This window comes from Mycoplana sp. ABR4_002 (assembly GCF_056159645.1).
In genome coordinates this window covers 2,001,600-2,229,201 of record NZ_JBSWVO010000001.1, presented here as the reverse complement: position 1 = coordinate 2,229,201, position 227,602 = coordinate 2,001,600, and the positions used below count along the sequence as shown (strand labels likewise).

The 227,602-nt window shown below is 65.5% G+C and carries 200 protein-coding genes, 7 tRNA genes, 1 pseudogene and 1 riboswitch (2 of these 209 only partly in view); of the genes and pseudogenes, 114 read left to right on the top strand and 94 right to left on the bottom strand.

All coding sequences use genetic code 11. From position 1 onward, the window contains the following. The 6 genes in view from ACXAGF_RS10790 to ACXAGF_RS10765 are tightly spaced (at most 12 nt apart) and all read left to right on the top strand, a layout consistent with a single transcriptional unit that may run on beyond the window. On the top strand, positions 1-750 hold the 3' portion of the coding sequence (locus tag ACXAGF_RS10790) for an AAA family ATPase (protein WP_475016881.1). Its footprint begins 180 nt before the window's first position; the window shows 750 of its 930 coding nt (coding positions 181-930); its start codon lies off the left edge, out of view; the stop codon is at positions 748-750. A gap of 2 nt (positions 751-752) precedes the next feature. After that, positions 753-2,006 (top strand): vWA domain-containing protein, encoded by a 1,254-nt coding sequence (locus tag ACXAGF_RS10785; protein ID WP_475016879.1) that lies wholly within the window; start codon positions 753-755, stop codon positions 2,004-2,006. Positions 2,007-2,018: 12 nt separating this feature from the next. Then, a complete protein-coding gene (locus ACXAGF_RS10780) occupies positions 2,019-2,348 on the top strand; it encodes an XdhC family protein (protein ID WP_475016877.1) in 330 nt (109 codons plus the stop codon). Continuing rightward, positions 2,348-3,046, top strand: a complete 699-nt coding sequence (locus ACXAGF_RS10775; protein ID WP_475016875.1) for an XdhC family protein — start codon at positions 2,348-2,350, stop codon at positions 3,044-3,046. The genes ACXAGF_RS10780 and ACXAGF_RS10775 overlap by 1 nt, the downstream gene beginning before the upstream one ends. Then, positions 3,043-4,677, top strand: a complete 1,635-nt coding sequence (locus ACXAGF_RS10770; RefSeq protein ID WP_475016873.1) for an NTP transferase domain-containing protein — start codon at positions 3,043-3,045, stop codon at positions 4,675-4,677. Before ACXAGF_RS10775 ends, ACXAGF_RS10770 begins: the two co-directional genes overlap by 4 nt. A gap of 3 nt (positions 4,678-4,680) precedes the next feature. After that, a complete protein-coding gene (locus ACXAGF_RS10765) occupies positions 4,681-5,013 on the top strand; it encodes a TfoX/Sxy family protein (protein WP_475016871.1) in 333 nt (110 codons plus the stop codon). 7 nt (positions 5,014-5,020) lie between these two features. On the opposite strand, the gene ACXAGF_RS10760 is transcribed toward ACXAGF_RS10765, so the two are convergent. The 5 genes from ACXAGF_RS10760 to bcp form a co-directional block, all read right to left on the bottom strand. Beyond that, on the bottom strand, positions 5,021-5,434 hold the full coding sequence (locus ACXAGF_RS10760) for an NUDIX domain-containing protein (RefSeq protein WP_475016869.1): 414 nt from the start codon (positions 5,432-5,434) through the stop codon (positions 5,021-5,023). An 8-nt stretch (positions 5,435-5,442) separates the two neighbouring features. Continuing rightward, the gene (locus tag ACXAGF_RS10755; protein ID WP_475016867.1) at positions 5,443-6,897 is read right to left on the bottom strand and encodes a DEAD/DEAH box helicase; all 1,455 of its coding nucleotides are present in this window, start codon (positions 6,895-6,897) and stop codon (positions 5,443-5,445) included. Positions 6,898-7,075: 178 nt separating this feature from the next. Continuing rightward, the gene (locus ACXAGF_RS10750; protein WP_475016866.1) at positions 7,076-8,377 is read right to left on the bottom strand and encodes a M23 family metallopeptidase; all 1,302 of its coding nucleotides are present in this window, start codon (positions 8,375-8,377) and stop codon (positions 7,076-7,078) included. An 88-nt stretch (positions 8,378-8,465) separates the two neighbouring features. Beyond that, on the bottom strand, positions 8,466-9,311 hold the full coding sequence (locus ACXAGF_RS10745; protein ID WP_475016864.1) for a ferritin-like domain-containing protein: 846 nt from the start codon (positions 9,309-9,311) through the stop codon (positions 8,466-8,468). Between the two features lie 4 nt (positions 9,312-9,315). After that, positions 9,316-9,783: a thioredoxin-dependent thiol peroxidase gene (bcp, locus tag ACXAGF_RS10740; RefSeq protein WP_475016862.1), complete on the bottom strand. Its 468-nt coding sequence runs from the start codon at positions 9,781-9,783 to the stop codon at positions 9,316-9,318. A 155-nt stretch (positions 9,784-9,938) separates the two neighbouring features. On the opposite strand from bcp, the gene ACXAGF_RS10735 reads away from it, so the two are divergent. Further along, positions 9,939-13,322, top strand: coding sequence for a YhdP family protein (locus ACXAGF_RS10735; protein WP_475016860.1), 3,384 nt, complete (start codon positions 9,939-9,941; stop codon positions 13,320-13,322). Positions 13,323-13,393: 71 nt separating this feature from the next. Here ACXAGF_RS10735 and tyrS read toward each other — a convergent pair whose 3' ends face one another. Then, positions 13,394-14,647 (bottom strand): tyrosine--tRNA ligase, encoded by a 1,254-nt coding sequence (gene tyrS, locus ACXAGF_RS10730; RefSeq protein WP_475016859.1) that lies wholly within the window; start codon positions 14,645-14,647, stop codon positions 13,394-13,396. Between the two features lie 102 nt (positions 14,648-14,749). On the opposite strand from tyrS, the gene ACXAGF_RS10725 reads away from it, so the two are divergent. After that, positions 14,750-15,874: an anhydro-N-acetylmuramic acid kinase gene (locus ACXAGF_RS10725; protein WP_475016857.1), complete on the top strand. Its 1,125-nt coding sequence runs from the start codon at positions 14,750-14,752 to the stop codon at positions 15,872-15,874. A gap of 73 nt (positions 15,875-15,947) precedes the next feature. On the opposite strand, the gene ACXAGF_RS10720 is transcribed toward ACXAGF_RS10725, so the two are convergent. Then, entirely contained in the window at positions 15,948-16,625 is a 678-nt protein-coding gene (locus ACXAGF_RS10720) for an alpha/beta hydrolase (protein ID WP_475016855.1), read from the bottom strand. Positions 16,626-16,796: 171 nt separating this feature from the next. On the opposite strand from ACXAGF_RS10720, the gene ACXAGF_RS10715 reads away from it, so the two are divergent. The 9 genes from ACXAGF_RS10715 (at position 16,797) to ACXAGF_RS10675 (ending at position 26,252) form a co-directional block, all read left to right on the top strand. Continuing rightward, positions 16,797-18,011, top strand: coding sequence for a cysteine desulfurase family protein (locus ACXAGF_RS10715; protein ID WP_475016853.1), 1,215 nt, complete (start codon positions 16,797-16,799; stop codon positions 18,009-18,011). A 136-nt stretch (positions 18,012-18,147) separates the two neighbouring features. Further along, positions 18,148-19,617 (top strand): Fe-S cluster assembly protein SufB, encoded by a 1,470-nt coding sequence (gene sufB, locus ACXAGF_RS10710; protein WP_475016852.1) that lies wholly within the window; start codon positions 18,148-18,150, stop codon positions 19,615-19,617. Beyond that, the gene (locus ACXAGF_RS10705) at positions 19,617-19,982 is read left to right on the top strand and encodes a cupin domain-containing protein (protein ID WP_475016850.1); all 366 of its coding nucleotides are present in this window, start codon (positions 19,617-19,619) and stop codon (positions 19,980-19,982) included. The genes sufB and ACXAGF_RS10705 overlap by 1 nt, the downstream gene beginning before the upstream one ends. Before the next feature lie 12 nt (positions 19,983-19,994). Further along, positions 19,995-20,750 (top strand): Fe-S cluster assembly ATPase SufC, encoded by a 756-nt coding sequence (gene sufC / locus ACXAGF_RS10700; protein ID WP_475016848.1) that lies wholly within the window; start codon positions 19,995-19,997, stop codon positions 20,748-20,750. A gap of 20 nt (positions 20,751-20,770) precedes the next feature. Beyond that, positions 20,771-22,045, top strand: coding sequence for a Fe-S cluster assembly protein SufD (gene sufD, locus ACXAGF_RS10695; RefSeq protein WP_475016846.1), 1,275 nt, complete (start codon positions 20,771-20,773; stop codon positions 22,043-22,045). Between the two features lie 13 nt (positions 22,046-22,058). After that, positions 22,059-23,300 (top strand): cysteine desulfurase, encoded by a 1,242-nt coding sequence (locus tag ACXAGF_RS10690; protein WP_475016844.1) that lies wholly within the window; start codon positions 22,059-22,061, stop codon positions 23,298-23,300. Positions 23,301-23,310: 10 nt separating this feature from the next. Continuing rightward, entirely contained in the window at positions 23,311-23,691 is a 381-nt protein-coding gene (locus ACXAGF_RS10685) for an SUF system Fe-S cluster assembly protein (RefSeq protein ID WP_475016843.1), read from the top strand. Positions 23,692-23,787: 96 nt separating this feature from the next. After that, positions 23,788-24,180 carry a Fe-S cluster assembly scaffold SufA gene (gene sufA / locus ACXAGF_RS10680; RefSeq protein WP_475016841.1) on the top strand — a complete coding sequence of 131 codons (393 nt, stop codon included), beginning with the start codon at positions 23,788-23,790 and terminating at the stop codon, positions 24,178-24,180. A gap of 236 nt (positions 24,181-24,416) precedes the next feature. Beyond that, positions 24,417-26,252: a sensor histidine kinase gene (locus ACXAGF_RS10675; protein ID WP_475016839.1), complete on the top strand. Its 1,836-nt coding sequence runs from the start codon at positions 24,417-24,419 to the stop codon at positions 26,250-26,252. 105 nt (positions 26,253-26,357) lie between these two features. Here ACXAGF_RS10675 and gcvP read toward each other — a convergent pair whose 3' ends face one another. The 4 genes from gcvP to ACXAGF_RS10655 all read right to left on the bottom strand — a co-directional run bounded on the left by gcvP (position 26,358) and on the right by ACXAGF_RS10655 (position 32,000). Further along, positions 26,358-29,219: an aminomethyl-transferring glycine dehydrogenase gene (gene gcvP, locus ACXAGF_RS10670; RefSeq protein ID WP_475016838.1), complete on the bottom strand. Its 2,862-nt coding sequence runs from the start codon at positions 29,217-29,219 to the stop codon at positions 26,358-26,360. After that, on the bottom strand, positions 29,219-29,581 hold the full coding sequence (gcvH, locus tag ACXAGF_RS10665) for a glycine cleavage system protein GcvH (RefSeq protein WP_475016835.1): 363 nt from the start codon (positions 29,579-29,581) through the stop codon (positions 29,219-29,221). Before gcvH ends, gcvP begins: the two co-directional genes overlap by 1 nt. A 16-nt stretch (positions 29,582-29,597) precedes the next feature. After that, on the bottom strand, positions 29,598-30,737 hold the full coding sequence (gcvT, locus tag ACXAGF_RS10660) for a glycine cleavage system aminomethyltransferase GcvT (RefSeq protein ID WP_475016834.1): 1,140 nt from the start codon (positions 30,735-30,737) through the stop codon (positions 29,598-29,600). A 141-nt stretch (positions 30,738-30,878) separates the two neighbouring features. Beyond that, a riboswitch (glycine riboswitch) is annotated at positions 30,879-30,979 on the bottom strand. Positions 30,980-31,133: 154 nt separating this feature from the next. Further along, the gene (locus tag ACXAGF_RS10655) at positions 31,134-32,000 is read right to left on the bottom strand and encodes an ATP-binding protein (protein ID WP_475016833.1); all 867 of its coding nucleotides are present in this window, start codon (positions 31,998-32,000) and stop codon (positions 31,134-31,136) included. Between the two features lie 195 nt (positions 32,001-32,195). Between ACXAGF_RS10655 and yajC the strand changes: the two genes are divergently transcribed. From yajC to ACXAGF_RS10630, 5 genes are all read left to right on the top strand, one after another. Next, on the top strand, positions 32,196-32,531 hold the full coding sequence (gene yajC, locus ACXAGF_RS10650; protein ID WP_475019260.1) for a preprotein translocase subunit YajC: 336 nt from the start codon (positions 32,196-32,198) through the stop codon (positions 32,529-32,531). Positions 32,532-32,624: 93 nt separating this feature from the next. Continuing rightward, positions 32,625-35,126 (top strand): protein translocase subunit SecD, encoded by a 2,502-nt coding sequence (gene secD, locus ACXAGF_RS10645; protein WP_475016829.1) that lies wholly within the window; start codon positions 32,625-32,627, stop codon positions 35,124-35,126. Positions 35,127-35,128: 2 nt separating this feature from the next. Further along, the gene (locus ACXAGF_RS10640) at positions 35,129-35,515 is read left to right on the top strand and encodes an Mth938-like domain-containing protein (RefSeq protein ID WP_475019259.1); all 387 of its coding nucleotides are present in this window, start codon (positions 35,129-35,131) and stop codon (positions 35,513-35,515) included. Between the two features lie 30 nt (positions 35,516-35,545). After that, positions 35,546-36,433 carry a phytoene/squalene synthase family protein gene (locus ACXAGF_RS10635; RefSeq protein WP_475016828.1) on the top strand — a complete coding sequence of 296 codons (888 nt, stop codon included), beginning with the start codon at positions 35,546-35,548 and terminating at the stop codon, positions 36,431-36,433. 162 nt (positions 36,434-36,595) lie between these two features. Beyond that, complete coding sequence (locus ACXAGF_RS10630; RefSeq protein WP_475016827.1) at positions 36,596-37,048, top strand: hypothetical protein; 453 nt, start codon at positions 36,596-36,598, stop codon at positions 37,046-37,048. 10 nt (positions 37,049-37,058) lie between these two features. On the opposite strand, the gene trmFO is transcribed toward ACXAGF_RS10630, so the two are convergent. The 3 genes from trmFO to ACXAGF_RS10615 form a co-directional block, all read right to left on the bottom strand. Then, complete coding sequence (gene trmFO / locus ACXAGF_RS10625) at positions 37,059-38,474, bottom strand: methylenetetrahydrofolate--tRNA-(uracil(54)-C(5))-methyltransferase (FADH(2)-oxidizing) TrmFO (protein WP_475016826.1); 1,416 nt, start codon at positions 38,472-38,474, stop codon at positions 37,059-37,061. 125 nt (positions 38,475-38,599) lie between these two features. Further along, positions 38,600-38,743: a DUF1127 domain-containing protein gene (locus ACXAGF_RS10620; RefSeq protein WP_475016825.1), complete on the bottom strand. Its 144-nt coding sequence runs from the start codon at positions 38,741-38,743 to the stop codon at positions 38,600-38,602. Between the two features lie 312 nt (positions 38,744-39,055). Then, on the bottom strand, positions 39,056-39,199 hold the full coding sequence (locus ACXAGF_RS10615) for a DUF1127 domain-containing protein (RefSeq protein WP_475016824.1): 144 nt from the start codon (positions 39,197-39,199) through the stop codon (positions 39,056-39,058). 1,105 nt (positions 39,200-40,304) lie between these two features. Between ACXAGF_RS10615 and ACXAGF_RS10610 the strand changes: the two genes are divergently transcribed. The 4 genes from ACXAGF_RS10610 (at position 40,305) to tig (ending at position 43,995) form a co-directional block, all read left to right on the top strand. Beyond that, the gene (locus ACXAGF_RS10610) at positions 40,305-41,414 is read left to right on the top strand and encodes a DUF2157 domain-containing protein (RefSeq protein ID WP_475016823.1); all 1,110 of its coding nucleotides are present in this window, start codon (positions 40,305-40,307) and stop codon (positions 41,412-41,414) included. After that, positions 41,411-41,992 carry a GDYXXLXY domain-containing protein gene (locus ACXAGF_RS10605; RefSeq protein ID WP_475016822.1) on the top strand — a complete coding sequence of 194 codons (582 nt, stop codon included), beginning with the start codon at positions 41,411-41,413 and terminating at the stop codon, positions 41,990-41,992. The genes ACXAGF_RS10610 and ACXAGF_RS10605 overlap by 4 nt, the downstream gene beginning before the upstream one ends. 162 nt (positions 41,993-42,154) lie before the next feature. Next, positions 42,155-42,239: transfer RNA gene (locus ACXAGF_RS10600), tRNA-Leu, on the top strand. A 274-nt stretch (positions 42,240-42,513) separates the two neighbouring features. After that, positions 42,514-43,995, top strand: coding sequence for a trigger factor (tig, locus tag ACXAGF_RS10595; protein ID WP_475016820.1), 1,482 nt, complete (start codon positions 42,514-42,516; stop codon positions 43,993-43,995). A 162-nt stretch (positions 43,996-44,157) separates the two neighbouring features. Here tig and znuA read toward each other — a convergent pair whose 3' ends face one another. Continuing rightward, positions 44,158-45,216 (bottom strand): zinc ABC transporter substrate-binding protein ZnuA, encoded by a 1,059-nt coding sequence (gene znuA / locus ACXAGF_RS10590; protein WP_475016818.1) that lies wholly within the window; start codon positions 45,214-45,216, stop codon positions 44,158-44,160. Between the two features lie 96 nt (positions 45,217-45,312). Here znuA and ACXAGF_RS10585 point away from each other — a divergent pair, with 96 nt between their 5' ends. The 3 genes from ACXAGF_RS10585 to ACXAGF_RS10575 are packed head-to-tail and all read left to right on the top strand — an operon-like array spanning position 45,313 to position 47,466. Continuing rightward, the gene (locus ACXAGF_RS10585; protein ID WP_475016816.1) at positions 45,313-46,254 is read left to right on the top strand and encodes an ATP-binding cassette domain-containing protein; all 942 of its coding nucleotides are present in this window, start codon (positions 45,313-45,315) and stop codon (positions 46,252-46,254) included. After that, entirely contained in the window at positions 46,247-47,074 is an 828-nt protein-coding gene (locus ACXAGF_RS10580; RefSeq protein WP_475016814.1) for a metal ABC transporter permease, read from the top strand. The genes ACXAGF_RS10585 and ACXAGF_RS10580 overlap by 8 nt, the downstream gene beginning before the upstream one ends. Continuing rightward, a complete protein-coding gene (locus tag ACXAGF_RS10575; RefSeq protein WP_475016811.1) occupies positions 47,071-47,466 on the top strand; it encodes a Fur family transcriptional regulator in 396 nt (131 codons plus the stop codon). The genes ACXAGF_RS10580 and ACXAGF_RS10575 overlap by 4 nt, the downstream gene beginning before the upstream one ends. 34 nt (positions 47,467-47,500) lie before the next feature. Here the strand turns inward: ACXAGF_RS10575 and ACXAGF_RS10570 are convergent, their stop codons facing one another. After that, positions 47,501-48,031: a gamma carbonic anhydrase family protein gene (locus tag ACXAGF_RS10570; protein WP_475016810.1), complete on the bottom strand. Its 531-nt coding sequence runs from the start codon at positions 48,029-48,031 to the stop codon at positions 47,501-47,503. Positions 48,032-48,168: 137 nt separating this feature from the next. Between ACXAGF_RS10570 and ACXAGF_RS10565 the strand changes: the two genes are divergently transcribed. From ACXAGF_RS10565 to dusA, 3 genes are all read left to right on the top strand, one after another. Then, complete coding sequence (locus ACXAGF_RS10565; RefSeq protein ID WP_475016808.1) at positions 48,169-49,002, top strand: HupE/UreJ family protein; 834 nt, start codon at positions 48,169-48,171, stop codon at positions 49,000-49,002. 60 nt (positions 49,003-49,062) lie between these two features. Continuing rightward, a complete protein-coding gene (locus ACXAGF_RS10560; RefSeq protein ID WP_475016806.1) occupies positions 49,063-49,743 on the top strand; it encodes a peroxiredoxin-like family protein in 681 nt (226 codons plus the stop codon). 440 nt (positions 49,744-50,183) lie between these two features. Next, positions 50,184-51,542, top strand: a complete 1,359-nt coding sequence (gene dusA / locus ACXAGF_RS10555; protein ID WP_475016804.1) for a tRNA dihydrouridine(20/20a) synthase DusA — start codon at positions 50,184-50,186, stop codon at positions 51,540-51,542. Positions 51,543-51,586: 44 nt separating this feature from the next. Here the strand turns inward: dusA and ACXAGF_RS10550 are convergent, their stop codons facing one another. The 4 genes from ACXAGF_RS10550 to ACXAGF_RS10535 all read right to left on the bottom strand — a co-directional run bounded on the left by ACXAGF_RS10550 (position 51,587) and on the right by ACXAGF_RS10535 (position 60,615). Continuing rightward, positions 51,587-51,916 carry a hypothetical protein gene (locus ACXAGF_RS10550; protein ID WP_475016803.1) on the bottom strand — a complete coding sequence of 110 codons (330 nt, stop codon included), beginning with the start codon at positions 51,914-51,916 and terminating at the stop codon, positions 51,587-51,589. A 986-nt stretch (positions 51,917-52,902) separates the two neighbouring features. Next, positions 52,903-55,338 carry an SIR2 family protein gene (locus ACXAGF_RS10545; protein ID WP_475016800.1) on the bottom strand — a complete coding sequence of 812 codons (2,436 nt, stop codon included), beginning with the start codon at positions 55,336-55,338 and terminating at the stop codon, positions 52,903-52,905. Between the two features lie 183 nt (positions 55,339-55,521). Continuing rightward, positions 55,522-58,752 (bottom strand): excinuclease ABC subunit UvrB, encoded by a 3,231-nt coding sequence (gene uvrB, locus ACXAGF_RS10540; protein WP_475016797.1) that lies wholly within the window; start codon positions 58,750-58,752, stop codon positions 55,522-55,524. 255 nt (positions 58,753-59,007) lie between these two features. Then, positions 59,008-60,615, bottom strand: coding sequence for a DUF1254 domain-containing protein (locus ACXAGF_RS10535; protein WP_475016795.1), 1,608 nt, complete (start codon positions 60,613-60,615; stop codon positions 59,008-59,010). Between the two features lie 460 nt (positions 60,616-61,075). On the opposite strand from ACXAGF_RS10535, the gene ACXAGF_RS10530 reads away from it, so the two are divergent. From ACXAGF_RS10530 to ACXAGF_RS10520, 3 genes are all read left to right on the top strand, one after another. Continuing rightward, positions 61,076-61,429 (top strand): DMT family protein, encoded by a 354-nt coding sequence (locus ACXAGF_RS10530; RefSeq protein ID WP_475016794.1) that lies wholly within the window; start codon positions 61,076-61,078, stop codon positions 61,427-61,429. Positions 61,430-61,491: 62 nt separating this feature from the next. Beyond that, a complete protein-coding gene (locus tag ACXAGF_RS10525) occupies positions 61,492-63,033 on the top strand; it encodes a DUF1800 domain-containing protein (protein WP_475016793.1) in 1,542 nt (513 codons plus the stop codon). 59 nt (positions 63,034-63,092) lie between these two features. Continuing rightward, positions 63,093-64,262, top strand: coding sequence for a DUF1501 domain-containing protein (locus ACXAGF_RS10520; RefSeq protein WP_475016791.1), 1,170 nt, complete (start codon positions 63,093-63,095; stop codon positions 64,260-64,262). Positions 64,263-64,271: 9 nt separating this feature from the next. Here ACXAGF_RS10520 and ACXAGF_RS10515 read toward each other — a convergent pair whose 3' ends face one another. Together ACXAGF_RS10515 and ACXAGF_RS10510 are read right to left on the bottom strand one after the other, a co-directional pair. Further along, positions 64,272-64,862 carry a hypothetical protein gene (locus tag ACXAGF_RS10515; protein ID WP_475016789.1) on the bottom strand — a complete coding sequence of 197 codons (591 nt, stop codon included), beginning with the start codon at positions 64,860-64,862 and terminating at the stop codon, positions 64,272-64,274. 42 nt (positions 64,863-64,904) lie between these two features. Next, the gene (locus ACXAGF_RS10510) at positions 64,905-65,285 is read right to left on the bottom strand and encodes an acyl-CoA thioesterase (RefSeq protein WP_475016788.1); all 381 of its coding nucleotides are present in this window, start codon (positions 65,283-65,285) and stop codon (positions 64,905-64,907) included. 215 nt (positions 65,286-65,500) lie between these two features. Between ACXAGF_RS10510 and ACXAGF_RS10505 the strand changes: the two genes are divergently transcribed. From ACXAGF_RS10505 to ACXAGF_RS10475, 7 genes are all read left to right on the top strand, one after another. After that, a complete protein-coding gene (locus ACXAGF_RS10505) occupies positions 65,501-67,312 on the top strand; it encodes a methyl-accepting chemotaxis protein (protein ID WP_475016786.1) in 1,812 nt (603 codons plus the stop codon). A 268-nt stretch (positions 67,313-67,580) separates the two neighbouring features. Then, a complete protein-coding gene (locus ACXAGF_RS10500) occupies positions 67,581-68,750 on the top strand; it encodes an extensin-like domain-containing protein (RefSeq protein WP_475019258.1) in 1,170 nt (389 codons plus the stop codon). Positions 68,751-68,856: 106 nt separating this feature from the next. Further along, a complete protein-coding gene (locus ACXAGF_RS10495; RefSeq protein WP_475016784.1) occupies positions 68,857-69,141 on the top strand; it encodes an acylphosphatase in 285 nt (94 codons plus the stop codon). Between the two features lie 242 nt (positions 69,142-69,383). Beyond that, positions 69,384-70,205 (top strand): sulfite exporter TauE/SafE family protein, encoded by an 822-nt coding sequence (locus ACXAGF_RS10490; protein WP_475016783.1) that lies wholly within the window; start codon positions 69,384-69,386, stop codon positions 70,203-70,205. A gap of 96 nt (positions 70,206-70,301) precedes the next feature. Further along, on the top strand, positions 70,302-71,228 hold the full coding sequence (locus ACXAGF_RS10485) for an ABC transporter ATP-binding protein (protein ID WP_475016781.1): 927 nt from the start codon (positions 70,302-70,304) through the stop codon (positions 71,226-71,228). Next, positions 71,225-71,986, top strand: coding sequence for an ABC transporter permease (locus ACXAGF_RS10480; RefSeq protein ID WP_475016779.1), 762 nt, complete (start codon positions 71,225-71,227; stop codon positions 71,984-71,986). Before ACXAGF_RS10485 ends, ACXAGF_RS10480 begins: the two co-directional genes overlap by 4 nt. A gap of 62 nt (positions 71,987-72,048) precedes the next feature. Next, positions 72,049-72,195 carry a hypothetical protein gene (locus tag ACXAGF_RS10475; protein ID WP_475016777.1) on the top strand — a complete coding sequence of 49 codons (147 nt, stop codon included), beginning with the start codon at positions 72,049-72,051 and terminating at the stop codon, positions 72,193-72,195. A gap of 11 nt (positions 72,196-72,206) precedes the next feature. Here ACXAGF_RS10475 and ACXAGF_RS10470 read toward each other — a convergent pair whose 3' ends face one another. Genes ACXAGF_RS10470 through ACXAGF_RS10460 form a run of 3 tightly spaced genes read right to left on the bottom strand, consistent with a single transcriptional unit; the run spans position 72,207 to position 73,938 of the window. Further along, on the bottom strand, positions 72,207-72,905 hold the full coding sequence (locus ACXAGF_RS10470) for a retropepsin-like aspartic protease family protein (protein WP_475016775.1): 699 nt from the start codon (positions 72,903-72,905) through the stop codon (positions 72,207-72,209). After that, positions 72,902-73,123, bottom strand: coding sequence for a DUF1289 domain-containing protein (locus ACXAGF_RS10465; protein WP_475016774.1), 222 nt, complete (start codon positions 73,121-73,123; stop codon positions 72,902-72,904). Before ACXAGF_RS10465 ends, ACXAGF_RS10470 begins: the two co-directional genes overlap by 4 nt. A gap of 38 nt (positions 73,124-73,161) precedes the next feature. Continuing rightward, the gene (locus ACXAGF_RS10460; RefSeq protein ID WP_475016773.1) at positions 73,162-73,938 is read right to left on the bottom strand and encodes an adenosylcobinamide-GDP ribazoletransferase; all 777 of its coding nucleotides are present in this window, start codon (positions 73,936-73,938) and stop codon (positions 73,162-73,164) included. A gap of 211 nt (positions 73,939-74,149) precedes the next feature. Between ACXAGF_RS10460 and cobT the strand changes: the two genes are divergently transcribed. Next, positions 74,150-75,166: a nicotinate-nucleotide--dimethylbenzimidazole phosphoribosyltransferase gene (gene cobT, locus ACXAGF_RS10455; RefSeq protein ID WP_475016771.1), complete on the top strand. Its 1,017-nt coding sequence runs from the start codon at positions 74,150-74,152 to the stop codon at positions 75,164-75,166. Between the two features lie 208 nt (positions 75,167-75,374). Beyond that, positions 75,375-75,776 (top strand): diacylglycerol kinase, encoded by a 402-nt coding sequence (locus ACXAGF_RS10450; protein WP_475016769.1) that lies wholly within the window; start codon positions 75,375-75,377, stop codon positions 75,774-75,776. Positions 75,777-75,799: 23 nt separating this feature from the next. Here the strand turns inward: ACXAGF_RS10450 and ACXAGF_RS10445 are convergent, their stop codons facing one another. Beyond that, positions 75,800-77,335, bottom strand: a complete 1,536-nt coding sequence (locus ACXAGF_RS10445; protein WP_475016768.1) for a sensor histidine kinase — start codon at positions 77,333-77,335, stop codon at positions 75,800-75,802. A 211-nt stretch (positions 77,336-77,546) separates the two neighbouring features. Between ACXAGF_RS10445 and ACXAGF_RS10440 the strand changes: the two genes are divergently transcribed. The 3 genes from ACXAGF_RS10440 (at position 77,547) to ACXAGF_RS10430 (ending at position 79,358) form a co-directional block, all read left to right on the top strand. Continuing rightward, on the top strand, positions 77,547-78,134 hold the full coding sequence (locus ACXAGF_RS10440) for a thermonuclease family protein (RefSeq protein WP_475016765.1): 588 nt from the start codon (positions 77,547-77,549) through the stop codon (positions 78,132-78,134). Between the two features lie 13 nt (positions 78,135-78,147). Further along, positions 78,148-78,804 (top strand): uracil-DNA glycosylase family protein, encoded by a 657-nt coding sequence (locus ACXAGF_RS10435; protein WP_475016763.1) that lies wholly within the window; start codon positions 78,148-78,150, stop codon positions 78,802-78,804. Between the two features lie 68 nt (positions 78,805-78,872). Then, complete coding sequence (locus ACXAGF_RS10430) at positions 78,873-79,358, top strand: Lrp/AsnC family transcriptional regulator (protein WP_475016762.1); 486 nt, start codon at positions 78,873-78,875, stop codon at positions 79,356-79,358. Between the two features lie 54 nt (positions 79,359-79,412). On the opposite strand, the gene ACXAGF_RS10425 is transcribed toward ACXAGF_RS10430, so the two are convergent. The 4 genes from ACXAGF_RS10425 to ACXAGF_RS10410 all read right to left on the bottom strand — a co-directional run bounded on the left by ACXAGF_RS10425 (position 79,413) and on the right by ACXAGF_RS10410 (position 82,812). Further along, the gene (locus tag ACXAGF_RS10425) at positions 79,413-80,285 is read right to left on the bottom strand and encodes an NAD(P)-dependent oxidoreductase (RefSeq protein WP_475016760.1); all 873 of its coding nucleotides are present in this window, start codon (positions 80,283-80,285) and stop codon (positions 79,413-79,415) included. Between the two features lie 97 nt (positions 80,286-80,382). Continuing rightward, positions 80,383-81,660 carry an MgtC/SapB family protein gene (locus ACXAGF_RS10420; protein ID WP_475016758.1) on the bottom strand — a complete coding sequence of 426 codons (1,278 nt, stop codon included), beginning with the start codon at positions 81,658-81,660 and terminating at the stop codon, positions 80,383-80,385. Between the two features lie 88 nt (positions 81,661-81,748). Then, complete coding sequence (locus tag ACXAGF_RS10415) at positions 81,749-82,570, bottom strand: class I SAM-dependent methyltransferase (RefSeq protein WP_475016757.1); 822 nt, start codon at positions 82,568-82,570, stop codon at positions 81,749-81,751. Beyond that, positions 82,567-82,812: a hypothetical protein gene (locus tag ACXAGF_RS10410; protein WP_475019363.1), complete on the bottom strand. Its 246-nt coding sequence runs from the start codon at positions 82,810-82,812 to the stop codon at positions 82,567-82,569. Before ACXAGF_RS10410 ends, ACXAGF_RS10415 begins: the two co-directional genes overlap by 4 nt. On the opposite strand from ACXAGF_RS10410, the gene ACXAGF_RS10405 reads away from it, so the two are divergent. Next, positions 82,715-83,440, top strand: a complete 726-nt coding sequence (locus tag ACXAGF_RS10405) for a DUF2270 domain-containing protein (protein ID WP_475016755.1) — start codon at positions 82,715-82,717, stop codon at positions 83,438-83,440. The two genes, ACXAGF_RS10410 and ACXAGF_RS10405, sit on opposite strands and share 98 nt — an antisense overlap. A 37-nt stretch (positions 83,441-83,477) precedes the next feature. Here ACXAGF_RS10405 and ACXAGF_RS10400 read toward each other — a convergent pair whose 3' ends face one another. The 4 genes from ACXAGF_RS10400 to ACXAGF_RS10385 form a co-directional block, all read right to left on the bottom strand. Further along, entirely contained in the window at positions 83,478-83,744 is a 267-nt protein-coding gene (locus ACXAGF_RS10400) for an usg protein (RefSeq protein ID WP_475016754.1), read from the bottom strand. 154 nt (positions 83,745-83,898) lie between these two features. Then, positions 83,899-84,729 (bottom strand): ABC transporter permease, encoded by an 831-nt coding sequence (locus tag ACXAGF_RS10395; protein WP_475016752.1) that lies wholly within the window; start codon positions 84,727-84,729, stop codon positions 83,899-83,901. Then, positions 84,726-85,529 carry an ABC transporter permease gene (locus ACXAGF_RS10390; RefSeq protein ID WP_475016751.1) on the bottom strand — a complete coding sequence of 268 codons (804 nt, stop codon included), beginning with the start codon at positions 85,527-85,529 and terminating at the stop codon, positions 84,726-84,728. Before ACXAGF_RS10390 ends, ACXAGF_RS10395 begins: the two co-directional genes overlap by 4 nt. 156 nt (positions 85,530-85,685) lie before the next feature. Beyond that, positions 85,686-86,468: an ABC transporter substrate-binding protein gene (locus tag ACXAGF_RS10385; protein ID WP_475016749.1), complete on the bottom strand. Its 783-nt coding sequence runs from the start codon at positions 86,466-86,468 to the stop codon at positions 85,686-85,688. 365 nt (positions 86,469-86,833) lie between these two features. Between ACXAGF_RS10385 and ACXAGF_RS10380 the strand changes: the two genes are divergently transcribed. Next, the gene (locus ACXAGF_RS10380) at positions 86,834-89,032 is read left to right on the top strand and encodes an OmpA family protein (protein WP_475016748.1); all 2,199 of its coding nucleotides are present in this window, start codon (positions 86,834-86,836) and stop codon (positions 89,030-89,032) included. A 108-nt stretch (positions 89,033-89,140) separates the two neighbouring features. Here the strand turns inward: ACXAGF_RS10380 and mobB are convergent, their stop codons facing one another. From mobB to ACXAGF_RS10365, 3 genes are all read right to left on the bottom strand, one after another. Next, a complete protein-coding gene (gene mobB, locus ACXAGF_RS10375) occupies positions 89,141-89,674 on the bottom strand; it encodes a molybdopterin-guanine dinucleotide biosynthesis protein B (RefSeq protein ID WP_475016747.1) in 534 nt (177 codons plus the stop codon). Then, positions 89,671-90,324, bottom strand: coding sequence for a molybdenum cofactor guanylyltransferase MobA (mobA, locus tag ACXAGF_RS10370; RefSeq protein ID WP_475016745.1), 654 nt, complete (start codon positions 90,322-90,324; stop codon positions 89,671-89,673). Before mobA ends, mobB begins: the two co-directional genes overlap by 4 nt. A gap of 100 nt (positions 90,325-90,424) precedes the next feature. Next, positions 90,425-91,330, bottom strand: a complete 906-nt coding sequence (locus ACXAGF_RS10365) for a DMT family transporter (RefSeq protein ID WP_475016743.1) — start codon at positions 91,328-91,330, stop codon at positions 90,425-90,427. A gap of 499 nt (positions 91,331-91,829) precedes the next feature. On the opposite strand from ACXAGF_RS10365, the gene ACXAGF_RS10360 reads away from it, so the two are divergent. After that, positions 91,830-91,994, top strand: coding sequence for a hypothetical protein (locus ACXAGF_RS10360; RefSeq protein WP_475016741.1), 165 nt, complete (start codon positions 91,830-91,832; stop codon positions 91,992-91,994). 196 nt (positions 91,995-92,190) lie between these two features. Here the strand turns inward: ACXAGF_RS10360 and ACXAGF_RS10355 are convergent, their stop codons facing one another. After that, a complete protein-coding gene (locus tag ACXAGF_RS10355) occupies positions 92,191-94,995 on the bottom strand; it encodes a PAS domain S-box protein (protein ID WP_475016739.1) in 2,805 nt (934 codons plus the stop codon). 422 nt (positions 94,996-95,417) lie between these two features. On the opposite strand from ACXAGF_RS10355, the gene ACXAGF_RS10350 reads away from it, so the two are divergent. Next, complete coding sequence (locus ACXAGF_RS10350) at positions 95,418-97,958, top strand: methyl-accepting chemotaxis protein (RefSeq protein ID WP_475016738.1); 2,541 nt, start codon at positions 95,418-95,420, stop codon at positions 97,956-97,958. Between the two features lie 498 nt (positions 97,959-98,456). Here the strand turns inward: ACXAGF_RS10350 and ACXAGF_RS10345 are convergent, their stop codons facing one another. The 3 genes from ACXAGF_RS10345 to ACXAGF_RS10335 form a co-directional block, all read right to left on the bottom strand. Continuing rightward, positions 98,457-102,473, bottom strand: coding sequence for a PAS domain-containing protein (locus ACXAGF_RS10345; RefSeq protein WP_475016737.1), 4,017 nt, complete (start codon positions 102,471-102,473; stop codon positions 98,457-98,459). Between the two features lie 431 nt (positions 102,474-102,904). Next, positions 102,905-104,119, bottom strand: coding sequence for an NO-inducible flavohemoprotein (gene hmpA / locus ACXAGF_RS10340; protein WP_475016735.1), 1,215 nt, complete (start codon positions 104,117-104,119; stop codon positions 102,905-102,907). A gap of 16 nt (positions 104,120-104,135) precedes the next feature. Next, positions 104,136-104,801 carry a TehB-like domain-containing protein gene (locus ACXAGF_RS10335; RefSeq protein WP_475016733.1) on the bottom strand — a complete coding sequence of 222 codons (666 nt, stop codon included), beginning with the start codon at positions 104,799-104,801 and terminating at the stop codon, positions 104,136-104,138. Between the two features lie 105 nt (positions 104,802-104,906). On the opposite strand from ACXAGF_RS10335, the gene ACXAGF_RS10330 reads away from it, so the two are divergent. Next, on the top strand, positions 104,907-105,329 hold the full coding sequence (locus ACXAGF_RS10330) for an Rrf2 family transcriptional regulator (RefSeq protein ID WP_475016731.1): 423 nt from the start codon (positions 104,907-104,909) through the stop codon (positions 105,327-105,329). Between the two features lie 90 nt (positions 105,330-105,419). Then, positions 105,420-105,632, top strand: a complete 213-nt coding sequence (locus tag ACXAGF_RS10325) for a hypothetical protein (protein ID WP_475016729.1) — start codon at positions 105,420-105,422, stop codon at positions 105,630-105,632. 166 nt (positions 105,633-105,798) lie between these two features. Here ACXAGF_RS10325 and ACXAGF_RS10320 read toward each other — a convergent pair whose 3' ends face one another. The 3 genes from ACXAGF_RS10320 to ACXAGF_RS10310 all read right to left on the bottom strand — a co-directional run bounded on the left by ACXAGF_RS10320 (position 105,799) and on the right by ACXAGF_RS10310 (position 107,766). After that, positions 105,799-106,215, bottom strand: coding sequence for a hypothetical protein (locus ACXAGF_RS10320; RefSeq protein WP_475016727.1), 417 nt, complete (start codon positions 106,213-106,215; stop codon positions 105,799-105,801). A 238-nt stretch (positions 106,216-106,453) separates the two neighbouring features. Beyond that, positions 106,454-107,311 carry a sigma-70 family RNA polymerase sigma factor gene (locus ACXAGF_RS10315; RefSeq protein WP_475019257.1) on the bottom strand — a complete coding sequence of 286 codons (858 nt, stop codon included), beginning with the start codon at positions 107,309-107,311 and terminating at the stop codon, positions 106,454-106,456. Continuing rightward, complete coding sequence (locus ACXAGF_RS10310; protein ID WP_475016726.1) at positions 107,311-107,766, bottom strand: carboxymuconolactone decarboxylase family protein; 456 nt, start codon at positions 107,764-107,766, stop codon at positions 107,311-107,313. The genes ACXAGF_RS10315 and ACXAGF_RS10310 overlap by 1 nt, the downstream gene beginning before the upstream one ends. 167 nt (positions 107,767-107,933) lie before the next feature. On the opposite strand from ACXAGF_RS10310, the gene ACXAGF_RS10305 reads away from it, so the two are divergent. After that, positions 107,934-108,368 (top strand): OsmC family protein, encoded by a 435-nt coding sequence (locus ACXAGF_RS10305; RefSeq protein WP_475016724.1) that lies wholly within the window; start codon positions 107,934-107,936, stop codon positions 108,366-108,368. A gap of 74 nt (positions 108,369-108,442) precedes the next feature. On the opposite strand, the gene ACXAGF_RS10300 is transcribed toward ACXAGF_RS10305, so the two are convergent. The 3 genes from ACXAGF_RS10300 to moaA form a co-directional block, all read right to left on the bottom strand. Then, positions 108,443-110,977 carry an arylsulfatase gene (locus tag ACXAGF_RS10300; RefSeq protein WP_475016723.1) on the bottom strand — a complete coding sequence of 845 codons (2,535 nt, stop codon included), beginning with the start codon at positions 110,975-110,977 and terminating at the stop codon, positions 108,443-108,445. A 218-nt stretch (positions 110,978-111,195) separates the two neighbouring features. Then, positions 111,196-112,965: an adenylate/guanylate cyclase domain-containing protein gene (locus ACXAGF_RS10295; RefSeq protein ID WP_475016721.1), complete on the bottom strand. Its 1,770-nt coding sequence runs from the start codon at positions 112,963-112,965 to the stop codon at positions 111,196-111,198. 142 nt (positions 112,966-113,107) lie between these two features. Next, a complete protein-coding gene (gene moaA / locus ACXAGF_RS10290; protein ID WP_475019256.1) occupies positions 113,108-114,097 on the bottom strand; it encodes a GTP 3',8-cyclase MoaA in 990 nt (329 codons plus the stop codon). Positions 114,098-114,297: 200 nt separating this feature from the next. Between moaA and ACXAGF_RS10285 the strand changes: the two genes are divergently transcribed. Further along, a complete protein-coding gene (locus tag ACXAGF_RS10285; RefSeq protein WP_475016719.1) occupies positions 114,298-114,672 on the top strand; it encodes a gamma-butyrobetaine hydroxylase family protein in 375 nt (124 codons plus the stop codon). 12 nt (positions 114,673-114,684) lie between these two features. Here ACXAGF_RS10285 and ACXAGF_RS10280 read toward each other — a convergent pair whose 3' ends face one another. Beyond that, entirely contained in the window at positions 114,685-115,152 is a 468-nt protein-coding gene (locus tag ACXAGF_RS10280; RefSeq protein WP_475016717.1) for a MarR family winged helix-turn-helix transcriptional regulator, read from the bottom strand. Between the two features lie 48 nt (positions 115,153-115,200). Here ACXAGF_RS10280 and ACXAGF_RS10275 point away from each other — a divergent pair, with 48 nt between their 5' ends. Together ACXAGF_RS10275 and ACXAGF_RS10270 are read left to right on the top strand one after the other, a co-directional pair. Beyond that, positions 115,201-116,109, top strand: coding sequence for an alpha/beta hydrolase (locus ACXAGF_RS10275; protein ID WP_475016716.1), 909 nt, complete (start codon positions 115,201-115,203; stop codon positions 116,107-116,109). A 92-nt stretch (positions 116,110-116,201) separates the two neighbouring features. Further along, positions 116,202-116,810 carry a pyridoxamine 5'-phosphate oxidase family protein gene (locus ACXAGF_RS10270; protein WP_475016714.1) on the top strand — a complete coding sequence of 203 codons (609 nt, stop codon included), beginning with the start codon at positions 116,202-116,204 and terminating at the stop codon, positions 116,808-116,810. Positions 116,811-116,817: 7 nt separating this feature from the next. On the opposite strand, the gene ACXAGF_RS10265 is transcribed toward ACXAGF_RS10270, so the two are convergent. From ACXAGF_RS10265 to fumC, 4 genes are all read right to left on the bottom strand, one after another. Continuing rightward, a complete protein-coding gene (locus ACXAGF_RS10265; protein ID WP_475016713.1) occupies positions 116,818-118,056 on the bottom strand; it encodes a GGDEF domain-containing protein in 1,239 nt (412 codons plus the stop codon). Between the two features lie 113 nt (positions 118,057-118,169). Further along, positions 118,170-120,830 carry an alanine--tRNA ligase gene (alaS, locus tag ACXAGF_RS10260; protein ID WP_475016711.1) on the bottom strand — a complete coding sequence of 887 codons (2,661 nt, stop codon included), beginning with the start codon at positions 120,828-120,830 and terminating at the stop codon, positions 118,170-118,172. Between the two features lie 391 nt (positions 120,831-121,221). Next, positions 121,222-122,292, bottom strand: coding sequence for a GGDEF domain-containing protein (locus ACXAGF_RS10255; RefSeq protein ID WP_475016709.1), 1,071 nt, complete (start codon positions 122,290-122,292; stop codon positions 121,222-121,224). Between the two features lie 148 nt (positions 122,293-122,440). Continuing rightward, the gene (gene fumC, locus ACXAGF_RS10250) at positions 122,441-123,832 is read right to left on the bottom strand and encodes a class II fumarate hydratase (RefSeq protein WP_475016707.1); all 1,392 of its coding nucleotides are present in this window, start codon (positions 123,830-123,832) and stop codon (positions 122,441-122,443) included. Positions 123,833-124,373: 541 nt separating this feature from the next. Here fumC and ACXAGF_RS10245 point away from each other — a divergent pair. Further along, a complete protein-coding gene (locus ACXAGF_RS10245) occupies positions 124,374-126,251 on the top strand; it encodes a L,D-transpeptidase family protein (protein ID WP_475016705.1) in 1,878 nt (625 codons plus the stop codon). Positions 126,252-126,333: 82 nt separating this feature from the next. Here the strand turns inward: ACXAGF_RS10245 and ACXAGF_RS10240 are convergent, their stop codons facing one another. Next, positions 126,334-127,020 carry an HAD family hydrolase gene (locus tag ACXAGF_RS10240; protein ID WP_475016703.1) on the bottom strand — a complete coding sequence of 229 codons (687 nt, stop codon included), beginning with the start codon at positions 127,018-127,020 and terminating at the stop codon, positions 126,334-126,336. Between the two features lie 207 nt (positions 127,021-127,227). On the opposite strand from ACXAGF_RS10240, the gene rpiA reads away from it, so the two are divergent. From rpiA to ACXAGF_RS10215, 5 genes are all read left to right on the top strand, one after another. Further along, a complete protein-coding gene (rpiA, locus tag ACXAGF_RS10235) occupies positions 127,228-127,926 on the top strand; it encodes a ribose-5-phosphate isomerase RpiA (protein ID WP_475016702.1) in 699 nt (232 codons plus the stop codon). Between the two features lie 19 nt (positions 127,927-127,945). Then, a complete protein-coding gene (locus ACXAGF_RS10230; protein ID WP_475016700.1) occupies positions 127,946-128,482 on the top strand; it encodes a DUF2059 domain-containing protein in 537 nt (178 codons plus the stop codon). 142 nt (positions 128,483-128,624) lie between these two features. Next, positions 128,625-130,013, top strand: a complete 1,389-nt coding sequence (gene gor, locus ACXAGF_RS10225) for a glutathione-disulfide reductase (protein ID WP_475016699.1) — start codon at positions 128,625-128,627, stop codon at positions 130,011-130,013. 104 nt (positions 130,014-130,117) lie between these two features. Beyond that, entirely contained in the window at positions 130,118-131,491 is a 1,374-nt protein-coding gene (locus ACXAGF_RS10220) for a class II 3-deoxy-7-phosphoheptulonate synthase (protein ID WP_475016698.1), read from the top strand. Between the two features lie 164 nt (positions 131,492-131,655). Beyond that, positions 131,656-132,054: a GFA family protein gene (locus ACXAGF_RS10215; RefSeq protein ID WP_475016696.1), complete on the top strand. Its 399-nt coding sequence runs from the start codon at positions 131,656-131,658 to the stop codon at positions 132,052-132,054. 69 nt (positions 132,055-132,123) lie between these two features. Here the strand turns inward: ACXAGF_RS10215 and sthA are convergent, their stop codons facing one another. Continuing rightward, positions 132,124-133,536 (bottom strand): Si-specific NAD(P)(+) transhydrogenase, encoded by a 1,413-nt coding sequence (gene sthA / locus ACXAGF_RS10210; RefSeq protein ID WP_475016694.1) that lies wholly within the window; start codon positions 133,534-133,536, stop codon positions 132,124-132,126. A gap of 168 nt (positions 133,537-133,704) precedes the next feature. On the opposite strand from sthA, the gene ACXAGF_RS10205 reads away from it, so the two are divergent. Further along, entirely contained in the window at positions 133,705-134,769 is a 1,065-nt protein-coding gene (locus tag ACXAGF_RS10205; protein ID WP_475016693.1) for a magnesium and cobalt transport protein CorA, read from the top strand. An 85-nt stretch (positions 134,770-134,854) separates the two neighbouring features. Here the strand turns inward: ACXAGF_RS10205 and ACXAGF_RS10200 are convergent, their stop codons facing one another. Next, entirely contained in the window at positions 134,855-135,436 is a 582-nt protein-coding gene (locus tag ACXAGF_RS10200) for a helix-turn-helix domain-containing protein (protein WP_475016691.1), read from the bottom strand. A gap of 175 nt (positions 135,437-135,611) precedes the next feature. On the opposite strand from ACXAGF_RS10200, the gene ACXAGF_RS10195 reads away from it, so the two are divergent. Continuing rightward, positions 135,612-136,094, top strand: a complete 483-nt coding sequence (locus ACXAGF_RS10195) for a fasciclin domain-containing protein (RefSeq protein ID WP_475019255.1) — start codon at positions 135,612-135,614, stop codon at positions 136,092-136,094. Positions 136,095-136,192: 98 nt separating this feature from the next. Here ACXAGF_RS10195 and radC read toward each other — a convergent pair whose 3' ends face one another. The 4 genes from radC to phaC are packed head-to-tail and all read right to left on the bottom strand — an operon-like array spanning position 136,193 to position 140,500. After that, entirely contained in the window at positions 136,193-137,041 is an 849-nt protein-coding gene (radC, locus tag ACXAGF_RS10190; protein WP_475016689.1) for a RadC family protein, read from the bottom strand. Between the two features lie 6 nt (positions 137,042-137,047). Next, positions 137,048-137,875: a type I methionyl aminopeptidase gene (gene map / locus ACXAGF_RS10185; protein WP_475016687.1), complete on the bottom strand. Its 828-nt coding sequence runs from the start codon at positions 137,873-137,875 to the stop codon at positions 137,048-137,050. Positions 137,876-137,904: 29 nt separating this feature from the next. Then, positions 137,905-138,624, bottom strand: coding sequence for a DNA/RNA nuclease SfsA (gene sfsA / locus ACXAGF_RS10180; RefSeq protein WP_475016685.1), 720 nt, complete (start codon positions 138,622-138,624; stop codon positions 137,905-137,907). Positions 138,625-138,655: 31 nt separating this feature from the next. Continuing rightward, the gene (gene phaC / locus ACXAGF_RS10175; RefSeq protein WP_475016683.1) at positions 138,656-140,500 is read right to left on the bottom strand and encodes a poly(3-hydroxyalkanoate) polymerase subunit PhaC; all 1,845 of its coding nucleotides are present in this window, start codon (positions 140,498-140,500) and stop codon (positions 138,656-138,658) included. A 159-nt stretch (positions 140,501-140,659) separates the two neighbouring features. Between phaC and ACXAGF_RS10170 the strand changes: the two genes are divergently transcribed. The 4 genes from ACXAGF_RS10170 to recJ all read left to right on the top strand — a co-directional run bounded on the left by ACXAGF_RS10170 (position 140,660) and on the right by recJ (position 145,605). Beyond that, positions 140,660-140,995 (top strand): SHOCT domain-containing protein, encoded by a 336-nt coding sequence (locus ACXAGF_RS10170; protein WP_475016681.1) that lies wholly within the window; start codon positions 140,660-140,662, stop codon positions 140,993-140,995. Positions 140,996-141,167: 172 nt separating this feature from the next. Continuing rightward, positions 141,168-142,385, top strand: coding sequence for an LL-diaminopimelate aminotransferase (locus ACXAGF_RS10165; RefSeq protein WP_475016679.1), 1,218 nt, complete (start codon positions 141,168-141,170; stop codon positions 142,383-142,385). A 60-nt stretch (positions 142,386-142,445) separates the two neighbouring features. Beyond that, entirely contained in the window at positions 142,446-143,768 is a 1,323-nt protein-coding gene (locus ACXAGF_RS10160) for a homoserine dehydrogenase (protein ID WP_475016677.1), read from the top strand. Positions 143,769-143,805: 37 nt separating this feature from the next. Next, positions 143,806-145,605: a single-stranded-DNA-specific exonuclease RecJ gene (gene recJ, locus ACXAGF_RS10155; protein ID WP_475016675.1), complete on the top strand. Its 1,800-nt coding sequence runs from the start codon at positions 143,806-143,808 to the stop codon at positions 145,603-145,605. 22 nt (positions 145,606-145,627) lie between these two features. Here the strand turns inward: recJ and ACXAGF_RS10150 are convergent, their stop codons facing one another. Together ACXAGF_RS10150 and ACXAGF_RS10145 are read right to left on the bottom strand one after the other, a co-directional pair. Further along, entirely contained in the window at positions 145,628-145,873 is a 246-nt protein-coding gene (locus ACXAGF_RS10150; RefSeq protein ID WP_475016673.1) for a hypothetical protein, read from the bottom strand. A 74-nt stretch (positions 145,874-145,947) separates the two neighbouring features. After that, positions 145,948-146,022: transfer RNA gene (locus ACXAGF_RS10145), tRNA-Glu, on the bottom strand. A 193-nt stretch (positions 146,023-146,215) separates the two neighbouring features. Between ACXAGF_RS10145 and ACXAGF_RS10140 the strand changes: the two genes are divergently transcribed. Beyond that, positions 146,216-146,725: an L-2-amino-thiazoline-4-carboxylic acid hydrolase gene (locus tag ACXAGF_RS10140; protein ID WP_475016671.1), complete on the top strand. Its 510-nt coding sequence runs from the start codon at positions 146,216-146,218 to the stop codon at positions 146,723-146,725. 91 nt (positions 146,726-146,816) lie between these two features. Here the strand turns inward: ACXAGF_RS10140 and ACXAGF_RS10135 are convergent, their stop codons facing one another. Then, the gene (locus tag ACXAGF_RS10135) at positions 146,817-148,583 is read right to left on the bottom strand and encodes an adenylate/guanylate cyclase domain-containing protein (RefSeq protein ID WP_475016669.1); all 1,767 of its coding nucleotides are present in this window, start codon (positions 148,581-148,583) and stop codon (positions 146,817-146,819) included. 336 nt (positions 148,584-148,919) lie between these two features. On the opposite strand from ACXAGF_RS10135, the gene ACXAGF_RS10130 reads away from it, so the two are divergent. Further along, complete coding sequence (locus ACXAGF_RS10130) at positions 148,920-150,314, top strand: selenium-binding family protein (protein ID WP_475016667.1); 1,395 nt, start codon at positions 148,920-148,922, stop codon at positions 150,312-150,314. A gap of 17 nt (positions 150,315-150,331) precedes the next feature. Beyond that, entirely contained in the window at positions 150,332-150,958 is a 627-nt protein-coding gene (locus ACXAGF_RS10125; RefSeq protein WP_475016665.1) for a hypothetical protein, read from the top strand. 17 nt (positions 150,959-150,975) lie between these two features. Here the strand turns inward: ACXAGF_RS10125 and ACXAGF_RS10120 are convergent. The 6 genes from ACXAGF_RS10120 to ACXAGF_RS10095 form a co-directional block, all read right to left on the bottom strand. Beyond that, positions 150,976-151,050: transfer RNA gene (locus ACXAGF_RS10120), tRNA-Glu, on the bottom strand. Positions 151,051-151,299: 249 nt separating this feature from the next. After that, positions 151,300-152,658 (bottom strand): CAP domain-containing protein, encoded by a 1,359-nt coding sequence (locus ACXAGF_RS10115; protein ID WP_475016663.1) that lies wholly within the window; start codon positions 152,656-152,658, stop codon positions 151,300-151,302. Positions 152,659-153,084: 426 nt separating this feature from the next. Further along, positions 153,085-153,159: transfer RNA gene (locus tag ACXAGF_RS10110), tRNA-Glu, on the bottom strand. A 150-nt stretch (positions 153,160-153,309) separates the two neighbouring features. Next, a tRNA-Glu gene (locus tag ACXAGF_RS10105) sits at positions 153,310-153,384 on the bottom strand. A 93-nt stretch (positions 153,385-153,477) separates the two neighbouring features. Next, positions 153,478-154,683 carry a YcbK family protein gene (locus tag ACXAGF_RS10100; protein ID WP_475019254.1) on the bottom strand — a complete coding sequence of 402 codons (1,206 nt, stop codon included), beginning with the start codon at positions 154,681-154,683 and terminating at the stop codon, positions 153,478-153,480. 378 nt (positions 154,684-155,061) lie between these two features. After that, a complete protein-coding gene (locus tag ACXAGF_RS10095; RefSeq protein WP_475016661.1) occupies positions 155,062-155,502 on the bottom strand; it encodes a VOC family protein in 441 nt (146 codons plus the stop codon). Positions 155,503-155,702: 200 nt separating this feature from the next. Between ACXAGF_RS10095 and ACXAGF_RS10090 the strand changes: the two genes are divergently transcribed. The 3 genes from ACXAGF_RS10090 (at position 155,703) to ACXAGF_RS10080 (ending at position 157,143) form a co-directional block, all read left to right on the top strand. Further along, entirely contained in the window at positions 155,703-156,281 is a 579-nt protein-coding gene (locus ACXAGF_RS10090; RefSeq protein WP_475016660.1) for a cold-shock protein, read from the top strand. Further along, on the top strand, positions 156,281-156,778 hold the full coding sequence (locus ACXAGF_RS10085; protein ID WP_475016658.1) for a DUF192 domain-containing protein: 498 nt from the start codon (positions 156,281-156,283) through the stop codon (positions 156,776-156,778). Before ACXAGF_RS10090 ends, ACXAGF_RS10085 begins: the two co-directional genes overlap by 1 nt. 113 nt (positions 156,779-156,891) lie before the next feature. After that, on the top strand, positions 156,892-157,143 hold the full coding sequence (locus ACXAGF_RS10080; protein ID WP_475016656.1) for a hypothetical protein: 252 nt from the start codon (positions 156,892-156,894) through the stop codon (positions 157,141-157,143). 33 nt (positions 157,144-157,176) lie between these two features. On the opposite strand, the gene ACXAGF_RS10075 is transcribed toward ACXAGF_RS10080, so the two are convergent. From ACXAGF_RS10075 to ACXAGF_RS10060, 4 genes are all read right to left on the bottom strand, one after another. Beyond that, complete coding sequence (locus ACXAGF_RS10075) at positions 157,177-158,619, bottom strand: LuxR C-terminal-related transcriptional regulator (protein WP_475016654.1); 1,443 nt, start codon at positions 158,617-158,619, stop codon at positions 157,177-157,179. 643 nt (positions 158,620-159,262) lie between these two features. Beyond that, a complete protein-coding gene (locus tag ACXAGF_RS10070; RefSeq protein ID WP_475016652.1) occupies positions 159,263-159,865 on the bottom strand; it encodes an acyltransferase family protein in 603 nt (200 codons plus the stop codon). Positions 159,866-161,191: 1,326 nt separating this feature from the next. Continuing rightward, positions 161,192-161,268 (bottom strand) — tRNA-Arg (locus ACXAGF_RS10065). 203 nt (positions 161,269-161,471) lie between these two features. After that, positions 161,472-161,777 (bottom strand): ETC complex I subunit, encoded by a 306-nt coding sequence (locus ACXAGF_RS10060; protein WP_475016651.1) that lies wholly within the window; start codon positions 161,775-161,777, stop codon positions 161,472-161,474. A 281-nt stretch (positions 161,778-162,058) separates the two neighbouring features. On the opposite strand from ACXAGF_RS10060, the gene ACXAGF_RS10055 reads away from it, so the two are divergent. Next, on the top strand, positions 162,059-162,337 hold the full coding sequence (locus tag ACXAGF_RS10055; RefSeq protein ID WP_475016649.1) for a hypothetical protein: 279 nt from the start codon (positions 162,059-162,061) through the stop codon (positions 162,335-162,337). Positions 162,338-162,368: 31 nt separating this feature from the next. On the opposite strand, the gene ACXAGF_RS10050 is transcribed toward ACXAGF_RS10055, so the two are convergent. Continuing rightward, positions 162,369-162,445, bottom strand: a tRNA-Pro gene (locus ACXAGF_RS10050). A 468-nt stretch (positions 162,446-162,913) separates the two neighbouring features. Here ACXAGF_RS10050 and ACXAGF_RS10045 point away from each other — a divergent pair. Then, positions 162,914-163,939 carry a GlxA family transcriptional regulator gene (locus ACXAGF_RS10045; protein ID WP_475016647.1) on the top strand — a complete coding sequence of 342 codons (1,026 nt, stop codon included), beginning with the start codon at positions 162,914-162,916 and terminating at the stop codon, positions 163,937-163,939. Between the two features lie 105 nt (positions 163,940-164,044). Here the strand turns inward: ACXAGF_RS10045 and ACXAGF_RS10040 are convergent, their stop codons facing one another. The 4 genes from ACXAGF_RS10040 to ACXAGF_RS10025 all read right to left on the bottom strand — a co-directional run bounded on the left by ACXAGF_RS10040 (position 164,045) and on the right by ACXAGF_RS10025 (position 168,326). Further along, positions 164,045-164,815, bottom strand: coding sequence for an amino acid ABC transporter ATP-binding protein (locus tag ACXAGF_RS10040; protein ID WP_475016644.1), 771 nt, complete (start codon positions 164,813-164,815; stop codon positions 164,045-164,047). 16 nt (positions 164,816-164,831) lie between these two features. Continuing rightward, positions 164,832-165,986, bottom strand: a complete 1,155-nt coding sequence (locus tag ACXAGF_RS10035; RefSeq protein ID WP_475016642.1) for an amino acid ABC transporter permease — start codon at positions 165,984-165,986, stop codon at positions 164,832-164,834. 1 nt (position 165,987) lies between these two features. Then, positions 165,988-167,196: an amino acid ABC transporter permease gene (locus ACXAGF_RS10030; protein ID WP_475016640.1), complete on the bottom strand. Its 1,209-nt coding sequence runs from the start codon at positions 167,194-167,196 to the stop codon at positions 165,988-165,990. Positions 167,197-167,294: 98 nt separating this feature from the next. Continuing rightward, the gene (locus ACXAGF_RS10025; protein ID WP_475016638.1) at positions 167,295-168,326 is read right to left on the bottom strand and encodes an amino acid ABC transporter substrate-binding protein; all 1,032 of its coding nucleotides are present in this window, start codon (positions 168,324-168,326) and stop codon (positions 167,295-167,297) included. 369 nt (positions 168,327-168,695) lie between these two features. Here ACXAGF_RS10025 and ACXAGF_RS10020 point away from each other — a divergent pair, with 369 nt between their 5' ends. Continuing rightward, positions 168,696-169,886 carry a cystathionine beta-lyase gene (locus ACXAGF_RS10020; RefSeq protein WP_475016635.1) on the top strand — a complete coding sequence of 397 codons (1,191 nt, stop codon included), beginning with the start codon at positions 168,696-168,698 and terminating at the stop codon, positions 169,884-169,886. A gap of 47 nt (positions 169,887-169,933) precedes the next feature. Here the strand turns inward: ACXAGF_RS10020 and ACXAGF_RS10015 are convergent, their stop codons facing one another. Both ACXAGF_RS10015 and ACXAGF_RS10010 read right to left on the bottom strand, forming a co-directional pair. Continuing rightward, entirely contained in the window at positions 169,934-171,088 is a 1,155-nt protein-coding gene (locus ACXAGF_RS10015) for an FAD-dependent monooxygenase (RefSeq protein ID WP_475016634.1), read from the bottom strand. A 26-nt stretch (positions 171,089-171,114) separates the two neighbouring features. Continuing rightward, on the bottom strand, positions 171,115-171,360 hold the full coding sequence (locus tag ACXAGF_RS10010; RefSeq protein WP_475016632.1) for a zinc-finger domain-containing protein: 246 nt from the start codon (positions 171,358-171,360) through the stop codon (positions 171,115-171,117). 167 nt (positions 171,361-171,527) lie between these two features. Between ACXAGF_RS10010 and ACXAGF_RS10005 the strand changes: the two genes are divergently transcribed. The 8 genes from ACXAGF_RS10005 to ACXAGF_RS09970 all read left to right on the top strand — a co-directional run bounded on the left by ACXAGF_RS10005 (position 171,528) and on the right by ACXAGF_RS09970 (position 178,337). Further along, a complete protein-coding gene (locus ACXAGF_RS10005; protein ID WP_475016630.1) occupies positions 171,528-172,313 on the top strand; it encodes an alpha/beta fold hydrolase in 786 nt (261 codons plus the stop codon). 85 nt (positions 172,314-172,398) lie between these two features. Further along, on the top strand, positions 172,399-173,232 hold the full coding sequence (cysE, locus tag ACXAGF_RS10000) for a serine O-acetyltransferase (RefSeq protein WP_475016628.1): 834 nt from the start codon (positions 172,399-172,401) through the stop codon (positions 173,230-173,232). 95 nt (positions 173,233-173,327) lie between these two features. Next, positions 173,328-173,531 carry a DUF3126 family protein gene (locus tag ACXAGF_RS09995; protein WP_475016626.1) on the top strand — a complete coding sequence of 68 codons (204 nt, stop codon included), beginning with the start codon at positions 173,328-173,330 and terminating at the stop codon, positions 173,529-173,531. Positions 173,532-173,720: 189 nt separating this feature from the next. Then, positions 173,721-174,074 (top strand): phasin family protein, encoded by a 354-nt coding sequence (locus tag ACXAGF_RS09990; protein WP_475016625.1) that lies wholly within the window; start codon positions 173,721-173,723, stop codon positions 174,072-174,074. A 250-nt stretch (positions 174,075-174,324) separates the two neighbouring features. Further along, positions 174,325-174,675 carry an ATP-dependent Clp protease adapter ClpS gene (gene clpS / locus ACXAGF_RS09985; protein ID WP_475016623.1) on the top strand — a complete coding sequence of 117 codons (351 nt, stop codon included), beginning with the start codon at positions 174,325-174,327 and terminating at the stop codon, positions 174,673-174,675. Positions 174,676-174,684: 9 nt separating this feature from the next. After that, positions 174,685-177,177, top strand: a complete 2,493-nt coding sequence (gene clpA / locus ACXAGF_RS09980) for an ATP-dependent Clp protease ATP-binding subunit ClpA (protein WP_475016621.1) — start codon at positions 174,685-174,687, stop codon at positions 177,175-177,177. Between the two features lie 75 nt (positions 177,178-177,252). Further along, positions 177,253-177,999, top strand: coding sequence for an AzlC family ABC transporter permease (locus ACXAGF_RS09975; RefSeq protein ID WP_475016619.1), 747 nt, complete (start codon positions 177,253-177,255; stop codon positions 177,997-177,999). After that, positions 177,966-178,337, top strand: coding sequence for an AzlD domain-containing protein (locus tag ACXAGF_RS09970; protein WP_475016617.1), 372 nt, complete (start codon positions 177,966-177,968; stop codon positions 178,335-178,337). The genes ACXAGF_RS09975 and ACXAGF_RS09970 overlap by 34 nt, the downstream gene beginning before the upstream one ends. Positions 178,338-178,367: 30 nt before the next feature. On the opposite strand, the gene ACXAGF_RS09965 is transcribed toward ACXAGF_RS09970, so the two are convergent. Genes ACXAGF_RS09965 through ACXAGF_RS09950 form a run of 4 tightly spaced genes read right to left on the bottom strand, consistent with a single transcriptional unit; the run spans position 178,368 to position 181,226 of the window. Beyond that, on the bottom strand, positions 178,368-178,793 hold the full coding sequence (locus tag ACXAGF_RS09965; RefSeq protein WP_475016616.1) for an HIT family protein: 426 nt from the start codon (positions 178,791-178,793) through the stop codon (positions 178,368-178,370). 38 nt (positions 178,794-178,831) lie between these two features. After that, a complete protein-coding gene (locus ACXAGF_RS09960) occupies positions 178,832-180,028 on the bottom strand; it encodes a GNAT family N-acetyltransferase (protein WP_475016615.1) in 1,197 nt (398 codons plus the stop codon). Between the two features lie 2 nt (positions 180,029-180,030). Then, positions 180,031-180,762 carry a glycerophosphodiester phosphodiesterase gene (locus ACXAGF_RS09955; RefSeq protein WP_475016613.1) on the bottom strand — a complete coding sequence of 244 codons (732 nt, stop codon included), beginning with the start codon at positions 180,760-180,762 and terminating at the stop codon, positions 180,031-180,033. Next, a complete protein-coding gene (locus ACXAGF_RS09950; RefSeq protein ID WP_475016611.1) occupies positions 180,762-181,226 on the bottom strand; it encodes a RidA family protein in 465 nt (154 codons plus the stop codon). Before ACXAGF_RS09950 ends, ACXAGF_RS09955 begins: the two co-directional genes overlap by 1 nt. Before the next feature lie 214 nt (positions 181,227-181,440). On the opposite strand from ACXAGF_RS09950, the gene ACXAGF_RS09945 reads away from it, so the two are divergent. The 14 genes from ACXAGF_RS09945 (at position 181,441) to ACXAGF_RS09880 (ending at position 195,781) form a co-directional block, all read left to right on the top strand. Then, positions 181,441-182,268 carry a cell envelope integrity EipB family protein gene (locus ACXAGF_RS09945; protein ID WP_475016609.1) on the top strand — a complete coding sequence of 276 codons (828 nt, stop codon included), beginning with the start codon at positions 181,441-181,443 and terminating at the stop codon, positions 182,266-182,268. Between the two features lie 194 nt (positions 182,269-182,462). Further along, positions 182,463-183,227 (top strand): 30S ribosomal protein S2, encoded by a 765-nt coding sequence (gene rpsB / locus ACXAGF_RS09940; protein WP_475016607.1) that lies wholly within the window; start codon positions 182,463-182,465, stop codon positions 183,225-183,227. Positions 183,228-183,533: 306 nt separating this feature from the next. Further along, the gene (tsf, locus tag ACXAGF_RS09935) at positions 183,534-184,457 is read left to right on the top strand and encodes a translation elongation factor Ts (RefSeq protein WP_475016605.1); all 924 of its coding nucleotides are present in this window, start codon (positions 183,534-183,536) and stop codon (positions 184,455-184,457) included. Between the two features lie 170 nt (positions 184,458-184,627). After that, positions 184,628-185,350 carry a UMP kinase gene (pyrH, locus tag ACXAGF_RS09930; protein WP_475016604.1) on the top strand — a complete coding sequence of 241 codons (723 nt, stop codon included), beginning with the start codon at positions 184,628-184,630 and terminating at the stop codon, positions 185,348-185,350. Positions 185,351-185,404: 54 nt separating this feature from the next. Then, positions 185,405-185,965, top strand: coding sequence for a ribosome recycling factor (frr, locus tag ACXAGF_RS09925; protein ID WP_475016602.1), 561 nt, complete (start codon positions 185,405-185,407; stop codon positions 185,963-185,965). 44 nt (positions 185,966-186,009) lie between these two features. Then, positions 186,010-186,753 carry an isoprenyl transferase gene (locus tag ACXAGF_RS09920; RefSeq protein ID WP_475016600.1) on the top strand — a complete coding sequence of 248 codons (744 nt, stop codon included), beginning with the start codon at positions 186,010-186,012 and terminating at the stop codon, positions 186,751-186,753. After that, entirely contained in the window at positions 186,753-187,583 is an 831-nt protein-coding gene (locus ACXAGF_RS09915) for a phosphatidate cytidylyltransferase (protein ID WP_475016598.1), read from the top strand. Before ACXAGF_RS09920 ends, ACXAGF_RS09915 begins: the two co-directional genes overlap by 1 nt. Before the next feature lie 28 nt (positions 187,584-187,611). Further along, positions 187,612-188,745, top strand: coding sequence for an RIP metalloprotease RseP (gene rseP / locus ACXAGF_RS09910; protein ID WP_475016596.1), 1,134 nt, complete (start codon positions 187,612-187,614; stop codon positions 188,743-188,745). 223 nt (positions 188,746-188,968) lie between these two features. After that, entirely contained in the window at positions 188,969-191,329 is a 2,361-nt protein-coding gene (gene bamA, locus ACXAGF_RS09905) for an outer membrane protein assembly factor BamA (RefSeq protein ID WP_475016594.1), read from the top strand. Between the two features lie 49 nt (positions 191,330-191,378). After that, a complete protein-coding gene (gene lpxD / locus ACXAGF_RS09900; RefSeq protein WP_475016592.1) occupies positions 191,379-192,443 on the top strand; it encodes a UDP-3-O-(3-hydroxymyristoyl)glucosamine N-acyltransferase in 1,065 nt (354 codons plus the stop codon). After that, positions 192,440-192,907, top strand: coding sequence for a 3-hydroxyacyl-ACP dehydratase FabZ (gene fabZ, locus ACXAGF_RS09895; RefSeq protein ID WP_475016589.1), 468 nt, complete (start codon positions 192,440-192,442; stop codon positions 192,905-192,907). Before lpxD ends, fabZ begins: the two co-directional genes overlap by 4 nt. Continuing rightward, positions 192,904-193,719, top strand: a complete 816-nt coding sequence (lpxA, locus tag ACXAGF_RS09890) for an acyl-ACP--UDP-N-acetylglucosamine O-acyltransferase (protein WP_475019253.1) — start codon at positions 192,904-192,906, stop codon at positions 193,717-193,719. Before fabZ ends, lpxA begins: the two co-directional genes overlap by 4 nt. Positions 193,720-193,724: 5 nt before the next feature. Beyond that, positions 193,725-194,600, top strand: a complete 876-nt coding sequence (locus tag ACXAGF_RS09885; RefSeq protein ID WP_475016587.1) for an LpxI family protein — start codon at positions 193,725-193,727, stop codon at positions 194,598-194,600. Next, the gene (locus ACXAGF_RS09880) at positions 194,600-195,781 is read left to right on the top strand and encodes a lipid-A-disaccharide synthase (protein ID WP_475016585.1); all 1,182 of its coding nucleotides are present in this window, start codon (positions 194,600-194,602) and stop codon (positions 195,779-195,781) included. The genes ACXAGF_RS09885 and ACXAGF_RS09880 overlap by 1 nt, the downstream gene beginning before the upstream one ends. A 27-nt stretch (positions 195,782-195,808) precedes the next feature. On the opposite strand, the gene gltA is transcribed toward ACXAGF_RS09880, so the two are convergent. Continuing rightward, positions 195,809-197,098 carry a citrate synthase gene (gltA, locus tag ACXAGF_RS09875; protein WP_475016583.1) on the bottom strand — a complete coding sequence of 430 codons (1,290 nt, stop codon included), beginning with the start codon at positions 197,096-197,098 and terminating at the stop codon, positions 195,809-195,811. 432 nt (positions 197,099-197,530) lie between these two features. On the opposite strand from gltA, the gene ACXAGF_RS09870 reads away from it, so the two are divergent. Further along, positions 197,531-199,921, top strand: coding sequence for a ComEC/Rec2 family competence protein (locus ACXAGF_RS09870; RefSeq protein WP_475016582.1), 2,391 nt, complete (start codon positions 197,531-197,533; stop codon positions 199,919-199,921). On the opposite strand, the gene lexA is transcribed toward ACXAGF_RS09870, so the two are convergent. Both lexA and ACXAGF_RS09860 read right to left on the bottom strand, forming a co-directional pair. Then, positions 199,902-200,612: a transcriptional repressor LexA gene (gene lexA / locus ACXAGF_RS09865; protein WP_475016581.1), complete on the bottom strand. Its 711-nt coding sequence runs from the start codon at positions 200,610-200,612 to the stop codon at positions 199,902-199,904. The two genes, ACXAGF_RS09870 and lexA, sit on opposite strands and share 20 nt — an antisense overlap. A 200-nt stretch (positions 200,613-200,812) precedes the next feature. Then, complete coding sequence (locus ACXAGF_RS09860) at positions 200,813-201,073, bottom strand: YMGG-like glycine zipper-containing protein (protein WP_475016579.1); 261 nt, start codon at positions 201,071-201,073, stop codon at positions 200,813-200,815. A 338-nt stretch (positions 201,074-201,411) separates the two neighbouring features. Between ACXAGF_RS09860 and ACXAGF_RS09855 the strand changes: the two genes are divergently transcribed. The 6 genes from ACXAGF_RS09855 to ACXAGF_RS09830 all read left to right on the top strand — a co-directional run bounded on the left by ACXAGF_RS09855 (position 201,412) and on the right by ACXAGF_RS09830 (position 208,897). Next, positions 201,412-202,494 carry a patatin-like phospholipase family protein gene (locus ACXAGF_RS09855; RefSeq protein ID WP_475016578.1) on the top strand — a complete coding sequence of 361 codons (1,083 nt, stop codon included), beginning with the start codon at positions 201,412-201,414 and terminating at the stop codon, positions 202,492-202,494. Positions 202,495-202,633: 139 nt separating this feature from the next. Next, positions 202,634-203,830, top strand: a complete 1,197-nt coding sequence (locus ACXAGF_RS09850; protein WP_475016577.1) for a GGDEF domain-containing protein — start codon at positions 202,634-202,636, stop codon at positions 203,828-203,830. A 62-nt stretch (positions 203,831-203,892) separates the two neighbouring features. Beyond that, complete coding sequence (locus tag ACXAGF_RS09845) at positions 203,893-204,057, top strand: hypothetical protein (RefSeq protein WP_475016575.1); 165 nt, start codon at positions 203,893-203,895, stop codon at positions 204,055-204,057. Between the two features lie 948 nt (positions 204,058-205,005). Next, positions 205,006-205,677: a helix-turn-helix domain-containing protein gene (locus ACXAGF_RS09840; RefSeq protein ID WP_475016573.1), complete on the top strand. Its 672-nt coding sequence runs from the start codon at positions 205,006-205,008 to the stop codon at positions 205,675-205,677. 182 nt (positions 205,678-205,859) lie between these two features. Further along, a complete protein-coding gene (locus ACXAGF_RS09835) occupies positions 205,860-207,395 on the top strand; it encodes a DUF1254 domain-containing protein (protein ID WP_475016570.1) in 1,536 nt (511 codons plus the stop codon). A 35-nt stretch (positions 207,396-207,430) separates the two neighbouring features. Then, the gene (locus ACXAGF_RS09830) at positions 207,431-208,897 is read left to right on the top strand and encodes a DUF1254 domain-containing protein (protein WP_475016568.1); all 1,467 of its coding nucleotides are present in this window, start codon (positions 207,431-207,433) and stop codon (positions 208,895-208,897) included. Between the two features lie 94 nt (positions 208,898-208,991). Here the strand turns inward: ACXAGF_RS09830 and ACXAGF_RS09825 are convergent, their stop codons facing one another. Then, the gene (locus ACXAGF_RS09825; RefSeq protein WP_475016566.1) at positions 208,992-209,897 is read right to left on the bottom strand and encodes a LysR family transcriptional regulator; all 906 of its coding nucleotides are present in this window, start codon (positions 209,895-209,897) and stop codon (positions 208,992-208,994) included. A gap of 102 nt (positions 209,898-209,999) precedes the next feature. On the opposite strand from ACXAGF_RS09825, the gene ACXAGF_RS09820 reads away from it, so the two are divergent. Together ACXAGF_RS09820 and ACXAGF_RS09815 are read left to right on the top strand one after the other, a co-directional pair. Further along, positions 210,000-210,320, top strand: coding sequence for a nuclear transport factor 2 family protein (locus ACXAGF_RS09820; RefSeq protein ID WP_475016563.1), 321 nt, complete (start codon positions 210,000-210,002; stop codon positions 210,318-210,320). Next, a pseudogene (locus ACXAGF_RS09815) lies at positions 210,320-210,829 on the top strand (oxidoreductase); the annotation flags it as partial. The gene ACXAGF_RS09820 and the pseudogene ACXAGF_RS09815, both read left to right, overlap by 1 nt. A 20-nt stretch (positions 210,830-210,849) precedes the next feature. On the opposite strand, the gene ACXAGF_RS09810 reads toward ACXAGF_RS09815, so the two are convergent. From ACXAGF_RS09810 to ACXAGF_RS09790, 5 genes are all read right to left on the bottom strand, one after another. After that, positions 210,850-212,039, bottom strand: a protein-coding gene (locus tag ACXAGF_RS09810) for an IS3 family transposase (RefSeq protein WP_475014455.1) whose coding sequence is annotated in 2 segments (ribosomal slippage) — positions 210,850-211,790 and positions 211,790-212,039 — 1,191 coding nt in all. Because the reading frame shifts where the segments join, the coding sequence is not laid out codon by codon here. A gap of 108 nt (positions 212,040-212,147) precedes the next feature. Beyond that, positions 212,148-213,578: a DUF2357 domain-containing protein gene (locus tag ACXAGF_RS09805; protein WP_475019252.1), complete on the bottom strand. Its 1,431-nt coding sequence runs from the start codon at positions 213,576-213,578 to the stop codon at positions 212,148-212,150. Between the two features lie 164 nt (positions 213,579-213,742). After that, the gene (locus ACXAGF_RS09800) at positions 213,743-215,761 is read right to left on the bottom strand and encodes a hypothetical protein (RefSeq protein ID WP_475016561.1); all 2,019 of its coding nucleotides are present in this window, start codon (positions 215,759-215,761) and stop codon (positions 213,743-213,745) included. Positions 215,762-215,815: 54 nt separating this feature from the next. Beyond that, positions 215,816-216,895 carry a DNA cytosine methyltransferase gene (locus ACXAGF_RS09795; RefSeq protein ID WP_475016558.1) on the bottom strand — a complete coding sequence of 360 codons (1,080 nt, stop codon included), beginning with the start codon at positions 216,893-216,895 and terminating at the stop codon, positions 215,816-215,818. Then, entirely contained in the window at positions 216,882-218,114 is a 1,233-nt protein-coding gene (locus tag ACXAGF_RS09790) for a DNA cytosine methyltransferase (RefSeq protein WP_475016555.1), read from the bottom strand. Before ACXAGF_RS09790 ends, ACXAGF_RS09795 begins: the two co-directional genes overlap by 14 nt. Positions 218,115-218,368: 254 nt before the next feature. Between ACXAGF_RS09790 and ACXAGF_RS09785 the strand changes: the two genes are divergently transcribed. The 5 genes from ACXAGF_RS09785 to ACXAGF_RS09765 all read left to right on the top strand — a co-directional run bounded on the left by ACXAGF_RS09785 (position 218,369) and on the right by ACXAGF_RS09765 (position 222,048). After that, a complete protein-coding gene (locus tag ACXAGF_RS09785) occupies positions 218,369-218,812 on the top strand; it encodes a very short patch repair endonuclease (RefSeq protein WP_475016552.1) in 444 nt (147 codons plus the stop codon). Between the two features lie 113 nt (positions 218,813-218,925). Continuing rightward, the gene (locus tag ACXAGF_RS09780) at positions 218,926-219,426 is read left to right on the top strand and encodes an ATP-dependent nuclease (protein WP_475016548.1); all 501 of its coding nucleotides are present in this window, start codon (positions 218,926-218,928) and stop codon (positions 219,424-219,426) included. Positions 219,427-219,573: 147 nt separating this feature from the next. Beyond that, positions 219,574-220,632, top strand: a complete 1,059-nt coding sequence (locus tag ACXAGF_RS09775) for an ATP-dependent nuclease (RefSeq protein WP_475016546.1) — start codon at positions 219,574-219,576, stop codon at positions 220,630-220,632. Beyond that, complete coding sequence (locus tag ACXAGF_RS09770; protein ID WP_475016544.1) at positions 220,625-221,260, top strand: UvrD-helicase domain-containing protein; 636 nt, start codon at positions 220,625-220,627, stop codon at positions 221,258-221,260. Before ACXAGF_RS09775 ends, ACXAGF_RS09770 begins: the two co-directional genes overlap by 8 nt. Continuing rightward, positions 221,260-222,048, top strand: coding sequence for a hypothetical protein (locus tag ACXAGF_RS09765; protein ID WP_475016542.1), 789 nt, complete (start codon positions 221,260-221,262; stop codon positions 222,046-222,048). Before ACXAGF_RS09770 ends, ACXAGF_RS09765 begins: the two co-directional genes overlap by 1 nt. Before the next feature lie 406 nt (positions 222,049-222,454). On the opposite strand, the gene ACXAGF_RS09760 is transcribed toward ACXAGF_RS09765, so the two are convergent. Continuing rightward, positions 222,455-226,675 carry a protein NO VEIN domain-containing protein gene (locus ACXAGF_RS09760; RefSeq protein ID WP_475016539.1) on the bottom strand — a complete coding sequence of 1,407 codons (4,221 nt, stop codon included), beginning with the start codon at positions 226,673-226,675 and terminating at the stop codon, positions 222,455-222,457. A 626-nt stretch (positions 226,676-227,301) separates the two neighbouring features. Beyond that, positions 227,302-227,602, bottom strand: the 3' portion of a protein-coding gene (locus tag ACXAGF_RS09755) for a MarR family winged helix-turn-helix transcriptional regulator (protein ID WP_475016536.1). 167 nt of this gene lie beyond the right edge of the window; only the last 301 of its 468 coding nucleotides appear in the window; its start codon lies off the right edge, out of view — the gene reads right to left on this strand; its stop codon occupies positions 227,302-227,304.

The following is a 227,602-nucleotide window of genomic DNA, read 5'->3' as shown; positions in this document are numbered from 1 at the left end:
GTGCTCGCCAAGGCGCTCGACCGCCCGCTGATCCGGCTGCAGTGCTACGAGGGGCTCGACATCGCCTCCGCCGTCTACGAATGGAACTATCCGGCGCAGATGCTGGAGATACGTCTTGCCGAGGCTGCGGGCACGACGGACCGCGCGCGCATCGAGTCCGACATTTTCTCCGACCGCTACCTCATCCGCCGGCCCGTGCTGCAGGCGCTGTCCTCCGCGGACGGGCGGGCGCCGGTGTTCCTGATCGACGAACTCGACCGCACCGACGAGGCGTTCGAGGCCTTCCTGCTCGAGGTCCTGTCCGATTTCCAGGTGACGGTGCCGGAACTGGGCACGATCCGCGCCGCCGAACCGCCGATCGTCATCATCACCACCAACCGCACGCGCGAGGTGCACGATGCGTTGAAGCGGCGCTGCCTGTACCACTGGGTCGACTATCCCGGGGCGGAGCAGGAACTGGAGATCATCCGCCGCAAGGTGCCCTGCTGCAACGCGGCGCTGTCCCGGCAGATCGTCGCCTATGTGCAGAGGCTTCGCGGACTAGACCTGTTCAAGAACCCGGGCGTGGCCGAAACGATCGACTGGGCGACGGCGCTGACCGAGCTCGACCGCATGGCCCTCGACCCGGAGACGGTATCCGACACGCTCGGAACGCTGTTGAAGTACCAGGACGACATCGCCCGCATCGAGGGCGGCGAGGGGCGCAAGCTCTTGGACGAGGTCAAGTCCGAGCTTCGCGCGACGGCCTGACCATGGTCGAGACGGCAATCGAGGGGCTGGTCATTCCGCAGCTTTCGCTGGGTGACGGCCGGCTGGCCGACAACATCGTCCATTTCGCCCGCGCGCTGCGCAAGGCCGGCCTGCGGATCGGCCCGGCGGCGGTCGCCGACGCGATCGCCGCCGTCGAGGCAATCGGCATCGGGGACCGCGACGAGTTCTATACGGCGCTGCACTGCACGCTTGTGCGTCGCCACGAGGACCAGGCGATCTTCGACGAGGCATTCCGCATCTTCTGGCGCTCGCGCAACCTCGTGCAGAAAATGATTGCGATGATGTCGCCGGTCGTCCGGCGCGAGAGCGAACAGGAAAAGCGCAAGGCCGGCGACAGACGCCTCTCCGACGCGCTCTTTGCCGGGCGGCGTGACGATCCCGCGCGGCCGCGCGACGAACCGGACGTCGAGGTCGACGCCCGATTCACGACTTCGGGCAGCGAAGTGCTGCGCAAGACCGACTTCGCGCAGATGTCGGCATCGGAGCTGCGCGCGGCCAAGCGCGCGATTGCCGGCCTTGTGCTGCCGATGGACGAGGTCCGGACGCGCCGCTTCCGGCGCAGCACCAGCAAGGCGACGGTGGATCCGCGGGCGACGATGCGGCAGGCTATGCGCACCGGCGGCGCGCTGATCCTGCCGCGGCATCGCGAGCCGAAGTTGGTGCACCCGCCGCTGGTGGTGCTGGCCGATATCTCCGGCTCGATGAGCCAGTACACCCGCATCTTCCTGCACTTCCTGCATGCGTTGACCGAACGGCGGCGGCGCGTGCACACCTTCCTGTTCGGCACACGCCTGACCAACGTGTCCCGGCAGATGCGCCACCGCGACCCGGACGAGGCGGTCGGGGAGTGCACTCGAGCGGTCGAGGACTGGTCCGGCGGCACCCGCATCGGCGAGACGCTGCGGCAGTTCAACCGGCTGTGGTCGCGTCGGGTGCTGGGACAGGGCGCGGTCGTGTTGCTGATCACCGACGGGCTGGAACGCGAGGGCATCGACACGCTGGCGGCGGAGATGGACCGGCTGCACCGTTCCTGTCGCCGTCTGGTCTGGCTCAACCCCTTGCTGCGCTTCGAGGGCTTCGAGGCGCGGGCGCGCGGCGTGCGCGCCATGCTGCCGCATGTTGACGAACTGCGGGCCGTGCACAATCTTGAAGCCATGTCGGACCTGGTCGAGGCCTTGTCCGGCAAGAGCGGCGGTTTGGCCGATCCGCGGCGGTTTCTCGCGGCGATGAGATGAGGGAGGTCCGGGATGGATGAGCCGATCAATGCGCTCGATCCCCTGACGGTGGCGGAAACGTGGATGGACAACGGGCGTGACGTGGCGGTCGCGACGGTGGTCGAGACCTGGGGCTCGGCGCCGCGACCGACCGGCAGCCATCTCGTCATCGACGGCGAGGGCAACTTCCACGGCTCGGTTTCGGGCGGCTGCGTCGAGGGAGCCGTCATCGGCGAGGCGCTCGAGGTGATTTCGAGCGGCGAGCCGAGGATGCTGGAGTTCGGGGTGGCCGACGAAACGGCCTGGCGCGTCGGCCTGTCCTGCGGCGGGCGAATCCGGGTCTATGTGGAGCGGCTCGGCTGATGGATCCCCTGGTCTTGCGCAAGCTGAATGCCGAGCGGCGCGCCCGCCGCGCCGTGCTGCACGTCACCGACCTCGGCGACGGGCGCGACCGGGTCGTGCGCGAGGGCGACGCCGTCACCGGCGCGCTCGGCGCGGCGATCGCAGCCGCGTTCCGATCCGGCAGGTCCGGCGCCGTCGCGGCGGACGGGCGTGACTATTTCCTCAACGTCTACCTGCCGCCGGCCCGGATCGTGGTGGTCGGGGCGGTGCACATCAGCCAGGCGCTGGCGGCGATGGCGAAGGTCGCCGGCTTCGACCTGACGATCATCGACCCGCGCACCGCCTTTGCCACCGAGGAACGCTTCGCCGGCGTCGATCTCGTCGCCGACTGGCCGGAGGACGTCCTGCCGCAGCGCCCGCTCGACGCCTACACCGCACTCGTCGCGGTGACGCACGACCCCAAGATCGACGACTTTCCGATCCGCGCCGCGCTGGATGCCGGCTGCTTCTATGTCGGCGCGCTCGGCAGCCGCAAGACGCATGCGAAGCGCATCGAGCGCCTGGCGGCCGCGGGGGTGGCACCGGACGCAATGGCACGCATCTCCGCGCCCATCGGCCTCGACATCGGCGCGGCGAGCCCGGCCGAAATCGCCGTCGCGATCCTGGCCGAAATCATCCAGGCCTTCCGGCAGCGCGACCTGCGCAGGGAGGCCGCATGAAGTTCGGCGAGGTGGCCGTGCGCTCGGCGGCCGGCACGATCCTGGCGCACGGCGTGCGCGGCGAGGGCGCCTCGTTCTCCAAGGGGCACCTTCTGTCGAACGACGACTGCCGGCTGCTGCAGGCGGCCGGCATCGATCGGGTCACGGCCGTGCGGCTGGAGCCGGGCGACCTGGACGAGGACACCGCCGCCGCGCGGCTGGCCGAGGCGATCGGGCCGGACCATCTGACCTTCACCGCCCCGGCCACCGGCCGCGTCAACATCCACGCCGCGGTCGACGGGCTGCTCCTCGTCGACCGGGCCGCCATCGACCGCTTCAACCGCATCGACCCGGCGATTACCATCGCGACCCTCGCCGACCACGCGAGCGTGCGTCCGGGCGACATGGTGGCGACGATCAAGATCATTCCGCTGGCGGTGCCGGGAGCGGCGGTCGAGCGGGCGGCGGCGGCTCTGTCGGGGACGGAGGCGCTGCGCGTGCGGCCGTTTGCGCCCCGCCGCGTCGCCCTGATCGCGACGACCCTGCCGTCGCTGAAACCGTCGGTGATGGACAAGACCCGGCGCCTGCTGGAGCACCGCCTGGCCCCGTCCGGCAGCACGCTGACCGGCGAGACCCGTGTCGCCCACGAAGCAGCGGCACTGGCGGAGGCGCTCGGGCCGGCGGCGGGAGACAGCGACCTCGTCGTCGTTTTCGGCGCTTCGGCGGTCGCCGACCGAGAGGACGTCATCCCGGCCGCGATCCAAAGGGCGGGCGGGACGGTCGAGCAGGTCGGCATGCCGGTCGATCCGGGCAACCTGCTGGTGCTCGGGCACGTTGGCCAGACGCCGGTGATCGGCGCGCCCGGCTGCGCGCGCAGCCCCAAGGAGAACGGTTTCGACTGGGTCCTGGCCCGGATTCTCGCCGGGCAGACGCCGGACGCCGCAGCGTTGACGGGCATGGGGGTCGGCGGCCTGCTCGCCGAGATTCCGACCCGCCCCCGACCGCGCGAGCTGAAGGGCGAGCGCAGGGGCGACCGCGCCGCGGCCGCGCAGAAGATCGTCGCGCTCGTTCTGGCGGCCGGGCAGGCACGGCGGATGGGCGGCGCGGGCCGCCACAAGCTGCTGGCCGAGTTCGACGGCGTGCCGCTGGTGCGCAAATCGGTGCTGACGGCGCTGGCCGCCGGACCCGACCGCGTGGTCGCGGTCCTCGGCCACAGGGCGCAGGAGGTCGAGGAGGCGCTCGAGGGGCTGCCGGTCGCGATCGTTCACAACCCGCTCTATGCGGAAGGGATGTCCACCTCGCTCAATGCCGGGCTGGATGCGGTCGGGCCGGATTGCACCGGCGTGCTGGTGCATCTCGCCGACATGCCGCGCGTCGCCCCGGACGATTTGCGCAAGCTGACGGCCGCCTTTGCCGCCGCCGGTGGCGAGGCGGTCGTGCGGGCGGTGTCGGACGGCAAGCGTGGCAATCCCGTCATCCTGCCGCGCGCCACCTTCGCCGCGATCCGCCGGCTCGAGGGCGACGTCGGCGCACGGCAGATCATCGAGAACTCGGGTCTCGACATCATCGACGTCGATATCGGCGCGGCGGCGCATCTCGACGTCGACACGCCGGACGCAGTGGCGGCGGCGGGCGGCATTCTGAAGGGGTAGGCGATGGACAATGCGGCGATAGAGGAGATGTTCCAGTCGCTCGGGCCGGTGACGATCAGGCGCATGTTCGGTGGCAAGGGCATCTATGTCGGCGACCTGATCGTCGCGCTGGAAGTCGACGGCGAGGTGCTGCTCAAGGCCGACGAGGTGACCATCCCGGAGTTCGAGCTGTCCGGCAGCCAGCAGTGGACCTATGTGGGGCGCAAGACCGGCGCGCCGCTGAAGATGCCCTACTGGAGCATTCCGGAGGATGCCTTCGACGACCCCGACCTGATGGCGGGCTGGGTGCGGCTGGCGCTGGAGGCGGCGCTGCGCGCCAATCCTGGCAAGCGGTAAGGCGTCCCTAGCGGGGGCGCAGCGCGGCAACCGCGTCGGCGGTGAAGCGCGACAGGGGCTGGGGCAGCGCGTCGAGCGGGAACCAGCCGAATTCCGGCAGCTTCTCCGGCTCCATCACCTGTGGCTCGCCGGAAAACTCGTCGGTCGCGTAGATGGCCGACAGCCAATGCTGGCCGTCGGCCTCGATGACCTGCTCGGACAGGCAGAGAAAGTCGATGCGGCCGAACGCCAGCCCCGTCTCCTCCTCGGCCTCCCGGCGCGCGGCGACGGCGGAGTGTTCCATGTGGTCGACCTTGCCGCCGACGATGTTCCAGTGCCCGGCCTCGGGCGGCCGGACGCGACGGTAGAGCAGCACCTTGCCGTCGCGCAGGATCGCGAGCCCACAGCCGACGCCGGGTACGTCCTTGCCGGGAACTGGCACGGGAAGGCTCAGGCCTTGCCGGCGATCAGCATGAAGGCGGGAATGTCGTCGCCGAAACCGACCGGCGTCGGGCCGTCGTCCTCGTCGCGACGGTAACGGCTGCGGCGGTCGCGATTGTCGTCATTGGCCGGACGCTGGTTGCGCACCGGCTGGTTCGGCCTGGTCTCGTTCTTGCGCTCGGCTTTCACGGTCTCGTTCCCTTTCTCCGCAACGACGGCTTCCTTGGCATTGTCGTCCTTGCGGTTGTCACCCTTATGACTGTTGCCGCGGCCGCGTTCGCGGCCCTTGCGCGGCTTCTCGCGTTCATCGCTTTCCGCAGCGGGCGGAAGGGAGGAAAGATCGCCGCTCAGCCACTCGACCGACTGGCCGATCAGCTTCTCGATGGCGTCGGAAAATTTCGTGTCGCGCTTGGTGACCAGGGTAAAGGCGGCGCCGGAGCGACCGGCCCGGCCGGTGCGGCCGATGCGGTGGACATAGTCCTCGGCATGAATCGGCACGTCGAAGTTGAAGACGTGGCTCACGTCGGGGATATCGAGGCCGCGCGCGGCGACGTCGGAGGCCACGAGCAGCTTGATGTTGCCGTCCTTGAAGTTGGCCAGCATGGTCATGCGCGAGCGCTGGTCCATGTCGCCGTGCAGCGCGCCGACGGAAAAGCCGTGACGGTCGAGCGAACGGAACAGGTCGGCGACGTCCTTCTTGCGGTTGCAGAAGATGATCGCGTTCTTCAGCTCGTCCTGGGCACGGATGAGGTCGCGCAGAACCGAGCGCTTCTCGTAGTCCTTGGAGTGGCTGGCAACGAAGCGCTGCGTCACGGTCTTGGCGGTGGAGGAAGGCGGAGCGACTTCCACGCGCTCGGGGTTCTGCAGGAACCGGTCGGCCAGCTTCTGGATCTCCGGCGGCATGGTGGCCGAGAAGAACAGTGTCTGGCGGGTAAACGGGATCAGCTTGGCGATGCGCTCGATGTCGGGGATGAAGCCCATGTCGAGCATGCGGTCGGCCTCGTCGATGACGAGGATTTCCACGCCCGTCATCAGCAGCTTGCCGCGCTCGCAGTGATCGAGCAGGCGGCCCGGCGTGGCGATCAGAACGTCGGCGCCGCGCTCAAGCTTGCGGTCCTGCTCGTCGAAGGAGACGCCGCCGATCAGCAGTGCGATGTTGAGCTTGTGATTCTTGCCGTACTTTTCGAAGTTCTCGGCAACCTGGGCCGCAAGCTCGCGGGTCGGCTCTAGAATCAGCGTGCGCGGCATGCGTGCGCGGGCGCGCCCCTTCTCCAGCAGCGTCAGCATCGGCAGGACGAAGGAGGCCGTCTTGCCGGTTCCGGTCTGGGCAATGCCGAGAATGTCGCGGCGCTGGAGCGCTGGCGGTATCGCCCCCGCCTGGATCGGCGTGGGGATCGAATAGCCGGCATCGGTGACGGCGGAGAGGACTTTTTGGCTCAGGCCAAGATCAGAAAAAGTGGTCAAAGGGAAATCTGTTTCCGTTCCGGTTCTCGCGAACGCCTGGGTTTCAGCTGGAGTGATGAGCGGCTGGATGCAGCGCACATAGTCTGAAAGAGCCGGAAAGTCAAGGAAACGAGCGATTCTAAAGGAAGCGCAAGCGAATCGGGCCTGCCATGCGGTTAACGTCGCGGTTGCGATTCGCTCAATTCATGTAGGAGGACAGCTTCGTGCCGGCGGCGAGAAAGCGTGCCGGATCGCTGGCACGGCCATCGCGACGGACCTCGTAATGCAGATGGGGGCCGGTCGACCGGCCTGTCGATCCGGACAGGCCGACGGCGTCGCCGGCCGATACCGTGTCGCCGACGGCGACGAGCACGCGCGAAAGGTGGGCATAGCGTGTCGTCAGCCCGTCACCGTGATCGATCTCGACCAGGTTGCCGTAGCCGCCATTGCGGCCGGCGGTTACCACCGTGCCCGATCCGGTCGAATGGACGGCGCTGCCAACCGGGAGACGAAAGTCGATGCCGGCGTGCAGGGCGAGCCGGCCGAGGAACGGGTCGGTACGGTTGCCGAAGCGGCTCGTGATTTCGCTGCCCGGCGACGGGTTGCCAAACGGCAGCTTGCGCGCCGTCTGGCGCATCTCGTCCAGCCGGTTCAACGCCGTGTCGAGGTCGCCGAGGGTATCTTCGAAGCGGTCGCTCGCGTCCGGTTCCTCGTATGGGCCGCCGATCGCGTCGCCGCCCTCGTCCGCCGCCGCAACCGCGATGCCGGCGCGCGTCAGGATGGTCTCGATCGCAGAGGCGGTCTGCGCGGCGCCTGCCGTCAGCGCCTCGATCCGGGACAACTGCTGGCGTTCGATGTCCTTCAGCGAAAGCGTGACCCTGGAGAACATCCGGTCCGCGCGATCGGCGACGGATTCGCCGGTGCCGACCTGGGCGAGGGGAGTCATGGCGGCCTGCGGGGCCGCGACCGCGACGTCGCGGCCGAGCAGCCTGTCGATGGCGCGGACGCCGGCGGACGCATCGGCGCGGCGCTCGTAGGCGAGAGGATCGCCCTCGGCGGGCAATGCCTCGTCCTGGCTGCTGACGTCCGCGATGCCGGCATCGCTGGCGCGGTTCAGCAGCGAATCGAGCTTGCCGTTGCGTTCGGTCAGCGCCAGTTGCTGCCGGAACAGCTTCTCCACCTTTTCCTCGACGACCTGCTGGTCGAGCAACTGTCGGCTGGTGACGCGGTCGACCTGGGCGCGCAGCGCTGAAATGCGGTCTTCGTATTCGTGCTGCATGCGGGCCTGCCGCGCCATGGTGGCGCCGATCAGCCCGTCGCGCAGGACAAGATAGGAAGTGGCGGCGAGGTAGCCGAAGGTGAACATGCCGGCGACGCAGACGGCGAGGGCCATCATCCACGGCCGCACGGTCATGTGCCTGATCCGGTCGCCGCTGGCGAGGATGATGATGTGCTGCTTTTCTCGCCTTCCGAAGACGCGATGTTCAGGACGCTCCGCCACCCTCGACTCCCCGACAACCAGAATCTGCCCCACGGTTGCCGGCGATTACACCCTGTTAGGGTTAACAAAGGCTTGAGGCCGCGTTCGGTCAGCTCTGGCTGACGGAGACGAGGCTGCGGTAGAAGGACGGCGTCAGTCCGGCCTCGGCCCGCGCCACGTCGTTGAACGGCGCCTTCAGCGGGCCGCGGAAGTTCACGCGCACCAGTTCCTTGAACGTTGCCGACGGGTCCTTCCTCTCCCGCGCGCAGAGAAAGCGGAACCACTTCGCACCGACGGCGACGTGGCCCTTCTCGTCGTTGTAGATCACGTCGAGGATGTCGGCACTGGCGCTGTCGCCGGTTTCGCGCATCTTTGCCTGCAGCACCGGCGTGACGTCCAGGCCGCGCGCCTCCAGGATCAGCGGGACCACTGCAAGCCGGGCAGTCAGGTCGTTCCGGGTGCTGTGGGCGGCCTGCCAGAGCCCGTCGTGCGCCGGGAGGTCGCCATAGTCGGCGCCAAGTTCGCGCAGCCTGTCGCGGACCATGCGGAAATGTTTCGCCTCCTCGAAGGCGACCTGCATCCAGCCGTCGAAGAAGGACTGCGGCACGGCCTCGGTGGTGAAGCGGGCGACGATGTCGAGCGCGAGGTCGACGGCGTTGAGCTCGATGTGGGCGAGCGCGTGCAGCAGGGCGATACGGCCCTTGATGGTGTGCAGCGACCGCTTCTCCATGTTGCGCGGCGGGACCAGTTCGGGCCTCTGCGGCCGGCCGGGCCGGTCGGGCAGCGGTGGATCGAGCGGTGAGCGCAGCGACAGGGTGCGGGCGAGCCATCGCCGCGCGGTTTCCTTTGCGAGGTCCGTCTTCAGGTCCAGATCTGCGGAACAAATCGCACGGGTCGCGCCGCCGCGGAGGCTACTGATCGTCGACGCCGACGAATTGGTGGTATCGGGTCGCATCGGATCAGAGGTCTTTCGCGCGGGCCAGCACCGCCTCGGCGTGGCCGGCCACCTTCACCTTCGACCAGACCTCGGCAATCCTGCCGTCCGCGCCGATGAGGAAGGTCGTGCGCTCCACCCCCATGTAGCGGCGGCCATACATGCTTTTCTCTTTCCAGACCCCGTAGGCTTCCAGAACCTGGTGGCTCTCGTCCGATAGCAGGCGCATCTTCAGGCCGTGCTTCTCCCGGAAGCGGTCATGCTTGCTGACGGGATCGGGAGACACGCCGAGAACGACAATGCCGGCGGCATCGAACGCGTCCTTCAGCGCCGAGAAGGCAATGTTTTCCGCCGTGCAGCCTTCCGTGTCGTCCTTCGGATAGAAGAATAGAACAACCGGCTTGCCGCGCAAATCGCCCAGCCTGACCTCGCCGCCACCGTCGGCGGGGAGGGAGAAATCGGGAGCGATCGCGCCTGACGACAATTCTGCCATGGGATTTCCTTTCTTTGGACAGGATTTTCGATCATGGGGACACGATCCCCGGTATATAGTCCTGACAGGAATCGTCCAGCCGCAATGGGCCGATCGGACGGTGCCGGCGCGGGCACGGTCGGCGCACCGATATGAGGAACGGAATAAACCGCGACATGAACGAGATCCGCGGCGAGAAGGTCAGGTTCGGCAAGGGAGATATCGTCTGCCTGCACAGTCTGCCATCGGCACAGGCGCACGAGCCGATCGTGCTGCACTGCACCGATCGGCCGAGCCATCTTGTCGTCTGCTTGCGGCTGGTCGTCGGGGTCGCCGCGTTCGTCACGCTGCTCGCCATCCTGGTCGTCGGCGCCGTCGAGAGCGGATTGATCGACGCGCCGCTGAATGCGCGTGCTGTTGTCGCGCTGAACCGGGCGGTGGGACCAAACCATGTCGTCTCGGTCGAAAAGACCGTGCTGCGCTTCTCGAGCCTGGGCGGTCTGGCGCTGAAGGCCGAAAACGTCGCGCTCGCAGATAGCGCAAGCGGAAGGAATGTTGCCAATGCCGGTGCGGTGTCGATCGTGCTCGATCCGCTGGCGCTGTTGTCGGGCCGGGTGTCGCCTTCGAGCCTTGAGATCGACAGGGCAATGTTCGATCCGGCGCTCCTGCCCAAGGGGCCGGCGGTGGATTTCAGCGCCGTTCGGCTCGATGCAATCCCGGCCTATCAGGACATCGCCTTCACCCAGCTCGAGCGGCTCGGGGACGCGATCGGGCACAACGGGCTTTCACGCGTGCGCATCACCAACCTCGAACTGCCGCTGGCCGTCGGCACGCGGCCGTTGCGGCTCGAGGTGGAGCGACTGACCTTTGCCCGGTCCGGCGCCGGCGACATGTCGATCGACGGACGCTATGCGCTCGACGGGCAGCCGGGAGAGGTGGAACTGCGCGCGTTCGCCCGCAACGGCGCCGGCGAGGTCAGCGGGCTGATCAGCGGCATCCCGGTCGGCGCGATCGCGCTACGGCACACCTCGGACGGCGAGCCGCGGACCGGTGTCGATGCGCTGGCCGACCTCAGCCTGACGGCGGCGCGCGGCGCTGCCGGAACCGTGCCGCGGCTCGAACTTGCCATCGCCAGCGAGGGGGGGACCCTTTATGTCGGCGGCGTCGGCGCGACCTTGAAGCCGACGGCAATCGCCGCCCACTACGACTTCGAGCGGAACTCGTTCGAGATCGCACCCTCTGCAATCCGCGTCGGTTCGTCGGTGTTTCCGTTTTCCGGCGGGCTGATCGATTTCGACCGGCTGCCTGGGCAAACGGGACCGGGCTTCGGCATCGATCTTCTGGTAAGCGACGCGGTGAGCGCCCCGGAGGATACCGGCGAGCCCCCCGTGCGCTTCGACGCCAAGCTGGCCGGGCGGATGCTGCCGGCGACAGGGGAGGTTCGGTTCGACGAGCTCGGCATATCGAGCAACCATGGTTCGCTGGCCGGATCGCTGGCGCTGGCTTTTGGCGACGGATCGCCGGCGGTCAGCTTCGCCATGGTCAGCGACCGGGTGCAGGCGGTGGCGGTCAAGCAACTGTGGCCGTTCTGGATGGCCAAGAAGGCGCGCCAATGGGTGATCTCGAACATGTTCGGGGGCACGGTGACGAACGGACGCATCGAGGTGTCGATGGCGGCCGGCCGCGCGCCGGATGCGGAGGGCCGGCTGCAACTCGGTCGGGGCGAGCTTGCCATCTCCTTCGACATCGAGGAGACGCGGGTCAACATCGCGGGTGCGATCCCGCCCCTTCGTGACGCATCGGGACACTTCGAGCTGGACGGCGAGCAGATCGACGTCGACATCCATAGCGGCACGGCCTACATGCCCGAGGGCCGGGCGGTGACGGTCAGCGGCGGTACCTTCCGGCTGGCGGATTCCTACGCACGGCCGCTGATGGCCGACCTGGACATCAACCTGGCAGGGGCGTCGGATGCGGTGGCACAACTGATCACGTACGAGCCGATCGACGTGCTGAAGCGCACCGAATTCACCCCGGCCGATTTCACCGGCCCGGTCGCCGTCAATGTCCGGGCGCATGTCGGCCTGGTTCGCGACCAGAATCCGCCGCCGCCGCAATGGTCGGCCGCCATCGATCTTCAGGGCGTGGATCTGCAAAAGCCGATCACCGGCCGCAAGGTGAGCCAGCTCGAGGGCAGGCTCGAGGTCGACGCCAGCCGTGCCCATCTGACGGCCGACGCGCGGATCGACCAGGTCCCGCTCGCGATCGACCTCGTCGAGCCCGTCGGCAAGGCGTCGGGACAGAAACGGGCGCTGAGCATTACCGGCACGATCGGCGAGCGCGACCGCGCGCAGCTGTTTCCGGGACTGAACGACCTTGTCGCCGGGCCGATGGGGTTGGCGCTGACGACGCAGGAGGACGGCCGCCAGAAGATCGAGACCGATCTCGGCCGGTCGGTGGTGTCGCTCCCCTGGGTCGGCTGGAGCAAGGGCGCGGGCGTTCCGGCGAAGGCGAGCTTCCTGCTCGACAACCGGGATGGCGCGACGCAGTTGTCGGATTTCAAATTCTCCGGCGACGGCTTCGCCCTTGCAGGCAATGTCGTCCTCAACGGTGCCGCGCTGAAGTCGGCGCAGTTCGACGAGGTGCGGCTGTCCGCGCAGGATCGGTTCTCGTTGTCCATCGAGCGCGCCAGGGCCGGCTATGCGGTGAAGGTGCGGGGCGACCTTGTCGATGTGCGTCCGGTGCTGGCGAATATCAAGTCCGGGCCGGCCGCCGGCGGCGGCGACCGCGATGCAGCGGCGGTCACGCTTCACGCCAGCGTCGGTCGGGTGATCGGCTTCAACGGCGAAGCCCTCGGCAATGTCAGCCTCGACTACGCGAGCGCAGGCGGGCGGCTCTCGGGGCTCAACCTGAGCGGCGTCACCGGCAGCGGCCAGGCGCTGGTGGCGCGGCTGAACAAGGATCGCGGCGCCGGCACGCTGGAACTGACCAGCGGCGATGCCGGCGCGGTCGCACGGCTTGCCGACATCTATCGGCACATGGAAGGCGGGTTGCTCAACGTTCGTCTCAAGGCCGGGGCCGACGGCGCCTGGCGTGGGCCGGTGGATATCCGCAAGTTCAAGCTCACCGGCGAGGAGAAGTTGCGCTCGATCGTCTCCACCCCGGCCGGCGGGCGCAGCCTGAACGAGGCGGTGCGCAAGGAAATCGACACGAGCTCGATGGCCTTTTCCCGCGGCTTTGCCTTCGTCGTGGCCAAGGACGGCACCCTGCGCGTGGAAAACGGGGTCGTGCGGGGCGAAGCGGTCGGCGCCACCTTCCAGGGTACCGTGCGCGACGGCAACGGCAGGATGGAACTGACCGGCACCTTCATGCCGGCCTACGGACTCAACCGGCTGTTCGCGGAACTGCCGGTGATCGGCTTCATCCTCGGCAACGGCAGCGATCGCGGCCTGATCGGCATCACCTTCAAGCTGAGCGGGCCGTTCGACCGGCCGGGGCTGATGGTCAACCCGCTGTCGATCATCGCGCCCGGCGTGTTCCGCAACATCTTCGAGTTCTGACGCTCACTCCAGACAACCCGCGCCACGGCGCGGGTTGCGGGGTTGCCGGAAGGCGCCGCGTTCGGCCGGGGTCAGGCCGGACGCACGAGAATGTGCTTCTTCTTGCCGAGCGAGAGCTTGATCACGCCGTCGGCGGTGACCTCGCCGCCGCCGATGGCCATGCGCTCGTCCTGCACGGCGCGATCGTTGATGCGGACCGCGCCGCCCTGGACGTGGCGGCGCGCCTCGCCGTTCGATCCGGCGAGGCCGGCGCGGACGATCAGCGCGAGGAGGCCGATTCCGCCTTCCAGCTCGGCGGCCGGCACCTCGATCGAGGGCAGATTCTCCGACAGCGCGCCTTCCTCGAAGGTCTTGCGCGCGGTCTCCGCGGCCTGCTCGGCGTTGTCGCGGCCGTGCAGCATGGCGGTGACCTCGGTGGCGAGGATCTTCTTGACATCGTTGATCTCGGAGCCGCCGAGCGCGGCAAGACGGGCGATCTCGTCCATCGGCAGCGTGGTGTAGAGCTTGAGGAAACGAACAACGTCCGCGTCCTCGGTGTTGCGCCAGTACTGCCAGAAGTCATAGGCCGACAGCATGTCCGGGTTCAGCCAGACGGCGCCGGAGAGCGACTTGCCCATCTTCGCGCCGGAGGCCGTCGTCAGCAGCGGCGAGGTCAGCGCATAGAGCTGCGGGGTGCCCATGCGATGGCCGAGGTCGAGGCCGTTGACGATGTTGCCCCACTGGTCCGAACCGCCCATCTGCAGGCGCGTGCCGTAGCGCTTGCTCAGTTCCACGAAGTCGTAGGCCTGCAGGATCATGTAGTTGAACTCGAGGAACGACAGCGACTGCTCGCGGTCGAGCCTGAGTTTGACGCTGTCAAAGGACAGCATGCGGTTGACCGAGAAGTGGCGACCGACGTCGCGCAGGAACTCAAGGTAATTGATGCCGAGCAGCCAGTCGGCGTTGTTGATCATCAGCGCGTCGGTCGGCCCGTCGCCGTAGGTCAGGTAGTTGGAGAACACCTGCTTGATCGAGGCGATATTCGAGGCGATCGTTTCCGGCGTCATCAGCTGGCGCGCATCGTCCTTGAAGGACGGATCGCCGACCATTCCGGTGCCGCCGCCCATCAGCGAAATCGGCCGGTGCCCGGTCTTCTGGAACCAGTGCAGCATCATGATCTGGATCAGCCCGCCGGCGTGCAGGCTCGGCGCGGTCGGGTCGAAGCCGATATAGGCCGTCACGGTTTCCCTGGCGAGCAGGTCGTCGAGGCCGCTTTCATCCGAGATCTGGTGGATGAAGCCGCGCTCGCTGAGCGTGCGAAGGAAATCTGACTTGAAACCCGACATTGATGTTCTCTCTGGTGGGGAAGGTTAGGCGTAGGAATGGCCGGGCGTGTAGCACTGTTTTTGCGCATAATCACTCCAAAAGTGATTCTGGAAGCGAGGCCCATGGCACAGGTCAGGACCGCAATCGGGCTGATGAGCGGCACGAGCATGGACGGCATCGACGTGACGTTGCTGCGAACCGACGGGCGCGACGTCGTCGAGCGCGGGCCGTCGAGGGGAGTAGCCTACGAGCCCGCCTTCCGGCGCACGCTGCAGGCGGCGCTGGAAACGGCGAAGGCGATCACCGGCCGCCAGCAGCGGCCGAAGGATCTGGCGCAGGTCGAGCGGGAGCTGACGCTGCGCCACGCGGCGGCGGTCGACGCCTTCCTGCGCGACAACGGCCTCGAGGCGGCCGAGGTCGACGTGATCGGCTTCCACGGCCAGACCGTGCTGCATCGGCCGGGCCGAGGCCTGACGGTCCAGCTCGGCGACGGCGCATTGCTGGCGCGCGAGACCGGCATCCCGGTCGTCTACGACATGCGGGCGAACGACATGGCCCACGGCGGGCAAGGGGCGCCGCTGATCCCGGTCTATCACGCAGCGCTGGCACGGAACCTGCCGGCCGGCAGCGCCTTTCCGGTGGTCTTCGTCAATATCGGCGGAATCTCGAACCTGACCTATGTCGGTGAGCACGGCGAGGTCGTGGCGTTCGACAGCGGGCCGGGCAACACGCTGATCGACCAGTGGGTCGAGGCCCAGGCCGGCATCCCGTTCGACCAGGGCGGCATGATTGCGAGTGAAGGGCGGGTCGATGCCGGTCTGGCGGCGCGCTACCTCGACCATCCGTTCTTCACCGCGCCCGAGCGGCGTTCGCTCGACCGCAACGACTTCGCCCCGCCCGAGGGGCGTGCCGCGACGCTGGAGGATGGCGCCCGCACGCTGGCGCATGTGACCGCCGCGGCGATCCTGAAATCGGCGGGTCATCTGCCGGCCCGGCCGAAGAGCTACGTCGTCTGCGGCGGCGGCCGGCTGAACCGCAGCATCATGGGCGATCTCGCCGACCTTGCGGGAGCTGCCGGGGCGCGGGTGATGGCGGCGGAAGCGGCGAGGCTGGACGGAGACAGCATGGAGGCGGAGGCCTGGGCGTACCTGGCCGTGCGATCGCTCGACGGGCTGCCGCTGACCTACCCGGGCACGACGGGGGTGCGTGAGCCGGTGACCGGCGGGCTGCTCGCCAATCCGCGCTGATCCGCGACAGGCTCGTGGGCACAAAAAATCCGCCGGCTTTCGCCGGCGGACGACGCGGTGCGGGGCGGCGCGCCTAGCGGATGCGCTTGGCGGCCGGCTCCGGGGTCAGTTCGCCGGCAAGGCGGCGGTCGAGATAGTCCTCGCATTCGACCATCAGCGTCTCGGTCTGGCCGTTGAAGAAATGGTTGGCGCCCGGCACGGTCCGGTGCGTGATCAGGATGCCCTTCTGCGCCTTGAGCTTCTCGACCAGGCTGTTGACGTCCTTTTCCGGCGCCACCTTGTCGGAATCGCCGTTGATGATCAGGCCCGAGGACGGGCAGGGGGCAAGGAAGGAGAAATCGTAGATGTTCGGCTGCGGCGCGATCGAGATGAAGCCTTCGATCTCCGGCCGGCGCATCAAAAGCTGCATGCCGATCCAGGCGCCGAAGGAGTAGCCGGCGACCCAGCAGCTCTTGGAGTCCGGATGCAGGCTCTGCACCCAGTCGAGCGCGGACGCTGCGTCGGACAACTCCCCGGCGCCGTGGTCGAACTCGCCCTGGCTGCGGCCGATGCCGCGGAAGTTGAAGCGGAGCGTGGTGAAGCCGCGCTTCTGGAACATGTAGAACAACTGGTAGACGATCTGGTTGTTCATCGTTCCGCCGAACTGCGGATGCGGGTGCAGGATGATGGCGATCGGGGCGTTCTTCTGCTTGGATGGCTGGTAGCGGCCTTCCAGGCGACCGGCGGGTCCGTTGAAGATGATCTCGGGCATTCGTACTCCGACGTGTTTTATGGATCAAAAACTGTTTCGGAGGGGCTGGATGTCTTGACGAAACCAGTCAGCTTTTCTAGAAACTAGTTTAGAACCATTCGAAACTTTGCTACGCTATGCGCGTGCTGAGGTTCGTCTCTTACGGCAAGCCCGGCGGAAAATTCAAGCAAAATGCACGCCGCCTTGCCTGGAGCGCTTTCGGAGCTGATCGCAGCCATGCCGGCACGACCGAGGACATACCTGGACTGGAACGCGACGGCGCCGCTGTCCGCCGCCGCGCGCGAGGCCATGACCGCCGCGCTCGACCTTGTCGGCAATCCGTCGTCCGTTCACGCCGAGGGCCGGGCCGCCCGGGCCGTGATCGACGCGGCCCGCCGCGCCGTTGCGGCGCTGGCCGGTGCCGAGGCCGCGCACGTGACCTTCACCAGTGGCGCCACAGAGGCGGCCAATACGGTGCTGACGCCGGATTTCCGAATGGGCCGCACGCCGCTGCGCATCGGCCGGCTCTATGTCTCTGCGATCGAGCATCCGGCTGTGCGCGAGGGCGGCCGGTTCGATCGGGAGCAAATCTCCGAGATTCCGGTGACGCCGGCCGGCGTCGTCGACCTGGCGGCGCTGGAGCGGCTGCTTGCGGCGCATGATGCGACGGCGGGCCTGCCCATGGTGGCCACGATGCTGGCGAACAACGAGACGGGGATCGTCCAGCCGGTGCGCGAGGTGGCGGCGCTCGTGCGCCGGCATGGCGGCCTGCTGGTCGTCGACGCCGTCCAGGCGGCCGGCCGGTTGCCGATCGCCATCGCCGACCTGGATGCCGATTTCCTGATCTTCTCCGCGCACAAGCTTGGCGGCCCGAAGGGCGCCGGCGCGCTGGTTTCCCGCGGCGAGGTGCTGATGCCGCGGCCGCTGATCCATGGTGGCGGGCAGGAAAAGGGGCATCGCTCCGGCACGGAGAACCCGGCCGCGCTTGCGGGCTTTGCCGCTGCCGCCCGCGAGGCGGTCGCCGACGTCGAAGGGCGTCGCACGCGGATCGGCGGCCTGCGCGAGCGCATGGAGGCAAAGATGGCCGAGCTTGCCGGCGACGTCATCATCCACGGGCAGGACGGCCCGCGGCTGTGCAACACGACCTTCTTCAGCCTGCCCGGGCTGAAGTCCGAGACGGGGCAGATCGCTTTCGACCTCGAGGGCGTCGCGCTCTCGGCCGGTTCGGCCTGCTCGTCGGGCAAGGTCGGCGCCAGCCACGTGCTGACGGCGATGGGGTTCGATGCCGGGCTCGGCGCCTTGCGCGTCTCGCTCGGTCCGGCCACCACGGAAGCCGACGCGGACAGCTTCCTCGAGGCCTTTGCGCGGATCGCCGGGCGGCGGCGACAGGGTGTTGCTGCCGCCTGAACGAAAGTTGCGGAAACGCAAGTTTTTGCTTGCCAAAAGGTGTGAAAAGCCCCTTCTGGCGCCTACATAACCGGCGGAAACCCGCCAGACGTTGACAAGCTGCCGGACCTTGGATCCGGCAAGATTGGAGAACGACATGCCTGCTGTGCAGGAAACGATCGATCAGGTCCGTCAGATTGACGTCGACCAGTACAAGTACGGTTTCGAGACGACCGTCGAAATGGACAAGGCGCCCAAGGGCCTGTCCGAGGACATCATCCGCTTCATCTCCGCCAAGAAGAGCGAACCCGACTGGATGCTCGAATGGCGGCTCGGCGCCTATCGCCGCTGGCTGACGCTCGAGGAGCCGACCTGGGCGCGCGTGGACTATCCGAAGATCGACTTCAACGATCTCTACTACTACGCCGCACCGAAGAACCAGACCGGTCCGAAGTCGATCGACGAGGTCGATCCCGAGATCCTGAAGACCTACGAGAAACTCGGCATCCCGCTGCGCGAGCAGGAAATCCTCGCCGGCGTGCAGACCTCCAAGATCGCCGTCGACGCGGTCTTCGATTCGGTCTCGGTCGTCACCACCTTCAAGGAGGAACTGAAGAAGGCCGGCGTGATCTTCATGTCGATCTCGGAGGCGATCCGCGAGTATCCCGAACTCGTGCGCAAGTATCTCGGCTCGGTGGTTCCGACGACCGACAATTTCTACGCGACCTTGAACTCGGCCGTGTTCACCGACGGCTCGTTCGTGTTCGTGCCCAAGGGCGTGCGCTGCCCGATGGAACTGTCGACCTATTTCCGCATCAACGAGAAGAACACCGGCCAGTTCGAGCGCACGCTGATCATCGCCGAGGAAGGCGCCTACGTCTCCTACCTCGAGGGTTGCACCGCGCCGCAGCGCGACGAGAACCAGTTGCATGCCGCGGTCGTCGAACTGGTCGCGCTCGATGACGCCGAGATCAAGTATTCCACCGTCCAGAACTGGTATCCCGGCGACAAGGACGGCAAGGGCGGCATCTACAACTTCGTCACCAAGCGCGGCGATTGCCGCGGCAAGAACTCCAAGATCTCCTGGACGCAGGTCGAGACCGGTTCGGCGATCACCTGGAAGTACCCGTCCTGCATCCTGCGCGGCGACAATTCGCGCGGCGAGTTCTATTCGATCGCCGTCTCGAACGGCCACCAGCAGATCGACTCTGGCACCAAGATGATCCACCTCGGCAAGAACACGTCGAGCCGCATCATCTCCAAGGGCATTGCCGCCGGCGTGTCGCAGAACACCTATCGCGGCCAGGTCTCGACCCACCGCAAGGCGGAGAACGCGCGCAACTTCACCCAGTGCGACTCGCTGCTGATCGGCGACCGCTGTGGCGCACACACCGTGCCCTACATCGAGGCGAAGAACGCCTCGGCCCAGTTCGAACACGAAGCGACCACCTCGAAGATCTCCGAGGACCAGCTGTTCTACTGCCTGCAGCGCGGCATTCCCGAAGAGGCGGCGATCGCGCTGATCGTCAACGGCTTCGTCAAGGAGGTCATCCAGGAGCTGCCGATGGAGTTCGCCGTCGAGGCGCAGAAGCTGATCAGCATCTCGCTGGAAGGCAGCGTCGGGTGATGGGCGACAGGATCAATCTCGACGAGGCATTCTCGCGTTTCGCCGAGCACTGGCGGCCCAAGGTGGTTGCGCAACTGAACGGCCAGGAAGTGAAGGTGGTGAAGGTGCAGGGCGAGTTCCCCTGGCACCACCACGATCACGAGGACGAGTTCTTCTTGGTCTGGAAGGGCCTGTTCCGGGTCGAGTTTCGCGATCGGGTCGTGGAAATGCGGCCGGGGGACTGTCTGGTCGTTCCGCGTGGCGTGGAGCACCGGACATGCGCCGACCAGGAGGCGGAGATCCTCATCTTCGAACCGGCGGACGTGCGCAACACCGGCAACGTCGTCGATCAGACCTTTACGGCGCCCAGCGGCGCAACGATTTGATGGAACCTTACAATGCTTGAAATCAAGAACCTGCACGCACGCATCGCCGAAGACGGCACCGAGATCATCCGCGGCCTGAACCTGACGGTGCAGAACGGCGAGGTCGCCGCGATCATGGGCCCGAACGGCTCCGGCAAGTCGACGCTGTCCTACATCCTCGCCGGCCGCGAGGACTATGAGGTGACCGAGGGCGACATCCTCTACAACGGCGAGAGCATTCTCGAACTCGACCCGTCCGAGCGCGCCGCCAAGGGTATCTTCCTCGCCTTCCAGTATCCGGTCGAGATCCCGGGTGTGGCCACCATGCAGTTCCTGAAGGTGGCGATGAACGAGCAGCGCAAGGCGCGCGGCGAGGACGAGCTGACGACGCCGGACTTCATGCGCCGGGTCAAGGAGGCGGCCGCCGACCTGCAGATCTCGCCGGAGATGCTGCGCCGGCCGCTCAACGTCGGCTTTTCCGGCGGCGAGAAGAAGCGCGCCGAGATCCTGCAGATGGCGCTGCTGCAGCCGCAGCTCTGCGTCCTCGACGAGACCGACTCCGGCCTCGACATCGACGCGCTCAAGATCGTCGCCGACGGCGTCAACGCGCTGCGCTCGCCCGACCGCTCGGTCGTCGTCATCACCCACTACCAGCGCTTGCTCGACTATATCGTGCCGGACACGGTGCACGTGCTCTACAAGGGTCAGGTCATCAAGTCGGGCGACAAGACGCTGGCGCATGAACTCGAAGCCAACGGCTATGCCGACATCATCGAGTCGGCCGCCTGAGCGCGGGGAAGGACGGATCCATGAACATCCAAGCCGGGATCAAGCTGACCGCCGCCGAGGCCGCGCTGGTCAACGCCTATAACGAGCAGCTCGGCGACCTGCCGGGCGACGGACCGACGCTTCTGGCCCGCGACGCCCTGCTCAGCGACCTGAAGAACGCCGGCCTGCCGACGCGCCGCATCGAGGCCTGGCACTACACGGACCTGAAGTCGCTGCTGCGCGAGGTGCCGGCCTTCGACGCCGAGGCCCGCGCCGACCGCGTCGACCCGATCGTCCCGGCTTCCACAGTGCTGTCGGTCGTCAACGGCAAGGCCACCGTGCGGGCGCTGCAGGCGGGCATCGCGCTGCGCAGCTTTGCCGAGGACCTTCTCGACGGATCCGCCGCCGAAGGCCTTGTCGCCCGCGACGAGGACGACGCCATCGGCCGCATCAACGGCGCGTTCGTGCGTGACGGGCTGGGGGTCGAGTTCACCGACGGCATCGAGGTCGACGGACCGGTCGAGATCCAGTCGGTCCAGAGCGGCGGCCAGGTCAATACCCGCTTCCCCGTGCGTTTCGGCCGGGGCGCCAAGGCGACCGTCATCGAACGGCACCTGGCAGTCGGCACGGAGGCCGCCTTCGTTACCGCCGTCAGCGACGTACGGCTCGAGGACGGTGCGGAGGTCACCTGGATCATCTTCCAGTCCGAGGGCGAGGCCGACATCCATCTCGGTCAGTTCAAGGCCTCGCTCGGGGCCGAGGCGAAGCTGCGGCTCTACGTCATCAACGCCGGCGGCAAGCTGGTGCGCCAGGAAATCCATGTCGCCGTGACCGGCGAGGGGGCCGACCTGACGCTGCGCGGCATCAACCTGCTTGGCGGTGACAGCCATACCGACGTGACATTCACGGTCGGCCACGACGTGCCGCACACGACCTCGACCGAGGTCATCCGCAACGTGGTGTTCGACCGCGCCCGCGGCGTGTTCCAGGGCCAGATCCGCGTCGCCCAGGACGCCCAGAAGACCGACGCGAAGATGTCGTGCAACACGCTGCTGTTGTCGGACGAGGCCGAATTCTCGGCCAAGCCGGAACTCGAGATCTTCGCCGACGACGTGCAGTGCGGCCACGGCGCGACGGTGATCGACATCGACCACACGCAGCTGTTCTACCTGATGGCGCGCGGCGTTCCCGAAAACAGGGCGCGCGCGATGCTGGTCAACGCCTTCGTCGCCGAGATCGTCGAGGAACTGGACGACGAGCCGCTGGTCGAGGCGCTGGAAGGCGTCATCGGCGCCTGGCTGGACAAGCACTCCTGATCGGATTGTCGAGATGAACCAGATCAAGCCCGTTCCGACCTACGACGTCGAGGCGATCCGCCGGGACTTCCCGATCCTGTCCCGGCAGGTCCACGGCAAGCCGCTGGTCTATCTCGACAACGGCGCGTCGGCGCAGAAGCCTCAGGTGGTGATCGACGCGATCGCACATGCCTATTCCAACGAATACGCCAACGTGCACCGCGGCCTGCACTTCCTCTCGAACGCCGCGACCGACGCCTACGAGGGCGCGCGCGAGAAGGTGCGGCGCTTCCTCAACGCGCCGTCGGTCGACAACATCGTCTTTACCAAATCCTCGACGGAAGCGATCAACACGGTCGCCTACGGCTACGGCATGCCGAAGCTCGGCGAGGGCGACGAGATCGTGCTCACCATCATGGAGCACCACTCCAACATCGTCCCGTGGCACTTCATCCGCGAGCGGCAGGGCGCCAAGCTCGTCTGGGCGCCGGTCGACGAGCAGGGCGCGTTCAATGTCGAGGACTTCGTCAAGTGCCTGACCGATCGCACCAGGCTGATCGCCATCACGCACATGTCGAACGCGCTCGGCACGATCGTGCCGGTCAAGGAAGTCTGCCGGATCGCGCGCGAGCGCGGCATTCCGGTGCTGGTCGACGGCTCCCAGGGCGCGGTGCACCTGCCTGTCGACGTGCAGGACATCGATTGCGACTGGTACGTCATGACCGGCCACAAGCTGTACGGTCCCTCGGGGATCGGCGTGCTCTATGGCAAGGCGGAGCGACTGAAGGAGATGCGGCCGTTCCAGGGCGGCGGCGAGATGATTTTCGAGGTGACGGAGGATATCGTCACCTACAACGACCCTCCGCATCGTTTCGAGGCGGGCACGCCGCCGATCGTGCAGGCGATCGGCCTCGGCTACGCGCTCGATTACATGGAGAAGGTCGGACGGGCGGCGATCGCCGCCCATGAGTCGGATCTTGCGGCCTATGCGCACGAGCGGCTGTCGTCGATCAATTCGCTGCGCATCTTCGGCACTGCGCCCGGCAAAGGCTCGATCTTCGCCTTCGAACTGGAGGGCATCCATTCGCACGACGTGTCGATGGTGATCGACCGGGCCGGCGTGGCGGTGCGCGCCGGTACCCATTGCGCCCAGCCGCTCTTGAAACGGTTCGGCGTCACCTCCACATGCCGGGCGTCGTTCGGCATGTACAACACCCGTGCCGAGGTCGACGTTCTGGCCGACGCGCTGGACTACGCCCGCAAGTTCTTCGCCTGAGGAGTTGGAAATGTCATCCGAAGCCATGGAAGAAAAGGCCGACGCCCGCGAGGGGATCGTCAATTCGGCCATCCCCGAGGATGAGCTGGCCCGCCTCAGCGACGACATCGTCGGCGCGCTCAAGACGGTCTATGACCCGGAAATCCCCGCCGACATCTTCGAACTCGGCCTGATCTACAAGATCGACATCGAGGACGACCGGATGGTGAAGATCGACATGACGCTGACCGCGCCGGGCTGCCCGGTCGCCGGCGAGATGCCGGGCTGGGTCGAGAACGCCGTCAGCGCCGTCGAGGGCGTGTCGGGCGTCGAGGTCAGGATGGTGTTCGACCCGCCGTGGACCCCGGACCGGATGTCCGAGGAGGCGCAGGTCGCCGTCGGCTGGTACTGAGCTTACGGCGCGCTATTGAACCGTTTACCCGGCACCTCTACATTTGATTCGGTAACCGTCGGGCCTTGAACCCGGCTGGCGAAGGAGAAATGGCCCATGGCTTTTGCAATCATGACCCTGACCGATGCCGCGGCCGATCGCGTGAAGGCGATCGTCGACAATGCCGGCGGCGATGCCAAGGGCATCCGTGTCGGCATCAAGAAGGGCGGCTGCGCGGGCATGGAGTACTCCGTCGACCTCGTCACCGAGCCGAATGCCAAGGACGATCTGGTCGAGCACGGCGGTGCGCGGGTCTGGGTCGCGCCGGAGGCGGTGCTGTACCTGCTCGGTACGCAGATGGACTTCGAGGTGACGACGCTGCGCTCCGGCTTCACCTTCAACAACCCCAACCAGACCTCCGCCTGCGGTTGCGGCGAGTCGGTCGAGCTCAAGCCCGCCGACCTGGCGGCGCTGGCGGCGGCCGGAAACCCGACCGTGCGCGCCGGTTGATATTCCTTCCGTAGCGTAAGCTAATTTCTCGCGCTCCCTTGACCAAGGTCAAGGGACGGGCTTTTCTTGACGTGTACGCATCCGATGCCGGCGAGATGACGTGGGACGCGACCCTTCGGGTCGCGGGGCCGCGCGCCGCCAGACCGTATTCGAGACGCTCCCGAGGGCCCCTTGCGCCGCATGTCGAAAGCAACCGTTTCCGCCTGTGATCCGGCCCCCGAGCGGTGGGGGCAGCCGTGACGGTGCAGGACCTGGCAGTGGCGCTCTACGAGCTGATGCCCATTCCGGTGATCATGACCGATGCCGATGCCGGTCGCTGCACGCTGAACGCGGCGGGGCGCCGCGCGCTGGGCTGCGATCCGGACAAGGCTGGCCCGGCCTCGCTCGATGTCCTTTTGGACGAGCCGGATCTGCCCTCGCTGTTGCGCAGCCTGTCGCAATCCGAGCAGGGTCACGCGCACGTGCTGCATTTTCGCCGGCTTGACGGGTCAGTGTTCGAGGCGAGCGCCCATGTACTGGCCCTCGCCGACGCCGCCGGCGGTGGCGGCTACGCATTGATGCTGCGCAATCTGGAGTCGGGCGGAAGCCATGGCGAGGAGATCCTGCGCGGCGACCGGATCTTTTCCGCGCTCGACGCGGTGCCCGAGGGGCTGGCGATCTTCGATCGCGACGACAGGCTGCTGATGTTCAACCGGGCGTTTCGCGACCGCTGCCTGGCGGCCCGCGACGCGGTGCGGGTCGGGGCGACGATGGAAAGCATCGTCCGCGCCAACCTGCGCGCCGGGGTCTATCCGGGCGTTGCCGAGGGAACGCCGGCGGCGGAGGCCTGGGTCCAGGACCGGCTGCGCCATCACCGCGAGCACAGCGCGCCGCAGGTGTTCCAGTACGGCGACGGCCGCTGGATCCGCTCGGAAAGCCACCTGACCGAGAACGGCGAGGTCGTGGGGCTGCGCATCGACGTCACCGATCTGAAGCGCGCCGAGCAGGCGCTGGATGACAGGCAGCGGCAGCAGGCCAAGCTGAACCAGATCCTGCCCGACCTGATCGTGCGCACCGACGGCGACATGGTGATCCAGTTCGCCAACGAGCGCTTTGCCGCATTTCACGGCACCACGCCGGAAAAGCTGGTCGGCACGAACCTGCGCGGCATGGCCCGCACCGAGGCGCAGGCGGATGCGGTCGATACGCTGAGCCGGTATGCGCCGGATACGCCGGTGCGCTCGCGCGAACTCTATTATGCCAGCGTCGACGGCGAAGAGCGGTGGCTGTTGTGGACGGCGATCGCCAGCTTCGAGGGCGGCAAGCCGGTGGAGTTTGTCGCCGTCGGCCGCGACATCACCGAATCGAAGCGCCAGCACCAGCGGCTCGAACAGCAGGCGCGCGAACTGCAGCAGAAGAACGAGGCCCTGGACCAGTTCACCGGCACCGTCTCGCACGACCTGAAGGCGCCGATTCGGCACATCGCCTCGTTCGCAGAGATGATCACGGACGACGTCAAGGACGGCCGGTTCGACGAACTCGTGTCGCATGCGCGTTACGTGCGCGAGGCGGCCGGTCGCATCCAGCGGCTGGTGGACAGTCTGCTGGACTATTCGCATATTGCCTACCAGATCCGGCGCTACGAGCGGGTATCCCTCGATACGGTGGTCGCCGACGCGCTGTCGCTGCTGGACGCCCACATCCGCGAAAGCGGCGCCTCGGTGGTTGTCCAGCCTCTGCCATCGGTCGGCGGCGATCCGGAACTGCTGCGCCGGCTGATGCAGAATCTGATCGGCAACGCCGTCAAGTACCGCCGACCCGACACCACGGCGAGGGTTCGCGTCTATGGCGACTGCTCGTCGGAGGCCGTCCGCGTCATTGTCGAGGATGAAGGCATCGGCATCGATCCCGCCCATGCGGAGGTGGTGTTCGAGCTTTTCCGGCGGCTGCATCGCGACGAGACCCGGTATTCCGGCACCGGGATCGGGCTCGCTCTTGCCAGGCGGATCGTTGAAAGCCACGGCGGCACGATCATGCTCGACACCGGCTACAGCACCGGGGCGCGCTTCATCGTCACCCTTCCAAACCGCTAGGCCGGCACCGGCTGGTTTCCTGTTTGCGTTCCGCCGGCAAGGGCGGACAGCGACGGTCCCAAAGGCGAACCCCAGCCGTGGTGGCCGGGGTCCGGGGCAAGTGGCCTACTCGGCCGCCTCGGCATACTCCTCCAGCGGCGGGCAGGAGCACACGAGGTTGCGGTCGCCATAGACATTGTCCACCCGGTTGACCGGCGACCAGTACTTGTCGACGCGGAAGGCGCCGGGCGGGTAGCAGGCCTGCTCGCGGGTGTAGGGCCGATCCCACTCGCCGACCAGGTCTTCGACCGTATGCGGCGCGTTCTTCAGCGGGTTGTTGACCTTGTCCATGCGGCCGTCCTCGATCGCCCGGGCCTCCTCGCGGATCGCCAGCATGGCATCGCAGAAGCGGTCGAGCTCGGCCTTGGTCTCCGATTCGGTCGGCTCGATCATCAGCGTGCCGGCCACCGGCCAGCTCATCGTCGGCGCATGGAAGCCGCAGTCGATCAGGCGCTTGGCGATGTCGTCGACGGTGACGCCGGCGCTGTCGACGAGCGGGCGCGTATCGATGATGCACTCGTGCGCCACCCGGCCCTTGGCGGACTTGTAGAGCACGTCATAGGCGCCCTTCAGCCGCGCGGCGATGTAGTTGGCGTTGAGAATCGCCACCTTGGTCGCCTGGGTCAGGCCTTCGCCGCCCATCATCAGGCAGTAGCTCCAGGAGATCGGCAGGATCGAGGCCGAACCGAAGGGGGCGGCGGAAACGGCACCCGCTTCACCCGCGCGCGGGTCCTTCGGCAGGAAGGGCGCAAGATGCGCCTTGACGCCGATCGGTCCCATGCCCGGACCGCCGCCGCCATGGGGGATGCAGAAGGTCTTGTGCAGGTTCAGGTGGCTGACATCCGAGCCGATGTCGCCGGGCCGGGCCAGGCCGACCATGGCGTTCATGTTGGCGCCGTCGAGATAGACCTGGCCGCCATGCCGGTGAACGATCTCGCAGATCTCGCGCACGTTCTCCTCGAACACGCCGTGGGTCGAGGGATAGGTGATCATGCAGCACGAGAGGTTTTCGCTATACTGCTCTGCTTTTGAACGGAAATCATCCATGTCGATGTCGCCGTTGTCGCTCACCTTGACGACCACGACCCGCATGCCGACCATTTGTGCCGATGCCGGGTTGGTACCGTGCGCCGAGGTCGGAATCAGGCACACGTCGCGATGGACGTGGCCGTTGGCGATGTGGTAGTCGCGGATCGTCAGCAGCCCCGCGTACTCACCCTGCGCGCCGGAATTCGGCTGCATCGAGATCGCGTCGTAGCCGGTGATGGCACAGAGCTTCTCGGACAGGTCGTCGATCAGGTGGCGGTAGCCCGCCGCCTGGTCGGCCGGCGCGTAGGGGTGGATCTCGGCGAACTCCGGCCACGTGATCGGCAGCATCTCCGCCGTTGCGTTCAGCTTCATCGTGCAGGAGCCGAGCGGGATCATCGAGCGGTCCAGCGCGAGGTCCCGGTCGGCCAGCCGGCGGATGTAGCGGGTCATCTCGCTTTCCGCGCGGTTCATGTGGAAGATCGGGTGCGTCAGATACTCGCTGGTGCGCAGCAGGTTGGCCGGCAGGCGGTAGTCGGACTCGAACTCCGAGGCATCGAAGTCGCCGCCGAAGGCGCGCCACACGGCCTCCAGCGTCACCGGCCGCGAACGTTCGTCGAGGCTGATGCCGATCCGGTCGTCGCCGATCTTGCGCAGGTTCACCTCCTCGGCCACCGCGGCCTTCAGGATGATGCCCTGCAGCTTGCCGACATGCACGGTGATGGTGTCGAAGAACACCTCCGGCTCGACGGTGTAGCCGAGCTTCTCCAGCCCCTTGGCAAGACGGACCGTCTTCTGGTGCACGCTCTGCGAAATCGCCTTGATGCCTTGCGGTCCGTGAAAGACGGCGTACATCGAGGCCATGACGGCGAGCAGGACCTGCGCGGTGCAGATGTTCGATGTCGCCTTCTCGCGGCGGATGTGCTGCTCGCGCGTCTGCAGCGACAGGCGATAGGCGCGGTTGCCGCGCGCATCGACGGAAACGCCGACGAGGCGGCCCGGCATGTTTCGCTTGTAGGCGTCCTTGACCGCCATGTAGGCGGCGTGCGGCCCGCCGTAGCCGACCGGCACGCCGAAGCGCTGGGTCGTGCCGATGGCGATGTCGGCATCCATCTCACCGGGCGACTTCAGCAGCGCCAGCGCCAGCGGATCGGCGGCGACGACCGCGATCGCGCCGGCTGCGTGCAGCGTTGCGATGACGTCGGTGAAATCGTGTACATGGCCGTAGGTGCCGGGATACTGGAAGATCGCTCCAAACACCTCGGTCGCAACGAGATCCTTGGCCGGGTCGCCGACCTTGACCGACCAGCCGAGCGGTTCGGAGCGAGTCTTGAGCAGCGCGATCGTCTGCGGATGGCAGTTCTCGTCGACGAAGAACGTCTTCGCCTTCGACTTCGCCACGCGCTCGGCCACGGCCATGGCTTCGGCGGCGGCGGTCGCCTCGTCCAGCAGCGAGGCGTTGGCGATGTCGAGCCCGGTCAGGTCGCAGACCATGGTCTGGTAGTTGAGCAGCGCCTCGAGCCGGCCCTGGCTGATCTCCGGCTGGTAGGGGGTGTAGGCGGTGTACCAGGCCGGGTTCTCCAGGATGTTGCGCTGGATCACCGGCGGCGTGATCGTGCCATAGTAGCCCTGGCCGATCAGGGAGACGAGCTTGGTGTTCTTGTTGGCGGTCTCGCGCAGCTTGTCCAGCGCCTCGCGCTCGGTCATCGCCGCGCCCCACTCGAGCGGCTTCTCCTGGCGGATGGACGCCGGAACGGTGTCGTCGATCAGGGCATCGAGGCTGTCATAGCCAAGCACCTTCAGCATCGCCTCCATCTCCTTCGGCGACGGGCCGATGTGACGGCGGTTGGCGAAGTCGTAGGGCCGGTAGTCGGTGAAGGTAAAGTCCTTGGGCAGGTTCATCAGCCGACAAGCTCCTTGTAGGCGGCTTCATCGAGCAGCGAGTCCGCGTCGGCGGTGTTGGCGAGCTTCAGCTTGAAGAACCAGCCGGCGCCCTGCGGGTCGCTGTTGACGAGCGAGGGATCGTCCACGATCGCCTGGTTGACCTCGACGATCTCGCCGTCGAGCGGGCAGTAGACGTCCGAGGCGGCCTTCACCGATTCGACCGTGGCGGCGTCGCCGTTCTTCTCGAAGGTCGCGCCGACCTCGGGCAGTTCGACGAAGACGAGGTCGCCGAGCTGTTCGGCGGCGTGGGTGGTGATGCCGACGGTGGCGACGTCGCCGTCGATCTTCAGCCACTCGTGCTCTGCGGTAAACTTCAACATGTGCGGGCCTTTCTGGTCAGCGTTTGAACGTGTTCGGGACAAAGGGCAGGGCGCTTACGGTGACGGGCAGCAACTTGCCGCGCACCTCCGCGAAGAGCTGGGTGCCAGGCGCGGCGAGCTTCGTGTCGACGTAGCCCATCGCCACTGGCTGGTTGATGCTGGGGCCGAAACCGCCGGAGGTGGCGTGACCGGCCTCGACCTTGCCCGCGGCGTCGGCATAGAGCTTGGCCGGCGGGCGCACCGGCGCCCTGCCGTCGATGGCGAGGCCGACCCGGCGGCGGGCGGCGCCGTCGCGGAACTGGCCGAGAATGACGTCGGCGCCGGGAAACCCGCCGGCGCGGTCGCCGCCGCCGCGGCGGGCCTTCTGGATCGCCCATTCGATCGCCGCCTCGACCGGTGTGGTCGTGGTGTCGATATCGTTGCCGTAGAGGCAAAGCCCGGCCTCGAGCCGCAGCGAATCACGGGCGCCGAGGCCGATCGGCATGACGTCCGGATGGTCGAGCAGGCGTCGGCAGAGCGTTTCGGCCTGGTCGGCGGGGATCGAGATCTCGAACCCGTCCTCGCCGGTATAGCCGGAGCGGGAGACGATGCAGTCGATGTCGTGCAGGTCGCAGGCGCGCACGTCCATGAAGCGCATGCCGGCAATGTCGGCCCAGAATTCCGAGAGCACGGCCTCGGCCCGGGGCCCCTGGAGCGCGATCAGCGCCCGGCCGTCCAGCATGGTCACCTCGCAGCTTTCGCCGAGATGCTTCTGCAGGTGCGCGAAGTCGGCTTCCTTGCAGGCGGCGTTGACGACGAGAAACAGATGGTCGCCGCGATTGGCGATCATCAGGTCGTCGAGGATGCCGCCGCTCTCGTTGGTGAAGATCGCATAGCGCTGGCGGCCCTCCGCCAGGCCGACGACATCGACCGGCACCAGCGCTTCCAGGGCGCGGGCCGCCTCGGCGTTGACGCCGGAACGGGCGCGAACGACGATCTGGCCCATGTGGGACACGTCGAACAGCCCGGCGGCGGCGCGGGTGTGCAGGTGCTCCTTCATCACGCCGGCCGGGAACTGCACCGGCATCTCGTAGCCCGCAAACGGCACCATGCGGGCACCAAGCGAGGTGTTGAGGTCGTGCAACGGGGTTTTGTTAAGCTCAGACGTCACGTCCAAAGGCGCCCTCCAGTCTCTTGGCGCTTGCGCGCCGGCTCATCCTCGGCGCCAGGCGCCGTTCTCGTGAGCCCCCTCTGTCCCTTCGCCTGAGATTGTTATCCCTTCGGCGGGCGCTTGCGCGCCTCTCTCCAGAGTCCTGTCGGCACCTTGCTGGTCCTTTTGCCTGAGAGTTTCCGGGGCGGTTGCTCCTTCGGCACCGGCCAAGCCCGTCTCGGGTGGCCGGTTTCTCCCAGCGAGGTCATCGCCACATAACGGCGTCCGTGTATTTTTGGCAAGAGCACGCGTCGCGGCTGAGCAAATTTTTGTCGCCGCTGCTCGTGCGCGCATTTCAATAGTGGCGCGGCCGGACGGGGTGCGGTGCGCGCGGGCGGTTGGGGTCCGCTGGGCCGGCCCGTTCTACTTCGCCAGCGGCCTTTCGAGGCGGCCGGCGAGATCCTGGATGAACTGCCAGGCGACGCGTCCCGAACGCGCGCCGCGCGTCGTCGCCCACTCGAGCGCCTCGGCGTGGATCTCGGCGCGGTCGCCGTCGAGGCCGAAATAGTCGGCATAGCTGTCGATCATCTGCAGGTAATCGTCCTGGCTGCACTTGTAGAAGCCGAGCCAGAGCCCGAACCGGTCCGACAGCGAGACCTTCTCCTCCACCGCCTCCGACGGGTTGATGGCGGTGGACTGCTCGTTCTCCATCATGTCGCGCGGAAGCAGGTGCCGGCGATTCGAGGTCGCGTAGAGGATGACGTTGTCCGGCCGGCCCTCGACGCCGCCGTCGAGCGCCGCCTTCAGCGACTTGTAGGAGGTGTCGTCGTGGTCGAACGACAGGTCGTCGCAGAAAACGATGACCGGAGCCGGCGCGCTCTTGAGGATCTCCATCAGCGCCGGCAGGGTGGAGATATCCTCGCGGTGGACCTCCACGAGCTTCAGCGCCACGGCGGTCGCCTGGGCTGTGGCCGCGTGGACGGCCTTGACCAGCGACGACTTGCCCATGCCGCGGGCCCCCCACAGGAGCACGTTGTTGGCCGGCAGCCCCTTGGCGAACCGCAGCGTGTTGTCGACGAGGATGTCGCGCACGTGGTCCACGCCGCGGATCAGCTTCAGGTCGATCCGGTTCGGCCGCGGCACCGGCTGGAGGAACTGCCGCGCCGGCGCCCAGACGAAGCAGTCGGCCGCATCCCAGTCGTTTTCGGCGGGCGGCGGGCCGGCAAGCCGCTCGAGCGCAAGGCGCAGGCCTGCGATTTCGTTCAAGAGCGCTAGCGTTTGTTCGTCCACGGTCCTCACTCCCTGCTCGGCAATGCTGTTCTTCCAGGCGCGGTAGCACGGCCGGGGCAGGGCGAAAAGAGAGAAATGCCTGAATTTCCGGCGGTATCCGGGCCGCGTTGTTGCATTCACGCGGCGCTTGCCTATATTCGCGCCGACTGCGTCGGGTCGTTCTTGGCCGGCGCTTCCCGTTTCGAGGAGTTTTCAATGTTCATTACCGAGGCTTTTGCCCAGACGGCGCCCGCTGCCGCACCGGGTGGTGCGGATCTGCTGATGTCGGTGCTGCCGTTCCTTCTTATTTTCGTTGTGATGTATTTCCTCATCATCCGTCCGCAGCGTACCGCGATGAAGCGGCGCGAGGAACTCCTGAAGAACATCCGCCGCGGCGATCAGGTGGTGACCGGCGGCGGCATCGTCGGCAAGGTGACCAAGGTCGTCGACGACAAGGAACTTGAAGTCGAGGTTGCCGAGGGCATCAAGCTCCGCGTCGTGCGCAGCGGCGTCTCGGAAGTTCGCGTCAAGGGCGAACCGGTCAAGGAATGATATGATCCTTGCGTCCGGCTCGGGGGCTGCAAGCCCGCCGGACGTCATCCTCGGCTTTCCTGCCCGCAGCGTGCGGGGCATTTCGAGAGTGTGATGCTGCAACCTGCCCGCTGGAAGACCGTTCTTGCTTGGCTCGCCGTCGCGGCGAGCCTTGTCGTTCTGGCGCCCGGCCTGCTGCCGGACGCGGCCCGGGCCGTGTTTCCGGCATCATCGCCGTTCGGCCGGCTGACCGCCGGTCTCGATCTGCGCGGCGGCGCCGGCCTTGTGCTCAAGGTCGAGCGAACGGATGTCGAAGCCGACCGGCTGGTCGCTGTCGTCAACGCCACCGGGCGGGCGCTGAGAGAGGCCCAGATCCCCTATGCGGGGCTTTCCGGATCGGGGCGCAGGGTTTCCGTCCGCATCACCGAGGCGGGCCGCGCCGAGGAGGCGCGCATGGTGCTTGCCGCCGCCGTCGACGGCACGCGCGTTGCCACCCAGCCGGACGGGTTGATCCGCCTTGAACTGACAGCGGAATCGATCGACCGGGCACAGGACGAGGCGGTGGCCGCCGCCGTCGAGGTGGTGCGCCGGCGGGTCCGGGAGATCGGCGGCGAGGGGGCAGAGGTCAGTCGCGAGGGACCGGATCGCATCGCGCTCCAGGTTCCGGGCTTTGCCGACCCGCAGCGTTTGAAGGACGTGTTGTCGCAACGCGGACAATTTTCCGCCCGCCTGGTCTATGACAATTCCGCCCTGCAGCAGGCGCTGGAGAACGGCGCTCCGGCCGGGACACAGGTTGCCTACACGCTTGGTGAGCCGCCGGTCGGCTATCTCGTGCGCCGGGCGAGCATCTTCACCTCCGCCGATATCGCCGCGGCCGAGGCGGTGCCGGGCGAGGACGGTGGCGCCGCGGCGGTCGCCTACCGGCTCGACCCTGACGGCACGCGCCGGCTGGCGGAGGCAATGGCCGGCAATTTCGGGCGCACGATCGCCCTCCTGCTCGACGACCAGGTGCTGACGGCCTTTGTCGTGTTCTCGCCGGACACCGACGGCCGCGGCGAGATTTCCGGTGACTTTGACGCGCAGGGGGCGGCCAACCTCGCCGCCGTGCTGCGCAGCGGCGCGCTGCCGGCCGCGCTGACGGTGGTCGAGGAACGCTCTATCGAGCCCGTGCTCGGCCGCGATTCGGCGCGCTCGGCGCTCGTCGCCGTCACCGTCGCCGGCATTGCCGTGACCCTCTTCATGGTCGGCTGGTACGGTGCCTTCGGCGCCATTTCCGCGATCGCGCTGGTGTTCAACCTCCTGCTGGTTCTTGCCGTCGTCGCGCTGACGGGCACGGTGATGACGCTGCCGGGCATGGCCGGCATGGTGCTGACGATCGGCATGGCCGTCGATTCCAACGTGCTGATCTTCGAGCGCATGCGCGAGGAGGCGGAGGCCGGCCGCCGCCTGCCGGATGCGCTCGCAGCCGGTTTTTCGCGCGCCTTCGCGCCGGTGGCGGACGCCGGGGCGACGACGATGGTCGCCGTCCTGGTCCTGTATTTCCTCGGTTCGGGACCGATGCGCAGTTTCGCCGTCATCGTCGGCATCGGTCTCGTCACCACCGTCTTCGTCACGTTCACGCTGACCCGCTGGCTCGCCTGGCGCTGGGTCTCCTGGCGGGGCCTGTCGCGCCTGCCGAGAAGCATTCGCACCGGCCTGTTCGGCGGCCTGCACCTGCGCTTCATGGCGATCCGCAACTATGTCTTCTCGGCGAACGCGCTGGTGTCGATCGGCGTGGTGTTGCTCTTGCTGGTGAACGGGCTGAACCTCGGCATCGACTTCACCGGCGGCTCGCTGCTCCAGGTTCGGGCGAGAGAGGGCGTGGCCGATGCGGCATCGATCGCCGGACGGCTGGAGGAGGCCAATCTCGGCGACGTCGTCGTGCGTGCCGGACAGGATCCGGCGAGTGCCACGATCCGGATTCCGCCGCAAGGCGGCGGCGAAAACGCCGAGCAGACCTCGGCGCTGGTCGCGCGCGCCGAGCTCGAGGCCGACTACGACATCCGCAGGGTCGAGGTCGTCGGTCCCTCGGTATCCGGTGATCTGACCGCAGCGGCGACGCTCGGCATGATCGCGGCGATCCTGATGCTCGTCGCCTATGTCTGGATCCGGTTCGAGTGGCAGTTCGCGGTGGGGGCGGTCGTCGCCACCCTGCACGACCTTCTCTTGACGGTCGGCCTCTTCGCGCTGTCCCGGATGGAGTTCAACATCGGCAGTGTCGCCGCGCTTCTGACCATCGCCGGCTATTCGCTGAACGACACGATCGTCGTCTACGACCGGATCCGCGAGAGCCTGCGCCGGTTCCGCCAGATGCCGTTGCCGCTTCTGATCGATGCGGCGATCAGCCAGACGCTGTCGCGCACCGTGCTGACGGCCGCAACCACACTGATCGCGCTCGCCGCGCTCGCACTCTTCGGCGGCGACGTCATCCGGGCCTTTGCCGTGACGATGTTCTTCGGCATTGCGGTCGGCACCTTCTCTTCTATCTATATTGCCGGGCCTGTCCTGATCCTGTTCGGGCTCAGGCCTGAACGCTACCGTCCAGGGGCGAGCGGACGTCCGGCAGAAAAGGCATGACCATGGCCAAGGGCATCGAAATCCGACAGGCGCATTTTCCCGGGCGTGCGCCCATCGACGCCTATGGCAACGGCGGCTTCCGTTTCGCCGACATGTCGCATCGCGGCTCCGTGCTGTGCCTGCCCTCGGGCATCTATGGCTGGGACAGGCAGGATGCGCAGGGCCTGGGCGCGGCCGACCTCGAGCGCGTGCTCGCCGAAGCGGAACAGATCGAGGTTTTGCTCATCGGCACCGGTTTGGAGATCAGGCCGCTGTCCAGCGATCTGCGCGCGGTCCTGCGTGAGCACCGCATCAGGTCGGATCCCATGTCGACCGGCGCGGCGGTGCGCACCTTCAACGTCATGCTGGCCGAATCGCGTGCGGTTGCGGCCGCACTGATCGCGGTCTAGGCCGCGTTGGGCGACATCCGGGCGAACTCCATGCAACAGGATCATCCAGTCGAAGGGCACCAGACGAGGCCTCCCGCCGAGGCGGCCTACGCCCATTGCCTTGCGGCCTTGCGCGATACCGACCGCGACCGCTACCTGGCCTGCCTGCTCGCCCCCGAGGACAAGCGTGGGGCGCTGGCCGCGCTCTATGCCTTCAACGCCGAAATCGCGCGAATCCGCGACGTCGTGCACGAGCCGTTGCCGGGCGAGATCCGCCTGCAGTGGTGGCGCGATACGCTGGAGGGGCGCGGCGAGGGCGATGCGGGCGCCAATCCACTGGCCGCGGGGCTGCTGCGCTGCGTCTCCGAGCACAGACTTCCCGTAGCCGTACTGACCGACATGATCGAGGCGCGCATCTTCGACCTCTATGACGATCCGATGCCGGACCGCGGCGCGCTGGAGGGATATGCCGGAGAGACCGCATCGGCACTCGTCCAGTTGGCGAGCCTCGTTCTCGATCCGGCCGGCGCCGCGCAGACCGCGGACGCCGCCGGCCATGCGGGCGTCGCCCAGGCCGTTGCCGGCATGCTGATGCTGTTGCCGCTGCATCGCCGCCGCGGCCAGGTCTACATCCCCGGCGACCTCCTGGCCGCCACCGGGCTCGGCGCCGAGGGCCTGCTGGCCGGCAAGGACCGAGAACGCGCCGCCCGCACCGTCGAGGCGTTTGCCGGCCTCGGCCGCGAGCACCTGCGAAAGGCGCGCGCTGCGGCCGCGATCGCGCCGGGCAACCGCGCCGCCTTTCTTCCGGTCGCGATCACGCCGCATGTCTTCGACCTCGCGGAGAAGGCAGGCGCGGATGCGCTGGAGAAGGCGGTCGTGCCGGCGCAGTGGCGCCGGCAGTGGTGGATGTGGCGCGCGCTGCGCACCGGCCGTTTCTGACGCCGCCGGCCAGCCGCGCGCCCGTTGTCACCGGCGTGCCGCAGTGTCCCGCCGCAACAGCCATGCTGCGATTTCCCGGCCCGGTCGCACGCCACGTCAAACTGGCGCAAGCCAAGCGGTCTAGACTGCCCTATCCGATGCGCGTTCCCCGGGGAAGCAAACATGATCTGGACCATCGTCATCGCCTGCCTCTTTCTCGCCGGCGTCATCTTCATGCGGGCCCAGCGGCGCGATGAGGGGCCGCAAACGGAGAGCGACACGGGGGCAGCGATCCTCGAGTTCGGCCGGGCCTTTCCAAACGAGGCGATTCGCGAGGTGATCAGCACGGCTGCCGGCGACGGCGTGTTCCTGCGCCTGCACGACGGCCGGGTCGGCTGCATGCGGGCCCGCGGCCAGCATTTCGTCAGCCATCTGATCGAGCCGGGTGGTGTGCGGGTTCATAACAGCGCCAGCGGCCGCGGCGTGAGCCTGGAGTTCGTGGATCACCCGCACGAGAACGGCAATTTCGAGTTCCGCACCAGCGGCGAGGCGGCCGAGGTGTCGCTTTGGCTGCTCGGCAGCCTGCTGCCGGCGGCCGACCTCGACGAATCGCCGGCCGGCTACGCCGAGCGCTGATGCGCGGGCCTCACGCGGAGGCCTGCAGCCACTGCCGGCAGGCTTCCAGCGCCCGCGCCGCTGTGGCCTGCTTCTTGGCCAGGGCCTTTTCCTTGCCGCGGAACCGCTTCACCCCCTCCGGTCTTGCTATCGCGCCCGGCTCGAGCTCCGGAAACAGTCCGAAATTGATGTTCATCGGCTGGAACGAGCGCTTGCCGGGCTCGTCGTCGGAAACGATGTGGCCGCCGGTGATGTGGTTCAGCAAAGCGCCGAAGGCGGTCGTCTCCGGCGGCAGCGCCGGCGTCGTGCCGCGGCGTTCGGCGGCGGCGAAGCGCCCGGCCAGCAAACCGATGCTGGCGCTTTCGACATAGCCCTCGCAGCCGGTGATCTGGCCGGCGAAGCGCAGGCCCGGCCGGCCCTTCAGCGTCAGCGTGCGGTCGAGCAGGATCGGTGACTGCAGGTAGGTGTTGCGGTGCAATCCACCGAGCCGGGCGAACTCGGCGTCCTGAAGCCCGGGGATCATCCGGAACACCTCGCCCTGGGCGCCGTATTTCAGCTTCGTCTGGAAGCCGACCATATTGTAGAGCGTGCCGAGCGCGTTGTCCTGGCGCAACTGCACCACCGCGTACGGCTTGACGGTCGGGTTGTGCGCGTTGGTCAGGCCCATCGGCTTCATCGGCCCGTGGCGCAGCGTCTCGCGCCCGCGCTCGGCCATCACCTCGATCGGCAGGCAACCGTCGAAGTAGGGCGTGCCCTCCCACTCCTTGAAGCCGCCGGTGTCGGCGGCGAGCAGGGCGTCGATGAAGGCGTTGTACTGCGCCTCGTCCATCGGGCAGTTGATGTAGTCCTTGCCGGTGCCGCCGGGGCCGACCTTGTCGTAGCGCGACTGGTACCAGCAGACGTCCATGTCGATCGAATGGGTGTGGACGATCGGTGCGATCGCGTCGAAGAAGGCGAGCGAGTCGGCGCCGGTGCGATTGCGGATCGCCTCGGCCAGGCCGGGCGCCGTCAGCGGCCCGGTGGCGATGACCACCTGGTCCCACTCTTCCGGCGGCAGCGCGGTGATTTCCTCGCGGACCACGGTGATCAGCGGGTGGCCCTCGATCGCGGCCGTCACCGCGGCGGAAAAGCCCTCGCGGTCGACCGCCAGCGCACCGCCGGCCGGCACCTGGTTGGCGTCGCCCGCGCGCATGATCAGCGAATTGGCGAGCCGCATCTCGGCGTGCAGCACGCCGACGGCATTGCTGGTGGCGTCGTCGGAGCGGAAGGAGTTGGAACAGACCAGTTCGGCCAGGCCGTCGGTCTTGTGGGCATCGGTGCCGCGCACGCCGCGCATCTCGTGCAGGATCACCGGGATGCCGCTCTCGGCGATCTGCCACGCGGCTTCGCTGCCGGCAAGGCCACCGCCGACGACATGGATGGGGGAGAGGGAAGTGGTATTCGTCATGGGCGGGTGCATATCACGCTGCCGGGGCGGTTCCAATCGCCGGAATCAAAAACGGCACCGGATGGTGCCGTTTGAAGTCTCCTCGCGCGTTTCCGTTTCCGGCCGCTGCGTCGGAAATCGGCTGCTTAGCGGAACGAGCGGGCCGCGATGTTGCGGATGTCGTGCCGGGTCAGGCCGATGTCGGACAGCGTGTGGTTGGACAGGTTGCCGAGCTCGTTGAGGGTGCGGCGGTAGCTGATCCAGTTCTTGGCAATGCGGATCGGGTTCATGGTCATCTCTCCGATGGGGTTGACCGGGACTTCCTCGTCCTCGGTTGTTGAGGCTTATCTACGCCTCTTCCCGGTCAATGTGCAGTGCAAAGAAAATGCAGCTGCCATGCATTTGTGCATTGCGATGAGTAATTTAAGGGCAGTGGACCGGCGCGACCCGGGCATGCCGCTTGCGTAGGCAGATTGCCGGGTTCTCGTGGCTCGGCATGCGCGAGGCGGTGGGCTCGCTTCTATGCGGCAGGCAAAAAAAGAAAACGCCCCCCGGATGTTTCCGGAAGGCGTTTTTTCGATCCCGTCGGGACCGATGCCGGGTTACTTTACGGCCTGGCGGGCGACGTACGGGATGTCCGAACGGCCGATGCCGAGATCGTTCAGTTCGCGGTCGCTCATGCGGCCGAGTTCGGTGACGGTCTGGCGGTACTTGCGCCAATTGTTGAACGAGCGTGCAAGGTTCATGTCTGACCCCTTTCCTGGGTGTTGCGGTCGGCTGCCGCGGTGCGGCGCCGGCCCTCATCTGATGACCGGAATATAGGCCGCGAGCCGGAGCATTTACAGAGATAAAGCCGAATGGCAGTCATGCGATTTGCGCATGTCAAGTAAAAAAATCGGCAAAAATCTGACCAAAATCGCGCCACCAGAAGGCTGGCGGCGGCGAGCTATGCTTGATTGATGCTGCAAAGCAAAACGCCCGCCGGGGGAGGAGGTCCGGCGGGCGTCGATCCTGATTGGCAACTGGGAGGAGGATGTCGCCAATCGCGTCGGGTTTCGCTGGGAGGAGGAGTGCGTCGCCCGACTGATGAATCACAATATAAGGACGGCGCGGCTGCGGTTGAAGGGCAGGTGGCGAATACCACGCATGCATAAACGCAAGGGCTGCCTGGTCAGGGCGCGGGGAGTGCCGAAAATTTGAGCATTTCCTGCGTTAAATCAGGAGGATGGCGCATTCACCGTCGCATGTCGCCGCGTTCCGGCCGCACAGTCATGCGCAAACAATAACGCCCGCCGGGGGAGGAGATCCGGCGGGCGTCATTTGAAGTGATTGGCAACTGGGAGGAGGAGTGTTGCCAATCGTATCGGAGAGGCGCTGGGAGGAGGAGTGCGCCGCTCCGAATTCTGTCGGCCGCCTGTCGGCTACCGGGCCTTTCCGGACGGTCATGTCCGGGTGGCTGGCCAGTGCCACCTCGCCGCCGCTTCCGGTCGCCACGCTTTACATCGGCGCCCTGGTTTTCTGCGGCTTCGGATCATTCCCGATCCGATGACTTCAATATAGTACGACAATTTGCTTTTGTGCAGTGCAATATGAACATGTTTGATATGCGCGTGGCGCATGTCGTGGCCGGTGGCTGGTTTTCCTGCCGTGGGGCGGGGTTTCGGCAGTAAATGTTGGCGCCGGGGCAGGGTTTCAAGCGTTGGCCGGGGCAAATTCGACAAACTTGAGCGGAAACTGGATGTTTTCGCGTCAATTCCCTGCTGTTGTGCGGCGCGCCGCTTGCGCGCTAGTTTTCCTTGACAGTGTTGTGAATCGGTTGGGCGGCGAGGGCCGCTACGGAGGGCGACGGCGATGTATCGTGGCCGGTTGGAGCGGGATCTGAACGCCTGGGCGGCGAAGGGGTTGATCGACCAGGGCACCGCCGCGCGGCTGCTCGCCGACTTCGACCGGCGAGAAAGCGCGTTCAGCCTCGGGCGGGTGCTGATGATCATCGCGGCGTTGCTCATGGGGGGCGCGGTCCTGCTGCTGATCGCCGCGAACTGGCCGGCGATCCCGCGGCTGACCCGGCTGGTCGGCATCGTCGCGCTGGTCTGGATGGCCTGTGTCACCGCGGCCTTGTTGCGCGGGCGCGGCGCCACACGCCTGTCGGAGGCGGTGCTGGTGACCGCCATTCTCTTCTTCGGCGCGGCGATCGCGCTGGTGGGGCAGATGTATCAACTGTCCGGCGAGGCGACCGAGGCGGCGCTGACGTGGTTCGGCGGGGCCGTGGCCACGGCCGTTCTGTTCCGCTCGCCGGCGGCCGCCGCCATGAGCGGCGTGCTGGCCTTCGTGGCCGCCGGCGCCGACCTGTCCAGCCATTTCGGCGTCGGCGGCGGGCCGATGCTGTGGCTGATGCCGGCGATGGCGCTGCTGGTGATCGGGCTTGCGCGCTTCGCCGGCGCCGGGCGGGCGCGCCACCTCGGCTATCTGCTGCTGCTTTTTTGGGTTCTCCGGCTCTATCTGGACCATGACACGCCACTGGCCGGCGCGGCCATCGCCGCGGCCGGTGCCGTCTGCTATCTGCTCGCCACCCTGCGGGGTTCACCGCTGCGGCCGCTGGCACAGGGCGCCGGCGCCGCTCCGGCCTTCTACGCCTTCCTGCTGCTGCTGCTCGGCCTTGGCGTCCTGCATTTCGAGGCCGGCGACGGCGTGGAGCGACTGCTGCTCGGCATCGCCACGCTCGCCGCGGCGATCGGCGGCATCGTGCTGTCCGGCCGCGACAACGGCGCGGTCCGCTACCTGGCCTACGGCACCTTCGCCATCGAGTCGCTCTACCTGGCCTCGGAAACGCTGGGGTCCATTTTGGGCACTTCCGGCTTCTTCCTCGTCTCGGGGCTGGTGGTGGCGGCGATCGCCTGGCTTGTGATCCGTCTGGAGCGGCGATTGTCCTTCCACGGCGGCGAAGGGGAGGCAGGACGATGAGTGCGGCCTCCTCGCTTCTCCGTCTGCCGCCGATGCTGGCTGCCGTCCTCGTCGCGCTGCTGCAGACCGCCATCCTCGGCTACATGGTCGAGAGCCGCGCCGCGATCCTGCGCGATGGCGCCGAGGTGCGGATCAGGACCGCGCCGGTCGACCCGCGCGACCTGCTCAGGGGCGACTACGTCACGCTCGGCTACCCGATCTCGACGATCGACCAGGGGATCATGGTCGGCGACGGGCCTGCGACTTCCGGCCGGCGGTCGCTGTGGGTCCGGCTGGTCCCGGGCGCGGACGGGTTGTGGACCGCCGGCGAGGCGTCCTTCGAGCCTTTGCCGCCGCGGTCCGGCAGCGTCGTCGCGCGGACCTTGCCCTTCCATTTCAACGGCGCCGTTCCCGGGCGGTTGACGGTCTCCTACGGCATCGAGCGCTACTACGTGCCGGAGGGCGAGGGCAGGGTGCTGGAGGAGGCACGCAACGCCGAGGAACTCGAGGTGGTCGCCAGGGTGTCGCCGTCCGGGCAGATGCAGATCCGCCAGATTCTGCTGCGCGGCGAGCCGGTTCACGACGAGCCGCTCTATTGAGCCGGCGACGGGCTGCGACGGTCGAACGGAGGCGCCACAGGCCTGCAAAGGACCACATTTTTCCTTTGATACCTGCGGAACGGGTGTTATAGAGACGCCGCGCTCGGAAGGCGCGCCCGGTCGGGCGCGGGACGGCGAGACCGCTGATGCGGCTTTCTGAACGCGGGTATGGTGAAATTGGTAGACACGCCAGATTTAGGTTCTGGTGCCGCAAGGCGTGGGAGTTCAAGTCTCTCTACCCGCACCAGAAGATCCTGGCTGGCAGATCTTGCCACGCCTGGCGGAAATGGGGTCCGGCCGGCAGGCTTTCGAGGAAGCGCTGGGCAGGGATCTGGAATGGGCGGGTGAGGCTCCATCGAAGCGCTTTCGACGGGACGGATCACGCGCCGTCGCGCCATTTTGCTTGCCAAAAGGCCACCGATAACAGTAAAGCCACTCCCGGCAAATGGACCCGGAGGGGTGCTCGCCGATAGAGCCGGTTTACCGGCCGGGCACCGCCATATCGAAATGAAGGTTTGAACATGCAGGTAATCGAAACGCTCGCTGAAGGGCTGAAGCGCGAACTCAAGATCGTCATCCCGGCCCAGGACATGGAAGCTCAGATGAACGAACGCCTGGCGGAAGCCAAGGACCGCGTTCGCATCAACGGGTTCCGTCCGGGCAAGGTCCCGGTCGCCCACCTGAAGAAGGTCTACGGCAAGTCGATCATGGCCGATCTCGTCAACGAGATCATCCGCGAGAAGCCGACCGCGATCCTCTCCGAGCGCGGCGAAAAATCGGCGACCCAGCCCGAGATCGCGATGACCGAGGACCAGGTCCAGGCCGAAAAGATCCTCGCCGCCGAGGCGGACCTCGAATTCACCCTGTCCTATGAAGTCATCCCGGCGATCGAGCTGAAGGACGCCACCGGCATCAAGGTCACCCGCGAAGTGGTCGACATTCCCGAGACCGAAGTCGACGAGCAGATCCTGAAGATTGCCGAGAGCGCCCGCACCTACGAGACCAAGAAGGGCAAGGCCGCCGAAGGCGACCGCGTCACCATGGACTATCTCGGCAAGGTCGATGGCGAGGCGTTCGAGGGCGGCAAGGACGAGGACGCCGAGCTGGTGATCGGCTCCAACCGCTTCATCCCCGGCTTCGAGGACCAGCTCGTCGGCGTCAAGGCCGGTGACGAAAAGGTCATCACCGTGAACTTCCCGGCCGACTACCCGGCTGCGCACCTTGCCGGCAAGGAAGCGACCTTCGACATCAAGGTCAAGGACGTCGCCGCTCCGGCCGAGTTGACCATCGACGACGAGCTCGCCAAGAAGCTCGGCCTCGAATCGGTCGACCGCCTGCGCGAAGTCGTCCGCGGCCAGATCGAGAGCCAGTTCGGCTCGCTCACCCGCCAGAAGGTCAAGCGGCAGATCCTCGACCAGCTGGACGAGATGTACCAGTTCGACACGCCGCAGCGCCTGGTCGACGCCGAGTTCGAGAACATCTGGCGGCAGATCAACACCGACCTGCAGCAGGCCGGCAAGACCTTTGCTGACGAGGACACGACCGAAGAGGAAGCGCGCGAGGAATACCGCAAGCTCGCCGAGCGTCGCGTCCGCCTTGGCCTCGTTCTTTCCGAGATCGGCGAGAAGGCCGGCGTCGAGGTGAGCGACGAGGAAATGCAGCGCTCGCTGTTCGAGCAGCTGCGCCAGTTCCCCGGCCAGGAAAAGCAGATCCTTGACTACTTCCGCAAGACGCCTGGCGCCTCCGCCTCGCTGCGCGCGCCGCTGTTCGAGGAGAAGGTCGTCGACCACCTGCTCGGCCAGATCGACGTGACGGACAAGACCGTGTCGAAGGAAGAGCTGCTCGCTGACGACGAGGCCGAGGAAGGCAAGCCCGAGGCCAAGAAGGCTGCGCCGAAGAAGAAGGCTGCCGCCAAGGCCGAGGCCGCCGAAGGCGAGGAAGCCGCCGCTCCGAAGAAGAAGGCTCCGGCCAAGAAGAAGGCTGCGGACGAGAGCGCCGAGTAAGCCGTTTCTACCAACGCACGCACATGCAAAAGGCCGCCTCGCAAGGCGGCCTTTTTGTTGGGCGGTGTCACCGTCTGGCGGGCGTGCCGCCTATGCCGCGGCAGCGCGAACCCCGCCAGCGGCAGGGTTCGCCCGCCTTGCCGCTGGCAGAGACGGCCTCGGTCAACTGCCGGAGCCGAGGCACTCCTTCAGCGAGGTGGCGATCGAGCGCATCAGGTCGGCGTAGAGGCCGGGCCCCTGCTCGAGCGTTGCGCCTTCCGGATCCAGCACGCCCGACTTGGCCCCGGTTCCCTCCAGTACGACATTAACCAGTTTCGGTTCGAACTGCGGTTCGGCAAAGACGCATGTAGCGTCGAGTTCGCCGACCTTCTGGCGGATCTGCGACAGGCGTTCTGCGCCGGGCATTGTTTCCGGGCTGACGGTGATCGAGCCGGCTACCGACACGCCGTACCGCTTTTCGAAGTACTGGTAGGCGTCGTGGAAGACGATGAACGGCTTGTCCTTTACCGGTGCGAGGGTCGCGGTGATCTCTGCGTCCAGCGCATCGATGTTGGCGTCGAGCGCGGCGAGGTTCGCCTTGTAGGTGACCGCATTGGCCGGATCCTTCTCCGAGAGCGCTTCTTCGATCGCTCGCGCCATCGCCTTGGCGTTCACCGGATCGAGCCAAAGGTGCAGGTCGTAGCCGCCCTCGCTTTCGTGCGCCTGCCCGTCATGGTGCGCGTGCCCGTCATGGCCGGCGTGGTCATGGCTTGCATGGTCCGCCTCTTGGTGATCATCGCCTGTCTTGCCATCCGCGTGGTCGCCTTCGTGGGTATGGCCAGGGGCTTCGCCCTCGTGCGCGTGATCGTGCCCTTCGAACGGGCCGCCTTCGCGAAACTTGAGCTTCTCCAGTCCGGGCGCATCCTCTAGCTCGACGACCGTCGCCTGGCCGCCGAGCGCCTCGATCGGCTTTTCCAGGAAGGCCTCGAGGCCGTGACCGACCCAGAAGACGAGGTCGGCCTGCTGCAGCGCCGCGGCGTTCGATGGCTTGAGCGCGTAAGTGTGCGGTGACGCTGCGCCGTCGACGATCAGGCCCGGTTCGCCGACGCCTTGCATGATCGAGGCGACCAGCGCATGGACCGGCTTGATCGAGACGACGACATTCGGTGCCTCGGCCATAGCGGTGCCGGCGACACCGGCGAGCAGGGCGGTTGACAGGAGCAGGGTGGACGCAAGCCTCATCGCGGGGATCTCCGTTGTGTAATGTTATTACATGCGTTGCGTTATGCTATAACGTGTGCCATAGCAAGGGGCAATCGAGTTCCGGACGACTTTCAGATGCTGCAGAGAAGTGATCAGAGCCCGCCGCCCATCGTGACGCTGTCGGCCGCCGGCGTGCAGCGGCAGGGCCGCTGGCTGGTGCGCGGCGTCGACTTTTCGATCTCGCGTGGCGAGATCGTCACGCTGATCGGCCCGAACGGTTCCGGCAAATCGACGACCGCGAAGATGGCGATCGGGCTGAGCCGGCCGGACGAGGGCGTGGTGACGCGCCTTCCCAGTCTCAAGGTCGGCTATGTGCCGCAGAAGCTCGCCATCGACTGGACCATGCCGCTGACCGTCGACCGGCTGATGACGCTGACTTCGCCGCTGACTGGCCGCGAGATCGACGCGGCACTGGAGGCGACCGGGATCCGGCATCTCGCACGCGCGGAAGTGCAGCACCTGTCCGGCGGCGAGTTCCAGCGTGCGCTGCTGGCGCGGGCGATCGCGCGCAAGCCGGACCTGCTCGTGCTCGACGAGCCGGTGCAGGGCGTTGATTTCGCCGGCGAGATCGCGCTCTACGACCTGATCAAGACGATCCGCAATACGACCGGTTGCGGCATCCTTTTGATTTCTCACGATCTGCACGTCGTCATGGCGGAAACCGATACCGTCATCTGCCTGAACGGCCACGTTTGTTGCCGCGGCACGCCGGAAGCCGTCAGCCGCAGCCCGGAGTACCTGCGCCTGTTCGGCGCGCGCGCCAGCCAGACGCTCGCCTTCTACAGCCACCACCACGACCACACCCATCTTCCCGACGGCCGCGTGCTGCACGCCGACGGCAGCGTCACCGACCATTGCCACCCGGCCGACGGCCACCACCACGGCGACAGCTTGCCGGCCGGCCGGGCCGGGCCGATGCGGATCGGCCACCAGCACGGGCCCGGCTGCGGCTGCGGAGAGGATGGCGGCGCTGCCGCGGGCGCAGACCAGACACCGCAGGAGCGGCGCGATGCTTGACGACTTCTTCACCCGCGCGCTGCTCGCCGGCATCGGCCTGGCGCTGACGACCGGCCCGCTCGGCTGCTTCGTCGTGTGGCGGCGCATGGCCTATTTCGGCGACACCATGGCCCATTCGGCGCTGCTCGGCGTGGCGCTGTCGCTGCTGTTCCAGCTCAACCTGGCGATCAGCGTGTTCGTGGTCGCCGCCATCGTGTCGCTGGCGCTGCTGCTGCTGCAGCGGCGCGGGTCGCTGTCGACCGACGCGCTGCTCGGCATCCTGTCGCACGCGACGCTGGCGACCGGCCTGGTCATCGTCTCGTTCATGACCTGGGTGCGCATCGACCTGGTCGGCTTCCTGTTCGGCGACATCCTCGCCGTCACCCCAGCCGACGTCAGCTTGGTCTGGGGCGGCGGCATCCTCGTGCTGCTGGCGATCGTCTACCTGTGGCGGCCGCTGATCGCCTCGACCGTCAATCCCGAACTGGCCGCGGCCGAGGGGCTGCAGCCGGAGCGGGCGCAGCTCGCCTTCATGCTGCTGATGGCGCTGGTGATCGCGATCGCGATGAAGGTCGTCGGCATCCTGCTGATCACCGCGCTCCTGATCATTCCGGCGGCGACCGCGCGGCGCTTCTCCTCGAGCCCGGAGATCATGGCGGTGCTGGCCTCGCTGCTCGGCGCGGTGGCCGTCGCCGGCGGCCTGTTCGGTTCGCTCGAGTTCGACACGCCGTCCGGCCCGTCGATCGTGGTGGCCGCGCTGGTCCTCTTCGTTTTGAGCCTGCTGTCGCCGCGCGGCGGCGGGCAGGGCGCGACGGCGCAGAGCGGAGGGCCGAGCCGATGACAACCCCGTCACTGACCCGCAACCAGGCGCTGGTGCTGGGCGCGCTGTCCCGGGCCGAGGCGCCGCTCAGCGCCTACACCATCCTCGACCAGCTGCGCGAGGACGGCTTTCGGGCGCCGCTTCAGGTCTACCGCGCCCTTGAAAAGCTCCTGGAGTTCGGTCTCGTCCACCGGCTCGAGAGCCTCAACGCCTTCGTCGCCTGCGCCCACCCCGACGCGGACTGCTGCAGCCACGGCATCACCGCCTTCACCATCTGCGAAAGCTGCGGCAAGGTTACCGAGTTCCACGATCACCTGATCGAGGAGCGGCTGGCCGCATTTGCCGCCGACCACGGCTTCCGCCCGGGCAAGACGACGATCGAGATCCGCGGCCGCTGCGCCGGCTGCGCCTGACAGGGCGTCGGCATCCGACCCCGGAACCCGTCCGTCAGTCGAGCCGCCGCAGTTCGGCCTTGAAACGCTTCCAGTTGCGCACATAGCCGGCGGCGGACTTTTCCAGCCCGGCGACAGCCGCCGCGTCAAGCGTGCGGATGGCGCGCGCCGGCGCGCCGACGATCAGCGAGTTGTCCGGGAAGACCTTGCCCTCGGTCACCAGCGCATTGGCGCCGACCAGGCAATTCTTGCCGATCACCGCGCCGTTGAGGATCGTCGCGCCCATGCCGACCAGCGAATTGTCGCCGATGGTGCAGCCATGGATGATTGCGCGGTGGCCGATGGTGCATCCGGCGCCGATCGTCACCGGCTTGCCGGGGTCGGTGTGGATGACGGTACCCTCCTGGATGTTGGTGCCCGCGCCGAGCGTGATCGGCTCGTTGTCGCCGCGCAGGACCGCGCCGAACCAGATGCCGACGTCTTCGCCGACCACGACATCACCGATCACCTGGGCGTCCGGGGCCACCCAGTAGCGGTCGTCGGCGGGAAGGGCGGGCGCGCGGCTGCCGAGCGCATAGAGCGGCATGAAAATCTCCTCGAATCAAGCGGCGGGGCCGGGCCCCGATTCTGTCCGCACACTCTAGCACCGCCTTGCGGGGCGGGGACAGCGGCCCGGCCGGCTTGGGTTGCTTTTCGACATGTGCGCCATGAGCGGCGCGGACCGTGTCCGCCCGCCAGGCCGCCGCCTCGGGGCTTACTGTAGCCGAGCTCATCGAGAACGGCGCCAAGGCGCTTATCGAAGATGAGCTGAAGAGCCCGATCGTGGGCAAGAGCATTTGGGTGCACAACAAGATCACCGATGAGCCCTTCAAGATCCGCTACGATCAGGGCGGCACGGCGGTTGTGCTCCATGTCGGTTCCGGCTCGATGCAGCCAAGCCTCTCCGGCGACCTTCCGCAAAGGTCCTACCAGACGCGGCCGTCTCAGCCCTGGGTGGAGATCGAGCGATCTGGCGGCATCCGGGCGACGGTCGTCGACTTCGTGCGCCAGGGCTTCGAGCATATCCTGTCCGGACCAGACCACTTGCTGTTCGTTCTCGGTCTACTGCTGCTGGCACGCTCGCAATGGATGCTGGTGAAGACGATAACCGCGTTCACCGTCGCTCATAGCGTGACGCTTGCCGCTACAACGCTCGGCTACGTCAAACTTCCTGCAGCCCCGATCGAAGCGCTGATCGCATTGTCCATTGTATTTCTGGGCGTCGAGATTGTCCGGACCTGCAAGGGCACAACAAGCTTTGCCGTCCGCAACCCTTGGGCCCTGGCATTTGCCTTCGGGCTGCTTCACGGCTTCGGCTTTGCCGGCGCGCTGTCGGCGGCGGGGCAGGTTGGGCTGATCGCCACACCGAGCCGGCTCAGGATGACGCATCGGGGCGCGGCCATCTGCCCGTTGGCGCGGATGCGCCAACAGCGGGAAGCTGCCGCCGTCGCGAGACAGCTGAAGGTCGCATCCGAGCTGATCCTTACTGTCAACGTGGCGAGAGGTGCCGTGGCGTGATAGGTGTGGACCGGGATCACGCCCGGCATTCACCCGATCGCTCGGCAGAGGAGAGATGCCATGGGAGGCCAGATGCAGCCGCTGCAACCCGGGCAAAGCGCGCCCGCCTTTAGCCTTCCGTCGGCCAATCAGAAAGGAACGGTTTCTCTCGCCAGCCTGCGCGGCCATCCGTTCCTGATCGCCTTCTTCCGCGGGTTGCACTGCCCGTTCTGTCGGCGTCAGCTGGGACAGCTCGGCGGCCTGCAGCCTGCCCTGCGCGCCGCGGGGGTGGAAACGGTTGCCGTGATCAACACGCCGGTGGAGCGCGCCCGCATCTATTTCGGGCATCGGCCAACGCCGGCGGTGCTCCTGTGCGATAAGGACTGCGCCACGCACCGGGCCTTCGGGGTGCCGCGCGCCGAGTTCCTGCCCGCGGACAGTCGCGAGCCGCCGGCATGGCCCGGTCGGGCTAGCCTTGAGCAATTCGAGGCCGCCCGCATCAACCCGACGGGCGAGCTGTCGCAAGCCATCCATCCCATGGCGGCCAATACCGTGCTCAACGCCCGGGATGGCTTCGCGCTCGAGGCCGCCGATCATGCGATCTTCGCAAGCCACGCCACACAGCTTGTCGGGCACTTCCTGGTCGACGCCGACGGCATCGTTCGCTGGGTGCAAATCGAGGCACGCGACGGGCCGGACAGCCTCTGCATCTTTCCAAGCGCGGCGGAGATGCTCGCCGCGGCCGGCAGCCTGCGACACTGAAGGCGTCGCATCCTTGGTCTACGCCAGGCGCACCGCGCCGTCGGTCGGGACGCTTGGGCGGCCGACGGACCACAGCGCAACCGGTCGCCAGCGCCGGCGGCCGGCGTTCAAGGTCGGGTTCGCGCCCGGTGCGGGGGCAAGGGGCACGGAGGCGCAGGGAGCGGGCCGGCGCGTGCCGGTTCCCGCACCCGCAGCCGGGCTGGTGCCGCGGGACGACGCGCGAAGGTCCGGGCTCCGGCGCGGATCGCGGCGCCGTCTCGCCTTCTGCGGATCGCTGCAGTATAAGCGTGGCAACCGTCGCGACGCATGCGCGCCGAAGTCCCCATTTGCCCCGCGCCCCGCGCCGTTGCCGGAGCGTCGCAACGGCATGGCAGAGACAGGCAAAACGGCGCGAGCGGCAAAGAGGACGCGACCCGAAAGAACGACATTAAGTGGCTGGAATGTATAAAGAGGCTTTGGAAACCGGACGCAAGATCTTCGCCACGGCGCCGATGATCGACTGGTCGGACCGGCATTTTCGCTATTTCGCCCGGCAGCTGACGCGGAACGCGCTGCTCTACACCGAGATGATCGTCGCCGACGCGATCCTGCGCGGCGACCGCGACAAGCTGCTCGGCTTCGACCCGGTCGAGCACCCGGTGGCGCTGCAGCTCGGCGGCAGTGACCCGGACAAGCTGGCGCAGGCCGCGCGCATCGGCGAGGCCCACGGCTATGACGAGATCAACCTCAATGTCGGCTGCCCATCCGACCGGGTGCAGTCCGGCACCTTCGGCGCCTGCTTGATGCGCACGCCGCAGCTGGTGGCCGACTGCGTCGCGGCGATGAAGGCGCAGGTGTCACTGCCGGTGACGGTCAAGTGCCGCATCGGCGTCGACGAGCAGGACCCGGAGGTGGCGCTGCGCGACCTCGTTGCCCGCCTCAGGGTCGCCGGCGTCGACGCCGTCTGGGTGCATGCGCGCAAGGCCTGGCTGCAGGGCCTGAGCCCGAAGGAGAACCGCGACATCCCGCCGCTCGACTACGGCCTGGTGCGGCGGCTGAAGGCGGAGAATCCCGACCTGTTCATTGGCCTGAACGGCGGCCTGCACGGCCTGTCGCAGGCGCTGGCCGAGATCGGCGCGCCGGGAAAGAGCTTGGGCGAGGACGAGGCGCCGCGGGAGGACGAAGGCGAGAGCGGTCTGGACGGCGCCATGCTCGGCCGTGCCGCTTACCAGGACAGCGGCGTGCTCGCCGGCGTGGACGCGCTTTTTCCCCGGCCGGGGATCAGCCGTCTCGATGCGGCGCCGTCAACGGCCGACGCCGGCGGCCCCCTCATCCGGCCCTCCGGGCCACCTTCTCCCCGGCGGGGAGAAGCGGGTGCCCCGCGCGACGCCGCGGGTGACCTTTCTGCCAGCGCCGGCGACCCATTCCCTCTTCTCCCCGGCGGGGAGAAGAGCCGATCGGAGCGAGGCGATGAGGGGGGCTTTGCCACGAATGCTGCGGGTGCCGGCCCCCGACCTTCTCCCCGCGGAGGAGAACAGCGGGCCGCGGTCGGTCTGCCGGCCGGCGCTTCCGACGCCGCCTTCCGGGAAGGCGTGCGCGACGCGATGATGTACTATGCCGGCCGGGTGGTCGCCGGCGGCGGGCGGCTGAACCATGTCACCCGCCACATGGTCGGGCTGTTCCAGGGCGCGCCCGGCGCGCGCCGCTACCGCCAGATCCTCTCTGCCGATGCCACCAGGCCGGGCGCCGGGCCCGAGGTGATCGCCGCCGCCTTCGCCGCGGTGCTGGAGGCGGGCGCCGCGAAGTCCGCGGCCGAATAGGGCCGGGGCCGGGCGGCGCGCAGGCCGGCGGGGTCTCGGCGGCGTCAAGGCGGCGCCGCCGAAAGGGCCGTGGCGCCGCGCTTCAGGTCCGGTGCGATCCGTTTCGCTCCGATCGAACGCAGGAAATCGCGATAGTCCGCGAGGTCGCGGCCGGCATAGGGCGGGGCCGCGACGGCGTCGCGCGCGCGGCAGAAGCGGTGGAAGCGCGCCTGCAGCGGGTGGCCCCGCCCCAGCATCGCCGCCACGATAGCCACCGCCGCGTCCTGCAGCTCGCGCTCGTCCGGGTCGCGGCTCGGTGGCGTGACGAGCCGGGCGGGTTCGAAGGCAACGCTGTCGAGCAGCCGCAGAGTCTCCGTGCGCAGTGCCCGGTGCACGCCCGCACGTCCGCCGCCGCACCGCCGAGGCAGGCCGGCCGGTCGCAACCGTCGACCAGGGTGCAGCTCCGCGCCCGCAGGCACGCCCGGCGCCGGCAGACGCGCTCGGGAAACAGCAGCAGCGCGCAGATCAGGCTGTCCACACAGTCCCGGAGGACCGGGGCGAGGCGGCTGCCGGGCTCGTCGGTCTGGTGCGGCATGCGGGGCTCCTGTCGTTTGGGAGGCAGTAGGGAGCGGGCAGTGGGCAGTAGGCAGTAGCGAACAAGGCAAGGGAATGGGTGATGTGGGCTGGCGTGCGGGCAAGGGGGAACGGGGGAGACCGGTTTTCTCGGCCCCGCCTCCTCGTCCGCGCGCCGCTCGTCGTCGCGACCGCCTGCCAGCAGGGCTCCACGCGCCCTGCCCACTGCCCACTCACTGCCTACTGCCTACTGCAGCAGCGACGCATGCCGTCGGCGCCGTGGGTGGGCTGCGGTGTCGGACGGGGCGCTGGAAGCTGCCTCATCTTGAAGTGTTGTCTGTGGCACCTTTCCGCGCCCCGTTCGGCGGTTTGTGCCTGCGAAAGCGATCCTCTGCCTCGTCCGCCGGTGAAGGCGGCCGCTCGTGTGCCACCGCTCGGGCACGTCCGGCGTGCAACCCGGGTATTCACCCGTCGTCGCCGGAGGGGACCAGTCTCGCAGGCCCGGGCCGTGAGGTCTCGCGTCACTCCCTCACGCCCCGCGCCGTCCCCGCCTCGCCGCAACGCCTTGCGGTGTATCCGCGGCGGAAGGGGGGGATTGTGGCACGGGGGTAGGGCGCGTGGATGAATTGGGGGGTGCTGGCGTTAATTTTGTGGGGGAAGTTTTCGAATTCATCCCCTCGTTCTACAGAGTTCGATAGGGCAAACTGAAAATGCTAAGCTGAGACTTGGTTCACAGAAGTTCGCAATCAGCGTTTCAGTTCGCAAAATCTTAAAGCGGACCGCACACTTCTCAATTAAGTGTTATGCGCTATTGGCTATTTCCGCGTATCGTGTCGATGAGCCGTTTCAGTTCAGAAGATAAATATTGAACGTCTCTGTGTCTTGCCCTCTCATTCCTCTCCTCTGCAAGCTGAAGCATCTCGTTGCACCTCTGAACGAATCTTTCCCTCTTCTCATTGTCCCAGTTGCGGAAATGAATAGCCGCAATATCACTGAATAGCTTGCCGGCTTTGAATGGATAGTGCCGTGTTTCTTCGTCGAAAATTTGGTTGATTAGTTTGAGCGATCCGTTCCAGAAGAGCTTAAATGCTTCATCTGAGGAGCGTTCAACCACTGCCATCTGAAGCTGAAAACGAGAAAAATAATTCTCGATCCTCCTTAGATTCGGCTCGCGCCGCGCCTTCTCTCTCTCGAACGCATTTTTAAATGCCACTTTGCATTCATCAAGATCGTGATTGGACTCAAGGTTTCCGTGAATGCTCAAAGCTATTCCGAACTGAAGCCAGTAATCGGAGCGATTCGCAGTGTCTCCGTAGTTCCTGATCTTGTGATAGTAGGACTTAAGCGAGGTAAATTTTTCTGGTCCTTCAACAAAAAATGATTCAATGTTGCTGTATTTCATAAGATCTATAACTAGATGCCGCATCTCATCGTCGGAGATCGAGAATGTCATTGCTGCCTTATATATCTTCTCCAAGGACCTGATCTTTGTGTTTGGATCAACAATATTGTTCAGTATTTCTGTGGCGATAAGTCCAGCGCGCGCAGTAATCGATGAGGTGTTGATATTCACAAAATGCATTAGAGCCGCGCGGTGGTGCTCCAGTGCCGACGCGATTTTCCGGGTGCCGAAAAAGTTCTGCCAATCCGCAATCCAAAAATGATATTGGAGAACGTTCAGTATCAGTGACGCAACGAAGAAATCTGATACCTCCGGGTCCTCAAGAACCGGGAGTATTTCTCTCTGTATCCTGGAGATAATATCGCTAGATTGTGCCGCTCTGATTAAGATTCTGGACATCGACGATGCGAGTGTAGTCTGAGAAAACGCAATGCGCCTCTCAGTCTTCCATCCCGCAAACTCATTCCAGAGTCCTGAAAAATTTAAAAGTGTATCTAAGTGAGTGAGGTCGTCGTATGACAATTTCTCTAGGTCAATAACTTGAATGTTTCCCTTGAATGTACTGCTTATTTTTGTTTCGAATAATTCATGCAATGAAGTGCGTGCGCTAAACACAGCAACATGCCCAGGTTGCCTTACGTGGCTCAAAGTTTCTAACTCAGGAAGATATCTGTTGTAATTGTCAAATATGAAGGCAACTTTTTCGTATTTCGCAGCCTGAATGATATCGTCGTGGATGTTTCTCCTATCTATCGCGTTGAAAACTTTGTATGAGTTCTCGTGAAGTTTTTCAGCGATGCCGAGACATGCAAATGTTTTTCCCGCCCCAATCCCGCCAGTTATTACCAAATCAGACGTACTTCCGTTGAGTAAGGACTCGACAGGATGTTGGAGTGCCTCCCGTCGGATCAGAGGTTGAATAACGTTGCTTCTGTCGAACAGATTTATTTGGTCAATCGATCCATAAATTAGTTGCTCATAGAGAGCTTGCGACATTCGGTCTTGATCATTCTCGCTTCGTGGGGGGGCTTCAAACCTTTGCAGCGAGGTGAATATGTAGGAGTCTTCAGGTTTCTTGAAGTTTTTACCAACTTGCTTTTTTCGAGCGTATACGTATTCAATCCCGCTCGGATACACGGCCCCATAATGTGAAAGTATTTCTATATCTATATCGTTAGTGTTCTCGGCTGTGACAATAACGGTTTTCGACTTCTGAGATTTTTCGGAGATTATAATCCTTGTTATGTCTAAATCCCTCATGCTGTAGCCAATGAATATCATTGCGCCACAGTTGGCAATGTCTTGCCTCATAAATCCCGCCCATTGACTTTCCGGGAAGCTGCTATTTGCGTAGCTCCAATCTGTCAGCACCAACTCGGTATCGAGCGTATGAAGTGTGGCGATCTCTAAATGACCGTTGATATAAATATGATCTCCATCTCTAACTCCTCGGGGTGTCTGGGTGTGGGAAAAGTTTGTATGCTTTTTTCTGTGTAGCGACAATAGATTATCATAGTTTGTCGTATATATCCTCTTCCATGGTAGAGACAAGAGGTCTTTAAGTTTTTGGTTTGTTTCGACGATTGTAAGATTTTTATCTAAAAAATATTTAAGATCGTGAGCTCCTCTTTTTCGACGATAGTATTGCGAAATTCTCGTAAGGTCTCCGTAGTTATCCGAAACGTTTAGTTCCTTTGCCAGCAAATTTGCTAACTCGCCTCCATTCGGTATGTTTGAATGCAGGATATTCTTAGATTCCGATCCTACACCTGCACCCAGAAATAATATCGCGTTCCCTGAGAGTGCTGTTTGAAGTGCGTGATCTAAACTGTCGCTATTCATATTTCCCTCGGCGTTATGCGAATTCATTTGTTACTTGAAAATTTTGGCTGTCAAGGCGGTTGTGTGGTTTGTGTCTGCGCCCAAGGCGTGCAGTTGAATTCTGTTCTGAACAATGCATCCAAGGATGCAAAGAGTGCGAGGTTTCGTGATGTAGTGGTCGTCGCGTTTGGTTCTGGATTAGCGTCACCGCCCCGGCCGTCCCGTCTTCCCCTTGCCTTTCGACTTTCGCTTCTCCTCGCCCGGATCTTCATAGCTCCCCGCACCGATCCTTCCCCGAAAGACCGGCTTAACGTCTTCGGCGGAGGCTCGGGAGGTGGCCGGGGATGACGGGCGCGGGGCGGGGGCGTCGCTGTGGTCCGGTTGGCCTTCGAGCAGCGGCGAGATGCGCTTCTTCGTGCTCTTCGCGGCCTCGGGTTTTTCCGGCAGGTGGCCGGTAACCGGCTTTTCGGTGCGGCCGACGGTCATTTCGTCCAGGGTGTTCTTGCGGAAGAGCGATTGCCCCTCATACGCCCTTCGGGCACCTTCTCCCCGTGAACGGGGAGAAGGGATTTCCGTGTCGGTGCCCGGGCCCATGTCGTCGAGCGAGGGTTTGGCGAAGGTGGGGCCGCGGGTGTCCGATCCCTCCCCCTTGTGGGGAGGCTGGTCCGAAGGACCGGGAGGGGTTTCACTCGCGGCGTTCCCCTCCTTAACCCTCCCCGCAAGGGGGAGGGAGCCGGCAGCGGCCGTTCTGGCGTTGCCGCTCTTCCTGCCACCTTCCTGGCTCCGCGCCTCCTCGCGCGCCATAGGGTCGTCTAGTACGGCGAGCTCGGCGGCCTTGAGGCGCTTGATCTCGTCGCGGATGCGGGCGGCGGCCTCGAAGTCGAGGTCGGCGGCGGCGTCGCGCATCTGCTTCTCCAGCGCCTCGAGATGGGCCTTGAGGTTGTTGCCGACGAGGTGGCCGTCCTCGGCGAAGCCCTTGCCGGCGACGCCGGAGATGTCGGCGCGGACGTGGTCGCGCTCGTAGACCGAATCGAGGATGTCGGAGATCCTCGCCTTGACCGATTCCGGGGTGATGCCGTGCGCGGCGTTGTAGGCCATCTGCTTGTCGCGGCGGCGGCCGGTCTCGTCCATCGCCCGCTGCATCGAGCCGGTGACGGTGTCGGCGTAGAGGATGACCTTGCCGTCGACGTTGCGGGCGGCGCGGCCGATGGTCTGGATCAGCGAGGTCTCCGAGCGCAAAAACCCTTCCTTGTCGGCGTCGAGGATGGCGACGAAGCCGCATTCGGGAATGTCGAGGCCCTCGCGCAGCAGGTTGATGCCGACCAGCACGTCGAAGGCGCCGAGGCGCAGGTCGCGGATGATCTCGATGCGCTCGAGCGTGTCGATGTCGGAATGCATGTAGCGCACGCGCACGCCCTGCTCGTGCAGGTACTCGGTCAGGTCCTCGGCCATGCGCTTGGTCAGCACGGTGACGAGGGTGCGGTAGCCGCGCGCGGCGGTGTCGCGGATCTCGCCCAGCACGTCGTCGACCTGGGTCTTGGCCGAGCGGATCTCGACCGGCGGGTCGATCAGCCCGGTCGGGCGGATCACCTGCTCGGCGAAGACGCCGCCGGACTGCTCGAGTTCCCAGCCGCCTGGGGTGGCCGAGACGGCGATCGTGTCCGGCCGCATCGCGTCCCATTCCTCGAAGCGCAAGGGGCGGTTGTCCATGCAGGAGGGCAGGCGGAAGCCGTATTCGGCGAGCGTCGCCTTGCGGCGGAAGTCGCCGCGGTACATCGCGCCGATCTGCGGGACGGTGACGTGGCTCTCGTCGATGAACACCAGCGCGTTGTCGGGGATGTACTCGAACATGGTCGGCGGCGGCTCGCCCGGCTTGCGGCCGGTGAGGTAGCGCGAATAGTTCTCGATGCCGGCGCAGGAGCCGGTCGCCTCGAGCATCTCCAGGTCGTAGCGGGTGCGCTGCTCGAGGCGCTGGGCCTCCAGCAGCCGCCCGGCCTTCTCCAGCTCGGCGAGGCGCAGCTTCAGCTCCTCGCGGATCGCCTTGATCGCGGCGTTCAGCGTCGGCCGCGGGGTGACGTAGTGTGAGTTGGCGTAGATCTTGACCGACTTCAGCTCGCCGGTCTTCTGACCGGTCAGCGGGTCGAACTCGGTGATCGCGTCGATCTCGTCGCCGAACAGCGAGATGCGCCAGGCGGCGTCCTCGAGGTGGGCGGGGAAGATCTCGATGGTGTCGCCGCGGACGCGGAAGGAGCCGCGGACGAAGTTGATGTCCTGGCGCTTGTACTGCTGGGCGACGAGGTCGGCGAGCAGCTGGCGCTGGTCGATGCGGTCGCCGACGGTCATCTGGAAGGTCATGGCGGTATAGGTCTCGACCGAGCCGATACCGTAGATGCACGAGACCGAGGCGACGATGATGCAGTCGTCGCGCTCGAGAATCGCGCGCGTGGCGGCGTGGCGCATGCGGTCGATCTGCTCGTTGATCGAGGAATCCTTTTCAATATAGGTGTCCGAGCGCGGCACGTAGGCCTCGGGCTGGTAATAGTCGTAGTAGGAGACGAAGTACTCGACCGCGTTGTCGGGGAAGAAGTTCTTGAACTCGGAATAGAGCTGCGCCGCCAGCGTCTTGTTCGGCGCCAGGATGAGGGCAGGGCGCTGCGTCGCCTCGATCACCTTGGCCATCGTGAAGGTCTTGCCCGAGCCGGTGACGCCGAGCAGCACCTGGCTGCGCTCGCCGCCGTCGAGGCCCTCGACGAGATCCTTGATCGCGGTCGGCTGGTCGCCGGCGGGGTCGTAGTCGGAGACCATGCGGATGGCGATGCCGCCCTCGGACTTTTCCGGCCGCGGCGGGCGGTGCGGCGTCCAGATCTCGCCGTTCTTGTGCAGCGGATTGCCGCTCTCGATCAGCTTCGCCAGCGCCTCGACCGTGGCGGTGACGGCCGTGCCGGCGTTGAGCGAGGAGGCGTCCTCCAGCGCCACGTCGAGCCCGGCGACCGGGTTGAGCCCGGCGGCGGCGCGGGTCTTCGGGTCGGAGGAGGCGCCGATCGACACGCCGCGGGCGGTCTTTTGCGCGCTCACGCCGTCGCCGCGCGCCTTCGCTCCGCCAGTCTTGCTTTGCCCGGCTGCGGCGTCACGGGAAGGGCCCGGCACAGGCTCGGACGCCCGCTCGGGCTTGCGGCCCGCGGTGGAACTGTCCAGCGCGACCTTCTCCGAATGGCGGCGGGCGGCGTTTTCCACCTGCTTGCGGTGCTTGCCGGCCCTGGAGGCGATCTCGCGCTGGCTCTCCAGCGTCGAGGCCTCGGCGTCGGCCTCGAGCTGCCGCACCCAGTCGGCGAGCGAGCCGGACGCCGGGGTGTCGGGCGCGCCGGCGAAGCCGGACTGCGGGGCTTCCTCGAAGCCGGGGGGCGAGGACGACGGTTTTTTCGGGGATCTGGCCATGGACGCGAATATGGAGAGAGTCAGCCGGAAAGGGAAGGGGGGATGAGTACAAAAGGGAAACGAAATATGTGGGCGCGATGCTGGCGGCCCGGATCGCGCCGGGGCGGACGATGGCGGATCGGGCCGGTGTCGGGCTTGGGTTGGGCCGGTGCCGGGTCGGTGTCGGGCTGGTGGCCCGGACGGCGGGGGCGGGGGAACGGCGGACGGGACCGGGGGACGGCGCGCGTCCGTCCCCCGTCGCTTGCTGCGGGCAGGCTAGGGCACCAGCTCGATCTCGCTCGGCCGCCACGACTTGTCGAAGAACGGCCGCAGCGGGCTGTAGAGCCGCAGGATCGTGAACCAGCCCTTCTGCGGATCGGTCTGGATCCAGTTGCCGCGCGCGACGCCGTCCGGCTGCTCGGGCGCGAACCAGATGGTGGTGGCGCCGTCCGCGTCGGCCTCGGCTGCCGGCGAGGGGAAGCTCTGGCTGCCGGCGCGCGGATAGCGCTGCGGCGTGTCGAGCATCGAGCGGGTCATGTTGTCATAGACGGTGAAGGACCAGAAGTTCTCCTCCGGGATGTCCTTCGGCAGCGTCACCTTGTAGGTCTTCGACCCGTCGAAGTGGTTCTTGTCGGCGTCGGTCACCGCCAGCAGGTACTGCGAGCCGATGCCGGTCAGCCGCATGGCCATGGCGGGGGTGATGCCGGTGACGCCGTAGAAGAAGTTGGTGCGCGCGTCCATGGTCCGGTAGCCGGTCGGCGGGAACGGCTTGACGCCTTCGGCGGTGATCTCGGGAATCGGCGTCTCGAACTCGTAGCCCGTCAGGAACAGGAAGTTGAACCAGGACGAGTCCGGATAGTAGAACCAGCTCTCGTCGCGCGGGTTCATGAACAGCGCGCGCGAGGTGGCGTTCGCCTCCGCCAGCGCCTCGGTCATGATCTTCTTCATCCGCTCGTCCGGCTCGAACGGCTTGCCCTTCTGGATGCCGATCGCCGCCACTGGACCCATCAGCTCCGGATCGAGCGCGGTGGCCGGCTCGCTCTGCACGACCTCGTTGAGCATCTCGTAGAAGCTCCAGTCGCTCGGCGGGATCGTGTTCATCACCGTGCCGGTGCCCTCGTGGAACACCGTCTCCGGCGGCGGCGTCACGCGGCCAAGCTTCGCCTCGCCGGCGAGGAAGGCGGCGATCGGCGTGCCGACGCCGCCCTCCTCGTAGGGGTAGACCCTGGTCCGCTGCCGGATCGTCTCCACTACAGGCTTGGGATCGCTGCCGTTCTCGAGGAACGAGCGGCCGAACCACAGGATCGTGTTGGTGCGCGCCCTGGCGACGTAGAAGCCGCCCTCGGGCAGGGTCCCGTCATAGTCCGGCGGCACGATCAGGTACTTGCCACCCTCGCCGCGGTCGGGTCCGGGCAGCCCGAGGTCGATCACCCAGCGAAACCACGCGTCCTGCACGACACCGAGGAACTTCGGCGGCGCCTCCAGCACCACGGGCCCCTTGCTGAGGTCGATATAGCCCATGACGTAGACCGTGTCGGCGTTGGCGGTCAGGAACAGCGACTTTGCGTCCATCAGCTCGGAGAAGACGAGCACCTCGTTTTCCTTCATGCCGATGTCCTGCATGCCCTTCTTCAGCGCATGAATGCTGACGCCGCGCAGATTGTCCATGTAGGCGCGAAAGGCGTAGGTGAAGTCGAGATTGTCGAAAAGCTTCTGCGCGGTCTCGCCGGTCGCCACGCCGTTTTGGAACTGGAGCGTGCCGAGGCGGGTTTCCACCGTATCGGGCGTCGTGATGGACGGCGGTATCGCTGTCTCCTGGGCCGTCGCGGCGGTAGCGCCAAGCGCAAGCAGCAGGGCAGCGGCGGAAATGGGCATCCTCTTCATGTTGACCCTCTCTCGTTTCGGACGTTCTTGCCATCGCGGCAGTGTAGCCGGCGGCCTTGGAACGACGATGACGCTTTGCTTCATTGGCATGAACTGCGGTGGCCGCCGGACGCAAGTCCTCGACCAGGTCGTTGATGGCGCGGCTGGCCGCGGGCGGTTTGGCCGCCGCGGACGATCCTGACAGCGGATTGCCGAACATCCTCGACGCCGGTGCGGGAGGATGGCGACAGTTTCGCTGATCTGGCCATGGTTGAATATGGCGGCAGTCACCGGCAAAGGAAAGGGCGGAAGTTGCAAAAGGCAATCGGCCTCCCGTCCTGGCTGCCGGGGCGTAGGATGGCGGTGCCCTGGCGGGGTGCGCGAAATTTGCAGCTTCGGTGCGGCGCGGCGACAGATCGCTACGGCGGATCGGACCGAATCGTCTATGAAGGGCGATCACGCCCGAAGTCCGGAACGCCCCATGCCCTTCGCCCTCAATCCTGCGGCCGTCTGGCCGATCGTGCTGCTCTGCCTCTCCAACGTGTTCATGACCTTTGCCTGGTACGGACACCTCAAGGTCAAGTCGGCGCCGCTGATGATCGTCGTGCTGGCGAGCTGGGCCATCGCCTTCTTCGAATACTGCCTTGCGGTGCCGGCGAACCGGATCGGCCATCAGGTCTATTCGGCGGCGCAGCTGAAGACGATTCAGGAGGTGATCACGCTCGTCATCTTCGCCGGATTCTCGGTGTTCTGGCTGAAGGAAAGCCTGTCCTGGAACCACCTGATCGGCTTCGCGTTGATCGCCGCCGGCGCGGCTTTCGTGTTCAAGGGCTAGGAAGCACGAAATTCGTCGCAATTCGGCGCTAGGGAAGCGATGTTACGGACAGGGACGGGCGCATGACGGTTTCATTCACGACGATGGCGGCGATCCGGTTCGGCCACGGCTTGCGGCCGGGCGAGGTGCCGGCCCGAAACGTCGACGAGTTGCTCGAACAGGTGCGGCGCGGGACGGCGGAGGTCTGCCCGTTCCCGTATGGCGGCATCGCCGGCCGGCGTGCCAGCTTTCCCAGGCTTCGTACCATGGCCGAGGACCAGCGGCAGGCACGCAAGACCGGAACCGTGCCGAAGATCGACGGCAAGCCGGTCTACCCCTACCAGGTCGCCCTGTCCTCGGCGTTCCTGCGCGACCAGCACCTGAAACTGCAACACGCGGTGGCTTCGCCGAACGGCTTCTTCGAGCGCCTCGCCGCGTTCTGGTTCGACCATTTCGCCGTCAGCGCGTCGAAGGGGTCGACGATGCGCCTGCTCGTCGCGCTGTACGAGGCCGAGGCGCTGCGGCCGAACCTCGGCGGCTCGTTCGAACACCTGCTGAAAGCGGCCGTGCTGCACCCGGCGATGCTGGTCTATCTCGACCAGAGCCGCTCGATCGGCTCGAACTCGCCTGCAGGCGGCAGAACGGGGAAGGGCCTGAACGAAAACCTCGCCCGCGAGTTGATCGAACTGCACACGCTCGGCGCCGGCGCCGGCTACAGCCAGGCGGACGTGCGGGCGGCGGCCTGCGTGCTGACCGGTCTGGATCACAATTCATGGGCATTCGAGACCCGCTATCGCCGCCAGCGGGCGGAGCCGGGCGTCCACCGCGTGCTCGGCCGTGACTATGGGGGACGGGAAAGGCGGATCGAAGACGTCGACGCGCTTCTGGCCGACCTCGCCGCACACGAGGCGACGGCCCGGCATGTCTGCCGCAAGCTGGTGGTCCACTTCATCGCCGACGACCCGCCCGAAGAAGTGGTCGAGTCCATGGTCGCCGCCTGGACGACCAGCGGCGGCAACCTCCTCGAGGTCTACCGGGCGATGCTGCTGCATCCGCGAAGCTGGACCGAGGAGGGGCGGAAGGTGCGCCAGCCGTTCGACTTCGTCTGCGCCGGCCTGCGGGCATTGGAGGTGCCGCCGGAGGCGCTTGCGCCGCTGCCGGCAAGGCCGGCCAAAGCGGCGACGCGCGCGGCGGGTTCAGGGGCAATGGCGGCGGCCGACGACGAGGCGAATGACCCGGCGGCGCAGGTGACGGCGGCCGGCCAGGCCATAAAGGCGCGCGGCCTGGATGCGCCGATGGCGGACGGGCGGGCGCCGTTGCGGGCCAATCCGCTCTCGGTGGGCGCCCTGACCCTGCTCGGCCAGCCACTATGGCGGCCGCCCAGTCCCGCCGGCTGGGACGAGACCGTTTCGGCCTGGGTGACGGCCAGCCAGCTGACGCAGCGGATCGGCTGGGCCCGCCGGCTGTCGGCACGCTTCGGCGGCGGGCGCGATCCGCGCGCGACGCTGAAGGCGGTGCTGGTGGAGGCGGCACGGGACGACACCATCGCGGTCGTGGCGCGGGCGCCGAGCCGCGAGACCGGACTGGCGCTGGTGCTGGCCGCGCCGGAGTTCAACAGGCGCTAGCGGCCGCGGGCTGCACGGATGGCGGGCGGAATGAAAGCCCACGCTTACGGAGATCGAGCATGACCACCGAACTGAGCCGCCGCTTCTTTCTTGCCGGTGCCTGCTGCCTGGCGGCGACGCCGCTGGTGACGCCGGTGAGCTTCGCCGCCGTGCCGGGCGAGAACCGGCTGGTGACGATCGTGCTGCGGGGCGCCATGGACGGGCTGGCGCTGGTCCAGCCCCACGCCGATCCGGCGCTGCGAGCGCTGCGGCCGACGCTGGCGATCGCGCCCGGGCAGGGGCTGATCGATCTCGACGGCTTCTTCGGACTGCACCCGCTGGCCGAGCCGCTGCTGCCGCTGTGGCGCGCGGGCGAGGTCGGCTTCGTCCACGCGATCTCGACGCCCTACCGCGACGGACGCAGCCATTTCGACGGGCAGGACATGCTGGAAAGCGGCGGAGCGGCGGTGCAGCAGGAGCGTACCGGCTGGCTCAACCGGGCGATCGCCGGCATCCCGCGCAGTGCCGGGCGCAAGGCGATCGACGTCAACACCACCTCCGAGTTGATCCTGTCGGGGCCCAATCCCGTCGACGTCTGGTCGACCCGGTCCGACCTCACCCTTGGCGGCGACGAACAGGCCTTCTTCACCCGGCTCTACCGCAACGATCCGGTCTTCGCCGCGGCGATGGAAGAGGCGGTCGCGACCGACCTGTTTTCCGACGGCCTCTATGCCGAGGCCAGGCGCGGCGCCGGCGCCGCAGACGTGGCCAGACTGGCCGCCGGCATGCTGTCCGGCGAGCACCGGATTGCCAGCTTCTCCATCGGCGGTTGGGACACCCATGTCGGCCAGGAGCGGACGTTCCGGCGACCGGTGACGGAGCTGTGCCGCGCGATCCTGGCGTTGAAGGACAACCTTGCGCCGGATATCTGGCGCCGGACCGCCGTCCTTGCGATCACCGAGTTCGGCCGGACCGCGCGGGAGAACGGCTCGGGCGGAACCGATCACGGCACCGGCGGGCTGGCGATCATCGCCGGCGGTGCGGTGGCCGGCGGGCGGGTGCACGGCGTTTGGCCGACGCTGAAGGACGACCGCCTGCTCGACGGACGCGACCTTGCGCCGACCACCGACCTGCGGCAGCTGGCGGCGGCGATGCTGCACCAGCAGTTCGGCATTTCGGCCGGCGAGCTCGGCTCCCGCGTGTTCCCGGGCTTGTCGCTCGATACGGCGGCTAGCTACCTGCGCGGCTGAAGGGCGCGCTCAGCCGATCACGTCGAAAAGGCGGAAGATCCAGGTCACCTGATAGAGCAGGCCGACCGAAACGAAGGCGGCGTGGAAGCGGCGGTTGGCGGTGACGGCGGCGATGATGCAAAGCACGATATAGACGATGTTGCGCAGCGGGTATTCGTAGCCGAACGATTCGAAATACAACCGGCCCTTGAACGCGGTGTCGGCCAGGTCCACGGCATAGGCCAGCGCCAGAAAGGCGAAGAACCAGCCCCTGCGCGACATGAAGTAGTCCTCGTAGCCGTCGTACTCGTCCATCGACAACGGGAAGAGCAGGACGCAGAGGAAAAAGAACAGGCAGGCAAAACCGATCAGGAACAGGTAGAGCCCGAAGTCGATGGCCGCGAGCGCCTGCAGGCGGTACTCCCACCACCAGAAATGCAGCACGAAGATCAGGATCGACGCGACCCAGCCGAGATGGATCCAGTAGACCCGGGTCCTGCCCGGATGCTGGACGAACACCGCGAGCCCCGACAGGAGCCGGGCGAGCGAGAGGCTGACCACCATGCCGATGACGACGCGGACGTGGGCGAAGAGGGCCGGATCGGCGGCCGGTGGCTCCATCGAGGCACTCCCTTGGTCGCTGGCGACGCTTGCCAGATCTCGCTATTCGGCCGGGACCGGCGTCGGCTTGCCCTCGTGATCCAGCGCGACCATGACGAAGGTCGCCGCCGTCACCTTGTCGAGCTCGCCGGTCAGGTAGCGACGGGCCCAGGCCTCGACCAGCAGCGTGATCGAGGTGCGGCCGACCGCGGTGATCTCGGTAAAGACGTTGATGGTGTCGCCGATCTTGACCGGCAGCTGGAACGCCATCTCCCGCACCGCACGGGTGACGACGCGGCCGTGGGCCCGCTCGGCGGCGCGGATGCCGGCCGCCAGGTCCATCTGCGCCATCACCCAGCCGCCGAAGATGTCGCCGGCGGCATTGGCGTCGCCCGGCATGGCGAGCGTCCTGAGGGTCAATTGGCCTTGAGGGGTATCGGTCATGAGTCGGCGGCCTCCGGTTGCTACGAGCGGTGTAGACCAGTATCCGCCCCGGCAAAAGGGGCAAATGGGCGCTCGCCGCGGCCGCGTCGTTACACCGGTGGGGCGTCCCGCAGTACCGAATCTGATAATTGGCAGTTTAGTCGAATTTAACCGGTTGCGACCGAGTATCCGCCATCATTGGCAGCCACGCCTGCCGGTATGTGAGGGGGGCTCTCGTGAATAAACTGAAAATCTCTGCCAGGTTGTACCTGCTGGTCGGGCTTGCACTGGCCGTTTTTTCCGCCGTTTCCATCTACACCCTGTTCTATTACCACGATGCGATGGTGGCAGAGCGCAAGTCGAAGTTGCGGGCGCTGGACCAGAACGTCATCACGCTGTTCGAACATTTCCACGGGCTGGAGACCTCCGGCGCGCTGACGACCGAGGAGGCGCAGACGCGCGCCAAGGACGCGGTCCGGGCGCTGCGCTACGAGGGCAACGGCTATTACTGGATCAACGACTACAGCGCCGGCATCGTCATGCATCCGATCAAGCCGGAGCTCGACAACACCGACCAGTCCGGCATGAAGGACCCGACCGGCAAGTTCATCTTCCAGGAGTTCGGCAAGATCGCCAAGGCCGAGGGCGAGGGCTTCGTCGACTACTACTGGCCGAAGCCGGGCGCCGAGGAGCCGGTGCTGAAGTATTCGCACGTCGCCGGCTTCGCCCCCTGGGGCTGGGTGGTGGGCACGGGCGTCTATGCCGACGACCTGGCGGCCATGTTCCGCAGCAACGCCGTGTCGATGGGCGGGATGCTGCTGCTCGGCGCCGCCGCGATCGTGCTGGTCGCCTTCGCCATCGTTCGCAGCGTGGTCCGCCCGATCGCGCGGCTGAAGGCGTCGATGCTGGCGATCGCGCAGGAGGACGTTTCCGGCGAGGTGCCCGAGACCGACCGCCGCGACGAGATCGGCGACATGGCCAAGGTGGTCTCGGTGCTGCGCGATTCGGTCCGCGAACGCGCCGAACTGCGGGTGCGGGAGGGCGAGCAGCAGCAGCGGCTCGACGCCGAGCGCAACGAGGGCGAGCGCCGGCAGCGCGCCGTCAGCCAGTCGCAGACCGCCGCCATGGACACGGTCGGGGCCGCGCTCGAACGGCTGGCGAGCGGTGATCTGTCCGCCACCATCGACGCGATCGCGCCGGAATACGCCAAGCTGCGCGACGACTTCAACCGCGCCGCCGGCGCGCTCAACGAGGTGATCGGCGCGATCGCCCACTCGACCGACATCGTCCACGGCAGCGCCGGCGGCATCGCCGAGGCGGCCAACAACCTGTCGCACCGGACCGAGCAGCAGGCCGCCTCGCTGGAGGAGACCGCTGCGGCGCTGGACGAGATCACCGCCGCCGTCCGCAGCGCATCCGAACGCGCCAGCGAGGCCAGCCGGATGGTGGCGCAGACCAAGGAGAGCGCCGGCCGCTCCGGCTCGATCGTGCGCGACGCGGTCTCGGCCATGGGCCGGATCGAGGACGCCTCCAACCGGATCGGCCAGATCATCGGCGTGATCGACGAGATCGCCTTCCAGACCAACCTGCTGGCGCTCAATGCCGGGGTGGAGGCCGCCCGGGCCGGCGAGGCGGGACGCGGTTTCGCGGTGGTCGCACAGGAGGTGCGCGAGCTGGCGCAGCGCTCGGCCAACGCCGCCAAGGAGATCAAGGGCCTGATCAGCAACTCCGCGACCGAGGTCGACAACGGCGTGACGCTCGTGCGCTCCACCGGCGAGGCGCTGGCCGAGATCGAGCAACTGGTCAACCAGGTCAACGAGCAGGTGCAGTCGATTGCGACCGCCTCGCGCGAGCAGTCGGTCGGCCTCGCCGAGGTCAACACCGCCGTCAACCAGATGGACCAGATGACGCAGCAGAACGCGGCCATGGTCGAGGAGACCAACGCTGCCGGCCAGACGCTGACCCAGGAAAGCAACCAGCTGAAGGCGCTGCTGCAGAACTTCCAGCTGTCCGCGCAGCCGGCCGTTCGCGCGGCCCGCGCCGCCTGATCCAAGAAAAAGACGACCTGAAAGGGCTGGCCCCGGCGATCGCGCCGGGGCTTTTTCATTCGCGACGGCCGGCGGCCAGTCCTGGCGGGGCTCGGTGAAACCGTTCGTTTACCCTGCCGGCCTAAACTTTCCTTGCCTTGCAGCGGGATAGCCCTGCCGGCCTCCGTTCGCTGAATTTCTCCCGAATGCGGACACATGGCGACGACACCATGCGGGACAGGTTTTCTCGGGAACGGTCATGGGTATTGCGTCTGTCTTCTCCCCTCGAATGTCGGCGGCGCTGCTGGCGGCGGCGCTGGCCACCGGCTGCAGCGGCGACCTGAGTCCGCCCGCCAGCATCGACGGGGAGAGCATGGTCAATGCGATCACGCCGAGCGTCCCGGTCGGCAGGACGGCCGCGGCCGATCCGGCCGCCGAGGTGGCGGTGGCGGCGGCCAGCGACAATGCGGGCTACCCGCTCGGGGCCGGCGGCGTGGTGGTATCGGCGCAGCCGGCCGGCAGCCTGCCGATGATCGACAGCGACGCGGCGCTCGGCGCTGGCGGAGCGGCGCAGACCGCGGCGGCCAGCGGCATGTCGCAGATCCCCGGGGGCGGGATCAACATGGACGAAGGGCTCGGCGTGGCGCCGGTCCAGGGCTTGGCCGAGGCCCAGGCGCACGAGATCGCCGAGGGCAATGCGACGCAGGTCGTCGTCGGCGGCATCGGCACCGATGCGCCGCGGCGGATCGGCGAGCCGGCGGGCGTGCCCATGCCGGAGGCAGGCGAGGAGGTCGTTCGGGCGGCGCCGGCCGCGCCGAAGGCGGCGGCGGGCGCGGGCCAGCAGGTCGCCTTCATCCCGCGTTTCGACAATCCGATGAGCGTTCCGGAGTCCTTTGGCGGCATGCCGGCGGCGGAAAAGGCCTGCCGCCAACGGCTGCACCAGCTCGGCGTGCGGTTCCGCGAAATGCCGTCGATTTCCAAGGGCGGCTCCTGCGGGATAGCCCACCCGATCGAGTTGCAGGCGTTGTCCGGCGGCATCCAGATCAAGCCGGCGGCGCAGCTCAACTGCCAGATCACCGAAGCCTTCGCCCGGTGGGTCAAGAACGAACTCGCGCCCTCGGCGCGACTGCGCTACCTCTCGGGCGTCCGTTCGATCCACCAGATGTCGTCCTATTCCTGCCGCACGATGAACTCGCAGCGCGGCGCGGCAATGTCCGAGCACGCCCGCGGCAACGCGATCGACATCGGCAAGATCGTGCTCAACAGCGGCAAGGAGATCCTGGTCCGGAAAAAAGGCTTCTTCGCCTTCCGCGAAAAGGGGCTGCTGAAGGCGGTGCGCACCGACAGCTGCAAGTATTTCACCACCGTGCTCGGCCCGGGCAGCGATCGCTATCACAAGGACCACTTCCATTTCGATCTGCGCGTGCGCAAGTCGGGCTACCGTCACTGCAGCCTGTGACGGGCGCCGGGCGGGCGCGGCGCAACGGCGCGGACCTGCGCCCGGTACCGGCTTGCATTCCCGTCCTTCCGTTCCATTTTCCTTGCATCGAACAGCGAGTGTCGCCATGGCGGACGATTTCGAAGCCATCGAAGTGCGCATAAGGGGGCGTGTGCAGGGGGTCGGCTACCGAGCCTGGAGCCGGGGGCAGGCGATCAGGCTCGGCCTTGCCGGCTGGGTGCGGAACGAGCGGGACGGCTCCGTGACCGCGCTGATCGCCGGACCCGGTCCGGCGCTCGCCGCCATGGTCGAGCGCTTCTGGCAGGGGCCGCCCGGCGCCGCCGTCACCTCCGTGGAAACCAGCACGACGGACCTCCAGGAACGGCCGGCCGGGTTCCGCATCACGCGGTAGCGCGCCTGCTGCCGTACGCCCGAGCAAAAAAATGGCCGGCTCGAGAGCCGGCCAAGCGTGTCCGGCAGAGTGTGCGCACTGCCGGCAGAACAACGGTGGGCGCGTTTCCGCGACGGAGGCGGCGAGGGCGCCGCCGTGCAAGCTGGCGCTGCAACGACAGTGATTGAAAACGATCACGATATCATGACAGTTACGCCGACTGCGCGAATCCCTTCGACAATTCCGAGCCACCAGGAGCCGCCATGCCGCCCGTCGCCGACCTTGCCATGTTTGCCCTTGCCCTTTCGGGCGCTGGCGTCGTGTCCGGCCTGCTGGCAGGCATCTTCGGCATCGGCGGCGGGGCGATCCTCGTGCCGGTGTTCTATCAGGTGTTCGGTTATCTCGACGTGCCGGAGGCGGTCCGGATGCACCTGTCCGTGGGAACCTCGATCGCCATCATCGTGCCGACGTCGCTGCGCTCGTTCTCGGCGCACCGGGCGCGGGGTGCGGTCGATATGGCGCTGCTGCGCTGCTGGATCCTGGCGGTGCCGCTCGGAGCCATCCTGGCGGCGGCGATCGCCGCGCTGATCTCCAGCGCCGGGCTGCGCCTCATCTTCGTCGTCATCGCGACCGTGTTCGCCATCCGCATGATCTTCGACCAGCCGCATTGGCGGCTGGGCAAAGACCTGCCGCCGAACCCCTGGAAGTGGCTCGCCGGCGTGGCGATCGGCACGCTGTCGGGCCTGATGGGCATTGGCGGCGGCATCCTGAACAACACCTTCATGACGCTCTACGGCCGGCCGATCCACCAGGCGGTGGCGACCTCGTCCGGCGTCGGCGTGCTGATCTCGATCCCCGGGCTGTTCGGATATGTCTGGGCCGGCTGGGGCGAGCCGGGGCTGCCGCCGTTCTCGACCGGCTTCGTCAACTGGGTCGCCGTCGCGCTGATCATTCCGGTGACGCTGATCGTCGCGCCCTACGGCGTCCGGATCGCCCACGCGCTCAGCAAGCGGCATCTGGAGATTGGCTTCGGCCTGTTCCTGCTCCTCGTCAGCGCGCGCTTCCTCCACAGCATCTACTTCTGATTGCCGGATCGAAAGAAAAGGGATGAAATCCCGCGCGCAAACCGGCATATAGCAGAGCCCCATCCCTGACGGATTGCATGCCGAGCGGACTTCTTCATGGCCCCCATCGTACGCATCGAGAATCTCACCAAGAGCTATGCCAGCGGTTTCCAGGCCCTCAAGGGCGTCAGCCTCGACATCGAGAAGGGCGAGATCCTGGCGCTGCTCGGCCCGAACGGCGCCGGCAAGACGACGATGATCTCGATCATCTGCGGCATCGTTACGCCCACCAGCGGACGGGTGACGGTCGCCGGCCACGACGTCATCCGCGATTTTCGCAAGACGCGGGCGATCATCGGCCTCGTGCCGCAGGAATTGACGCTCGACGCGTTCGAGACCGTGTTCAACACCGTCTCGTTCTCGCGCGGCCTGCACGGCAAGCAGCCCGATCCCGCACTGATCGAGCGGATCCTGCGTGAGTTGTCGCTGTGGGACAAGAAGGACACGATCCTGCGGCACCTTTCCGGCGGCATGCGCCGGCGGGTGCTGATCGCCAAGGCGCTGTCCTACGAGCCGGACGTGCTGTTCCTCGACGAGCCGACCGCCGGCGTCGACGTCAGCCTGCGCAAGGAGATGTGGCAGCTGGTGGAGCGCCTGCGCGCCGGCGGCGTCACCATCATCCTGACCACGCACTATATCGAGGAAGCCGAGGAGATCGCCGATCGGATCGGCGTGATCAACAAGGGCGAGATCCTGCTGGTCGAGGACAAGGCGGCGCTGATGCAGAAGCTCGGGCGCAAGAAGCTCACCGTCGAGCTGGCCGAGCCGGTCTCCGCCGTTCCGGCGGCGCTGGCGCACTACAACCTGACGATCGGCAGCGGCGGGCATTCGCTGGTCTACGACTACGACACTTCGGCGGACCGGACCGGAATCACCGGTCTGCTCGGCGCACTGGCGGAGCAGGGCCTGCGGCTGAAGGACGTGGCGACCGAGCAAAGCTCGCTCGAGGACATCTTCGTCGAACTGGTGGGGGGCACGGAATGAACACCGCGGCGATCAAGGCGATCTACCGGTTCGAGATGGCGCGCATGCGCCGGACGCTGCTACAGAGCGTGGTCTCGCCGGTCGTGTCCACCTCGCTCTACTTCATCGTCTTCGGCGCCGCGATCGGTTCGCGCGTGGAGCAGATCGGCGGCGTGTCCTACGGCGCCTTCATCGCGCCGGGGCTAATCATGCTGACGCTGCTCAGCCAGTGCATCGGCAACGGCTCGTTCGGGATCTACTTTCCCAAGTTCACCGGCACGATCTACGAGATCCTTTCGGCGCCGATCTCGATGGTCGAGATCCTGATCGGCTATGTCGGCGCGGCGGCGACGAAGGGGCTTATCGTCGGCACGATCATTCTCGCCACCGCCTCGCTGTTCGTCGACATCACCATCGCCCACCCGTTCGTGATGCTGCTGTTCTTCGTGTTGACGGCGGTCACCTTCAGCCTGTTCGGCTTCATGATCGGCATCTGGGCGAAGGACTTCGAGCAGCTGAACCTGATTCCGATGCTGGTGATCCCGCCGCTCGTGTTCCTCGGCGGCAGCTTCTATTCGATCGACATGCTGCCGCCGTTCTGGCAGACGGTCAGCCATTTCAACCCGGTGCTCTACCTTGTTTCCGGCTTCCGCTGGAGCTTCTACGAGATCGCCGACGTCAACCCGGTGCTCAGCCTTGCAATCGTGCTGCTCTTCCTTGCTGCCTGCCTTTCGGTGACGGCGTGGATTTTCAGGACCGGCTACAAGCTGAAGAACTGACGGACCTTTGGGCCGCTCCGCGCGTTGTCCGTGCAACGACAACGGCAAAATGGAGCGCGACGATGGCCGAGCGACACGGCGACAGGGTGGTGGTTTCAAAGAACGAGGCGCGGCAGGGGATCGAGCTCCACCGGATGCGCTATGTGCTGGCGGCAAGCCTTGCGCTGGTGATCGCCGGCTTCGGTCTCTACTACCTGCTCGCCGCCTGACCGGGCCGGGGCTAGTCGCGCAGTCGGAGTTCGTCGCCCCGCATTTCCACCGATGCCAGCGTGCCGAGGAACGTCATGCCGAGCAGGCCCTGTTCCAGCCGTCCCGGTCCGGCCACCATGGCACGGACACCTCGGCGTTCGATCGGGCCGATGGCGACGCTGTCGAGCCGCACCGGCGCGGCGACGGCGGTGCCGTTCGCGGTGGAAACCAGCAGGTTGAAGTCGAGCGTTTCCGGCTGCAGGCCAAGGCGCTCGGCATCGCTGTAGGTCAGCACCACCGTGCTGGCGCCGGTGTCGACGATCAGATTGGTGGAACCGCCATTGATCTGGGCCTGCACCTGGAAATGGCCGTGGTCCAGCTTGTGCAGCACCAGCACCTGGTCGCCCGAGGCGTCGGTCGTGACCACCGCCCGGCCGGGAACGAGGCCGGCCACGAGGCGTCCGGCGACGGATTGCAGGTCGTCGCGGTAGACGTAGCCGGCGACGAACACCAGAGCGATCAGCAGCCACAGGGCGCCGTTGCGGAGGTTCTCGCTCAGGCGGCCGCGGCTCGCGAGGAGGCCGGTCGCGATCAGCGCGGCGATCGCCACGAGCTGGATCATCTGGGCGAAGGCGTCATTGCCGATCCCGAAGGTGCGGCCGTCCTGATGGTTCAGCAGCAACATCGCCAGGCCGAAGCCGAGAATGGCGATCAGGATCCAGAACCTCATCCCTCGCCACGCTCCCGCGCCATCCGTGAGCGGCGGGTCTCGCGCCGCGGCTTGCGCTCGACCGTGGCGAGGCGGTCGGGCAAGGCGGCCATGATCTCGCGGCGTTGCGTCGAAGAGTAGAGCGTCCAGGCGCCGATTTCCTCGCGCGTGCGGCCGCAGCCGAAACAGTAGCCGGTGACGTCATCGATCGAACAGACGAGTATGCAGGGCGATTCCATCGGGTTTCCAAACGCTTCCTGGAGCAAATATCGGCGGCTCAGACCGAGAGTGCAAGGGCCACGAGGGCGGCGATCTCGGCAAACTGCTGGGTGGCGCCAATGGTGTCGCCGGTGTGTCCGCCGATCTTGCCGCGGACGACGTCGGTGAAGGCGAAGACCGCTGCTGCCAGCGCCAGCGCCACGGAGGCGAGCGCGAGCAGCGGAACGACCGGGAGCAGCAGCAGCACGGCGAGTAGGCCGCCGGAGACGAGCGCGATCTGGCGGGCATCGTCGTCCGGGGCACCGGCGGCGGCGGCGACCCCGTCCGGCCGCGCCGGCGGCAGCACGGCCCAGTGCCACACCATCGCTGCCCGGCTGGCGGCGGCGACGGCGAGCAGCGCCATGGCGGCGCCGACCGGACCGAGAAAGGGGGTGGCGGCGGACAGGGCCGCGGCACGCAGTCCGAAGGACAGGATCAGGGCGACCACGCCATAGGAGCCGACGCGGCTGTCGCGCATGATCGCCAGCATGCGCTCGCGCTCGCGGCCGCTGCCGAGCCCGTCGGCGGCATCGGACAGCCCGTCCTCGTGCAGGGCGCCGGTCAGGAGCGTCAACGCGGCGAGCACCAGCAGGGCGGTCAGCAGCGACGACGCACCGGCGGCCTCGAGCACCGCCAGCAGCACCGCCGCCGGCAGCGCGATCAGCACGCCGGCAACGGGGAAGGCGCGCACGGTGCGGCTCATGCGCTGGTCGTGGCCCTCGAAGAAGCGCTGCGGCACGCGGAGGCGCGACAGGAAGGCGACCGACCGGGCGACGTCATCGATGTATTCGCGCATTTCCACCTGTTTCCCCTGATCGACATCGGCCGGGACCAATGCGGGCACGGCCCGCCGGGAGCGCCGTTCCCATGCTAGCGCGGGGCCTGGACCCGTGGCCGCATGCGCGACGACATGGCAAGCCGCAAATGCGGTTGTCGCGGCCGCTCCCGATCTCTAATAGGAGGCATCCGACCCTGCTTTGGAAGCTGTAAACAAGGAATTCCCCAAGATGAGTGCCAGCGGCCTGCCGTTCGATGATTTCCGTGAATTGCTGCGCAATCTGCCGGGGCCCGATTCGGCCGCGCTGGTGGCGGCGCGCGAGCGCGACGCGCAGCTGACCAAGCCGCCGGGCGCGCTCGGTCGGCTCGAGGAGATCGCCTTCTGGCTCGCCGCCTGGAGCGGCCGCCCGCCTGCGGTGACGCGGCCGCTGGTGGCGATCTTCGCCGGCAACCACGGCGTCACCCGGAACGGCATCACGCCGTTTCCCTCGTCGGTGACCGCGCAGATGGTCGAGAACTTCGCCGCAGGCGGCGCGGCGATCAACCAGATCTGCGTCACCCACGACCTCGGGCTGAAGGTGTTCGACCTCGCGCTCGACTATCCGACCGCCGACATCACCGAGGAGGCGGCGCTGTCGGAGCGCGACTGCGCCGCGACGATGGCCTTCGGCATGGAGGCGATCGCCGGCGGCACCGACCTTCTGTGTGTCGGCGAGATGGGCATCGGCAACACGACGATCGCCGCCGCGATCAACCTGGCGCTCTATGGCGGCACGGCGGCGGACTGGGTCGGGCCGGGCACCGGCTCGGAGGGCGAGGTGCTCAAGCGCAAGACCGCGGCGGTGGAGAAGGCGGTGGCGCTGCACCGCGACCACCTGTCCGACCCGCTGGAGGTGCTGCGCCGGCTCGGCGGGCGCGAGATCGCGGCGATGGCCGGGGCGATCCTGGCCGCGCGTGTGCAGAAGGTGCCGGTAATCCTCGACGGCTACGTCGCCACCTGCGCCGGCGCAATCCTGAAGGCGGCCAACCCGGCCGCGCTCGACCACTGCCTGATCGGTCACGTCTCGGCCGAGCCGGGCCACATCCGCGCGATCGAGAAGCTGGGCAAGACGCCGCTGCTGGCGCTCGGCATGCGGCTCGGCGAGGGGACGGGGGCGGCGCTGGCCGCCGGCATCGTCAAGGCGGCGGCCGCCTGCCATTCCGGCATGGCGACCTTCGCCCAGGCCGGCGTCAGCAACAGGCAATAGACCAGGGAAGCTCTCATGGGCGAGGGGCCGCCGGCCGGCCGGCCCTCAGCGTGCGGGCGGTCGCGGTCGCCGCCCCGGCCTTGTTTCCGCCACCGAGGCTGAATATGGGCCAAGCCTGACCTGGGCCAGCAATGCTTTCTTTGCGCTTTGCTGGCAGGATGACCGCAAACGGCGCCGTGCGGCCGCAAGCGCGCGAGAGAGATGAACGATGAGCATGGCTGAAGGCAGGATGGAGACGGGCCCGGTGAAGAAGGAGAAGGGACTGCGCCATCTCTTGGCCGCGGCGAGCTATTCGCTCGGCGGGGCCCGGCGGCTTCTCGGCGAGGCGGCCTTCCGGCACGAACTGATCGCCTTCGTGCTGGTGATGGCGGTCTTCGCCGCCGTTGGCGCCACCGTGTTCCAGTACGTGGCGATGGCGATCCTGTTCTTGCTGATGATGGCATTCGAGGCCGTCAACACCGCCATCGAGGAAATCGTCGACCGGGTTTCCCCGGAGATCTCGGACATGGGCAAGCACGCCAAGGATCTCGGTTCGTTCGCGGTGTTCTGCCTGATCGTGGCGAACGCGGCCTATGCCGCCTATGTGGTGATCCTCTTGCAGCTGTTCTGACCGGGTTCCGGCCGGGCCGCCGTTCAGGCGAAGCTCTTTCGCCGCGGCGCCACCGCCCGCGTCTCCTTGACGGCGGGAACGCTCTGGAGCACGCGCTTGGCCGGCAGGATGGCGATCGCCTCGGTGCCCTCGCGCAGCTTAGACCTCAGGATGAACTCGCCGTTGTGCTTGGCCAGGATCGCCTGGACGATCGGCAGGCCGAGCCCGGTTCCCTGCTCGGCGCTCTTGATGGCGATCGCGCCCTGGCCGAAGGCGGACAGCACGATCGGGATTTCCTCTTCCGGAATGCCGGGTCCGTTGTCGCGGATGGCGATGTACTGGCCGCCGCCGGCAGTCCAGCCGACCTTGACGACGACCTCGCCGCCGGGCGGTGTGAACTTCACCGCGTTGGAGAGCAGGTTCAGCACCACCTGGCGGATGGCCTTCTCGTCGGCCCAGACGTCGGGCATGTCGGTCTCGAACTGCGGCGTGATCGAGATCTTCCGGGTGCCGGCGCGCAATTGCACCATGCCGATGCAGTCCTCGCAGACGTCCACCAGCCGGATCGCCTCTTCGCTCAGGTCGTAGCGCCCCGCCTCGATGCGCGACAGGTCGAGAATCTCGTTGATGAGGTTCAAGAGGTGCTTGCCGGAGCTGTGGATGTCGGCCGTGTATTCCTTGTAGATCGGGTTGTTGAGCGGTCCGAGCACCTCGGTCGACATCACCTCGGAAAAACCGAGTATGGCGTTCAGCGGCGTGCGCAGTTCATGCGACATCGAGGCGAGGAAGCGCGACTTCGCCAGGTTCGCCTCCTCGGCCCGGCGGCGGGCCTCGTCGGACATCGACTTGGCCACCTCGAGCTCGGCGATCAGGTCGTCCTTCTCCGACTGGAACGACAGCAACTGCGTGCTCGTCTGGCGCAGGCGATGGGTGATGAAGGTCAGGAACACCAGCGCGAACGAGACGACGGCGGTCAATCCGAAGGTGTTCGGATCGGGCTGTTCGACCGCCGACAGGGCGAGCACGGCGACCGTCGGCGTGAACGCATAGAGGATGGCGTTGCGCAGCATCAGCGCGCTCATGGTCGTGACGCAAAGGGCGACGAGAAGGGCGGTTCCCTTGTAGAAGGCGAAGGCGTTGCCGGCGCAGGTGTCGCACTCCTTCATCGCAAACACGGCCCAGGCGAGCCCCAGCATGACCTGCGCCAGCAGGAAATAGCGCTGCCAGCGCCGCACCTCCTCGGCCGCGAGGCCCTTTCGGCGGACGTGCTTGGCGAGCAGGACGGCGATCGCGTGCAGGCTGAGGGCCAGCATGCCCCAGGCAAGGTAGGTAGGGTTCCCGGTGAGGCGCAGGCCGAGGGCGGTGATGCCCGCGATCAGCAGTGTCATGACGAGCGCGCCATGCAGGATCGTGTCGACGTAAATCAGCAGCATTTCGCGGCCGAACGCCGGCGACAGGCCGGTGGCCATCTGCAGTCGCTCGCGGGTCGCACGCACGGCTCGCGCCACGGCCCGGTTGCGGTGGCCGCGCGACTTGTCGACGATGTTCTTGTCGGTCGTGGTGCTGACGGCGGGGCCCATGACTTGCGCAACGGTTGTGATTACGCCCCGCAGTCTAGGGGGAAAGTCTTAAGAAGATGCTGCCGCACCTTAGCGATTTGCCAACCATTAGCGATTTGCCAACCATTTCGGCGCTATTTCGCAGTCAGCCACCGTAACGGTTCTGGTCCGACGGTGCGACCGCAAGCACGGCATGAAGGCCGGTCCGGGCAATTTCATCCGGATACATCGAATGATTGAGGGCAGTTTGGCGCGCAACAAGATGAGATGGCGCGACCCCGTCGTAACGGTCGCAATCCTGGCATTGATGGCCCTGATCGCCGCGCGCCTGGATGCGCGCTCCGGCGTCGAGACCTTCGGCGGGCCGGCTCGAGCCGCCGACGGCGACACGCTGACGATGGATGGGCGCCGCGTCCGGCTTTCCGGCCTGGACGCGCCGGAGCTGACGCAACCCTGCCGCCGTGGCGACACGGAATGGAACTGCGGTGCGGCGGCGCGTTCGCGTCTGGCCGAATTGCTGCGGGCCGGCACCGTCGCCTGCGCCTCGATCGGAACCGACAAATACAACCGGACTCTGGCGCGATGCAGCGTCGACGGCGACGATCTCGGCGAACGCATGGTGCGGGAAGGGCTTGCCGTTTCCTACGGCGACTACGAGGATGCCGAGGCGCTGGCGCAGGCGGAGCGCAAGGGTCTCTGGAGCGGTACGTTCGACCGCCCGCAGGACTGGCGACGCCAACACGGCCGGCCGCAGGAGGAGCCGCACGTCCCGGCCGGCGGCCTCCTGTCCGAACTGTTGCGGATGATCGGGCTGGGCTGACGGGTGACCGACCATGACAGCGCCGCGTGACGACCGGGCGAGGGCGGGCGATATCGAAGCGTTGCGGGCATCGATTGCCGCCTGCCGGATCTGCCGCGACACGCCGCAGGGCGGGCCGTCCTTCCGGCTGCCGCACGAGCCGCGGCCGGTGGCGACGCTGTCCGGGGCGGCGCGGGTCCTGATCGCCGGACAGGCGCCGGGCCTGCGCGTGCACCAGAGCGGGCTACCGTTCAACGACCCGTCGGGGGACCGCCTGCGCGACTGGCTGCAGGTCAGCCGGGTGCAGTTCTACGATCCCGACCTGTTTGCCATCGTGCCGATGGGCTTCTGCTTTCCGGGGTACGACGACAAGGGCGGCGATCTGCCGCCGCGCCGGGAATGCGCGCCGCTGTGGCGGGCGCGCGTGATCGCGACCATGCCGCAGATCGAGCTGGTGCTTGCGGTCGGCCAGTATGCCCAGGCCTGGCATCTGGGGCCTCGGCGCGGCAAGTCGATGACCGAGACGGTCATGGCCTGGCGACGCTACCTGGAAGAATGCGATTCGGCGCCCGCCGTGCTGCCGCTTCCGCATCCGAGCTGGCGCAATACCGGCTGGCTGAAGCGCCATCCCTGGTTTGCTGCCGATCTGCTTCCGGAGCTGCGAAAACGGGTGAAATCCCTGATCGATTGAAAAATTGTTCTTTATCTTGCCTGATAAAGGCGCTCTAATCGGAAATTAGTTTCAACAAGGGGGAATCCATGGACCGTCTCGACCGCAAGATACTGCGCCTGCTGCAGGAGGACTCGACGCTTGCCGTGGCGGATCTTGCGAAGAAGGTCGGGCTGTCGACGACGCCCTGCTGGCGCCGCATCCAGAAGATGGAGGAGGACGGCGTCATCCGCCGGCGCGTGGCACTGCTCGATCCGGTCAAGGTCAATACGAAGGTCACGGTATTCGTGTCGATCCGCACCAGCGCGCACTCGACCGAGTGGCTGAAGCGCTTCTCGGAGGTCGTCGTCGACTTTCCCGAGGTGGTGGAGTTCTATCGCATGAGCGGCGACGTCGACTACCTGTTGCGCGTCGTCGTTCCCGACATTGCCGCCTATGACGCGTTCTACAAGCGGCTGATCGCGCGAATCGAGATCCGTGACGTCTCCTCCAGTTTCGCGATGGAGCAGATCAAGTACACGACCGAACTGCCGCTCGACTACATGCTCGTCGACAACAAGTCGGCGGACGACTGACCAACCCTGCCGCCGCGCGGTCCCGGGCGGGCGCGCGCGGCGGTGCGGCTGTTGCTATTTTCGTTCGAGCCGGGCCAGCAGCGAGGACGTGTCCCAGCGGCTCCCGCCCATCGCCTGCACGTCGCCGTAGAACTGGTCGACGAGGGCCGTTACCGGCAGCTTGGCGCCGTTGCGGCGGGCCTCGGCCAGCACGATGCCGAGATCCTTGCGCATCCAGTCGACGGCGAAGCCGAACTCGTACTTGCCCTCGGTCATCGTCTTGTGGCGGTTTTCCATCTGCCAGGAACCGGCGGCACCCTTGGAGATCACCTCGACCACCTTCTCGATGTCGAGCCCGGCCTGCTTGCCGAAATGGATGCCCTCGGCCAGCCCTTGCACAAGCCCGGCAATGCAAACCTGGTTGATCATCTTCGTCAGCTGGCCGGCGCCGGCCGGCCCCATCAATCCGACCATGCGGGCATAGGCGTCGATGACGGGCCGCGCCTTGTCGAAGGTCGCCTGCTCGCCGCCGCACATGACCGTCAGCACGCCGTTTTCGGCACCGGCCTGGCCCCCGGAGACCGGGGCGTCGACGAAGCCGCAGCCGCGGCCGGCGGCCGCCTCGAACAGCTCGCGCGCGACTTCGGCCGAGGCGGTGGTGTTGTCGATCAGGATCGCGCCCGCGCGCATGCCCTCGAGCGCACCGTCCGGCCCGATCGTGACCGAGCGCAGGTCGTCGTCGTTGCCGACGCAGGTGAAGACGAAGTCAGCGCCTTCGGCCGCCTCGGCCGGGGTCCTGGCCGCGGCTCCGCCGAACTGGGCCACCCACTGTTCCGCCTTGGCGAAGGTGCGGTTGTAGACGGTGACGTCATGGCCGCCCTTGACCTTGAGATGGCCGGCCATGGGATAACCCATGACGCCGAGACCGATGAACGCGACTTTTGCCATATGGAATTCTCCTCTGAAGGTTGCCCGAGGTTTACCGGAAACGCGCAGCCGTTGAAAGTACAGCTGCGGCCGAGCGCGTCGCAAATGCGGAGCCGCATCACGCCACGGGAAGAAGCGGCAGGAGCAGAAGATAGCCGGCAAGGCCGAGGCCGATGCAGGCGAAGGTGGACAGCGCGAGGCGCCGGGTAAAGCTGCCCGTGCCGCCGGCGGAGGCCGCGAGCGCGACCTTGGTCAGGAGGTTGACGACGACGGCGATCAGAATCGCGTTGATCGCCGTGTCCGTCGCCAGCGTCTCGCCGGACAGCCGCGCGGTCGATAGGGTGATCGCGTCGAGATCCATCAGCCCCGATACTGCGGCGACGACGTAGAGCAGCGCGGGGCCGGCATAGTCGACTAGCACCTTGGAGAGCCAAACGACCAGTCCGAGCAGGGCGCCGAACTGCAGCACGAGGCGCAGGTCGAACGGGTTCTTCAGGATAAGCGCCGGCGCCTTGCCGCCGCCGTCGCTGCGCCGGATCGTCCAGAGCGCCGAACCGAGCAGCACCAGCGCCGCCGGCACGAGCGCGGCGGCCAGAAGCAGCGCCAGCGACGGCGCCAGGATCGCGGCAATCACAAGGACGCGGCTGAGCGACAGTGCGCCGGCGATGATGGCGCCGGCCGCGAGCCGGTGGCCGCTTTCCGGCGCCTCGCGCGCGAAGTTGGCGAAGGATACGGTCAGGGCGGTTGACGAGACAAGTCCGCCGGCGGCGCCGGCAAAGAGGATGCCGCGGTCGGGGCCCACCACCCGCACAGCGATGTAGCCGGCATAGGAGAGCGCCGCGATCAGCACCGTCATCAGCCAGAGATTGTAGGGGTTGAGGGCCTCCCAGGGATCGACGGTGCGGTCGGGCAGTAGCGGCAGGGCCACCACCGTCATCGCCAGCAGGATGAGGGCGGAGCGCAACTCCACCCAGGTTAGCCGCTTGAGGAAGCCGTGCAGCCGGCTGCGGGCGGCGAGCAGGGCGGCGGTGACGACGCCTGCCGCTGCGGCCACCGCCTGGTCGCCCAGCACCGCCGCCGCGCCGAGGGCGAATACGACGATGGCGGCGACGACGCCGGTCACGCTGAAGTCGTCATCCTGGCTGGCTTCGCGGCGCTTGAAGAGGGTGAAGGCGCCGGCCGTCAGCAGCAGGATCGCCACGGGGAAAGCGTTTCCGGCCAGCGGCTGGAGATAGCCGGCAAGACCGCCGAGCAGGCCGATCAGGGCGTAGGTGCGAATGCCGGCGGTGCGGCCGCCTTCGCGCGTGTCGCGCTCCTGCCAGCCGCGCTCGATTCCGACCAGAAGGCCGATCGCCAACGCGACTGCAAGTCTTTGAAATGCCTCGACGGTGTCCATGGCCGCCAGCATATCTGGCCGCGTGCGGGGCGCAAGCCGGCGCGCGGCCAGAGCGGCCGCAGCGCGCAAGCGTCAGCGCGGGCCGGCGTCAGGCCTCGCCGCGGTAGCGGGCGATGACGAGGTGGCCGGCGATCGGTTCGCCTTCCTCCATCCGCACGGTAATGTCGGAAACCTCGACCACGTCGAAGCCGGTGGCGTCAAGGCGCTCGCGGACATGGCGCTCGGCATGGGCGAAACGCTGGTGCGGCCCGACGACGAAGCCGCGGCCGGCAAACGCCGCCTCCGGCAGCGTCTCCGACGAGAAGATGAAGTGGCCGTCGGCGACGAGGTTGTCGGCGGCGCCGAAGAACAGCGGCTCGAGCGCGCCGACATAGGGCAGCACGTCGGTTGCGGTGATCAGGTCGAAGGGCTCGTCGTCGTTTTCGTCGAGGAAGTCGACGGCCTCGGCGACGTAGAGCGTCTCGTACAGGTCCTTCTCGTGGGCGACCTCGACCATGTTTTCCGACAGGTCGACGCCGGTAATGTCGGCAACCATGTCGCGCAGCGTGCCACCGGTCAGGCCGGTGCCGCAGCCGAGGTCGAGCATGCGCTGGAACGGGCCGAGGCCGAGCGCCTGCAGGCGCTGGCGCACGAGCACGGGCACGGCGTAGCCGAGCTGCTCGACGAGGACGTCCTCGAAGACCTCCGCATGCTGGTCGAACAGGGTCGTCACATAGGCGTCCGGGGCCTTCTGCGGGGTCTCGCCGCGACCCATCGAGGCCAGGCGCACGGCAGCGCCCCCGTGGTCCTCCGGGTCAAGGGCCAGCACCTCCGCATAGGCGGTGGCCGCCGCGTCGAAGTCGCCGGCCTTCTCGAGGGCAAGGGCGCGGTTATAGGCTTCCGCAAGCGCGTCTTCGTCGATCTTCTTCATGGCGGTCTCTTAGGGCGACGGTGCCGGAAATGCAATGCGGCCGGCCGCGCGACGGCGGCCGCGGACGAAAATTGACGTTTCACAAATGGATCAAACAGGCGCATCATCTCCTTCAACAGCAACAAGAAAAGGGAGGAAGCACCGATGCCGGGCGAGGTCACGGCGTTTTCAGCGCAACCGGACATGGGCCACGCACATTCGCCGCGCCCGCCGGCGAGCTCGATGGAGACGATCAATGTCATGGTCCATTTCTACCGTGGCGAACTCGGGCGCATGGCCGGCTGGCGCGACCGCATCGACCGCACGACGAACTGGGCCATCACAGTGGTCGCAGCCATGCTGTCGGTTTCGCTGTCGACCTCGAGTTCGCACCACGGCGTGCTGCTGTTTGCGATGCTGCTGGTGTCGCTGCTGCTGCTGATCGAGGCGCGACGCTACCGCTTCTTCGACCTCTACCGGGCGCGGGTGCGCCAGCTCGAAAAGCGATACTTCGCCGAGTTCCTTCTGCCGCGCGGCGATCTGGCGCCCGACTGGGGCATCGCGGTCGCCAGCAGCCTGCGCAAGCCGCAGTTCTTGATCAGCTATGTCGACGCCACCTGCCGCCGGCTGCGCCGCAACTACGTCTGGATGTACCTGATCCTGCTCTTGGCCTGGTCGCTGCGGATCTCGTCCTCGTCGATGACGGCAGGGACAGGTTCGGTCGACGTCGCCATGTCGTTCCAGACGGTGCTGGAGAACGCCGCGCTCGGACCGATCCCCGGAGGGGCGGTGCTGGTCATCATCGCCGTCGTCTACCTGTTCATCCTCGCCGGGGTGCTGCGCAAGGACGGCTCGGAGGGCGAGCGCGTGCGCGGCGAGGCCCACGTGTAAGGCGGGCGACGGGGGCGCCCCCGCCGGGTCCGCCACCTCAGTGCAGGATGAACTCGCCCTTGAGCGAGCGCCACTCGCTTGCCGAGATCAGCTTTCGGTGCACGTAGCGGACGGAGTGGAGCGGCCCGTCGAGCTTCTCCTGCCAGAACCGGAGGAACTGGCGCATCTCCGGAAAGTCGGGGGCCAGGTCGTAATGCTGCCAGATGAAGCTTTGCAGCAGGGACTGATGGTCGGGCATGCGGTACAGGATCTCGGCCGTCGTCAGGCCGTAGCCCTTCATCTGCATTTCCAAGTCCGGTGTCATGCGGAACCTCGTCTTGCGTCAACGATGGTTCCATGATTGGGCCACGGGGCTGGTTAATCAATCGTAAGTTTTTGTCTGTAAACAAAAAATATCGTGCGGGAACAAGGATTTGGCAGCGCTCTCGGAGGAGTGCTGCCAAACCGCGCACCGCGCCTCAGCGCTTCAGATGCCGCGTCAGCCGGGCCTCGATCCAGGCCCAGAGGTTGCGCAGGAACTCGACGATCAGCAGGTAGAGAAGCGCCGCCCAGAGGTAGGTCTGGTAATCGAAGGTGCGCGAGAAGGCGCGCCGGGTCTCGCCCATCAGGTCGAAGACGGTGACGATCGCGACGATGGCCGAGCCCTTGATCATCAGGATGATCTCGTTGCCGTAGGGCCGCAGCGCAACGATCAGGGCCTGCGGCAGGATGATCCTGAAGAAGGTGACGCGCTTCGGCAGCCCGAGCGAGGCGGCGCCCTCGTGCTGGCCGCGCGGTACGCTCTCGATGGCGCCGCGCAGGATCTCGGCCTGGTAGGCGGCGGTGTTGAGCGTGAACGTCAGGATCGCGCAGTTCCAGGCATCGCGGAAGAAGCCCCAGAGGCCGAGCGCCTTCAGTTCGTCGGAGAAGCTGCCGAGGCCGTAGTAGACGAGGAACAGCTGCGTCAGGAGCGGCGTGCCGCGGAAGAAGTAGACATAGGCGAAGGCAAGCCAGGACAGCACCTTGTTGTGGGACATCCTGGCAAAGGCGATCGGCAGCGACAGCAGCGCGCCGAGCGAGATCGAGATGCCCACCAGCAGCAGCGTCACGCCGAGGCCGGACAGATAGCCCGGTCCGTAGCGGGCGAACTTCTGCGGATCCCAGCCGTCGACCACGGTGAAGAAAATGCCGACCGCGAGCGCGAGCCAGACGCCGAGTGCGAGGCTGCCGAAGAACTGCGACAGCGTGTAGCGCCGCACCGGCGCCGGCGGCGGGGCCTGCGGCGGAATGAGGGTTTCGGCCACGCTCATCGACCGGCCTCCGCGCGCTTGACGCGATGCTCGATGCCGGCGAAGGCGATCGAGGACAGGAAGGCGAGGACGAGGAACAGTGCGCAGGCAATGGCGTAGAACAGGAACGCCTCCTTGGTGACGCGGGCGGCGATGCCGGTCTGGCGCAGGATGTCCGGCAGGCCGATGATGGAAACGAGCGCGGTGTCCTTCAGCAACGCCATCCAGAGGTTGCCGAGGCCGGGCAGGGCGATGCGGATGAGCTGGGGCAGGACGATCAGGCGCATGGTGCGGCCGTGATGCAGGCCGAGCGCGTAGCCCGCCTCGTACTGCCCCCGGGGAATCGCCTTGAAAGCGGAGAGCAGCACCTCGGAGCAATAGGCGGAGAAGACGACGCCGAGCGCGATCATTCCGGCGACGAAGGCGTTGATCTCGATCGCCCCGCCGTAGCCGACCGCGGACAGCAGATTCTGGACCAGGATCTGCAGGCCGTAATAGACGATGAAGAGCGTCAGCAGCTCGGGCAGGCCGCGGAAGATGGTGGTGTAGATGTCGGCGGCCAGCCGCAGCGAGCGGGCCTCGGACTGCTTGGCGAGGGCGACGAAGAAACCGATCAGCAGCCCGACCGGCAGCGTGGCGACGGCGAGACTGGCGGTGACCAGGAAGCCGACGGCGATTTCGTCGCCCCAGCCGGTATCGCCACAGGCAAGTTGCGTTCCCGCGGCGAACCAGCGAAAGACGCCGGCCGGCCCGCACAATGGATCGATCAGTTGCAGGAACGCGGAGATCGCCTCCGCGATGGCGGAAAAGAACCCGCTCATGCCTTAAGAACCCCCGGGGCGCGCCTCGCGCTCGTCGCTACGGCGCTTTGCACGCCTTGTTTGAGGCAGTTCTCAAACAAAAAAGACGGGAGGGCAAGCCCTCCCGTCCGTTCAAACCCGCATCAGGTGATGAAATCCCTGCATAAGCGGGGCGGGTCACTCGCCGTAGACATCGAACGGGAAGTACCGGGCATTGATCTCCTGATACTTGCCGTTGTCGCGGATCGCGGCGATCGCGCTGGTGAACTTGTCGGCCAGCTCGGTCTCGCCCTTGCGGACGGCGATACCGGCGCCTTCGCCGTTGATGACGGGATCGACCGGCAGGGTGCCGAGCAGCTTGCAGCAGGCGCCGTCGTCGGTCTTCAGCCACTCCGACAGGACGACGACGTCGTCGATGACGGCGTCGATTCGACCGTTGGCGATGTCGAGCTTGTACTCGTCCGCCGTCGGGTAGAGCTTCAGCTCCGAACCGGTCATGTGGGCTTCGGCGTAGTTGGAGTGGGTCGTCGACGACTGGGCGCCTAGCGTCATGCCTTCGAGCGCCTCGGGTGTGGCGCCGGCGATTTTCGAATCCTTCGGCACGACGATTGCCGGCGGCGTGTTGTAGTACTTCGCCGAGAAGTCGACCTTCTGCTTGCGCTCTTCGGTAATCGACATGGAAGCGATGATGGCGTCGAACTTCTTGGCCTCGAGCGCCGGGATGATGCCGTCCCAATCCTGGGTGACGAAGGTGCACTGCGCCTTCATCTCGTCGCACAGGGCCTTGGCGATGTCGACGTCGAAACCGGTCAGCGTACCGTCGGCCTCGAGATTGTTGAAGGGCGGGTAGGCGCCTTCGGTGCCGATGACGATCTTTTCACCGTCGGCCATCGCCGCGCCGGCAAGAAGCGTGAAGGCGGCGGCGGATGCGGCCATGGTGAGGCGTTTGGAGATGCGCATATTGGTCCTCTCTGTTTCAGGCCGGCCGGTTTGTTCTTTTCTCCGGCGGCGTTCCGGGCGGGCACGCGCTGCCCGCTTGGGCGCGATAGTCAACCGGTTTCATCGCAAAAATCAACTGGCATTCGCCGAATCGGGCGGTTCGTTCTGTGGTTGTGGGGATGGCGGGAACCAAAGGCGGACCCGGGCGTTGTGGTGAACCAGCGTGAACGGAGGCCCAACACCGCGTTCATCACGAGTTCAGCCGGCGACCGATAGCCTTTCCATACGGTGAGGACCCGGCAAGCGGGCCGAAACCACAAATTCGCCGGGAATGGCTGATTCACGACTTCGCCAGTCGGACACAGCAGAAGACAAGGAATGACTACATGGGTAACCGAACCAAATTGCTCGCTACGGTAGCGCTGCCGATCGCGTCTATCCTGTGGGTGCCGGCCGAAGCGGCCGCCTTTCGGACGATGCAGCCGGCCGCGGCCGCGCATGACGTGATCCTCGTCCAGTCCGAAGAAGGGCTGTCCGAGGAAGAGCTGCGCAAGCTGCGGCGCAAGCAGCGCCAGCAGGAACAGCAGGCGCAGGAAGAACAGAACGCCGCCGAGGAGCGACAGAAGTCCGAACGGCAGAAGGCACGCGAGGAACGGCGCAAGCAGCAGCAGGAGCAGCAGGCGCAGGACGAGCAGAACCGTGCCGCCGAGGAGCAGCAGAAGTCCGAACGGCAGAAGGCGCGCGAGGAGCGGCGCAAGCAGCAGCAGGAGCAGCAGGCGCAGGACGAGCAGAACCGCGCCGCCGAGGAGCAGCAGAAGTCCGAACGGCAGAAGGCGCGCGAGGAGCGGCGCAAGCAGCAGCAGGAACAGCAGGCGCAGGACGAGCAGAACCGCGCCGCCGAGGAGCAGCAGAAGTCGGAACGGCAGAAAGCGCGCGACGAGCGGCGCAAAAAGCAGCAGGAGCAGCAGGCGCAGGACGAGCAGAACCGCGCCGCCGAGCAGCAGGAGGCCGGGGAGCAGGCGCCTTCCGTCGAGGAGGAGCAGCAGAAGTCCGAACGGCAGAAGGCGCGCGAGGAGCGGCGCAAACAGCGCGAGCAGCAGGCGCAGGACGAGCAGAACCGCGCCGCCGAGCAGCAGGAGGCCGGGGAGGCGCCTTCCGTCGAGGAGGAGCAGCAGGGCGAACGGCAGAAGGCGCGCGAGGAGCGGCGTAAACAGCGCGAGCAGCAGGCGCTGGAAGAGCAGGGCCGCGACGCCGAGCAGCAGGCCGGAGAGCCGGCGCCTTCCGCCGGGGAAGAGCAGCAGAGCGAACGGCAGAAGGCGCGCGAGGAGCGGCGCAAGAAGGCCCAGGCCGAGCGAGAGCGCCGCGCGGCGGAAGAGAACAGCCAGCGTCCACGGCGCGAGCGTGACCCGGAGCGTGAGCGGATCGCCCGTGACCCCTCCAAGACGACCGACACGATCGACCTACCGGTCGTCGGCGGAGCCGCCGTGCTCGACAGCGACAAGGAAGCCGACAACCGCGGCGAGGGCTCGCGCGAGGAGCGCCGCAAGCGCCGCGCCGAAGAGCGGCGCCAGGCCGAGCGCGAGAACGCGGCGATCCAGGTGCCGACCTCCGACGCGGACGCGCAGCGTGGCCGCGACGGCGAGCGCCGCCGGCCGGTACGTTACGAGCCGATCGACCGCGAACGCGGCGAGCGCTTCGATCGCATGCCGGAATACCGCAATCCGGACAATGCCCGCGTCTACCGGCGCGAGGACAACCGCGTGATCTACAACATCGACAACCGGACCATCGTGCGTCACTACGACGGCGAGCGGATATCGCGCCGGGCGGAGGTCACCTATTACGAGAACCTGCGCGGCGGCCGGGTGCGCGAGACGATCGAGCGGCCCGGCGGTGTGCGCGTCGTGACGATCCGCAACCGCTATGGCGACATCATCCAGCGCTCGCGCTTCGTCGGCGACCGCGAATACGTGCTGTACTACATTCCGGAGGACGACTACGGCCAGATCCGCGATCCCTACCGCGATCCGGGCCTGTACCTGCCCCCGATGCGCCTGACGATTCCGGTGAACGAGTACATCATCGATACGTCGAGCAATTATGATCGCGACTACGTTTCCTTCCTGGAGCAGCCGCCGGTCGAGCCGGTGGAGCGGGTCTATACGCTCGACGAGGTGAAGCACTCCGCCCGCATCCGCGACAAGGTGCGGCGCATCGACCTCGACACGATCACGTTCGCCACCGGCAGCGCCGAGATCTCGATGGAGCAGGCGAGCACGCTGCGGCGGGTGGCCGACGCCATCAACGAGCTGCTGGACGAGGACCCGAGCGAGACCTTCCTGATCGAGGGCCACACCGATGCGGTCGGCTCGGACGAATCGAACCTGATCCTGTCCGACGAGCGCGCCGAGTCGGTCGCCTACCTCCTGACGGACGTCTACGACATCCCGCCGGAGAACCTGTCGACCCAGGGTTATGGCGAGCGCTATCTGAAGGTCGCGACCGACGGTCCGGAGCAGCTCAACCGCCGCGTCACCATCCGCCGTGTCACGCCGCTGGTGAAGCCGGTCGCCTCGGCCCAGTAAGGCGGAACAACACGATGCAAGGGAAGGCCGCCGGGCGATCCGGCGGCCTTTTGCCGTCACAGGGGCTGTGCGGGACCCGGGCGGGACGAGCGGCCGCGGGCGTCAGCGTCAGCGCCCGGGCACCGAAGCAGGCAGGCCGACGGTGGCAAGCACGAAATCGGCGATCGTGTCGGTGTCGTCGAGATCGAAGACGGGCAGGGCGCTGTCATCGACCGGGTGATCGGCGGCGATGGCGACGATATGGGGATCCTGAGGGGCGAGCGGGACACGGTTGGCCGCCCCGGTGCGGCGCGCCTCGATCTTCGGGATCGGCTCGCGCTTGTAGCCCTCGATCAGCACGAGATCGCAGGGGGCGAGGCGGGCGAGGACCGCCTCGAAGCTCGGCTCCGGCTCGCCGCGCAACTCGTGCATGATGGCATAGCGCGTGCCGGAGACGATGGTGACCTCGTGCGCGCCGGCCTGTCGGTGGCGCCAGCTGTCGGCACCGACCTTGTCGATGTCGAAGTCGTGATGGGCGTGCTTGATGGTCGAGACGCGGTAGCCGCGGGCGACGAGGGCCGCGACCAGCCGCACGGCAAGGCCGGTCTTGCCGGAGTTCTTCCAGCCGGCGATGCCGAAGATGCGGGGTCTGTCGTCAGTCATGGGTCAAGGGTTCCGAGCCAGCGTTCTGCCGCGGCAAGATCGGCCGGCGTGTTGATGTTGAAGAACGGGTCGAACGGCCCGCGCGGCGTGTCGAGATCGGGAAAGACGATTTCCCGCGCGGCGAAGCGCTCGAGAACGGCTCGCAGCCGCAGTGGTGCGCCCCGCCGCAGCCAGAGGTCAAGGTCGTCGGCGATAGCGACCGGCCAGAGGCCGAAGACCGGATGCAGGCCGCCGGACGAACCGGCGACGGCGATGCGGCCGGCGTGGTCGATGCCGTCGGCCAGCCGCGCGACGAGATCGACGGGAAAGAACGGGCTGTCGGTCGGGACGGTGGCGACATGGGTGGCGCGTGGATGGTGCGCCTGGGCATGGCGGAGCGCCGAAAGGATGCCGCCGAGCGGTCCGGCGCGCACGCCGCCGGGGTCGCCGAGCATCGGCAGCACGAGGCCGGAAAGGTCGGGGACCGGCCCGTTGGCGCTGATGGCCAGCGAGGCGACCTGGGGCTGCAGGCGCCGGGCGGCGCGTTCGAGCAGCGTTGTGCCGCCAAGGCCGATGCCGGCCTTGTCCGTCCCCATGCGGCTCGACAAGCCGCCGGCCAGGATGATGCCGGGGATATCCATGCCGATGCCTGTCGTCGCCTTTTCGTTCATGACCCTCGCCCCTCATTTCGAAGATCTAGCGCGAAACGGAGCCGGTGATAATGGCGTGACCGCGGATTCCGGCGGGACGGGATGAAGGGTTGGCGTCGCCTCACGGCGACTCGGGCACCGACTTCTGCGCCAGCGTGTCGGCACGGCGCCGGTTTTCGCGGTAGAAGGTGTAGAGCCCGGAAGCGATGATGACGGCGACGCCGATCGACATCCACAAGTCGGGCGCCTCGCCGAAGAAGAGGATGCCGATGCCGATTGCCCAGAAAAGGCTGGTGTAGCGGAACGGGGCGACGAACGAGATCTCGCCGTCACGCATGGCAAAGACGATGCACTGGTAGCCGGCGAGAAGGGCGAGGCTTGCGACCGCCAGCCGCAGCAGCACTTCCCCCTCCATCGGTTGCCAGCCGCCGAGCGGGACGATCATCAGCCCGCCGAACACCGCGATCAGCGCGGCGGTAAAGGTGGTGATGAACAGGGCGGGGATCGACGGGTCGATGCGGCGCGTGCAGAGGTCGCGGGTCGCTGCGAAAACGACGGCGGCGACGACGTAGACGGCGCCGAGGGAAAAGCCCTCCGGGCCCGGGCGAATCACGATCAGCACGCCGGCGAAACCGGCGAGGATCGCCAGCCAGCGGCGCCAGCCGACCGGTTCTCCGAGAAACAGCGCTGCGCCCAGTGTCACCGCCAGCGGCAGCGCCTGCAGGATCGAGGCCGTGTTTGCCAGCGGCATGACGCCGAGGGCGGAGATGTAGGCCCCCGCCGCCACGACCTCCGCGCCGCCACGCAGCCACATGGCCCGGTCGCGCAGGGCGCGCAGCGGCCGCAGCGCGCCCGTCGCCCAGGCAATGGCGACGACCACCGCCAGCGTCATCAGTCCGCGCACGAAGATGATCTGCCCGGCGTTCAGCGCGGTCGTCACCGATTTCACCAGCGCGTCGTTGATGGTGAAGCTCGCCATGGCGAGTACCATGAAGAGCGCGCCCTTGTGGTTGGGTGAAAGGTTCATGTCGCAGATCCCCGGGGTTGTTCCCTCTTAGCCGGGATGGCCGGCGGGGGCCACAGCCAGAAATGGGGGGCAGACGTGCAGACCTGGCGGTGCTCCATCTTGTTCGCTTGGATCGCCGCGGGGCGTGCAGGACGCCACCTGCGCCGTCCTGGCGCGGACGGCCGTTCAGGCCGTCCGTCCCGCAATTAAGGGTGCCTCTGGTCAGGCTTAGGGCCGGAGCGGGATGTCCTCCTGCGGGGTGCCGCTCGCCGCGTCGTCCATTTGCTTGCGCCAACGGCCATTGCGAGCGTCAAGGGTCCGATGGCGAGGGCGATCCGGTCGGACGCGTCGGCCCGTATCGGCATCAGTCGCCTCACCCCAGTGTGTCACCGCCGCAAGGTGTCAGCCGCCGTTGGCCGGTTTTTCGGATGCGTTGTCCGCATAGCTCGGCTTCCGAGTCAGCACAGCAGATCCGCGCGCAGTCGTGTAGAAATGAGGGCAAGAAAAAAAGGAGCTTTCCATGTCTCGAAAGATTGGCTTTTTGGACCGTCTGGTCGCAGCGCAAGAGCGCCGGATGCGCCCCATCGTGAATGAAGCACTGAGCCGCCTGGATGACCGGACGTTGATCGCCTTGGGACATGACCCGATTGAAGTGCGCTCCAGGCCACGCAAATCGTTTCTGTGACCACGGGAATGCGGCTCCGCGGTGCGGGTGCGGGTGCGGGAGCGATCAGCCACGCGCACCGACCTCTCCGGTCGTGATCAGTTCAGGTAACTGGTCGATCTTCCAGCAAGGTTCCCGCGAAGTTTGGCTCGCGCCGTCGGATGGCGCGGATCGGGCGGCGGTCGTGCATAAAGCGGGTCCAGCCTTGTCTCGGCCTTCAGGCCTTGCTGCCCCCGACGCCGGTGCCGCCGGTTGTGGCTGACATTTCCTTCGCGCGTTCAAGCAGGATCTGCGCCACCGTGTCGGTTGGCATTGCGGCTCGCGCGCGCTCGAGCGCGTCCACGGCGCCTTTGAAGTCGGCGGCCTCGTATAGAGACAGTCCCGCTTCCAGATCCGCGGAAGCCAGAAGCTTGGCTGCGCGCCGTTCCGGCGTCTCCGTATCCATCACCTCGTAGAGGACCACCGGCTGCGACTTGCCCTGCACGAGCACCCGGTCGATGCGGCGCAATGACGTGGCCGCCGGATCCTGAAGCTGGCGAACGGTCGCCTCGGTCACGATCAGCGGGACCTGGTAGGTCTTGGTGAGGTTTTCGACCCGCGAGGCAAGATTGACGGCATCCGAGATGACCGTCGTGTCCATCCTGTCGACCGCCCCGATGGTTCCCAGCATCAATGGGCCGGTATGGATGCCAATGCCGATTTCAATGCTCGGTTCTCCCCGTTCAGCACGCGCCTTGTTGAGGGCCTCCAACTGGGCGAACATGTCCAGTGCGGCTTCGATGGCGTCTTCTGCCCGCTCCGGAAAGAGGGCCATCACGGCGTCGCCGACAAACTTGTCGACCACGCCATTGTGGCGGGTGACGGCGGGGCCGGTGACGCCCAGATACTCGTTGACGAACGCGAAGGTCTGCGCCGGCGACATTGTTTCAGACAGCCGCGTGAAATCGCGAATGTCGGCGAAAAGAACCGTCATCACGCGTTGCACCTGGTCACCGAGCGCGACGTCGGTGATGCGTTCCTTGCCGAGCTGCTTCAGGAACTGCCGTGGCACGAAACGCGCATAGCTGTCGCTGATGCTGGCCAGTTCCAGATGCACGTTGACGCGCGCCAGCAACTCGTCGCTGGCGAATGGCTTGGTCAGATAGTCATTGGCGCCGGAATTGAAGCCGTTGACCAAGTCCGATACGCGGTTCTTCGCGGTCAGCAGGACCACCGGCAGTTCCGCTGGCGTGAACCGCTCCCTGATGCGCCGGCACACCTCCAGCCCCGAGATTCTCGGCATCATCACGTCCAGCAGCACCAAGTCGTAGTGCTCCCCGGAGAAGAGCTGCTCCAACGCCTCCTCTCCGTTCGCCGCGGTCGTCACGTGATACTTCGACAGTGTCAGGTAATTTACCAGAGTCTGGAGATTTGCCGGCTCGTCATCGACAACCAGGACCCGCCGCCCCGATCCGCTGCCGGCTGGTTCGGAAGGCTGGGCCGGATCGCCCAGCTTGACGTCCTCGACAACCAGTCCGGCCAACTGGTCGGACTTGCCCGGTGGGGACAGCATGGCACGCGTCGCATCGCTGAGCGGAAGCCGCAACGTGAACCTTGAGCCGGACCCCAGTTCGGAGTCGACGCCAAGAGTGCCGCCGTGACGCTCGACGAGTTGCCTCGCGATAGCCAGGCCAAGGCCCGTTCCGCCCTGTTCCCGCTCAGCCGACCCATCCCCTTGCGAGAAAGTCTGAAATATCTCCTCAAATCGCTCGCGGGCAATGCCGATGCCGCTGTCCGACACCGTTACGGCGAGCCAGTCACCATCGACCGCCGCGGAGACTTCAATCACGCCTGCGGGCGTAAACTTTATGGCATTGCCAACCAGATTGAACATGACCTGCTGAACACGATCCTCATCGACTTCGACGAGCGGTACGGCTGGGTCGATACGGTTGAAGAGACGCAGGGGCCGGTTGCCAACCAGAGTCTGCGAGACCGTCAGAACCAGTTCGACAAGCGCACAGATATCGGTCGGGGCGCAGTGCAGATCGACCGTCTCGTGCCGCAGCCGCGAAAAGTCCAGCAAGTCATTGACGAGATTGGCCAGCCGACGACCACTGGCGACAACCATGCTGAGATTGCGTCGTTGTTCGTCGGTGAGGTCCCCGGTGGCGCCATCGAGCATGGATTGACCAATTCCGATGATGCCGTTCAGCGGTGTCTTCAGTTCATGTGATGTATTTGCCAGGAACTCGTCCTTGAGGGCGTCCGCCCGCAGGAGCGCCATCTCGGCCTCCTTGCGGATGGTGATGTCGCGAATGATCCCGGTGAAGCTGCGCCGGTCTCCGACAACGACCTCGCTGACCGCCAGCTCCATCGGAAAGGTGGTGCCGTCGCGACGCTGTCCTTCCAGTTCACGGCCAATGCCGATCACCCGAGCCTCGCCGGTGCCGAGATAGCGCGCGATGTATTCATCGTGCTGTTCACGGTGCGGCGAAGGAATCAGAATCGATACGTTGCGCCCGACCAGTTCCTCCAGCTCATACCCAAACAGGCGCCTGATGGCCGGGTTGGCGCTCTCGACGATGCCTCTCTCGTCGATGGTGACGATTCCGTCGACAGCGGTGTCTAGGACCGCCTGAGCGCGTGCCCGGCTCTCGTGCAGCTCCTTCTCGGCTTTCTTGCGGGCGCTGATGTCGCGGATGATGCCGGTGAACATCGGATCGCCGTCGCCCTCTATCTCGCTGACCGCAAGCTCCATCGGAAATGTGGTGCCGTCGCGTCGCTGTCCCTCCAGTTCACGGCCAATGCCGATCACACGTGCCTCGCCGGTGCGAAGGTACCGCGCAATGTACTCGTCGTGCCGTTCGCGGTGTGGCGGGGGAATCAGCAAGGCGATGTTGCGACCGATCAGGTCCTCCGGCTCATAGCCGAACATCTGCCTGATGGCCGGGTTGGCGCTTGCGACGATGCCGCGCTTGTCAATGGTGACGATGGCATCAACGGCCGCATCGAGGATCGCCTTGATGTGTCTGCCTTCCATCGTCAAATCTCGAGATCGACCCGTCGCCATATTCCGTCGCCCACGCCTCCGGTCTCGCCGATAAAGTTCAAGGTCAACCATTTCACGGTCGAGTACAAGCCACTGCCGGGCGCTCAGGTTGCATCGGAACCACCAAATGATCGCTCGATTTGGGTGCGTCTCCAATCGTATGCAGCCGCCCCCGCGCCGCCGGAAGAATGCGAAGGAATTCCGCGAAATTCCATAGAGTTGGCTAAGCTTTTCGTTAAGCTTCGGAACGTATCGTTACGGCACCCGAAGACCCATCGCATGAGGCGAGGGATGGCGGGCATGCGCGGGAGGGGCCGCGATGCCCTCGGTTGCCGGCAATCGCCACAAGGCCTGCCGTGCAGTTCGCCATCGGACGGGGATGTATCCGCGAGAATAAGAATACCGGGGAACCCATGTCCTTCATCGATCGCCTGTTGCAGCGTCGCCGTATCGTGACGAAAGTGCTGCTGTTCGTCGTGCCGCTGGTCATCCTGATCGCCGGGATCGGCCTGGTCGGCTTCTTCACCGCGCGAACCCTCAACGGCCACATGACCGTGACGCGCGAGACCATCAACAGCCTCTCGGACTTCCAGAAGCTCAGGACGGCGCTGCAGGACTTCGTCGACGATCCGACGCAGGAAGCGCGCGCTTCGCTCGCCGCGCGCATCGACGACCAGGAATCGGGCATCCGTACCCTCGACGGCCTGTTGCCGGACGCGGCGGAGAAGGCGAAAATCGCCTCGGTCGTGGAGTTGGCCGGCAAGATGCGCCAGCAGTCGGACGGGCTGTGGTCGATCCGCACGGAACAGGAGGCGATCACCGCGGCGCTGGAGACGGCGCTCGCCGACATGACGCGCCAGGGGCAGTCTGCCGAGAAGCAGATCGGTGTCATTCGCGAGGAATCGGACGGCAAGGAAAAGTTCGCCAAGACGCTGCTGTTCGATGCGGCCGCGTTCCAGGGGTTGGCCGAGCGCATCAGCAAGCTGCGCAAGCCGGTGGCGCTGGCGATGAAGCCCGAGGACAAGATCAAGGCGGCCTCGACCTACCTTCCGCATCTGACGCGGCAGCTCTCCGAGGCCGAGAAGATCGCCTCGCCGAAAGCGCTGGAACAGATGGCGCCGCTGCACAAGGAGATCGCCGAGATCAAGCGGATCCTCGCCAGCAGCGAGGATATCGATACCAAGAAGCAGGCGTTCGTCCCGGTCCTGTCGCGGCTGTCGAAGCTTGACGCCGATTTCGTCAAGGCGGCGCAGCAGAACTCCGACACCGCGGCAAAGCGTTTTGTCGGCATGGACAGCGAAATCGTGTTGCTGAAGGGGTTGGTCGCGTTGATGGGCGAGACCTTCAAGCAGATCGACTACACCCGCCTGCATATCAGCGAGTTGCACCGCAAGCTCGACCAGCAGAGCCGCGACCTGGTGCTTGACGACATCAAGGCGGTCGCCGAGAGTGCCGCCAGGCTGTCCGAACTGGGCGGCAAGAACGCGACCGTGCGGGACCTTGCCGGCAAGCTCGGGCCGTCGCTGGCCGCGATCGAGCAGGGCTCGCAGGACCTGATCGCCGTCGGCGAGCGCTGGCGCGCGGCCCGCTCGGATGCGCGCGCGCTGGTCTCGGACGCGAGCCAGACGCTGGAGACCTTCGTCAGCAGCGCGCAGGAGGCCGGCAAGCAGGACAGCCAGCGCTCGGCCAATGTCTCGATCATCGCCATGGTCGCCGGAACGCTGCTTGCCATCATCGGCGGCCTGATGCTGGTCGAGACGCTGCGCGGCCCGCTGAAGCGCGTCACCGAGGTGATGTCACGGCTCGCCAGCGGCGATCTGGACGTGTCGATCGAAGGCCGCAACCGCGGCGACGAGATCGGCGACATGGTCCGCTCCGTAGCCGTGTTCCGCGACGCCGCGCGCGAGAACGTCCGGCTGGAGCAGGAGGCGGAGGCGCAGCGCGCCCAGACCGCGGAGGAACAGGCACGCCGCACCGCGGAGCGCGCCCGCATCGAGGCGGAACAGACCGAGGCGCTGAACGCACTGTCCGAGGTGCTGGGCAAGCTCGCCGAGGGTGACCTTGAGGAAGGCATGACCGAGGCGCTGGCGGCGGAGTATGTCGCCATGGCGCGGACCTACAACAACGCCGTCGAGGCGCTGCGCACGACTCTGGCGGACGTGCGGGTGACGACGATGGAAATCAGCGGCGGCGCGGGGAACCTCGCGTCCTCCGCCGACGACCTTGCCCGCCGTACCGAGCAGCAGGCGGCGGCGCTGGAACAGAGCACCCGTGCCCTGCGCCAGCTGACCGAGATCGTGCGCTCGACGGCCGAGAGCGCACAGCGCACGGCGGTGTCGGTGGACGAGACCCACAACTACGCGATCCGCTCCAGCGAGGTCGTGTCCAAGGCGGTCGAGGCGATGGGCCAGATCAACCGGTCCTCGGAAAAGATCGGCACGATCATCGGCGTCATCGACGAGATCGCGTTCCAGACCAACCTGCTCGCGCTCAATGCCGGCGTCGAGGCGGCGCGGGCCGGCGAAGCGGGCCGGGGCTTTGCCGTCGTCGCCCAGGAAGTGCGCGAATTGGCGCAGCGCTGCGCCGGCGCCGCCCGCGAGATCAAGGGACTGATCTCCGACAGTTCCGCACAGGTGCGCAGCGGCGTGTCGCTGGTCGAGGAGACCGGCAAGGCGCTGGCGGTGATCAACGAACACATTTCCTCGATCCACCAGCTTGTCGGCAACATCGAGCAGGCGGCGGCCGCCCAGTACGAAGGCCTGAGCGAGGTGAACCAGGCGGTCCACGAGGTCGAACTGATCACCCAGCAGAACGCGGCGATGGTGGAAGAGAACACGGCCGAGATCCATGGCCTGCGCCACCGCGTCGACGTGCTCAACCACAAGATCGACCACTTCAAGACGCGGGACCTCACCAGCCGCCCCGACGATCAGGGGGCGTATTACGCGGCCTGACCGCGTCCGGACTTTCGGCAAGGGCTCCGCGGCGGCTGGTTCCGTCCGGGGCCCTTGTCGTGCGCGCATGGACCGGCGCGGCCGGCCGCCTGAAGGGCGTCGGCTGGCGCCGGAGCGGACGCGGCAGCCGGCCGGGGAGGGCATTTCGACCAGCCGGCACGGCCTCGGGCGTCGGGGCCGCAGGGTGATTGTCCTGCCCGGTGCTGATCGACGCACGGCAGCGGGTCGGCGCGCCGGTTCCGGCCTTCATCGGCGCGCTGCGGACGAAACAGTGCTCGTGCGACATATCAATCTTGGCGGGTAGTTCAAGCGCAGGCGCAAGGCTCCGGGGAAGGCGCTATCACAGGCGATCGACGTTGCAGGACGGCCCACGGGCTCCGGCGTTTTCCGTGCTCGGCAGCTACCGCCATGAGCGCTGCAGGTCCGCCCGCGGTCCCGAGAGGCGCTGCGAGCCGCCCGCATCCGCGCTTGGCGTGGTTCGTGACGCGCCGGTTCGGTTCAGCCTTCCGCAGCCGGCCTGGTCGCCGCGGCGGGCCCGGGGTTGGGGGCGGTGCGGGCTGGATCGATCGGCAAGGTAAAGATGAAGCGGGCCCCTTGCGGCTCGTTCCTCTCCGCCCACAATCGTCCGCCGTGCGATTCGACGATCGAACGGCAGATGGCGAGGCCCATGCCCATGCCTTGCCCCTTCGTGGTGAAGAACGGCTCGAAGATGCGGTCGGGGATCTCGATGCCCGACCCGCGGTCGCTGACCTCGATCCGGATCATGTCGTCCACGTGGCGGGCGCGGATCCCGAGCACCTTGTCTTCGACGTCCCCGTCCATTGCTTCCATGCCGTTGCGAATGAGATTGACCAGGACCTGCTGCACCTGGACGCGGTCACAGGCGATCGGCGGAAGATCGCCGCCCATCTCGATATCCATGTGCACGCGGCGTTGCGATGCGTCCTCGGCCATCAGGTCGCCGGCCTCGGCGACAATGCTGTCGATCGCAACGACGTCCCGGGTCTCTTCGGAGGGCCGGAACAGCGCGCGGATGCGGCCGACGACATCGGCGGCGGTCTGTTTGCTGGAGATGACGCGGGCCATCGCCAGCCGCGCCCGCTCGATATTGGGCGGGTCGGCCATCAGCCAGCGCTGGCAGGCGTCCGCGCTCGAGGCGAGGGCGGCCAGCGGCTGCCCGACCTCATGGGCAATGGAGGCAGACAGCTCCGCCAGGCTGGCGGCCTGGCTGGCGCGTGCGAGGTTCTCGCGGGCCAGGCGCAGTTCCTCGCGCGAGCGGACCTGGTCGTCGATGTCGAGGGACACGCCGTACCACTGCATGATTCTTCCGTCCTGATCGCGCAGCGGCTCGCACCGACCCTCCATCCAGCGGTAAGCCCCATTCTTCTCGCGCCGGCGGTAGCGCATGATGAAGGGCTGGCCGGTGGCGATCGAATGCGCGGCCGTATGCTGCACGACGGCGGCGTCCTCGGGATGGACCAGCTCCTGGGCGACCCTTGCGAAGTCCTGAAGGTTGGCGTCGGTCAGCCCGAGGTAGTCGAGATAGCGCCGGCTGACGTAGGACATTTCGCCGGTGGGCGTCCAGCTCCAGATGTGCACCGGCACGGCGTCGATGATCTGCTGCAACTGGCGCTCGCTGCGGCGCAGGGCTTCCTCCGCCCGCACGATGTCGTCGATGTCGGTGTTGGCGCCGTACCAGCGGACCGTCTGGCCGTCCTCGTTGCGCAGCGGGTTGGCGCGGCCCTCGGTCCAGCGGTAGGTTCCGTCCGCGCGGCGGATGCGAAACTTCGAGCCATAGGCCTCGCCCGTCTCGAAGGCGTGGGTCAGCGCGTTTCGGAGCGCCTCGCGGTCGTCCGGATGCACGAGCGTCTCGATCGCGCCGGACAAGCCTTGCTCCAGGTCGAAGTCCTCGAACTTCACGCCGATGTAATCGGTCATGGTCTTGTTCAGATAGTCCGGCTCGCCCTTCGGCGTTACGCACCAGATCTGCGAGGGCACGGTATCGATGAGCTGCTGCAGGTCACGCTCGCGGTTGCGCAGCGCGACCTCGGCCCGCACCTGGTCGTCGATGTCGTGCGAAAGGCCATACCACTGGGTGATCCGCCCGCTCTCGTCGCGCAGAGGATCGGCACGGCCATCCACCCAGCGATAGGCGCCGTCCGCCCGGCGCATGCGGTACTTCATGGCAAAGGGTTCGCCCGAAACGAGGCAGCGGCCAAGCTCCGTCGTCAGACTGGCGAGGTCATCGGGATGGGCAAAGGTCTCGATGATGGCGGGCAGCGCGATGGATGCGGGCGCGTCCAGCCTGGGGCCCCCCTGTCCGAAATAGTCGATGAGGCGCTTGTTGAAGAAGTTCGGCCTGCCGTCGGGATCCAGCCGCCACAACAGGCTCGGCACCATATCCACAAGCTGCGACAGCTCCCGTTCCCGTTCACGCAGGGCCTCCTGGGCGCGCATCTCGTCGTCGATGTCGACGGAGATCGCGTACCAGTGCATGATCGTTCCATTCTCGTCCCGCAGCGGCTCCGCGCGTCCGTCGACCCAGCGGTAGGCGCCATCGGCGCGGAGCATGCGATATTTCATCGAATAGGGCTCGCCGGTGAGCAGCGCGTGGCGGATGGTCGCGAGCAGCCGGGACGCGTCGTCCGGATGGACGAGGGAGCCGATCGCCGCGGCAAGCCGGCTCAAGCCCGGCTTGTCCAGCGTGTCGACCGAATCCAGGCCGAAAAAGTCCAGGAGACGCTTGTTGAAGAAGGTCGGCTCGCCGGAGGGCGTCAGGCGACGGATGTGGACTGGCACCATGTTCACGATCTGGGAGAACTCGCGTTCACGGTCGCGCAGCGCCTCCTGCGCGGATATCAGGTCGTCGATGTCGACGCTGACGCCGTACCACTGGACGATCTCGCCGGAATCGTCCCGCAGCGGCTCGGCGCGGCTCTCGACCCAGCGATGGGGACCGCTGGACCGGCGCTGGCGGTATCTCGCCACGAACGAGGTCCCCGTGGCGATCGCGTGCCCGAGCGCCCGGTCAACCACCTCGCGCTCGTCCGGATGGATGACGGACAGGGAACGGGCGCCATCCGGCGAGATCATGTCCTTCAGCGTGACGCCGGTGATTTCCGTGGTGTGCTTGCTGAGGTAGCACGGTATGCCTTCCGGCGTCGTGCACCAGATCGCGGCCGGCACGGCGTCGATCATCTGCTGGAGTTGTCTTTCGCTCCGCCGCAACGCGTCCTCGGCGTGCATCTGGTCGTCGATGTCGTTGCACAGGCCGTACCACTGGACGATGCGCCCGTTGTCGTCGCGCAAGGGCTCGGCGCGACTCGACATCCAGCGATAGACGCCATCGGCGCGGCGGAGCCGGTAGCGCAGCGCGAAGCCGTTGCCGGTCAGGAGACTGTTGCGGAGGGTCTCCTCGAACGCCGACATGTCGTCCGGGTGAACGGCCGAGATGAGGGTGTCCAGCCGTTTCATTCCGGGTCGCCCGGTGTCGGCCACGTCCATGCCGAGATAGTCGGCCATGCGTCTGTTGAAGAAGACCGGTTCGCCGTCGGGCGTCAGTCGCCAGAGATGGATCGGAACCATGTCGATGAGTTTCGACAATTCGCGCTCGTTGCCGCGCAAGGTCGCCAGTGCGGCGTGATGCTGCCTCGAGATTGCGGCCACGACGAGCGCCGAAAATGCCGAGATCGCCAGGAAGAGCTGCAGCATGACCTGCTTGTGACGCTGCGATTCCGGATCACCGGCAAACTGGCTCGCGCCGGATATCGTGAAGGCGGCGGTCACCAGGGCCAGCAGGGCCAGGCTGAGGACGGCGCCCCTCAGCTCGAACCGCACGGCAGCCCACAGCAGCGGCGGCATGATGATATAGGCGAAGGGCAGGTAACCGCTGAGGGACAGGGCGGCGATGGCGAGGAAGATCAGGGCGAGCGCGCCGGCCTCGATCCAGCGTGCAGTCGAAAACCGGGCGTCCGGGCGCCAGTTCTGGAACACGACCAGCGCCAGCGGCGCCACGATCAGGACCCCGGTCGCATCGCCGATCCACCACAGCGGCCAGGCGGTGGCGAACGACTGGATCCCGAACCAGGCCAGCGTTGCGCTGCCGATCGTCGCACTGACGATCGGCGCAACGCCGGCGCCGAGCACCACCAGGGCGACGACTTCCTCCAGCGTTTCCAGCCGGACCGGGCGCGCGAAGGCGCGGTTGACGAGCCATGCGCCGGTGATCGCCTCGAGTGCATTGCCGGTGTAGATCAGAATCGCGACGGGGAGCGGATTGTGGAACCACAGCAGGTTACCGAGCAATTCGGCCACAAGGCCCGCCAGCACCCACCACGGCCACCGCGACGGGGCGGCAAGGACGAGGGTGGCAATGAACAGGCCGCTCGGGGGCCAGATGGAAATGCCGGTACCGGGAACGATTGCGAGCAACTGGGCAAAGCCGGCAGCCGACACGTAGGCCGCCACGAAGAGAGCCAGATAGACGAAGGAAGGACGGTGCGACCAGGCGTGCATGTCGGTTACACCTGCCGCGCGAAAGGTCCAGGCCGTCGGATTTCGCGCTTTCGTTGCGGCCCAGCCATGCTCTACCTCGCATCGGGGACGCGTTGCGGGAACTGCCACCGGGGTGCCGAGGCTGCCGGCACCGCGGGGTTCCCTGCGCGCTTACCCTTGGTCTACTCTGCTTCAGAAATCGAGACGAGCAGCGATGGAAGGCCGGCCCCGGCCACTTCATGCCGCCTGTCGTCGTTACAACATTTACAGCGAGACCTGGCGCCGGGCAACGTCCAAGGGCCGCCGCGGGACGCCGGAGGGGGCGGGGCCGGCGGCTGCGACGGCACTCAGGGCAAAATCATGGCGCGGCCCGGCAATGGCTCGGCCTCCACGCGCCGGCGGTAGAGCGACCATTGCGACGGGGCGGCGAACAGCCGCCCCGTGCACGGGGGTCACGCCGCGAGCAGGTCGTCGGCCGGGCCGAAGAACTCGTAGTGGATCCGTTCCTGGCCGACGCCGGCGCGGGTCAGGCCGCCGACCAGCGCGCTGAGGAAGGGCCTCGGACCGCACAGGTAGAAGTCGGCCGATGCGAACGGCGTGTTCTTCGCCAGCCAGTCGACGGAGATCAGGCCGTCATGGTCGTGTGTATAGCCGGCGGCGTCGGCGCTGGTCGGTTCGCTGTAGAAGGTGCGAACCGCGATGCGCCCGTGGCCGCTCGCCAGCGACCTGACATGCCGGTCCAGGGCATGGGTGCTGCTGTTGAGCGCGCCGTGCACGAAGTGCGCCTCGACGTCGGGATAGTCGGCCGCGATCGCCTCGACCATGCTGACCATCGGGGTGAGGCCGACACCGCCCGACAGCAGCACGACGGGGCGATCGGGCTCATCGGGAAGATAGAAGTCACCCGCCGGCGGCGTGGCCTCCAGCACGCTGCCGACACCGGTGCGGTCGTGGAGATAGATGGAGCCGCCCTGTCCGTTGGCCTCGCGCTTGACCGAGATGCGGTAGTGGTCGTCGTTGGGACCGCAGGAAATCGAATAGTTTCGCTTGACCAGCGTGCCGTCCGCAAGCCTCAGCCGGAAGGTGAGGTACTGGCCCGGCCTGTGCCGAACCACCGGTGCGCCGTCGACCGGCCGCAGGACGAAGGAGGTGACCACCTCGCTTTCCCTGATCTTCTCGGCGATGGCGAAGGTGCGCCAGCCGTTCCAGCCGCCGGTCCTTGCCTCGAGGTCGGAGCGGATATCGACCTCGCGACCGATCAGGATCTCGGCCAGGAACCAGTAGGCTTCGCCCCAGGCGGTCATCAGGTCCGGGGTCGCGGCCGGGCCGAGCACGTCGGCGATCGCCGCCAGCAGGGCCTTGGCGACGTAGGGGTAGTGCTCCGGCAGGATGTGATAGCCGATGTGCTTGTGGGCGATGCGCTCGACCACCGGACCGAGCGCGCCGAGGTTGTCGATGTTCTGGGCATAGGCGAGGATGGCGCCGGCCAGCGCCTTGACCTGCGATCCGCTCTCGCCCTGGTTGGCGTGGTTGAACAGCTCGCGGATATGGTCGTCCTCGAAGAGGATCGCATACATCCGCTTGGTGATGTCCGTTCCGTTGGCAGCCAGCGCCGGAACGCTCTGCTTCACAAGCGCGATGGTGCTGGGGGAAAGAGGCTTGGGCATCGCATTGTCCTTTCGTTCACAAATGCAAATCAGGTTTTCGGTCGTAGAACTCGATCACGAGGGCGACGGGACCGATGAGCTCGAGGTGGTGGGGCGTGTCCGGCGGGATAACTGCGGGGGTTTCCGGATCGAGGACGAGGCCGGTGGCGGCTGCGTCCGCGCGGTAGCAGACGGCGCCGCTGGCGACGCGGAGCACTCCCCAGGTGCCGGGCCTGAGGCGGTGGGCGGCGAGCAGCGCCGCCGGAATGGTGCGCTCGCTGAACTGCGCGGTGACCCGGTAGGGCCGTGGCGCGGCGCTTGGCGGCGCGGGCGCGGTCGCGGCCGGGCGGGCGCCCAGAACGGCGGCGGAAAGCCTCGAGGCGATGCGGGCCGCCTTCGCCTGCATGGTGGCCGCAGCGGGCGGCGGCAGCAATTCGTCGGTCGTGGCGTGCCAGAGTTCCAGCCACCGGGTGAACATCTCGGGCCGGATCCGGTGCGCGTGGATCGCATGCATCGAAACGGGATTGCCCTTGTAGCGGCCGCTGGTCAGCATCACCGATGACCAGAACTCGCCGAGGCGCAGCAGATGCTCGTCCCAGTCCTCGACCACGGCAAAGACCGGCGCGAGCTGATCGTCGGCGCGGACGCGCGTGTAGAACCTGTGAAGGACGTCGGAAATCTGGCGTTCGGTGATCGGTTCCATGCCATCGACCTTAAACATGCATCTGTAATGCATCTATCAGATCGCAGGAAAACATGCTAACCAATTGCATGTTTGAGAAATGGTCTTTTTGACGCAGGGCGAGCGATGCGACTGACGCGCTACACCGACTATGCGATCCGGGTGCTGGTTTTCCTGGGAGCCCGCGAAGGCGAATTGTGCTCGATCCGCGAGGTTGCCGTCACCTTCGGCATTTCGCAGAACCACCTGATGAAGGTGGTTCAGGACCTGGCAAGTGCGGGATTCATCGAGACGGTGCGCGGGCGCGGCGGCGGCATACGGCTGCACCGGCCCGCCGACAGCATCAATCTCGGAACGTTGCTGCGCCACACCGAGGGGCTGAGCGAACTGCTGGAATGCTCGCAATGCCTGGTCGGACCGGCCTGCGGGATGCCGCCCATCCTGGCGGAGGCGACGCGGGCATTCGTGGCCGTGTTCGACAAGTACAGCGTGGCCGATCTCGTGCGCCGCAAGGCCGATCTCCGGGCGCTGCTGCAGGCCGCGGCCTGAGCGCCGCGGTCGCTTTCCATTTGCCGTTGCTGGCATGGCCGTGGCGGTGATGCGATGTTACCATTTGCTGATCAGGAAAGGTTGCGCGTCATGGAACAGACTCATGCAGCCGAGCTTGCGCACGAATATCTCCGCCTGGGCGGACGCAGGCTCGCGAAGGTCGATGACAACCACGTCACCACCCGCATATGGGCGAGCGAGACCCCGGAGGCGGACGCCTTCTGGAAGGAGAACATCGAGCCGTTGGACGAGCGCCACCAGCGCGAAGTGATCACGCTGCTGCCGTCGATCAGCGAGACCTAGCCGCAGGGCGCCGCGCGCGCCGGTGTCTTGCCGGGGACGCCGTGCGGGCCTGCGCACGTTCCCGGTCTGGGCGCGGTCGGCCGCTCGTCAGAACGGCATCGCCGGCGCGCGGGTGACACGGCCCGGGGCCAGTCGAAAAAGCAGGCGCCGCCGATGCGGGCAATGTCTATCTGGGCCAGATCCATAGCGTCTTGGGATCGCGAATGGCCCTCCGGGCGGCCGAGAGGTACAGGCCGCGAATGCCCCTCACTGCAATCCACAGCATGATCAGCCAGCTTGCATTCGAAAGAGCGGTGAACCGCATTGTCCGCTGGACCTGTGTCAGGGACGGCATTTCGGCAATCATGGCGACACCGACGAGGCCCACGGCAAGAAAGCCGAGCAAGGCGAGCGACGTTGTCCGGTGTTGAAATGCATAGTGGCTTTGCTCCAGTCCCTCGGGCTGGTTGCGCCTTTTTCGTGCAATCAAGTGCGCGGCGACCATGAACGGAAAGATGACGCCGCCGAGGAGAACGAAGGCATAGTTCCTCGCAACCGCAGAGCCATCCGCATCTGTCTCCCCCGATGTTTCCGTTGCGCTCATGTCGCGTCCCTTCTGTCTGCGGCGGTCATGCAACCACAAGAAGGTGGCAAGATCTTTAATGCCGCCGGGACAGAGCCAGCCGGGACAGAGAATGCTTCGCACTTTTGTCGCCGGCTGGCCGCTACGGCCGAATGATCCGGACCCCGCTCGGCGTGGTCGACGCCGCGCCAGGGCCAGTTGGCCGGCGTAGCGATGGAAGGCGGTTCGCCTGGTCGGCGATCCGTTTTTCCGACAGGCCCTAGTGCAGATGGCCGAGTTTGTCGGGATTGCGCACGACATAGATCGCGACAACCTTGCCGTCCTCGATCTCGAGCGCGGTCGTCTGGAGTTCGCCGTCGCCCTCAAGCGTGACGAAGCCGGGCAGGCCGTTGACGAAGCCGGCCCGGACAAGCTGCGAGCCATTGTTTCGGAACAGCACGGCGAAGCGCGCGTGGGCCGCCAGGACGGCGTCACGGCCGACGATCGGGACCAGCGCCGCCGACCGCTTGCCGCCACCGTCGGCGTAGATGCTGACGTCGGCTGCCAGCATTGCGCCGAGCGCCGTCATGTCGCCGGTACGCGAGGCGGCGAAGAAGGCCCTGGCCAGGTCGAGGCCGCGCTCCTGCTCCACACGGAAGCGGGGCCGCGTTTCGCGCACGTGGGTGCGGGCGCGGGCGGCGAGCTGGCGGCAGGCGGCCGGCTCGCGCTGGATCGTCGCCGAGACCTCCTCGAAGCCAAGCCCGAACACGTCGTGCAGCAGAAAGGCCGCGCGCTCCAGCGGCGACAGCCGCTCCAGCGCCAGCATCAGCGGCAGGGTGACGTCCTCCTCCGGCTCTTCCTCGACGATTGGCTCGGGAAGCCAGGGGCCCAGATAGGTTTCGCGCGTGCGCCGCGCCGACTTGAGCTGGTCGAGGCAGAGACGAGTGACCGTGCGGCGCAGGAACGCCTCGGGCTCGCGTACCGCGGTGCGGTCGGCCCCCATCCAGCGGATGAAGGCCTCCTGCACCATGTCCTCGGCGTCGGCGACCGAACCGAGCATGCGATAGGCGACGCGCATGAGTTTCGGACGCAGAGGATCGAAACTCGTCGCCGCGTCCATCGGCGCGCCGCCCGCCATCAGGCCGCAGCCCGCGCCGCCGGTTCGATCCACAGGCCGAAGCCCACGGCGATCCGGTTCCATCCGTTGATGACGTTGATCATGAGCGTGAGCTTGACCTGCTCCTCTTCGGTAAACTGCGCTTTCAGGACCTCGTAGGCGCTGTCGTCGACCTGGCCTTCCGACAGCCGGGTCATGACCTCCGTCCACCCTAGCGCGGCGCGCTCGCGAGCGGAATAGCAGGGAGCCTCGCGCCAGGCCGACAAGAGGTAGATGCGCTGTTCGGTCTCGCCCTTCGCCCGCGCTTCCACCGTGTGCATGTTGATGCAATTGGCGCAGCCATTGATCTGCGAGGCGCGGATCTTGACCAGTTCGACGAGGCTCGGCTCGAGGCTGGCGGCGATGGCGGCCGAGGTGCCGGTCCAGCTCTTCATCAGCGAGGGGGCAGCGGCAAAGGGGTCGAGTCTTGCAGTCATGGTTCCGTTCCTTTCGTTGGTTCCGGCACCATGACGAGGCAGGAATGGCCGGTGTGACATGCGCAAAACTTTTTTCCGTGATCGTGCGCCGTGCAGCCGCGCGAAAACGTGGGACATCGCCGCCGGACCGACTAAGATGCAGCCTTTGTCATGACAGGGTGAATCGCATGAAAGCGCGTATCAAATGGGTCGAGGACCGGACGTTCACCGGCCAGTCGGGAAGCGGCCACACGGTGGTGTTGGGGACGGCCTTCGGAACCGAGGGACAGACGCCGGGGCCGAGCCCGATGGAACTGGTGCTGATCGGTACCGGGGGCTGCACCGCCTACGACGTCGTCCACATCCTCGAGAAGGGGCGGGAAAAGGTCGAGGGCTGCGTCGTCGAACTGGATGCGGATCGCGCCGAGCAGGAGCCGCGGGTGTTCACCCGCATTCACATGCATTTCGTCGTCAAGGGCCGTAACCTGGCGGCCGCCAAGGTCGAGCGTGCGATAACGCTGTCGCTCGAGAAATACTGCTCGGCCTCGGCCATGCTCGCCAAGACGGCGACGATCACCCATGACTTCGTCGTCGTCGAAACAGGCAACGCGGCCGGCGTCTGAGCGGGTCCGCCTCGGCCGCTCCAGTGGGAGCGGCCGAGGCGCCGACGCGTCGGTTGTGCTCCTGCCCGTCCTCCTCAGTGCGGGCCGGCCTGCATGTGGTGGATCGGGTTGCCGTCGACGGCGATCGCCTCGGCATTCTCGAGCGTCTTGATGTCCTCCTGCGACAGCGAGGGCCGGTCGATCTTCAGCGTCAGCTTGACGAGCCTGGCGGTCAACGGGAAGGGCGGCTTGTAGTCATCGTCGTTGACGCCGGTCAGCGTGTCCGAGCCGATGTCGAAGCTCTCGTCCCATTGCAGGATCATCGGCAGCGTGCGCTCCATGGTCTGGGTCGCCACGACCTTGCCGTCGACCGACAGCGTGCCGGTGCCGGAGCGGCCGAGCCCGCTCATGTTGTTGAAGGCCAGCGTGCCTGCGCCCATGCCATCATACTTGAAGTCGAACTCGATGGTGTGGCGGCCGGGCGCCAGCGCATCCGGACCCTCCCACTTGACGCGCTTCAGATCGACCAGGTTCCAGAGGAACACCGGCTTGCTGTCGACCAGGTAGAAGCCGTAGCCGGCGAAGCGTCCGCCCGAGGTCAGGATCATGCCGTCGGCGCCGCCCTCGGGCACGTCGATCTCGGCGGTGATGGTGTAGGAGCTGTTGAGGATGAACGGCGAATCGCCCTGCGGCAGGCCAACCATCGGCGTCGTGTAGACGAATTCGGTCCGCCCGGCCGTGATGTTCGGCCGCGGGGCGACGATGCGGCCCGCCACCGAGGCGTCCATCGGGAAGACCTGGTATTTCCTGGCCTCGGCGATGAACAGTTCCTTCATCTCCTTGACCTTGTCGGGGTGCTGGTCGGCGACGTTCTGCGACTGGCTGAAGTCGGTGTTCAGGTCGTAGAGCTCCAGCACCTGGTTGTTCAGCGGATCGGGATTGGCGACGCCGAAGGCGTCCCACGGCGCGCGGTTGACCTTGGTGCTCAGCAGCCAGCCGTCATTGTACAGCGCCCATTGGCCCATCATCTCGAAGTACTGGGTCTTGTGCCGCGTCGGGACGTCGGCATTCTCCTTGTCGAAGGTATAGGCGAAGCTCGTGCCCTCGATCGGCGCCTGTTTGATGCCGTTGACCGTCTCCGGGGCGGGGATGCCGGTGGCCTCGAGCAGCGTCGGGACCACGTCGATCACGTGCATGAACTGCTGGCGCAGCCCGCCCTTGTCGGTGATGCGCGCCGGCCAGGAGACCGCCATGTTCTGGCGGATGCCGCCGAGCTTCGAGGCATTCTGCTTGAACCAGGTGAATGGGGTGTCGAAGGCCCAGGACCAGCCCGAGGACATGTGGTTGTAGGTCTGTTCGGTGCCCCAGACATCATACCATTTCATCTGAACATCGACCGGCATCTTGTTGATGCCGTTGAAGAATGCGACCTCGTTGGGGGTGCCGAGCGGCCCGCCCTCGGCGCTCGTGCCGTTGTCGCCGTTGATGTAGATGACGAGGGTGTTGTCGAGCTTGCCCATATCGTCGATCGCCTGGATGACGCGTCCGATCTCGTGGTCGCTATAGGCGGCATAGGCGGCGAAGACCTCGGCCTGGCGGATGAAGAGCTTGCGATCCTCGGCCGAGACGTCCTCCCAGTTGGGCAGGATCTCCGCCGGCCAAGGCTCCATCTCGGTGTCCTGAGGGATGACGCCGAGCTTCTTCTGGTTCTCGAAGATCCTCTCGCGCAGCCTGTTCCAGCCGTCGTCGAACAGGTGCAACGCGCTGATCCTGTCGACCCACTCCTTGGTCGGGTGATGCGGTGCGTGGGTGGCGCCCGGTGCATATTTCACGAAGAAGGGCTTGTCCGGCAGGGTCTGGTTCATGCGGGTCAGGTAGTCGATGGCGTCGTCGGCCATCGCCGTGACGAGGTTCCAGCCCGGCTTGCCCTCGAACGGATAGATCTGGGTGGTGTTGCGGAACAGGTTCGGCTGCCACTGGTTGGCGTCGCCGCCGACGAAGCCGTAGAAATATTCGAAGCCCATGCCGGTCGGCCACTTGTCGAACGGCCCGATCGAACTGGCGGCAAAGGCAGGGGTGTTGTGGTCCTTGCCGAACCAGGACGTGGCGTAGCCGTTGTCGAGCAGGATACGGCCGATCGTGGCCTTGTCCTCGGGAATGATGCTGTTGTAGCCGGGGAAGCCGGTGGATTGCTCGGAGATCACGCCGAAGCCGACCGAGTGGTGATTGCGCCCGGTGATCAGGGCGGCCCGGGTCGGCGAGCACAGCGCGGTGGAGTGGATATTGTTGTAGCGCAGGCCGTTTTCGGCAATGCGATCCATCGCCGGCGTCGGGATCACGCCGCCGAAGGTGCTCGGCACGCCGAAACCGGCATCATCGGTGATGATCAGCAGGATGTTGGGCGCGCCCTTCGGCGGGACGATGCGCGGCGCCCACCACGCCTTCGATTTCAGGGCATCATCCTCGATGGTGCCGCCGAAACCCGGATCGGGGGCGGGCAGCTGGTTGCCCTCGATCGTGGTGGTGGCGCTGGGCGATCCCAACTCGCCGGTGACCTGCTGGGCGAGCGCCGGTGCTGAGGCGGTGGCCAGCAGGGCTGCAATCATACTTATCAAGCGGTTGGTTCTCATTGCACGTGCTCCCGTTGCTTGCTGTTGGCAGCGGCTGAATTGCCAGTTGCGACGACACGACGTAATGAATGGATCGGGGCCCTGGTGGTGCGGCCCGGGCCAATTCTATCCTCTATGCCGCGGCCCGCCAATAGCGTGCGACAACCACCAATTGTCATGGGACGTGTCGGCGATGCCGGCAGGCGCGGGTTCGCGGCCGCAGGGCCGGCCCCGCGCCCTCAGCCCAGACCCAGCCGCCGCAGCCCCTCGACGCGCAGTTCGAAATCGGCGGGGTTCTTGAACGGAAGCAGTTCCCGCCGGCGCTCCATGGAGAAGGCGGGGTCGAGCCGCAGCACCTGCGCCCAGGCATCGCGACCCTCGTCCTGCCGCCCGAGATGGCCGTAGCAGGCGGCCAGCAGGGCCTGCGCGCTGGTGGCCCGCGGGTTGCGGGCGAGACGCCGATGCAGTGTCTCGGCCGCTGCTTCGTACCCGCGCAGCAGGAACTGCGCCTCGGCGAGAAACTGCAATGCGATCTCGGGAAAGTGCGGATCGAGCTTCATGTAGGTGTCGAGCGTGGCAATGGACTCGTGCGGCCTGCCGCCGAACATGAGGACATGTGCCTTGAGCAGGTGGCCCTGCGCCGAACTCGGCGCCAGCGCGATGCAGCGCGACACGGACTGTAGCGCCTCGTCCGGCCGCCGGCTCCACAGCAGGCCCACACCGAGCACGAAATGCGCGTCGGGCAGCGCCCCGTCCATCGCAACGGCGCGTCCGGCGAGTTCGAGACCGACGCCGAGGGTCTTCATCGGGTCCTCGGCCCAGCCATTGATGTAGTCGTTCAGGTGGGCGAAGGCGGTAAAGGCGTGGGCGGACGCACAGTCGGGATCGGCCTCGATCACCTTCGCCATGAAGGTGCGGGCGGCGATGTTGCCGTCGCGGGTGTGCAGCCAGACCTGCTCACGCCCGCGCAGGAAGCACTCGTGCATCGCCGGATCGACGATGTGCCTGTCCGAAAGACGATCCTTCTCGACCTTCGTCAGCCGCACCTTCAGGGCGGAGACGATCTCCCGGGTGATCTCGTCCTGCACGGCGAAGATGTCGGTGAGTTCGCGGTCGAAGCGCTCGGCCCAGGCATGGCCACCGGTGGCCGCCTCGATCAGCTGCGCGGTGACACGCACCCGGTTCCCCGCCTTGCGCACGCTGCCCTCGAGGACATAGCCGACGCCGAGCCGCTCGGCGAGCTCGGGCACCGAAACCGGATTGCTCTTGTAGACGAAGGAGGAGTTGCGGGCGATCACGCGCAGCTCCGACAGCTTGGCAAGGTCGGTGATGATGTCCTCGCTGATGCCGTCGGAAAAGAACTCCTGCTCCGGGTCGCCGCTCATGTTGTCGAACGCCAGCACGGCGACCGAGACCTTGTCGGCCGGGTGGGGCAGGCGCGTTGCCGAGCGCGCCGGTTCAGAGCCGGGCTGTTCCGAATCCAGGCCGACAAGGCCGAAGATCTCGATGGGGCGGGCGATGTTCTTGACCGCGTGCAGGCCGCGGCTTTCGATGCGGACCGGGATCTTGTCGCGCACCTGGTCGGCCACGGCGCGGGAGATGCAGATGCCGCCGGGGCGGGCGAGCTGCTCGAGCCGGGCTGCGACGTTGACGCCATCGCCATAAAGGTCGTCGCCGTCGACGATCACGTCGCCGACATTGATGCCGATACGGTACTGGAAGCGGGTTTCGGGGGCAAGGTGCGCCTCGTTCTCAGCCACCAGCTTCTGAATCTCCATGGCGCAGGCGGCCGCCTCGACGGCGCTGGCGAACTCCAGCAGGGCGCCGTCCCCCATCAGCTTGACCAGACGTCCACCGTGGCGGGCGACGGCCGGCGCAATTGCCGCGCTGCGCAGATCCTTGAGGCGCGCGAGCGTGCCGGCCTCGTCGACCTCCATCAGGTGCGAGTAGCCGACGACGTCTGCGGCAAGGATGGCAGCAAGCCTGCGCTGAATGCGCTCGCCGGTCATGGTGCAAGCCTCTTCTGGCGCGCGCGTCCGAGGCGCCGCCGCCTGCGACTCTAGACCCGATCGACCGGCATGACCACCGTACGCATCAGGGGCGGAGACTTGCAAAAGGTATAGGTGGGGGGCGGCCGTCTTGCCGTCGGCGTCAGCCGCCGGTGACGCTCATGTGGCGGGCCACGGCCGGGCGCTTGTGGGCGCGGTCGATGATGAAATCGTGGCCCTTCGGCTTGCGGGTGATGGCCTCGTCGATCGCCTGCGACAGCAGCGCGTCGTCCTCGGAGGCGCGCAGCGGCAGGCGCAGGTCGGCGGCATCGTTCTGGCCGAGGCACATGTAGAGCGTGCCGGTGCAGGTCAGCCGCACGCGGTTGCAGCTTTCGCAGAAGTTGTGCGTCAGCGGCGTGATCAGGCCGAGCCGGCCGCCGGTCTCGGCCACCGTCAGGTAGCGGGCCGGGCCGCCGGTGCGGTAGTCGATGTCGGTCAAGGTGAACTGCTCGGCGAGCCGTGCGCGCATCTCCGACAGCGGCAGGTAGTGCTCGGTCCGGTCCTCGTCGATCTCGCCCATCGGCATGGTCTCGATCAGCGTCAGGTCCATGCCGCGGCCGTGCGCCCAGCGCAGCATGTCGGGGATTTCGCGATCGTTGAAGTCGCGCAGCGCCACCGCATTGAGCTTGACCTTCAGGCCGGCCTTCTGGGCAGCGTCGATGCCCTCCATCACCCGCGACAGCTCGCCCCAGCGGGTGATGGCGCGGAACTTGTCCGGGTCGAGCGTGTCGAGCGAGACGTTAATGCGGCGTACGCCGCAGTCGACGAGCTCGGCGGCGTGCCTGGCCAGCTGCGAGCCGTTGGTCGTCAGCGTCAACTCGTCGAGCCGGCCGGCCTGCACATGGCGACCGAGTTCGCGCACGAGGAACATGATGTTCTTGCGCACCAGCGGCTCGCCGCCGGTCAGCCGCAGCTTGCGCACGCCCTTGTGGATGAAGGCGGTACAGAGCCGGTTCAGCTCCTCCAGGGTCAGCAGATCCTTCTTCGGCAGGAAAGTCATGTTTTCCGCCATGCAATAGGTACAGCGGAAGTCGCATCGGTCGGTGACGGAGACGCGCAGGTAGGTGACGGCCCGGCCGAACGGGTCGATCATCGGCGCCGCCGAGGGCGCAAGCGCCCGGGCTGCCTGCGGTGTTCCTGCAAAGTCGTTCACGTCCAACCTCCGTTGCGCCCCGGAATGTCGGTATCCTGGACCGGTGCGTCAAGCGCCTCGCATCATTATCGCACGAAAAAGCGGCTTGCCTATGCGTCGCGTGCGGCATAGTTCTGGCCGAGAAGGGCGCGGAGAGCGAAATGAGCGAATATTGGCCGACCGAATTGCGGGTCTCGACCGACCGCCAGCGGCTGACCGTGACATTCGACGACGGCGAAAGCTTCGCCCTGTCGGCGGAGATGCTGCGGGTGCTGTCGCCCTCGGCCGAAGTGCAGGGGCATGGGCCCGGGCAGCGCGTCACCGTACCGGGCAAGCGCAACGTCGCCATCGTCTCGGTGACGCCGACCGGCAATTATGCCGTCCGTATCGGGTTCGACGATGGCCACGATACCGGCATCTACACCTGGAGCTACCTGCGCGAACTTGGCGAGACGGGCGAGGCGCTGTTCGTGGCGTACGAGCAGGAACTGGCCGACAAGGGGATGACGCGCGACCGGGCGGAACGGCCGCGCTGAGTCCGCGGCCGCTCAGTTTTCGTCCCGCTCTTCCTGCAGGAGCAGCGCAATCACGTTTTCCATCGCGCCCGCCAAGGCCATGCACTGGTCGATCGGCGTCTGCGACAGCGTCTTTTCGATCAGCCGCACCTGGATCGCCATCGCCTCCTCGGTGACGGCCCGCCCATCTTCCGTCAGCGCCAGCCGCAGGATGCGCCGGTCCTTCTGATCCGGCGTCCGCAGGATCAGTCCCCGCTTTTCCAGCTGCGGCAGCAGCATGCTCATGTTCGACCGGCCGACGAGCAGCTTGCGGGCCAGTTCCTGCTGGGAGATCTCGGGAAAGCGGTAGAGGTTGATCAGGATATCGAGATGCGGGGTCTTGATGTCGAGATGGGACAGGGCGCGGCCGAGCGTCTGCTGCATCAGCTGGCAGGCGCGCGCGACGCCGACCCAGCTGCGGAAGCGCGGGTGATCCCAGGGCAGGGCTTGATTTTTGTTCATCGCTGTACTTTATTGTTCATCATTGAACATTTCTGAGGCATTCCCACTATGGCATCCTTTGGCTTGAAGGTCATCCGCCGCGTGCTCGGCGCCGTGGCGACGGTGTCGCCGCACGCCGCGGGCCGACTTGCTTTCCGCATCTTCGCCACCACGCCCTCGCGCCGGCCGTCGAGCGACAAGGAGAGGGCGCTCCTGACGCAATGGCAGGGCTGGATGCAGCAGGCCGAGCGCGTGCCGGTCGCCTTCGACGGCGGGCGGGCGATGGCCCACCGGTTTCGTGCGCGTGCCTGCGAGCCGGTCAACGGACGCGTGCTGGTGGTCCATGGCTGGGGATCGCGGGCTGCCTATCTCTCGGCGCTGACGGCCGGGCTGGTTGCCGCCGGTCACGAGGTCGTCGCGCTCGACCTGCCGGGGCACGGTGCCGCCTCCGGCCGCACGCTGACGCTGCCGATGGCGGTGCAAGCGATCGATGCCGCCTGGAAGCGCTTCGGCGGCTTCGATAGCTTTTGCGGCCATTCCTTCGGCGGGGCTGCGCTCGCCTGTGCGGCCGCCGGGCTGATCCCGGCGATACCGGCCCACCGGCCGCGCCGGCTGGTGGCGATCGGATCGCCGAGCGAACTGACCTGGCTGTTCAAGGACCTCGGCAGGATGCTTCATCTCGGACCGAAGGCGCAGGCCGCGCTTGAGGGCCATGTCGAGACGATCGCCGGGGTCCCCCTCGAAGCCTTCGATGCGGCGCGTTCGGTCGGCACGCTCATCGCGCCGATGCTGGTCGTCCATGCCGAGGACGACAAGGAGGTGGCGGCTTGCCATGCCCGTCGCTTCGGCGCGGCGGGGCCGAACGTCACGGTCCACTGGGCGAACGGATTCGGGCACCGGCGGATCGTCTCGGCCGAGCCGGTGATCGACCGCATCGTGGCGTTTCTGGCGGAGGACAGGCTGGCTGCCGCGGCCTGACGGCTTTCGCGTCATGCGGTCGTCATGCAAGGATGCGATCGGGCGCCGGGACAAATGCTATTCTCGCGCCGCCGAATCAGCCGGAGACCGCCATGACGACCGTGACAACCGTGGAGCAACTGACCGCGCTGTATGGCGAGCCGGGCGAAGCCTCGTTGGTCAAGGTCACCGATTTCCTGTTGCCGGAATATCGCGCGATGATCGAGGCCTCGCCGTTCGTGGCGCTGGCGACCGCCGGACCGGAAGGCCTTGACTGCTCGCCGCGCGGCGACGCAGGCGGCGTCATCCACATCGAGGACGAACGCACGTTGATGCTGCCGGACTGGCGCGGCAACAACCGCATCGATTCGCTCTGCAACATCGTGCGCGACCCGCGCGTGGCGCTGCTGTTCCTCGTGCCCGGCTCGAACACGACGATGCGGGTGAACGGCTGTGCGGTGGTGCGGATCGACGAGGCGCTCACCGGCCGGTTCGAGATGGATGGGCGCCATCCGCGCTCGGTGGTGGTGATCTCGGTCGAGGCGGTGTATTCGCAATGCGGCCGCGCGGTGCTGCGCGCCGACCTCTGGAATCCGGAAAAGTTCCGCGACGCCGCGCGCCTTCCCACCGTGGGGCAGATGCTGGCCTCGGCGAAGGAGGGCTTCGACGGCGAGCGCTACGATCGCGACTGGCCCGCCCGGGCGGCGAAGACGATGTGGTAGGCTGCCGTCAACCGGCCGCGCTGGCCGTCAGGACGGCACTTGTCCCGCCGCCGCGCATGGTGCTTGCCATCCGCATCAGCGTTTCCGTCGGGCCGGCGACGCAGACCCGGTTGCGTCCTTCCTCCTTGGCCCGGTAGAGCGCAAAGTCGGCGGCGGCAACGAGATCGTCGAGGTTGCCGACGAAAAGTCCGGCCGGCGCGAGGCCGATGCTGGTGGTGACCTCGATCAACGCATTGTAGTGACCGACCGACAGTGCCGCCACGTCATCCTTCAGCGCGTTGGCGAAGAGAACGGCGCGGTCGAGTTCGAGCTGCGGTGCGAACAGGGCGAACTCCTCGCCGCCGAACCGGCCGAACACCATCGGTCCGTCCAGCTTCGCAGCGACCGCCGAGGCGAAACGGCGCAAGACCTTGTCGCCGGCAAGATGGCCGTGGGTATCATTGACCCCCTTGAAATGGTCGAGATCGAGCAGCATCAGCACGCCCTTCTGCGGGCGGCGCGACAGATGATCGGCCACCTCGTCCATGAAGGCTCCGCGATTGAGCAGTCCGGTCAGCGCGTCACAGCGCGCGGCATGGCGGAAGACGAACTCGCTGCGTTCCTTGATCAGCACCAGTATCGCCACGCCCCCGACCATCGTGTGGACGAAGATCTCCAGCGCAAAGAACGGGAACCAGGGCGCGACGTGCGTCGCCGAACCGACCGGCACCGGGGCGAACACGGCGAAGGGGATACGCAGCAGATAGACAACGGCGTGGACAGCAAACAGGGTGGCAACGAACCGGCGCGAGGGCAGCGCCTCCTTCTTCCATCCGCGCCACAGTGCGTGGGCGATCGCGAGCGAATAGGCGGGAACGATCAACGCGAGGAGGATGATGCGCAGGTTCATGTCGGCGGCGAACGCATCCCACAGCAGGTAGGCCGCGCACCAGATCAATGGTCCCGCCGCGACGGTGGCGACCGACACCCGATGGTCGTCGAAGGCGCGAAAGCCGGCCCAGCAGAACCCGTAGCCCATGCATACCAGAGCGTTGCCGAGGCCGATCGACAGTTCCGGCGCGAGCGTACCGCGCAAGGCGAGGAGGACACAGGCCGATGCGCCGAGCCAGGACGAGACGCACCAATAGCCCGGCCCGCCGGCGCTGCGGGCCGTCCACCAGTGCTGGGTCAGGAACACGGCCGCGACCAGTGCCGCCAGCAGGGTGCAGACCAGGATTGTCGGGATGCTGATGAGGACTTCGAGCAAGGTGCCACACTCCGTCGGTGCGGGGACGCTAGCATCGAAGCCTGAAGACTTCGCAAATGAGAACGGCGGGACAGGCCCGCCGCTCGGATGGGGTTGAACGCGTCCTGCCGGGGTCAGCCGGCGAGAGCTGCCGCCACGGACTCGATCGCCTCGCCGGCGCGCTGCCCGTCCGGGCCGCCGGCCTGCGCCATGTCGGGCCGTCCGCCGCCGCCCTTCCCGCCGAGCGCGGCCGAGGCGATGCGGACGAGGTCGACGGCACTGAATCGCCCCGTCAGGTCGTCGGTGACTGCGACGACAGCGCTGGCCTTGTCGTCCGGAGAAACGCCGACAAAGGCGACGATGCCGGAGCCGAGACCCTTCTTGCCTTCGTCGGCCAGGCCCTTCAGGTCCTTCGGCTCGACCCCGGTGACGACCTTGCCGAGGAACTTGACGCCGCCGATCTCGCGCACGGCCTCGGCACCGTTGCCGCCGCCGCCGAGCGCAAGGCGCTTCTTGGCCTCGGTCAGCTCGCGCTCGAGCTTGCGGCGCTCGTCCAGCAACACCTCGACGCGCGCCAGCACTTCGGACGGCTGGACCTTGAGGCTGGAAGCGATCGACTTCACCCGCTCGTCCTGCTCGGCGAGGTAGGCGCGCGCGGCCTCGCCGGTCAGCGCCTCGAGGCGACGCACGCCGGCGGCGACAGCGCTCTCGCCGACGATGCGGACCAGGCCGATCTCGCCGGTGGCACCGACGTGGGTGCCGCCGCACAGCTCGACGGAATAGGGCTTGCCGGCCTTGCTGCCGCGGATGCCGGTTCCCATCGACACGACGCGGACCTCATCGCCGTACTTTTCGCCGAACAGCGCCATCGCGCCCTCGGCAATGGCGTCGTCGACGCTCATCAGCCGCGTCGTCACCGCCGTGTTCTGCACGACGATCTCGTTCGCCATCTCCTCGACCACCTTCAGTTCCTCGGCCGACATCGGCTTAGGGTGCGAGACGTCGAAGCGCAGCCGTTCGGGCGCGACCAGCGAGCCCTTCTGCGTGACGTGGGTGCCGAGCACCTCGCGCAGCGCCTCGTGCAGGAGGTGGGTCGCCGAGTGGTTCGAGCGCAGCCGCGCGCGGCGGGCGTGGTCGACGTCCAGCGCGACCGCGTCGCCGAGCTTGATCGAACCCTGCTCGACGACGGCGGAGTGAACAAACAGGCCGTCGGCCTTCTTCTGGGTGTCGGACACGACGAGGCGGCCATGATCGGTGCTGATCACGCCGGTGTCGCCCATCTGGCCGCCGGACTCGCCGTAGAACGGCGTCTGGTTGAGCACGAGCTGGACCTTGTCGCCGGCCGAGGCGGACTCGACCACGGCGCCGTCGCGCACGATCGCCTGGACCACGCCCTCGGCGGCCTCGGTGTCATAGCCGAGGAAATCCGTCGCGCCGTGCTTCTCCTTCAACTCGAACCAGATCGTCTCCGAGGCGGTGTCGCCGGAACCGGCCCAGCTCTTGCGGGCCTCGGCCTTCTGCCGCTCCATGGCGTCCGAGAAGCCGGTCAGGTCGACGCCGATGCCGCGGTTGCGCAGCGCGTCCTGCGTCAGGTCGAGCGGAAAGCCGTAGGTGTCGTAGAGCTTGAAGGCGGTCTCGCCGTCGAGGATGTCGCCCTTGCCGAGGTCGGAAGAGGCGTCGGACAGCAGCGACAGGCCGCGCTCGAGCGTCTTGCGGAAGCGGGTTTCCTCCAGTTTCAGCGTCTCGGAGATCAGTGCCTCGGCGCGCAGCAGCTCCGGATAGGCGCGGCCCATCTGCTGGACCAGCGCCGGCAGCAGCTTCCACATCAAAGGCTCGCGCGCGCCGAGCAGTTGGGCGTGGCGCATGGCGCGCCGCATGATGCGGCGCAGCACGTAGCCGCGGCCCTCGTTCGAGGGCAGCACGCCGTCGGCGATCAGGAAGGCGGACGAACGGAGGTGGTCGGCGATCACGCGGTGGCTGGCGCGGTGCTCGGGGTTGTCGGCAGCGACGCCGGTCGCCTCCTCGGAGGCCTCGATCAGCGCGCGGAACAGGTCGATGTCGTAATTATCGTGCTTGCCCTGCAGCAGCGCGGCAACGCGCTCCAGCCCCATGCCGGTGTCGATCGACGGCCGCGGCAGGTCGACGCGCTCCTCCTTCGTCAACTGCTCGAACTGCATGAAGACGAGATTCCAGATTTCGATGAAGCGGTCGCCGTCCTCTTCCGGCGAGCCGGGCGGGCCGCCCCAGATGTGGTCGCCGTGGTCGTAGAAGATCTCCGAGCACGGGCCGCAGGGGCCGGTATCGCCCATCGCCCAGAAGTTATCGCTGGTCGGGATGCGGATGATGCGGCTGTCGGGCAGACCGGCGATCTTCTTCCACAGGCCGAAAGCGTCGTCGTCGGTGTGATAGACGGTGACGAGCAACCGGTCGCGGTCGATGCCGAATTCCCTGGTGATCAGGTTCCAGGCCAGCTCGATCGCGCGCTCCTTGAAATAGTCGCCGAAGGAGAAGTTGCCGAGCATCTCGAAGAAGGTGTGATGGCGAGCGGTGTAGCCGACATTGTCGAGGTCGTTGTGCTTGCCGCCGGCGCGCACGCACTTCTGCGCCGTGGCCGCGGTCGAATAGGGGCGCTGCTCGAGGCCGGTGAACACGTTCTTGAACTGCACCATGCCGGCATTGGTGAACATCAGCGTCGGGTCGTTGCGCGGTACCAGCGGGCTGGACGGGACGATCTCGTGCCCGTTCTTGCGGAAATAGTCGAGAAAGGCCGACCGGATCTCATTCACGCCGCTCATCTTGCGTCCTTCATTCCTGCAGGCGTCGGGTCCAGCCCCGCCTTGGATCACACGTTCAGTGGCTCGCTACCGATCCGGATCCTGTCCCGGCCGCCCGCCGCCCAAGGCGAATGGCCGTCCCGGTCGTGTCCGAAAGCGCAGCGCCGCCGTTTCCTTATCGGGTACGATGGCGAGTGGATCGCCGGCATCCTCGGCCAACCTGGGCGCAAGCGCGCCGGCCTCCTCTCGGACCACGGAAAACGGAAGGCTTTTATCGCTCGCCCTGCCGCCTGTCCAGCCGGAAAGCCGGCCGGGCTTGCCGCGACCGCGCCGGGTGCGGGTCATGGGGGGCTTGGTGTCGGCGCGGCCGCGGGCAAAGCTGAGCCCGGGGCGCTGACAGGCTGGCGGCGGGCTACTTGCGGTAGATCAGCCAGCTCTTGGAGAATTCCTTCTTCATGCCGTCCTCGAACGCCATGGTGCGGTTGCGGCCGCGGTTCTTGGCGCAATAGAGCGCGATGTCCGCCTTCGTGTACAACTCGGCCGGTCCCTCGGCGTCGCTCGCCATGCAGAGCCCGAGCGAAATGGTGATCGGCCCGTAGTTGACGCCGGTCTTGGAGTTCTTGAAGGGGGTGTGCTCGAGCGCGATGCGGACGCGTTCGGCAATCGCCAGCACTTCCTCCTGGGTATTGCCCTCGACGATCATCGCGAACTCCTCGCCGCCGGTGCGGGCGAGGAAGATGTCCTTGCGGACGCTGGCGCGGATGACGCTGCCGACCGAGGCGAGGATCTTGTCGCCGACCGGGTGGCCGTAGGTGTCGTTGATCTTCTTGAAATGGTCGATGTCGGCAAGCACGAGCGCGGTGACGGTGCTCAGCATCGGATTGTTGTAGGCGTCGGCCAGCTTGTCGTCGAAGGCGCGGCGGTTCGAGAGCTGCGTCAGGGAGTCGGTGTTGGCGATTCGCTTGTATTCGTCGAGTTCGCGGCGGACGACGTCCATCTCGCGCGACTTCTGCGCGACGTTCTCGACCATTTCCTTGCCTTGGGAAATGGTGTCGCCGGTCGCCTGCGTCAGCACGTGGATCACGCCGCGGATGATCTCGGCGCTGGCGATGTTCTTGTTGCTGATGCGGCTGTAGGTTTCGTCGAGGAGGCGGTTGTAGCTTTCGAGCGACGTCTGCTCCTGCTTCAGGAGATGCAGCAGACTCTCGAGTTGGGACACCATCTTGGTGTGGGCGCCGTCGATCGCCTCGGTGCGGTGGTGGTGACCGAAAAACTTGGAGCCGATCGCGTCGAGTTCCTCCTGCGAGGCCCTGTTGCCGAGCGCGGCGATCTCCCGCGTCAGCTGCGGGCTGGAGCCGATATAGGCCTCGTAGAACAGTTCATAGTTCCGCGGTATCGGCGCCACGCCCATGATGCGCATTGCGTAGGTCACCTGCGCCGCAATGTCCGGCACCTGGACCTTCTGCGCTACGGGCGTGCTCATGGGTGGCTCCTGTCATGGTTCCATCGTTCGGGTTGTTAAATTAAGGAAAAAAGATTTGGGAATGATTAACGATGCTGTGGGCGCGGTCAGTATAAAGGCCCCGAAGGGCGAACCTTCGGGGCCTTGAAAAGAGAGCGGTGGGTGCCGGTCAGCCCGGCATGATCATCTTTTCGGGGCGCACGACCGCGTCGAACTCCTCGTTGGTGACGTAGCCGCCGCCGACGGCTTCCTCGCGCAGCGTCGTGCCGTTCTTGTGCGCGGTCTTGGCGATCTTGGCCGCGTTGTCGTAGCCGATCTTCGGGGCGAGGGCGGTGACGAGCATCAGCGAACGCTCGAGCGCAGCCTTGATGTTGTCCTCGCGTGCCTCGATGCCGACGACGCAGTTGTCGGTGAACGAGACGGCGGCGTCGGCCAGAAGCTGGACCGACTGCAGGAAGTTGTAGGCCATCAGCGGATTGTAGACATTCAGCTCGAAATGACCCTGGCTGCCGGCGAAGGTCAGCGAGGTGTGGTTGCCGAACACCTGGATGCAGGCCTGCGTGAGCGCCTCGCACTGGGTCGGGTTGACCTTGCCGGGCATGATCGAGGAGCCGGGCTCGTTTTCCGGCAGCGCCAGTTCGCCGAGGCCGGAGCGCGGGCCGGAGCCGAGCAGGCGAATGTCGTTGGCGATCTTGAACAGAGCGGCGGCGGCGGCATTGATCGCGCCGTGCGAGAACACCATCGAATCGTGGGCGGCGAGCGCCTCGAACTTGTTCGGCGCGGTCCTGAATTCAAGGCCCGTGATGCCGGCGATCTCGTCGGCGACCTTCTCGGCAAAGCCGACGGGCGCATTCAGGCCGGTGCCGACGGCGGTGCCGCCCTGTGCAAGCTCCATCAGCCCGGGAAGGGTCATCTCGATGCGCCTGATCGAGGAGGCGACCTGGGCGGAGTAGCCGGAGAACTCCTGGCCGAGCGTCAGCGGGGTGGCATCCTGGGTGTGGGTACGGCCGATCTTGATGATGTGGTCGAACGCCTTGACCTTGTCCTCGATCGCTGCGTGCAGGTGCTTCAGCGAGGGCAGCAGGTGGTGAACGATGCGCTCGGCGCAGGCGACATGCATGGCGGTCGGATAGGTGTCGTTCGACGACTGGCTCATGTTGACGTGGTCGTTCGGGTGCACCGGCTTCTTCGAGCCCATCTCGCCGCCAAGCATCTCGATGGCGCGGTTGGAGATGACCTCGTTGGCGTTCATGTTCGACTGCGTGCCCGATCCGGTCTGCCAGACGACGAGCGGGAAGTGGTCATCAAGCTTGCCGTCGATCACCTCCTGGGCGGCGGCGACGATCGCCTCGCCGATCTTCGGGTCGAGGCGGCCAAGGGCCATGTTGGCACGGGCGGCCGCCTGCTTGACGATGCCGAGCGCGCGCACGACCGAGAGCGGCTGTTTCTCCCAGCCGATCTTGAAGTTGCCGAGCGAGCGCTGCGCCTGCGCGCCCCAATAGCGGCTGCTGTCGACCTCGATGGGGCCGAAGGTGTCGGTTTCCGTACGCGTAGATGTCATGGCGATTCCCGCTTTGTGCCCATGCCTTGTCAAGGCGGCCACGGCCGCCGCATGGACGCGGCGTGGCCGGACGGCGCAATCGATACTGCCGGCGCGCCGTGCTCAAAATCCGGGGTCTTACTGGCCCAGAAGCCCTGTCATTGTAAAGGGGCGGGAACGCGATGCGGCCGCAGACTTTCGGCTAAAATCGATTAGTCTGGGGAGGCTGCGATGGCGACCGGCCTGGTGGTGCGGGCGGCGACGATTCGCAGTTGTTGCCGTGCGGTGACAGGCTGGCGGAATCTGGGCCGTGCCAAAATCGGACGGCGATGCGGAGATAGAGGCTAAATGGAACTATTGCGACGAATTTTCCGTTTGCTTTCAAATTTTTGAGCGGGCCGGGACGTCGTTGCTTCAGCTGCGATCGCGCGGGCGAGGTGGACACATTGCCGCCGGCATTTCCTTTTCATTCACCGTCGCGTCCTATAATTACCGGGCTCGCGTGTTCGGGTAGATGTCAGTCAGCCGCTGCAATCGGCGGTACATCGGGAATGAAGCAGATATGATGTTGAGAAAGTCCGCGGCGCTGACGGCGCTTCTGGTAACCTGCGCTTTCGTGGCGGTCGATGCAGCGCCGGCCCATGCGGAGGGGCTGCTCCAGCGCCTGTTCGGTAGCCGCACGCGGCATGAACGGCCCGCGTTCCCCAACCCCCTGCAGGCCCTGCCGATGACGAAGCAGGCGGCCAAGCCCGCGCCGCTGCCGCGCGTGAGCGGACCGACCTACTACACCTACAAGGCCGAGGGTCTGCGGGCGATCGACCTGTCCAAGGTCGCCGATCCGATGATGACCGGCTCGATCCACGCCGAGGTGATGCCGGCGGAAGAGCGCTCCCCCGAGGGCGATGTGCGGCGCGAATTCGCCTCCGTCAGGGCGTTGGCTCCCGTCGAAAGCTCCAAGGCCGTCGAGGCGTTCTACGGCCGCAATGTCGGGCTGACCTGGATCTCCGGCAGCCAGATCAACGACCGCGCCCGGTCGGCGCTGTCGGTGCTGGCCGATGCCGGCGCGGTCGGACTGGACCCGCAGGACTATGCGGTGGAGGTTCCCTCGGCCGTGTACGACAGCGGCGACATGGTGGCGCGCTACCAGGAGCTGGCGGACTTCGAGGTCAACCTGTCCGCCGCCGTCGCCACCTACATCCTCGACACCGTCCGGGGGCGGATCAATCCGAACAAGATTTCCGGCTACCACGACTTCGTGCGCAAGCCTGTCAACCTGGTGGCCGCGCTGCAGAACGTCTCGCTGAGCCCGGACGTTTCCGCCTACCTCCGGAGCCGCGCGCCGTCGGGCAGCCATTTCCAGGCGCTGATGGCCGAGTTGAAGGCGCTGAAGGCCGAGAGCGACGCCGCAGACCCGGTGGTGATCGCCGACGGCACGCTGCTGAAGCCGGGCCAGAGCAACCCGGAGCTGGCAAACATCGTCAAGGGCGTTCTCAAGCACGGTTCTGCGGACCTGAAGGCCGAGCACTCGGCCACGATTGCGGCCTATGCCGGCACGCCGGACTACACGCCGGACCTCGTTGCGCTCGTCGAGGGCTTCCAGAAGACGCAGGGCCTGAAGCCGGACGGCATCGTCGGGCGCGCGACGATCCGGCAGCTGACGGGCGGCGACAGCCTCGCCGACAAGATCTTCAAGGTCCAGGTGGCGATGGAGCAGGCGCGCTGGCTGCCGGCCGATCTCGGCGCGCGCTATGTCTTCATCAACCAGCCGGCCTACATGGCCTACTACCACGAGAAGGGCGGCGAGCAGTTCTCGATGCGCGTCGTCGTCGGTTCGAAGGCCAACCAGACCTACTTCTTCCAGGACGAGATCCAGACGGTGGAATTCAATCCCTACTGGGGCGTTCCGCAGTCGATCATCATCAACGAGATGCTGCCGAAGCTGCGCTCGGACCCGGCCTACCTGGACCGGCTGGGCTACGAGGTGGAGCTCAACGGGCGCCCCGTCTCCTCGACGCAGATCGACTGGAGCTCGACCAAGGGCGTGGCCGTGCGCCAGCCGCCGGGCGACGACAACGCGCTGGGCGACCTGAAGATCCTGTTCCCCAACGCGCATGCAATCTACATGCACGACACGCCTTCGAAGAGCTATTTCAAGAAGGACATGCGGGCACTCAGCCATGGTTGCGTGCGGCTCTCCGACCCGCGGCTGATGGCAGCCGCCGTGCTCGGCACGAGCGTGGACGACGTCTCGGCTGAGATCAGGAACGGCCGCAACAAGGCCGTCAGCGTGCCGCAGCGGATCCCGGTCTATGTGTCCTACTTCACAGCCTGGCCGAACAAGGATGGCAAGGTCGAGTTCTTCGACGACGTCTACGGCCGCGACGATTACATGCGCAAGGCGATCGAGGCGACACGCGTGGCCCGGCAGGCCCAGAGCTGAGCCGGAAGGGTCCGGCCAAGAAACGGGAAGGCCCGCACCGGCAACGGCGCGGGCCTTCAGCGTTTCGGGCTTGGCGCGGCGGTCAGGCTGCGGCGGCGCGGGCGATCAGCCTGTCCACCAGTTCGGGATGGAGGTCGTCGAAGCTGTCGATGACATGGTTCGGCTCCAGGGCGGCGATGGCGACATCGGAGTAGCCGAACGGCACGCCGATCGACGGGACACCGGCATTGCGGGCGACGAGGACGTCGTTGAGGCTGTCGCCGATCATCACGGTGCGGCCCGGGTCGCCGCCGGCCAGACGCACCGTTTCCAAAAGATGGGTGGCATCGGGCTTGCGCACGGCGAACGTGTCGCCGCCGGTGATCGTGGCGAACCGCGACGTCAGGCCGAGGCCGTTCAGCAGGCGCCTTGCCAGCCCCTCCAGCTTGTTGGTGCAGACGGCAAGCCGGAATCCGGCCTGCTCGAGCCGGTCCAGCGCCGGCACAAGTCCGGGATAGGGCTGCGACTGCCCGGGCATGCCCTGCGCGTAGTGCTCGACAAAGACGCCCATCATGCCGGCGAGGTCCTGCCGCGGCAGCTCCCGGCCGCGCAGGGCAAAGGCCCGCTCGATCATCACCTGGCCGCCATGGCCGACGAGATAGGTCAGGTCGGCATAACTGACCGGATCGAGGCCCGCGGTGCCGATCGTGTGGTTGAGGCTGGACACGAGGTCAGGCGCGGTGTCGATGAGGGTACCGTCGAGATCGAAGACGACAAGGGGAGCGGTCACGTTCTGTCCTTTGCTGGGGCGTCTCTTCCGGAGGTAAGCGAACGGCCGCCGGATTGCAATCGCCGCGGGCCGCTGCCGGCGTCGATCGTCACCCGTCAATTCCGGGTGAGCGGCGGAATTTGGCTTTTGTTTGCGCCAGATGGCGTGTAAGTGTCACACCCGACATCAGCCGCTTGTCGGCGGAGTTTTTGAGGGAGCAAGAGGCGGATGGACGCCCGCGAAATGAAGATCAAGGCTGCAGAAGCCGCGCTTGCGCATGTCGAGGACGGCATGCGGCTCGGCATCGGCACCGGCTCGACCGCCGAGGAGTTCGTGCGGTTGCTGGCGGAACGGGTGGCCGGCGGCCTGACCGTCGTCGGCGTGCCGACCTCGGAGCGGACGGCGCGGCTGTGCGTCGAACTGGGCGTTCCGCTCAAGTCCCTGGACGAACTGCCAGAACTCGATCTGACGATCGACGGCGCCGACGAGGTGGACGGCCAGCTGCGGCTGATCAAGGGCGGCGGCGGGGCGCTGCTGCGCGAGAAGATCGTGGCCGGCGCGTCCGCACGGATGATCGTGATCGCCGACGAATCGAAGGTTGTCGACACGCTCGGCGCCTTCAAGCTGCCGATCGAGGTCAATCCGTTCGGCCTGGTCGCAACGCGGATTGCGATCGAACGCAGCGCCTCGCGGCTCGGCCTTTCCGGGGCGATCGACGTTCGCCGTTCCGGCGACATCTACTTCACCACCGATGGCGGTCACCACATCCTCGACGCATCTTTTGGCCGTATTCCTGATGCAGAGGCGCTGGCCAGTGCGTTGAACTGGATTCCCGGCGTCGTCGAGCACGGCCTGTTCATCAACATGGCTTCGCTTGCCATCATTGCCGGGCAGGCTGGTGCGCGGACGCTGACAGCGGGCAACTAGACTAGGAGCATCGACCAACATGACCATCTTCACCGGCTTCCGCCGTACCCTTGCCGCGACGCTGGTCGCATCCGCTGCCTTCGCCGGATCCGCGATGGCGCAGGACGTGACCGAGGAGCAGATCAAGGCCGCGCGCGCGGCCATGGACGCGCTGAACGCGACCGCCCAGTTCGACGGCATCCTGCCGCGCATCGCCGAGAGCCTGAAGGGCACGCTGATCCAGTCGACGCCGAACTATGGCGAACTGATCAACAAGACCGTCGACGAAGAGGCCATCGCGCTTGCCGCGCGCCGGGCCGACCTCGAGCGCGAGGCGGCCAACATCTACGCCAAGACCTTCACGGTCGAGGAACTGAACGCGATCGCCGCGTTCTACACCTCGCCCGCCGGCAAGAAGCTGCTTCAGTCCGGCCCGCTCGCCGCGCGCGAAGTGATGAAGGCCGCCGACATCTGGACGCAGGGCATGTCGCGTGACCTGGCGGTGAACAGCGACAAGAGGCTCGAGGCCGAGATCGGGGCGCTGCGGAAGGCGGAAGGCGAGACGCCGAAGAACTGAAGGCCGTCAATGCCGATATCGGGGCCCGGAGCGATCCGGGCCCTTCATTTTGGGGCAGGCGGAACTTATATCACGGCTTCCGGCATGGCGGACCCGCTGCGCCGTTTCCCTTAACCGGTTGATTTAGCCCAGGAGTTCCGCGATGCCAGCCTTCGACTTTGACCTCTTCGTGATCGGCGGCGGTTCCGGCGGCGTGCGGGCGGCGCGGCTTGCGGCGGCGATGGGAAAGCGGGTGGCGATCGCCGAGGAGTCGCGCTATGGCGGCACCTGCGTCATTCGCGGATGCGTGCCGAAGAAGCTCTACGTCTATGCCTCGCAGTTCAGCGAGCATTTCGAAGATGCAGCCGGGTTCGGCTGGAGCGTCGGGGAGACGAGCTTCGACTGGAAGGCGCTCGTTGCGGCAAAGGAACAGGAAATCACGCGGCTGGAGGGGCTCTATCGCAAGGGGCTCGACAACGCCGGGGCGACGATCCTCGACACGCGGGCTGAATTGACCGGACCGAACTCGATCCGGCTCACCGCGCTCGACCGCGAGGTGACCGCCGAGCGGATCCTGATCGCCACGGGCGGCCATCCCTCTCCGCACAGGGACCTGCCGGGGCACGAGCTCTGCATCACCTCGAACGAGACCTTCGATCTGGCGCAGCTGCCGAAGTCGGTGCTGATCGCCGGCGGCGGCTATATCGCGGTCGAGTTCGCCGGCATCTTCCACGGCCTCGGCGTCGACACGACCCTGATCTACCGCGGCAAGGAGATCCTGTCGCGGTTCGACCACGACATGCGCCAGGGGCTGCACAAGGCGATGGAGGAGAAGGGCATCCGCATTCTCTGCGAGGACGTGATCAAGGAGGTGTCCGAGACCGCTGACGGCGGACGCCGGGTGCGGACACTGAAAGGCGAGGAACTGCTTGTCGACCAGGTGATGCTGGCGCTCGGGCGCGTGCCCAACACGACCGGGCTCGGCCTGGAAAAGGCCGGTGTCGAGATGGATGCGGGCGGTGCGATCGTGGTCGATGCGTATTCGCGCACCAATGTGCCCGGCATCTTTGCGGTCGGCGACGTCACGAACCACGTGCAGCTGACGCCGGTCGCGATCCACGAGGCCATGTGCTTCATCGACACCGAGTTTCGCGGCCGGCCGACCAGCCCGGATCACGACCTTATCGCCACCGCCGTGTTCGCGCAGCCGGACATCGGCACGGTCGGCATGACCGAGGAGGCGGCGGCCAGGGCGTTTCCCGAGCTCGAGGTGTATCGCGCCGAATTCCGGCCGATGAAGGCCACGCTGTCCGGTCGGCAGGAGCGCACGATCATGAAGATCGTCGTCAATGCGGCCGACCGGAAGGTGCTCGGCGTGCATATCCTCGGCCATGAAGCGGGCGAGATGGCGCAGCTGCTCGGCATTGCCCTCAAGGCAGGCTGCACGAAGGACGACTTCGACCGGACGATGGCGGTGCATCCGACGGCGGCCGAGGAACTGGTGACAATGTACCAGCCGAGCTACCGGGTGCGGAACGGCGAGCGCGTCTGAGCCGCGGGCGGCTATGCAAGCCGGGCAATACAGTCTATAAGCCCGCATCCCCAAACAAGACGGGTAGCGGCCGAACGGTCGTTGCCACCAGACAGGTGAGTTAGATGGCACAGACTTGGACCCCGAACAGCTGGCGGCAGAAGCCGATCCAGCAGGTGCCGGACTACCCGGACGCCGCGGCGCTTTCTGCGACCGAGGAGCAGCTCGCATCCTACCCGCCGCTCGTCTTCGCCGGCGAGGCGCGGCGGCTGAAGAGCGCGCTTGCGAACGTCGCCGAGGGCAACGGCTTCCTGCTTCAGGGGGGCGACTGTGCCGAGAGCTTCGCCGAGCACGGCGCCGACACGATCCGTGACTTCTTCCGCGCCTTCCTGCAGATGGCGGTGGTGCTGACGTTCGGCTCGCAGCAGCCGGTCGTCAAGGTCGGCCGGATCGCCGGGCAGTTCGCCAAGCCGCGCTCGTCGAACATCGAGAAGCAGGGCGAGGTGAGCCTGCCGTCCTATCGCGGCGACATCATCAACGGCATCGAGTTCACCGAGGAGGCGCGGGTCCCGAACCCCGAACGGCAGATCATGGCCTACCGCCAGTCGGCGGCGACGCTGAACCTGCTGCGCGCCTTCGCGATGGGCGGCTATGCCAACCTCGAGAACGTGCACCAGTGGATGCTGGGCTTCGTCAAGGACAGCCCGCAGGCGGAGCGCTATCGCAAGCTCGCCCACCGCATCTCCGAGACGATGGACTTCATGAAGGCGATCGGCATCACCTCGGAAAACCACCCGAGCCTGCGCGAGACCGATTTCTTCACCAGCCACGAGGCGCTGCTGCTCGGCTACGAGCAGGCGCTGACGCGGGTGGATTCGACCTCGGGCGACTGGTACGCCACCTCCGGCCACATGATCTGGATCGGCGACCGTACCCGCCAGCCGGACCATGCCCATATCGAATACTGCCGTGGCATCAAGAACCCGATCGGCCTGAAGTGCGGCCCGTCGCTGACGGCGGACGGGCTCCTCGAGCTGATCGACATCCTCAACCCGGCCAACGAGGCCGGCCGCCTGACGCTGATCTGCCGCTTCGGCCACGACAAGGTCGCCGAGAACCTGCCGCGGCTGATCCGCGCGGTCGAGCGCGAGGGCAAGAAGGTGATCTGGTCGTGCGACCCGATGCACGGCAACACCATCACCCTCAACAGCTACAAGACCCGGCCGTTCGAACGGATCCTGTCGGAGGTGGAGAGCTTCTTCCAGATCCACCGCTCCGAGGGCACCCATCCGGGCGGCATCCATGTCGAGATGACCGGCAAGGACGTGACGGAGTGCACCGGCGGCGCCCGCGCGCTGTCCGGCGACGATCTCGCCGACCGCTACCATACCCATTGCGATCCGCGCCTCAACGCCGACCAGGCACTGGAACTGGCGTTCCTGCTGGCCGAGCGGCTGAAGAGCGGACGCGACGAAAAGCGCATGGTGGTGAACGCCTGATCGTCTTTCGTTCACGGTTTGGCGCCGTCTATCAACGGTATTGAAAATACTCGTGAAATTTCTGAATTTGACTTAACCGGGCCGGCTCGCAAAGCTGGCCCGGTTTGTTTTTGGGTGACGCCGGGCTCGGACACGGGCCAAGGGCGAGGGGACGGGAGGACGGGATGAGCGAGACCCACACGGGGCATTGCCTCTGCGGCGCGGTTCGCTTTCGCACCAGCGGGCCGCTGCGCGGAGTGGTGGCCTGCCATTGCAGCCAGTGCCGCCGGCAGACCGGCCACTTCTACGCGGCGACCAATGTCAGGGACGACGAGTTGCAGCTCGAGGGCGGCGACAATGTGCGCTGGTACCGGGCGAGCGAAACGGCCAGCCGCGGCTTCTGCGCCACCTGCGGCTCGGCGCTGTTCTGGAAGGGCGACGGCTCCGACTACACCTCGATCATGGCGGGAGCGTTCGACCAGCCGACCGGTCTGAAGCTTGCCTGCCACATCTTCTGCGCCGACAAGGGCGACTACTACGAGATCACCGACGGCGTGCCGCAGCACGACCAGGCATTCGGCTGAGCGTCCCGGCAGGACCGTGGTGCCGGCCCGGCCGCGCGGGGTCGGCGTGGACCGCCGCCCGAGGAGCCCTCAGTTCGACGCGGCCGGCTTGATCTCGCCCATGCGGTTCCAGGCGTCAAGGCCGGCGATCTTGTAGGCCTCGGCGAGCGTCGGGTAGTTGAAGGTGTTCTCGACGAAGTACTCGACCGTGCCCTTCAGGTTCAGCACCGCCTGGCCGATGTGCACGAGTTCGGTCGCGCCTTCGCCGACGATGTGGACGCCGAGCAGGCGCCGCGTCTTCAGCGAGAAGATCATCTTCAGCAGGCCGGAATCGAGCCCCATAATGTGGCCGCGCGAGGTTTCGCGGAAACGGGCGATGCCGCACTCGTAGGGGATACCGCGCTCCTTTACCTCTTCCTCGGTCAGGCCGCAGGTGGAGATCTCCGGCACGGCATAGATGCCGTAGGGAAAGTATTTCTGCGGTTCCATGGCGATGGCGCCGACGGCGACGCGCGCGGCGATGCGGCCCTGTTCCATCGATGTCGAGGCAAGGCTCGGGAAGCCGACGACGTCGCCGGCGGCGTAGATGTTCGGCACCGCCGTCTGGAAGGTCTCGGGGTTGACCTTCAGCCGGCCGCGCTCGTCGGCCGTGAGGCCGGCGGCGGCGAGGTCGAGCGTGTCGGTGGCGCCCATCCGGCCGGCGGCATAGAGCACCATGTCGCAGGTCACGCCGCGGCCGTTGTCGAGCGTGATCGAGCATTTGCCGTTATCGAGCTTCTCGACCTTCTCCGCCTTCGTGCCGAGCAGCAACTTCATGCTGCGGTCGCGCAGCTGGTAGGTAAAGTCCTCGACGATCTCTCGGTCGATGAAGTCGAGCATCGACTCCTTGGGGTCGACGACCGTCACCTGGGCGTCGAGCGCGCTGAAGATGGTGGCGTATTCGATGCCGATGACGCCGGCGCCGATGACCGCGAGCGAGCGCGGCAGTTCCTCGATGTCCAGCAGCTCGTCGCTGTCGACGATGGCCTTGCCGTCGAAGGGGATGCTGGCCGGGCGGTAGGGCTTGGTGCCGACCGCCAGCAGGATGCGCCGGCCGCCGACATGCAGGATCTCACCGTCGTCCTTGACCACCTGCAGCGTGTCGGGGGTGAGAAAGCTCGCCTTGCCGCGCAGATGCTGCACGCGGTTGCGGGCGAACTGGTGCTCCAGCACCTCCACCTCGTGGTCGAGCGTGATCAGCAGCCGCCGGCGCAGGTCGTCGGCGCTGATCTCCTCCTTGACGCGGTAGGCGCGGCCGTAGAAGCCGCGTTCGCGCCAGCCGGTCAGGTTCAGCGCCGTTTCCCGCAGGGTCTTGGAGGGGATCGTGCCGGTGTGGACGGAGACGCCGCCGACCCGCTTGCCCTGCTCGATGACGAGCACCTTGTGGCCGAGCTTGGCGGCCTGGATGGCGCCCCTTCGCCCCGCGGGGCCGCTGCCGACGACGACGAGATCAAACTGTTGCATGGACGGCTTCCGGTTCCTGGCAGAATCGTTGTGCACTGCGGCAAACGCCGCCACGATCTATACCGCCATGTCATCGCTTAACAAAGCCCCCGCACGCGTGTCCTCCTGCATCATTCTTTCGCGTGATTGCGCCGTGCTATAGTGATCGCACGTGCCGTGGAGGGCTTGATGATGACCGTGCACGACGTCCGGGGGGCGCCGGCAGTGGCTGCCGGCGGGAGCGAGCAGACGACCGGCGAGCCGCGGCCGATCGCGCATCATCGTCCCGGCGTCGTCGCCGCCGCGGTGTACGAGGAAGGCCAGCGCGTCGCCGACATCGCCATCGAGGAGGCGGCAGAGTGGCGCCGGCGCGACGGGGCGGTCATCTGGATCGGCCTGCACGAGCCCGACGATGCCCTGCTGCGCGAGGTCCAGGCCGAGTTCGACCTGCACGAGCTGGCGATCGAGGACGCCCGCCACGCGCACCAGAGGCCGAAGCTGGAGATCTACGGCGACGCGATGTTCGTGGTGGCGCGGACCGCGCACATGATGGGCGACGAGATCGTCTTCGGCGAAACGCACCTGTTCGTCGGCAAGGGCTATGTCGTTTCCGTGCGCCACGGCGCCTCGAGTTCCTACAATCTCGTGCGGCAGCGCTGCGAGTCATCGCCGGTGGCGCTGGCACACGGCGAGAACTACATCCTCTATTCGATCCTTGACTTCATCGTCGACAACTACATGCCGGTGATCGAGCGGATCCACGACGAGATCGAGACGCTCGAGGAACGGCTTCTGCGCGAGCAGCTGGCCAAGGCCGACATCGAACGGCTCTACCTGCTGCGCCGCAACCTGCTGCGCCTGCGCAACGCCGTGGTGCCGCTCGTCGACGTCTGCCGCCGGCACGAGCATCTGGACCTGCCGGGCATGGATGCGTCGCTGCACAACCTCTTCCGCGACGTGACCGACCATGTCCGGCGCGTGCAGGAGGATATCGACACGCTGCGGGAGGTGCTTGCCTTCACCTTCGAGGCCAGCCTGATGATCGGCCAGTCGGAGCAGACGATCATCGCCCGCAAGCTGGCCTCGTGGGCCGCGATCCTGGCCGTGCCGACGGCGATCGCCGGGATCTACGGCATGAATTTCCAGGATATGCCGGAGCTGTCCTTTCGCTACGGCTACTTCGTCGTGCTCGCCGTGATCCTACTGCTGTGTGTGACGCTGTACCGGCTGTTCCGCAGGGCCCGGTGGCTGTGACACACCTGTCAGGATGCTGATGTATTTTATGAGGAAGCGTCCACATAATTATGAAAATAAATCATAAGTGTGCGGGATATCTCGCTTATGGTGTCGTCACGACGATGGCGGTGCAGTCGCCGTCGTTCCCGCGGCAATAGCTGTGCGGTACGCCCGAGTCGAAATGCAGGGCGTCGCCCTCGTCAAGCACGACCACCTCGCCGTCGACGGTGACATTCAGCCGGCCGGTCAGGACGTAGACGAACTCCGCGCTTCCGTGCCGATGCGGCCTGGACGGTCCGGCCGCGCCCGAGAAATCGGCGAGATAGGCTTCCATGCGGCGCTCGGGGAAGGGATAGTCCAGGCTCTCGAAGAGGTAGGAAGGGCTCTTGTCTTCACCGGGCGGTATCGGAAGGCGCAGCCGCCCGCCTCTGCGCGTCACCGCCAGCCGTGGCCCTTCCTTGGCAAAGAAATGATCGAGATCGACGCCGAACACCAGTGCGATTCGCAACAGCGTCGGCAGGGTCGGAAACAACTGGCCGCGTTCGATCTTGGACAGCATCGCCGACGACAATCCGGTGTGGGTGCCGAGCTGGACCAGCCCCATCTTCTTCTTCAGGCGCAGGGCCTTGATGCGGGGACCGATGCGGTAGCGCTCCAACTCGTTGGTGAGTGTGTCTGACAGCACGCCTCGTCTCCTTTTCCTGCCATGACCATTTTCGAGAGAATGTTTAATTCACGATTAAAGGTGGTTTCGTTTCACGAAAACTTGAGTAGAAGGAAAACATATTTTCCTGATATGAAAACTCATTGCCTTTCCAAAGGCAAGTAAAGTTCACGCAAGGAGAACGATGATGATGAAGATGAAGCAAGCAATCGCTGGCGCGTTGTTCACCATTGCCGCGGCCGCTCTGCCCGCACAGGCGGGGGACAAGGACATTGTCGACACCGCCGTCGGCGCGGGCCAGTTCAACACGCTGGCGGCTGCGCTCGAGGCCGCCGATCTGGTCGCAACGCTGAAGGGAGAGGGCCCGTTCACGGTGTTCGCGCCGACGGACGAGGCATTTGCCAAGCTGCCCGACGGGGCAGTGGATGACCTGCTGAAGCCCGAGAACAAGGAAAAGCTGGTGAGCGTTCTGACCTATCACGTCGTGCCCGGCAAGGTGATGGCGGCCGACGTCACAAAGCTGGACGAGGCCGAGACCGTCAACGGCAAGGCGATCGATATCCAGGTCGACGGCAGTGCGGTGAAGGTGAACGACGCCAATGTCACGGCGACCGACATCGGCGCGTCGAACGGCGTCATCCACGTCATCGACAGCGTGATCATGCCGCCACAGAGCTGATGCGGACGACCAGGCCCGGGCCAGTCCGGGCCTTGTCGCCGTCGAACAACGGGAAACGGGCCGCCGAAGAGGCGGCCTTTTTCATCGAGAGCCGCGATCTAGATCAGCTTCAGTCCCTTCATGCTCGCATGGCCGTCGCGTCCGATGATGATGTGGTCGTGGACGACGATGCCGAGCGGCCTGGCGGTGTCGATGATGGTCCTTGTCATGTCGATGTCGGCACGGGAGGGGGTGGGATCGCCGGATGGGTGGTTGTGGACGAGAATGATCGCGGTGGCCGACAGCTCCAGCGCCCGTTTGACCACCTCGCGCGGGTAGACGGGCGTGTGGTCGACGGTGCCGTGTCCCTGCACCTCGTCGGCAATCAGGGCGTTGCGCTTGTCGAGGAAGAGCAGGCGGAACTGCTCGCGGCTCTCGTGCGCCATGGCAGCATGGCAATAGCGGATGACCTCGGACCAGGAGCCGAGCACCTGCTTGTTGCGCAGCTCGCTCTTGAGCATGCGCTGCGCCACCGTTGCAATCAGCTTCAGGTCGAGCGCAACCGCCTCGCCGATGCCCCTGACCTCCTGCAACAGCGCCGGCGCCGCGCCGAGCACGCCCGCAAGCGTACCGAAGCGGTCGAGCAGGGCCTTGGCGATCGGCTTGGTGTCGCGCCGCGGAATCAATCGGAACAGCAGCAGTTCCAGGATCTCGTAGTCGGCCAGCGCCGCCTCGCCGTGGTCGCGGTAGCGGTTGCGCAGCCGCTCGCGATGGCCGTGATAGTGCGCCTGGTCGTCCGGCAACGAGCGGCTTTTTGCGGAAATCTTCGGTGCGGGCCGGTGCTCGGCGAAATGACCGCGGTCGTCCTCGCCATCGTCGTCGAGGAGCGGTCCGGCCTGTCCCGCCGCTGCCTGGTGCGCCTTGTCGGCGGTCGCGATCTCACCAGTCGGAGCGGGAGGTTTGGCCATGGGAACCTATCCGGGAAGGCCGGGGCGATCGAGACCGCCCGGCGAGAGCGTGAAGACCTCGCAGCCGTCGGCCGTAACCCCGACGGCATGCTCGTACTGGGCGGAGAGCGATCGGTCGCGGGTCACCGCCGTCCAGCCGTCCGACAGCACCTTCACGTGCGGGCGGCCGAGATTGATCATCGGCTCGATCGTGAAGACCATGCCCTCCTTCAGTTCCGGGCCCTCGTTGGCGTGGCCGTAGTGGAGGATGTTCGGGGCGTCATGAAACAGGCGGCCGAGGCCGTGACCGCAGAAATCGCGCACGACCGAACAGCGCTCGGCCTCGGCGAATTTCTGGATTGCCTCGCCGATGGCGCCGGTGCGCGCGCCGGGCTTCACCGCCGCCACTCCGCGCATCAGGCACTCGTGCGTCACTTCCAGGAGTCGCTCCGCCGCGCGCTTGATCTGGCCGACCGGGTACATGCGGCTGGAATCGCCATGCCAGCCGTCGAGGATGTAGGTGACGTCGATGTTGACGACGTCGCCTTCGCGCAGCGGCTTGTCGTTGGGAATGCCGTGACAGACGACGTGGTTGATCGAGGTGCAGCAGGACTTGGTGTAGCCGCGATAGTTCAGGGTGGCGGGAATGGCGCCGTGGTCCATGCCGAATTCGAAGACGAAGCGGTCGAGCACGTCGGTCGAGACGCCGGGCTTGACCAGTGGATAGAGTTCGTCCAGCGCGCGCGCCGTCAACTGGCACGCCTTGCGCATGCCCTCGAATGCCTCGCCGCCGTAAAGCCGGATCACGCCCGTGTTCTTCATCGGCGCGGAAAAGGCCTCGATATAGGTCACCATCGTCGAACTTTCGCTAGTCGGTCAAAATTTCATAGAGCAGCTATGGCGGGTTCGTCCATCGCGATCAATGCCGAGGGGCGAATTTCACGGGGCGAAACCGCGCATTTGACCGCATAGGCCTCGACGCCGCGGGCGCGGGCGCGCCCGAACGCGGCGGCATAGAGCGGGTCGAGGTCGCTGCAGATGCGGAAGCGATCGCAGTCGGACCGCTGCACCAGATAGAGCATGATGGCCCGATGGCCGGCCTCCGCCATGTCGCCGAGTTCCTCAAGGTGCCGTGCGCCGCGCGCGGTCGCCGTGTCGGGAAACTCGGCAAGACCGGGCTGACGGCGAAAATGGACGTTCTTCACCTCGACATAGGCCGAGGGGCGGTCCGGCCCGGACAGGAGCAGGTCGATCCGTGACTGGCGGCCGTATTTCCGCTCCCGCTCGATGGTCGGATAGGCGGCGAGGTCGCCGACGAGACCGGCGCGGATCGCTTCCTCCGCGAGCCGGTTCGGCAGACCGGTGTTGACGCCGACGACCGTATCGTCGGCCTCGATCAGTTCGAACCGGTGCGGATACTTGCGCGTGCCGCCGTCCTGCCGCGACAGCCAGATGCGCGAGCCGGGCGCGGTCAGGCCCTGCATCGAGCCGGTGTTCGGGCAGGAACCGGTGATCGCGCTTCCGTCGGCGAGCGTCGCGTCGAACAGGAAGCGCTTGTAGCGCTGCACGAGGGTCGCAGGGATGAGGGGCGGATCGAAGATCATTGGCAGCGGCGGGCCTGCGGGGCTAAGCCATTCAGGACCGGACCCGGACGAAGGAACCCGGGGCGTTCTCGATCGGCTTCAGCCGGCCGCCGGTCTTGCGCGCCGGCACCTTGCGGTCGTCGAGCGCCTCGATCCAGGCCTGCCAGTGCGGCCACCACGAGCCCGGCGTTTCCTTGGCCTTCTTTACCCAGTCCTCGTAAGTGCCCCTGGGCGGACCGCCAGTCCAGAACTGATACTTCATCCGGTCCGGCGGGTTGACGACGCCGGCAATGTGGCCGGAGCCGGACAGGACATAGGTCACCTTGCCGCCGAAGGCGCTGCTGCCGACGAAAACCGACTTGGCGGGCGCGATATGGTCTTCCCGGGTGGCGAGGTTGTAGATCGGGATCTTGACGTCGCCGAGCGAGATCTTCTCGCCGGCCAGCGTCATCTCGCCCTTGCTGAGCGTGTTGTTCAGGTAGCAATTGCGAAGATAAAACGAATGGTTGGCCGCCGGCATTCGCGTGGAATCTGAATTCCAGTAGAGCAGGTCGAAGGGCATCGGTTCCTGGCCCTTCAGGTAGTTGTTGACGAAATAGGGCCAGATCAGCTCGGACGCGCGCAGCATGTTGAAGGCCGTCGCCATCTTCGAGCCCTCGAGGTAGCCGACCGTCTTCATGCCCTGCTCGAGCGCTGTGATCTGGTCCTCGTCGGCGAAGATCTTCAGGTCGCCGGCATGGGTGAAGTCGACCTGGGTGGTGAACAGCGTGGCGGAGCGGATGCGGCTGTCGCCCTCGCGCGCATGCAGGGCGAGGGCGGCCGCGAGCAGCGTGCCGCCGACGCAGTAGCCGATGGCGTTGACCTCGTCCTCGCCGCAGGCCTGGTCGATCGTGTCGAGGGCGAAGTCGACGCCCTCGCGGATGTAGGCCTCCCAGCCCTTCCCGGCGTGGCGCCCGTCAGGATTGACCCAGGAGATAACGAACACGGTATGGCCCTGTTCGACCGCCCACTTGATGAACGACTTCTGCGGGTTGAGGTCGAGGACGTAGAACTTGTTGATCCAGGGCGGGCAGATCAGCAGCGGCCGCTTGAGCACGTCCTTCGTCGCCGCGTCGTACTGGATGACCTGGCAGACGTCGCTCTGGGCGATCACCTTGCCCGGCGTGACCGCCATGTTCTCGCCGACCGCGAACTTGCTGGTGTCGGTCTGGCGCAGCTTCAGGTCGCCCTTGCCGGCGGCAATGTCCTCGGCCAGCATCCGCATGCCGCGCACGAGGTTTTCGCCATGGCTGGCCACCGTCTCGCGATAGAGCTGGGGGTTGGTGGTGATGAAGTTTGTCGGCGAGATCGCGCTGGTGATCTGCCGGACGTAGAAGTCGGCCTTGTGGCGGGTGTGCTCGTCCAGTCCCTCGGCCTCGGCCACCATCTTCTCGGCCCAGTCGGAGGTGACGAAATAGGCCTGGCGCAGGAAGTCGAAGAACGGCTGTTTCGACCAGTCCTCGTCGGCGAATCGCTTGTCCTTGCTGCAACGGACGTCGACCTCGGCCATGGCCTCGCCGTTGAGCTTCTGAAGGGTGCGCGACCACATGTCGAAATAGCTGCCGAGCAGGTAGGTCTGGGCCTCGAGCGTGCGGCGCGGATCGGCCAGCCAATACTCGGACACCTTGGACAGCGTCCGGACCATGTCGACCACCGGTTCGGCGACCGTGTCGACCTTCTCGCCGCGCTCGCGCGGGGCCAGCCAGGCCGAGGCGGCCTTGCCGAGCTGTTCGAGCGTGCGGGCCAGGTTAACCGCGAGCGCCTCGGGATTCTTGACCACATAGGGCTCGATCGATTTCGGGTCGAAACCGGCAAAACCGGTGGTCTCTCGTGTGTCGCCCCGTACGTCCTGGCTCACCGTTTCCTCCGGATTTTCTTGTTAGTTTCCGTTTTTACATCCTGCCGGAAAAAGATTACAAGGGCCATACAGCTTTTTGCCGGGGCGGTGATTTGCACCCGGCAGCGACACGGCAATCGCGCCGGATCGCTCGGTTACATTCTGCGAGGCAGGACAGGCATGGCGTTCGAATTCAGACGGGCTGGCGCGGCGATCGTGCTTGGGGGACTGGCAATGAGCGGGCTGGCCGGCTGCATGGCGGCGCCGGTGCCGGACGGCGTCAATGCCGGGGTCGACCGCGCCTCGCCTTATCCCGACATCACCGCCAGGGTGCATGCCGCGACGACGCAGATGAGCAACGACGAGGCGGCCTCGATCAGCGCCCGGCTGAGCGCGCTTGGAGCACAACGGCAGGCCGGCTCGATCTCGGAAGCGGAGTACCAGCGCCAGGCGCGCGAGCTGCAGGCGCTTGCCGCTAATCATGGCGCGGAGACGCTGAAGGCGATCGAGAATTAGCGCTTGCCTTTGCGGTCGATTGGCCGCAAAGCCATGGTGGGTCCTTGGGACCGCTCGGGTGCCGAAAATGTCATGAAAACGGACATATTCGCCACTATCCGGGAATCGTGAATCTGCGCGGGCTTGGAAAAACAGACGGTTACCGCCACAGCCGCGCCCAACGGGGTCGAAGATGGAAGAATTTCACAAGGTCCGGCGTCTGCCGCCGTATGTTTTCGAGCAGGTCAATCGCTTGAAAGCCAGCGCGCGAGCGGGCGGGGCCGACATCATCGACCTCGGCATGGGCAACCCCGACCTGCCGACGCCGAAGGCGATCGTCGACAAGCTGTGCGAGGTGGTCCAGGACCCGCGCACGCACCGTTACTCCTCGTCCAAGGGCATTCCCGGCCTGCGCCGGGCCCAGGCCGCCTACTACGCCCGCCGCTTCGGGGTGAAGCTGAACCCGGAGACGCAGGTGGTGGCGACGCTGGGCTCGAAGGAGGGCTTCGCCAACATGGCCCAGGCGATCACCGCCCCGGGCGACGTCGTGCTCTGCCCCAACCCGACCTATCCGATCCACGCCTTCGGCTTCCTGATGGCGGGCGGCGTGATCCGCTCGCTGTCGGTCGAGCCGGACGACAGCTTCTTCGGACCGCTGGAGCGCGCCGTGCGCCACTCGATCCCGAAGCCGCTGGCGCTGATCCTGAACTATCCGTCGAACCCGACGGCGCACGTGGCCACGCTCGACTTCTACAAGGACGTGGTCGCGTTTGCGAAGAAGCACGACATCATCGTGCTGTCGGACCTGGCTTATTCCGAAATCTACTTCGACGGCGCGCCGCCGCCGTCGGTGCTCGAGGTTCCGGGCGCGATCGATATCACCGTCGAGTTCACCTCGATGTCGAAGACGTTTTCCATGCCCGGCTGGCGCATGGGCTTTGCCGTCGGCAACGAACGGCTGATCGCGGCGCTGACGCGGGTCAAGTCCTACCTCGATTACGGGGCTTTCACGCCGATCCAGGTCGCGGCCACCCACGCGCTGAACGGTGACGGTGCGGACATCGCCGAGGTGCGCAACATCTACAAGCGCCGCCGCGACGTGCTGGTGGACAGCTTCGGCAAGGCCGGCTTCGAGGTGCCGCCGCCGGCGGCGACGATGTTCGCCTGGGCGAAGATCCCGGAAAAGTTCCGGCATCTCGGCTCGCTGGAGTTTTCCAAGCTGCTGGTCGAAAAGGCCGAGGTGGCGGTCGCCCCCGGTGTCGGCTTCGGCGAGCAGGGCGACGAGTATGTGCGCATCGCACTGGTGGAGAACGAGCACCGAATCCGCCAGGCGGCGCGCAACATCAAGCGCTTCCTGTCTTCGGCCGACGAGACGATGCACAACGTCATCTCGCTCAACGCCCACCGCTGATCCCCTTCGCCCGCCGGCGGCGGCCGGTGGGCACATCAAAAATCGATAGGACTTTAGATCATGGCTGATGCCCTCAAAATCGGCATAGCGGGCTTGGGTACCGTTGGGGCGGCGCTGGCGCGCATCCTCGCATCGCGGCGCGAGATGCTGACGACGACCTGCGGACGGCCGATCGAGGTCGTCGCCGTTGCCGCGCGCGACCGCAGCCGCGACCGCGGCGTCGACCTGTCGCACATCGGCTGGTTCGACGATCCTGTGGCGCTTGCCGAGAACCCGCAGATCGACGTCTTCGTCGAGCTGATGGGCGGGGCAGGCGACCCGGCCTATGCGGCGGTCAAGGCGGCGCTGTCACGCGGCGTGCACGTGGTGACGGCGAACAAGGCGCTGCTGGCCGCGCACGGCGTCGAGCTTGCCACCATCGCCGAGGAGCGCGGCTGCCTCCTGAACTACGAGGCGGCGGTCGCCGGCGGCATTCCGGTGATCAAGGCGCTGCGCGAATCCCTGACCGGGAACACCGTTTCGCGCGTCTACGGCATCATGAACGGCACCTGCAACTACATCCTGACCAAGATGGAGAAGGAGGGCCTGAGCTTCGCCGAATGCCTGAAAGAGGCGCAACGGCTCGGCTATGCCGAGGCCGACCCGACCTTCGACATCGAGGGCAACGACACCGCGCACAAGCTGTCGATCCTGACCACGCTCGCCTTCGGCAACCGGATCGCCGCGGACGACATCTATCTCGAAGGCATCAGCAACATCTCCATCGACGACATCCGTGCGGCGGCGGACCTCGGCTACCGCATCAAGCTGCTCGGCGTGGCGCAGCGGACCGAGACCGGCATCGAGCAGCGCGTCCACCCGACCATGGTGCCGATCGAATCGGAGATCGCCCAGGTCGACGGCGTCACCAACGCGGTGGCGATCGAGTCCGACATCCTCGGCGAGCTTCTGATGGTCGGGCCCGGCGCCGGCGGCAACGCCACCGCCTCGGCCGTGCTCGGCGATATCGCCGACATCGCCAAGAGCCGGCCCGGCGCCCAGCGCGTGCCCGTGCTCGGCCGTCCGGCGACCTCGCTCGAGCCCTACCGGCGGGCGCAGATCCGCAAGCATCACGGCGGCTACTTCATCCGCATGACGGTCGAGGACCGGGCCGGGGTGTTCGCCAACATCGCCGGCCACATGGCCGAGAACGGCATCTCGCTGGAATCGATCGTCCAGCATTCCAAGCACTTCACCGAAGAAGCCGAGCCGAAGACGATCATCCTCGTCACCCACGCCACCATGGAGGACAGCGTCCGCCGGGCCGTCGCCTCGATCACCAAGGAAGGCTACCTTGCCGGCGAGCCGCAGGTGATCCGCATCGAGCGGCCGAAGGCGCAGTAGGGCGGACCGGTTGCCGAACGCGACCGGCAGGGGGACGATGAGCCAGGAGGTCGATCCAGTCCAGCGCGCCTTTCTCGGGGTCGAGCGATCGGCCACCGGACAGCGGTGGCTGGCGCGGCTGGACCAGGCCGGCGAGAACCGGGCGCTGGCGATGAGCCAGACGCACGGCGTGCCGGACCTGATCGCGCGTGTGCTGGCCGGGCGCGGCGTCGGCTTCGACGAGACGCTCGAATTTCTCGACCCGACGCTGCGGCGGTTGATGCCCGATCCCTACCGGCTGACGGACTGCGAGGCGGCGGCCGGGCGCATCGCGGCCGCGGTGCAGCGCCGCGAACGGGTGGCGATCTTCGGCGACTACGACGTCGACGGCGCCTGCGCCTCGGCCATCCTCTACCGCTTCCTGAACCACTTCGGCGTCGAGGCCGAAATCTACATTCCCGACCGCATCTTCGAGGGCTACGGCCCCAATCCGCAGGCGATCGATGCGCTGATCGACCGGGGCACGCAACTGATCGTCACGGTCGACTGCGGCTCGACCAGCTTCGATTCGCTGGCGCGGGCAAGACAGCGCGGCATCGACGTCGTGGTGATCGATCACCACCAGGTCGGCCAGGAACTGCCGGGCTGTGCGGCGCTGGTCAATCCCAACCGCGAGGACGACCTGTCGGGGCAGGGGCACCTGTGCGCCGCCGGCGTCGTCTTCCTCGTCCTGGTGGCGCTGCAGCGGCTGCTGCGCGGGCGCGACGCACGGGCAGGCGACTTTGACCTGATGACCCTGCTCGATCTCGTCGCGCTGGCGACCGTGTGCGATGTGGTGCCGCTGAAGGGGCTGAACCGGGCCTATGTGGTCAAGGGCTTGGTGGCGGCGCGCCATCTCGGCAACCCCGGGCTGGCGGCGCTCCTGAAGCAGGCCGGCATCGGTGGTCCGGTGACGCCCTACCATCTCGGCTTCCTCGTCGGTCCGCGCATCAACGCCGGCGGGCGCATCGGCGACGCCGCCCTCGGCAGCCGGCTGCTGACGCTCGAGGACGCCGCGCAGGCCGAGGCGATCGCCGCGCAGCTCGACGGCCTGAACCGGGAGCGACAGGCGCTGGAAGTCGCGATGCTGGCCGAGGCCGAGGCCGAGGCCACCGCCGAATACGGCAGCGGCGAGAAAGCCTCGGTGATCGTGACCGCGCGCGAGGGTTGGCACCCGGGCGTCGTCGGCCTGCTTGCCTCGCGCCTCAAGGACCGCTTCCACCGACCCGCCTTCGCCATCGCCTTCGACCCGTCCGGCAAGGGCACCGGCTCGGGCCGGTCGATCAGCGGATTCGACCTCGGACGGATGGTGCGCGCGGCGGTGGAGGAGGGCCTTCTCGTCAAGGGCGGCGGTCACGGCATGGCCGCCGGCCTCACGGTCGAACGCGCCAACCTCGGACGGCTGCGCAGCTTCTTCGAGGAGCGGGCGGAAAAGGCGGTGCGGGAGCTGACGGCGACGCGGACGATGAAGATCGACGGTGCACTCGCCGCCTCCGGCGCGACGCTGGCGCTGGCCGACAGGCTGGAGCAGGCCGGTCCCTACGGCGCGGGCCACCCGCAGCCGGTGTTCGCGCTCGCCGCGCACCGCCTTGTCGACGTCCGGCAGGTCGGAGTCAACCACCTGAAGCTGACACTCGAGGGACCCGACCGCGGCCGGATCGAGGGCATGGCGTTCCGCGCGACGGATGCGCCGCTCGGCCAGTTCTGTCTCGGCCGCCGCGGCCAGCTGCTGCATGTCGCCGGCTCGCTCTCCGCCGACCAGTGGCAGGGCAACCGGCGCATCCAGTTCCGAGTCAGCGATGCGGCGGACGCTTTCTAGGCAGACGGGTCCCGGGCCGGCCTCACGCGGCGTCGATGTGCCGGACAAGGCCCTCGAAATCGGCATCGGGGTCGAAGCGATCGAACGCGACGGCGTTAATGACAATTTCGGCGCCCTTCAGGTAGACTCGATCGAGGATCAGATCGGCCACAAACCTGCCGATGCGCTCGCGTGGCACAACCGTCGTCTCGATGGTGTCGACGTAGTCGCCGGTGGCGACGACACGAACGCCGCCGATGGTCCGTTCTATGGCCAGATCTACTTTCACGGTCACCCCTCCAGGGGTCGCCATCGACTGGCGATTGCCGAGGCAAACTCGAAATGAACATGAGAACAAGAGGATGGTACGCCCAAGGGGAATCGAACCCCTGTTTGCGCCGTGAGAGGGCGCCGTCCTAACCGCTAGACGATGGGCGCCTCCGGTGACTGCAATATAGAGACTTCCGATTCGCGCGACAAGACCGGCCCGCTGCCGGAGCGCGCGGACGGCACGCGTGCCACGGCCGACGTCGGCGGCCGCGCCGCTTGTGGAAAAGCACGCGGGGCGATGATAGAACATGCGGCCCGCCAGCCCACAGGCGGGGGGGGACACGGATCGGAGGCCATCGCCATGGACGCAAAGACGCTCGAAATCCCGGTGCTGGTGAAGCGCGGCCTGCAGGCGCAGGTGATCGGGCCCATCCACGCGGAAATGGTCGAGGCGCTCGGCCAGGAAAAGGCGGACGCGATCCTCGACAGCGCGGTGCGCAAGGCGGCGATCGCCGAGGGCCGGGCCTTCGCCGGGCGCGAACCGGGCGGCATCACCTCGATGGCGAGCTTCATCAAGCTCTACGAGCTCTGGACCAGCGACAGCGCGCTCGAGGTCGAGGTCTTGGAGGCAAACGACGAGGTCTACGACTTCAACGTCACCCGCTGTCGGTACGCGGAGACCTACAAGGCGATGGGCCTTGGCCACATCGGCCACCTGATGTCGTGCAACCGCGACGGCACCTTCTGCCAGGGCTATGACCCGAACATCGAACTTGAGCGCAAGCAGACGATCATGGCCGGCGCATCCTGCTGCACGTTCCGCTATCGCTACCGCAAGACGGACGGAGACACAGGCGAGACGACGGGCTGATGCGCCCGGCGACCGTACGGTTTCGCCGGGCGGTTCCTTGGCGGAGCGATGGCTCGCCTGGCATTGCTGGCTGACATGTTCCTGGCATGGTTCAGCCTTCGCGCGCGCTCCTGCCGGGGAGATCCTCGCCTGGGGGACCCGGCAGCGCCGGCAGCCCGGCGTCGCAGACCCGCCCGACCAGCGTTTCGACGAGCGCGCGGTCGACGAACATTTCCTGCATGCGGACATACTGCGCCGACAGCGACGGGTCGAGCGAGAGCGCCTGTCGCACGAGCCGCTCGGCCTCCGGCCGCTGGCCGAGCGCCATATGGGCGGCGGTGCGATAGAGCAGGGTGCGCCGCGTCTGGAACGGCAGCGCCTGCGCCACCTGCAGCATCTCGCCGTGCCGGCCGAGCGCGTAGAGCGCGGCCACCCGCTCCTCGGTAATCCAGACCGGCAGGAAGGGATCCAGCGCCTCGGCGCGGTCGAGCACCTCCAGCGCGCGATCCGGCTCGCCGGCAAAGACATAGAAGGCAGCGCTGCGACCGAGCATGTAGGCGTCGTTGGGTGCGAGTTCCTGCGCCCGGGCGTGGTGGTAGCGCGCAGTGGCGAAGTCGCCGGACTTCATCTTGATGGCGCCCATGATGCGGTGGGCCTCCGGATCGGTCGGGTCAAGGTCGAGCGCGTGCGCGACCTGCTCCTCCGCCCGTTCCGTGTCGAACGACGGCAGGTTGCTCCACGAGCAGACATGCATGGCGAAAGGGCGGCCGAAGCCCGGGTCGGCCGCCATCGACCGCTCGAACCACTCCATCGCGGCGCGGATATGCCCGTCGGAGAGGCCGACAAGGCGGTGATGATCGAGCCCGCGCAGATAGTATTCGTAGGCCGTCATGCTGTCCGGGCGCTTCAGTCGTGCCGCCGCCAGTTCCGATTGCTCGACGCGACCCGAGACGGTGGCGGCGACCCGCGCGGTGATTTCGTCCATGACGTCGAGCAGCTCGCCGAACGGGCGGACGATGCGGTCGCTCCAGACGCGGTGGCCCTCGCCGGTCTCGGCCAGAGCGATGTTGATGCGGATGTCGCCGCCGACCTTGCGGACCGAGCCGCTGACCACATAGTGCACGCCGAGAAGCCGGCCGATTTCGACCGGATCGACCGTCGACAACGCGGTCGCCGCCGTGCGCGAGGAGACGAACAGACCCTTCAGCCGGCTGAGTTCGAGCGTCAGGTCGTCAGTGATGCCCTCGGCCAAAAACATCTGGTCGGCATCGGCGCCGGGCGCGACGCTGAAGCGCGCCACAGCGATCGAGTTCGGCCGCGCCTGGGGGGCGGCGGCCGACACCGGGCGTGTCGGCGCCACCTGGTAGACATGGCGGTCCATCACCTCGGTAACACGGTAGATCCGCACCGGGGTAGAGATGCCCTTGAGCAACCGTTCGCCGACCAGTTCGAAGCCACAGGGAGAGATGCGGTGCACCTGGTCGTACAGGGTGCCCGACACTTCGATGGCGCCCGGGTGGGCGGCGGCCTCGATCCGGGCGGCGACGTTGACGCCGTCGCCGCGCAGGTCGTCGCCGATGACGGCGACGTCGGCGACGTGCAGGCCGAACCGCATGTCGCCGGTGCCCGAGCCCGGCAGGGCGGCGATCTGGTAGCGCGCCTCGATTGCCGAACGGAGGGCGTTGACGGGGCTGGCGAATTCGGCGAGCAGGGCGTCGCCGGCGGTATTGAACACACGCCCGCCATGGCGGGCGACGCTGGTGCGCACGAGGTCGAGGTCCCGGCCGATCCGCGCGATCGCCGCTTCCTCGTCCCGTTCCATCGCCGCGGTGGAGCCGACGAAATCGCCCACCATGATGGTCGCAAGCCTGCGCTGCATCTTCCGCCTCTGACGGTTCCATGCCGGCCCAGAGCGCACTCTATCACATCCGCGCGAGGGCGGACGACGCTGATTGCATGAGGCCGGGGAGGCGGCGGCGCGCACGCGGCAATCCCGTCCGGAAACGGTAAAAAAATGCTGCCAGGCGAGCTGCGATCTGAGACAATCGGCAGCGGAGGAACGCCGTCGGGCGCGCATCGGCTGCGACGGAGAAATTCCCGAACGGCATCCCGTCGCAGCAGTCATGATCCGGACCCGCCGGTCGCGCCGGTCTTGGCCGACCGCCGGAGGAGCGAACATTCCCGGTTGTCCGAAAGAGATCCTGGAGGATTTGCGATGGCCACGTGGAAACCCGATCCAACCTTCTATCCCTCACCCCGAATGGCAATGAAGGCCGCGCCGGAGACGCTGGCCTATGTCGCCGCCTTCGATCCGACCCGCACCGTGCCGGACGAACTGGCGGTGGTCGACGTCGACCCGGCGTCGGCAAGCTACGGCACGATCGTCAGCCGGTTGGCGATGCCCAATGTCGGCGACGAACTGCATCATTTCGGCTGGAGCGCCTGTTCGTCCTGCCTCTGCCCGAATGCGCCGCACCCGCATTCAGAGCGCCGATATCTCGTCGTGCCGGGCCTGCGTTCGTCACGGATCCATATCGTCGACACGAAGCCCGACGGGCGCAAACCGGCCATCGTCAAGGTGATCAGTCCGGAGGAGGAGGCCGACCGCGCGGGCTACACCCGCCCGCACACCGTCCATTGCGGTCCGGAAGGCATCTATGTGGCGGCGCTCGGCAACGCAGACGGCAAGGCGCCGGGCGGCGTGTTTCTGATCGACCACCAGAGCTTCGAGGTGCGCGGGCGTTGGGAGGTCGATCGCGGCGAGCAGCAGCTCGCCTACGATGTCTGGTGGCACCTCGGCCATGACACCCTCGTCACCAGCGAATGGGGTACGCCCGATACCTTCGAGAACGGTCTCGTGCCGGAGATCCTGCTCGGCGCAAAATACGGGCGGCGCCTGCACTTCTGGGACCTGCACAAGCGCAAGCACGTGCAGACGATCGATCTCGGCGACCAGTACCAGCTCGTGTTTGAGCTGCGGCCGGCGCACGACCCGACGAGGGCCTATGGCTTCGTCAACTGCGTCCTCAGCCTTGCGGATCTCTCCTCGTCGATCTGGGTCTGGCATCGCGACGGCGACCGCTGGGCGGTGACGAAGGTGATCGACATTCCGGCCGAGCCCGCCGAGCCGGACGATTTGCCGCCGATGCTGAAGGGCTTCAAGGCGGTGCCGCCGCTCGTCACCGACATCGACCTGTCGATGGACGACCGGTTCCTCTACGTCGCCTGCTGGGGCTCCGGGGACCTGCGGCAGTACGACGTGTCCGACCCGTTCAAGCCGAAGCTGACGGGCAAGGTGCGCATCGGCGGCATCGTCGCGCGCGCCTCGCACCCGGCGGCAGCGGACGGCGCGCTGAACGGTGGGCCGCAGATGGTCGAGGTCAGCCGCGACGGCCGCCGGGTGTATTTCACAAACTCGCTGTACGGCGCCATCGACGAGCAGTTCTACCCGGAAGGCCTGTCGGGCTGGATGGCCAAGCTCGATGCCGGTCCGGACGGGGGCATCGCCTTCGACGAGAAATTCCTCGTCGAATGGCCGCGCTCGCACCGGCCGCACCAGGTGCGGCTCGAGGGCGGCGACTGCTCGTCCGATTCCTACTGCTACCCCTGACGGGCTGCGAGGGGGCGATGGACGCCATCTGGCCCTGGCTGCTGCTGGCGGGACTGGGGGCTTTCCACGGCCTCAACCCGGCGATGGGATGGCTGTTCGCCGTGGCGCTCGGCGTCCACCGGCAGAGCGCGGCGGCCGTCGTCGGGGCGGTCCCGGCGATCGCCGCCGGCCACGCGCTGTCGGTGGCGCTGGCGGCCGGCGCGGTCGTGGCATTTGGCCTGCTGGTGGAACCAGGCGCCGTCCGTGCGGCGGCGGGGCTGGGCCTGATCGGATGGGCGCTGTGGCATGTCCTGTTCGGCCATCGCCGGCGGGTGCGGGTGGGGATGCGGGTCGGCCTCGGCGGACTGGTCGCCTGGTCGTTCCTGATGGCGACGGCCCACGGCGCCGGGCTGATGCTCGCGCCGGCCTTGTTGTCGCTCTGCCTTGGCGGGGCAGGCGCGACGATGGGCCCTGCCGGCTCGACCGCCACCACGATTGCGGCGGTACTGGTGCACAGCCTGGCGATGCTGGCGGCGACCGGCTCGGTCGCCTTCGTCGTCTATCGCTGGGTCGGAGTCGGCATCCTGCGCCGGGCCTGGATCAACCTCGACCGCGTCTGGGCCGCGGTGCTGCTGCTGACCGGTGTCGGTCTGCTGCTGTTCTAGGCCGGATTGTGAGAGGGTGGCACGCCCTAGGGGAGTCGAACCCCTCTTTTCAGAATGAAAATCTGACGTCCTAACCGATAGACGAAGGGCGCGTGCGGTGGGCGTCTTCTACTCAGACCCCCGCCCGGGCGCAAGGCCTAGAATGATGATTCGATGAATTTTTTTGCGGACGCCTGTGGACAGTCGGGCGCGACCGTGGATGGCCGCATGCGACCGGCCCGACAGGCGCGGGCCTGCCGGCGGGCGCTGAATGCCCGCCGGCAGGGGCAGGGAAACAATGCGCCGTCGAGGGGGTGGGGCACGGATTGGCACCGCCCCCTCAACCGGTCACCGGACCAAGCTCAGACGAGCAGGTCCGACTGGAACTTGGCCAGCGCCTCGTTTGTGGCTGCGGCGATGTCCGCCAGCCCCTGGAGATCGTCGGTGAGATCGTCCAGGCCGCCGTCGGCCCGCGCCGTGACAACCTCGCGCTGGTCGAGTTTCGCAAACATCGAATCGAAGAAGTCGGCGATCTTATCGGCGTTGGCGAGAGCCTTCGCGGACGGCTGGAAATGCAGCTGGTCCCCGCCGAGCAGGCGGGCAAGGTGGTCACCATTGCCCGTCGCTGCCGGATCGCTTGCCGTGTCGCCGGCGGGCTGTGGCTGTGCGGCCGAACGGTGTCCCGTGTCCCAGTCCCCGCTGCGCTTGAAGAAATCGGCAAGCCAGCCGGTTGAGACCGGCCTTCCGCCGCCGTCCGGCACATCGGAGGGGACCGGCGTCGGGGTGGGCGTCAGATCAGGGGTCGATTCGGGCGTCGATACCGGGGTCGTGTCTTCTGCGACTGCGGGAGTGGTGTCTGGCGACGCCGCCTTCATGACCGGGTCGATCAGATCCTTCTTCACGTTCTTCGTGCCGATGGTGGCCGTCTGGGTCGACGTGGCGATGTCGGGGCCGGAAAAGGTGACGGTATAGGTGCCGGGCTTGAGCGCCAGGTCGTAGCCGCCAGCGGCGCTGGTCGTCGTCTTGAAAAGCTGACCCGCCGAATTCTTGGCGGTCACCGTGATACCGCCAAGACCCTCGCCGGGGTCGTAGAAGCGATCGCCGTCGCGGTCGTCGAAGGCGACGCCGGTCAGGAACAGGTCAGTACCGGTCTTGCCGAAATCCTGGGTCACGAAGGCGCTGCTGCGGCCGCGATAGTCGCCAACCTCGACACCGAGACCCACCTCGCGAAAATTCGGATTGAGGAGATTGGCGCGGTGACCCGGCGAATTCATCAGGTTGGTGTGCAGCAGCTGGACTTCATCCTGATAGCCGGCGGGCGCGCGCGTTGTCGCCCAGGCGATGTTCTCACCCGTGGCCCAGGATCCCTGCAGGTTATAGCCGGCCGCCTTCATGCGCTGGGTGGAACTGGATCCTCCCGAACCGGTATGCGAGAAAACGTCGGCAGCGAGCATCCACTGGCTGTGATCCTCGGCGGCCTCGCTGAGGTCGTTGTCGAAAGCAAGCGGTTGTACACCCGCTTTCGCCCGCTCGGCATTGATGAGTTCCAGCAGGTACTGTTCATTTGCGTTGTGCTTTGGCATTCGGCAAGTCTCCCCGAATTTCATTCCTAGTGATTTGGCGCATTGCCCGATCGATGCATAGGAACGAACTATGTCCATGGTGCGGAATAACATTGACCAACCTGGGGAATCTTGCATGGATACCGGTTGTATTGTCATTGTTGTGTCGCGATCCGGGAATGCACGCCGTGGTTACTATGCTTCCACGCACCACGCGGGGCGCCAGGGCAGGAAGCTGCGGTAGGGCTGGAGGCTGCCGGCGGTTTCCGAACCGGGGGGCGACTGCCGGCGCGGGCGATCGTGCCGCACCAGGCGGTGCCGGCAGGGTGACGCCTGAGCGCGTACGCCGCTCGTGCCCTGTTCGAACAGGCGGAGCGCCGGCGCCGGATGGGACCTGCCGAAGGGCAGCCGATGTGGCGTTACCGGCGGCCCCTGGACGAAGGCAGGCCCGGGGAATGCCTGCGCTTCCCTTTCGTGAGTGTCGGAACAACAGCAGCTCGGTCGCTGACGGCGAGGGCGATTGTGAGCCGCCAGCGTCAAGCGGCTGTGTCGAAGCCCGTAGGGGCGGAAAATTTTACGGAGAAATGGCACGCCCTAGGGGAGTCGAACCCCTCTTTTCAGAATGAAAATCTGACGTCCTAACCGATAGACGAAGGGCGCGTGCGGGGCTGCTTCTACTCAGGCCGCCCCGAAACCGCAAGGGCAAAAATGACCGTCTGTCGGATTTTTTGCGCAAGGCGCACCGGCGGTGGCTGCAGCCCGGAGGGGCGACATAAGCATGCGTCAAATCGAATGCGAGGTGAGAAGGAGTGGCACGCCCTAGGGGAGTCGAACCCCTCTTTTCAGAATGAAAATCTGACGTCCTAACCGATAGACGAAGGGCGCGTGCGGGGCTGCTTCTACTGGGCGCTCAGCGTTTGTGCAAGGCAAAAAAGTCGTCGGCCGGAACTTTATTCACAGTCCGGGACGGGGGGCGCCCTACTTGCGCGTGCCGCGGCATTGCCAGTTCCAGTCGCGCTCGGGACCGATGTCGATATGCACGGATTCGGTGTGGCAGTAGGTGCCGACGCCGCCGCGCCCCGGCATTGCGCGCAGATGGGCGGCCAGTTCCCAGCGACTGACGCCGGCGATCTGGATGTCGGCCGCCTCGCAGCGCGTGTGCAGCGACTGCTTCTCGCGGTTCGCCTTTGCCGAGCGGACGCCGGAGGTGACGATCACCGGCTTGCCGTAGTGCTTCTCCAGCGATTTCAGCACCGCCAGCAGCGCCGGCTTGAAGCAGCCGGTGTCAACCTTCTCGGTCTGCAGCCACAGGCCATTGGCAGAGAGTCGGGCGAGACCGGCAAGCGAAGCAACCTCGGTCACGCCGCCCGCACCCTCGGGTGCATCTTCCTCGGCCTCCGGGTGGTCCGCCGATGCATAGAGCGACTCGCGCGCAAGTTCGGGAAGGGCGGCCGTGCCGAGCGCGGCGTCCACGTAGCCGGCTGCCGCCGTCTGCCGGTTCAGCAGGGGCTTGCGGGCGCCAGCCGCCTTGCCATTCTCGACCTTGTCGGTCGCCTTGCGCTTGGCATACAGCGCCGCCAGCGCCAGGGTCTGGTCGAGATCGCCGTCTTCGGGCGGCAGGCCTTCGGGCTCGGCCACCAGTGCGGTCCGTGCTGTTCCGGGCAACGGCACGCGGTCGGGAACGAGCGCGGCGTCCTCGTCCGGTAGCGCCTCGGCAGCCGGCCGGGCGGATGTGGGCACGGAGCCGGTCACCGCGCCGTCGCCGTCCGCCGGTACCGCGCTCGACCCCGGGGCGTAGAGATTGGTGATGGCCGGGCCATCCGGGGACGCCGCAGCGCCGCCCGAGGCATAGATGCTGGTCTGGTAGGCGTTCACTTGCGCCGGCTGCATGATGAGGTCGGCGAGGTTGGCCGGCTTGCCCTCGGCGGATGGCCCGGCAGCTTCGGCGGACGCCCCGTCGGCCGAAGCGACGGCGGCTACCATCGGGTCACGATAGCCGGCCGACGCCGGACCATCGCCGTGCGGCGCCGGATCGGCCGCCTCGACGGTAGCCTCGACCGGAGCAGTGCTGTCGTCCGAACGCATGTCGCCGGTGGCGGACACGCAGCCGGACAGCGCCAGCACGGACGCCGCGAGCAGCAGGCCGCAGCGTCGGTTTTTCAGTTCTCTGCCGGTCTTGCGCATGAACAGCAAGTGACATCCCCGCCATGTTCCGCCCGCAGCCGGCAACTGGCGCCGGCGGGGCTCGTCCGCATCGAAGAGACAGGGTCGCCGTCGGCGAGACCACCTGCCTCTCCCTATGGCCCGCGTCTCATCCGCGGGCGTTCAGCACGCATGCTCCGGATCGATATGCGGGGACGACGTGGCCCCAGTCCCCGGCGAAATCATCCGTCCACCGACGGCCGCGGGAGGATCCGGGTCAACGGCGGCAAAGGCACGATCGCGGCTCGCACCAGTGTTGCAGGTGCGGGACCACGGTGAACGCGGCAGGCAGGGACGTCGCAAACGTCTCCTGCGCCAACGGTCACGTCCTTGTGCTAGGTTCCGGGGATTGTGCGAGGCTTACCAGACGCCGGTGTTGGCCATCGAGGCCCAGGGTTCGGCCGGCGGCAGGCTGTCGCCCTTCTGCAGCAACTCGATCGAGATGCCGTCGGGCGAGCGGATGAAGGCCATGTGGCCGTCACGCGGCGGCCGGTTGATGGTGACGCCGCGGTCCATCAGCCTCTGGCAGGTGGCGTAGATGTCGTCGACCTCATAGGCGAGGTGGCCGAAGTTGCGCCCGCCGGTGTATTCCTCGGGGTCCCAGTTGTAGGTCAGCTCGAGGCAGGGCGCAGCGTTCCGCCCCGCCGTTTCGAGATCGCCCGGCGCGGCGAGAAAGACCAGCGTAAAGCGTCCCTTCTCGTGATCATGGCGGCGGTACTCGACGAGGCCGAACAGCTCGCAATAGAAGTGCAGCGATTTCTCAAGGTCGGTCACGCGAACCATGGTGTGGAGATAGCGCATCGGGGAAGGTCCTCAAATCAGATCAATGAACAGCCGAACATAGGGGCTTGTCAGCCACAGGCAAGCCTCGGCCCGTATAGAGGACCGGGCAAAACTTTTTACGAAGGCTTGTCCAATCGCAATGGGACGATGTTATTCTGATCAGCAAGAATCAGTTAACCGTAAATCATGTGACGCGTATTCGAGGGGCGGGGCAGATCATGGCGGACAGGATGTCTACGAAGGAAATCACAGAGCGTGATGACCAGGGTGGCGCGGAGGTCGACCTGATCGAGATCACCGGCGTCATCAAATGGTTCGATGTCGCCAAGGGTTTCGGTTTCATCGTGCCGGACAACGGCATGCAGGACGTTCTGGTCCACGTCACCTGCCTCAGGCGCGACGGCTACCAGACGGTGCTGGAAGGGGCGCGCGTGGTGGCGCTGATCCAGCGGCGCGAGCGCGGCTACCAGGCCTTCCGGATTCTGTCGATGGACCAGTCCACCGCCGTCCATCCCTCGCAAATGCCGCCGGTCCGCACGCACGTGCAGGTGACGCCGACGAGCGGGCTCGAGCGCGCGCTGGTGAAGTGGTTCAACCGCACCAAGGGCTTTGGATTCCTGACGCGCGGCGAGGGGACAGAAGACATCTTCATTCACATGGAAACGCTGCGCCGCTTCGGCCTGACCGAGCTGCGCCCCGGCCAGGTCGTGCTGGTACGCTTCGGCGACGGCGAGAAGGGCCTGATGGCCGCGGAGATCCATCCCGACAATCCGGCCCCGGGCAACCGGTCGCACTGATGGCGCTTGTCCGCCGTCTTTCCCGCCTCGCTCTGAGCGTCCTCGTGGCGCTTTTTTTGTATCTGCCGGGCACCCTGCCGTTGGCGGCGGAGGAGACGTTCGACGAAGGCACGCTTTCGATCCTCTCTGCCGACGGCAGGCGGCATGATTTCGCCGTGGAACTGGCGTTGACGGCGCGGCAGCGGGCGCAGGGCCTGATGCACCGGCGCACGATGGCGGCCGATCGCGGCATGCTGTTCGCCTTCGGCGAGAGCCGGCTGGCGCTGATGTGGATGAAAAATACCTACCTGCCACTGGACATGCTGTTCATCGATGACGGCGGCACGATCCGCACGATCCGGGAGAACGCCGAGCCCTTGTCCGAGGCGGTCATCAGCTCGAACGTGCCGGTCGCCTTCGTGCTGGAGCTGAACGGCGGCACGGCGAGCGTGCTTGGGATCAAGCCCGGGGACCGGGTGGAGAGCCCGGTGATCCCCGGGGCAGCGGCCGGGCCCTGACGCCGGCGCCGCTGTCGGCGCCGATGCTCGCGCTGGGGGCGGCCAGCCCTGCGCATTTGATGCGCGGCGAATCTCTGCTAGGAGGAACGCCCTGCCTCAACGATGGAACGGATATGGCCGCGCGCGATCGATACTCCCGGAAGCTCGAATGCTCCAAGTGCGGGCGCACCGGCTTTGCCGAGGCCTCCGAGGACGACGACCCGCGGCGCAAGAACCCGGGCTTTGCAATCGACGAGATGCCGGCAGGCTTTTCGACCGAGCGGCCGTCGCCCGACCCGGCAAGGCACATGATTCGCTGCCGCTGCGGCAACGTCTTCGCCTTCAAGCAGAAAACCTACTATCCGCCGGGTGGCGAACCGGCGTGACGCTGCCCGCGCCGGCGTTTCGAGATCGACGCCCTACAAGGCGACGCCGGCGCGCCGGGCACCTTCCCGCAGGGCTTCGGCTACCCTGACGTTTGTCACCGGATAGTAGCGGACGAAGCAATCCACCTTGAACGTCGGAAAGTCTCGGGCGAGTCGTCTCGACGCCTCGCGTGCCACGGTCTGCCGGTCGAGCAAGCCAGCCGCTGCAGCCGTGAACAGGAGCGTCACCGGAAGGTCGGGCGGCGCCTGCCGCAGCGCGGTGAGGCATTCGTCGTATTCGCCCGCGGCAAAGGCGCTGCGGGCGAGCACATTGTAGTAGCATGGCGCGCGCGGATTCGCCGCAATTGCACGGCGGGCGAGTACGAGCGCCTCCTCTTCTGCCTCCTCAACCAACGACATGTTGTCGGCGAGCATCGCCATCATGTCAGCACTGTTTCCCATTTCGGCGCGCAATTCGCGGTGGAGCGCATGCGCGCCGTCGAGATCGCCCTCGAACGCGTTTAGGGCTGCCAGTCCCAGTCTGGCCTCGGGGGCGGTCGGGCTGATGGCGATCGCCCGTCGCGTGCAATCTGCCCATAGACGCGCTTGTGCCTCGCCGTCGGCCGAGAAGCCGTTGCAGGCATCGACGCCGTGGACTTCGCCGAGCAGGATCCACGCCTGCACGAGCTCGGGGTTCGCCTCGACGGCCTTGCGCAACAGCCGCTTGGCCTCTTCGTTGCTCGCCCGGTCGAAGCGACTGTGCTGTTCCAGGCCGGTCACGTAGTAGTCAAAGGCAGCCATGTCCCGCGGGTGCTTCTCGCGCGCATGCTTCTGGCGGAGGGTGAAGACGTAGCCGCCGCAACTGACGAGTGCGGCCGACAGGCAGGCGGTGACCTTGTCCTGCATCGCGAAGGCGTCTTCCACCGGCTCCTCAAAGCGCCGGGTCCAGAGCTGCGCGCCGGTCGCGGTCTCGACGAGCTGCGCCGCGATGCGCACAAGTCCTCGACCTGCCTGTAGCGACCCCTCGAGCAGGTAGGCAGCGTTCAGTTCTCGCCCGATGGCGCGCACGTCCTCGTGCCGGTTGCGCTGCGCGAGCATCGTCTGGCGGGAGATGACAGTCACGTCCGGACAGCGGGCGAGGGCCTCGATGCTGTCAGCCGTGAGACAATCGGCAAGGTGGTCGAACCGCGGCTCGCTGGACAGGTTATCAAAGGGAAGGACGGCGATCACCAACGGGCCCGACAAAGCCTGCGCTCGCTCGGACCCGGTTCGCAGTTCGGCCCGACGGCTGGTGATCAGCGCGACGAGTGCGGTCTTGCTGTGCACGCCGAGCTTTTCGTAGATGGCGGCAAGGTGCGTGCGGACTGTCGTCGGCGCGATGAACAGCGCCTCGCCGATTTCGCGATAGGTAAGCCCTTCGGCAAACCTCAGTGCGATCAAGCCCTCCCGGGCGGAGAGTTCGGGCAGCAGCCGAACGGTCGTCGATCCATCAAGCAACCCGCCCCCGCCTTCCTGTCCCGATCGCCACTATGCGGCAAAATACTACAATTGCCGGCGCGGGAATACTGCATGTGCCCGATGCAAGAACCGGCCGCCGACGCCTAGCATTGGTCACCGATGCTGCGGCGGCTGCCGCGGCGCAAGCCAAGGAGAATGCGTCATGGACCCGTGGCGGGAATTGGGGCGGGAGGATCACTCCAGCCTCCTCGAATGCCTGGCGCATTCGTCCTGGGGCGCGAAGTGCTACAGGTACGTCCCATCAGAACCGGCCTGGCGCGATACCGGGGCCGTCTGGCAGGGCGCGCCTGGATGGAACGTGATGGCCGACGCCGACGCCCCCGTGGAAAGCCCGGCACGCCAACAGCCCCGCAGCCGCCGCTGGCGGCGCCTGCGGTTGCTGGCCACCCGCTGGTGGCGTCGCCCCTCGGGGTCTGCCCGCCAAGGCTGAACGCATGGTGCGGGCTGAAGGGCGAAGGGATTGATGTCGTTGGTCGGTACTGATGGCGAACTCTGCCGAGACGCGAGAAAAGCCATGTTTGTCAATGAATTGAGCGAAAATCCCAATAGCTGTGGGGCTCTGTGCCGCCCATTGGTTTTGCCTTAAAGATTAAAGCATTCTCCAGTCAATGTTATGGCTGGATCAGGCCGCAAGCTTGCTGCGGCGATAGAGGGCTCTCAACGGCTGCTCAACGTAGGTGTAAGACAGCCACGCAAGGCAAACCGACAGCGTCGCGACGATGATGAACGTAGGGACTGGCCCCCATTGATCCCGAAGCATGCGGGTGAGCGGGTAGTGCCACAGCAACGTTTCACGCCGAAGCGTTCTGGTTGAGAGGATCAGCAACGGCCAGAGCAGATAGAACTTCGCTTCTACCGCCAGCGACCATGTGTGGCCGAGCATCTTTGGCTCATGCCAGAAGGCCAATGAATAGTCTGAGACATAGAGACCGGCCAGCAGGACATCCGACGTGACGGTGCGCTCGCTCAGAAACCACGGCGCGAATGCGGCATACGCGGCCAACATCAGCAGAAATGCAGGCCCCAGCCTGACGATCCGCCCCACGAAAAAATCCGGAAGCGACCTGCCTTCCCGCAGGAGTGACGTGACCAGATATCCGGAAAGAACGAAAAAAAGGTCGACTCCGATCATGCCGCCGAGGGCAACTGGGATACGGCAATGGAAAGCAACCACGGCGAGAACCGCCACGGCCCGAACACCGTCAAGTGCCGGATTCTGCTGCAACCAATAGCTCCCCAGTTTCAGCCTCAGGTTATCGTATAGAATGCATCGGGAGGCCGCCAGCTGTTGTCCTCGGCGGCAATCAGGTCGGCCGAAGGCTTTCCGTCCCTAAGATAAGCGGAAGTTGATTGAGCTAGGCGCACGCTCGTTGAGCAACGGATCTTCGGCGTCAATGCAAGGCAGTGCGGGCGCCGGGACGTTGTTGACCGGTCGCCAAGGCTAACGTTGCTGGAAATGACGAGCGATGGTTCATTGCGAGGACGGAGGAACACCTGCACCCAATCGGTCAGGGCAGGTCGCTCGTTGCCTGTGCGACCCCAATTCGACCTCGCAGTGCGCAGTTCAAACCAGAAGCTGTCATCCAGGTCTCTGAAAAAATTGGCGACCCCTGCAGGATTCGAACCTGCGACCTACTGCTTAGAAGGCGGAAATAATAGGCTAATCGCGAATCATCCACGCTAGCATTAAATCATCACAACTGATTGCAATCATTGGTGATTTTTGGCGCCTGGAGGCCAAGTGATTGGGGTCGAAAAACGATTTCAAATTTGCCAAACCGTCCCCAAACCGTCCCCAAATTTGTCGCGTCTGCCCTGCCGCATAACGGTCACCCCCTCTATGGACGCCAGACTATCTTGTGCATTTCCATCGCGAATAGGCCGAAATCTGTGCCTCGGCCACTGACTATGACCCGTGACCCAGGCCCGAGAGAATTCTTTAGTTCAGCAGGAAAACCGCAAAGTGTGCTCGCGGGGAATGGTACGTTTCGAACGGTGATGCCGTTGCGGCATTTCCTGCTTCCATAGTGCGAAACCCCTTCCACCGTAAAAACCTGCTCCACCTCGTGACCAACAAGCACGGCCGCAGTGAAGGGGACAGATATCAAGATCGCATAGATGCCCATTCCAAAGCCAAAGATTGGCAAAAGGAAAAACGCAACGGCCTTTTTACCGTCGCTATACCCACGCCACTCCCCCTCGTGTCGTACCACAGCCACCATCAAGAACAGGGCGGATAATACGATACCGCAAACCACTGATGCTCCTTTGGCCCTGTCAATCCAATTGGCTGTTGGTAAAAATGGAAGCCCAAAAAATCCCAAGAGCATTGGCACTAAGCAAAACAGTACCGCGCCGAAAATGAGGTGCGCTGAGAGCGGTATTCTAGCTGGAGTTGGTGCCTGTGAATTCATCAACTTATTCCGAGTGACATACCATCAAAACGCATTCAAGCAATGATTGTATGGCAACGCAAGTTCGCGCAGTGTAAGTGGGTCCGGCCTGTCGCCTTGAAAAACGGATGCTTGTAGGTGAAGCTTAAGAAGTGGGATGGCGACCCCTACAGGATTCGAACCTGTGACATTCGACTTAGAAGGTCGACGCTCTATCCAGCTGAGCTAAGGGGCCTAAATTGACCAACTGCCATGCAGTTGGTCTAAGTCATTGATTTCCTATAGCAGATTACTAGCCATACCCAAAACCGTACCCTAACGGAACCTGCCAGGAAAGTAAGTCTATGTTAACGCTGCATCATTCTAGCTCACCGAAACGCTTAGAAGGCAGTTGCTCTATCCAGCTGAGCTAAGGGGCCGTCGGTCCCGGGGCGCCGGTCAGTGGGTCCAGGGCTGCATGCGGTTGAAGCGGAAATTGTCCGGATAGGCGACCTTCTTGCGGGTCGGGTCGTGCGGCTCGATAACCCGGAAATCGATGCCGTTGCGCTGCGCATAGGCGATCGCCTCCTCGCGCGTATCGAATCGAAGCCGGACCTGCTGACGCATGTCGGCGGAACTGGTGTAGCCCATGATCGGATCGATCGTGCGCGGCCGCTCCTGATCGAATTCCAGAATCCACTGGTTGGTTTTCGCCTTGCCGGACTGCATCGCCGTTTTGGCAGGACGGAAAATCTTCGCGCTCATGAGTCCTCTCGCTCCAGTCGTCTGATCGCCAGCCGCACGGATGCGCGCATCGCACGGTCCGGGGCGGCAGGCTAGGGCAGTGGCAGTCCCGCCGTTGTCGGTGCTTAGCACCGGGGCCGGCGCATTTCAACGGTCGCGTGCCGGCAGGCCCGATCTTCCCGGTGCCATTTCGATGCTGCCCGGACCCCGGAACGGTCGCCGACCTGCATGGATTGGACCGGCGCGCTCGACTGCGGTTCTCAACAGGGGCAAACTGGGATGGACGTTCGGGAGGCATGAGGATGAAAACGACGCTTCTTCCTGGCGCCCTTGCCCTGCTCGTGGCCGGTTGCTCGCCCACGTCCGGCGAAGGCCGTTATCCGGAACCGATCCCGGGCAGCATCACCTATGGCGGCCGGCCACGGTCAAAGCTGACCAAATCCCCCGTCGGCAGCTGGTTCCATCATCGTTTCACGGACCCGTTCGGCCGACTGGTACAGGAGACCTATGTCATCCAGGCCGACCGCACGCTGCTGCTGACCAGCCGTATCGTCATGGTTGAGGACGCGCAGCGCGACTGAAGGAGGAAGGGCAGGTGGGGGGCGAGAACGGTGGTCGGAGTGGAGAGATTCGAACTCCCGACCCTCTGGTCCCAAACCAGATGCGCTACCAGGCTGCGCTACACTCCGCCGATCCGTGCAGGCGGAGATACACGCATCCGGCGCCGCTCGCAACTGCAAATGCGGAAATGGGGCGCAAGTGCGAGCCAAGTCCCGGACGGACGTTTCGGGTCGGGGCCGCGCGGAGCCTTCGTTCCGGGCCAAGGGAACCCGGGCCGTTTGTGTCCCCGCGCTGGCCTTTCGGTCGATGGCGCCGGCGGCGGCGTACGTCCGGGCCTGGTCGCGCTCGCGCCACGTCCTGTCAAGGCGGACGGATGAGGGGATATGTCACCAATGGTGACAGCCGGGCATGTAGGGGCTTGGCCAAAAAAACGGGCCGATCCGCCGTGCGGCGAATCAGCCCGGTGCGGACAGTCTTCGGCCGGGTCCGACAAGGGGATCGGGCGGCCGGTCTGCTCCAGATGCCTGCATGCGCGATCATGCGCCAACGGTGATTTGCTCATTGACAGATTCCGCCAAAATCTTGACAATTTGCGCATGCCGCCCATTGTCCGCTCATCTCTGCCGCTGCAGGTCGTCGTGCTGCTCCTGCCGGAGTCCTCGCTGATGTCGCTGGCGAGCGTTCTGGATCCGATGCGTGCGGCCAACCGCGTGGTGCCGGACGCGGTGTTCCGCTGGACGATCGTTTCCCCGGACGGCCGGCCGGTGCGGCTGACCAGCGGCGTCGAGATCGCAGTCGATGGTGCGCTCGGCGACCAGGCGGGCGATGTGCTGGTGGTGATCGCCGGCTTCAACCAGGACCGGCACGCCGACCGGCGCTTCGTCGGCCGGCTGAAATCGGTGGCGGGCCGGTTCGGCACCGTCGCCGGCGTCGAGTCGGGCTGCTGGCTGCTCGCCCGGTCCGGGCTGCTCGACGGGCGCGAGGCGACCGCGCACTGGGAAGAGCTGGAGGACTTCGCGGTCGCGTTTCCGGCGCTGAACGTGCGGGCGGACCGCTTCGTCACCGACGGCCACCTCTGGACCTCCGGCGGCGCCTCGCCGACCTTTGACATGATGCTGCATCTGATCCGGCTGCATCTCGGCACGGCGGTGGCGCTCGACGTGGCGAGCGTCTTCGTCTACGACGAGACGCATGCGGCCAGCGACGCCCAGCCGCTGGTGTCGCTGGGGCGGCTCGCCGGGCACACGCCCGAACTGGCGGCGGCGATCCGGCTGATGGAGCGGACGATCGAACGCCCGCTGACGACGGCGACCGTGGCGCGGCGGCTGGGCATGTCCACGCGCAGGCTCGAGCACCTGTTCGCCTCGGGGCTTTCGACCAGCCCGGGCCGGTACTATCTGCGACTGCGGCTGACGGCAGCGCAACGGCTGGTGCGCGACACCCGGCTGGCGATGCGCGAGATCGGCCTCAGAACCGGCTTCGACAGCCTGTCGGCCTTTTCGCGCGCCTTTCACCGTCAGTTCGGCGTGTCGCCGCGCCGCTTCCGTCAGACCGACGGGGTCGCGGCCGTGCCCGAGGCCCGGCCGGTGGAACTGGCCGCCCATCCGCGCCGGTCCTGGTGATCGGCACAACAACAAGCACGGCCCGACGGTCAGGACCTCGCGCCGCGCTTCAGGTGGTTGGCGCTCTCTTCAAGCAAAAAAGATCCGCGCTTTCGGCGGATCCCGCTAGTGCAGGATCTGGCTGAGGAAGAGCTTGGTGCGCTCGTGCTGCGGGTTGTCGAAGAAGTTCTGCGGGTCGTTTTCCTCGACGATCTGGCCCTGGTCCATGAAGATCACGCGGTTGGCGACCTGCCGGGCAAAACCCATCTCGTGGGTGACGCAGAGCATGGTCATGCCTTCTTCGGCCAGCGACACCATGGTCTCGAGCACTTCCTTGACCATTTCCGGGTCTAGAGCCGAGGTCGGCTCGTCGAACAGCATGATCTTCGGCTTCATGCAGAGCGAGCGGGCAATCGCCACGCGCTGCTGCTGGCCGCCGGAAAGCTGGCCCGGGTACTTGTTCGCCTGCTCGGGAATCTTGACGCGCTCGAGATAGTGCATCGCCACCTGCTCGGCTTCCTTCTTCGGCATCTTGCGCACCCAGATCGGCGCCAGCGTGCAGTTTTCCAGGATCGTCAGGTGCGGGAACAGGTTGAAGTGCTGGAACACCATTCCGACCTCGCGGCGCACCTCGTCGATCTTCTTCAGATCGTTGGTGAGTTCGATGCCGTCGACGACGATCTGGCCCTTCTGGTGCTCCTCCAGCCGGTTGATGCAGCGGATCATCGTCGACTTGCCCGATCCGGACGGGCCGGCGATGACGATGCGCTCTCCGCGCATGACCTTCAGGTTGATGTCGCGCAGCACGTGGAAGTCGCCATACCACTTGTTCATGTTGACGATCTCGACGGCCACGTCGGTGGCGGAGACCGACATCTGCTTGGCTTGGGCTACCATTGTTGTTTTCCCCTTGTTATCTCTTGTGGCCGGTATCGAGGCGGCGCTCCACGAATGCTGAATAGCGCGACATGCCGAAGCAGAAAAGCCAGAACACGAAACCAGCGAAAATCAGGCCGGTCAGCGGCGTCACGGGCGTGATCCAGGTGGTGTCGCCGAAGCTGGCCTTGACGATGCCGAGCAGGTCGTACATGGCGATGATCGTCACCAGCGAGGTGTCCTTGAACATGCCGATGAAGGTGTTGACGATGCCGGGGATGACGAGCTTGATCGCCTGCGGCAGCACGACGAAGGTCATCTTGTGGAAGTAGTTCAGCCCGAGCGCGTCGGCGGCCTCGTACTGGCCCTTCGGGATTGCCTGAAGGCCGCCGCGGATCACCTCGGCCATGTAGGCTGAGGCGAAGATCGACACGCCGATCAGCGCCCGCAGGAACTTGTCGATGTTGTTGCCCGGCTCGAGGAACAGCGGCAGCAACACGCTTGCCATGAACAAAACGGTGATCAGCGGTACGCCGCGGATCAGCTCGATGAAGCTGACGCACGCCGTCCGGACAATCGGCATCTGCGACCGGCGCCCGAGCGCGAGCAGGATGCCCGCGGGCAGCGACACGACGATGCCGACGAAGGACAGGATCAGCGTCACCATCAGCCCGCCCCACAGGGACGTCTCAACATGCGGCAGGCCGAACACGCCGCCAAGCAGCAGAATGTAGGCCAGCACCGGCAGCGCGAACAGCAGAAGGATCGCGTTCAGCCCCTTGCGCGGCACGCTCGGGATCAGCATCGGCACGAGCAAGGCAACGAACAGGGCTCCGACGAGCAACGGCCGCCACAGCTCGCCCCGCGGGTAGGAGCCGAACATGAACAGCACGAAGCGGTCGGCGACATAGGCCCAGCAGGCGCCGCTCCAGCCGGAGGGCAGGACGCCGCCCTGGTCGACCGTCAGGCAGGCGGCGCGGTCCGAGCCGGTCCAGACCGCGGAAAGGAACAGCCAGTCGATCGCGCCCGGCAGGAAATACAGAAGCGCGAGGAGCGCGATGACCGTCATGACGCCGTCGCGCCAGGAGGCGAACAGGTTATGGCGGATCCAGCCAAGCGCGGTGTGGTCGGAAATCGGCGGCTTTTCGGGAGCGATGAACTGGTCGCGGACGTAGGTTGCGCTTTCGGCCATCTTACCGCTCCACCAGTGCCATCTTGGCGTTGAACCAGTTCATGAACATCGACGTGATCAGGCTGATCGAGACGTAGACCACCATCCAGATCGCGATGATCTCGATGGACCGGCCCGCCTGGTTGAGGATGGTGCCGCCGACGGCGACGAGGTCGGCATAGCCGACGGCGACCGCAAGCGAGGAGTTCTTGATCAGGTTCAGATACTGCGAGGTCAGCGGCGGAATGATGATCCGCAGCGCCTGTGGCAGGATGACGAGGCGCGTCGTCAGGCCGGGCCGCAAGCCCAGCGCATAGGATGCCTCCGTCTGGCCTCTGGAGACGCCACGGATGCCGGCCCGGACGATCTCGGCGATGAACGAGGCGGTGTAAAGCGACAGCGCCAGGTACAGCGCCAGGAACTCGGGACCGATGACCAGGCCGCCGCGCATGTTGAACGAGCCCGGGACCGGGTAGTCGAACGTCAGCGGGCTGCCGAGCAGGAGGAAGACCAGCAGCGGCGGCAACACGATCATCGCCAGGTTGGCGATCAGGACGGGCGGCCGGCGGCCGGTGCTGCGCTGGTAGGCATTGGCCCAGACGGTGAAAGCGATCGCCGCGACGATGCCGAGCGCCAGGGCGCCGAAGACATAGCCGAATCCCTCGCCGAATACCGGCGCGGGCATGTAGATGCCGCGATTCGATATGAAGAACATCGCGTCCGGGTTTTCTTCGACGTGCTGGAAGATGGTCCGGATCGACGGCAGCAGCGCCAGAACGCCGAGGTACCAGAAGAAGATGACGAGCAGCGGCGGAATGTTGCGGAAGACCTCGACATAGATCGTGCAAAGCCGCGCGATCAGCCAGTTGTGCGACAACCGGCCGATACCGATGATGAGGCCGACCGCGGTGGCGGTGACGATGCCCCAGACGGCCACGACCAGCGTGTTGATCAGCCCGACTTCCAGTGCCCGCAGATAGGTCGAGTCGCTCGAGTAGCTGATCAGCGTCTGGGCGATGTCGAATCCGGCGCGGCTCCGGAGAAAGTCGAATCCGGCCGTCATGTTCGCGCGGGCGAGGTTTTGCGCCGCATTGTTCCAGGCGTACCAGATGACCCAAGCAATGCCGAACAGGGTAAGTGCCTGATAGATATAACTTCTCAGGGCCGGATTATAGAGCAGCGATACCTTTGGAGGTTCGCCGGACCCGGTGCGGGCATCAGCTACAGCCATTGAGAACCCCTTCGTTCCGTTCGCCCTGTTTGCCGGGCGTTTCATGTTGGGGGGAGGGCGGAGAACCGCCCTCCCGACAATCGTCTAAGCTTCGTCGATCAACGGACCGGCGGCGCGTACTGCAGGCCACCCTTGGTCCACAGCGCGTTCAGGCCGCGTTCGATCTGGAGCGGCGAGCCCTGGCCGACGTTGCGTTCGAACGATTCGCCGTAGTTGCCGACGCCCTTGATGATCTGCACGGCCCAGTCAGCCGGCAGGCCGAGGTCGGAACCGATGGTCGAGTCGGCTTCCTCGCCGAGGAAGCGCTTGATGTCCGGGTTGTCGGACTTCTTCATCTCCTCGACATTGGCCTGGGTGATGCCGAATTCCTCGGCGGCGACCATGGCGTAGTGCGACCAGCTGACGATGTCGAGCCAGCGCGAGTCGTTCTGGCGCACGGCCGGGCCAAGCGGCTCCTTGGAGATGATTTCCGGCAGAACCATGTGGTCGTCCGGGTTGGCCATCTTCAGGCGGATCGAGTAGAGGCCCGAGGCGTCGGTGGTGTAGGCGTCGCAACGACCGGCGTTGTAGGCGGCGTCGGCTTCGTCCTGCGCTTCGAACACCACGGGCTTGAAGTCCATGTTGTTGGCGCGGAAGTAGTCGGCGAGGTTGAGCTCGGTGGTCGTGCCGGCCTGGACGCAGATGGAGGCGCCGCTCAGTTCGAGCGCGGACTTCACGCCGAGGTCCTTCTTCACCATGAAGCCCTGGCCGTCATAGTAGTTCACGGCGCGGAAGTCGAAGCCGAGCTGCGAATCGCGGCTGATGCTCCAGGTGGTGTTGCGCGCCAGCATGTCGATCTCGCCCGACTGCAGGGCCGGGAAGCGGTCCTTGGCCGACAGCGGCGTGTACTTGACCTTGGTGGCGTCACCAAAGACGGCGGCAGCCACGGCCTTGCAGAGGTCGACGTCGAGGCCGGACCAGTTGCCTGCGGAGTCCTGCGCGCCGAAACCTGCAAGGTTCGAGCCGTTGACGCCGCACTGTACGAAACCCTTTGCCTTCACGTCCGAAAGCGTGTCGGCCTGAGCGGCCGATGCGCCAATCCCCATGACGGCAGCAGCACCGAGAAGGGCTGTCACGATCGTTTTTGCCATGTTTAACTACCTTTGTTCTCTTGTCTTTCTAATGTCCGCGCGGCGCCGGCGTGGTGCGGGAACGCTGCGGCACTCGCCACCCTCCCGGCGCGAGTTGGTTCTATCACATGCTCAAAATGACGCAGGGTCAAGAGAGCTGGCCTATTTTCCGGATGCGGTGGTAAAAATCGCCGGGGATGGCAAATTAATATGCAAAATCAGATGGAAAATGGCAGTTTGCCCTTGCGTTGGGCGGGCCGCGGGCCGGCTGGCCGATTCGGCCGAACAACTTCGCGTGATGTTTCATCAGGATTTTTGTCTTGACCCCGAACATCCGCGGACGGAAGAGTCCGGATTCTGCAAACGAAAGCAAACCTCTCCGGACAAACGATGACAGACAAAGCTGAAGTGCTCGCCGGCGCTGGCGACAATACCCGCCTTGCCCATATCGGAAACGATCCCTCCGACTTTCACGGCTTCGTCAACCCGCCGGTCGTTCATGCCTCGACGGTGCTGTTTCCCAACGCGGCGACCATGGAGAAGCGGGCGCAGAAGTACACCTACGGGACCCGCGGGACCCCGACCACCGACGCGCTTTGCGCGGCGATCGACGAGCTGGAAGGCTCGGCCGGGACCATCGTCGTCCCCTCCGGCCTGGCGGCCGTCACGGTTCCCTTCCTCGCCTTCCTTTCCGCCGGTGACCACGCGCTGATCGTCGATTCGGTCTACAGCCCGACCCGCCACTTCTGCGATACGATGCTGACGCGCCTCGGCGTCGAGGTCGAATACTACGACCCGGCCGCCGGCGCTGACATCGCGCGACTGATGCGGCCGAACACGCGGCTGGTCCATACGGAGGCGCCCGGCTCGAATACTTTCGAGATGCAGGACATACGTGCGATCGCCGATGCGGCCCACAGGGGCGCGGCGGTCGTCACCATGGACAACACCTGGGCGACGCCGCTCTTCTTCAAGCCGCTCGACCATGGCGTCGACATCTCTATCCATGCGGCGACGAAGTACCCGGCCGGCCATTCGGACATCCTCATGGGCACGGTTTCGGCCAATGCCGAGCACTGGCGGCAGCTGTGGGAAGGCAACTTTGCGCTCGGGATCTGCGGCGCGCCGGACGATGCCTACCAGGTCCTGCGCGGGCTGCGGACCATGGGTGTTCGACTCGAACGGCACCAGGAGAGCGCGCTGCGCCTGGCCGAGTGGCTGGAGGGGCACGACGACGTCGCCCGCGTTCTGCATCCGGCCCTGCCGAGCTTTCCCGGGCACGAGTTGTGGAAGCGCGACTTCAAGGGCGCGAGCGGCATTTTTTCCATCGTGCTCAAGGGCGGGAGCCCCGACCGCTACAAGGCCAAGGCGCACGCCTTCCTCGATGCGCTGCGGCTGTTTGGCCTCGGCTACTCCTGGGGCGGCTACGAGAGCCTCGCCGTCCACGTCAACCTCAGCGACCGGAAGGTCTGTACCGCGCCGGAGGAGGGCCCGGTGCTGCGCCTGCAGGTCGGCTTGGAGGACCTTGCCGACGTGCGCGCCGACGTCGAGCGCGGACTGGCGGCTGCGCGCGCCGTCTGATTGCCTCTGCCGATGCTTGCGTGGGGTGGCCGACAGGTGCTGCGCCGTCAGGTCTCGGGGCGATAGCCATAGAGCCAGTCCAGGTCCGCTGCCAGGCTCTCCGGGCTGCGCAGCGCGAGCACCGCGTCCCGCGCGAGCGCGACCGGACCGCGGGCGTGGTAGGCGAACCGGTTGAAGTCGGCGCGGGCGCGCACGCGCCGCAGCCGCGCGCGCCGACGGCCCTCATAGGCGGACAGGGCGCCAGCGACGTCGGTGGCGCCCGCGACCGCCGCGGCCAGCTCGACGGCGTCCTCGATCGCCATCGCGGCCCCTTGCGCGGCAAAGGGTGTCGTCGCATGGGCGGCGTCGCCAATCAGTATCAGGTCGCGACCGTTGAACCAGCGCCCGTCGGGCGTTTCGTAGAGCGGCCAGCTGAGCGGAGCCTCGGCGGCGCCAAGAAGGGCAACAATGTCGCCGCTCCAGCCGGAAAAGGCGGCAAGATGCGGCGCCCCGGACCCGATGGACCAGTCGTGGCTGGTGGCGGCGCCGCGGTGGATGGCGACGATGTTGAAGGATTGCGCCTCCACCAGCGGGTAGGCGACGAGATGGGCCGACGGCCCCATCCAGGCGACGACGGACTGGCGATCGAGGAAGCCGGGAGCATCGCCATAGGGAACCATGAATCGCCAGGCGACACTGCCGCTGAAGCGCGCCGGCGGCGCGGCCGGAACAAAGGTTCGCAACTTCGACCAGACCCCGTCCGCGCCGATGACAAGGTCCACCGGTGCGCCGGCCGCGGCGGCGATGGCGCCGGAATTGTGGCGCGCGATCTTGACGCCGAGATGGATCTGCACGCGCGGGTCGGCTTGCGCCGCGTCGAGCAGGGCGCGCTGCAGCGTCGCCCGATGAAGGACGGCGTAGGGGTGGCGCCAACGCCGTCGCGCCTCCACGCCGGCGGGGACCGCGGCCAGCGGCCTCAGCGTGCGGCCGGAAGCGAGCACGATCCGTTCCGGCTCGAACCAGCGCTCCTCAAGGCCCGGCAGCAGGCCGAGCGCAGCAAGAATTCCGGAGGCGTTGGGGGAAAGCTGCAGGCCGGCGCCGACCTCGTCGAGGCGGTCGGCCTGCTCCAGCACATGGCTGGCTATGCCCTTTCGAGCCAGGGCGAGGGCCGCGGTCAGCCCCGCGATGCCGGCGCCGACGATGGCGACCGTTCGCACGGTCATCGGCGCGGCGTCCCTGGACGCATCGTTCAGGCGGCCTGGTTGGCGAAGGTGCAGCCGACCGGGTTGGTCTGGTGGGGTTTCAGCGACGGGTTGTAGCGGTAGAGCGTCGAGCAGTAGCCGCAGACCTTCTCGTCGTCGTCACCCATGTCGATGAAGATGTGCGGGTGATCGAACGGGACCGAGGCGCCGACGCACATGAACTCCTTCACGCCGATCTCGATCATGCGGTGTCCGCCGTCGTTCTGGAAATGGGGAATGCTGTGGCCGGCCATGGGAAGCTCCGAATATCAAGGTCGAATTCGCGGCGGACCTTATAGCCGTCGCATGCAAAAGTGTAGCGGCAAAACGGCGGTGTCGACCGAGAAAAAACGTGGCCGGGACGTTTCCAGGGCGGAAAAAGCGGCCTATGAGCATTCCGTCGAAGGCAGAGAGGCAAGCGATGAACCTGACCCCCCCATCCTTTTCCCGGTTCCACCATGACGGGCTGGAACTGGCATTCTTTGACGAGGGCGATCCGTCCGGTGCGCCGGTGCTGCTGATCCACGGTTTTGCGTCCAGCGCCACCGTCAACTGGGTCTCTCCGGGTTGGTTGAAGACGCTGGGCGATGCCGGCTACCGGGTGATCGGCATCGACAACCGCGGACACGGCCGGAGCGCCAAGCCGCGCGAGGCCGATCGCTATTATCCGCCGCTGATGGCGGGTGACGCGGCGGCGCTGCTCGATCATCTCGACATCGCGCAGGCGCACGTCATGGGTTACTCGATGGGCGCACGCATCACCGCCTTCATGGCGCTTGGCCATCCCGACCGGGTCCGCTCGGTCGTCTTCGGCGGGCTCGGCATCGGCATGGTCGACGGGGTGGGGGACTGGGACCCGATCGCCGACGCGCTGCTGGCGCCGTCGCTCGACGACGTCACGCATGAACGCGGCCGGATGTTCCGCAGCTTCGCCGAGCAGACCAATTCCGACCGGGAGGCGCTCGCCGCCTGCATCATGACCTCGCGCGAACTGCTTTCGCCGGCCGACATGGCGCGGATCGACATGCCGGCGCTGGTGGCGGTCGGCACCACCGACGACATCGCCGGCTCGGCGCAGGAACTCGCATTGCTGATGCCGCACGCCCGTGCGCTCGACATACCCGGCCGCGACCACATGCTGTCGGTGGGCGACCGCGTCTTCAAGAAGGCGGTGCTGGAGTTCTACGGCGAAATCGACGGGCGATAGGTGGCCGGCGCACGCTGCGGGGCATTTCGCCCGGCGGACGTTTGCTCTATATAGGGGGCATACCGACGCAATAAGGAGTACGGCGATGGTCGCCCCCCACGAGAAGCGCGCCGACGACAAGCTCAAGGTCATGGACCCGATCTGGGACAGCCTGCAGCAAGAGGCACGCGCCGCCGCGCAGGAAGACCCGCTGCTGGCGGCCTTTCTCTACTCGACCGTCATCAACCAGCCGTCCCTGGAGGCGAGCGTCATCCACCGTGTCTGCGAGCGGCTCGACCATCCCGACCTGCAGGCCAACCTGCTGCGGCAGACCTTCGAGGAAATGCAGGCGGCCTGGCCGGAGTGGGGTTCGATCCTGCGCGTCGACATCCAGGCGGTCTACGACCGCGACCCGGCCTGCACCCGCTTCATCGAACCGGTGCTGTACTTCAAGGGCTTCCACGCGCTCCAGACCCACCGTCTGGCGCACTGGCTCCACCTGAACGGCCGGCGCGACTTCTCGCTCTATCTGCAGAGCCGCTCCTCCAGCGTGTTCCAGACGGACATCAATCCGGCGGCGCGGATCGGCAAGGGCATCTTCCTTGACCACGCCACCGGCCTCGTCGTCGGGGAAACGGCGGTGATCGGCGACAACGTCTCGATCCTGCACAACGTCACGCTCGGCGGTACCGGCAAGGAGGGCGGCGACCGCCATCCCAAGATCGACAACGGCGTCCTGATCGGCGCCGGGGCGAAGATCCTCGGCAATATTCACATCGGTCATTGCTCGCGCATCGCGGCGGGCTCGGTCGTGCTGAAGGACATGCCGCCGAAATCGACCGTCGCGGGCGTTCCGGCCAAGGTCGTCGGCGAGGCGGGCTGCTCCGAGCCGTCGCGTGCCATGGACCAGATTCTGCACGGGGCGGGCTTCGACATCTGAGCGGAAAACCGCTGCAGGAAGCCAATTCGAGGGTTTACAGCTTCGGACACAGGTGCAAGAAGCGACCCGACCGAACCGGATACGGAGACGCAATCGTGAAGCCCGAAGAGATCAGGAAGCTTGAGGCCTACTTCAAGCGCAACTTCAACAAGGACATGGTGATCAAGGCCCGCCCGCGCAAGGACGAGTCGGCCGAGGTCTACCTGGCCGACGAATTCCTCGGGGTCGTGTTCCGCGACGAGGAAGACGGCGAGCTGTCCTACAACTTCTCGATGGCTATTCTCGACATCGACCTGTAGGCGCGTCGCCGCGACGATCAACCCCGCGGAACCCGGTGCCGGCAAAGCCCCGGGTTTTGTTGCTTTCAGGGGAGAGGCGTCATCAAGCCTTTGCAAACATTTGGGATTATTGCGTCGCAGCATTTCGTTGACTTAATTGTGCAGTGCATATAACGTCAAACCATACGGGTGGAACGAAAGGAGCGTCCCATGTTCAACTTCGAGGAAGCAAACAAGAGTGGCAAGGAAGCGATGGACACTGTCCTGAAGGGCTACTCCACGGTTGCAAAGGGCATGCAGGCGATCGCGGCCGAAACCGCTGACTATTCGAAGAAGTCGTTCGAAGAGGGCATCGCGCATTTCGAGAAGCTCTCCAACGCCAAGAGCATGGAAGCAGCTTTCGAACTCCAGGCCACCTACCTGAAGAAGGCCTACGAGTCCTATGTCGCCGAGGCGACGAAGATCGGCGAGATGTATTCCGACCTCGCCAAGAGCGCCTACAAGCCCTACGAGGCTCCGGTCACCAAGGCGCCGGCACCGTCGAAGCCTGCCGCGGCCGCCTGAACGGACGTTTCCGCGGACCTGATTTCAAGGCCGGTGGCGCGCTCGCGCCGCCGGCCTTTTGCCGTTTGGCGGCAGGGTATAGACGAAATTCCGGCTTTCAATCCGGCATCGCTCGATTATCATGGCAGGACGAAGCAAGGGCCTTAAAATCTCGAAACGAACCACTAGATTACGTAGGTCTAATGACGGCAACGATCGCCGCCGCGTCCGCCAATGGAGGCCAGGCCGCGCTCAATGGGAATGAACAGGAATGAATGCGACACCGGTCCGGTTGCAGGACAATGAAGGCGGCGGCGACACTCCCGGTCGCGGCACGTCGGTCATCACCCGCACGAAGCCGAAGACCAAGAAGCCGAGCCTCTACCGGGTGCTGCTTCTCAATGACGACTACACGCCGATGGAATTCGTGATCCACATCCTCGAGCGGTTCTTCCAGAAGGACCGTGAAGCGGCAACGCGGATCATGCTGCATGTGCACAACCACGGGGTGGGTGAGTGTGGCGTTTTCACCTACGAGGTTGCCGAAACCAAAGTGACACAGGTGATGGACTTCTCCCGCCAGCACCAGCACCCGCTGCAATGTGTCATGGAAAAGAAATGAGGAAACAACGTGCCAACTTTTTCGACCAGTCTTGAGAAAGCGCTTCACCAGGCACTGACCTACGCCAACGAGCGCCACCACGAGTACGCCACCCTGGAGCATCTGCTCCTGGCGCTGATCGACGACGCGGACGCGGCGGCGGTGATGGGGGCGTGCAACGTCAACCTCGATACGCTTCGCAAGACGGTCACCGACTATGTCGACAACGACCTGGCGAACCTCGTGACGGGCTACGAGGAAGACTCCAAGCCGACCTCCGGCTTCCAGCGCGTGATCCAGCGCGCGGTCATCCACGTGCAGTCGTCGGGCCGCGAGGAAGTGACCGGGGCCAACGTCCTGGTCGCGATCTTCGCCGAGCGCGAGAGCCACGCCGCCTACTTCCTGCAGGAACAGGAGATGACGCGCTACGATGCCGTCAACTTCATCTCGCACGGCATCGGCAAGCGGCCCGGCGCGTCCGAGGCGCGCTCGGTCCGGGGCACCGACGACCAGGAGAACGAGCAGAAGCCGTCGCGCGCCCAGGGCGAGCAGGAGGACGGGGCCAAGAAGCAGGACGCGCTCAGCGCCTATTGCGTCAACCTCAACGAGAAGGCCAAGGGCGGCAAGATCGATCCGCTGATCGGCCGCCACGCCGAGGTCAACCGCACGATTCAGGTGCTCTGCCGCCGCTCCAAGAACAACCCGCTCTATGTCGGCGATCCCGGCGTCGGAAAGACCGCGATTGCCGAGGGACTTGCCAAGCGCATTGTCGAGGGCAAGGTGCCCGAGGCGCTTGCCGACGCGACCATCTTCTCGCTCGACATGGGCACGCTGCTCGCCGGCACGCGCTACCGCGGCGACTTCGAGGAGCGCCTGAAACAGGTGGTGAAGGAGCTTGAGGAGTATCCCGGCGCGGTGCTGTTCATCGACGAGATCCACACGGTCATCGGCGCCGGGGCAACCTCGGGCGGTGCGATGGACGCGTCCAACCTCCTGAAGCCGGCGCTGTCGAACGGGGCGATCCGCTGCATCGGTTCGACCACCTACAAGGAGTACCGCCAGTTCTTCGAGAAGGACCGGGCGCTCGTCCGCCGTTTTCAGAAGATCGACGTGAACGAGCCGACGATCGACGACACGATCGAGATCATGAAGGGGCTGAAGCCGTATTTCGAGGACTACCACCGGCTGAAATACTCGAACGACGCAATCAAGTCCGCGGTCGAGCTGTCGGCACGTTACATCAGCGACCGCAAGCTGCCCGACAAGGCGATCGACGTCATCGACGAGACCGGCGCGGCGCAGATGCTGCTCCCTGCCGGCAAGCGGCGCAAGCTGATCACCGAGAAGGAGATCGAGGCGACCATCGCGACGATGGCGCGCATTCCGCCCAAGACCGTTTCCAAGGATGACGAGGCCGTGCTCGCCAACCTGGAGAAGGAACTGCGGTCGGTCGTGTACGGCCAGGACCTGGCGATCGAGGCGCTCGCCTCCTCGATCAAGCTGGCGCGCGCCGGCCTGCGCGAGCCGAACAAGCCGATCGGCTGCTACCTGTTTTCCGGTCCGACCGGCGTCGGCAAGACCGAGGTCGCCAAGCAGCTCGCCGCCTCGCTCGGCGTGGAGCTGTTGCGCTTCGACATGTCGGAGTACATGGAGCGGCACACGGTTTCGCGGCTGCTCGGCGCACCTCCCGGCTATGTCGGCTTCGACCAGGGCGGTCTTCTGACCGACGGCGTCGACCAGCATCCGCACTGCGTGCTGCTGCTCGACGAGATCGAGAAGGCCCATCCGGACCTGTACAACATCCTGCTGCAGGTGATGGACCACGGCTCGCTGACCGACCACAACGGCAAGAAGATCGATTTCCGCAACGTCATCCTCATTATGACGACCAATGCCGGCGCCTCCGACATGCAGAAGGCGGCAATCGGCTTCGGCTCGTCCAAGCGCGAGGGCGACGACATGGAGGCGATCAACCGGCTGTTCACGCCGGAGTTCCGCAACCGCCTCGATGCCATCATTCCGTTCTCGTCGCTGCCGACCCCGGTCATCCACCAGGTCGTGCAGAAGTTCGTCATGCAGCTCGAGACGCAGCTTGCCGAACGCAACGTCACCTTCGAGCTGCAGCCGGAGGCGATCGCCTGGCTGGCGGAGAAGGGCTACGACGAGAAGATGGGCGCGCGGCCGCTGTCCCGCGTCATCCAGGAGAACGTCAAGAAGAAGCTCGCCGACGAGATCCTGTTCGGCAAGCTGAAGAAGGGCGGCGTGGTCCGTGTCTCGGTCGGCGAGAAGGAGGACGGGACAAAGGGCATCGTCCTGGAGGCGGTGCCGGAGACGACGCCGATCAAGCCGAAGGCCGAGGTCACAGCCCCCGCGCGCAAGGCATCCAAGCCACGCAAGGCCAAGGAGACCGTGACTGCGGACGGCACCGGGCGCGGCAAGGCTGCAAAGGCGGCGGACGCCGAAAAGACCGCGGCGCCACCCCGCAAGGGCAGCGCGGTGCCCAAGGTGCCGCGTAAGAAATAACCGCTCCCGCCAGGGAGTTCGATGCCGGGCAGGAAACTGCCCGGCATTGTCATGTCAAAGGACAGGAAGACCGCAATGGATGCCGACGAGGGGCTGGGGGAACGCTCGAACCGCTACTGGTTCGTCCAGGGAATGCGTGGCATCTGGAGCCTGCCGGCGATCATTCTGATGATGTCCTTCGTCGGATTTGCCGCCTTTACCGCCGAGGCCGGCGTTCCGCTCGGGCAGGTCATGTTCATGACGGGGATCGTCTGGGCCCTGCCGGCCAAGGTCATCCTCGTCGGCAGCATGCTGTCGGGCGCCAATCTCGCCGCCGCCTTCATCGCCGTGACGCTGTCCTCGGTGCGAATGATGCCCATGGTCGCGGCACTGGTGCCCGAGCTCCGCTCGCGCCGGACGCCCACCTGGGTTCTGCTTGCGCTGTCCCACTTCGTCGCCATCACCGCCTGGGTGTTTGCCATGGAGCGCGTGCCGTCCGTGCCGCGGGAACGGAGGGTGGCGTTCTTTGCCGGCTTCGGCGTCACGCTCACCGTGGCGAACATCCTTTTGGTCGGGGTCTGCTACGGGCTGGTGTCGACGTTTCCGCCGATCGTGGCCGGTTGCCTGTTCTTCCTGACGCCGGTCTACTTCCTGACCTCGATCTGGGTCTCGGCCCGCCACCGGGTAATTTATTGGGGCCTGTCGATCGGCCTGGTGCTCGGCGTCGTCTTCCACGAACTGGCGCCGGAGTTCGACATCCTGCTCGCCGGCCTGGTCGGGGGAACCGCGGCCTGGGCGATCGAACGGCAATGGCGCCTCAGGCGGGCAGGACGGACGGCATGAGCTTCGACGGTGCCTGGCCCTATCTGTTCATCGCGGTCGCCGGCTGGCTGGCGACCGATATCTGGCGATGGCTCGGCGTCCTGGCGGGCAACAGGCTCGACGAGGATTCGGAGGTGCTGACCTGGGTGAAGGCCGTGGCGACCGCGCTGGTGGCGGCGGTCATCGCCAAGCTGATCGTCTACCCGACCGGCGAACTGGCGGCCTCGCCCCTGTGGCTGCGGCTTGCAGCCGTGGGGGTGGGCGCGCTCGCGTTCTTCCTGAGCGGCGGCAGGCAGATCGCCGGCATCGCCGGTGCCATCGCCTTTCTTGCCGGCGGCCTGTTCGTGCTCGGCGCCTGAGCGGTTCCGACGACGGCGTTGCGGCCAGCGTCAGCCAGCCAGCGCGTCGCGCATCTTCTGCGCATTGGCGGCCAGCACGCCGTGGTCCTCCATGGTCCCCGTATGCGGCTTCAGCGGCACGCCCTCGAAGCGTGGAATGACATGGAAGTGCAGGTGGTAGATCGTCTGCCCGGAGGCCGGCTCGTTGAACTGAATGACCGTCACGCCATCGGCCTCGAACGCCGCCTTGGCGGCGACCGCCACCTTCTGCACCACGGGAATCACCCGGGACAGGGTCTGCGGATCGGCGTCGAGGATGTTGCGCGACGGGGCCTTGGGGATCACCAGCGAATGGCCGGTCCCCTGCGGCATGACATCCATGAAGGCAATGGCGTACTCGTCCTCGTAGACCTTGTGCGAGGGTATCTCCCCGCGAAGGATCTTGGCGAAGATGTTGCCGGGATCGTAGGCGGTCATGACGGTCTCCTCATGTTCGGCCGCTCGGGCATTGTCTGTCAGTCGTCGGATTCGGCGCCGCCGCCGCTTCTGCGGAAGGGGCTGTGCCCGGCCAGCCATTCGCCGGCCTCGGCCACGTCGCGGCGTTCGCGCTCGAGATAGTCGGCGACGGCCCGGCGCAGGCCCGGGTGGGTGATGTAGTGCGCCGAATGCGTGGTCACCGGCATGTAGCCGCGCGCGAGCTTGTGCTCGCCCTGGGCCCCGGCCTCGACCCGCTTCAGGCCGCGCGCGATCGCGAAATCGATCGCCTGATGGTAGCACACCTCGAAGTTCAGATAGGGGTGATCCTCGATGCAGCCCCAGTGCCGGCCGAACAGCGTCTCGCCGCCGATGAAGTTGATCGCCCCGGCGACATAGCGGCCGTTGCGCCGCGCCATCACCAGCACGATGTCCTCGGCCATGCGTTCGCCGATCAGCGAATAGAAGCTCCGGTTCAGGTAGGGCCGGCCCCACTTGCGACCGCCCGTATCCATGTAGAAGGCGAAGAACTGGTCCCAGACGTCCTCGGTGAGGTCGCCGCCCGTCAGCCAGTCGATCGCGATGCCGTTTTCGAGGGCTGTCCGGCGCTCCTTCCTCAGCGCCTTGCGCTTGCGCGAGGCGAGGGTCTGGAGGAAGTCGTCATGGGAGCCGTAGCCGGGGTTGAGAAAGTGGAACTGCTGGTCGGTGCGGTGGAGAAACCCCGCCTCATCGAGCGCCGGCAGCTCCTCCTCGGGCAGGAACGTGACGTGCGCGGACGAAATGTCGTGCCGGCGCGCCAGTTCGGCGAGCCCGGCGGCGAGCGCGCGGCGGACCGGCCCGGCCTCCAGGTCATGGCGTTGCATCAGCCGCGGGCCGGTTGCCGGCGTGAACGGGATCGAGGCCTGGAGCTTGGGATAGTAGCGCCCGCCGGCGCGCTCATACGCGTCGGCCCAGCCGTGATCGAAGACGTATTCGCCCTGGCTGTGGTTCTTCAGATAGGCGGGCAGCGCGCCGAGAAGCGTGCCGTCCGCGTCCTCCAGCAGCAGGTGCTGGCCGAGCCAGCCGGTCTCCACCGTTGCCGACCCGGATTGCTCCAGCGAGGAGAGGAACGCGTGGCTGACGAAGGGATTGTAGATCGCCGCCGTCCGGCCGCGCGCCGCCCCGGCAAGCTGCGACCAGCGCTCCGCCGGGATGTCGGCGAAGCTCTGGACCACGCGTATCCGGAAGGCCTCGGACATCGTCAGGCGACCAGCGCTTCCCGCGGATCGAAGCCTTCGAAGGTCATCTGGTCGGCCTCGGCCAGCGTCGTCTCGATACCCGCCCGGTTGCGGACGGTCCAGGTAATCACCGGGATGCCGGCCTTGCGCTCCTTGGCGATGAAGGGGTTCGGCAGGTGCCCGTAGTGATAGGAGATGAAGTCGAGCCCAAGCTGCATCGCCTCCTCGTGCACAAAGAAGCTTTCCGGGGCGGCGCCTTCGGCCGTCAGTCCCAGCGGAACGGGCGCATCGAGCGCCTTCAGGTCCTTCAGCAGCCAGTGGTCGAAGCTCATCAGCGCGACCGGTCCCTTGTAGTCTTCGAGGATCTCCAGGACGCTTGCGGCAAAGCCGTCGTCGTCGCCCTTGCGCCCCTTCAGCTCGATGACGAGCGGTACGCGCCCGCCGACGATCTTCAGCAGTCCCGCGAGGGTTGGGACCTTGTCGGCCGTGCCGCCGACCGAGAGCATGCCGAGCTCGACCGAGGTCTTGCCGCGGACGTCACCGGGAATGGCGCAGAGGCGCTGCAGGTCGTCGTCGTGGAAGACCACCGGTACGCCGTCGGCGGCGTATTGCAGGTCGCACTCGATGGCGAAGCCGGCCTCGACCGCGCGGGAGAACGCCGACGGCGTGTTCTCCCAGACCGTGCGGTTCATGTCGTGGTAGCCGCGATGGGCGATCGGCTGCGCCGTCAGCCAGGAAAGCTCCTTGGGCGGCATCAGGCGATTTCCATGATCGCGTCGATTTCCACCGCGGCGTTCATCGGCAGGGCGGCCATGCCGACCGCGGCGCGGGCGTGCTTGCCGGGCTCTCCGAGCGCGCTCACCAGCAGGTTGGACGCGCCATTGATGACGAGATGCTGCTCGACGAATGTCGGAGCCGACGCCACGAAGCCATTGATCTTGATGATGCGTCTGATGCGAGACAGGTCACCGAGCGCGGCCTTGGCCTGCGCCAGCAGGTTGACGGCGCACAGTTCCGCGGCCTTCTGTCCGGCAGCGACATCGACCTCCTTGCCGAGATGGCCGGTGACGGCGATCTTGCCGTCGGCCATGGGCAGCTGCCCGGAAATGTGTAGGATCGAGCCGCTGATGACGTAGGGAACATAGTTGGCGGCCGGCGCGGCCGCCGTCGGAATGGCGTAACCCAGTTCCTTGACCCGGTTTTCGATTTCAGCGGACATGATTGTCTCCATTGTGCGGTTGTTCGCCTGCTCCGCCAGGGGGGGCCTTGCGGGTGCTGACGGCATGGGTCGGGAGCGGCGTGCCGGAGCCCTGCGCGGTTCTGACGCCTCGATTGCGTTTTCTGTTAGTATGGGGCATCCAAATGCTCTTATGCCTCGCTCTTGCCGAATGTGTACTTATATCATCGCGGCGGAGTCCAACAGGAGGAAACGGATGTTTCGCAAAAGCTTTGTACCGGTTGCGTCCGTCGCGGCAAGTCTCGCGGTGGTCTCGCCCGGTCCCGTTTCCGCCGCCGCCGCCACCGGCCTGACGCCGCATCGCGCCGTCTATGACCTGCAACTGCAGGATGCTTCGGAACGCTCCGGCATCGCCGGGATGTACGGCCGCATGGTCTACGAGTTCAACGGCAATCCATGCGAGGGCTACACCGTCAGCTTCCGCTTCGTGACCCAGGTCAACACCGGCGAGGAGACGCGGCTGACGGACCAGCAGACGACGACCTATGAAGACCTGAAGAACCGCAGCTTCCGCTTCCTGACGCGGTCCTACACCGATGAGAAGCTCGACAAGGAGGTGCGCGGCAATGCCCGCGACGACAAGGCCGGCGTCAACGTCGAGCTCACGTCGCCGGACGCCCGCGCGGTGGAACTTGCCGAGAGCGTCTTTCCCACCGAACACATGCTCGAGGTCATCGAGCGGGCGAAGAAGGGCGAGCGATTTTTCGAGGCGCGGATCTTCGACGGCTCGGACTCCGGCGACAAGACGCTGATGACGTCGACCGTGCTCGGCAAGCGCGAGATGCCGGCGGCCGACGATCCGGACGCGGCCAAGGCGGGCTCCTTCGCGAAGCAGGCCTACTGGCCGGTGACCATCGCCTACTACAATGACGACACCAACGGTGATGCGCTGCCGGTCTATCGAATGTCGTTCAAGCTGTACGAGAATGGCATCACCCGCGACCTGACGATGGACTACGGCGATTTCGTCCTGAGCGGCAAGCTCGCCAATCTCGAGGTGTTCCAGAGCGCGGAGTGCAAGTAGGCGGCCAAGCGCCGGGCCCGCATTTTTCGCCGCCCATGGCTTGATTTCCGGGGCAACTGCGGTTAAGGCCACCGCATTCCACACGTGAGGCATGGGGCGAGCCGGGAGAAATCCGGTGCGTTCCGCCGGTGGCAGGGCCGATGGGCCGTGCTGTTCGCCTTGCGGAGGTTCAACCGGAAAAGGAGAATTTAGGCATGGCATTGCCCGATTTCAGCATGCGCCAGCTTCTGGAAGCTGGTGTTCACTTCGGCCACCAGACCCACCGCTGGAACCCGAAGATGAAGCCGTACATCTTCGGCGACCGCAGCAACGTCCACATCATCGACCTGGCCCAGACCGTTCCGTACCTGCATCGCGCACTGCAGGTCGTGAGCGACACCGTCGCTGGCGGCGGCCGCGTCCTCTTCGTCGGCACCAAGCGCCAGGCGTCGGAAATCATTGCTGACGCGGCCAAGCGTTCGGCCCAGTACTACGTCAATGCCCGCTGGCTCGGCGGCATGCTGACGAACTGGAAGACGATCTCGAACTCGATCCAGCGCCTGCGCAAGCTCGACGAAATCCTCTCCTCCGAGGCTTCGGGCTTCACCAAGAAGGAGCGGCTGAACCTCGAGCGCGAGCGCGAAAAGCTGGACAAGGCCCTCGGCGGCATCAAGGACATGGGCGGCACGCCGGACCTGATGTTCATCATCGACACCAACAAGGAGTCGATCGCGATCCAGGAAGCCAAGCGTCTTGGCATTCCGGTCGTCGCCATCATCGACAGCAACTGCAACCCGGACCCGATCGACTATCCGATTCCGGGTAACGACGATGCTTCGCGTGCCATCGCCCTCTACTGCGACCTGATCGCTCGGGCGGCCATCGACGGCATCGCACGCCAGCAGGGTGCGGCGGGCCGCGACATCGGCGCTTCCGCCGAAGCTCCGGTCGAGCCGACCCTGGACGACGCCGAAGCCTGATAGGGCAGGGCGCGGAGCAATCCGCATCGTCCCATGTAAGGATCAGGACAAGGCCGTTTTCCTCTGGAAGGTTGAACGGCCTTGTCGCGTTTTCCCGGTCGGACCTGCGATCCTACGCGCGTCCGCGACCGGGCGGATGGAGCACTGTCATCATCCTGTAAAGCGCAAGGTGGATTGGCTGCCGCCACGGTGGAGCGTCTCGATCAGAGGCGAATGGCGCCAACAGAAGTTGAAATGGCGCATGGTGCCCGCGAACCCGCCAGGGATCTTGGGGCACGTGCGCAGAACCCGCGAAGAGGCGAGACGATGGAAATCACTGCAGCAATGGTGAAGGAACTGCGCGAGAAGTCCGGCGCAGGCATGATGGATTGCAAGAAGGCGCTTGCCCAAGCCAACGGCGACATGGAAGCCGCGATCGACTGGCTGCGCGCCAAGGGCATCGCCAAGGCCGACAAGAAGTCCGGCCGCACCGCAGCTGAAGGCCTGGTCGGCATTGTCAGCGATGGCGCCAAGGCCGTCGCCGTCGAAATCAACTCCGAAACCGACTTCGTTGCCCGCAACGAGGCGTTCCAGGACCTGGTCCGCGGCGTCGCCAAGGTCGCGCTCGGCACTGACGGTTCCGTTGCCGCCATCGCCCAGGCGAACTACCCGGCGACCGGCAAGACCGTCGAGGAGTCGATCAAGGATGCGATCGCGACGATCGGCGAAAACATGACGCTGCGCCGTTCGGCCCTGCTGAAGGTCGAGGACGGTGTCGTTGCGAGCTACATCCACAACGCTGCCGGCGACGGCATCGGCAAGCTCGGCGTGCTCGTCGCGCTGAAGTCCACCGGCGACAAGGAAGTGCTGAACTCGGTCGGCCGTCAGATCGCCATGCACGTCGCTGCGACCAACCCGCTCGCGATCCGCGCCGAGGAAGTCGATGCCGCCGTCGCCGAGCGCGAGCGCAACGTCTTCATCGAGCAGTCCCGCGCCTCCGGCAAGCCGGACAACATCATCGAGAAGATGGTCGAAGGCCGCATGCGCAAGTTCTTCGAGGAAGTCGCCCTGCTGTCGCAGGCCTTCGTCATGAACCCCGACATCACCGTCGGCCAGGCGGTCAAGGATGCAGAGAAGCTCGCCGGCGCGCCGATCGAGGTTGCCGGGATGGCCCGCCTGCTGCTCGGCGAAGGCGTCGAGAAGGAAGAGTCGGATTTTGCGGCTGAAGTGGCGGCCGTCGCCAAGGGCTGATTTTCGTCAGCCGATTTTGGAAAAGCGGAGGGCATCGCGTGACAACGCGGTGCCCTTCGTGTATCCGGCTCACGGAAATTCCGGCTCCGGGGAGCGGCGGCGCGACGCGCGCACCGTTGCAGCCGCAGGCCTCTCGCCGACCCACCCACATTCAACCGCCAGGAGCGACAATGTCCGCCAGTCCCATCTACAAGCGTGTTCTGTTGAAGGCCTCCGGCGAAGCGCTGATGGGCTCTCAAGGATTCGGCATCGACGTCGCCGTCGCCGATCGCATCGCCGCGGACATTGCCGAGGCGCGGGCGCTCGGGGTCGAGGTCGGGGTGGTCGTCGGGGGCGGCAACATCTTCCGCGGCGTCGCCGTCGCTTCCAAGGGCGGAGACCGGGTGACGGGCGACCACATGGGCATGCTGGCGACGGTCATCAACGCGCTGGCGCTGGCGACCTCGCTGCGCAAGCTCAACATCGACACCGTCGTGCTTTCGGCGATCGCGATGCCGGAGATCTGCGAGAGCTTCTCGCAGCGCGCCACGCTCCATCATCTGGCCCAGGGCCGGGTGGTGATCTTCGCCGGCGGCACCGGCAACCCGTTCTTCACGACCGATTCGGCTGCGGCCCTGCGCGCCGCCGAGATGGGGGCGGAGGCGATCTTCAAGGGCACCCAGGTCGACGGCATCTACTCGGCCGATCCGAAGAAGTTCCCCGAGGCGATCCGCTACGACCGGCTAACCCACGGCGAGGTCCTGGAGAAGGGCCTGGCGGTGATGGACGTGGCGGCGGTCGCGCTCGCCCGCGAGAACGCCATTCCGATCATCGTGTTCTCGATCCACGAAAAGGGCGGGTTCGCACAAATATTGACCGGCGGCGGCCGCGGGACCATCGTAACCGACAACTGATTCCGCAACCGCGCCCGAAGGGGTATGGTTGCTCATAAACGGGAGTTCCAAGCTATGAGTGAAGGTGTTGACCTGAAGGAACTGAAGCGCCGCATGGATGGTGCCATTTCCGCGTTCAAGCACGATATCGCTTCGCTGCGTACCGGCCGCGCTTCGGCCAACGTCCTCGATCCGGTCATGGTGGAGGCCTACGGCTCGCGCATGCCGCTCAACCAGGTGGCGAACATCACCGTGCCCGAGCCGCGCATGCTTGCCGTGTCGATCTGGGACAAGTCGATGGTCGGCGCGGTCGACCGCGCCATTCGTGAATCGAACCTCGGGCTGAATCCGATCGTCGACGGCCAGAGCCTGCGCATCCCGCTGCCGGAACTGAACGAGGAGCGCCGCCGTTCATTGGTGAAGATCGCGCATGACTACGCCGAAAAGAGCAAGGTGGCGATTCGCCATGTTCGCCGAGACGGCATGGACGATCTGAAAAAAGCCGAGAAAGACGGCGATATCGGCCAGGACGAAAGCCGCGGCCAGTCCGAAAAGGTCCAAAAGATGACCGACGACATGATTTCCGAGGTCGATCGCTTGCTTGCCGAGAAGGAAAAGGAAATCATGCAGGTCTAGTTGCAGGCCCCGCCAGGTTTCCCGCCCTCGCACACGGATCGTCGATGACCCATCAAGCCTCGAAGAACATTCCCAACCACGTCGCCATCATCATGGATGGCAACGGGCGGTGGGCCAACGTTCGGGGGCTGCCGCGCACCATGGGGCACCGCAAGGGTGTCGAGGCCGTGCGCGAGGCGGTGCGCACGGCGGCCGGCGCCGGCATCCGCTACCTGACGCTCTTTGCGTTTTCGTCGGAGAACTGGAGCCGGCCGGAGAGCGAGGTCAGCGACCTGATGGGTTTGCTGAAGACCTTTATCCGCCGCGACCTCGAGACGTTGCACAGCGAGAATGTGCGCGTCCGCGTGATCGGCGACCGCTCGAACCTGCGCAGCGATATCCTGCCGCTGTTGCTCGAGGCCGAGGAACGGACCCGCGGCAACAACGCGATTACGCTGGTCATTGCGTTCAACTACGGTGCGCGGGACGAGATCGCGCGCGCGGTGCGCTCGATCGCCGGCGACGTCGCCGCGGGCCGGCTTCATCCCGCCGATGTCACGCCGGAACGAATCAGCGCGCGGCTCGACACCGCCGACATTCCCGACCCCGACCTCATCATCCGCACGAGCGGCGAGGAGCGGCTGTCGAATTTCCTGCTGTGGCAGGCGGCCTATGCTGAGCTGATGTTCGTTCCCGACTTCTGGCCCGATTTTTCGCGGGCGACCTTCCTTGAGGCGCTCGAGAAATACGCAGGGCGAGAGCGCCGGTTCGGCGGGGTGCCGGCACCGTCGCTGGCAGTAGGCTCCTGATGAGCACCGAACTTCGTCTGCGCATCATCTCCGGCGTGATCATGGCGGCGGCCGTCCTCGTGGCCACCTGGTACGGCGGCTTGACCTTCCGCCTGCTCGCCGTCGCGATCTCGGTGCTGGTCTATTACGAGTGGTCGACGATCACGCGCCTGGCCGAGACCGATTTTCGAGGCAACGCCTTCGGCTGGGCCGCCACGGTCGCGGCCGGGGTCATGACCGTGGCCGGTGAGGCCGAGATGGCGGTCGTGACCGTCGGCGCCGCGGTCCTGCTGGCGACCGTGCACGTGCTGGCCTTCGACCGCAGTCGCTGGCTTCCGGGCGGCATCGCCTATGCGGGCCTGACCGCGCTCTCGCTTTCGGCGATCCGGGACGATGACGCCACCGGCCTGATTGCCATGCTGTTCGTCTTTGCCGTGGTCTGGGCGACAGACATCCTGGCCTATTTCGTCGGCCGCGCCATCGGCGGGCCGAAGCTTGCCCCGGCGATCTCGCCGGGCAAGACCTGGTCCGGCGCGATCGGCGGCACGCTCTGCGCCGTCGTTGCCGGCTGCGCGCTCTACCTTGTCTTCTTTCCGTCGACCGGGCTCTGGGTGCCGCTGGTCGCCCTGGTCCTCTCGGTGTTCAGCCAGATCGGCGACCTGTTCGAATCCTTCATCAAGCGCCGGTTCGGGGTGAAGGATTCCAGTCGCCTGATCCCGGGACATGGCGGCGTGATGGACCGGGTCGACGGTCTTGTTTTCGCCTGCTTCGCGGCGTTCCTGTTCGGCATGACCGCCATGCTGGCCGGGCAGCCCGTGGTTTCGATCGGCGCTTTTATCCTCGGCCTTTGACGCCCGAGATCACGGAGGCCAAAAGAACATGGAATTGCTGCTGTACGTCTTCGGCTTTCTGACCGGCTACATCCTGCCGTTCCTGATCGTCCTGACGCTGATCGTCTTCGTCCACGAGATGGGGCACTATCTTGCCGGCCGCTGGTCGGGCATCGGCATCACGGCATTCTCGATCGGCTTTGGGCCGGAAATCGCCGGCTTCACCGACCGCCGCGGGACGCGCTGGAAACTGTCCGCGATCCCGCTCGGCGGCTATGTGAAGTTCTATGGCGACGAGGACGCGGCCTCGACGCCTGACTATGCCAAGCTGGAGAACCTTTCGGCCGAAGAACGGTCGCGCAGTTTCCTCGGGGCGGCGCTGTGGAAGCGCGCGGTGACGGTCGCCGCCGGACCGATCGCCAACTTCATTCTCGCCATCGCCATCTTCAGCGTCACCTTCATGGTCTATGGCCGGCAGGTCGCGGACCCGGTGGTGGCGGAGGTGCGCAGCCCGAGCGCGGCGGAGGCGGCGGGCGTCCTGCCCGGCGACCTGCTGGTCGCCATCGACGGCACGCCGGTCGGGACCTTCGACGACGTCCGGCGCTACGTCAGCGTGCGGCCGGAGATGCCGATCGTCGTGACGATCCGTCGGGACGGAATCGAGCAGGACCTGCGCATGGTGCCGGAACGGACCGAGCTGACCGACCAGTTCGGCAACAAGATGGAAGTCGGCGTCATCGGCATCGTGACGAACGAGGCGGCGGGCAACTTCCGCGTCGTGCGCTACGGGCCGCTGGAATCGATCGGGCAGGGCGTGCTGCAGAGCTGGCACATCGTCACGGCCACCTTTGACTACCTGTCCAATGTCGTTACGGGACACATGAAGGCAGACCAGATCGGCGGGCCGATCCGCGTCGCCCAGGCGTCCGGGCAGATGGCGACGCTCGGTGTTGCCGCATTGCTGCAGCTTGCAGCCGTTCTGTCTGTTTCCATTGGACTATTGAACCTTATGCCGGTTCCGGTACTTGATGGGGGCCACTTGATGTTCTATGCGGTCGAAGCCATTCGCGGCAGGCCGGTGGGCCCGAAGACGCAGGATATCGCTTTCCGCATCGGCATGGGCCTGATCCTGATGCTGACGGTGTTCGCGACCTGGAACGATACCTTCGGCCAATTGGGCTAGGGCCTAGCAGGGCGCAAGAACGCGGGACAAGTACAGGAGGAGCAGGTTCGCTAAGATACTGTTTACCGTAAACGAAAGCTTTAGTGGCCTATGGGCCACGGTTCGAATCGAAGTAAATAGAAATTAACGGCCGAGCTTGCTTGTATGGCAAAAGCGGTTAAAACGGCAGCGTGACCGGAGTCGGGTTCGCCGCGAGACATTGAAACAAAGGTAAGTTGTGAAAATGAAAGCTGGTTCAAGGTTTTTGAACGCGGTGTCTGCCGTTGCCCTTTCGACGAGCATGGTGGTGGCTGGCGGTGCAGCTGTCTCGCTCGTCATGGTGAAGGCCGCGGAGGCTGCCGTCATCCAGCGCGTCGAGGTGCGTGGTGCGGATCGCGTCAGTGCCGAGACCGTGCGGGCAAATCTTACGATCCAGCCGGGCAAGAACTTCAGCAATACCGACATCGACGCCTCGGTGCGCCGCCTGTTCGCGACCGGATATTTTTCCGACGTTCGCATCAGCGTGTCCGGCAGCACGCTCGTCGTTGTCGTCGATGAGAATCGCCTGATCAACCAGGTCGTCTTCAACGGCAACCGCAAGATCAAGGATGACAAGCTGGCGGGAGTCGTGCGCTCGCAGGCGCTCGGTCCGTTCAGCGAAGCGACCGTCGAGAACGACGTCCAGGCGATCAAGGACGCCTATGCAGCGATCGGGCGCAGCGATGCGACGGTCACGACCCAGACCTATGACGTCGGCAACGGCCGCGTGAACCTCGCCTTCGTCATCAACGAGGGCGACCGCACCAAGATCACCCAGATCAACTTCGTCGGCAACAACGCCTACAGCGACGGCCGGCTGCGCTCGGTCATCAACACGAAGAAGTCCGGCCCGTTCTCCTTCCTGACCCGCAAGGACGTCTATGACGAGATGAAGCTGCGCGCCGACGAGGAATCGCTGCGCCAGTTCTATTTCAACCGCGGCTATGCCGATTTCCAGATCGTTTCGTCCGAGGCCGTCCTCGACGAGACCACCAACGAGTACAGTCTGACTTTCACCGTCGAGGAGGGTGAACGCTACGAGTTCGGCAACATCACCGTCGAGTCGACGGTCGAAGGCGTCGATGCGAACGAACTGCAGGGGCTGCTCGAGACGCGCACGGGCGAGATCTATCGGGCCAAGGACGTGCAGGACTCGATGTCGGAGATTTCCCGGCGCGTTGCGGCGCAGGGTTATCCCTTTGCCCGCGTGACGCCGCGCGGCAACCGTGACTTCGCCAACCACACCATCGCCGTCGACTACCTCGTCGACCAGGGCGAGCGCGCCTATGTCGAGCGCATCGAGATTCGCGGCAACACCCGCACGCGGGACTACGTCATCCGGCGCGAGTTCGACATCAGCGAAGGCGATGCGTTCAACCAGGAAGTGATCAACAGCGCCAAGCGGCGCCTTGAGGCGCTCGGCTTCTTCTCGACGGTCAACGTCTCGACCTCGCCGGGCAGCGCGTCCGACCGCGTCGTGCTGGTCGTGGACGTTCAGGACCAGTCCACCGGCACCTTCGGCGTCGGCGCCGGCTACACGACCGGCAGCGACGGCGGCTTCAAGCTCGAGGCTTCGATCGAAGAGCGCAACTTCCTCGGCCGCGGCCAGTACATTCGCGTGGCGGCCGGTGGCGGCTCCGATTCGCGCAACTACAGCCTGTCGTTCACCGAGCCCTACTTCCTGGGCTATCGCCTGGCGGCCGGTTTCGACCTGTTCCGCAACGAGGACGACTCGGAAGACTTCTATGACGTCGACAGCCAGGGCGTAACCCTGCGCGTCACGGCGCCGATCACCGAGGACCTGTCGACGACGCTGCGGTACAACTATTCGAAGTACGACTACAGCACGAGCGTCAATCAGGCGACCGACCTTGCCAAGGCGCCGGAAGACCGCGATATCTCGCGGCCGTACTGGGACGTCATCGACGGCAGCCCATGGGTCCGTTCGTCGGTTTCGCAGGGCTTCACCTTCGACACCCTTGACGACCGCAAGCTGCCGCGTGAAGGCATCTACGGCACCTTCACGCAGGAGTTCGCCGGCCTCGGCGGCGATTCCGACTTCTACAAGCTCTACGGCAAGGTGCGCTACTACCACCTGATGCTGGAAGACGCTGACGTCATCGGCAGCCTCACGGGCGGCGCCGGTTACATGACGCCCACCAGCGGCGACCTGCATGTCTTCGACCAGTTCCAGCTGAATGCGAACGACCTGCGCGGCTTCGAGAGCGGCGGCATCGGCCCGCGCATGGCCAACGGCGACGAGGTCGGCGGCACGACCTACTTCACGGTTTCGGCCGAGACGTCGTTCCCGCTGCCGTTCATCGCGCGTGACGCCGGCTTCCGCGGCGCGTTGTTCGTCGACGCCGGCACGCTGTTCGGCAACGATGTCGACATCGGCGACGACGAGATCGAAGGCACGAGCATGGCTTGGCGCGCAGCGGTCGGCGCCAGCCTGATCTGGTCCTCGCCGTTCGGGCCGTTGCGCGTGGACTACGCCATCCCGGTCGTCAAGGAAGACTTCGACAAGACGCAGCGGTTCAAGTTCGGCGTATCGTCGAGCTTCTGATCCCGGCAGTCCAGAACTGCGAAGAACGAACTGTTCTGGAGTCCAGCTGATGGAGCATAACTGGTTCTTTCCCCCTCATGACGGCGTTCGCCTGGGCGACCTGGCGGATCGCCTCGGGGCGGAGCTGCTGGATCAATCGGCAGCCTCGCGCGTCGTCCGCGACGTCTCGCCCGTTTACCGGGCGAAGGAGGGGGATCTCTGCTACCTGCTGTCGCGCAAGGCCAAGGCCGAGCTGGAAACCAGCCAGGCGACCGCAATCCTGTGCGACCGCTCCCTGGCTTCGCTCGTACCCGCCCACATCGCGGTGCTGCAGACGCCCAAGGCCCACATGGCCTTTGCGCTCGCCGGCGAGATCCTGCACCCGGAGGCGATGAGGCCAGCGGAAACCACCTCGCAGCCGGGTGGCATTTCACCGATGGCCTATGTCGACCCAACCGCTCGGCTCGAGCCGGGCGTGGCGGTGGAACCGCATGCCGTGATCGGCGCGAACGTCGAGGTCGGCGAGGGTACGCGCATCGGTGCCGGTGTCGTCGTCGGCCCGGGTGTCCGCATCGGTCGTGACTGCACGATATCGGCCGGCGCGAAGCTGCAATGCGCGCTGATCGGCAACCGAGTGATCATCCACCCCGGCACCTGCGTCGGCCAGGACGGATTCGGCTATGGCCCGGGCCCTAAGGGCGGCATGATCAAGATCGTCCAGATCGGGCGCGTCATCATCCAGGACGACGTCGAGATCGGCGCGAATACGACAATCGACCGCGGCACGATGGACGACACCGTGATCGGCGAGGGGACCAAGATCGACAACCAGGTGCAGATCGGCCACAACGTCCGGATCGGCCGCCACTGCGGCATCGTCAGCAAGGTCGGGATTGCCGGCAGTGCCCGGATCGGCGACGGCGTCATGATCGGCGGCGCGGCCGGCATCAACGGTCACATCACGATCGGCGACGGCGTGCAGATCGCGGCGATGAGCGGCGTGGTCGCCGATATCCCCGCGGGTGAGCGGTACGGCGGCATTCCGGCGCGGCCGATGCGAGATTTCTTGCGCGACGTCGCCGAGCAGACGATGCGCATAGCCAACAGAAGCAAGAAGGCGGATGACAAGGGATGAGTGAGGAAAACAGGGAGGTTCTGGGCGTAGCGGAACTGAAGGAAATCCTGACGCTGCTGCCCCACCGCTATCCGTTCCTGCTGGTGGACAAGATCGTGGATATCGACGGCGACAATTCGGCCGTCGGCATCAAGAACGTCACCGTGAACGAGCCGCAGTTCACCGGCCATTTCCCGGACCACCCGATCATGCCTGGCGTGCTGCTGATCGAGGGCATGGCCCAGACTGCCGGCGCGATCTGTGCGCGCAAGACCGGAACCGGCACCAATCTCGTCTACTTCATGACCATCGACAACGCCCGCTTCCGCAAGCCGGTCGTGCCCGGCGACCGCGTCGAATACCACGTGGTCAAGCAGAAGCAGCGCGGGAATATCTGGAAGTTTCACTGTGACGCAAAAGTTGATGGGCAACTTGTCGCCGAAGCTGATATCGGCGCGATGATTGTCAACAAGGAAGACGCCTGAATATGATTGCAGCCAGTGCCAGGATCCATCCGCTCTCCGTCGTCGATGACGGGGCGGTGATCGGGGAGAACGTCGTTGTCGGCCCGTTTTGCCATGTGGGGCCGAAAGTCGTTCTGGGCGACGACGTCGAGCTTCTCACCCATGTCGTCGTTACCGGTCGCACCACGATCGGCCGCGGCACGCGCATCTTTCCCTCGGCCGTGATCGGCGGCGACCCGCAGAGCATCCATCATTCCGGCGAGGAGACGACGCTCACGGTCGGCGAGCGCAACGTCATCCGCGAGGGCGTGACGATGAACACCGGCACCACAGATGGCGGTGGCCGGACGGTGGTCGGTGACGGAAACCTGTTCCTCGCCTACTCGCATATCGCCCACGATTGCATCGTCGGCAACAACGTCATCCTGTCCAACAACGTGATGCTGGCCGGCCATGTCACCGTCGAAGACAGGGCCATTCTGGGGGGCGGGTCGGCGGTGCACCAGTTCGCCCGGATCGGTCGCCACGCCTTCGTCGGCGGCCTGTCTGCCGTCGCCTACGACGTCATCCCCTACGGCATGCTCAACGGCAATCCGGGCATTCTGGGTGGCATCAACGTGGTGGGCATGTCGCGCGCCGGCATGGACAAGCCGACGATCCACCGCGTGCGCCGCGCCTTCAAGCAGATCTTCGAAGGCGAGGGCTCGATCCGTGCCAATGCCGCGGCCATTCGCGAGGAGTCGCAGGACTGCGTGCCGGTCATGCATATCCTCGACTTCATCGCCGCCGAGAGCGACCGCGCGATCTCGTCGCCGAACCGCAACAAGGCCTGATCCGCGTGGCGCCCCGGCCGGATGGCGGTCCGCGGCTCGCGATCATCGCCGGTAGCGGGCAATTGCCGGTGCATCTGGCGCTCGCTGCACGCCTCAACGGCGAGGATCCTTTCATCCTGACGCTGACCGACGAGGCCGAGCAGGACTGGTCCGGCTTCGACCATGCGCCGGTGGGCGTCGGCGATTTCGCCGCCCTCAGCCGGACCTTCTCACGTGAGCACATCGACCGCGCGGTCCTGTCCGGCGGCGTGAGGCGCCGCCCCGAATGGCGCGAGATCCGGCCGACCCTGCGAACACTGCTGGGCGTGCCCGGAATCGTGCGAACGCTCCTGAACGGGGGCGACGACGCTGTGCTGAAGATGGTGATCGGGCTGATCGAGGCCAACGGCGTGCGCGTCGTCGGCGCGCACGAAATCGCGCCCGACCTGCTCGCTGCCGAAGGGCCGATCGGCAAGTTCGCGGCGCGGGCCGAGGATCTGCGCGACATCGCCGCAGCCTCGGCGGCCGCGCTCGCGCTCGGCGCGCTCGATGTCGGGCAGGGGGCGGTGGCCATCGGAGGGCGCGTCGTGGCGCTGGAGGGGGCCGAGGGGACCGACCAGATGCTGGAGCGGGTCGCGGTGCTGCGCAAGGAGGGCCGCATCTCGCAGCGTCGTGATGGCGTACTTGTGAAACTGTGCAAGCCGGGACAGGACATTCGCGCCGACCTGCCCTCGATCGGGGTCGAGACGGTGCGGCGCGCCGCGGCTGCCGGGCTTGCGGGTATTGCCACCGAGGCCGGCCGTTCGCTGGTTCTGGACCGTGACAGCGTTGTCGCGGAGGCGGACCGAAGCCGCCTGTTCGTGAGCGGCATACTGCCGCGTCCCGGCGGGGGGAGGCGGTGATGCGGCCGCTCAAGCTCGCCGTGGTCGCCGGCGAGGTCTCGGGCGACCTGCTCGGGGGCGACCTCGTGGCCGCCCTGCGCCGCCAACTTCCCGGCGGTGTCACGCTGGTCGGCGTTGGCGGCGAGGCGCTGCAGGCGCAAGGGCTTGCCTCGCTGTTCGACTACTCCGAGCTGTCGATCATGGGCTTCTCGCAGGTGGTGGCGAAGCTGCCGACGCTCTTGCGCCGGATCCGCCAGACGGCCGCGGCGATCGTGGCGGCGAAGCCCGACCTGCTGGTGATCATCGACAGTCCCGACTTCACGCACCGCGTGGCACGGCTCGTCAGGCGACAGCTGCCCGATCTTCCGGTGGTCAACTATGTCTGCCCGAGCGTCTGGGCCTGGAAGGAAGAGCGGGCGCCGCGCATGAGGACCTATGTCGACCACGTGCTGGCCGTGTTGCCCTTCGAACCGGACGTGATGCGGCGGCTAAACGGGCCGCCGACCACCTACGTCGGCCACCGGCTGACCAGCGACGCGGATGTGGCGCGCGTCCGGGCCGTGCAGCTGGAGAAGGTTGCGCCCGCTTTGGACGCGGGCCTGCCCCGGACCTGTCTGCTGCTGCCGGGTTCGCGTGCGGGCGAGATTTCAAGGCTTCTGCCGGTGTTCGGCGACCTCGTGCGTGACCTGGCCGCCGGAGCCGTTCCGTTCACCTTCCGGCTGCCGACCGTGCCGCGGCAGGAAGCGCTGGTGCGCGAAATCATCGCCGGCTGGCCTGTGCAGCCGGAGGTGACGGTGGGCCCGGAACAGAAGTGGCAGGCGTTTCAGGCGGCGGACGTGGCGATTGCCGCCTCGGGCACCGTGCTGCTGGAGCTTGGCCTTGCGCGGATACCGGTCGTCTCCTGCTACAAGCTGGACTGGATTGCCCGGCTCTTGACGCGCAAGATCAAGACTTGGACGGCTGCCCTGCCAAATCTCGTCGCCGATTACGCGGTCATTCCGGAGTACCTCAACGAGGTCGTCCGCCCCGGCAGCCTCTCGCGCTGGGCCGTGCGGCTGTCGCACGACACGATCCAGCGGCGTGCGATGGTGGAGGGGTTCGACCTGGTCCACGCGCGCATGCAGACGGCGCGCCCGCCCGGCGATCAGGCCGCCGACGTGGTTGTCGACCTGATCAAACAGAAAAAGCCCGGTCTGGTGTGACCGGGCTTTTTTCTTGTCGGCGTCCCGTCAGCGCTTGGAAACGGGGACGTAGTCGCGCTTGGGCGCACCGATATAGAGCTGGCGCGGCCGACCGATGCGCTGCTCCGGGTCCTCGATCATCTCGTTCCACTGCGCGATCCAGCCCACGGTGCGGGCGAGCGCGAACAGCACGGTGAACATGGTGGTGGGGAAACCCAGCGCCTTCAGCGTGATGCCGGAGTAGAAGTCGATGTTCGGATAGAGCTTCTTCTCGACGAAGTACTCGTCGGTCAGGGCGATCCGCTCCAGTTCCATCGCCACCTCGAGCATCGGGTCATCCTTGATGCCGAGCTCGCCCAGAACCTCGTGCGTCGTCTTCTGCATGATGCGGGCGCGCGGGTCGTAGTTCTTGTAGACACGGTGGCCGAAGCCCATCAGGCGGAACGGGTCGTTCTTGTCCTTGGCACGGGCGACGAACTCCGAAATCCGGTCCGGCGTGCCGATCTCGGCCAGCATGTTGAGCGCGGCTTCGTTGGCGCCGCCATGGGCCGGGCCCCAGAGGCAGGCGATGCCGGCGGCGATGCAGGCGAAGGGATTGGCGCCCGAGGAACCGGCCAGGCGAACCGTCGAGGTCGAGGCGTTCTGCTCGTGGTCGGCATGGAGGATGAAGATGCGGTCCATCGCCCGGGACAGGACCGGGTTGACGACATATTCTTCGCACGGCACGGCAAAGCACATGCGCAGGAAGTTGGAGGCGTAGTCGAGGTCGTTCTTCGGGTAAACGAAGGGCTGGCCGATGTGGTACTTGTAGGCCATCGCCGCGATCGTCGGCATCTTCGCGATCATGCGCAGCGACGCAACCATGCGCTGATGCGGATCGGTGATGTCGGTGGAGTCGTGATAGAAGGCCGAGAGCGCGCCGACGCAGCCGCACATTACAGCCATCGGATGCGCGTCGCGGCGGAAGCCGGTGAAGAAACGGCTCATCTGCTCGTGCACCATCGTGTGGTGCGTGACGCGATAGTCGAAGTCGTCCTTCTGGGCCTTCGTCGGCAGTTCGCCGTAGAGCAGGAGGTAGCACACTTCGAGGAAGTCGCCATGTTCAGCGAGCTGCTCGATCGGGTAGCCGCGGTGCAGCAGGACGCCTTCGTCGCCGTCGATATAGGTGATCTTCGACTCGCACGAGGCCGTTGAGGTGAAGCCGGGGTCGTAGGTGAACGTATTGGTTTGCTTGTAGAGCGTGCCGATGTCGACCACGGACGGACCGATTGTCCCGGATCGCAATGGCAATTCCACCTTGTTGTCACCGACCGTGACTTCCGCGCTCTTGCCCGTCATGAGGACCTCCATTCGCTGTAGGGTGGCACAGCTGTGCCAATATTGGGGCGTCCGCCTTGCTAGCCCATCCGCGACGCCCTGCCAACCTAGACCAAAGGTACGTTTGTGCGCTGCAAAACCAGACATTCCGGCATTGCAATATCTACTGTTCCTCGCCAGTTGCAAGCAACCTATGCGCGAGGATCCAGAATTGTGGAGGTGGCATCCTTTCTCAGAGCGGACGAATCCTGATCCCGGATATCCGATTGCAAATCTAAATCACAAGTTGCAGTATGGTGCTGTCGCGTGGATACGGTCGGTCCCATGGGGGAGGGGAGCAGCACCAAAGTCGAAAGGGCAGCCGCCATGGCGGCGCGGCTGCGTGTGGAGGCTGGTCCGGCCGGCCTGCTCACCAGGATCCTGTTGCCTGCGAAGCGAGTGGTTAGCCGCGGGATGGCCTCCTTCCGTCCGGCGACCCTCGCCGCCGTCTGGGAGATCGAGCGCGACCACGGCTTCGCCTTCCTGCTCGTTCCTGTCTTCATCGGAGCGGGCGCCTGGTGCTGGTATGTCGTGCCGCACGATCCGCCGCCCTGGCCGCTGCATTCGATGCTCGCCGCAACCGGGGCGGTGGCGCTTTGCCAGCGCCATCGCTCCGGGTTCGGCTCATTTGCGGCGCGCTGCATGTTCTTTCTGCTGCTGGGCATGGCACTGGCGGCATTCGAGAGCTGGCGGCTGTCGACTGTCCTGCTGGATCAGGCCGTGACGACGACGATCGACGGGCGCGTCCTCGCGCGCGAGGCCGACGACCGGGGGCGGATGCGCTACCGGGTCGCCGTGCGGTCAACGCGCGAGCCGGTGCTGCGCCGGCCACCCGAGGTCGTCAACGTGATCGCGCGCAGCCCGCACGACCCGATTCCGATCGGCGGAGGAATCGCCGGACGCGTGCGCATCGGCCCACCATCCGGGCCGGCGCTCCCCGGCCTCAACGACTTCGCCTTCGACGCCTACATGGCCGGCACCGGGGCCGTCGGCTTCTTTTACGGGAAGCCTGAAACGACGCCGCTGGACCGGCCGACCGGCCGGTCGTACTTGAGGCAGGCGCATGGCCTGGTCGCCACCTGGAGAGCTGCCATCACGCAGCACATCCGGGACAGCATCCCGGGCGATGCGGGCGCGATCGCTGCCGCGCTGGTGACAGCCGAGCAAAGGGGGATCAGTCCCGCCACCATCGAAGCGCTACGGCAGGCGGGGCTGGCGCATGTGCTGGCGATTTCCGGGCTGAACATGGTGCTGGCCGCCGGCACCTTCCTGGTCGGTGCCCGGCTGGCCCTCGCCGCCGTCCCCGGCCTGGCGGAATGCTTTCCCGTCAAGAAGGTTGCCGCCGTGGGCGGACTGGTCATGGTCAGCCTCTATATCCTGGTCTCCGGCGGCGCGGTGTCGGCCGTGCGCGCCTGGCTGATGATCGTGGTCATGCTGGTGGCCGTCATGCTCGACCGGACCGCGATCAGCCTGCGCAACCTCGCACTCTCGGCCGTCCTCATCCTGACGGTGACGCCGTCCGCGGTCACCGGGCCGGGCTTTCAGATGTCGTATGCGGCGACCCTCGGGCTGGTCGCCGGCTATGCGGCCTGGCGCGATCGCCGGCCCCTCGGCGACAGCTCGCGACCGGCCCGCCGCTGGGGCCCGTCGGCGATCGCGACGTGGTTCCTCGGCGGCGTGATGCTGTCTTCGTTGATCGGTAGCGCGGCGACCCTGATCTACTCCGTCGGGCACTTCCACCGGATCCCGGCCTACGGGCTGGCTGGCAACCTGCTCGCCATGCCGGTCATTTCCGTGGTGATCATGCCGATGGCGGTCGTGGCCATGCTGCTGATGCCTCTCCGCCTCGACGCCGTGCCGCTGGCGATCATGGGTTGGGGAATCGACCGCGTCATCGGTCTGGCTGGCTGGGTTGCCGGTTGGGGTGGCGAACTGCTTACCGGACGGCTTCCACCGCTGGCTTTCGCGCTGGTCGCCGCCGGCGGCGGTTTGATCTGCCTGTTCCGGTCGCGGCTGGCTTTGCTGGCGGTCGCACCGCTGGCGATCGGCGCCGGGGTCGCGCTTTGCGGACGCCCGGAACCGGCGGCTCAACTGCTCGTTTCGGAGGACGGGAGGCTCGTCGCGCTCGTGTGGGCGGGTGAGGTGGCCACAAACCGCCCGCGGCCGCCGGTGTTCATCTACGACCAGTGGCGACGCGCGCTTCGCCTCGGCGACCACCGCCCGCCGGCCTTGCAGAAGGCGGGGGAGCGAACGGTCTCCGGTGCGCAACGCTCCGGCGACGGGCGCAGCGACAACGACAGTCCGCGCGAAACGGGTGGACGCCCGGACCGGATAGGGGACGCCATTGCCCCTGGCCGGCAAGTGATGACCGGCGGGGGCGCGGCAACAGCGGCGAACGCGGACCTGCGCGCGGCGCTTGCCGTTGCGACCAGAGAGCGGCGATTCGTTTGCCGTCGGGGGGAATGGTGCGCCGGCGTTGCGCAGGCGGGCTGGCGCGTCATTGCCCTCGAGGATCCGGTCCATCTCGGCAGCGCCTGTGACGCCGCCGACTTCGTCGTGGCCCCCCAGCACCTGCGCACCGGCGCCTGCCGGTCGGGGGCCCTGCTGATCACGGCTCGCAGCCTGCGCCGGACCGGTGCGCTTGAAATCGCACCGGTGACCGATCCGTCAGGCGTGATCGGCTACAATGTTCGCACCGCGGTGACGACTCTCGGGCGTCCCTGGAGCCGCCACCGGCTGTATGACTGGCGGTCGAATACGTTCGAAACGCCCGCGGCAGCGCCGATCACTGATACCGGCGGATGAGTCCGACCAGCTTGCCCTGGATCTTGACCCGGTCGGGTCCGAAGATGCGCGTCTCATAGGCCGGGTTGGCAGCCTCGAGCGCGATCGAGGCGCCCTTGCGGCGGTAACGCTTCAACGTTGCCTCCTCGTCGTCGACGAGGGCGACGACGATCTCGCCGGGATTGGCCGCGCTGACGTTGCGGATGATGACGGTATCACCGTCGAGGATGCCGGCCTCGATCATCGAATCACCGCGAACCTCGAGAGCGTAGTGTTCTCCGGCGCCGAGCATCTCCATCGGCACGGCGATATCGTGGGTGTTGTTCTGGATCGCCGAAATCGGCACGCCGGCCGCGATGCGACCCATCACAGGCACCGACACGGAGCTTTCCACGCCGGCAGCGGCCGTTGTGGCCGGGGCAGGGGCCGGCTTGCCGAGGCTGCCCTCGATGACCGAGGGCGAAAACCCGCGACGCCCTGCAGGGCTTGGCGAATAGGCCTCGGGCAGCTTGATCACCTCGAGCGCTCGGGCGCGATTGGGGAGCCGGCGGATGAAGCCCCGCTCCTCCAGTGCCGTGATCAGCCGATGGATACCGGATTTCGAGGCGAGATCGAGGGCGTCCTTCATCTCGTCGAAGGACGGCGGGATCCCGGTCTCCTTCATCCGCTCGTGGATGAAAAGAAGCAGTTCCTGTTGCTTGCGGGTCAGCATTGGCTTTTCACCCAGAATCGAAACAAATCCAGAACGGACACTATCTGTTCCCAATGTGTTCCGCAAGTGGATAAAATTTCGTGAACACGGCGTGAAGTTATTGCCGCAGCGCGGTTTTCTTTGCGCAGGCCGGCCCGGCGAAGGCGCCGCAGGTCGGCGCCTTGACCGGGCCGATTGCCCGCTTGGAGGAGGCCGGATGCCTACCGCGGGCAGGCGGCGACGTAGCGCCGGCCATAACGGTCGCGGTAGTAGCATTGGCCAGGCTGGCCGGCCACATTTCCGATCACCGCCCCGGATACACCGCCGATCGCCGCGCCGATCGCCGCTCCGCGAACGTCGTTGGTGATCGCGCCGCCGACGATTGCGCCGGTCGCGGCACCAATGCCTGCACCCTTTTCGGTCGGGGTGCAGCCCGCCGCGGCAATCCCGAGCAGAACGAGCAAAATGGAAATCCTGATCATGCGCTTTCCTTCCTCTCTCGTTGGCAGTTAATCACGCCGGCCCGACGCGGCCCGAGCTTGGTAACGTGGTCGCGGTCCCGCTCGACCACAGCCAGCGCCACGCTCTTGCGGCGTGGCTGTGCGCGGACCCTTTGAAGATATAGGGCGGAGAAGGGGAGGACCTAGGGCGGGTGGGCGCAAATTGTCGTTGTCTGGCTGCAGCTTGGCCGGCGTGCCATTTGCCGGCGCGCATCGTCCCATGGCCGGGTAGGGCCAGGGGTAGTCCTTGATCGGATGCGTCGGCGCGACTATGGGCGTATTATCGGACGCGGCGTCGCGCCGACGAGTGGAAGAATTTCATGGACGAACGTGCCAAGCTGGACCTGACGGACGAGGGCCAGACCGGATCCTCCTCGGTCGGATCGCGGTTGCCACGGACCGTGAATCTGGCGCTCCAGGGCGGGGGCGCGCACGGGGCGTTTACCTGGGGCGTGCTCGATCGATTGCTGGATGAGCGCGACCTGTCCTACGAGGGCATCGTTGCGACCAGTGCCGGCGCCATGAACGCGGTCGTGCTGGCCTACGGGCTGGCGGACGGCGGTCGGCCCGGAGCGCAACAGGCGCTCGAGGCCTTCTGGCGCCGGATCAGCCAAGCGGCCGCCTTCAGTCCGTTGCAGCCGAGCCTGCTCGACCGGATGACGGGGTCGAAGACGCTCGACCATTCGCCCGCCTTCGTCCTGTTCGACATGGTGACGCGGCTGCTGTCGCCCTACCAGTTCAACCCGCTGAACTACAATCCGCTGCGCTCCGTGCTGGAGGAGTCGATCGACCTCGATGCGATCCGCAGGTCGCGCTGCTCGATCAAGCTGAACGTTTGCGCGACCAACGTGCGCTCCGGCAAGGTCAAGGTATTCTCGAACGACGAGATCTCGATCGACGCCGTTTTGGCCTCGGCCTGCCTGCCATTTCTGTTCCAGGCGGTCGAAATCGACGGCGAAGCCTACTGGGACGGCGGCTACATGGGCAATCCCGCCATCTACCCGCTGATCTACGGCTGCGAGACGCCGGATGTGCTGGTGGTGCACATCAATCCGCTCGAGCGGTCGGAGCTGCCGCGCAGTGCGACAGAGATCCTGAACAGAATCAACGAGATCAGCTTCAACTCCTCGCTGATGCGGGAGATGCGGGCGATCGCCTTCGTCACCGACCTGATCGAGTCGGAGGCCGGCAAGGCGCTTGGCCTGAAACGCATCTTCGTCCACAGCATCTCCGACGACGAAACGATGCGGGGTCTCAGCGCCTCGAGCAAGCTCAACGCCGACTGGAGCGCGCTGCTGGACCTGCGCGACCGCGGCCGGCAGTGCGCGGACGACTGGCTGGCGGGCAACTACGACGCGATCGGCAAGCGTTCGACAGTCGATATCCGCGCCCGCTACCTGTAGGGCGCCAGGTTCATGCATCATGCGATGCTCCGCCGGAGGAAGGGCTTCGGGCGGCGACGTTGGCAATTTCGTAACCGTCGGCAACCATAGTCGGCGCCATATTCAGAAAGTCATTTTTCAACATTGCTTTGATGTCGGCATGGACAAGTCCTACCTGCTTTCCGCAATTCTCCCGGTTATTTCCACAACCCTGTCGATCACGTTCCTCGCGCTCTGGCACCGCCAGCGGCAGCGGCTCTATGTCTTCAACTGGTTCCTGGCCTATGGCTGCGCCGCGGTCGGATCGTCTCTCGACATCGCGCGAATCCTGATCGACAACGCCGCGCCGGTCTCGGTTGCGGCGAACATGTTTCTCGTCGGGGTCGCATTCTTTGCGGTTCGCGGGGCGATCCTTCGCCATACCGGCCGGACATGCGATCGCATTCTCGTGCCGATCTACCTGGTGACGAGCATCGGGGGTGTGTGGCTTGGCGTCGTGGCACCGAGCATCGTGGGGCGCGGACTCGTATCCAGTGCGGGGGCGGCCATCATGTTCCTGCTCGCCGTACGGGTCATGGCGAGGCGGGCGGAAGCCGACAGGCTGGACCGCCTGACGATTGCGACGTTCGCCGTCTCGGCCGTGGTGCTGCTGGCGCGGCCGATGATCTCCTATCTCTACGAGGGGCCGCTGCAGGAGGAAGCACAGATTGCCGGCTCATTCTGGATCGTCTCGTTCAAGCTGTTCGCGATGCTGTCCTGGTTCGCCACGGCCCTGCTTTTTCTGCTGCGAATCACGACGGACCTGATGAAGGAACTCGCCGAACAGTCTCTCACCGATCCCTTGACGGGCATCGCCAACCGTCGTGGGCTGTTCGCCGCGGCCGGTCGGTTGCTCGAGAATGCCGGCCCGTCTCGCCCGGCTGTCCTGATGCTGTTCGACATCGATCATTTCAAGGCGATCAACGACAGTTACGGGCACGGGGTGGGCGACGCGGTGATAAAGGGACTCGCCGATGTCCTGCGTAGGGCCTCGCACGACACGGGATGCGCTATTGGACGGCTCGGCGGGGAAGAATTTGTCGCGGTCCTGCCTTCCGTGCCGCTGGTTGCGGCGACGGCCTTTGCCGACGAACTGAGAAAGGCCTTCGCCGCCGGATCCTATCATGGCGTGCCGCCCTCGCATGCCGTGTCGGTCAGCATCGGCATTGCCGAGCACGTCGGGGGCGAAAACGTCGAAGCGTTGATGGGACGTGCCGACGAAGCCCTGTATGCGGCCAAGCGCGACGGACGGAACCGGGTTTCGGTCGCCGTCGCCGAACATGCGCGTGCCGTCAGGGCGCTCGCCCGTTCGGCCTGAACGTCAACCGTCTCCAGTCGACTTTAGCGAACTCTAAATCAATTGCGGGCAAGATAAGCGCCATGCGCTTCTTGTTGTTCACGTTCATTCTGCTGTGTGGGCTTGTCGCGGCCGATCAGGTCGCAACGGGGGGGCAGTATCTTCAAGCCGGCTGGGCACAGGCCAGGGAGCAGGCGAAGGCGTTTCGCTCCGAGGTCGAACGATGGGTCGGCGGCGTCGGCCTCTAGCGCGCCGATGACCGGTCGCTTCTGCGGCCAGTTGGTCTCGCCGGGCCGATTCCATGGCAAGTCCGTTCTTTCGCGACTTCATCGTCCGGCTTTTGCGTAGGCAATCCGACGAAACGCCGTTCACGTCGGCGCCGGTTCGCCGATGGCATATCGCGCCAGAGCACTGGACGAGATCGTCTACGGTCGTGCGCCAGCGGATGCCGGCGCCACTGGCTTCGTGTGCGCGGGCCGGGCAGGATCGTCGTGCCGCATCGATGAGCGCCGTCTCGGCGCCCGGGGGACCTCGGACACCGGTTGGCAGGCGGCTGGACATTTGGCCAGGCGGTACCGTCGCGCAGCGTGGGGAAGGCGGTCGTTCAACGGCGGCTAGGGTATCAACAACAGAGCCTGAGCAGTTCCAAGATAAGGGCCGCTGGCCGCATCCCCGGAGCCAAAGAGAATCAAGAGTATCGATCCGAGGGGCACTTCAAATTAGCCGACCGGTCAATGTGACAGCGGTTCGACCCTTGAGCGCCACATTGGCCGGCCGCTGCAATCGACCGAAGGTCCTCTGGACACCGTTGAAAGCTCCTCTAAGTAGCCCTTCGAGGCAGCAGACCTCACGTAGTCTAAGTTGCAGGAGATTGATCCGACACCGGGGGCTGTTTCGGGATGGAGAGAAGGCTGCAGCATATCGCAAGTCACTGGCAACGGATCGAGATATCACAAGTCGAAGATTTGTCGGACGCAGTGCGTGGGGCCGGGATGGAAGCCACACAGATGGCGTGTGGCAGGCTCTCTGGAAGCCTCATATTTTCCGAGCAGTGCAGTGTAACATATAGCAGCGGCTTCATAGGCGGACGTGTGGCGCTCCGCGGACCCCTGTCGCCAGACACGCTTTCGTTGGGTCTTGGTTTGAGGCTGCCCGGGTCGTCCTGGCACTCTTTCACCGAGGTCAAGACCGGAAACGTGGCCATCTATCACGGCGGTGACGAGCACGATTCTCTCTATGCGCCAGGTTCCATGTACGCCGTAGCGACTATTTCCGCTGATCAGCTTGAGCAGGAAGCTGCACGATACGAAATGGTGCTCGACAAGGCTGCGCTTGGCGGAACCGGGATCCACAGTCAATCGATGTTGCCAGAGGCGGTCACCGCGCTTGCCGCCGAGTTCTCCAACGCCCACGCTGGCCGCCCGGCGCGGCCCGATCTGGGGCCGATGCTCCTGCGAGCGCTTATCAAGCATCTCGGTCGTCCACCTCATGAGCAGGAGCGCCGGGCAAACACCCATCTCCATGCGAAGATCGTGGCGCGGGCAAGAGCCCACATAGTCGAACATCTTGCGGAGCCGATAGCTCTTGATGACATCGCCGCCGCCGCATTCGCGTCACGTCGTACGCTCTACCGCGCTTTTGCCGACATCTTCGATGACACTCCGCAAACTTACGTCCGACGCCTCAGGCTCCACAGAATATGGCAGGGCCTCGCTAGCGACCATGAAAGGGCATGCACGATCGCGGTGGTGGCAAATGCTTGGGGCATCAGCGAACTGGGTAAACTGGCTGGCTGGTATCGCCAAATGTTCGGGGAGCTGCCCAGCGAAACGCTGGCCGCGTTTCCAAGAGCTCCAGCCGTCCCTTAGTTTGGCAACCTCCGCGGAGAAAAGCCGAACGCAACCGTCATCGCGCGATCCGATTGCCTGGTCTCGGGCGTCTGGCTTTGAATTTGGCAAGAAACGCATAGCCGCCTGCAGGTCCAGCGCCTAGTCTGCTCAAAATCCGGCACATCAGCATTGGAACGCCAATCAGCAGAAGGCCGAGCATCATGAAACGCATAGTCGCATTTTCGTCGGTGACCGCTGCATTCCTGGCACTCGGACTGGCGGGGTCCGCGTTGGCCGAGCAGGCACGCTTCAATGATCTGGCCAACCTGCCGTTCGAGCAGAACCGTCCCACGGCCGAGACCGCCCAGACGCTGAGGGACGAGCTTCTTTTCCAGCAGGCAACCCAGGCCTATCTCTGGGCAATGCCGCTCATCAACACGCTGGGCATGAAGTTCGGTTCCGAACAGGTATTCGGAGCCGGCTACAACGTCTTGCCGGTCTGGAAGGAGCGGCTCGATACCAAGACACTGGTGACCACGCCGAACTCCGACGTGATCTACGCCATGAGCTACGTCGACATGGGCGAGACCGGGCCTATCGTTTTCGAAGCCCCCCCGAATCTCCAGGGCATTCTGCTCGATTTCTGGCAGCGGCCGATCCCGGTCGATGGCGGCAAGTTCATGGGAGATGTCGGGTTGCCCGGACCGGATGCTGGCAAGGGCGGCAAGTTTCTCGTCCTGCCGCCAGGCTACGAGGGCGACGTGCCGGAGGGCTACTACGTTTATCGCTCGGGCACCAACAACCTCTTCATCTTCCTACGCGCCTTCTATCAGGATCCGAGTGACCTCTCTCCCGCGGTCAGGCTGATGGAACAGGCCAAGGTCTATCCGCTGAACCTGCCCGAGGGCGAGCGCAAGCCGATGGAGTATCCGAACGCCTCCGGTGTTTCCGCGAACATGCTTCCTCGGTCGGACATCTCCGCATTCGAACAACTGAAGTGGCTCGTCGACCGGGAGGGCCGGAACCTTGCCGGCCCGGAGGGTCTCGGCATGCTGGCCAATATCGGCCTGGTCGAGGGCCAGCCCTTCACGCCTTCGCCGAAAGCGCGAAGAATTCTCGATGATGGAGCCAATGTCGCGTACAAGATGAGCCGGGTCATCGGGCTAGACGAGGAGGTCGATGGTCGCTCTCTTCTGGTCTGGCCGGACCGTCGGTGGACGAACCCGATCAACAACGCGGCCGAACCCGGGCCGGAGAAGTCGCTCGATTTCCACTGGGTGAACCAGCCGCACGGCTACACCGACATCGCACGGCGGGTCTGGATGTTCACAGACTATTACTCCATCAGTCCCGGCATGGTGTCGCTGACACCCGGGCGGGGGGCTTTCTATGCGATCGCCTTCAACGACGACAAGGACGAGCCGCTTTCGGGCGACAACAACTACAAGCTGACGCTCCCTCCCGATGTCCCGGCGGAGCTGTTCTGGTCACTGACCCTGTACGAGGCGGAGAACGCATCTGGCCTGGCAACCGAGGCCCGTCGTTTCCCTTCGCTCGGATCACGCGACAAGCCAATTGAGAACGCCGACGGAACCATCGACCTCTACATCGGACCCATGCCCCCGGAGGGGAAGGAAGCCAACTGGCTGGCGACGGCACCCGGTCGAGGTTTCTTCGCCATCCTCCGTCTTTACGGTCCGGGCGAGCGCGCCGTCGACTATAGCTGGAAACCCGGCGACCTCCAGAAGGTGAAATAGCAGCGCGGACGCCCGTCCGCCGAAAGGAAGATTCGATGTCAAAGCTGGCACATGCGACCCTCTACGCTGCGCTGTCCCTGAGCGCCGCCATCCCCTCTGTCTATGCGCAAGAGACCCCAGACACGCTCGACACCCGCGTCGGCACGCTGCACTTCGAAAGCGGTTATCCTTCAAAGGAGACCGTCAACAAGCTCTATGACGAAATGGACTTCCAAAGGGCGTCCCAGGCCTACATCTGGGGCGTCCCCGCCGTCGGCCTCAACGAGTGGCGCAGGGCGCACTACAATGTGTTCAAGGGCAAGAACGGCGAGATGTTGACCTATCTCGATTTCGCCGAGAAGCTCGGCATCCTCACGCCGAACTACACAACGCCTTACATAGCCACTTTTGTCGACCTGCAGGAATCCGGCCCCTTCGTCATCGAAGTCCCTGCGGGCCTGATCGCTGGCATGGTTCTTGACCAGTGGCAGCGGGTGATGGCCGATCTCGGTGTCGTTGGACCGGACATGGGCAAGGGCGGCAAATATCTGATCCTGCCGCCGGGCTATGGTCCGGTCGAGGCGGATGGGTACTACATCATTCAATCGACGAGCCGGGATGTGCTTGCTGGCTTCCGCCTACTGGATGCCGACAAGGAAAAGGCGATTGCCGAACTGGTACCCTTGATCAAGACCTATACCTGGACGCCCGAAGGAACGGGGACGCCAATGCCGGCGCGCGCGGCCGGCGACCTGAAATGGAGCCAGATGCCGCCCCATGGGCTGGCCTACTGGGATAGCCTCAACGAGGTTATCCAGCGAGAGCCGGTCGAGGAGCGGGACCGTTTTATGATGGCGCAGCTCAGATTCCTCGGCATCGAGAAGGGCGAACCCTTCAAGCCGGACGAGCGCCAAAAGAAGATACTGGAAGACGGCGCGATCGTTGGTGAGGCGATGGCCAAGGTGAACACCACGGACAAGCGCGTCGAGCCGCCATTCTGGGAGGGAACGAACTGGAAGCATGCGCTGGTCGTCTCGGTCGACCAGAAGGCCAATACGTTTGACCAACTCGATGAGCGGGCCGCCTGGTTTTACGAGGCGGTCGTGATTTCGAAGGCGATGCTGACCCAGACTCCCGGCGTCGGCCAGCGGTACATCGCCGCGTACAAGGATGCCGACGACGCCTGGCTCTCGGGCGAAAACAACTACAAGCTTCATGTGCCGGCCAATCCGCCTGCGAAGGGCTTCTGGTCAGTCACGGCCTATGACGAGGCAACCCGGCAGATGCCCGTCACCGAGCAAGGACGACCTGACATCTCGTCGCGCAAGCAGGACATCGTCAAGAATGAAGATGGGTCCATCGACGTCTACTTCGGACCCACCGCTCCCAAAGGCCACGAGGCCAACTGGGTACAGACGAACCCCGACAAGGGCTGGTTTGCCTACTTCCGCTTCTATGGCCCGACGGAAGCGTTCTTCGACAAGTCCTGGGCGCTGCCTGACATCGAGAAGATCGGCTCATAGGCCCATAGTCCCATTGTCCCGACGCCGTCGGCCATACCTGTTGGGAAGCTTCTGCTTTCCAGCCGTGATGCTCGCTTTCGGCACGCCGCAAGGACTAGATCGCCGGGCGCCTGGAGATCTCGCGCGCCATTTCCAGGAATGCCTTCATCCCGGCAGACAGATGGCGCCTGCCGGGATAATAGAGACACAGCCCTGGAAACGGCGGCGTCCAATCTTCCAGAACCCGGATCACGCGTCCCGCTTCGATGTCCGGCAGGATTTCCTGTTCCATCGTGTAGCCCATGCCTGTGCCCTCGAGAACCGCAGCCCTCACCAGGCTGGCCTCGTCGAGTGCGATCGGCCCTCGCACGTCGATCTGTACCGGCACCCCGTCTTTCTCAAACCGCCACTGGTACATGGAGCCGTCAGGCAGGCGAACGCGAATGCACCTATGATTGAGAAGGTCCGGAGGGACCATCGGCTTGCCATGCTGCTCCAGATAGCCGGGAGAGCAGACGACGGCATGTCGTTGGGGCCAGCCGAGCGAGACCGCTATCATGTCGCTCGGAACGAGGCCAGCAACCCTTACGCCGAGATCGAAGCCGTCCCTGACGATATCGACCATCTTTCCTTCGGTCACCAGGTCGACATTCATATCCGGATAGCGGCGGAGGAATTCGAGCACGAGCGGTGAGATGATGGCGCGGGCCGCGAAGGGCGCGGCATTGATGCGTATTGTTCCCGACGGCGTCTCGCGCTGTGAGCGTACCGCTTCCAGAGCGCCATAGATGCCCTGCAGGGACGGCGCGACCTGCTCGACAAACAGCTTTCCGGCATCGGTCAGCGAGACGCTGCGGGTGGTGCGATTGAAGAGCCGGACGCCAAGGCCAGCCTCGAGCTTTGCAATTGTATGGCTCAGCGCGGTGGTGGACGTGCCGAGGTCAATGGCCGCCGCTCGGAACGTCCCAAGCCGGGCAATGGCGATGACCGATTCAAGTTCCTTCAGGCTAGCGCGTTCCATTGTCCCGATTTGTTCAATTTCACATGCAGGTTTATCCCACTTATCCGTGAAATGGTCGAGGGCTATCTATCGAGCATGATCTGGCAAATGAGGAGAAACTCAATGGATATGCCCGGAGTGGTGCAGGCGTTCTTTGACGCTGATCGCCGAAATCATGCGGAGGCACTGGCTGCGACCTTTGCAGTCGGCGCCGTGGTGGAAGACGAGGGCGTTCGCCACCAAGGTGAGGTCGCAATCCGTGACTGGTGGATGAAAGCAAAGCGGAAGGCGCAATACATCGCCGTGCCGATCGAGACCAGGCTCGACGGCAGCAGTGCCTTCGTCCGCGCCGAGGTCAGCGGGGAGTTCCCCGGCAGCCCGGTGACGCTTACCTATGCCTTCGCCATCGAGAACGGGATGATTGCCAGATTGGAGATCCGGTGATGACGGACTTCCTCGATCTGAAGGGCAAACGTACGCTCATCACTGCTGGAACGAAGGGCACCGGCGCGGCAACTGTCAGTCTGTTTCGCGAACTCGGCGCGAAAGTACTGACGACCGCGCGTGGGCGTCCGGAAATTCTGTCCGAAGAATTGTTCGTCGAGGCCGACCTGTCGACCGAGGAGGGATGAGCAGCTGTTGAAGAGGCCGCGCGCCGAGGTCTCGGCGGCGTCGACATCATCGTTCATATGCTGGGTGGCTCGTCGGCGACCGGAGGTGGCTTCTCAGTGCTATCGGAAGGCGACTGGCACAAGGAGCTGTCGCTGAACCTCTTTCCAGCCGTTCGCCTGGATCGGCATCTGGTTCCTGACATGGTTGCGCAGGGAAGTGGCGTGGTCGTGCATGTCACATCCATACAGAGAGTTCTGCCCCTCCCGGAATCGACGACTGCCTATGCGGCAGCCAAGGCCGCGCTCTCCACCTACAGCAAGGCAATGTCGAAGGAGGTTTCTTCTGACCTTGCCCCCAAGTTTTATCCAGTTTTGAGTTCGCTCCAGCGGTTTTGGGTTGCAACACTTGGGGCGGTAGCGGCGGGTTGCGGTGCGGAGCCATTTCGGCCGCGCAGCACCGCATCACGTCGCGGGTTGATGGTCCGAGCGTACTCGGCAGGTGTCAGCCAGCCGAGGCCAGAGTGCGGTCGGTGATCGTTGTAGTCGCAGCGCCAGTTTGAAAGCGCTGATCGGGCATGGGGCAGGGACGAGAAGAGGGTTTCATTCAAGAACTCGTCTCGCAGCCGCCCATTGAAGCTTTCGATGAAAGCGTTCTGGATCGGCTTGCCCGGCGCGATGTAGTGCCAATCCACCTTGGCCCGGTCCGTCCATTGCAGGATCGCGTTGCTGGTGAACTCGCTGCCATTGTCGCTGACGATCATCTTCGGTTTGCCACGCGCCTCGACAATCCGGTCAAGCTCACGGGCAACCCGCAGGCCGGAAAGCGACGTATCGGCGACGAGAGCGAGGCATTCCCTCGTGCAATCGTCGACGACCGTCAGAACCCGGAACCTGCGTCCATCGGTGAGTTGATCTGACACGAAGTCGAGCGACCAACGATCATTGGCGGCCATCGGGATCAGCATCGGCGCTCGTGTACCGATCGCTCGCTTTCGACCGCCACGTCTGCGTACCGTCAGCTTCTCCTCCCGATAGAGCCGGAAGAGCCTCTTGTGGTTCACAAGGTGGCCCTCGCGTCTGAGCAGCACATGAATGCGTCGATAGCCGAAGCGGCGGCGTTCATGCGCCAGCGCCTTCATCCGCTCGCGAAGGTCATGATCGTCGCTGCGCCTGGTTTCGTAACGGATCGTCATCCGGCAAAAGCCGATGGCTTTACACGCCCGCCGTTCGCTCATCCGATGTTGGTTCATCAGATGCGCGACAGCTCTCCGCTTGGCTGCGGGCGTCACCACTTCTTTCCCAGAAGGTCTTTCAAAGCAGCATTGTCGAGCATCGCGTCCGCCAGGAGCCGCTTCAGCTTCGTGTTCTCGTCCTCCAGCGTCTTCAGCCGCTTGGCTTCCGACACGTCCATGCCGCCGAACTTGGTCTTCCACTTATAGATGCTGGCATCGCTGACGCCGTGCTTGCGGCAAAGCTCCGAGACCGGCATGCCCGCCTCATGCTCCTTCAGAATGCCGACGATCTGTTCGTCTGTGAAACGGTTGCGCTTCATTCCCTGGTCCTCTCAATGGCCAGAGCTTACTTCAAAATGGATTAGGTCAGCGGGGCAAGGTCATCGCGTCTGGCCGGCGATTACTGGCGCCCGGCACACGAGGGCACGTTAATTTTCCGGCGATGATGTTCGCAGGGTATTCAAGGATGCCCGTAGCACCTCATTGAACATTTGCTCGGCGCCGGGTCGAATCATAACGGTCGTCGGTCTGTCGCTTTGCAGTATTGCGGCACCAAGTGGAAATGACCGGTCCGGATGGACCGCCGCTGCTCCTATGACTGGCTTCCTGCCGTGAGAGCTCACGATGGCATCTCTGTAGAAATGAAGGCTTCTCACGCCGTCTTGGAGGCTTTGCCCGGTCCGATACTTGGGATCCAAAATCACCATCGATTTCGCATTCCGCGCACCGTCAAGTGCAAGAATGGAGATGTCTGGGACCGCGCCTACCACCGTAGTACGCAAGCCATATTTGCCCGTTTCAGGTCCGAGCCGAAGCTGATAATTAAGAACAATGTCATCCCCCAGTGGTACGGTCCAACCAGCATCTTGCGGTAGTACCCACCCGAGACCCTCGTTCGACGGCAATCCGTTCAGACCTGCGCGGATCGCATCATGCGACGCGGGAAAGTTATCAGCCACCGCCATCAAAAAACCTCCGAGGCACCACATCTCATAAAGGAGAGGGGTCTCGGCGATTGGCAGTGAAACCTGCAACCCGTTTTCGCCCAACCCCTGCCGTAGCTTCATCGCTATCGTGAAGGCGGATCTGTAGCTCGGCTTCATCGTGAAGATATTAGTCGGTCTCAGACTTCTGTCGGGTTCAATGCCGTAGAAGACATCGCGGCGTCGCATCTTCTCGATCTTCGCTCGCCAGAGAGTGATGTCGGAGAGTAGCATACTCCGGTTGTGGCGGCCTTCGGCGACAAGGGCAAGTGTCAAACGATTGCAAACGCCGTCGAGCCAGTTCAAGAACCCGAGCAAGGCCCGGTGTTCGTAGATTGAAGAATGCCTGCTTTGGCGACTCTGTTGGATCCTTTCGACTAGATGCCCGCCTAGTGCGGCCACGAGGGCAGGCGCTGCTGCGATCTCCGCGGTCGTGGCGCGGCGCACACGCGGACTGCGAAGTGCCATTTTAAGCGCGGCGTTCGTGACCTTCCTCGCCCGAAATAGAGACACGTCCTCGTGCTCCGATGAGTACCGGTTCACGGGGCGGTCAGCGATCCTGTGAACCGCCGTGTCCAGCAAGTCGATGTAAGAGCTTATGAGATTGAAGGTCACAAGCCGGTTGCTCTCACCAATCGCGGCGCTGGCAGGAATCGTCGCTCCTATCAGTCGGTATATGGCTCTCGTCCAACCAGTAAGATCTTCCAGCATTGCGGAATATTGTTCGACGGTCAGTTTGGCGAGGACTGGACTGACAACAACGTTCGCGCTGGCGACAACCTTGTCCTTTCTCATCACCTTGAACGCGAGGGATCCGGCATAAAACCCCAAGTCCAGTACGAAGTACGTCTGGCCGCGGATAATATGGCGCCCCATCGAGATTGCACCCACCCGTACCTCCCAGTCCCAAGGGATTTCCGCATCATCTAGCCGGACGTCGAAGTGGTACTGCCTGTTCTCGCGGATGGTATCAGGTGCTAAGGCATTCCTTGGATAGAAATTTATCAAAGCCCCAGTGTCTGGATCGACGAGTCGAATACTTACTCCCAAAACTGGAAGCTTCCCAACTTGCCATGATCCGAGATCATTCGTTCCACGATTTTGAGCGACCTCGATTTTTTCGGGAGCTTCGAGATCGTTGCTTTTATCGAGTTCAACGTCGCTGACCATTGATCGCCCTCTCCACGGAGCTTTACGAGCACCTTCTGAGCCAATTGAGCGTCCAAAGCTGCGGCGGCGTCGAGTACTCCGTCGGAGCTGGCGACCGCTTCGTCAATGAAACGGACAATTGCCTTCGCTGTACGGAAGCCGAAGTGTCGATGAACATCCCGCAGGGATTCCCATACGGCAATGAGGGTCGATGCAATTAAAGCCCTGTCCTCGGCCGACAGGTGCGTCGTTGCTTGAAGCCATTCGGTCAGGGCGCCATCGATCTTGATGTCACTGGTATCGATAACCTGGGCGCGATCGAGAACCTTATCGCTGATTTCTGCAGTGGTTTCGTCGACATTAATGGTGCCAAACAAGAACATGTTGGGCGGCCACCTTATGGCCTTCAGTGTCCCATTCTCAAGGATTCCATGATCGATATCGAATCCCGATTCCATGGCGCTGAGACAGTCGGCTAGGTAATGTTCGACGGGGGCGAGATTCATCTCGTCCAGACAGACGAAGACCGGAAACGCGCTCTGCCCTCGCAGTCGGAATTCAGCGTCCGCCGCTTCGAGCGCCTGCATGAATCTAGGTCTAACGTATTCTCCCTTGACCGGGTCGGCGTAGCCAAGAACGTTCGAGACGTCGGTCCAGTCTGGCCGGACCTCGATCTGATGGAAAAACGGACGAGCGGGGATGGGTGTTTGGTATACCGCGGACGCCAACGCGGAGACAAGCTTCGACTTCCCGGTGCCGCTAACGCCCCGCAGGATGACGAAGTTCTTTCCATCTCCGGAACGAACGGAGGCGACGATCGCTGCGAGAAGGTCGTCCGAGTATCGCAAGTCAGGGGTGTAAGTCGCGATAGCAGCCTTTAACTTGCCTAGCGTGAGCTCTCGGATCGGAGTGAATTCCCCGGGAGGGTTCTCCATGGGTGAGCTGACTTGTGCACCGTCGAAATGGGCAACCACATTCCCCTCGTAGAGCCACTCGATCCACTCGTTCTTATCCTCCATTTCAACGTGTTTGGGCTGCGCGGCGACCGTCTGCTTGACGATGTCCCGGACATCCTCTGGCACCGTCCACCAGCCATCTCCCGTATTGCCAGGAGATTCGAGAAGGAGTTCGCCGAAGCCGGCTAGCTTGAGGAAAGGGGTGAACCGCTGATCCTTCAACTGCGACACGGGTTTCTTATTTTTGGGCGCACTCGTTCCTGCTGGCCAGGTCCGTGCGGCGAGGTAGCCCTCATCGTCGTCGGAAGATCCGATCCATTCTGAGTAGCCTGACTGGCTTCTTGCTTCGGCAACTCGTCTGACGACGTCGTCGATATTCTCGTCGCGCATGGTGCGCATAATCTCGCGGTTTACTTCATCCCAATGCAGCCTAAAGTCGAGGAGGCATGCCGCCCGAAGCACCATCCAGTAGGGGTGTACGCGGCAGCCTTGAGGCCACTCCTTTCGATTAACCGGATTGTCGGACTGAAACCTGCAGAGGAACGCCAGCGCCTCACGCGCGACATGCCTGCGAAGGCCGTTTTCATCCGCGAGGTCGTGAAGGATTCGACCTAGTCTGGCCAGCCTCGTTACCCCGACTTCCGGCTTGATCACTCCGCAGAGTTCCAGCGCCCTATGCGGGTTCCTTGGCCGGCCGGTCAGGTTGGTCTCGCCCAGTTCCGATGCCGCAAGCCGCGCGATCTCGTCATCACGCCCGCGCTTTCCTTCCATGCCAAGCAGGACCTTAGTCCAGGATTTCGCGTTGAAGCTACCCTGCAGATCCGTGAAGTTAAGGGAGTCCCTTATTCCCGTCGGCCATCGCGACGTCGAGCTTTCAGATGATTCGTCGGTGACGTCGCCGTCATCCGCGTCCGTCTCTTCGTTCAGATCCTTGTTGAACTCGACCTCTTCCATACCCAATCCTAGCTGGAAACTACTGAAGGCAGATTTCGGGCTTTAAGAACCTTGTCAAGCCGCGATGATATCGCTCAAGGATTCACGGGCCTCAAGGACGTCGAGTATGTTACGTCCTAGCGTTTCGGCTAGGCGAGGCGGGACGGCATTTCCCACCTGCCGGGCCTGGTCCTCGCGATTGCCTTCAAAAACGAAGTTGTCCGGAAAAGTCTGGAGCCGGGCGCCCTCCCGGATCGTAATGCTGCGATGCTCGACGGGATGAGCGAAGCGTCCACGGGTGAAGCTGTCAAAGCGGGCCGTTATCGTTCCTGCCGGGGCGTCCCAGCGGAGCCTGCCGTACACATCCTTGTGGCGATGATCCGTGTTTTTGTGGCATTCAAGCTGCAGATGCGGCGGCAGGTCATCACGGCCACCCCCAGGTGGGACGTGCTTGATCCGCTCGATGTTCAACCTCGAAAGCCGCGCCTCACGATAGTGGTTCTCGACGAGGGGATGCTTGCTACCGTCTTCGGGCGGTGAGGGGAGATCTCCTATGGCCTCGCGAACGGTCGCCGGCCTGTCGGTAGTCGGTCCCGGGAATTGGAACGGCACAGAAGCGGCGCCTTCCATTTGTCCGATCAGAAACGCACGCTTTCTCGTTTGAGGAATTCCGTAGTCCGCAGCGTTCAGAAGTCCGATGCTGATCTTGTAGTTCAAGGCGGACGCCCGCGCTTCGATCTCGCGCAGGAACGGCGCGCCGTGCTTGCTAAGAAGCCCTCCGACATTCTCCATAAGAAAGAAGACCGGGCGGACGCCCTCGACCAGTCTGATGTACTCGAACACGAGATCGTTTCGTGGGTCCACGCGATCGCCCCGCCTTTGCAACGAGAAGCCTTGGCAAGGTGGTCCGCCGGCAAGCAGCGTGCACTCGCCTACCTTCAAGCCGGCGCGCGCAAGTAGACCGGTAGCGGACATCTGCTCGATCGGCGTACAGACGACATGGTGGCTTAGATTTCGGACATAGGTAGCGACCGCCACCGGGTCGTTGTCGACCGCAGCAACTACCTCGAACCCAGCGTTGGACAAACCAAGCGACATCCCCCCGGCGCCGCTGAACAGATCAATGGCGGTCGGCTTCGTATTACGCTGCAGCAAGTTTTCTCTCCCGGCGACGCTTGATCGAATTGATCTTCACGGCAAAGCCCTTGCCGATCGGTTTATCAACCAATATTGGCGGCACCCCCTCATCAGGTCCCAACTTCGCTGGAACCCCCGCGAGGCACCGTCCAACATGCTCGCCAAGTTGCGCTGCCACGAGAGGGCTGACCGCGTTTCCGACCTGCTTGAAGCCGTCGTCAAACGGCCCTACGAAGATGTAGTCGTCGGGAAACCCCTGCAGGAGAGATGCCTCTCGGGTGGTTAGGCCTCGATCCTGTTCCGGATGAGTAAACCTGCCGCAAGAGGGCGTGCGGCACCGGGCGGTCACGGTGACCGAAGGACGATCCCAAGCCAGGCGGCCGTAGACGTCGGTGAAACCGCCATGCGCCTTCCTCGTGCGGTCCAGACAACCTGGTCCGACGCCGACAGGCCGATTACCGCCGTCCTTGGGGACCATCCGAATGGTGGCGAGCGTGCTCTCGCGATGTTTCGAAGCCACGTGCATGGGATCGAGAGGATCCGCCTCACCGGATGCGAGCGGCTTTAAGTGGCCGATCGCATCACGAACGGTCCGATACTGGTGGGGCTCCAGCGGCGCGTTTGGCAGCTCGAAGTTGATTCTTGCGGCCATCATCACCGCCCGGAAACGTTCCTGCGGAAGGCCAAACGAAGCGAAGTTGTAGATCCCGCTTTGCACATGGAACCCGGCGTTTCTAAGCGTCCTGCGACCCGCCTCGAAATGGGGCCAATAGTCTGCCGAGTACATGTCGGGCACATTCTCCATCAAGATTGCATCCGGCGCTATGCGCGATGCGATCTTGCAGAAGGCCTCGAAAAGGTCACGCCTATCATCGTGACCGATAATCGACTTGCGGTGGGCGGAGAAGCCTTGGCAGGGAGAGCAGCCTACAAGCAAGATTCTATCGAACGATGTAAGGCTCCAAGTAGCAATCTTGCTGTCCAGGAGCTTGTCGTCTTGGGCCAGAAGAAAAATGTCTGTCTGTTCACACGGGGCGCCGATCATCCGCTCGTAGGTCTTTGCGCAATGGGGATCGTTGTCGAGGCCGGCGATGATTTCGAATTTAGCTGGACCATCCGCAGCTTTGAGTCCAGCGCTTACTCCGCCCGACCCGCAAAAAAAATCAAGGACACCGACGCGCTGGATCGCCGCCCCTGTTTTGCGGCCGCGGCCAGAGATATCAACCATTTCAACCATTATGCATCTGCTCCCAATCAACTAATCCTACGTGCTATCGGCCAACAGGGGACCTCATCAGAGAATCGCGGGTGACTGTACAATACCATCTCGGTCGTTAAGAGTGTCCGTGCTGGTGAATTTCTTGACGGCTCGTTTTCCAATAGCGTCTCCGATTTGGTTCACCACCAGGATCCGCTCACGGAGCGATGGTATGATGTTTCCGTTTTGTTCTCAAGGGTTTCTTCGCTTCCAACCGAGTTTTCTATCAATTGATGGGCGCGGCTGTTCCTGTGGTTGATCGCGTCTCCCCGTCTGTTCGCAGCGGCATCATGGCCTCTGTCAAGAACCGCAACACCACACCCGAGGTGAAGTTGCGAAAGGCGCTGCATCGGATCGGCTTACGGTATCGCCTGCATGTACCTAATCTGCCGGGGACACCAGATATCGTTTTTCCTTGTTTCAAGGCTGCTGTCTTTGTTCACGGATGCTTTTGGCACGGACATTCCTGTAACCGTGGAGCGCTCCCGGTCACCAACACAGAGTTCTGGCGCGCGAAGATTGGACGTAACCGACTTCGCGACGTCGAGGCGTGTAGGAAACTGGAGTCAGTCGGCTGGCGACCTCTCGTCGTATGGGAGTGCTCGTTGCGGAACCGCGGCGAGGTGGAAAAAACGGCGCTCGCTGTGAAAGGCTGGCTTCACGGCAAAAAAGGCTGAAGCCCGCAAGCTCTGCATTCACAGGTGATATGAACCGGCCCATTGGGCACTTCCTGTGGTTGCAGGAGATGTTATGTCGTTAAGCTAACGTTGATGATTCTCCTGGCAGGCAGATGGCTACGATCAGAACAATCGAAATAGAGAACTTCCGCGGCATAAAGAGTCTGAAGTGGCATCCCAACCCGGGCCTGAACTGTCTCATTGGCTCAGGCGACAGCGGCAAATCAACGATTCTCGATGCGATCGACCTCTGCCTTGGGGCGAGACGGACCAGCCAGTTCACTGACGCTGATTTCCATGGACTTGCCATCGCAGAACCCATCAGCATTACACTGACGTTGGGCAATCTCGCGCCGGAACTGAAATCGATTGATGGGTACGGGCTCTATTTGAGAGGTTTCAATGAAACCACGTTGGAGTTGGAGGACGAGCCGGGGGCTGGCCTCGAAACCGTGCTGTCATTGAACATGCGAGTCGAAAGCAATCTCGAACCCGTATGGTCTATTCTGTCGGATCGAGCAGCGGCCGCAGGTCAGACGTGTTGCTGCTCTCTCCGCTCCGCATCGGCGCGTTGTCCGACCACAATCTCTCCTGGCGGCGAGGTTCGATCCTAAACCGTCTGTCGGACGAGACCGCCGACGCGTCTACCGCATTGCTCGCAGCCGCCAGGGAGGCGCGAAAGGCGTTTGGTGTAGACGCCGACAAAAAGCTCGGCACCGCTCTTGGGATCGCAACTGCCGTGGCGAGCGAACTAGGGATTCATGTTGGCGCGAAGGCCAAGGCAGAGCTTGAGGCGTTCAGTCTCAACGACGGCGGGGACGATATCGCTGCACGACGAGGTAGGGGTGCCCCTCAGGCGCCTGGGCATTGGCTCGACCCGGCTGATGATCTCCGGGGTGCAGCAGAAGAACGCAGCCGAATCCTCCATACTGCTGGTAGACGAGCTTGAACATGGTCTCGAGCCTCATCGGATCATTCGGTTCCTGGACAACCTCGGGGCAAAGCAGAAGGAGTCACCGCTGCAGGTTTTCCTGACCAGCCATTCACCCATTGCAGTAAGAGAATTGACCGTGGAGCAGCTCTCGATCGTCCGCAAGGCTGGCGGCGTGCATGAAGTCCTCTGGGTAGGCCAGCACTCTGACTTGCAGGGCACCCTTCGGGTTTATCCGGAAGCGTTTTTGGCTCGAGCTGTCCTGGTTTGCGAGGGAGCAAGCGAAGTCGGTCTGCTGCGGGGAATAGATCAGCACCGATCCGCCGCCGGCAAGCCATCGATGCACGCCCATGGCACGTGTCTTGTCGACGCCGGCGGCTACACGAAGATCATGCCGCGCGCGCAGGCCTTCCAACAGATGGGGTTCAAGGTTGCGACGTTCCGCGACGACGACTATCGGCCGGACGCAGCAGAAGAAGCGGCGTTTGAAGCCGCGGGCGGCAAGATCTTTAAATGGCGCAAGGACAAGAAACTCGAAGTCGAACTGTTCGAGAGCCTCCCTGTTTCAGCAGTCAAGACACTGGTGGAGAAGACGCTGGAGGATCGCTCGGAACAGGAAATCGACAGCCAGGTTCGAAGCTATTCGAAAAACGCTGTGACATTCGCGCGCGTTGAGGAGGAACTGGGGAAGGGCGGACTTAGCCAGGAGACACGGAACGCGCTGGGATGTGCTGCCGGCGGCAACAAGGAGGGCAAGAAGGCCTGGTTCAAGACGGTTGGCGAAATGGAGCAAATCGGCCGCGACGTCATTTGGCCGAACCTGGACGGAAGCGACAAGGAATTCAAAGACGCGGTTATCGCCCTTAGAAGGTGGTGCATCGGTGGCTGAGATTGACTTGCTCGATGTCCGCTGCGGATCCGTCACGGCTCCGGCAGGCTGCGGAAAGACGCAGCTCATTGCAGACTCCCTCGGTCGGTATTCCGGCCGGAAGCCGATCCTCATTCTCACTCATACAAACGCCGGGGTGGCCGCATTGCGATCACGGCTGGAACGTGCGGGAGTTAAACCCTCATCCTATCGCATCGCGACTTTAGATGGCTGGGCGTTGAGGACGCTGAAGACCTTTCCGGCTCGCTCGGAGATTGACGTCGAACACCTCGAACTCGCCGATCCCCGCAACAACTATCCTGCGATCAAGCGAGCGGCGGCGTCACTTCTTGCGGGCACTCATATCGATGACATTCTGGATGCAAGTTACAGCCGCGTCATCGTCGACGAGTACCAGGACTGCGGCTCGGAGCAGCACCAAATGGTCTGCCACCTGTCGACCGTGCTGCCGACCGTTGTCCTTGGCGATCCCATGCAGGAAATCTTCAGTTGGCAGGGCGCTCACCCCAACTGGGATGATGATATCTGCGCCACCTTCCAGCCCGCGGGCGAACTGGTCACACCCTGGAGATGGATCCGGGTGCTGAGGCATTCGGACGATGGCTTCTGGAGGCCCGCCAGATACTGATGGCGGGCGACCAGATCGACTTGCGCGGCGCACCACCTGAGGCCGAGTGGGTTCATCTCGACGGTGCCGATGATGACGCGAAACAGCGGAAGGCGTGTCTTGCGAAATCGCCACAGCCACGCGGAGATGTGCTCATCATGGCGGCCGGAGTGCAGCGTGACCGGCAGCGGGAGATTGCGCGGCAGACACCAGGCGCGGTGACCATCGAGAATGTCGACCTAACGGACGTGATTGACTTCGCAGGTAGCATTGATCTCGATCAGCCGGGGGATCTCGAGACTGTCCTCGACTTCGCTTCTGCGGTGACCACCAACGTCGAGGGTGCCGAGCTGATGAGACGGATCGACGTACTTGAACGCGAGGCTGGGCGAAAAGAGGTGACGACGGCGGAGGCAGCCGCGATCGACTACAAAAGGAGTGGATCCGCGGAGGATCTGATCAAGCTGTTTTTAGCCCTTGAGAGCAAGCCTGGAGCAAGGACGTTCCGGCCCGAGATATTGCGCACCTGCCTGCAAGCGTTGCGTTCGTGCGGCCCCGGCGAGCAGCATACGTTTCTCGATGCCGCACTGCGGATCCGGGAGCAGAGACGCATGATGGGAAGGCGTGTTCCGCCACGAGCCGTGGGCAGCCCGCTTCTCCTGAAGGGGCTGGAGGCGGACGTTGCGGTCATCCTAAACGCAGCAGAGTTTGACAGGATGCGAAGCCGGAACACCAAGAACCTCTACGTCGCGATAACTCGGGGCTCTCGTAAGCTGATCGTCTGCTCCGCAAGCCCTCTCATCGGATGAAAGGCTAAAGAACCCGCAAGTTCCACTGACCTGCTCCCCCGCCGCTGAGGAACGGGTGGAGTTCTTTTCTGGTCAAGCTCTTTTGCGCTCCTTGCCGGTTACCCAGGACTCGCCTGAACGGTAGTAAGGTTGAGCGACTTGCAAAAACATCTTCGGTCACCATCGACGGCGTAACTTCCACCAGCCTCGTGAAAGAACTCGCAACCAGGGGCAGTTTTTATCGCCAATGGATCGGCGTGCACCGCCGGGTCAGACGCGCCATCCCACGTCCTGACAGCGATGGGGCTGTCTCCCGACCAAGCGTTGCAAAAGATTCGCGTCAGCCTTTGGCGCGAGACTACATCCTCGCAGATGGAGCTTGCCGTGGATGAGATAGCGCGGGCTGCGCGGTAATACTCTTAAAACGCTATTGTTTGCCCTCGACGAACGCGCGCAGCGTCGACAGCTCGAGCCTAAGAAGTCCCCGTCCGAGAAGGTCGACGGGATTGGGGAATGGCTTGGCCACCGGAGACCTTGTATCGACGTTGTAGACACGCCAGAGTTCGTAGTGTTCGCCCTCTCGCAGCGCTTTCTCAAACTCGCGCCGGGACCATTCGAACCGACCATCTATGCCCGTGGTTGACTTGACCTCGATGAACAGCGGTTTGCCGTCGCTGGCGATCGACCGTATATCGTGATCGGCACCCGCGTCTGTCTTGGACGTCCAGGCGACTAGAGACTCCGGACTGTCGTGACCCAACGCACGGAGACGCTCGACCTCCAGCTTCAGTACCAGAGCTTCGCCCCGCTCGCCGAGACTTCTATCACGCTCTACGTCGGCTTGCGTTGGTGGCGTCCATGACCCTGATCCGCCAGACCAGCCTCCGGAACCCGGCGGGGCAATTTGCGTGCCCGCTCGCATCGCGACTCTGACCACAACCTCGTCAAGCGGAGGTAATTGTCGCGTCTGCGAGGGGGGGGCCGCGGTTTGGGTGGGCGTCGGTGTGCTGGGCGAGGCGGCGCGAGAAGCTGAATTGTCCGGAGACTCCAAGGAGGCGTGCAAGGCGCCAACGAGATCGTTGATAATCTTCGATGCGGTCTCGCTCGCTTCAACGGCGGGCACCGGTGGGGACGACTCTCGTTCCGTGAGCTCCAACTCCGGTTCCGACCAGCGGACTTGAATGCCTTGGCTCCGGAGGTACCCGTGCACGTCTTCAGTTGTTCGGCAGGACAACAGCGGGAGTATCGACGCCGCGAGCATTCTGTTGTCGACCAGTCTGACGGCCCCCACGAGTTCTGCCAGCACTGGTGCTATCGACAGATGGTGCTCGAACTGACTTCGGCCAGGATAGACCCCGATCCTGTCCTCGCCGAGCCCGCCGGCCGTTCGAACGGATATCTTCACACCATTGATGTCGAACGTCTTGAGGATTTCCGAGACAAAAACGATTCTTTTAATCTTTCGGAGAGCACGGGCGATCTCAGGCAGCTTGTGCGACCGAAATCCCATCCCTTGGCGCTCTAGCGCCCATCCTAGTGCTTGAATGGCGATCGCAAAGTCTGGGAGGTGCACAAGTCCGAGCAACTCCCGCTCGAAGGCGGCGGTGTACCAGTTGGGGTGTTGCGCCGGCGTTCCCATCGACACGTGCGGTATGCCACAGACTTCGCTCAACCGCTTCAGCCCGATCGCTGCGAAAAACTGACCGCCGTCGTCGGAAAGGTCTGCAAAAGCGAGGTCGCTCTCGCTCGCAGCTATCGCCTTGGCCAGTTCGGGATAGTCGTCTTCCAAAAGCGTCTGGTCTCTAACGTCCCGCGGGCTGTAGAGGGTTTTCGCGCGGGACAGAAGGCATTTCGCGTCGTCGTCGACATCTTCGGGCAAACCCGCCCCGCCGCGGCGTGCGTAGGCCTGACGCAGGTTTTTCAGTTCGCCCGTGGTGAAGCACGATCCCGTTTCGGCCTTTTCATCGAACCAGCGAAAGAACGCCGTCCAATGATTTTCATTTGGAGACCGCGAGGCGCCGAGGTCCCCGTAGGCCTTTTCAAGAAGTCCTCTATCGCGAACAACCGGGAGCGCGACGTCCAGAAATCTAGGAACCATCTGGCCCACGAGGGTTTCGGCCGGGCTGCTATAGGCACCGTTCACCCACAAGAGATTTTCATCTCGAAACGTTATCGGGGAGCGTTTTTCCAGACTAGCCGCTACAAACAGCGCCGAATAGAGCACCTCGGGTTGAGCAGGGGCCGTGTTCGCACTGACATGCCGTTTGATCATGTCCATGAGCGCCTTGAAGGATGGCTGCGCTCGACACTTCAGGAGCTTGTAGAGACCGAGGTTTTTCCCGCCGACGATGACGTCGTCATTATCCAGGGTCATCGTGTTGATAGCGATATCGAGGTGCAGCTCCTCTGGCGCCGCAATAGTCCCGGCCTTAGTGCGGATGAACGAAATCTGGCGCAATTCATTGATGGTCTTCGGCGTGAGCAGCTTTGTTTGACGCGATAGGAATTCCTCGCATGTCCGCGCGGCGACGACGTCGTCTCCGACATTCTCCGCGAGCGCCACCAGGTCCCTCGGCATCAGCCGCCGACGGATCGATAGCTTCTTGAGCACAACCTCATTCTCTGAAATCTCTTTCGACGGCGAGTCCACCGCAGTCGTGAAGATCTTCCTCATTTCGCTCGGCAGTAGTGTTAGCTCATCCGGCGCCTTCCAGATGCCGGCGATGTTCTTGATGACCGGGTTGACGCGTATCGCGCCCACTGCCGATCGTCCAATCGTTTCCGGTGAAGCAAGAATGTAGGCATACAGCGCCTCGCGCTCTTCATCCGCCGCCGTCCGATCACCCGTTCGTTCCGCGACGTCGATCACCCAAGCGTTGATATCGAACCGACGGCACAGTGTGGCGATGGACCGATGGTCGCGTAGGCTCGGATGGAGGCGTGTCGAAAGCGGAATTGGGCAGACAGCCCAAATGTTGGCGTCGACCACAGTCAGCATAGACGCGGGCTTTAGTGATCCGTCTGCTGCCAAGGTCGAAACTGTTTCCTTCAGATCGACACGATTGTTGTTAGAAAGCCGCTTGCGGACCGCATTCAGGGCCTTGGCGAAGCTAACCTGGGTATTGACCTGAGAAAGTGCGCTGTTGAAGTCGCTATAGCAGAAGTCGGCATCGGTCGGCAGCATCTTCGTCTTAAGGGCGGACCGGTCGTTCCCCGCGCACCTCAGGCGCACAAGCGAATTTGCCTCGAACGATTTTGCGCCCGACGCCCTGGCCAGATCGGCAATATCCGCGCGAGAGGCGAATTCACCATTCAAGTCGCGCTCATTGCCAAGAAAGCCCCTCAATTCGGGTAGAGGAGGCACTACGAGCTCGGACGCTTTAGCAAACTTTCCGCTAGTCTCCGTCGGCCAAATGGCCTTTGCCGCCAGGTCGGAATGAATTCGATCCACAAACCAGCTTCTTGTCTCGACCCCGACTTTCCGCAAGACGAGAAACGCATCCGGGCCAAATCGATCTATCCAGTCGGCTACGAGCAGATCCGACACGAGAGCTCCAGCTTCCCCCGCCAGCCAGGCATTCCAGTCGGTCGCCACCAATTCCGAACGATCCGCGTCGAGTTCGAACGGAGCACTGGCGCTGAGCACGGTTCCCGTCATGCCGCTCGGTGCACGAAGCGGATAGTGAAAGTACCCCTCCTGCGTGAAGTCGATACGCTTACGGCGCAGAGGGACGGATACGGCGACAAGCACGCGTCCACCCCGCGCCTTGTAGTACGGAGGGTAGGACGGAGCGACTTGCGATCCGGGAATTTCAACCAGACGGCTGAACTCCATCTCCTCGAAAGTGGTCATTCTGTCATGTGAGGCGCCTTCGGTCTGATCGACTAGGCGACCGGAGCGGATGGTTACCGAAATGCCCTTTGCCGGGGAATGGGCGGCCTTTGAAGTTTGGCTCCATGTCAGGCGCCTTCCTGAACGCACGGAGCTGACGGTGAGCTTTCGGATCCCCGGCTTGCGCCCCGTCAGCGACAATTTGCTAAGGGTGCCGAAAAGTCCCGCTGCGATTTCGTCGATCGCATGTGATTCAGCGGCGGCGTCGAAACCGGATAAGATTCCACGAGCTTGTTTGCGGAATGGAACGACAATTTTGATGCCAGCCCGCGCGCGCGAGGCAGAGTCTGGCTTTTGAAGCGTCCCCATGCAGGGAAGGTCCAAGACGGCCATCTTACCATTGGAGTAGACGTGTATCCGGTCGCCGAAGCGGAAGAGGGATCGAAGCCCGAGGTTCTTCGAACCGATGCCGTCTTCTTTCGGAGCAATTGAACCCGAGCCACCTGCTCCTACCACCGTTCCGGTGCCGAGGATCACGCCCAGTCGAGCCCAACCCTTCGCGTCGATGAACTTGCCCGTTCCGGACACGATCAGAGCATCTTCGGAGAACTCCAGCGACATCGCCGCGCCGCCGGCGTCGAACTCATTTTGCACGAGCTCTCGCACAACGTCCATAGGATCATGCCCTGCGACGAACTGCTCAAGGACGCTGGAGCCGATTAACTGCCGGAATTCATCATCGGCGATCGAGGGTGGTGTCCACAACCCCTTCTCACCATCGGTTTTTCGTACTTGAAACTTCGTCCTGTCGTCCATGGTTATCCCTGCGCGAAGATTGGGAGGCGCCAACTGAGTTGAGGAATCACTTGGTGGGGCAACTGGAGCGATTGGTACCACGCAATAAGTGGCCGATAAACGGTCGAGCCAGCTCATGACACGCTGCCTATAGGACGAGGATCGCTCATCTTGCAAAGAACTTTTACGGCCTATGCGCAGTGGCGACGGAAAAGGATTCGATAGTGGAAATCGTCCTGAGGGTGGTGACGAGCGGCCGCACGTCGGTGAGTATCAACTGTTCTGGTTCGCTTGATGGTGGAAGGATATCCGCTCGAGGTTCTAAGACGGTGAGGTTGCCATCAAACGCCTTTCGGACGAGCGTGAACCTGAGCTCCCTTTACCAAACCGCCAGTAGATATATCGATACGTTGGAAGAGCTTGTCTCTCCATTCGATTTCTGCGCTTGCCTTGGGTCTAACGACCGGAAGACCGTTGACGAAAGCCTTGCCGTCGTACGCCACTCCAAAAGTCTTTGCAGGACCCATTGTGAAAAGCCGGCTAATTGAGGCGCGCCGCCTGAAAGGCTGTCCATACCGCTCGAAATCGCATCACAAAAAGAAGAAAAGATCTCGCGGCTGTACGCGGCCGTCCTCGACCGCCACCGATCACAGGGGCGCGTTCCAGCCCCCGATCTGGGAGTAGATCGCGTTGCGGAGATAGCGCACGTCTTGGTTCAGGGCGGCCAGGTCCTGGGGCGTCTGGGTCGAGGCAGCAAGCAGGGTGTCGCCGAGGCAGCCTGCCTTGTGCTGCAATGCGCGACCTTCATCAGTCAACGCGATCACCACCTGCCGCTCGTTGTTCTGGTTCCTGGTTCTGCGCAGCAGGCCGGACGTCTCAAGGCGCTTCAAAAGCGGCGTCAGCGTGCTGGACTCCAGGGCAAGGGCAAGGGCAATGGCGCCGACCGTT

Coding starts and splice junctions, on each gene's coding strand:
- ACXAGF_RS10785 (WP_475016879.1), top strand. CDS start 753: ATGGTCGAGACGGCAATCGAGGGGCTGGTCATTCCGCAGCTTTCGCTG.
- ACXAGF_RS10780 (WP_475016877.1), top strand. CDS start 2,019: ATGGATGAGCCGATCAATGCGCTCGATCCCCTGACGGTGGCGGAAACG.
- ACXAGF_RS10775 (WP_475016875.1), top strand. CDS start 2,348: ATGGATCCCCTGGTCTTGCGCAAGCTGAATGCCGAGCGGCGCGCCCGC.
- ACXAGF_RS10770 (WP_475016873.1), top strand. CDS start 3,043: ATGAAGTTCGGCGAGGTGGCCGTGCGCTCGGCGGCCGGCACGATCCTG.
- ACXAGF_RS10765 (WP_475016871.1), top strand. CDS start 4,681: ATGGACAATGCGGCGATAGAGGAGATGTTCCAGTCGCTCGGGCCGGTG.
- ACXAGF_RS10745 (WP_475016864.1), bottom strand. CDS start 9,311: ATGCGACCCGATACCACCAATTCGTCGGCGTCGACGATCAGTAGCCTC.
- bcp (WP_475016862.1), bottom strand. CDS start 9,783: ATGGCAGAATTGTCGTCAGGCGCGATCGCTCCCGATTTCTCCCTCCCC.
- ACXAGF_RS10735 (WP_475016860.1), top strand. CDS start 9,939: ATGAACGAGATCCGCGGCGAGAAGGTCAGGTTCGGCAAGGGAGATATC.
- tyrS (WP_475016859.1), bottom strand. CDS start 14,647: ATGTCGGGTTTCAAGTCAGATTTCCTTCGCACGCTCAGCGAGCGCGGC.
- ACXAGF_RS10725 (WP_475016857.1), top strand. CDS start 14,750: ATGGCACAGGTCAGGACCGCAATCGGGCTGATGAGCGGCACGAGCATG.
- ACXAGF_RS10720 (WP_475016855.1), bottom strand. CDS start 16,625: ATGCCCGAGATCATCTTCAACGGACCCGCCGGTCGCCTGGAAGGCCGC.
- ACXAGF_RS10715 (WP_475016853.1), top strand. CDS start 16,797: ATGCACGCCGCCTTGCCTGGAGCGCTTTCGGAGCTGATCGCAGCCATG.
- sufB (WP_475016852.1), top strand. CDS start 18,148: ATGCCTGCTGTGCAGGAAACGATCGATCAGGTCCGTCAGATTGACGTC.
- ACXAGF_RS10705 (WP_475016850.1), top strand. CDS start 19,617: ATGGGCGACAGGATCAATCTCGACGAGGCATTCTCGCGTTTCGCCGAG.
- sufC (WP_475016848.1), top strand. CDS start 19,995: ATGCTTGAAATCAAGAACCTGCACGCACGCATCGCCGAAGACGGCACC.
- sufD (WP_475016846.1), top strand. CDS start 20,771: ATGAACATCCAAGCCGGGATCAAGCTGACCGCCGCCGAGGCCGCGCTG.
- ACXAGF_RS10690 (WP_475016844.1), top strand. CDS start 22,059: ATGAACCAGATCAAGCCCGTTCCGACCTACGACGTCGAGGCGATCCGC.
- ACXAGF_RS10685 (WP_475016843.1), top strand. CDS start 23,311: ATGTCATCCGAAGCCATGGAAGAAAAGGCCGACGCCCGCGAGGGGATC.
- sufA (WP_475016841.1), top strand. CDS start 23,788: ATGGCTTTTGCAATCATGACCCTGACCGATGCCGCGGCCGATCGCGTG.
- gcvP (WP_475016838.1), bottom strand. CDS start 29,219: ATGAACCTGCCCAAGGACTTTACCTTCACCGACTACCGGCCCTACGAC.
- gcvH (WP_475016835.1), bottom strand. CDS start 29,581: ATGTTGAAGTTTACCGCAGAGCACGAGTGGCTGAAGATCGACGGCGAC.
- yajC (WP_475019260.1), top strand. CDS start 32,196: ATGTTCATTACCGAGGCTTTTGCCCAGACGGCGCCCGCTGCCGCACCG.
- secD (WP_475016829.1), top strand. CDS start 32,625: ATGCTGCAACCTGCCCGCTGGAAGACCGTTCTTGCTTGGCTCGCCGTC.
- ACXAGF_RS10640 (WP_475019259.1), top strand. CDS start 35,129: ATGGCCAAGGGCATCGAAATCCGACAGGCGCATTTTCCCGGGCGTGCG.
- ACXAGF_RS10635 (WP_475016828.1), top strand. CDS start 35,546: ATGCAACAGGATCATCCAGTCGAAGGGCACCAGACGAGGCCTCCCGCC.
- ACXAGF_RS10630 (WP_475016827.1), top strand. CDS start 36,596: ATGATCTGGACCATCGTCATCGCCTGCCTCTTTCTCGCCGGCGTCATC.
- trmFO (WP_475016826.1), bottom strand. CDS start 38,474: ATGACGAATACCACTTCCCTCTCCCCCATCCATGTCGTCGGCGGTGGC.
- ACXAGF_RS10620 (WP_475016825.1), bottom strand. CDS start 38,743: ATGAACCCGATCCGCATTGCCAAGAACTGGATCAGCTACCGCCGCACC.
- ACXAGF_RS10615 (WP_475016824.1), bottom strand. CDS start 39,199: ATGAACCTTGCACGCTCGTTCAACAATTGGCGCAAGTACCGCCAGACC.
- ACXAGF_RS10610 (WP_475016823.1), top strand. CDS start 40,305: ATGTATCGTGGCCGGTTGGAGCGGGATCTGAACGCCTGGGCGGCGAAG.
- ACXAGF_RS10605 (WP_475016822.1), top strand. CDS start 41,411: ATGAGTGCGGCCTCCTCGCTTCTCCGTCTGCCGCCGATGCTGGCTGCC.
- tig (WP_475016820.1), top strand. CDS start 42,514: ATGCAGGTAATCGAAACGCTCGCTGAAGGGCTGAAGCGCGAACTCAAG.
- znuA (WP_475016818.1), bottom strand. CDS start 45,216: ATGAGGCTTGCGTCCACCCTGCTCCTGTCAACCGCCCTGCTCGCCGGT.
- ACXAGF_RS10585 (WP_475016816.1), top strand. CDS start 45,313: ATGCTGCAGAGAAGTGATCAGAGCCCGCCGCCCATCGTGACGCTGTCG.
- ACXAGF_RS10580 (WP_475016814.1), top strand. CDS start 46,247: ATGCTTGACGACTTCTTCACCCGCGCGCTGCTCGCCGGCATCGGCCTG.
- ACXAGF_RS10575 (WP_475016811.1), top strand. CDS start 47,071: ATGACAACCCCGTCACTGACCCGCAACCAGGCGCTGGTGCTGGGCGCG.
- ACXAGF_RS10570 (WP_475016810.1), bottom strand. CDS start 48,031: ATGCCGCTCTATGCGCTCGGCAGCCGCGCGCCCGCCCTTCCCGCCGAC.
- ACXAGF_RS10560 (WP_475016806.1), top strand. CDS start 49,063: ATGGGAGGCCAGATGCAGCCGCTGCAACCCGGGCAAAGCGCGCCCGCC.
- dusA (WP_475016804.1), top strand. CDS start 50,184: ATGTATAAAGAGGCTTTGGAAACCGGACGCAAGATCTTCGCCACGGCG.
- ACXAGF_RS10545 (WP_475016800.1), bottom strand. CDS start 55,338: ATGAATAGCGACAGTTTAGATCACGCACTTCAAACAGCACTCTCAGGG.
- uvrB (WP_475016797.1), bottom strand. CDS start 58,752: ATGGCCAGATCCCCGAAAAAACCGTCGTCCTCGCCCCCCGGCTTCGAG.
- ACXAGF_RS10535 (WP_475016795.1), bottom strand. CDS start 60,615: ATGAAGAGGATGCCCATTTCCGCCGCTGCCCTGCTGCTTGCGCTTGGC.
- ACXAGF_RS10530 (WP_475016794.1), top strand. CDS start 61,076: ATGCCCTTCGCCCTCAATCCTGCGGCCGTCTGGCCGATCGTGCTGCTC.
- ACXAGF_RS10525 (WP_475016793.1), top strand. CDS start 61,492: ATGACGGTTTCATTCACGACGATGGCGGCGATCCGGTTCGGCCACGGC.
- ACXAGF_RS10520 (WP_475016791.1), top strand. CDS start 63,093: ATGACCACCGAACTGAGCCGCCGCTTCTTTCTTGCCGGTGCCTGCTGC.
- ACXAGF_RS10515 (WP_475016789.1), bottom strand. CDS start 64,862: ATGGAGCCACCGGCCGCCGATCCGGCCCTCTTCGCCCACGTCCGCGTC.
- ACXAGF_RS10510 (WP_475016788.1), bottom strand. CDS start 65,285: ATGACCGATACCCCTCAAGGCCAATTGACCCTCAGGACGCTCGCCATG.
- ACXAGF_RS10500 (WP_475019258.1), top strand. CDS start 67,581: ATGTCGGCGGCGCTGCTGGCGGCGGCGCTGGCCACCGGCTGCAGCGGC.
- ACXAGF_RS10495 (WP_475016784.1), top strand. CDS start 68,857: ATGGCGGACGATTTCGAAGCCATCGAAGTGCGCATAAGGGGGCGTGTG.
- ACXAGF_RS10490 (WP_475016783.1), top strand. CDS start 69,384: ATGCCGCCCGTCGCCGACCTTGCCATGTTTGCCCTTGCCCTTTCGGGC.
- ACXAGF_RS10485 (WP_475016781.1), top strand. CDS start 70,302: ATGGCCCCCATCGTACGCATCGAGAATCTCACCAAGAGCTATGCCAGC.
- ACXAGF_RS10480 (WP_475016779.1), top strand. CDS start 71,225: ATGAACACCGCGGCGATCAAGGCGATCTACCGGTTCGAGATGGCGCGC.
- ACXAGF_RS10475 (WP_475016777.1), top strand. CDS start 72,049: ATGGCCGAGCGACACGGCGACAGGGTGGTGGTTTCAAAGAACGAGGCG.
- ACXAGF_RS10470 (WP_475016775.1), bottom strand. CDS start 72,905: ATGAGGTTCTGGATCCTGATCGCCATTCTCGGCTTCGGCCTGGCGATG.
- ACXAGF_RS10465 (WP_475016774.1), bottom strand. CDS start 73,123: ATGGAATCGCCCTGCATACTCGTCTGTTCGATCGATGACGTCACCGGC.
- ACXAGF_RS10460 (WP_475016773.1), bottom strand. CDS start 73,938: ATGCGCGAATACATCGATGACGTCGCCCGGTCGGTCGCCTTCCTGTCG.
- cobT (WP_475016771.1), top strand. CDS start 74,150: ATGAGTGCCAGCGGCCTGCCGTTCGATGATTTCCGTGAATTGCTGCGC.
- ACXAGF_RS10450 (WP_475016769.1), top strand. CDS start 75,375: ATGAGCATGGCTGAAGGCAGGATGGAGACGGGCCCGGTGAAGAAGGAG.
- ACXAGF_RS10445 (WP_475016768.1), bottom strand. CDS start 77,335: ATGGGCCCCGCCGTCAGCACCACGACCGACAAGAACATCGTCGACAAG.
- ACXAGF_RS10440 (WP_475016765.1), top strand. CDS start 77,547: ATGATTGAGGGCAGTTTGGCGCGCAACAAGATGAGATGGCGCGACCCC.
- ACXAGF_RS10435 (WP_475016763.1), top strand. CDS start 78,148: ATGACAGCGCCGCGTGACGACCGGGCGAGGGCGGGCGATATCGAAGCG.
- ACXAGF_RS10430 (WP_475016762.1), top strand. CDS start 78,873: ATGGACCGTCTCGACCGCAAGATACTGCGCCTGCTGCAGGAGGACTCG.
- ACXAGF_RS10425 (WP_475016760.1), bottom strand. CDS start 80,285: ATGGCAAAAGTCGCGTTCATCGGTCTCGGCGTCATGGGTTATCCCATG.
- ACXAGF_RS10420 (WP_475016758.1), bottom strand. CDS start 81,660: ATGGACACCGTCGAGGCATTTCAAAGACTTGCAGTCGCGTTGGCGATC.
- ACXAGF_RS10415 (WP_475016757.1), bottom strand. CDS start 82,570: ATGAAGAAGATCGACGAAGACGCGCTTGCGGAAGCCTATAACCGCGCC.
- ACXAGF_RS10405 (WP_475016755.1), top strand. CDS start 82,715: ATGCCGGGCGAGGTCACGGCGTTTTCAGCGCAACCGGACATGGGCCAC.
- ACXAGF_RS10410 (WP_475019363.1), bottom strand. CDS start 82,812: ATGACATTGATCGTCTCCATCGAGCTCGCCGGCGGGCGCGGCGAATGT.
- ACXAGF_RS10400 (WP_475016754.1), bottom strand. CDS start 83,744: ATGACACCGGACTTGGAAATGCAGATGAAGGGCTACGGCCTGACGACG.
- ACXAGF_RS10395 (WP_475016752.1), bottom strand. CDS start 84,729: ATGAGCGTGGCCGAAACCCTCATTCCGCCGCAGGCCCCGCCGCCGGCG.
- ACXAGF_RS10390 (WP_475016751.1), bottom strand. CDS start 85,529: ATGAGCGGGTTCTTTTCCGCCATCGCGGAGGCGATCTCCGCGTTCCTG.
- ACXAGF_RS10385 (WP_475016749.1), bottom strand. CDS start 86,468: ATGCGCATCTCCAAACGCCTCACCATGGCCGCATCCGCCGCCGCCTTC.
- ACXAGF_RS10380 (WP_475016748.1), top strand. CDS start 86,834: ATGGGTAACCGAACCAAATTGCTCGCTACGGTAGCGCTGCCGATCGCG.
- mobB (WP_475016747.1), bottom strand. CDS start 89,674: ATGACTGACGACAGACCCCGCATCTTCGGCATCGCCGGCTGGAAGAAC.
- mobA (WP_475016745.1), bottom strand. CDS start 90,324: ATGAACGAAAAGGCGACGACAGGCATCGGCATGGATATCCCCGGCATC.
- ACXAGF_RS10365 (WP_475016743.1), bottom strand. CDS start 91,330: ATGAACCTTTCACCCAACCACAAGGGCGCGCTCTTCATGGTACTCGCC.
- ACXAGF_RS10360 (WP_475016741.1), top strand. CDS start 91,830: ATGTCTCGAAAGATTGGCTTTTTGGACCGTCTGGTCGCAGCGCAAGAG.
- ACXAGF_RS10355 (WP_475016739.1), bottom strand. CDS start 94,995: ATGGAAGGCAGACACATCAAGGCGATCCTCGATGCGGCCGTTGATGCC.
- ACXAGF_RS10350 (WP_475016738.1), top strand. CDS start 95,418: ATGTCCTTCATCGATCGCCTGTTGCAGCGTCGCCGTATCGTGACGAAA.
- ACXAGF_RS10345 (WP_475016737.1), bottom strand. CDS start 102,473: ATGCACGCCTGGTCGCACCGTCCTTCCTTCGTCTATCTGGCTCTCTTC.
- hmpA (WP_475016735.1), bottom strand. CDS start 104,119: ATGCCCAAGCCTCTTTCCCCCAGCACCATCGCGCTTGTGAAGCAGAGC.
- ACXAGF_RS10335 (WP_475016733.1), bottom strand. CDS start 104,801: ATGGAACCGATCACCGAACGCCAGATTTCCGACGTCCTTCACAGGTTC.
- ACXAGF_RS10330 (WP_475016731.1), top strand. CDS start 104,907: ATGCGACTGACGCGCTACACCGACTATGCGATCCGGGTGCTGGTTTTC.
- ACXAGF_RS10325 (WP_475016729.1), top strand. CDS start 105,420: ATGGAACAGACTCATGCAGCCGAGCTTGCGCACGAATATCTCCGCCTG.
- ACXAGF_RS10320 (WP_475016727.1), bottom strand. CDS start 106,215: ATGAGCGCAACGGAAACATCGGGGGAGACAGATGCGGATGGCTCTGCG.
- ACXAGF_RS10315 (WP_475019257.1), bottom strand. CDS start 107,311: ATGGCGGGCGGCGCGCCGATGGACGCGGCGACGAGTTTCGATCCTCTG.
- ACXAGF_RS10310 (WP_475016726.1), bottom strand. CDS start 107,766: ATGACTGCAAGACTCGACCCCTTTGCCGCTGCCCCCTCGCTGATGAAG.
- ACXAGF_RS10305 (WP_475016724.1), top strand. CDS start 107,934: ATGAAAGCGCGTATCAAATGGGTCGAGGACCGGACGTTCACCGGCCAG.
- ACXAGF_RS10300 (WP_475016723.1), bottom strand. CDS start 110,977: ATGAGAACCAACCGCTTGATAAGTATGATTGCAGCCCTGCTGGCCACC.
- ACXAGF_RS10295 (WP_475016721.1), bottom strand. CDS start 112,965: ATGACCGGCGAGCGCATTCAGCGCAGGCTTGCTGCCATCCTTGCCGCA.
- moaA (WP_475019256.1), bottom strand. CDS start 114,097: ATGATCGACCCGTTCGGCCGGGCCGTCACCTACCTGCGCGTCTCCGTC.
- ACXAGF_RS10285 (WP_475016719.1), top strand. CDS start 114,298: ATGAGCGAATATTGGCCGACCGAATTGCGGGTCTCGACCGACCGCCAG.
- ACXAGF_RS10280 (WP_475016717.1), bottom strand. CDS start 115,152: ATGAACAAAAATCAAGCCCTGCCCTGGGATCACCCGCGCTTCCGCAGC.
- ACXAGF_RS10275 (WP_475016716.1), top strand. CDS start 115,201: ATGGCATCCTTTGGCTTGAAGGTCATCCGCCGCGTGCTCGGCGCCGTG.
- ACXAGF_RS10270 (WP_475016714.1), top strand. CDS start 116,202: ATGACGACCGTGACAACCGTGGAGCAACTGACCGCGCTGTATGGCGAG.
- alaS (WP_475016711.1), bottom strand. CDS start 120,830: ATGAGCGGCGTGAATGAGATCCGGTCGGCCTTTCTCGACTATTTCCGC.
- ACXAGF_RS10255 (WP_475016709.1), bottom strand. CDS start 122,292: ATGAGCACGCCCGTAGCGCAGAAGGTCCAGGTGCCGGACATTGCGGCG.
- fumC (WP_475016707.1), bottom strand. CDS start 123,832: ATGACATCTACGCGTACGGAAACCGACACCTTCGGCCCCATCGAGGTC.
- ACXAGF_RS10245 (WP_475016705.1), top strand. CDS start 124,374: ATGATGTTGAGAAAGTCCGCGGCGCTGACGGCGCTTCTGGTAACCTGC.
- rpiA (WP_475016702.1), top strand. CDS start 127,228: ATGGACGCCCGCGAAATGAAGATCAAGGCTGCAGAAGCCGCGCTTGCG.
- ACXAGF_RS10230 (WP_475016700.1), top strand. CDS start 127,946: ATGACCATCTTCACCGGCTTCCGCCGTACCCTTGCCGCGACGCTGGTC.
- gor (WP_475016699.1), top strand. CDS start 128,625: ATGCCAGCCTTCGACTTTGACCTCTTCGTGATCGGCGGCGGTTCCGGC.
- ACXAGF_RS10220 (WP_475016698.1), top strand. CDS start 130,118: ATGGCACAGACTTGGACCCCGAACAGCTGGCGGCAGAAGCCGATCCAG.
- ACXAGF_RS10215 (WP_475016696.1), top strand. CDS start 131,656: ATGAGCGAGACCCACACGGGGCATTGCCTCTGCGGCGCGGTTCGCTTT.
- sthA (WP_475016694.1), bottom strand. CDS start 133,536: ATGCAACAGTTTGATCTCGTCGTCGTCGGCAGCGGCCCCGCGGGGCGA.
- ACXAGF_RS10205 (WP_475016693.1), top strand. CDS start 133,705: ATGATGACCGTGCACGACGTCCGGGGGGCGCCGGCAGTGGCTGCCGGC.
- ACXAGF_RS10195 (WP_475019255.1), top strand. CDS start 135,612: ATGAAGCAAGCAATCGCTGGCGCGTTGTTCACCATTGCCGCGGCCGCT.
- radC (WP_475016689.1), bottom strand. CDS start 137,041: ATGGCCAAACCTCCCGCTCCGACTGGTGAGATCGCGACCGCCGACAAG.
- map (WP_475016687.1), bottom strand. CDS start 137,875: ATGGTGACCTATATCGAGGCCTTTTCCGCGCCGATGAAGAACACGGGC.
- sfsA (WP_475016685.1), bottom strand. CDS start 138,624: ATGATCTTCGATCCGCCCCTCATCCCTGCGACCCTCGTGCAGCGCTAC.
- ACXAGF_RS10170 (WP_475016681.1), top strand. CDS start 140,660: ATGGCGTTCGAATTCAGACGGGCTGGCGCGGCGATCGTGCTTGGGGGA.
- ACXAGF_RS10165 (WP_475016679.1), top strand. CDS start 141,168: ATGGAAGAATTTCACAAGGTCCGGCGTCTGCCGCCGTATGTTTTCGAG.
- ACXAGF_RS10160 (WP_475016677.1), top strand. CDS start 142,446: ATGGCTGATGCCCTCAAAATCGGCATAGCGGGCTTGGGTACCGTTGGG.
- recJ (WP_475016675.1), top strand. CDS start 143,806: ATGAGCCAGGAGGTCGATCCAGTCCAGCGCGCCTTTCTCGGGGTCGAG.
- ACXAGF_RS10140 (WP_475016671.1), top strand. CDS start 146,216: ATGGACGCAAAGACGCTCGAAATCCCGGTGCTGGTGAAGCGCGGCCTG.
- ACXAGF_RS10135 (WP_475016669.1), bottom strand. CDS start 148,583: ATGCAGCGCAGGCTTGCGACCATCATGGTGGGCGATTTCGTCGGCTCC.
- ACXAGF_RS10130 (WP_475016667.1), top strand. CDS start 148,920: ATGGCCACGTGGAAACCCGATCCAACCTTCTATCCCTCACCCCGAATG.
- ACXAGF_RS10125 (WP_475016665.1), top strand. CDS start 150,332: ATGGACGCCATCTGGCCCTGGCTGCTGCTGGCGGGACTGGGGGCTTTC.
- ACXAGF_RS10115 (WP_475016663.1), bottom strand. CDS start 152,658: ATGACAATACAACCGGTATCCATGCAAGATTCCCCAGGTTGGTCAATG.
- ACXAGF_RS10100 (WP_475019254.1), bottom strand. CDS start 154,683: ATGCGCAAGACCGGCAGAGAACTGAAAAACCGACGCTGCGGCCTGCTG.
- ACXAGF_RS10095 (WP_475016661.1), bottom strand. CDS start 155,502: ATGCGCTATCTCCACACCATGGTTCGCGTGACCGACCTTGAGAAATCG.
- ACXAGF_RS10090 (WP_475016660.1), top strand. CDS start 155,703: ATGGCGGACAGGATGTCTACGAAGGAAATCACAGAGCGTGATGACCAG.
- ACXAGF_RS10085 (WP_475016658.1), top strand. CDS start 156,281: ATGGCGCTTGTCCGCCGTCTTTCCCGCCTCGCTCTGAGCGTCCTCGTG.
- ACXAGF_RS10080 (WP_475016656.1), top strand. CDS start 156,892: ATGGCCGCGCGCGATCGATACTCCCGGAAGCTCGAATGCTCCAAGTGC.
- ACXAGF_RS10060 (WP_475016651.1), bottom strand. CDS start 161,777: ATGAGCGCGAAGATTTTCCGTCCTGCCAAAACGGCGATGCAGTCCGGC.
- ACXAGF_RS10055 (WP_475016649.1), top strand. CDS start 162,059: ATGAAAACGACGCTTCTTCCTGGCGCCCTTGCCCTGCTCGTGGCCGGT.
- ACXAGF_RS10045 (WP_475016647.1), top strand. CDS start 162,914: ATGCCGCCCATTGTCCGCTCATCTCTGCCGCTGCAGGTCGTCGTGCTG.
- ACXAGF_RS10040 (WP_475016644.1), bottom strand. CDS start 164,815: ATGGTAGCCCAAGCCAAGCAGATGTCGGTCTCCGCCACCGACGTGGCC.
- ACXAGF_RS10035 (WP_475016642.1), bottom strand. CDS start 165,986: ATGGCCGAAAGCGCAACCTACGTCCGCGACCAGTTCATCGCTCCCGAA.
- ACXAGF_RS10030 (WP_475016640.1), bottom strand. CDS start 167,196: ATGGCTGTAGCTGATGCCCGCACCGGGTCCGGCGAACCTCCAAAGGTA.
- ACXAGF_RS10025 (WP_475016638.1), bottom strand. CDS start 168,326: ATGGCAAAAACGATCGTGACAGCCCTTCTCGGTGCTGCTGCCGTCATG.
- ACXAGF_RS10020 (WP_475016635.1), top strand. CDS start 168,696: ATGACAGACAAAGCTGAAGTGCTCGCCGGCGCTGGCGACAATACCCGC.
- ACXAGF_RS10015 (WP_475016634.1), bottom strand. CDS start 171,088: ATGACCGTGCGAACGGTCGCCATCGTCGGCGCCGGCATCGCGGGGCTG.
- ACXAGF_RS10010 (WP_475016632.1), bottom strand. CDS start 171,360: ATGGCCGGCCACAGCATTCCCCATTTCCAGAACGACGGCGGACACCGC.
- ACXAGF_RS10005 (WP_475016630.1), top strand. CDS start 171,528: ATGAACCTGACCCCCCCATCCTTTTCCCGGTTCCACCATGACGGGCTG.
- cysE (WP_475016628.1), top strand. CDS start 172,399: ATGGTCGCCCCCCACGAGAAGCGCGCCGACGACAAGCTCAAGGTCATG.
- ACXAGF_RS09990 (WP_475016625.1), top strand. CDS start 173,721: ATGTTCAACTTCGAGGAAGCAAACAAGAGTGGCAAGGAAGCGATGGAC.
- clpS (WP_475016623.1), top strand. CDS start 174,325: ATGAATGCGACACCGGTCCGGTTGCAGGACAATGAAGGCGGCGGCGAC.
- ACXAGF_RS09975 (WP_475016619.1), top strand. CDS start 177,253: ATGGATGCCGACGAGGGGCTGGGGGAACGCTCGAACCGCTACTGGTTC.
- ACXAGF_RS09970 (WP_475016617.1), top strand. CDS start 177,966: ATGGCGCCTCAGGCGGGCAGGACGGACGGCATGAGCTTCGACGGTGCC.
- ACXAGF_RS09965 (WP_475016616.1), bottom strand. CDS start 178,793: ATGACCGCCTACGATCCCGGCAACATCTTCGCCAAGATCCTTCGCGGG.
- ACXAGF_RS09960 (WP_475016615.1), bottom strand. CDS start 180,028: ATGTCCGAGGCCTTCCGGATACGCGTGGTCCAGAGCTTCGCCGACATC.
- ACXAGF_RS09955 (WP_475016613.1), bottom strand. CDS start 180,762: ATGCCGCCCAAGGAGCTTTCCTGGCTGACGGCGCAGCCGATCGCCCAT.
- ACXAGF_RS09950 (WP_475016611.1), bottom strand. CDS start 181,226: ATGTCCGCTGAAATCGAAAACCGGGTCAAGGAACTGGGTTACGCCATT.
- ACXAGF_RS09945 (WP_475016609.1), top strand. CDS start 181,441: ATGTTTCGCAAAAGCTTTGTACCGGTTGCGTCCGTCGCGGCAAGTCTC.
- rpsB (WP_475016607.1), top strand. CDS start 182,463: ATGGCATTGCCCGATTTCAGCATGCGCCAGCTTCTGGAAGCTGGTGTT.
- tsf (WP_475016605.1), top strand. CDS start 183,534: ATGGAAATCACTGCAGCAATGGTGAAGGAACTGCGCGAGAAGTCCGGC.
- pyrH (WP_475016604.1), top strand. CDS start 184,628: ATGTCCGCCAGTCCCATCTACAAGCGTGTTCTGTTGAAGGCCTCCGGC.
- frr (WP_475016602.1), top strand. CDS start 185,405: ATGAGTGAAGGTGTTGACCTGAAGGAACTGAAGCGCCGCATGGATGGT.
- ACXAGF_RS09920 (WP_475016600.1), top strand. CDS start 186,010: ATGACCCATCAAGCCTCGAAGAACATTCCCAACCACGTCGCCATCATC.
- ACXAGF_RS09915 (WP_475016598.1), top strand. CDS start 186,753: ATGAGCACCGAACTTCGTCTGCGCATCATCTCCGGCGTGATCATGGCG.
- rseP (WP_475016596.1), top strand. CDS start 187,612: ATGGAATTGCTGCTGTACGTCTTCGGCTTTCTGACCGGCTACATCCTG.
- bamA (WP_475016594.1), top strand. CDS start 188,969: ATGAAAGCTGGTTCAAGGTTTTTGAACGCGGTGTCTGCCGTTGCCCTT.
- lpxD (WP_475016592.1), top strand. CDS start 191,379: ATGGAGCATAACTGGTTCTTTCCCCCTCATGACGGCGTTCGCCTGGGC.
- fabZ (WP_475016589.1), top strand. CDS start 192,440: ATGAGTGAGGAAAACAGGGAGGTTCTGGGCGTAGCGGAACTGAAGGAA.
- ACXAGF_RS09880 (WP_475016585.1), top strand. CDS start 194,600: ATGCGGCCGCTCAAGCTCGCCGTGGTCGCCGGCGAGGTCTCGGGCGAC.
- gltA (WP_475016583.1), bottom strand. CDS start 197,098: ATGACGGGCAAGAGCGCGGAAGTCACGGTCGGTGACAACAAGGTGGAA.
- ACXAGF_RS09870 (WP_475016582.1), top strand. CDS start 197,531: ATGGCCTCCTTCCGTCCGGCGACCCTCGCCGCCGTCTGGGAGATCGAG.
- lexA (WP_475016581.1), bottom strand. CDS start 200,612: ATGCTGACCCGCAAGCAACAGGAACTGCTTCTTTTCATCCACGAGCGG.
- ACXAGF_RS09860 (WP_475016579.1), bottom strand. CDS start 201,073: ATGATCAGGATTTCCATTTTGCTCGTTCTGCTCGGGATTGCCGCGGCG.
- ACXAGF_RS09855 (WP_475016578.1), top strand. CDS start 201,412: ATGGACGAACGTGCCAAGCTGGACCTGACGGACGAGGGCCAGACCGGA.
- ACXAGF_RS09850 (WP_475016577.1), top strand. CDS start 202,634: ATGGACAAGTCCTACCTGCTTTCCGCAATTCTCCCGGTTATTTCCACA.
- ACXAGF_RS09845 (WP_475016575.1), top strand. CDS start 203,893: ATGCGCTTCTTGTTGTTCACGTTCATTCTGCTGTGTGGGCTTGTCGCG.
- ACXAGF_RS09835 (WP_475016570.1), top strand. CDS start 205,860: ATGAAACGCATAGTCGCATTTTCGTCGGTGACCGCTGCATTCCTGGCA.
- ACXAGF_RS09830 (WP_475016568.1), top strand. CDS start 207,431: ATGTCAAAGCTGGCACATGCGACCCTCTACGCTGCGCTGTCCCTGAGC.
- ACXAGF_RS09825 (WP_475016566.1), bottom strand. CDS start 209,897: ATGGAACGCGCTAGCCTGAAGGAACTTGAATCGGTCATCGCCATTGCC.
- ACXAGF_RS09820 (WP_475016563.1), top strand. CDS start 210,000: ATGGATATGCCCGGAGTGGTGCAGGCGTTCTTTGACGCTGATCGCCGA.
- ACXAGF_RS09805 (WP_475019252.1), bottom strand. CDS start 213,578: ATGGGGCGCCATATTATCCGCGGCCAGACGTACTTCGTACTGGACTTG.
- ACXAGF_RS09800 (WP_475016561.1), bottom strand. CDS start 215,761: ATGGAAGAGGTCGAGTTCAACAAGGATCTGAACGAAGAGACGGACGCG.
- ACXAGF_RS09790 (WP_475016555.1), bottom strand. CDS start 218,114: ATGGTTGAAATGGTTGATATCTCTGGCCGCGGCCGCAAAACAGGGGCG.
- ACXAGF_RS09785 (WP_475016552.1), top strand. CDS start 218,369: ATGGGCGCGGCTGTTCCTGTGGTTGATCGCGTCTCCCCGTCTGTTCGC.
- ACXAGF_RS09780 (WP_475016548.1), top strand. CDS start 218,926: ATGGCTACGATCAGAACAATCGAAATAGAGAACTTCCGCGGCATAAAG.
- ACXAGF_RS09775 (WP_475016546.1), top strand. CDS start 219,574: ATGTTGGCGCGAAGGCCAAGGCAGAGCTTGAGGCGTTCAGTCTCAACG.
- ACXAGF_RS09765 (WP_475016542.1), top strand. CDS start 221,260: ATGGCGGGCGACCAGATCGACTTGCGCGGCGCACCACCTGAGGCCGAG.
- ACXAGF_RS09760 (WP_475016539.1), bottom strand. CDS start 226,675: ATGGACGACAGGACGAAGTTTCAAGTACGAAAAACCGATGGTGAGAAG.